Annotated in this window: 212 protein-coding genes, 1 tRNA gene, 1 pseudogene and 1 riboswitch (2 of these 215 only partly in view); of the genes and pseudogenes, 88 read left to right on the top strand and 126 right to left on the bottom strand. The window is 70.6% G+C overall.

Annotation, left to right across the window (positions count from 1 at the left end; translation table 11 throughout):
* On the bottom strand, positions 1–562 hold the 5' portion of the coding sequence (locus SOM08_RS11665; RefSeq protein WP_116957439.1) for an amidohydrolase family protein. 473 nt of this gene lie to the left of the window's left edge; the window shows 562 of its 1035 coding nt (coding positions 1–562); it begins with the start codon at positions 560–562; its stop codon lies beyond the left edge, outside the window.
* Positions 563–603: 41 nt separating this feature from the next.
* Complete coding sequence (locus SOM08_RS11660; RefSeq protein WP_116957440.1) at positions 604–1290, bottom strand: extracellular solute-binding protein; 687 nt, start codon at positions 1288–1290, stop codon at positions 604–606.
* Positions 1291–1413: 123 nt separating this feature from the next.
* Between SOM08_RS11660 and SOM08_RS11655 the strand changes: the two genes are divergently transcribed.
* Positions 1414–2319, top strand: a complete 906-nt coding sequence (locus tag SOM08_RS11655) for a LysR substrate-binding domain-containing protein (protein ID WP_070398570.1) — start codon at positions 1414–1416, stop codon at positions 2317–2319.
* A gap of 37 nt (positions 2320–2356) precedes the next feature.
* Here SOM08_RS11655 and SOM08_RS11650 read toward each other — a convergent pair whose 3' ends face one another.
* The 3 genes from SOM08_RS11650 to SOM08_RS11640 form a co-directional block, all read right to left on the bottom strand.
* Positions 2357–4039, bottom strand: a complete 1683-nt coding sequence (locus SOM08_RS11650; protein ID WP_322468985.1) for a hypothetical protein — start codon at positions 4037–4039, stop codon at positions 2357–2359.
* 137 nt (positions 4040–4176) lie between these two features.
* On the bottom strand, positions 4177–4923 hold the full coding sequence (locus SOM08_RS11645; protein ID WP_322468984.1) for a heparan-alpha-glucosaminide N-acetyltransferase: 747 nt from the start codon (positions 4921–4923) through the stop codon (positions 4177–4179).
* Complete coding sequence (locus SOM08_RS11640) at positions 4920–5660, bottom strand: alpha/beta fold hydrolase (RefSeq protein ID WP_116957443.1); 741 nt, start codon at positions 5658–5660, stop codon at positions 4920–4922. The genes SOM08_RS11645 and SOM08_RS11640 overlap by 4 nt, the downstream gene beginning before the upstream one ends.
* Positions 5661–5707: 47 nt before the next feature.
* On the opposite strand from SOM08_RS11640, the gene SOM08_RS11635 reads away from it, so the two are divergent.
* Complete coding sequence (locus SOM08_RS11635) at positions 5708–7681, top strand: U32 family peptidase (protein ID WP_322468983.1); 1974 nt, start codon at positions 5708–5710, stop codon at positions 7679–7681.
* Between the two features lies 1 nt (position 7682).
* On the opposite strand, the gene hpaR is transcribed toward SOM08_RS11635, so the two are convergent.
* The 8 genes from hpaR to purL all read right to left on the bottom strand — a co-directional run bounded on the left by hpaR (position 7683) and on the right by purL (position 18927).
* The gene (gene hpaR, locus SOM08_RS11630) at positions 7683–8186 is read right to left on the bottom strand and encodes a homoprotocatechuate degradation operon regulator HpaR (RefSeq protein ID WP_116957445.1); all 504 of its coding nucleotides are present in this window, start codon (positions 8184–8186) and stop codon (positions 7683–7685) included.
* A gap of 4 nt (positions 8187–8190) precedes the next feature.
* Complete coding sequence (locus SOM08_RS11625) at positions 8191–9537, bottom strand: aldehyde dehydrogenase (RefSeq protein WP_116957446.1); 1347 nt, start codon at positions 9535–9537, stop codon at positions 8191–8193.
* A gap of 13 nt (positions 9538–9550) precedes the next feature.
* Positions 9551–11290: a thiamine pyrophosphate-requiring protein gene (locus SOM08_RS11620; protein WP_322468982.1), complete on the bottom strand. Its 1740-nt coding sequence runs from the start codon at positions 11288–11290 to the stop codon at positions 9551–9553.
* Between the two features lie 9 nt (positions 11291–11299).
* Complete coding sequence (locus tag SOM08_RS11615; protein ID WP_322468981.1) at positions 11300–12274, bottom strand: tripartite tricarboxylate transporter substrate binding protein; 975 nt, start codon at positions 12272–12274, stop codon at positions 11300–11302.
* Between the two features lie 124 nt (positions 12275–12398).
* Entirely contained in the window at positions 12399–12935 is a 537-nt protein-coding gene (locus SOM08_RS11610) for a hemerythrin domain-containing protein (RefSeq protein ID WP_116957449.1), read from the bottom strand.
* Between the two features lie 87 nt (positions 12936–13022).
* A complete protein-coding gene (locus tag SOM08_RS11605) occupies positions 13023–13943 on the bottom strand; it encodes a DUF808 domain-containing protein (protein WP_116957450.1) in 921 nt (306 codons plus the stop codon).
* A gap of 15 nt (positions 13944–13958) precedes the next feature.
* Positions 13959–14783 (bottom strand): phytanoyl-CoA dioxygenase family protein, encoded by an 825-nt coding sequence (locus SOM08_RS11600; RefSeq protein ID WP_322468980.1) that lies wholly within the window; start codon positions 14781–14783, stop codon positions 13959–13961.
* Between the two features lie 100 nt (positions 14784–14883).
* A complete protein-coding gene (purL, locus tag SOM08_RS11595) occupies positions 14884–18927 on the bottom strand; it encodes a phosphoribosylformylglycinamidine synthase (protein WP_322468979.1) in 4044 nt (1347 codons plus the stop codon).
* A 235-nt stretch (positions 18928–19162) separates the two neighbouring features.
* Between purL and map the strand changes: the two genes are divergently transcribed.
* Both map and SOM08_RS11585 read left to right on the top strand, forming a co-directional pair.
* Positions 19163–19996 (top strand): type I methionyl aminopeptidase, encoded by an 834-nt coding sequence (map, locus tag SOM08_RS11590; RefSeq protein ID WP_116957454.1) that lies wholly within the window; start codon positions 19163–19165, stop codon positions 19994–19996.
* A 12-nt stretch (positions 19997–20008) separates the two neighbouring features.
* Entirely contained in the window at positions 20009–22639 is a 2631-nt protein-coding gene (locus tag SOM08_RS11585; RefSeq protein ID WP_116957455.1) for a [protein-PII] uridylyltransferase, read from the top strand.
* Positions 22640–22665: 26 nt separating this feature from the next.
* On the opposite strand, the gene selD is transcribed toward SOM08_RS11585, so the two are convergent.
* Positions 22666–23739 (bottom strand): selenide, water dikinase SelD, encoded by a 1074-nt coding sequence (selD, locus tag SOM08_RS11580; protein WP_322468978.1) that lies wholly within the window; start codon positions 23737–23739, stop codon positions 22666–22668.
* Entirely contained in the window at positions 23736–24764 is a 1029-nt protein-coding gene (senB, locus tag SOM08_RS11575) for a selenoneine biosynthesis selenosugar synthase SenB (RefSeq protein WP_116957457.1), read from the bottom strand. The genes selD and senB overlap by 4 nt, the downstream gene beginning before the upstream one ends.
* On the opposite strand from senB, the gene senA reads away from it, so the two are divergent.
* The 4 genes from senA (at position 24754) to phnE (ending at position 28547) form a co-directional block, all read left to right on the top strand.
* The gene (gene senA, locus SOM08_RS11570) at positions 24754–25968 is read left to right on the top strand and encodes a selenoneine synthase SenA (RefSeq protein ID WP_116957458.1); all 1215 of its coding nucleotides are present in this window, start codon (positions 24754–24756) and stop codon (positions 25966–25968) included. The genes senB and senA overlap by 11 nt on opposite strands.
* 91 nt (positions 25969–26059) lie before the next feature.
* Entirely contained in the window at positions 26060–26893 is an 834-nt protein-coding gene (locus tag SOM08_RS11565; RefSeq protein ID WP_322468977.1) for a phosphonate ABC transporter ATP-binding protein, read from the top strand.
* Between the two features lie 8 nt (positions 26894–26901).
* Positions 26902–27741, top strand: coding sequence for a PhnE/PtxC family ABC transporter permease (locus SOM08_RS11560; protein WP_116957460.1), 840 nt, complete (start codon positions 26902–26904; stop codon positions 27739–27741).
* On the top strand, positions 27738–28547 hold the full coding sequence (gene phnE / locus SOM08_RS11555; RefSeq protein WP_322468976.1) for a phosphonate ABC transporter, permease protein PhnE: 810 nt from the start codon (positions 27738–27740) through the stop codon (positions 28545–28547). Before SOM08_RS11560 ends, phnE begins: the two co-directional genes overlap by 4 nt.
* A 9-nt stretch (positions 28548–28556) precedes the next feature.
* On the opposite strand, the gene SOM08_RS11550 is transcribed toward phnE, so the two are convergent.
* Complete coding sequence (locus tag SOM08_RS11550) at positions 28557–28988, bottom strand: hypothetical protein (protein ID WP_322468975.1); 432 nt, start codon at positions 28986–28988, stop codon at positions 28557–28559.
* On the opposite strand from SOM08_RS11550, the gene SOM08_RS11545 reads away from it, so the two are divergent.
* On the top strand, positions 28981–29541 hold the full coding sequence (locus SOM08_RS11545; RefSeq protein WP_322468974.1) for a helix-turn-helix transcriptional regulator: 561 nt from the start codon (positions 28981–28983) through the stop codon (positions 29539–29541). The genes SOM08_RS11550 and SOM08_RS11545 overlap by 8 nt on opposite strands.
* A 63-nt stretch (positions 29542–29604) precedes the next feature.
* On the opposite strand, the gene SOM08_RS11540 is transcribed toward SOM08_RS11545, so the two are convergent.
* From SOM08_RS11540 to SOM08_RS11520, 5 genes are all read right to left on the bottom strand, one after another.
* A complete protein-coding gene (locus SOM08_RS11540) occupies positions 29605–30723 on the bottom strand; it encodes a PQQ-dependent sugar dehydrogenase (protein ID WP_322468973.1) in 1119 nt (372 codons plus the stop codon).
* Between the two features lie 89 nt (positions 30724–30812).
* On the bottom strand, positions 30813–31397 hold the full coding sequence (locus SOM08_RS11535; protein ID WP_116957465.1) for an NnrU family protein: 585 nt from the start codon (positions 31395–31397) through the stop codon (positions 30813–30815).
* Between the two features lie 43 nt (positions 31398–31440).
* The gene (locus SOM08_RS11530) at positions 31441–32112 is read right to left on the bottom strand and encodes a DsbA family protein (RefSeq protein ID WP_116957466.1); all 672 of its coding nucleotides are present in this window, start codon (positions 32110–32112) and stop codon (positions 31441–31443) included.
* 114 nt (positions 32113–32226) lie between these two features.
* On the bottom strand, positions 32227–32595 hold the full coding sequence (locus tag SOM08_RS11525; protein WP_322468972.1) for a hypothetical protein: 369 nt from the start codon (positions 32593–32595) through the stop codon (positions 32227–32229).
* Positions 32596–32611: 16 nt separating this feature from the next.
* Positions 32612–33250, bottom strand: coding sequence for a LysE family translocator (locus SOM08_RS11520; protein WP_322468971.1), 639 nt, complete (start codon positions 33248–33250; stop codon positions 32612–32614).
* A gap of 149 nt (positions 33251–33399) precedes the next feature.
* Here SOM08_RS11520 and SOM08_RS11515 point away from each other — a divergent pair, with 149 nt between their 5' ends.
* Positions 33400–33909: a MarR family winged helix-turn-helix transcriptional regulator gene (locus SOM08_RS11515; protein ID WP_116957555.1), complete on the top strand. Its 510-nt coding sequence runs from the start codon at positions 33400–33402 to the stop codon at positions 33907–33909.
* The gene (locus SOM08_RS11510; protein WP_322468970.1) at positions 33896–34579 is read left to right on the top strand and encodes a GNAT family N-acetyltransferase; all 684 of its coding nucleotides are present in this window, start codon (positions 33896–33898) and stop codon (positions 34577–34579) included. Before SOM08_RS11515 ends, SOM08_RS11510 begins: the two co-directional genes overlap by 14 nt.
* 304 nt (positions 34580–34883) lie before the next feature.
* On the opposite strand, the gene SOM08_RS11505 is transcribed toward SOM08_RS11510, so the two are convergent.
* Together SOM08_RS11505 and SOM08_RS11500 are read right to left on the bottom strand one after the other, a co-directional pair.
* Entirely contained in the window at positions 34884–36122 is a 1239-nt protein-coding gene (locus tag SOM08_RS11505) for an FAD-binding oxidoreductase (protein WP_322468969.1), read from the bottom strand.
* Positions 36123–36180: 58 nt separating this feature from the next.
* A complete protein-coding gene (locus SOM08_RS11500; RefSeq protein WP_322468968.1) occupies positions 36181–36852 on the bottom strand; it encodes a FadR/GntR family transcriptional regulator in 672 nt (223 codons plus the stop codon).
* Between the two features lie 151 nt (positions 36853–37003).
* Between SOM08_RS11500 and SOM08_RS11495 the strand changes: the two genes are divergently transcribed.
* Together SOM08_RS11495 and SOM08_RS11490 are read left to right on the top strand one after the other, a co-directional pair.
* The gene (locus SOM08_RS11495; protein ID WP_322468967.1) at positions 37004–37876 is read left to right on the top strand and encodes a fumarylacetoacetate hydrolase family protein; all 873 of its coding nucleotides are present in this window, start codon (positions 37004–37006) and stop codon (positions 37874–37876) included.
* A gap of 39 nt (positions 37877–37915) precedes the next feature.
* On the top strand, positions 37916–38905 hold the full coding sequence (locus SOM08_RS11490) for a tripartite tricarboxylate transporter substrate binding protein (protein ID WP_070398601.1): 990 nt from the start codon (positions 37916–37918) through the stop codon (positions 38903–38905).
* A 102-nt stretch (positions 38906–39007) separates the two neighbouring features.
* Here the strand turns inward: SOM08_RS11490 and SOM08_RS11485 are convergent, their stop codons facing one another.
* The 4 genes from SOM08_RS11485 to SOM08_RS11470 form a co-directional block, all read right to left on the bottom strand.
* On the bottom strand, positions 39008–39526 hold the full coding sequence (locus SOM08_RS11485) for a hypothetical protein (RefSeq protein ID WP_116957473.1): 519 nt from the start codon (positions 39524–39526) through the stop codon (positions 39008–39010).
* A gap of 147 nt (positions 39527–39673) precedes the next feature.
* Positions 39674–40327, bottom strand: coding sequence for a hypothetical protein (locus SOM08_RS11480; RefSeq protein WP_116957474.1), 654 nt, complete (start codon positions 40325–40327; stop codon positions 39674–39676).
* Entirely contained in the window at positions 40324–41349 is a 1026-nt protein-coding gene (locus SOM08_RS11475; RefSeq protein ID WP_116957475.1) for an MlaD family protein, read from the bottom strand. The genes SOM08_RS11480 and SOM08_RS11475 overlap by 4 nt, the downstream gene beginning before the upstream one ends.
* Before the next feature lie 4 nt (positions 41350–41353).
* Positions 41354–42160, bottom strand: a complete 807-nt coding sequence (locus SOM08_RS11470) for an ABC transporter permease (protein WP_116957556.1) — start codon at positions 42158–42160, stop codon at positions 41354–41356.
* Positions 42161–42323: 163 nt separating this feature from the next.
* Here SOM08_RS11470 and SOM08_RS11465 point away from each other — a divergent pair, with 163 nt between their 5' ends.
* On the top strand, positions 42324–43889 hold the full coding sequence (locus tag SOM08_RS11465; protein WP_220377549.1) for a fatty acyl-CoA synthetase: 1566 nt from the start codon (positions 42324–42326) through the stop codon (positions 43887–43889).
* Positions 43890–43913: 24 nt separating this feature from the next.
* Here the strand turns inward: SOM08_RS11465 and SOM08_RS11460 are convergent, their stop codons facing one another.
* Positions 43914–44711, bottom strand: coding sequence for a siderophore-interacting protein (locus tag SOM08_RS11460; protein ID WP_416187015.1), 798 nt, complete (start codon positions 44709–44711; stop codon positions 43914–43916).
* A gap of 78 nt (positions 44712–44789) precedes the next feature.
* On the opposite strand from SOM08_RS11460, the gene SOM08_RS11455 reads away from it, so the two are divergent.
* Positions 44790–45227 carry a MarR family winged helix-turn-helix transcriptional regulator gene (locus tag SOM08_RS11455; protein WP_116957558.1) on the top strand — a complete coding sequence of 146 codons (438 nt, stop codon included), beginning with the start codon at positions 44790–44792 and terminating at the stop codon, positions 45225–45227.
* Positions 45228–45234: 7 nt separating this feature from the next.
* Here SOM08_RS11455 and queG read toward each other — a convergent pair whose 3' ends face one another.
* Complete coding sequence (queG, locus tag SOM08_RS11450; RefSeq protein ID WP_416186958.1) at positions 45235–46311, bottom strand: tRNA epoxyqueuosine(34) reductase QueG; 1077 nt, start codon at positions 46309–46311, stop codon at positions 45235–45237.
* Between the two features lie 9 nt (positions 46312–46320).
* Here queG and tsaE point away from each other — a divergent pair, with 9 nt between their 5' ends.
* The 5 genes from tsaE to SOM08_RS11425 all read left to right on the top strand — a co-directional run bounded on the left by tsaE (position 46321) and on the right by SOM08_RS11425 (position 51562).
* The gene (gene tsaE, locus SOM08_RS11445) at positions 46321–46848 is read left to right on the top strand and encodes a tRNA (adenosine(37)-N6)-threonylcarbamoyltransferase complex ATPase subunit type 1 TsaE (RefSeq protein ID WP_116957478.1); all 528 of its coding nucleotides are present in this window, start codon (positions 46321–46323) and stop codon (positions 46846–46848) included.
* 8 nt (positions 46849–46856) lie between these two features.
* Complete coding sequence (locus SOM08_RS11440) at positions 46857–48284, top strand: N-acetylmuramoyl-L-alanine amidase (RefSeq protein WP_322468965.1); 1428 nt, start codon at positions 46857–46859, stop codon at positions 48282–48284.
* Between the two features lie 17 nt (positions 48285–48301).
* Positions 48302–48535, top strand: coding sequence for a DUF167 domain-containing protein (locus tag SOM08_RS11435; RefSeq protein WP_116957480.1), 234 nt, complete (start codon positions 48302–48304; stop codon positions 48533–48535).
* A 237-nt stretch (positions 48536–48772) separates the two neighbouring features.
* A complete protein-coding gene (locus tag SOM08_RS11430; RefSeq protein WP_147326165.1) occupies positions 48773–49954 on the top strand; it encodes a hypothetical protein in 1182 nt (393 codons plus the stop codon).
* 432 nt (positions 49955–50386) lie between these two features.
* A complete protein-coding gene (locus SOM08_RS11425) occupies positions 50387–51562 on the top strand; it encodes a trypsin-like serine protease (RefSeq protein WP_322468964.1) in 1176 nt (391 codons plus the stop codon).
* 74 nt (positions 51563–51636) lie between these two features.
* On the opposite strand, the gene SOM08_RS11420 is transcribed toward SOM08_RS11425, so the two are convergent.
* The 7 genes from SOM08_RS11420 to SOM08_RS11390 form a co-directional block, all read right to left on the bottom strand.
* Complete coding sequence (locus SOM08_RS11420; RefSeq protein ID WP_322468963.1) at positions 51637–52059, bottom strand: universal stress protein; 423 nt, start codon at positions 52057–52059, stop codon at positions 51637–51639.
* A 47-nt stretch (positions 52060–52106) separates the two neighbouring features.
* Positions 52107–54758, bottom strand: a complete 2652-nt coding sequence (locus SOM08_RS11415) for a cation-translocating P-type ATPase (RefSeq protein WP_322468962.1) — start codon at positions 54756–54758, stop codon at positions 52107–52109.
* Positions 54755–55225 (bottom strand): SRPBCC family protein, encoded by a 471-nt coding sequence (locus SOM08_RS11410; RefSeq protein ID WP_116957483.1) that lies wholly within the window; start codon positions 55223–55225, stop codon positions 54755–54757. Before SOM08_RS11410 ends, SOM08_RS11415 begins: the two co-directional genes overlap by 4 nt.
* Positions 55222–55569 carry an ArsR/SmtB family transcription factor gene (locus tag SOM08_RS11405; RefSeq protein ID WP_116957484.1) on the bottom strand — a complete coding sequence of 116 codons (348 nt, stop codon included), beginning with the start codon at positions 55567–55569 and terminating at the stop codon, positions 55222–55224. Before SOM08_RS11405 ends, SOM08_RS11410 begins: the two co-directional genes overlap by 4 nt.
* Position 55570: 1 nt before the next feature.
* Positions 55571–56260, bottom strand: a complete 690-nt coding sequence (locus tag SOM08_RS11400) for a glutathione S-transferase family protein (RefSeq protein ID WP_116957485.1) — start codon at positions 56258–56260, stop codon at positions 55571–55573.
* 115 nt (positions 56261–56375) lie between these two features.
* A complete protein-coding gene (locus SOM08_RS11395) occupies positions 56376–59531 on the bottom strand; it encodes an efflux RND transporter permease subunit (protein ID WP_322468961.1) in 3156 nt (1051 codons plus the stop codon).
* Between the two features lie 19 nt (positions 59532–59550).
* Entirely contained in the window at positions 59551–60639 is a 1089-nt protein-coding gene (locus SOM08_RS11390) for an efflux RND transporter periplasmic adaptor subunit (protein ID WP_116957487.1), read from the bottom strand.
* Between the two features lie 72 nt (positions 60640–60711).
* On the opposite strand from SOM08_RS11390, the gene hpnC reads away from it, so the two are divergent.
* The gene (hpnC, locus tag SOM08_RS11385; RefSeq protein ID WP_322468960.1) at positions 60712–61668 is read left to right on the top strand and encodes a squalene synthase HpnC; all 957 of its coding nucleotides are present in this window, start codon (positions 60712–60714) and stop codon (positions 61666–61668) included.
* A gap of 147 nt (positions 61669–61815) precedes the next feature.
* Complete coding sequence (locus SOM08_RS11380; protein WP_116957489.1) at positions 61816–62574, top strand: SDR family oxidoreductase; 759 nt, start codon at positions 61816–61818, stop codon at positions 62572–62574.
* Between the two features lie 85 nt (positions 62575–62659).
* Here SOM08_RS11380 and SOM08_RS11375 read toward each other — a convergent pair whose 3' ends face one another.
* Positions 62660–63571, bottom strand: a complete 912-nt coding sequence (locus SOM08_RS11375) for a LysR family transcriptional regulator (protein WP_322468959.1) — start codon at positions 63569–63571, stop codon at positions 62660–62662.
* Positions 63572–63685: 114 nt separating this feature from the next.
* On the opposite strand from SOM08_RS11375, the gene SOM08_RS11370 reads away from it, so the two are divergent.
* Positions 63686–64561: a pirin family protein gene (locus tag SOM08_RS11370; RefSeq protein WP_322468958.1), complete on the top strand. Its 876-nt coding sequence runs from the start codon at positions 63686–63688 to the stop codon at positions 64559–64561.
* Positions 64562–64685: 124 nt separating this feature from the next.
* Entirely contained in the window at positions 64686–66041 is a 1356-nt protein-coding gene (locus tag SOM08_RS11365) for a Kelch repeat-containing protein (RefSeq protein WP_322468957.1), read from the top strand.
* Between the two features lie 42 nt (positions 66042–66083).
* Here the strand turns inward: SOM08_RS11365 and SOM08_RS11360 are convergent, their stop codons facing one another.
* From SOM08_RS11360 to SOM08_RS11295, 14 genes are all read right to left on the bottom strand, one after another.
* Positions 66084–67178: an enoyl-CoA hydratase/isomerase family protein gene (locus SOM08_RS11360; protein ID WP_116957493.1), complete on the bottom strand. Its 1095-nt coding sequence runs from the start codon at positions 67176–67178 to the stop codon at positions 66084–66086.
* A gap of 30 nt (positions 67179–67208) precedes the next feature.
* Positions 67209–68234, bottom strand: a complete 1026-nt coding sequence (locus SOM08_RS11355) for a DMT family transporter (RefSeq protein WP_322468956.1) — start codon at positions 68232–68234, stop codon at positions 67209–67211.
* Between the two features lie 7 nt (positions 68235–68241).
* Positions 68242–70068 carry a translational GTPase TypA gene (gene typA, locus SOM08_RS11350; protein WP_322468955.1) on the bottom strand — a complete coding sequence of 609 codons (1827 nt, stop codon included), beginning with the start codon at positions 70066–70068 and terminating at the stop codon, positions 68242–68244.
* A complete protein-coding gene (truB, locus tag SOM08_RS11345; protein WP_322468954.1) occupies positions 70065–71039 on the bottom strand; it encodes a tRNA pseudouridine(55) synthase TruB in 975 nt (324 codons plus the stop codon). Before truB ends, typA begins: the two co-directional genes overlap by 4 nt.
* A gap of 2 nt (positions 71040–71041) precedes the next feature.
* Positions 71042–71416 (bottom strand): 30S ribosome-binding factor RbfA, encoded by a 375-nt coding sequence (gene rbfA, locus SOM08_RS11340; RefSeq protein WP_070398620.1) that lies wholly within the window; start codon positions 71414–71416, stop codon positions 71042–71044.
* Positions 71417–71443: 27 nt separating this feature from the next.
* Entirely contained in the window at positions 71444–74299 is a 2856-nt protein-coding gene (infB, locus tag SOM08_RS11335) for a translation initiation factor IF-2 (RefSeq protein ID WP_116957497.1), read from the bottom strand.
* Between the two features lie 30 nt (positions 74300–74329).
* Positions 74330–75829, bottom strand: coding sequence for a transcription termination factor NusA (nusA, locus tag SOM08_RS11330; protein ID WP_116957498.1), 1500 nt, complete (start codon positions 75827–75829; stop codon positions 74330–74332).
* Between the two features lie 37 nt (positions 75830–75866).
* Entirely contained in the window at positions 75867–76466 is a 600-nt protein-coding gene (gene rimP, locus SOM08_RS11325; protein WP_116957499.1) for a ribosome maturation factor RimP, read from the bottom strand.
* Positions 76467–76598: 132 nt separating this feature from the next.
* Complete coding sequence (locus SOM08_RS11320; protein WP_116957500.1) at positions 76599–76823, bottom strand: DUF2788 domain-containing protein; 225 nt, start codon at positions 76821–76823, stop codon at positions 76599–76601.
* Between the two features lie 6 nt (positions 76824–76829).
* Positions 76830–77576: a DUF2189 domain-containing protein gene (locus SOM08_RS11315; protein WP_116957501.1), complete on the bottom strand. Its 747-nt coding sequence runs from the start codon at positions 77574–77576 to the stop codon at positions 76830–76832.
* Positions 77577–77626: 50 nt separating this feature from the next.
* A complete protein-coding gene (locus SOM08_RS11310; protein WP_322468953.1) occupies positions 77627–79231 on the bottom strand; it encodes a dipeptide ABC transporter ATP-binding protein in 1605 nt (534 codons plus the stop codon).
* Positions 79228–80262 carry an ABC transporter permease gene (locus tag SOM08_RS11305; RefSeq protein ID WP_322468952.1) on the bottom strand — a complete coding sequence of 345 codons (1035 nt, stop codon included), beginning with the start codon at positions 80260–80262 and terminating at the stop codon, positions 79228–79230. Before SOM08_RS11305 ends, SOM08_RS11310 begins: the two co-directional genes overlap by 4 nt.
* Entirely contained in the window at positions 80262–81287 is a 1026-nt protein-coding gene (locus SOM08_RS11300) for a microcin C ABC transporter permease YejB (RefSeq protein ID WP_116957504.1), read from the bottom strand. Before SOM08_RS11300 ends, SOM08_RS11305 begins: the two co-directional genes overlap by 1 nt.
* Positions 81288–81293: 6 nt before the next feature.
* On the bottom strand, positions 81294–83153 hold the full coding sequence (locus tag SOM08_RS11295) for an extracellular solute-binding protein (protein WP_322468951.1): 1860 nt from the start codon (positions 83151–83153) through the stop codon (positions 81294–81296).
* A 38-nt stretch (positions 83154–83191) separates the two neighbouring features.
* Between SOM08_RS11295 and fabI the strand changes: the two genes are divergently transcribed.
* Entirely contained in the window at positions 83192–83983 is a 792-nt protein-coding gene (gene fabI / locus SOM08_RS11290) for an enoyl-ACP reductase FabI (protein ID WP_116957506.1), read from the top strand.
* 69 nt (positions 83984–84052) lie between these two features.
* Here the strand turns inward: fabI and SOM08_RS11285 are convergent, their stop codons facing one another.
* Positions 84053–86341 carry an arginine/lysine/ornithine decarboxylase gene (locus SOM08_RS11285; RefSeq protein ID WP_116957507.1) on the bottom strand — a complete coding sequence of 763 codons (2289 nt, stop codon included), beginning with the start codon at positions 86339–86341 and terminating at the stop codon, positions 84053–84055.
* Between the two features lie 125 nt (positions 86342–86466).
* Here SOM08_RS11285 and SOM08_RS11280 point away from each other — a divergent pair, with 125 nt between their 5' ends.
* The 7 genes from SOM08_RS11280 to SOM08_RS11250 all read left to right on the top strand — a co-directional run bounded on the left by SOM08_RS11280 (position 86467) and on the right by SOM08_RS11250 (position 90261).
* The gene (locus tag SOM08_RS11280; protein WP_322468950.1) at positions 86467–86892 is read left to right on the top strand and encodes an NfeD family protein; all 426 of its coding nucleotides are present in this window, start codon (positions 86467–86469) and stop codon (positions 86890–86892) included.
* A gap of 47 nt (positions 86893–86939) precedes the next feature.
* Complete coding sequence (locus SOM08_RS11275; RefSeq protein ID WP_116957509.1) at positions 86940–87860, top strand: SPFH domain-containing protein; 921 nt, start codon at positions 86940–86942, stop codon at positions 87858–87860.
* A 1-nt stretch (position 87861) separates the two neighbouring features.
* Positions 87862–88257, top strand: a complete 396-nt coding sequence (locus SOM08_RS11270) for a DUF2237 family protein (protein ID WP_116957510.1) — start codon at positions 87862–87864, stop codon at positions 88255–88257.
* Positions 88258–88293: 36 nt separating this feature from the next.
* Positions 88294–88383: transfer RNA gene (locus SOM08_RS11265), tRNA-Ser, on the top strand.
* A 257-nt stretch (positions 88384–88640) separates the two neighbouring features.
* Entirely contained in the window at positions 88641–89231 is a 591-nt protein-coding gene (locus SOM08_RS11260) for a cytochrome b (protein ID WP_322468949.1), read from the top strand.
* Between the two features lie 138 nt (positions 89232–89369).
* Positions 89370–89762, top strand: a complete 393-nt coding sequence (locus SOM08_RS11255) for a nuclear transport factor 2 family protein (protein ID WP_322468948.1) — start codon at positions 89370–89372, stop codon at positions 89760–89762.
* Positions 89763–89856: 94 nt separating this feature from the next.
* Positions 89857–90261, top strand: coding sequence for a YybH family protein (locus tag SOM08_RS11250; protein WP_181936593.1), 405 nt, complete (start codon positions 89857–89859; stop codon positions 90259–90261).
* 32 nt (positions 90262–90293) lie between these two features.
* Here SOM08_RS11250 and SOM08_RS11245 read toward each other — a convergent pair whose 3' ends face one another.
* The 3 genes from SOM08_RS11245 to SOM08_RS11235 are packed head-to-tail and all read right to left on the bottom strand — an operon-like array spanning position 90294 to position 92737.
* Positions 90294–91022, bottom strand: coding sequence for a Crp/Fnr family transcriptional regulator (locus SOM08_RS11245; RefSeq protein ID WP_116961014.1), 729 nt, complete (start codon positions 91020–91022; stop codon positions 90294–90296).
* Positions 91023–91046: 24 nt separating this feature from the next.
* Positions 91047–92252: a hypothetical protein gene (locus SOM08_RS11240; protein ID WP_116961013.1), complete on the bottom strand. Its 1206-nt coding sequence runs from the start codon at positions 92250–92252 to the stop codon at positions 91047–91049.
* Positions 92249–92737 carry a flavin reductase family protein gene (locus SOM08_RS11235; RefSeq protein WP_181936592.1) on the bottom strand — a complete coding sequence of 163 codons (489 nt, stop codon included), beginning with the start codon at positions 92735–92737 and terminating at the stop codon, positions 92249–92251. Before SOM08_RS11235 ends, SOM08_RS11240 begins: the two co-directional genes overlap by 4 nt.
* 178 nt (positions 92738–92915) lie before the next feature.
* Here SOM08_RS11235 and SOM08_RS11230 point away from each other — a divergent pair, with 178 nt between their 5' ends.
* The 6 genes from SOM08_RS11230 (at position 92916) to SOM08_RS11205 (ending at position 99852) form a co-directional block, all read left to right on the top strand.
* On the top strand, positions 92916–94106 hold the full coding sequence (locus SOM08_RS11230; protein ID WP_181936591.1) for an ABC transporter substrate-binding protein: 1191 nt from the start codon (positions 92916–92918) through the stop codon (positions 94104–94106).
* A gap of 3 nt (positions 94107–94109) precedes the next feature.
* Entirely contained in the window at positions 94110–95153 is a 1044-nt protein-coding gene (locus SOM08_RS11225; protein WP_116961011.1) for a branched-chain amino acid ABC transporter permease, read from the top strand.
* Positions 95143–96903 carry a branched-chain amino acid ABC transporter ATP-binding protein/permease gene (locus SOM08_RS11220; RefSeq protein WP_322468947.1) on the top strand — a complete coding sequence of 587 codons (1761 nt, stop codon included), beginning with the start codon at positions 95143–95145 and terminating at the stop codon, positions 96901–96903. Before SOM08_RS11225 ends, SOM08_RS11220 begins: the two co-directional genes overlap by 11 nt.
* Positions 96897–97622, top strand: a complete 726-nt coding sequence (locus SOM08_RS11215) for an ABC transporter ATP-binding protein (RefSeq protein WP_116961009.1) — start codon at positions 96897–96899, stop codon at positions 97620–97622. Before SOM08_RS11220 ends, SOM08_RS11215 begins: the two co-directional genes overlap by 7 nt.
* Complete coding sequence (locus SOM08_RS11210; protein WP_322468946.1) at positions 97615–99207, top strand: amidohydrolase; 1593 nt, start codon at positions 97615–97617, stop codon at positions 99205–99207. The genes SOM08_RS11215 and SOM08_RS11210 overlap by 8 nt, the downstream gene beginning before the upstream one ends.
* Before the next feature lie 123 nt (positions 99208–99330).
* Positions 99331–99852 carry a GNAT family N-acetyltransferase gene (locus SOM08_RS11205; protein ID WP_116961020.1) on the top strand — a complete coding sequence of 174 codons (522 nt, stop codon included), beginning with the start codon at positions 99331–99333 and terminating at the stop codon, positions 99850–99852.
* A gap of 25 nt (positions 99853–99877) precedes the next feature.
* Here SOM08_RS11205 and SOM08_RS11200 read toward each other — a convergent pair whose 3' ends face one another.
* The 6 genes from SOM08_RS11200 to SOM08_RS11175 all read right to left on the bottom strand — a co-directional run bounded on the left by SOM08_RS11200 (position 99878) and on the right by SOM08_RS11175 (position 105799).
* The gene (locus tag SOM08_RS11200; protein ID WP_116961007.1) at positions 99878–100867 is read right to left on the bottom strand and encodes a N(4)-(beta-N-acetylglucosaminyl)-L-asparaginase; all 990 of its coding nucleotides are present in this window, start codon (positions 100865–100867) and stop codon (positions 99878–99880) included.
* A gap of 54 nt (positions 100868–100921) precedes the next feature.
* On the bottom strand, positions 100922–101980 hold the full coding sequence (locus tag SOM08_RS11195; protein WP_116961006.1) for an extracellular solute-binding protein: 1059 nt from the start codon (positions 101978–101980) through the stop codon (positions 100922–100924).
* Positions 101981–102043: 63 nt separating this feature from the next.
* The gene (locus tag SOM08_RS11190) at positions 102044–102934 is read right to left on the bottom strand and encodes an ABC transporter permease (RefSeq protein ID WP_322468945.1); all 891 of its coding nucleotides are present in this window, start codon (positions 102932–102934) and stop codon (positions 102044–102046) included.
* On the bottom strand, positions 102931–103992 hold the full coding sequence (locus tag SOM08_RS11185; RefSeq protein WP_322468944.1) for an ABC transporter ATP-binding protein: 1062 nt from the start codon (positions 103990–103992) through the stop codon (positions 102931–102933). The genes SOM08_RS11190 and SOM08_RS11185 overlap by 4 nt, the downstream gene beginning before the upstream one ends.
* Before the next feature lie 2 nt (positions 103993–103994).
* Positions 103995–104855: an ABC transporter permease gene (locus SOM08_RS11180; protein ID WP_322468943.1), complete on the bottom strand. Its 861-nt coding sequence runs from the start codon at positions 104853–104855 to the stop codon at positions 103995–103997.
* A complete protein-coding gene (locus SOM08_RS11175) occupies positions 104852–105799 on the bottom strand; it encodes a MurR/RpiR family transcriptional regulator (protein ID WP_245981149.1) in 948 nt (315 codons plus the stop codon). The genes SOM08_RS11180 and SOM08_RS11175 overlap by 4 nt, the downstream gene beginning before the upstream one ends.
* A 202-nt stretch (positions 105800–106001) precedes the next feature.
* On the opposite strand from SOM08_RS11175, the gene SOM08_RS11170 reads away from it, so the two are divergent.
* Together SOM08_RS11170 and SOM08_RS11165 are read left to right on the top strand one after the other, a co-directional pair.
* The gene (locus tag SOM08_RS11170; protein WP_322468942.1) at positions 106002–106403 is read left to right on the top strand and encodes a hypothetical protein; all 402 of its coding nucleotides are present in this window, start codon (positions 106002–106004) and stop codon (positions 106401–106403) included.
* 77 nt (positions 106404–106480) lie between these two features.
* Positions 106481–108550, top strand: coding sequence for a TonB-dependent receptor (locus tag SOM08_RS11165; protein ID WP_322468941.1), 2070 nt, complete (start codon positions 106481–106483; stop codon positions 108548–108550).
* Here SOM08_RS11165 and SOM08_RS11160 read toward each other — a convergent pair.
* The 6 genes from SOM08_RS11160 to SOM08_RS11135 form a co-directional block, all read right to left on the bottom strand.
* Complete coding sequence (locus tag SOM08_RS11160; RefSeq protein ID WP_322468940.1) at positions 108540–109685, bottom strand: ABC transporter permease; 1146 nt, start codon at positions 109683–109685, stop codon at positions 108540–108542. The two genes, SOM08_RS11165 and SOM08_RS11160, sit on opposite strands and share 11 nt — an antisense overlap.
* Positions 109682–110866, bottom strand: a complete 1185-nt coding sequence (locus SOM08_RS11155) for an ABC transporter permease (RefSeq protein WP_181936590.1) — start codon at positions 110864–110866, stop codon at positions 109682–109684. Before SOM08_RS11155 ends, SOM08_RS11160 begins: the two co-directional genes overlap by 4 nt.
* A gap of 26 nt (positions 110867–110892) precedes the next feature.
* Complete coding sequence (locus SOM08_RS11150; RefSeq protein WP_116961000.1) at positions 110893–111870, bottom strand: HlyD family secretion protein; 978 nt, start codon at positions 111868–111870, stop codon at positions 110893–110895.
* Position 111871: 1 nt separating this feature from the next.
* Entirely contained in the window at positions 111872–113326 is a 1455-nt protein-coding gene (locus tag SOM08_RS11145; RefSeq protein WP_322468939.1) for a TolC family protein, read from the bottom strand.
* 89 nt (positions 113327–113415) lie between these two features.
* On the bottom strand, positions 113416–114411 hold the full coding sequence (locus tag SOM08_RS11140) for an MBL fold metallo-hydrolase (RefSeq protein WP_416186957.1): 996 nt from the start codon (positions 114409–114411) through the stop codon (positions 113416–113418).
* A 145-nt stretch (positions 114412–114556) separates the two neighbouring features.
* Positions 114557–115510: a bifunctional helix-turn-helix transcriptional regulator/GNAT family N-acetyltransferase gene (locus SOM08_RS11135; protein ID WP_322468938.1), complete on the bottom strand. Its 954-nt coding sequence runs from the start codon at positions 115508–115510 to the stop codon at positions 114557–114559.
* Positions 115511–115775: 265 nt separating this feature from the next.
* Here SOM08_RS11135 and SOM08_RS11130 point away from each other — a divergent pair, with 265 nt between their 5' ends.
* Complete coding sequence (locus SOM08_RS11130; protein ID WP_322470681.1) at positions 115776–117980, top strand: TonB-dependent receptor domain-containing protein; 2205 nt, start codon at positions 115776–115778, stop codon at positions 117978–117980.
* Here the strand turns inward: SOM08_RS11130 and SOM08_RS11125 are convergent.
* Positions 117970–119184, bottom strand: a complete 1215-nt coding sequence (locus SOM08_RS11125; protein ID WP_322470680.1) for a multidrug effflux MFS transporter — start codon at positions 119182–119184, stop codon at positions 117970–117972. The two genes, SOM08_RS11130 and SOM08_RS11125, sit on opposite strands and share 11 nt — an antisense overlap.
* A 76-nt stretch (positions 119185–119260) precedes the next feature.
* The gene (locus SOM08_RS11120; protein WP_116960994.1) at positions 119261–119854 is read right to left on the bottom strand and encodes a hypothetical protein; all 594 of its coding nucleotides are present in this window, start codon (positions 119852–119854) and stop codon (positions 119261–119263) included.
* 308 nt (positions 119855–120162) lie between these two features.
* On the opposite strand from SOM08_RS11120, the gene SOM08_RS11115 reads away from it, so the two are divergent.
* The 4 genes from SOM08_RS11115 to SOM08_RS11100 are packed head-to-tail and all read left to right on the top strand — an operon-like array spanning position 120163 to position 122189.
* The gene (locus SOM08_RS11115) at positions 120163–120624 is read left to right on the top strand and encodes a DUF1810 domain-containing protein (protein WP_322470679.1); all 462 of its coding nucleotides are present in this window, start codon (positions 120163–120165) and stop codon (positions 120622–120624) included.
* Between the two features lie 49 nt (positions 120625–120673).
* Complete coding sequence (locus tag SOM08_RS11110) at positions 120674–121063, top strand: antitoxin Xre-like helix-turn-helix domain-containing protein (protein WP_322470678.1); 390 nt, start codon at positions 120674–120676, stop codon at positions 121061–121063.
* Complete coding sequence (locus SOM08_RS11105) at positions 121060–121767, top strand: RES family NAD+ phosphorylase (protein WP_116960991.1); 708 nt, start codon at positions 121060–121062, stop codon at positions 121765–121767. Before SOM08_RS11110 ends, SOM08_RS11105 begins: the two co-directional genes overlap by 4 nt.
* A 23-nt stretch (positions 121768–121790) precedes the next feature.
* Positions 121791–122189 carry an ACT domain-containing protein gene (locus tag SOM08_RS11100; RefSeq protein ID WP_322470677.1) on the top strand — a complete coding sequence of 133 codons (399 nt, stop codon included), beginning with the start codon at positions 121791–121793 and terminating at the stop codon, positions 122187–122189.
* Positions 122190–122217: 28 nt separating this feature from the next.
* On the opposite strand, the gene SOM08_RS11095 is transcribed toward SOM08_RS11100, so the two are convergent.
* Entirely contained in the window at positions 122218–122703 is a 486-nt protein-coding gene (locus SOM08_RS11095; protein WP_322470676.1) for a hypothetical protein, read from the bottom strand.
* Between SOM08_RS11095 and SOM08_RS11090 the strand changes: the two genes are divergently transcribed.
* A complete protein-coding gene (locus tag SOM08_RS11090) occupies positions 122696–123247 on the top strand; it encodes a helix-turn-helix transcriptional regulator (protein WP_322470675.1) in 552 nt (183 codons plus the stop codon). The genes SOM08_RS11095 and SOM08_RS11090 overlap by 8 nt on opposite strands.
* Before the next feature lie 72 nt (positions 123248–123319).
* Here the strand turns inward: SOM08_RS11090 and SOM08_RS11085 are convergent.
* From SOM08_RS11085 to SOM08_RS11045, 9 genes and pseudogenes are all read right to left on the bottom strand, one after another.
* Positions 123320–123532, bottom strand: a pseudogene (locus SOM08_RS11085) (IS5/IS1182 family transposase); the annotation flags it as partial.
* 52 nt (positions 123533–123584) lie between these two features.
* Positions 123585–124460, bottom strand: a complete 876-nt coding sequence (locus SOM08_RS11080) for an SIR2 family protein (RefSeq protein ID WP_322470674.1) — start codon at positions 124458–124460, stop codon at positions 123585–123587.
* Positions 124461–125489 (bottom strand): ParA family protein, encoded by a 1029-nt coding sequence (locus SOM08_RS11075; RefSeq protein ID WP_322470673.1) that lies wholly within the window; start codon positions 125487–125489, stop codon positions 124461–124463.
* A gap of 60 nt (positions 125490–125549) precedes the next feature.
* Positions 125550–126839: an O-acetylhomoserine aminocarboxypropyltransferase/cysteine synthase family protein gene (locus SOM08_RS11070; RefSeq protein WP_322470672.1), complete on the bottom strand. Its 1290-nt coding sequence runs from the start codon at positions 126837–126839 to the stop codon at positions 125550–125552.
* Between the two features lies 1 nt (position 126840).
* Entirely contained in the window at positions 126841–127302 is a 462-nt protein-coding gene (locus SOM08_RS11065; RefSeq protein WP_116957984.1) for a CoA-binding protein, read from the bottom strand.
* A gap of 12 nt (positions 127303–127314) precedes the next feature.
* Positions 127315–127794 carry an SAM-dependent methyltransferase gene (locus SOM08_RS11060; RefSeq protein WP_116957983.1) on the bottom strand — a complete coding sequence of 160 codons (480 nt, stop codon included), beginning with the start codon at positions 127792–127794 and terminating at the stop codon, positions 127315–127317.
* A complete protein-coding gene (locus SOM08_RS11055) occupies positions 127791–128795 on the bottom strand; it encodes an NADPH:quinone reductase (protein WP_322470671.1) in 1005 nt (334 codons plus the stop codon). Before SOM08_RS11055 ends, SOM08_RS11060 begins: the two co-directional genes overlap by 4 nt.
* A gap of 7 nt (positions 128796–128802) precedes the next feature.
* Positions 128803–129600 (bottom strand): enoyl-CoA hydratase, encoded by a 798-nt coding sequence (locus tag SOM08_RS11050; RefSeq protein WP_116957981.1) that lies wholly within the window; start codon positions 129598–129600, stop codon positions 128803–128805.
* Positions 129601–129616: 16 nt separating this feature from the next.
* Positions 129617–131257 carry an acyl-CoA synthetase gene (locus SOM08_RS11045; RefSeq protein ID WP_116957980.1) on the bottom strand — a complete coding sequence of 547 codons (1641 nt, stop codon included), beginning with the start codon at positions 131255–131257 and terminating at the stop codon, positions 129617–129619.
* 124 nt (positions 131258–131381) lie between these two features.
* On the opposite strand from SOM08_RS11045, the gene SOM08_RS11040 reads away from it, so the two are divergent.
* Positions 131382–132536: a helix-turn-helix transcriptional regulator gene (locus tag SOM08_RS11040; RefSeq protein WP_116957979.1), complete on the top strand. Its 1155-nt coding sequence runs from the start codon at positions 131382–131384 to the stop codon at positions 132534–132536.
* A gap of 125 nt (positions 132537–132661) precedes the next feature.
* Positions 132662–133081, top strand: coding sequence for a hypothetical protein (locus SOM08_RS11035; RefSeq protein ID WP_070398675.1), 420 nt, complete (start codon positions 132662–132664; stop codon positions 133079–133081).
* Positions 133082–133144: 63 nt separating this feature from the next.
* On the opposite strand, the gene SOM08_RS11030 is transcribed toward SOM08_RS11035, so the two are convergent.
* From SOM08_RS11030 to SOM08_RS10995, 8 genes are all read right to left on the bottom strand, one after another.
* A complete protein-coding gene (locus tag SOM08_RS11030) occupies positions 133145–133963 on the bottom strand; it encodes an isocitrate lyase/PEP mutase family protein (RefSeq protein WP_116957978.1) in 819 nt (272 codons plus the stop codon).
* 16 nt (positions 133964–133979) lie between these two features.
* Positions 133980–135659: a dihydroxy-acid dehydratase gene (locus SOM08_RS11025; protein WP_322470670.1), complete on the bottom strand. Its 1680-nt coding sequence runs from the start codon at positions 135657–135659 to the stop codon at positions 133980–133982.
* 18 nt (positions 135660–135677) lie between these two features.
* Entirely contained in the window at positions 135678–137000 is a 1323-nt protein-coding gene (locus SOM08_RS11020) for an FAD-dependent oxidoreductase (protein ID WP_322470669.1), read from the bottom strand.
* A 13-nt stretch (positions 137001–137013) separates the two neighbouring features.
* Positions 137014–138336 (bottom strand): TRAP transporter large permease subunit, encoded by a 1323-nt coding sequence (locus tag SOM08_RS11015; RefSeq protein ID WP_322470668.1) that lies wholly within the window; start codon positions 138334–138336, stop codon positions 137014–137016.
* Positions 138333–138839, bottom strand: a complete 507-nt coding sequence (locus tag SOM08_RS11010; protein ID WP_116957974.1) for a TRAP transporter small permease subunit — start codon at positions 138837–138839, stop codon at positions 138333–138335. The genes SOM08_RS11015 and SOM08_RS11010 overlap by 4 nt, the downstream gene beginning before the upstream one ends.
* Positions 138840–138922: 83 nt before the next feature.
* Positions 138923–139990 (bottom strand): TRAP transporter substrate-binding protein DctP, encoded by a 1068-nt coding sequence (gene dctP / locus SOM08_RS11005; RefSeq protein ID WP_070398680.1) that lies wholly within the window; start codon positions 139988–139990, stop codon positions 138923–138925.
* 48 nt (positions 139991–140038) lie between these two features.
* A complete protein-coding gene (locus SOM08_RS11000) occupies positions 140039–140851 on the bottom strand; it encodes a sterol desaturase family protein (protein WP_116957973.1) in 813 nt (270 codons plus the stop codon).
* Positions 140852–140916: 65 nt separating this feature from the next.
* Positions 140917–141672: an alpha/beta hydrolase gene (locus SOM08_RS10995; RefSeq protein ID WP_322470667.1), complete on the bottom strand. Its 756-nt coding sequence runs from the start codon at positions 141670–141672 to the stop codon at positions 140917–140919.
* 70 nt (positions 141673–141742) lie between these two features.
* On the opposite strand from SOM08_RS10995, the gene SOM08_RS10990 reads away from it, so the two are divergent.
* Positions 141743–142999: an iron-containing alcohol dehydrogenase gene (locus tag SOM08_RS10990; protein WP_116957971.1), complete on the top strand. Its 1257-nt coding sequence runs from the start codon at positions 141743–141745 to the stop codon at positions 142997–142999.
* A complete protein-coding gene (locus tag SOM08_RS10985; RefSeq protein ID WP_322470666.1) occupies positions 142996–143748 on the top strand; it encodes a GntR family transcriptional regulator in 753 nt (250 codons plus the stop codon). Before SOM08_RS10990 ends, SOM08_RS10985 begins: the two co-directional genes overlap by 4 nt.
* Positions 143749–143785: 37 nt before the next feature.
* On the opposite strand, the gene SOM08_RS10980 is transcribed toward SOM08_RS10985, so the two are convergent.
* The 4 genes from SOM08_RS10980 to SOM08_RS10965 are packed head-to-tail and all read right to left on the bottom strand — an operon-like array spanning position 143786 to position 146519.
* Entirely contained in the window at positions 143786–144397 is a 612-nt protein-coding gene (locus tag SOM08_RS10980) for a LysE family translocator (protein WP_116957969.1), read from the bottom strand.
* A gap of 57 nt (positions 144398–144454) precedes the next feature.
* Positions 144455–145267, bottom strand: coding sequence for a hypothetical protein (locus SOM08_RS10975; RefSeq protein ID WP_116957968.1), 813 nt, complete (start codon positions 145265–145267; stop codon positions 144455–144457).
* Positions 145264–145884 (bottom strand): hypothetical protein, encoded by a 621-nt coding sequence (locus tag SOM08_RS10970; RefSeq protein WP_116957967.1) that lies wholly within the window; start codon positions 145882–145884, stop codon positions 145264–145266. Before SOM08_RS10970 ends, SOM08_RS10975 begins: the two co-directional genes overlap by 4 nt.
* Positions 145885–145886: 2 nt before the next feature.
* Positions 145887–146519, bottom strand: a complete 633-nt coding sequence (locus SOM08_RS10965; RefSeq protein WP_116957966.1) for a response regulator — start codon at positions 146517–146519, stop codon at positions 145887–145889.
* A 205-nt stretch (positions 146520–146724) separates the two neighbouring features.
* Between SOM08_RS10965 and SOM08_RS10960 the strand changes: the two genes are divergently transcribed.
* The 4 genes from SOM08_RS10960 (at position 146725) to SOM08_RS10945 (ending at position 153797) form a co-directional block, all read left to right on the top strand.
* On the top strand, positions 146725–148959 hold the full coding sequence (locus SOM08_RS10960; RefSeq protein WP_322470665.1) for an ATP-binding protein: 2235 nt from the start codon (positions 146725–146727) through the stop codon (positions 148957–148959).
* Positions 148960–149020: 61 nt separating this feature from the next.
* Positions 149021–151255: an ATP-binding protein gene (locus tag SOM08_RS10955; RefSeq protein WP_322470664.1), complete on the top strand. Its 2235-nt coding sequence runs from the start codon at positions 149021–149023 to the stop codon at positions 151253–151255.
* Between the two features lie 164 nt (positions 151256–151419).
* The gene (locus tag SOM08_RS10950; protein ID WP_322470663.1) at positions 151420–151893 is read left to right on the top strand and encodes a CesT family type III secretion system chaperone; all 474 of its coding nucleotides are present in this window, start codon (positions 151420–151422) and stop codon (positions 151891–151893) included.
* An 11-nt stretch (positions 151894–151904) separates the two neighbouring features.
* On the top strand, positions 151905–153797 hold the full coding sequence (locus tag SOM08_RS10945; RefSeq protein ID WP_322470662.1) for a hypothetical protein: 1893 nt from the start codon (positions 151905–151907) through the stop codon (positions 153795–153797).
* A gap of 49 nt (positions 153798–153846) precedes the next feature.
* Here the strand turns inward: SOM08_RS10945 and SOM08_RS10940 are convergent, their stop codons facing one another.
* The 7 genes from SOM08_RS10940 to SOM08_RS10910 form a co-directional block, all read right to left on the bottom strand.
* The gene (locus tag SOM08_RS10940; RefSeq protein ID WP_116958025.1) at positions 153847–154809 is read right to left on the bottom strand and encodes a Bug family tripartite tricarboxylate transporter substrate binding protein; all 963 of its coding nucleotides are present in this window, start codon (positions 154807–154809) and stop codon (positions 153847–153849) included.
* Between the two features lie 11 nt (positions 154810–154820).
* Entirely contained in the window at positions 154821–156131 is a 1311-nt protein-coding gene (locus SOM08_RS10935) for a TRAP transporter large permease (protein WP_116957961.1), read from the bottom strand.
* Positions 156131–156649, bottom strand: coding sequence for a TRAP transporter small permease (locus SOM08_RS10930; RefSeq protein WP_116957960.1), 519 nt, complete (start codon positions 156647–156649; stop codon positions 156131–156133). The genes SOM08_RS10935 and SOM08_RS10930 overlap by 1 nt, the downstream gene beginning before the upstream one ends.
* Before the next feature lie 115 nt (positions 156650–156764).
* On the bottom strand, positions 156765–157799 hold the full coding sequence (locus SOM08_RS10925; protein ID WP_116957959.1) for a TRAP transporter substrate-binding protein: 1035 nt from the start codon (positions 157797–157799) through the stop codon (positions 156765–156767).
* Positions 157800–157976: 177 nt separating this feature from the next.
* Positions 157977–158969, bottom strand: coding sequence for a PDR/VanB family oxidoreductase (locus tag SOM08_RS10920; RefSeq protein ID WP_116957958.1), 993 nt, complete (start codon positions 158967–158969; stop codon positions 157977–157979).
* A 4-nt stretch (positions 158970–158973) separates the two neighbouring features.
* Positions 158974–159714 (bottom strand): GntR family transcriptional regulator, encoded by a 741-nt coding sequence (locus SOM08_RS10915; protein WP_245980837.1) that lies wholly within the window; start codon positions 159712–159714, stop codon positions 158974–158976.
* Positions 159715–159742: 28 nt separating this feature from the next.
* Positions 159743–160834, bottom strand: coding sequence for an aromatic ring-hydroxylating dioxygenase subunit alpha (locus SOM08_RS10910; RefSeq protein ID WP_322470661.1), 1092 nt, complete (start codon positions 160832–160834; stop codon positions 159743–159745).
* 161 nt (positions 160835–160995) lie between these two features.
* Between SOM08_RS10910 and SOM08_RS10905 the strand changes: the two genes are divergently transcribed.
* Positions 160996–162117: a 5-methyltetrahydropteroyltriglutamate--homocysteine S-methyltransferase gene (locus SOM08_RS10905; protein ID WP_116957955.1), complete on the top strand. Its 1122-nt coding sequence runs from the start codon at positions 160996–160998 to the stop codon at positions 162115–162117.
* Between the two features lie 51 nt (positions 162118–162168).
* Here the strand turns inward: SOM08_RS10905 and SOM08_RS10900 are convergent, their stop codons facing one another.
* A complete protein-coding gene (locus SOM08_RS10900) occupies positions 162169–163209 on the bottom strand; it encodes a TRAP transporter substrate-binding protein (RefSeq protein ID WP_116957954.1) in 1041 nt (346 codons plus the stop codon).
* Between the two features lie 188 nt (positions 163210–163397).
* On the opposite strand from SOM08_RS10900, the gene SOM08_RS10895 reads away from it, so the two are divergent.
* The gene (locus tag SOM08_RS10895) at positions 163398–163988 is read left to right on the top strand and encodes a 2-hydroxychromene-2-carboxylate isomerase (protein WP_322470660.1); all 591 of its coding nucleotides are present in this window, start codon (positions 163398–163400) and stop codon (positions 163986–163988) included.
* 6 nt (positions 163989–163994) lie between these two features.
* Here the strand turns inward: SOM08_RS10895 and SOM08_RS10890 are convergent, their stop codons facing one another.
* Together SOM08_RS10890 and SOM08_RS10885 are read right to left on the bottom strand one after the other, a co-directional pair.
* Positions 163995–165839, bottom strand: a complete 1845-nt coding sequence (locus tag SOM08_RS10890) for an AMP-binding protein (protein WP_322470659.1) — start codon at positions 165837–165839, stop codon at positions 163995–163997.
* A complete protein-coding gene (locus SOM08_RS10885) occupies positions 165836–166699 on the bottom strand; it encodes an amidohydrolase family protein (RefSeq protein WP_116957951.1) in 864 nt (287 codons plus the stop codon). Before SOM08_RS10885 ends, SOM08_RS10890 begins: the two co-directional genes overlap by 4 nt.
* 428 nt (positions 166700–167127) lie before the next feature.
* On the opposite strand from SOM08_RS10885, the gene SOM08_RS10880 reads away from it, so the two are divergent.
* From SOM08_RS10880 to SOM08_RS10855, 6 genes are all read left to right on the top strand, one after another.
* On the top strand, positions 167128–167916 hold the full coding sequence (locus SOM08_RS10880; protein WP_181936424.1) for a crotonase/enoyl-CoA hydratase family protein: 789 nt from the start codon (positions 167128–167130) through the stop codon (positions 167914–167916).
* Positions 167913–169856: a feruloyl-CoA synthase gene (locus SOM08_RS10875; protein WP_116957950.1), complete on the top strand. Its 1944-nt coding sequence runs from the start codon at positions 167913–167915 to the stop codon at positions 169854–169856. Before SOM08_RS10880 ends, SOM08_RS10875 begins: the two co-directional genes overlap by 4 nt.
* Positions 169853–170617, top strand: coding sequence for an SDR family NAD(P)-dependent oxidoreductase (locus SOM08_RS10870; RefSeq protein ID WP_116957949.1), 765 nt, complete (start codon positions 169853–169855; stop codon positions 170615–170617). Before SOM08_RS10875 ends, SOM08_RS10870 begins: the two co-directional genes overlap by 4 nt.
* Positions 170614–171033, top strand: coding sequence for an acyl-CoA thioesterase (locus tag SOM08_RS10865; RefSeq protein WP_070398706.1), 420 nt, complete (start codon positions 170614–170616; stop codon positions 171031–171033). The genes SOM08_RS10870 and SOM08_RS10865 overlap by 4 nt, the downstream gene beginning before the upstream one ends.
* Positions 171034–171052: 19 nt before the next feature.
* Complete coding sequence (locus SOM08_RS10860) at positions 171053–171607, top strand: MarR family winged helix-turn-helix transcriptional regulator (protein ID WP_116957948.1); 555 nt, start codon at positions 171053–171055, stop codon at positions 171605–171607.
* A gap of 160 nt (positions 171608–171767) precedes the next feature.
* The gene (locus SOM08_RS10855) at positions 171768–172082 is read left to right on the top strand and encodes a winged helix-turn-helix transcriptional regulator (RefSeq protein WP_116957947.1); all 315 of its coding nucleotides are present in this window, start codon (positions 171768–171770) and stop codon (positions 172080–172082) included.
* A gap of 10 nt (positions 172083–172092) precedes the next feature.
* Here SOM08_RS10855 and SOM08_RS10850 read toward each other — a convergent pair whose 3' ends face one another.
* The gene (locus SOM08_RS10850; RefSeq protein ID WP_116957946.1) at positions 172093–172992 is read right to left on the bottom strand and encodes a LysR family transcriptional regulator; all 900 of its coding nucleotides are present in this window, start codon (positions 172990–172992) and stop codon (positions 172093–172095) included.
* Between the two features lie 102 nt (positions 172993–173094).
* On the opposite strand from SOM08_RS10850, the gene SOM08_RS10845 reads away from it, so the two are divergent.
* Positions 173095–174105, top strand: coding sequence for a bile acid:sodium symporter family protein (locus SOM08_RS10845; RefSeq protein ID WP_116957945.1), 1011 nt, complete (start codon positions 173095–173097; stop codon positions 174103–174105).
* Here SOM08_RS10845 and SOM08_RS10840 read toward each other — a convergent pair.
* Entirely contained in the window at positions 174095–175051 is a 957-nt protein-coding gene (locus SOM08_RS10840; RefSeq protein WP_181936423.1) for an alpha/beta hydrolase, read from the bottom strand. The two genes, SOM08_RS10845 and SOM08_RS10840, sit on opposite strands and share 11 nt — an antisense overlap.
* Before the next feature lie 37 nt (positions 175052–175088).
* Between SOM08_RS10840 and SOM08_RS10835 the strand changes: the two genes are divergently transcribed.
* From SOM08_RS10835 to otnI, 11 genes are all read left to right on the top strand, one after another.
* On the top strand, positions 175089–175877 hold the full coding sequence (locus tag SOM08_RS10835; RefSeq protein ID WP_116957944.1) for a FadR/GntR family transcriptional regulator: 789 nt from the start codon (positions 175089–175091) through the stop codon (positions 175875–175877).
* Positions 175878–175965: 88 nt separating this feature from the next.
* Complete coding sequence (locus tag SOM08_RS10830) at positions 175966–176400, top strand: VOC family protein (RefSeq protein ID WP_322470658.1); 435 nt, start codon at positions 175966–175968, stop codon at positions 176398–176400.
* Positions 176400–177500, top strand: a complete 1101-nt coding sequence (locus SOM08_RS10825) for an ABC transporter ATP-binding protein (protein WP_116957942.1) — start codon at positions 176400–176402, stop codon at positions 177498–177500. Before SOM08_RS10830 ends, SOM08_RS10825 begins: the two co-directional genes overlap by 1 nt.
* 34 nt (positions 177501–177534) lie before the next feature.
* Positions 177535–178869: an extracellular solute-binding protein gene (locus tag SOM08_RS10820; protein WP_116957941.1), complete on the top strand. Its 1335-nt coding sequence runs from the start codon at positions 177535–177537 to the stop codon at positions 178867–178869.
* A gap of 13 nt (positions 178870–178882) precedes the next feature.
* Positions 178883–179773, top strand: coding sequence for a sugar ABC transporter permease (locus tag SOM08_RS10815; RefSeq protein ID WP_322470657.1), 891 nt, complete (start codon positions 178883–178885; stop codon positions 179771–179773).
* Positions 179770–180603, top strand: coding sequence for a carbohydrate ABC transporter permease (locus SOM08_RS10810; protein WP_070397795.1), 834 nt, complete (start codon positions 179770–179772; stop codon positions 180601–180603). The genes SOM08_RS10815 and SOM08_RS10810 overlap by 4 nt, the downstream gene beginning before the upstream one ends.
* A gap of 24 nt (positions 180604–180627) precedes the next feature.
* A complete protein-coding gene (locus SOM08_RS10805; protein WP_116957939.1) occupies positions 180628–181221 on the top strand; it encodes a cupin domain-containing protein in 594 nt (197 codons plus the stop codon).
* A gap of 18 nt (positions 181222–181239) precedes the next feature.
* Positions 181240–181953, top strand: a complete 714-nt coding sequence (locus SOM08_RS10800; RefSeq protein WP_322470656.1) for an alpha/beta hydrolase family protein — start codon at positions 181240–181242, stop codon at positions 181951–181953.
* Positions 181954–181958: 5 nt separating this feature from the next.
* Complete coding sequence (gene ltnD / locus SOM08_RS10795) at positions 181959–182864, top strand: L-threonate dehydrogenase (RefSeq protein ID WP_342768992.1); 906 nt, start codon at positions 181959–181961, stop codon at positions 182862–182864.
* Positions 182861–184168, top strand: coding sequence for a 3-oxo-tetronate kinase (gene otnK / locus SOM08_RS10790; RefSeq protein WP_116957937.1), 1308 nt, complete (start codon positions 182861–182863; stop codon positions 184166–184168). Before ltnD ends, otnK begins: the two co-directional genes overlap by 4 nt.
* 16 nt (positions 184169–184184) lie before the next feature.
* Positions 184185–185006 (top strand): 2-oxo-tetronate isomerase, encoded by an 822-nt coding sequence (otnI, locus tag SOM08_RS10785; protein ID WP_322470655.1) that lies wholly within the window; start codon positions 184185–184187, stop codon positions 185004–185006.
* 16 nt (positions 185007–185022) lie between these two features.
* Here otnI and SOM08_RS10780 read toward each other — a convergent pair whose 3' ends face one another.
* Positions 185023–185874, bottom strand: a complete 852-nt coding sequence (locus SOM08_RS10780) for a fumarylacetoacetate hydrolase family protein (RefSeq protein ID WP_322470654.1) — start codon at positions 185872–185874, stop codon at positions 185023–185025.
* A gap of 162 nt (positions 185875–186036) precedes the next feature.
* On the opposite strand from SOM08_RS10780, the gene grpE reads away from it, so the two are divergent.
* The 6 genes from grpE to SOM08_RS10750 all read left to right on the top strand — a co-directional run bounded on the left by grpE (position 186037) and on the right by SOM08_RS10750 (position 193685).
* Positions 186037–186609: a nucleotide exchange factor GrpE gene (grpE, locus tag SOM08_RS10775; RefSeq protein ID WP_116957934.1), complete on the top strand. Its 573-nt coding sequence runs from the start codon at positions 186037–186039 to the stop codon at positions 186607–186609.
* A gap of 98 nt (positions 186610–186707) precedes the next feature.
* Positions 186708–188645 (top strand): molecular chaperone DnaK, encoded by a 1938-nt coding sequence (gene dnaK / locus SOM08_RS10770; protein ID WP_116957933.1) that lies wholly within the window; start codon positions 186708–186710, stop codon positions 188643–188645.
* Positions 188646–188725: 80 nt separating this feature from the next.
* The gene (dnaJ, locus tag SOM08_RS10765) at positions 188726–189862 is read left to right on the top strand and encodes a molecular chaperone DnaJ (RefSeq protein WP_116957932.1); all 1137 of its coding nucleotides are present in this window, start codon (positions 188726–188728) and stop codon (positions 189860–189862) included.
* 182 nt (positions 189863–190044) lie between these two features.
* Positions 190045–191043, top strand: coding sequence for a ZIP family metal transporter (locus SOM08_RS10760; RefSeq protein ID WP_322470653.1), 999 nt, complete (start codon positions 190045–190047; stop codon positions 191041–191043).
* Between the two features lie 35 nt (positions 191044–191078).
* Positions 191079–192443, top strand: coding sequence for an MBL fold metallo-hydrolase (locus tag SOM08_RS10755; RefSeq protein ID WP_116958022.1), 1365 nt, complete (start codon positions 191079–191081; stop codon positions 192441–192443).
* 60 nt (positions 192444–192503) lie between these two features.
* Positions 192504–193685 carry a lytic murein transglycosylase gene (locus tag SOM08_RS10750; RefSeq protein ID WP_116958021.1) on the top strand — a complete coding sequence of 394 codons (1182 nt, stop codon included), beginning with the start codon at positions 192504–192506 and terminating at the stop codon, positions 193683–193685.
* A 39-nt stretch (positions 193686–193724) separates the two neighbouring features.
* Here the strand turns inward: SOM08_RS10750 and SOM08_RS10745 are convergent, their stop codons facing one another.
* Positions 193725–194720: a YafY family protein gene (locus SOM08_RS10745; RefSeq protein WP_322470652.1), complete on the bottom strand. Its 996-nt coding sequence runs from the start codon at positions 194718–194720 to the stop codon at positions 193725–193727.
* A gap of 119 nt (positions 194721–194839) precedes the next feature.
* On the opposite strand from SOM08_RS10745, the gene SOM08_RS10740 reads away from it, so the two are divergent.
* Positions 194840–195442, top strand: a complete 603-nt coding sequence (locus tag SOM08_RS10740) for a glutathione S-transferase family protein (RefSeq protein WP_322470651.1) — start codon at positions 194840–194842, stop codon at positions 195440–195442.
* Between the two features lie 10 nt (positions 195443–195452).
* On the opposite strand, the gene SOM08_RS10735 is transcribed toward SOM08_RS10740, so the two are convergent.
* The 17 genes from SOM08_RS10735 to SOM08_RS10655 form a co-directional block, all read right to left on the bottom strand.
* Complete coding sequence (locus SOM08_RS10735) at positions 195453–195797, bottom strand: YbjQ family protein (RefSeq protein WP_116957928.1); 345 nt, start codon at positions 195795–195797, stop codon at positions 195453–195455.
* 672 nt (positions 195798–196469) lie between these two features.
* Positions 196470–197024 carry a histidine phosphatase family protein gene (locus tag SOM08_RS10730; RefSeq protein WP_322470650.1) on the bottom strand — a complete coding sequence of 185 codons (555 nt, stop codon included), beginning with the start codon at positions 197022–197024 and terminating at the stop codon, positions 196470–196472.
* On the bottom strand, positions 197021–197842 hold the full coding sequence (locus SOM08_RS10725) for an adenosylcobinamide-GDP ribazoletransferase (RefSeq protein WP_116957926.1): 822 nt from the start codon (positions 197840–197842) through the stop codon (positions 197021–197023). Before SOM08_RS10725 ends, SOM08_RS10730 begins: the two co-directional genes overlap by 4 nt.
* Positions 197839–198966 (bottom strand): nicotinate-nucleotide--dimethylbenzimidazole phosphoribosyltransferase, encoded by a 1128-nt coding sequence (gene cobT, locus SOM08_RS10720; protein ID WP_116958020.1) that lies wholly within the window; start codon positions 198964–198966, stop codon positions 197839–197841. The genes SOM08_RS10725 and cobT overlap by 4 nt, the downstream gene beginning before the upstream one ends.
* Positions 198967–198974: 8 nt before the next feature.
* Positions 198975–200438 carry a cobyric acid synthase gene (locus SOM08_RS10715; protein WP_116957925.1) on the bottom strand — a complete coding sequence of 488 codons (1464 nt, stop codon included), beginning with the start codon at positions 200436–200438 and terminating at the stop codon, positions 198975–198977.
* Positions 200439–200442: 4 nt separating this feature from the next.
* Positions 200443–201420: a biotin synthase BioB gene (gene bioB, locus SOM08_RS10710; RefSeq protein ID WP_116958019.1), complete on the bottom strand. Its 978-nt coding sequence runs from the start codon at positions 201418–201420 to the stop codon at positions 200443–200445.
* 70 nt (positions 201421–201490) lie between these two features.
* The gene (locus SOM08_RS10705) at positions 201491–202510 is read right to left on the bottom strand and encodes an aminotransferase class I/II-fold pyridoxal phosphate-dependent enzyme (RefSeq protein ID WP_116958018.1); all 1020 of its coding nucleotides are present in this window, start codon (positions 202508–202510) and stop codon (positions 201491–201493) included.
* The gene (gene cbiB, locus SOM08_RS10700) at positions 202507–203466 is read right to left on the bottom strand and encodes an adenosylcobinamide-phosphate synthase CbiB (RefSeq protein ID WP_322470649.1); all 960 of its coding nucleotides are present in this window, start codon (positions 203464–203466) and stop codon (positions 202507–202509) included. Before cbiB ends, SOM08_RS10705 begins: the two co-directional genes overlap by 4 nt.
* A gap of 25 nt (positions 203467–203491) precedes the next feature.
* Positions 203492–203887 carry a DUF1636 domain-containing protein gene (locus SOM08_RS10695; protein WP_322470648.1) on the bottom strand — a complete coding sequence of 132 codons (396 nt, stop codon included), beginning with the start codon at positions 203885–203887 and terminating at the stop codon, positions 203492–203494.
* A gap of 13 nt (positions 203888–203900) precedes the next feature.
* Positions 203901–204470 carry a cob(I)yrinic acid a,c-diamide adenosyltransferase gene (gene cobO, locus SOM08_RS10690; RefSeq protein ID WP_322470647.1) on the bottom strand — a complete coding sequence of 190 codons (570 nt, stop codon included), beginning with the start codon at positions 204468–204470 and terminating at the stop codon, positions 203901–203903.
* Between the two features lie 15 nt (positions 204471–204485).
* On the bottom strand, positions 204486–205247 hold the full coding sequence (locus SOM08_RS10685) for an ABC transporter ATP-binding protein (protein ID WP_322470646.1): 762 nt from the start codon (positions 205245–205247) through the stop codon (positions 204486–204488).
* A 58-nt stretch (positions 205248–205305) separates the two neighbouring features.
* Entirely contained in the window at positions 205306–206370 is a 1065-nt protein-coding gene (locus SOM08_RS10680) for a FecCD family ABC transporter permease (protein ID WP_245980823.1), read from the bottom strand.
* On the bottom strand, positions 206367–207248 hold the full coding sequence (locus tag SOM08_RS10675; RefSeq protein WP_116957920.1) for an ABC transporter substrate-binding protein: 882 nt from the start codon (positions 207246–207248) through the stop codon (positions 206367–206369). Before SOM08_RS10675 ends, SOM08_RS10680 begins: the two co-directional genes overlap by 4 nt.
* On the bottom strand, positions 207245–207811 hold the full coding sequence (gene cobU / locus SOM08_RS10670) for a bifunctional adenosylcobinamide kinase/adenosylcobinamide-phosphate guanylyltransferase (RefSeq protein WP_116957919.1): 567 nt from the start codon (positions 207809–207811) through the stop codon (positions 207245–207247). Before cobU ends, SOM08_RS10675 begins: the two co-directional genes overlap by 4 nt.
* Positions 207804–208613, bottom strand: coding sequence for an ABC transporter substrate-binding protein (locus tag SOM08_RS10665; RefSeq protein ID WP_116957918.1), 810 nt, complete (start codon positions 208611–208613; stop codon positions 207804–207806). Before SOM08_RS10665 ends, cobU begins: the two co-directional genes overlap by 8 nt.
* Complete coding sequence (locus SOM08_RS10660; protein ID WP_116957917.1) at positions 208610–209932, bottom strand: cobyrinate a,c-diamide synthase; 1323 nt, start codon at positions 209930–209932, stop codon at positions 208610–208612. Before SOM08_RS10660 ends, SOM08_RS10665 begins: the two co-directional genes overlap by 4 nt.
* The gene (locus SOM08_RS10655) at positions 209929–211770 is read right to left on the bottom strand and encodes a TonB-dependent receptor domain-containing protein (protein WP_322470645.1); all 1842 of its coding nucleotides are present in this window, start codon (positions 211768–211770) and stop codon (positions 209929–209931) included. The genes SOM08_RS10660 and SOM08_RS10655 overlap by 4 nt, the downstream gene beginning before the upstream one ends.
* A gap of 72 nt (positions 211771–211842) precedes the next feature.
* Positions 211843–212104: riboswitch (cobalamin riboswitch) on the bottom strand.
* Positions 212105–212157: 53 nt separating this feature from the next.
* Between SOM08_RS10655 and SOM08_RS10650 the strand changes: the two genes are divergently transcribed.
* The 3 genes from SOM08_RS10650 (at position 212158) to SOM08_RS10640 (ending at position 213882) form a co-directional block, all read left to right on the top strand.
* A complete protein-coding gene (locus SOM08_RS10650) occupies positions 212158–212385 on the top strand; it encodes a DUF904 domain-containing protein (RefSeq protein ID WP_070397836.1) in 228 nt (75 codons plus the stop codon).
* Complete coding sequence (locus tag SOM08_RS10645; RefSeq protein WP_070397837.1) at positions 212382–212792, top strand: cell division protein ZapA; 411 nt, start codon at positions 212382–212384, stop codon at positions 212790–212792. Before SOM08_RS10650 ends, SOM08_RS10645 begins: the two co-directional genes overlap by 4 nt.
* 274 nt (positions 212793–213066) lie before the next feature.
* A complete protein-coding gene (locus SOM08_RS10640) occupies positions 213067–213882 on the top strand; it encodes a sulfite exporter TauE/SafE family protein (RefSeq protein ID WP_116957915.1) in 816 nt (271 codons plus the stop codon).
* Here SOM08_RS10640 and rraA read toward each other — a convergent pair.
* On the bottom strand, positions 213879–214376 hold the full coding sequence (gene rraA / locus SOM08_RS10635; RefSeq protein WP_322470644.1) for a ribonuclease E activity regulator RraA: 498 nt from the start codon (positions 214374–214376) through the stop codon (positions 213879–213881). The two genes, SOM08_RS10640 and rraA, sit on opposite strands and share 4 nt — an antisense overlap.
* Positions 214377–214651: 275 nt before the next feature.
* On the opposite strand from rraA, the gene SOM08_RS10630 reads away from it, so the two are divergent.
* The 4 genes from SOM08_RS10630 (at position 214652) to SOM08_RS10615 (ending at position 220165) form a co-directional block, all read left to right on the top strand.
* A complete protein-coding gene (locus SOM08_RS10630) occupies positions 214652–215104 on the top strand; it encodes an SWIB/MDM2 domain-containing protein (RefSeq protein WP_070397840.1) in 453 nt (150 codons plus the stop codon).
* 218 nt (positions 215105–215322) lie between these two features.
* Positions 215323–217068 carry an adenylate/guanylate cyclase domain-containing protein gene (locus SOM08_RS10625; RefSeq protein ID WP_322470643.1) on the top strand — a complete coding sequence of 582 codons (1746 nt, stop codon included), beginning with the start codon at positions 215323–215325 and terminating at the stop codon, positions 217066–217068.
* A 21-nt stretch (positions 217069–217089) separates the two neighbouring features.
* Positions 217090–218163, top strand: coding sequence for a phosphatase PAP2 family protein (locus tag SOM08_RS10620; RefSeq protein ID WP_116957912.1), 1074 nt, complete (start codon positions 217090–217092; stop codon positions 218161–218163).
* 61 nt (positions 218164–218224) lie between these two features.
* Positions 218225–220165 carry a hypothetical protein gene (locus SOM08_RS10615; protein WP_322470642.1) on the top strand — a complete coding sequence of 647 codons (1941 nt, stop codon included), beginning with the start codon at positions 218225–218227 and terminating at the stop codon, positions 220163–220165.
* A 79-nt stretch (positions 220166–220244) separates the two neighbouring features.
* On the opposite strand, the gene SOM08_RS10610 is transcribed toward SOM08_RS10615, so the two are convergent.
* The 3 genes from SOM08_RS10610 to SOM08_RS10600 form a co-directional block, all read right to left on the bottom strand.
* A complete protein-coding gene (locus tag SOM08_RS10610; protein ID WP_070397844.1) occupies positions 220245–220895 on the bottom strand; it encodes a Crp/Fnr family transcriptional regulator in 651 nt (216 codons plus the stop codon).
* A gap of 10 nt (positions 220896–220905) precedes the next feature.
* Positions 220906–221595 carry a helix-turn-helix transcriptional regulator gene (locus tag SOM08_RS10605; RefSeq protein WP_181936421.1) on the bottom strand — a complete coding sequence of 230 codons (690 nt, stop codon included), beginning with the start codon at positions 221593–221595 and terminating at the stop codon, positions 220906–220908.
* Positions 221596–221709: 114 nt separating this feature from the next.
* Positions 221710–222876 carry the 3' portion of a thiamine pyrophosphate-binding protein gene (locus tag SOM08_RS10600; RefSeq protein ID WP_322470641.1) on the bottom strand. It continues 540 nt past the right edge of the window, so only the last 1167 of its 1707 coding nucleotides appear in the window; the start codon falls outside the window, past its right edge; its stop codon occupies positions 221710–221712.

The raw sequence follows: 222876 nt of genomic DNA, 5'->3' as shown, positions 1-222876 counted from the left end.
AGGCGTTGCAGCTCGTGCTCACGTGGATCATGGCCGGCAGGTCGTACTCCACCATCTTTTCGTAGATGGGGTACCAGTGCTTGTCGGTCAGCGGCGGGCTGGTCCAGTGGCCACCGGAGGGATCGGGGTTGAGGTTGATGCCGACCGCGCCGTATTCCTTGACGCACTTCTCCAGCTCGGGGATGCAGGTGGCCGGGTCCACGCCAGGGCTTTGCGGCAGCATGGCCACGGGCACGAAGTGCTCGGGGAACAGCGTGGAGACGCGGTAGCAGAGCTCGTTGCAGATGGCGGCCCAGGTGCTGGACACGCCGAAATCGCCGATGTGGTGGGCCATGAAGCTGGCGCGCGGGCTGAACAGCGTGATGTCGCTGCCGCGCTCCTTCATGAGCCTGAGCTGGTTGGTCTCGATGGACTCGCGCAGCTCGTCGTCGCTGATCTTCAGGTCGGCGACCTTGGGCATCTGGGCCGGGTCCTTGATGCCCGCGATCTGGGCGTTGCGCCAGTTCTCCAGCGCCTTGGGCGCCGTGGTGTAGTGGCCGTGGCAGTCGATGATCAGGGACATGCGTGGTGCTCCTCTCGGGTGTTCTGGGGGAATCAAACAAATCAGGCGGGCGACATGCCCTGGCGCCGCTTGGCCTCGGCCGCCTCGGGCGAGGTCATGAAGGCCAGCAGCGCGCGCACCGCCTCGGCGCGCGGCGCGTTCACCGGGATGCCGGCGCTGAACACGGTGACGATCTGGATCGGCTCGGGCAGGCCACCCACGATGGCGATGCCCGGCACGTGCAGCAGCTCGCTGAGCTGTTGGAAGCCCAGGGCCACTTCGCCCTTGGCCACCAGCGAGGCCACCGGCACGCCGGGCGGCGCCTGCACGGTCTTGGCGGCCATGGCCTCGGCGATGCCCCAGCGCTCGAAGAGCTTCTGCAACGCCACGCCGCTCGGACCGGTGGAGTAGCTGATCTTGTCCGCCGCCAGCAGCGCGGCCTTCACCGACGCCTCGCTGGACAGATCGGGGGCCGGCGCGCCTTCGCGCACGCAGGCGGCCACGCCGCTGCGCACCAGGTCCACGCGGCCCGCTTGCAGGTGGCCGGCGGCGATGAGCTTGTCGATGGCGTCCGAGGCCAGGATCACCACGTCGAAAGCCTCGCCGGCCGCCACGCGCTTGGCCGCGTCCACGCCGCCCACCGATTCGATGGCCACGGCCTGTCCGGCGCGCGCCGTGTAGGCACCGGTGAGTTCGGCCAGCACCTGGCGGGTGGCCATGGAAGAAATGCCGGTCAGGGGGGCGTTCATGGGCGTCCAGAAGAAAGACGGCCATTGTCGGCAGCCTGGCGCTGTACGAAAACCCATACAGCCGGCTAGCAGCTAGAACAAAATCACATACCTGCTGTGCAACGCCGACCCGGCCCCTTTCCCATGGACCTCAAGCAACTCGAATACTTCGTGCGCGTGGCCGAGCTCGGCAGCTTCACGCGCGCCGCCATCGCGCTGGACGTCGCGCAGCCCGCCCTGTCGCGCCAGGTGCGGCTGCTCGAAGTGGAGTTGCGCCAGAACCTGCTGGTGCGCAACGGCCGGGGCGCCACGCCCACCGAGGCCGGCAAGCTGCTGCTGGCGCACGGGCGCGGCATCCTGCACCAGGTGGAGCGCGCCCGAGAGGAGCTGGGCCGCGTGCGCGGCGCCTTGGCCGGAAGGGTGGCCATCGGGCTGCCGCCGACGCTGGCGCGCACGCTGTCGGTGCCCCTCACGCGGGCCTTCCGCCAGCAGTTGCCCGAGGCCTCGCTGTCCATCACCGAGGGCCTGTCGGCCACCATGCAGGAATGGCTGCTCACCGGCCGGCTGGACATCGCCGTCCTCTACAACGCCCAGCCGGTACCGGAACTGGAGATCCAGCCACTGGCCGAAGAGGACCTGTGGCTGGTGCAGCCGCGACCGCCCGGCCTGCCGGAAGATCCGCCGCCCTCGCCGATCGCGCTGCGCGACCTGGCCGACCTGCCGCTGATCATCCCCAGCCGGCCCAACGCGGTGCGCATGCAGCTGGAGCACGAGCTCGCGGCCATCGGCCTGCGCCCGAAGGTGGCGCTGGAGATCGATGGCGTCTCGGCCATCCTGGACCTGGTGGCCGACGGCGCGGGCGCCGCCCTGCTCTCGCGCAACGCCGTGGCCAGCTCGATCCGGCCCTCGGCCTACCGGCTGCGCGGCATCGATCCCCCCTTGCGCACGCGCCTGAGCCTGGCCACCAGCGCGCAGCGGCCCACCACGCTCACCCAACAGTCCACGCTGGAATTGATCCGCCAGACGCTGGCGGCCACGGCGCCGCGCTGAGCATCGGGCCGATCGCTGAGGCCGATGCGCCCGCGTGCTACGGCTGGAAATTGCACAGCAGCTCCACCAGTTCGGGCTGCTCCTGCTTCTGGTCCAGGCAATGGGTGATCAAGGGCGCCAAGTCCTCGAACGGAGGCAGCGCGCCCATTTTCCTCAGCGCGGTGGACCACCCCTTGAGTTCGCCGGCCCTCCCCTCCTGGATCAGGTACTTGATGGCACCCACGGGATCGAAGGCCCAGAGCCAGGTCTCTTTCCGCACGGGATGGTCGATGTACCGCGATCGAAGCGCATCCATCGCCGAAGGCAGCGGCAGCTGGTCGCGCTCGCGCAATTGCCGGACATAGCCGATCAAATCCATGGTCAGGCCCGCCCTCAACAAGGCGTCGATCTCCTCCAGGGTCGTCTTGCTCTCTTGCGCGATCGCTTCCAAGTGGCGGTTGTACGTGTGGTCCCACAGCTGGCGATGGTCCGTGTTGAGCGCGCGGATCCAGCAAAGCGTCACGGGATCGCCATCCGAGAGGTAGAAGGCGATGCGTCCCGATATGTCCTTCTCTGTCACCGTCATCGAGCGATTGCGCTTGACGACCGCCGGCAAGCACTCTTCGGCCAGCCAACGCCGGTTCAAACCCTCGGCGAGATCGACCAGAAAGCCGTTGCGGCCCACCACGCGCGGGTGCCATTCGATGCAGGTGCGCGGGACATTTTCGCGGTGACCTTCAAGCTCCAGCAAAGCGTGCGGCGGTGTCCCGGAAAGAGAGGGCGGCGGCGTCAGCATCTGCGTGGTGCCAGCGCAGACGTAGTCGGGCGGCAATGGATCGGTCGCATGGCCGCTCGTCCCATCGTCCGAGACGACCACCGATCGCTTGGCGTTGACCGCGAGCGTCTTGCACCGGCTGTCGTGCAGGGACTTCAGCAGGGCGATTTGCCATTCGATCTCGTCGACCTGCAAGCGGCCCAGTTCGCTGTAGCGCCCAGCGGCCTCGCCAACAACGGAATAGCTGAACCCCAGGGTCTGCAAGGCAAGAAACTGTCCTTGGGTGCATCGACTGAGCGCGGCCAGGAAATCGATGAGCACGACAGGATCGACTTCGCCCAGCTGCAGTTCCTGGATGACCGATGTCGGCAACAACCGCGCGAGCAACTCCATGGCCTCGCGGTCCATGCCGGCCACCTGGTTCAGGGTCAGGCACTGGAGAACGCAACCGCCCTCACGGGCACGCTCCAGAAACCGATGCACCTCATCCGGCGTCAACAGGCCAAAGCGCTCCAGGGTCAAGGACTGGCACTGTGCGGCCGCAGCGACCAAGGCGTCCACCAGCTTCGGGCTGCCGAAACTGTCCGCTTGCGCGGGGTGGAAGCAGTGAACCACGGCAATGTGTTTTGTACCGCCGGCCAAGGCCGCCGCAATGGCGGCCTCCAGCACATAGGCATCACCGTCCTGGAAGTACACGCTCGGACGCCCCCACCGCTCAAGCAGCGGGCTCAGCAGCGCCGCCGCCCTGGCCTGGACGCACCAGTCGATGATGTCGGGCTCGTCGCGTCTATCGTGCTTGTGGTGTTCGTCGGTCAGGAAGGACCGGACCCGTCCGTCCACCGGGTACTGATCGGGCTTCACCGCATCTTTGCGCAATTGCTCGGCGATCCGCGTCACACGCGTCACGGGTTGGCGCGTCGAGGCTGGTGAGCGCGTCCGTTGAATGCCATTGCCAGCTCGTTTCATGTGCTGTGTCGTGTTGAAGAAGGTGCCGCTGCGTAACACCGCCGCCCGCGGCGTTACCGCCAAACCTTCCGCATCACTGGTCGGTTAGAAGCCCAACAGGTGGCTTCATGCCGCCTGAAGCTGTCGATCCTCGCGCTTCAGCCCCGCCACACCACCACCGACAGCCCCACCAGCCCCACCAACATGGGCTGGTGCAGCAGGTAGTAGCTCAGGCTCCAGCGCCCCCAGCGCGCCATGAAGCGGCCCAGCGCGCCGCCCTGCCCCGAGCCGCCCAGCCAATGGGGGCGCCGCACGAGCACCCAGTGCCCGGCGGCCAGGCCCCACCAGACCACGCCCATCCACGGCAGCAGGGGCACGTAGTCCTCGGTGAAGGGCTTGCGGGTGATGAAGCCCAGCGCGTTCCAGCCGCGCTGGTTGAGCAACTCCAGCGCGGGCCATTGCGCCATGGCGGTGGGCGCCAGCCAGGGCAGCGCGATCGCCAGCGCGCCCAGCGGCCACAGCCAGCGCCCCCAGCCGCCGGTGAGCCGCGCCACCACCAGCATCGCCGCGATGCCGTGCAGCACGCCGAAGTAGATGAAACTCTCGGGGAACATGAACCACGAGCCCAGCGTGACCAGCAGCGCCGCGCCCGCCACCTGCGCCCAGCGGCGCCAGAAGCGCGGCCAGCCCTGGCCCTGGCGCAGGGCCACCGACTGCGACAGACCGGCCGTGAACAGGAACAGGCTCACGATGGCCGTGCGCTGCGTGGTCCAGAACGGGTCGCTCAGGAAGGCCTGGTGGATCAGGCCGAAGTGGTTCAGGTCAAAGCAGAAGTGGTAGACCGTCATCCACAGCAGCGCCAGGGCGCGCAGCTGGTCGATGCGGTCGTACCGGGTGCCGTTCATGCGCCCGCCGCGCGCCAGAGGTCCAGCAGGTGCCCCGCCAGGGCCTGGGGCTCGCTCACCATGGGGTCGTGGCCGGTGGCCATTTCGATGAGCCGCCAGCCGGGCTCCTGCCGCACGCGCACACGCGACGGGGCGATGGTGGCCAGGGCCGGCGAGGTGCAGTCGATGAAGCAGCGCGGCACGCGGGCCCAGGCCTCGCCGTCGAAATCCAGCGGCTGCTGGTAGAGCCGGAACGGCTGCGGCGTTTGGCGGCGGTTGACCCAATCGCGGTCGGCGCCCTGCAGGCCGAACAGCGAGGCATCCGGCGGCGGAAAGTGCAGACCGCCGCTGGGCTGGGCGGCGGCGGTGCGCGCGGCCCGGGTCTCTTCGCTGTGGTGGCTGCTCCAGCTGTCGCCGGGGTATGGCAGCGCGGCGTCCAGGTAGACCAGCTGCGCCAGGCAGCCCGGGCGCTCGCGCAGCAGGCGGTCGGCCGCGCCGGTGATGACCATGCCCGCGTAGCTGTGGCCCACCAGCACCACCCGGTCCAGCTCTTCGGCCTCGATCAGGCCCAGCACGTCCTGGATGTGCGTGTGCAGGTCGATGGCCGGGCCCATGAGGTGGGCCCGCTCGCCCAGGCCGGTGAGCGTGAGCGCGTGCGCCTCGGCGCCGGCCGCGCGCAGCAGCGGCAGCACGCGGCGCCAGCACCAGGCGCCGTGCCAGGCGCCATGGACCAGAACGATGGACGTGGGTGCGGACAAAGGCCTTCTCCGGGACAATACGCGGTTCCGCGATTCTGCCCGCCCCCATGCTGCCCCACCAGATCGAGCTGCTCTCCCCCGCCCGCACGGCCGACATCGGCATCGAGGCCGTCAACCACGGCGCCGACGCCGTCTACATTGGCGGGCCCTCGTTCGGCGCGCGCACCTCGGCCGACAACAGCGTGCAGGACATCGCTCGCCTGGCGAAGCACGCGCACCGCTTCGGCAGCCGCATCTACGTCACGGTCAACACCATCCTGCGCGACGACGAGCTGGAGCCCGCGCGCAGGCTCATCCACCAGCTCTACGACGCGGGCACCGACGCGCTCATCATCCAGGACATGGGCCTGCTGGAGATCGACCTGCCGCCCATCCAGCTGCACGCCAGCACGCAGACCGACATCCGCACGGTGGACAAGGCCGTGTTCCTGCAGAACGCGGGCCTGTCCAAGCTGGTGCTGGCGCGCGAGCTCACGCTGCCGCAGATCCGCGCCATCTACGAGGCCCTGGACGAGCAGCGCTGCATCGTCGAGTTCTTCATCCACGGCGCGCTGTGCGTGGCCTACAGCGGGCAGTGCTACGTGAGCCATGCCCACACCGGCCGCAGCGCCAACCGCGGCGACTGCTCGCAGGCCTGCCGCCTGCCTTACGAGGTGAAGGACAGCCAGGGCCGCATCGTGGCGCACGACAAGCACGTGCTCTCGATGAAGGACAACAACCAGAGCGGCAACCTGCGCGCCCTCATCGACGCCGGCGCGCGCAGCTTCAAGATCGAAGGCCGCTACAAGGATCTGGGCTACGTCAAGAACATCACCGCGCACTACCGCCGGCTGTTCGACGAGATCCTGGAGGAGCGCCCCGAGCTGGGCCGCGCCTCCTCGGGGCGCTGCCACTTCAGCTTCACGCCCGACCCCGACCAGAACTTCAACCGCGAGTTCACCGACTACTTCGTCAACGGCCGCCAGGACGACATCGGCGCCTTCGACACGCCCAAGAACCCGGGTCGCCCCATCGGCTTCGTCACGCAGCTGGGCCCGAACTGGGTGGAGCTGCAGTGCGACGACGACACCACGGTCATCCACAACGGCGACGGCCTGTGCTACCTGGACCTGCACCGTGAACTCGTGGGCCTGCAGATCAACCGCGCGGAAGCCACCGGCCAAGCCGGCCGCTTCCGCGTCTTTCCCAAGGACGCCCTGGAGGGCCTGCGCCACCTCAAGCGCGGCACGGTGGTGAACCGCAACCGCGACATGGACTGGGTGCGCGCGCTCGAGAAGAAGTCCGCCGAGCGCCGCATCGGCGTCTGGATGGCCCTCTCCCGCACGGCCGAGGGCCTGCGCCTGGACCTCACCGACGAAGACGGCCATGCCGCCCACGCCGAGCTGGCCTGCGCGCTGGCGCCCGCGCGCGACGCCGCGCAGGCGCACGACAAGCTGCGCGAGGCCCTGGGCCGGCTGGGCGACACGCTGTTCGCGCCCATCGACATCTCGCTCGCCTTCAAGGAACCTTGGTTCGTGCCGGCCTCGCTGCTCAACCCGCTGCGCCGCGAGGCCGTGGCCGCGCTGGAAGCCGCGCGCGCCAAGGCCTTTCGGCGGCTGCCGCGCGGTCAGGCGGTGGAGCCGCCCGCGCCCTACCCCGAGGACACGCTGACCTACCTGGCCAATGTGTTCAACCACCGGGCGCGCGCCTTCTATGAAAAGCACGGCGTGAAGGTGATCGCCAGCGCCTACGAGTCGCACGAGGAGACCGGCGAGGTCAGCCTCATGATCACCAAGCACTGCGTGCGCTTCTCGCTCAGCCTGTGCCCCAAACAGGCCAAGGGCGTCACCGGCGTGCAGGGCACGGTGCGCGCCGAGCCGCTGACGATCACCCACAACAATGAGAAGCTCACGCTGCGTTTCGACTGCAAGCCCTGCGAGATGCACGTGGTGGGCCGCATCAAGCCCTCGGTGATGAAGGCCGCGGCGGCCAGTCCCATCACCTTCCACCGCACGCGGCCCAGCGCGCGCGGCGCGCACTGAGTCAGGCGTCCTCGGGCTCCGCCCCCGCGTCGCCGGGGGGGTGCAGCACGGCCAGCAGGCGGTCGAGCATGGCGTACACCTCCGCCACGAACTCGGGGCCGAGATCGGCTTCCAGCTGGCGGTAGACGTCCTCCAGGTCGCCGCTGACGTCCTTGAACATGCCCACGGCGCGCGGCGTGAGCGAGACGTGCTGGCGGCGCTGGTCGCCCTTGAGGCGCTCGCGGCAGACCAGGTCCAGCGCCTCCATGCGGGCCAGCACGCCGGCCAGGCTGGGGCTGGAGATGTGGCAGATGGAACAGATCTCGCGCGGCTCGAGCGTGCCGTAGACGTCGAGCGCGCGCAGGATGCGGAACTGCTGCTCCGTCAGTCCCGTCTTCTTGAGCACGGGCCGAAAGCGGGCGATGAGCCCGCCGCGCGCTTGCAACAACAGCAAGGGCAGGTTGCGGCGCGCGCGGGGAGCGGGCTGGGGAACGGGGCTGGCGGGAGGTGTTCGGGGGCGGGGCAAGGTGTCAGAAGGGGTAGACCTGGGGTTCGGTCTGGATCGTAATCGAGCGCAGCTCGGTGAACTCCGCGATGGCCGCCTTGCCGCCGAAGCGGCCGTACCCGCTGTCCTTGACGCCCCCGAACGGCAGCTGCGGTTCGCTGCGCACGGTGGGCGCGTTGATGTGACACACGCCGCATTCGAGGCGTTGCGCCACCTGCAGGGTGCGCGAGATGTCGCGTCCGAACACGGCGCCGGCCAGGCCGTACCCGGTGTCGTTGGCGACGCGGATCGCCTCCTCCAGGTCGTTCACGCGCACGATCGCGGCGATGGGGCCGAAGGACTCGTCGCCATAGACCTTCATGCCGGGGCGCACGTGGTCCAGCACCAGCGGCGCGATGCGCGCGCCCTGGCGCCGCAGCGGCACCAGCAGCCGCGCGCCCTGCGCCAGGGCGTCCTCCACCAGGTCCGACACCTGCCCGGCGGCGCGTTCACTGATGAGCGCGCCGGCCAGCGCTGGCACCTCGCCGGTGGCGAGCCGCTCGGTTTTGTCCGCCAGGGCCTGCGCGAAGCGATCGGCGATGGCTTCCTCCACCACGATGCGCTCGGTGGACATGCAAATCTGCCCCTGGTTCATGAAAGCGCCGAAGGCGGCGGCGTTCACCGCGGCATCGATGTCGGCGTCGCGCAGCACCACCAGCGGGGACTTGCCGCCCAGCTCCAGCAAGGCGGGCTTGAGGTGCTGGCCGGCCAGCGCGCCGATGAGGCGTCCGGTACGGGTGGAGCCGGTGAAGTTCACGCGCCGCACCGCCGGGTGGGCGATCAGCGCCTCCACCACCTGGGGCGCGATCGCCGGGTCGTGCGCGACGACGTTGACCACGCCGGGCGGAAAACCCGCGTCGTTCAGCAGCTCGCCAATGAGGCGGTGGCTGTCGGGACAGACCTCGGAGGCCTTCATCACCACCGTGTTGCCGCAGGCCAGCGGCACGATGAGCGCGCGCAGGCCCAGCAGCAGGGGCGCGTTCCAGGGGGCGATGCCGAGCACCACGCCGACGGGCACGCGCAGCGTCATCGCCAGGCAGCCGGGCTGGTCGGACGGGATGGTCTCGCCCCCCACCTGCGTGGTGAGCGCGGCCGCCTCGCGCAGCGCGGCGATGCCGCCCTTCACGTTGAACTGCGCCCAGGCCACCGACGTCGCGGTCTCGGCCACCATGCGTTCGACAAAGGCTTCGGCGCGCGCCTGCAGCAGATCGGCCGCCTTGCCGAGCAGTTCGCGCCGCAGGCCCGGTCCGCTGCGCGACCAGGCCACGAAGGCCTGGGCGGCCTTGTCCACGGTGGCCTGTGCCTCGGCGACCGTGCTCCATGGGGTGTTCATTCGGGTGTCTCCTTCAAAGGGGGGCGATGCGGGCGTGCAGCAGCGCGCTGCGGCCCTCATCGAGCGCGCGGATGCAGCGCGCGACGGCGGCGTCGATGTCGCCCGGCTCGCTCAGGCGCTCGCCGTGCGCGCCGGCCGCTTCGGCCACGGCGGCAAAGTCCATGTCCCTCGGCAGCACCGAGGCGAACTCGCCGCTGTGGAAAGCGTGGCCCTTGGGGTACATGCGCAGCGTCGATTCCTTCACCGCGGCCCAGCCGCTGTTGTCGAGCACGACGGTGAAGATGGGCGTGCCGGCTTCGCGCGCCACCGCATAAGTGGAGGTGGGGTTGCTGAAGTAGAAGGTGCCGTCGCCGACGAAGTGCACCACCCGGCGGCCCCGGTGGGCGAGCTTCATGCCCAGCGCCATGCCGGCCGAAAAGCCCAGCCCGCCGCCCGGCAAGCCCAGCAGCGTGCCCGGCCGCTGGCGCGGCACCTGGTCGAACACGGTGAGTGTGTGGCGAATGCCTTCGTTGAGCACGATGTCGTCCTCGCCCAGGGCGCTGTGGATGGCGGCGCACAGGTGCGCGGCGTTGATGGCGCCGGGCTCGCCCGGCGCGCGCGCGGCCTCGGCGACGCGCCGACCGCGCTCGGCGTGCTCGGCCGCCAGCCGGGCCAGGCGCGCGGCGGCGCGCGCCTGGAAGGCCGGCGTGGCCAGGGCCGACACGGCCTCGATGAGATCGGCCAGGAGCGGCTCGCTGTCGCCCTCCAGCCGCAGGTCGGTGGCGAAACCCCACATGGGCATGTCGCGCTTGAGCGCGTCCAGGTCGATCTGCGCCCACCAGGCCTTGGGGTTGACGTTCGTGGTCTTGGGTACCCAGGGCACGTCCACGTCCAGCATCAGGCCAACGTCGGCGCGCTCGGCGAACGGCCCGGGCAGGTAGCCGCCGAAGCATGGGCTGTCGCGGCGGATGTTCAGGTGCACGCTGTTGAACTCGCACACGCGCATGCCCACCCGCGTGGCCAGCGCCTCCACGAGGGCCGGCACGCGCGGGTTGCGACCGGCATAGCCGGTGACGAGCAAGGGGTCCTCGCTGGCCACCAGGCGCTCGGCGATGCGGCGGATGTCATCGGGCCGCGCGATGCCCGCGCGCACGGGCGGGTGGCGCGCGGCGGGGAACGGCCGCAGCTCCTGCGGCGGGCACTGCGCGGCCAGCACCTCGCGCGGGAGCATGAGGTACACGGGACCGGGCGGATCGCTCTGCATCACGGCGTGCGCGCGGGCGATGACCTCCTCGGCCATCGACGGCCAGGGCAGCGTGTACTCCCACTTCACGTAGGGCCGCACCACGCTGCCCTGGTCGAAGGGCTCCTGCACGAAATGCACGTAGGTGTCGCGCCCGCCGTCCACGCCGTTGAAGGTGGTGGCCGGCGCGCGGCCGGCCATCAGCAGGATGGGCACGCGCGCGCGGAACAGGTTGTGCAGCCCCATCGCGGCGTTGGCCGTGCCCGCGTCCACGTGCACCAGCACGGCCTGGCCGCGCCCGGTGGCCACCGCGTAACCGCCGGCCATGTGGATCGCGGTGTTCTCGTGCGGGCACAGCACCAGTTCAGGCAGCCGCCGGCCTTCTTCGCGCCAGCGCGCCATCTCTTCGATGAGGGGCGCGTGGTCGGTGCCGAGGTTGCAGAACAGGTACTCGATGCCGCGATCCAGCAGGGCCTGGAGCAGGTGGTGGGCGGCGGTGCGCGCGGCGCCGTGGGGGCTGTCGGGGAGCATGGGGTCCTGTCAGTTGGTCGGGGCGGCCAGGCCGGCGGCGCGCACGGCGGGCGCGAAGGCCTTCTGTTCGGCCTGGATGCGTTGGCGGATGCCTTCGGGCCCCACGAAGTCGCTTTCGTGGCCGAGCTTGGCGAAGGCCTCGCGCGTGGCCGGCACGGCCAGGGCCTTCTCCAGTTCGCCCGAGAGGCGCTTGAGCACGCCCGCGGGCGTTCCCGCCGGGGCGTACAGGGCCAACCAGACCTCGTACTCGGTGCCGGGGTAGCCCGCCTCGGCCAGGGTCGGCACGTCGGGCAGGAAGGGCGAGCGCTTCAGCGAGGCCACGGCCAGCGGGCGCAGGCCACCAGACTTGATCTGGCCGCTGAGCGGCGCCAGATCGGCCATCACCATGATGGCGCGGCCGGTGACGAGGTCGGCGATCGCCAGCGTGAAGCCGTTGTAGGGCACGTGGATCATCTTCGCGCCCGCGCTCTGCACCAGCATCTCGGTGCCCACGTGGGCCATCGAGCCCACGCCGTTGCTGGCGTAGGCCAGCGAGCCGTCCTTCATCTTCGGATCGGCGAACAATTCCTTCACCGTCTTGTACGGTTGGGTGCTGGACACCGTGAGGAAAAACGGCAGGCGCGACACCAGCCCGATGGGCGCGAAGTCTTTCAGGGGATCGAACGCCAGCTTGGCCTGGGTAAGCGGCAGCAGGGTCATGGTCGAGCCGCCGGTGAGCAGCAGCGTGTAGCCATCGGGCGCGGCGCGCGCGACGGTGGAGGCGCCGATGACCGTGTTGCCGCCGGGTTTGGCCTCGACGATCACGCTCTGCCCCATCGCGTCGCCCAGCGACTGGGCGACCAGCCGCGCGGCGGCGTCGACGCCGCCACCGGCCGCGTACGGAATGACGATGCGGATGGTCTTGTTGGGGAAGTTGTCCTGCGCGTGGCCGCTCAAGGCCGCGACGCACAGCAGCGCCGCGCCGGCCCATCGGAAGAATGTCATGCCTTGTCTCCTGGATGTTTTTCCAGCGGACAACGGCGTCCGCCGCAAATCACTCACATGTGAGTGATTTGCGGAGCATAGGCCGTGCGCGTCGACGCGGCTCTAGGCAATAACCCGCAGTCGTTCAGACGTAAGGCACCGGCTGCGGCGCATGCCGCAGGTGCAGCGACAGGCCCAGCGCCGCCATGTGGTTGCCGTTGCGCCCGAGGATGGTCTCGGCCAGCGGCAGGAACTCCGTCTCTTCCAGCCGCGCGTGCGCGGTGTAGTCAGCCACCAGCCGGCGCACATCGCCGACGTCGAGTTCGCTGTCCTGCCCGCGCGCCACGCGCTTGAGCTCGCGCTCCAGCGAGCGCCACAGCGCCTCCAGCTGACGGTGCTGGGTGGTCAGGTGCTCGACCAGGCGTTGCGCGCGCTCGCGCTCCGGCCCCGGCTCGGCGCTGGCCAGCACGGCGGGAAAGAGCTCGCGCTCCTCGTCGAGGTGGTGCTCGAAGATGGCTTCGCGAAAAAAGGCGAGCGATTCCTCGGCAATGCGCCGGGCCCGCATCGCGGGCTCCAGCAGCGCGGGCAACTCATCGAGCGCGTGCAGCCGGCGCACGATGCCCGCGTGGCATTGCGTGAAGTTGGTCAGGGGCGCTTGATCGGCAGTGGCGGTGCTGTTCATGGCAGGACTCCTGCGGAGGATCGGTGGGCCAATCCAGTCTATGCCGCGCCCGCCACGGCGCCTTGACCCATGTCAAGGCCGCAGGGCTCAGCCGGCCTTGGCTCGCGCGCCGCGCAGGCGCTTGACCACTTCCACCACGCCCACCACCACCGCGCCGGCCGCGATGCCCACCAGCGCGCCGGCCAGGCTGGGCACGAAGGCGCCGAACCAGCCCAGGCTTTCGGCCCAGGTGTCCACGCCGTGCGCCAGCAGCGGCAGGCCGTGCAGCAGGATGCCGCCGCCCACCAGGAACATGGCGGCCGTGCCCAGCACCGACAGCGACTTCATCAGCCAGGGCGCGAAGGCCAGGATGCCGCGACCGATGGCCTGCTTCCAGGCCTGCGCCTGCCGGTTCAGGTGCAGGCCCAGGTCGTCGAGCTTCACGATGCCGGCCACCAGGCCGTACACGCCCGCGGTCATCACCACCGCGATGCCCACCAGCACGCCGATGCGCTGGCCCATGGTGGCACTGGCCACCGTGCCCAGGCTGATGACGATGATTTCGGCCGAGAGAATGAAGTCGGTGCGGATGGCGCCCTTGATCTTGTCCTTCTCGTAGGCCACGAGGTCCACGGCCTGGTCGGCCGCGGCCCTCACCAGCGCCTCGCGGCCCTTCGTGTCCTCGGCCTTGTGTGCGCCCAGCGCGTGGACCAGCTTCTCCACGCCCTCGAAGCACAGGAACAGGCCCCCGAGCATGAGCAGTGGCGTGATGAGCGCGGGCACGAAGGCGCTGATGAGCAGCGCCGCCGGCACCAGGATGGCCTTGTTGAGCAGCGAACCCTTGGCCACGGCCCACACCACGGGCAGTTCGCGGTCGGCTTTCACGCCGGTGACCTGCTGGGCGTTGAGCGCGAGGTCGTCGCCCAGCACGCCCGCCGTCTTCTTGGCCGCGACCTTGGTCATGAGCGAGACGTCGTCGAGCAGCGTGGCGATGTCGTCGATGAGGGCGAGCAGGCTGGTACCGGCCATGGGGGCTCCGCAGGTTCAGGTAGGCGCCGAAGGCCAGACCAGGGGAAACAGGGGGTCGTCCATGGCCGCGCCGGGGGGCAGGCGGGCGTCCAGCCCGGGAAACGGGGGAGAGGTGCGCCAACGGCGCGGCGCGTGCACGCTGTCGTCGCCCAGGTAGCGGGCCGAGAACACGCGGCGGCGCGCGCCCGGGCCGGTGCCGCTGGAGGCGTGCAGCGCGAGCATGTGGAAGGCCACGCAGTCGCCGGGCTCCAGGGCCCAGGCCAGCTGGGGATAGCGCTGCGGCTCCTGCTCCACCGGCGGCAGCTCGGCCAGCGTGCCTTCAGGGAACCACTTGGCCTGCTGATCGCGGAAGGTGCGCGGCATGTACCAGGTGCCGTGGTGCGAGCCGGCCACGAAGCGCAGCGTGCTGGCCAGCGGCACCGGGTCCACCGGGATCCAGAAGCTCACGTTCTGCGCGCCGTCCACGTTGTAGTAGGGCTGGTCCTGGTGCCAGGGCGTGGGCTGGCGCGTGCCGGCTTCCTTGACCAGCAGGTGGTCGTGGTAGAGCCGCACCTGGCGGCTGCCCATGAGCTGGGCCGAGAGGTGCGGCAGCGCGGAGTGGCGCAGCACGTCCGCATAGGCCGGGTTGTCGGTCCAGGTGCAGAAGTCCTCGACGAAGCGGCCCGGGTCGTCGGGTTCGCTGGCCACCAGGGCCAGCGGGCTCAGGTGCGCCAGGTTGTGCTCGATGCCCTCCTCCAGGCGCCGCAGCTCCGCCGAGGTGAAGACGCCGCGCAGCACCACGGCGCCGTCGCGCGCGTAGGCCGCGATCGTGGAAGGGTCTAGTGTGTGGGTGCGTGCCATGCGCCGTGCCTTCATCGGGAACACCGCAGAACCGGCTTTGCCGGGCTGCAGGTGTTGCCCCCTGGGGGGAGGCGCCGCAGGCGCTTCGGGGGGGACATGTTCAGCCCACCCAGCGGCGCGCGTTGCGCCACAGGCGCGTCCAGCCGCTGGGGGCGGACACGTCCTGATCGGTCCAGCTCATGAGCGCGTTGCGGAAGACGCGCTCGGGGTGCGGCATGAGCGCGGTGAAGCGGCCATCGGCGGTGGTGACGGCGGTGAGGCCGGCCGGGCTGCCGTTGGGGTTGTAGGGGTAGCGCTCGGTGGCCTGGCCCTGGCTGTCGACGAAGCGCATGGCGGCGATGGCCTGGGCCGGGTCGCCCCGGTGGCGGAAGTTGGCGTAGCCCTCGCCGTGCGCCACGGCGATGGGCAGGCGCGTGCCGGCCATGCCCTGGAAGAACAGGCTGGGCGAGTCCAGCACCTCCACCTGCGACAGGCGCGCTTCGAAACGCTCGCTGCGGTTGGTGGTGAAGCGCGGCCAGGCCTGGGCCCCGGGAATGATGTCGGCCAGCTCGGCGAACATCTGGCAGCCGTTGCACACGCCCAGGCCGAAGGTGTCGGCTCGCGCGAAGAAGGCCTGGAACTGCTCGGCCAGGCGCGGGTTGAAGGTGATGGAGCGCGCCCAGCCAATGCCCGCGCCCAGCGTGTCGCCATAGCTGAAGCCGCCACAGGCCACCACGCCGCGCACGTCCTTCAGGTCGGCGCGACCGGCCTGAAGGTCGGTCATGTGAACGTCCAGCGCCTCGAAGCCGGCCTGGGTGAAGCACCAGGCCATCTCCACGTGCGAGTTGACGCCCTGCTCGCGCAGGATCGCCACCCGGGGGCGCGAGAGGTTCAGGAAGGGCGCGGCCACGTCGTCGTTGGGGTCGAACGTGAGGTGCGTGTGCAGGCCGGTGTCGGCCGGGTCGCCGGCCGCCGCGTGCTCGGCGTCGGCGCACTCGGGGTTGTCGCGCCGCTGGTTGATCTTCCAGCTCACGCTGTCCCAGACCTGCTGCAGGTCGGACAGCCGGGCACTGAAGACCGCCTTGGTGTCGCGCCAGACCTGCAGCTCGCCCGTGCCGGCGTCCCTGGCGGAACCGGCGGGGCCGCGCGCGGACGCTGGCGGCCACGCCCGGCTCTGCACTTTGCCGATGAAGTGGCTGTGCTTGGACAGGCCGTGCTCGCGCAGCACCTGCATCACCTCGTTGCGCTGTTCGGTGCGCACCTGCAGCACCACGCCCAACTCTTCGTTGAACAGGGCCCGCAGCGTGAGCTCTTCGCGCCGCGCGCCGACCTGCTGGGCCCAGTTCTTGGCGTCGCCGGTCTCGGCGCGGCTGTCGCTGATGCCGTCGCCCTCGGTGATCAGTTGGTCGATGTTGAGCGCCACGCCCACCCGCCCAGCGAAGGCCATCTCGGCCACGGCGGCCAGCAGGCCACCGTCGCTGCGGTCGTGGTAGGCCAGCACGCGCCCCTGCGCGCGCAGGGCGTTCACCGCGTTCACCAGGTTCTTCAGGTCCTGCGGGCTGTCCAGGTCGGGCACCTCGCCACCGGGGTGGCCCAGGGTCTGGGCCAGCACGCTGCCGCCCAGGCGGTGGCGGCCCTTGCCGAGGTCGATCAGCACCAGGGTGGTGTCGTCGATGTCGCGGTTCAGCTGGGGCGTGAAGGTGCCGCGCACGTCGGCCAGCGAGGCGAAGGCGCTGACGATCAGGCTCACCGGCGCGGTGACCTTCTTCGTCTGCCCATCGGCCTGCCACTGGGTGCGCATGGACAGGCTGTCCTTGCCCACGGGGATGGACACGTCCAGCGCGGGGCACAGCCCCATGCCCACGGCCTTCACGGTCTCGTACAGGGTGGCGTCCTCGCCGGGTTCGCCGCAGGCCGCCATCCAGTTGGCGCTGAGCTTCACGCGCGGCAGTTCGATCGGCGCGGCCAGCAGGTTGGTGATGGCCTCGGCCACGGCCATGCGGCCCGAGGCGGCGCCGTTGGTGGCGGCCAGCGGCGTGCGCTCGCCCATGGCCATGGCCTCGCCCGCGAAGCCGGCGTGGTCGGCCAGGGTCACGGCGCAGTCGGCCACGGGCAGCTGCCAGGGGCCGACCATCTGGTCGCGGTGGCTGAAGGCCCCCACCGTGCGGTCGCCAATGGTGACGAGGAAGCGCTTGGAGGCCACCGTGGGGTGGCTCAGCACGTCGATCACGCTCTTCTGCAGGTCGACGCCGGTGAGGTCGAGGGCCGGCGACTGGCGCGCCACGGTCGTCACGTCGCGGTGCATCTTGGGCGGCTTGCCGAGCAGCACGTCCATGGGCATGTCGACCGGGCTGTCCTGGCCTTCGTCCACCAGCTGCAGCTGGCGTTCCTCGGTGGCCACGCCCACCACCGCGAAGGGACAGCGCTCGCGCTCGCAGAAGGCCTGGAACTGTGGCAGAGAGTCGGGCGCGATCGCCAGCACGTAGCGCTCCTGGCTTTCGTTGCTCCAGATCTCCTTGGGCGCCAGACCGCTTTCTTCCAGCGGCACGGCGCGCAGGTCGAAGCGCGCGCCGCGGCCGGCGTCGTGGGTGATTTCGGGGAAGGCGTTGGACAGGCCACCCGCGCCCACGTCGTGGATGGCGAGGATGGGGTTCTTCTCCCCCTGCGCCCAGCAATGGTTGATGACCTCCTGCGCGCGCCGCTCGATCTCGGGGTTGCCGCGCTGCACCGAATCGAAGTCGAGCGAGGCGGCGTTGGTGCCGGTGGCCATGGAGCTGGCCGCGCCGCCGCCCATGCCGATCTTCATGCCCGGGCCGCCGAGCTGGATGAGCAGCGTGCCGGCCGGGAACAGCACCTTCTTCGTCAGGCGGGCGTCGATGGTGCCGACGCCGCCGGCGATCATGATGGGCTTGTGGTAGCCGCGCTGCACGCCGTCCACGAGCTGTTCGTACTCGCGGAAGTAACCCAGCAGGTTGGGCCGGCCGAACTCGTTGTTGAAGGCCGCGCCACCCAGCGGGCCCTCGGTCATGATCTGCAGCGGGCTGGCGATGTGCTCGGGCTTGCCGCCCGGCTGGTCGCTCAGGCCGCCCCAGAGCTTGCCGACCGTGAAGCCCGTGAGGCCTGCCTTGGGCTTGGCGCCGCGGCCGGTGGCGCCCTCGTCGCGGATCTCGCCGCCGGCGCCGGTCGAGGCGCCCGGGAAAGGCGAGATGGCCGTGGGGTGGTTGTGCGTCTCCACCTTCATGAGCACGTGCTGGGTGATGGGCTCGGCGCGGTAGGCCGGCGCCTGGCCGCCGTCGTAGCGCGCCACGAAACGCTGCACCGCGTGGCCTTCCATCACCGAGGCGTTGTCGGCGTAGGCGATCACCGTGTGCTGCGGGCTGCTCTGGTGGGTGTGGCGGATCATGCCGAACAGGCTCTTGTCCTGCGCCACGCCGTCGATGGTGAACTGGGCGTTGAAGATCTTGTGGCGGCAATGCTCGCTGTTGGCCTGCGCGAACATCATCAACTCCACGTCGGTGGGGTTGCGGCCCAGGCCCTGGAAGGCCTCGATGAGGTACTGAATTTCGTCTTCGGCCAGGGCCAGGCCCCAGTCGGCGTTGGCGCGCTCCAGCGCCGCCCGGCCACCACCCAGCACGTCCACGCGCTCCATGGGCGCGGCCTGCAGCTCGGTGAACAGGGCGTGGGCTTCCTCGCGCGTGGCCACCACGGCCTCTGTCATGCGGTCGTGCAGCAGGCTGGCCACGGCCCAGGTCTGCTCCGGCGTGAGGCTGGGCTTGCCGCCGAGCAGGCCGGGCTTGAGCGCCAGGCGGTACTCGATGAGGCGCTCCACCCGGTGCACCACCAGGCCACAGTTGCGGGCGATGTCGGTGGCCTTGGAGGCCCAGGGCGAGACGGTGCCCAGGCGTGGCATCACCAGCAGGGCCGGCGCGCCCTCGGTCTCGAGCGCCAGGTGGGCGGGCTGCGCGGGCTCGCCGTAGGTGAGCAGCTCGCCCAGGCGCTGCCCGGTGGCGGTGTCGGGCGCGGCGTCGAAGGCCGCCAGGTGCACGAAACGGGCGCTGAGGCCGACGATCCTGTCGTGGATGGCTTGGAGACGGGGGAGGAGCTGCTGGACTTTGAAGTCGCTGATGGCGTGCCCGCCATCAAAAGTGCGCAGGTGCAGGGACATGAAATGGAATCACCCCCGCCGCGCTGCGCGCGACCCCCTCCAGGGGGCGGCACCTGCGGCCCGGCAAAGCCGGTTCCGTGGTGCCTCTTGGTTCGACCCCGGCAAGCGGTGCGGGTCGCGCGAAGCGAAGTGGTTGGCTAAGGCGTTGGGAAGCCTCGAATTCTACCCGCCGCCCCCATGGCGATTGGCCCGGCGGGCGGTGTGCGGGCGGGGTCCGGTGGGATAATTGCGCCCCATGAGCATCACCTACAAGGACGCCGCCGGCATCGAGGGCATGCGCACCGCCTGCCGCCTCGCCTCCGAAGTGCTGGACTACCTCACGCCGCTGATCCAGCCCGGCATGACCACGCTCGAGATCGACCGCCTCGCGGCCGACTACATGAAGCAGCAGGGCACCCGCTCGGCCACCATCGGCTACCAGCCCAGCGGCTACCCGCCCTACCCCGGCCACCTGTGCACCTCCATCAACCAGGTGGTCTGCCACGGCATCCCGAACGAAAAACCGCTCAAGAAGGGCGACATCCTCAACGTCGACGTCACCGTCATCACGCCCGAGGGCTGGTATGGCGACAACAGCCGCATGTTCCTGATCGGCGGCGAGGCCGCCTGCTCGATCCAGGCCCGCCGCCTGTGCCAGGTGACCTTCGAGGCCATGTGGAAGGGCATCGTGCTGGTGCGTCCGGGCGCGCGCCTGGGCGACATCGGCCACGCCATCCAGACCTACGCCGAAGGCAATGGCTTCAGCGTGGTGCGCGAGTTCTGCGGCCACGGCATCGGCCAGCGCTTCCACGAAGAGCCCCAGGTGCTGCACTACGGCCGCCCGGGCACGCTGGAAGAACTCAAGCCCGGCATGACCTTCACCATCGAGCCCATGATCAACGCCGGCCGGCGCGAGATCAAGGAACTGGGCGATGGCTGGACCATCGTCACGCGCGACCGCTCGCTCTCGGCCCAGTGGGAGCACACCGTGCTGGTCACCGAGACCGGCTACGAGGTGCTCACCTGGTCGGCCGGCAACATCGCGCCGCCGGCCTTCGTGAACCCGGCCCCGGCCAGCGTCGCGGCCTGAAGGGGCGTCCCGGTGGACGACCTGGCCAGCCTGCGCCAGCAGTACCGTGAGCACAAGCAGGCGGTGTTCGCCGCCCTGCTGCAGACGGGTGCCTCCACCCGCGGCGTGCGCCAGGCCCTGCACCAGCTCGCCCGCCTGACCGACCAGACCCTGCGCACGCTGTGGCAGCGCGCCGGCTTCGGCCCGCGCTTCGCCCTGGTGGCCGTGGGCGGCTATGGGCGCGGCGAGCTGTTCCCGCATTCCGACGTCGACGTGCTGGTGCTGCTGCCCGAGGGCTGCGAGCCCGACGCCGACGACACCCTCAAGGCCCGCATCGAGGGCTTCATCGGCGCCTGCTGGGACCTCGGCCTGGAAATCGGCTCCAGCGTGCGCACCGTCGACGAGTGCGCCACCGAAGCCGAGAAGGACGTGACCGTCCAGACCTCGCTGCTCGAATGCCGGCTCATCGCCGGCCACCAGGCGGGCTTCCGGCGCCTGGTGGGCCGCCTGGGCGAGGCCATGGACCCCAAGGCCTTCTTCGTGGCCAAGACGCTGGAGATGCGCCAGCGCCACCACAAGTTCGAGAACACGCCCTACGCGCTGGAGCCCAATTGCAAGGAGTCGCCCGGCGGCCTGCGCGACCTGCAGATGATCCTCTGGGTGGCAAAGGCCGCCGGCCTGGGCCGCAGCTGGGACGAGCTCGCCCGCCGCGGCCTGGCCACGCCGCTGGAGGCGCGCCAGATCAAGGCCAACGAGGCCCTGCTGAGCCTGATCCGCGCGCGCCTGCACCTGCTCGCCCACCGCCGCGAAGACCGCCTGGTCTTCGACCTGCAGACCGCCGTGGCCGAGACCTTCGGCTTCAAGCCCCAGCTGCCCGCGCCCGGCGAGACCAACCCGCGCGGCACGCGCCGCGCCAGCGAGGCGCTGATGAAGCGCTACTACTGGGCGGCCAAGGCGGTCGCGCAGCTCAACCAGATCCTGCTGCTCAACATCGAGGAGCGTCTGGGCGACACCGAGCCCGGCGTGATGCGCCTGCGCCCCATCAACGAGCGCTTCTTCGACAAGGCCGGCATGCTGGAGGTGGCCAGCGACAACCTCTACTTCCAGCAGCCGCACGCCATCCTCGAAACCTTTCACATCTACCAGACCACGGTCGGCATCAAGGGCCTGTCGGCGCGCACCCTGCGCGCGCTGTACAACGCGCGCCCGGTGATGAACGCGAAGTTCCGCGCCGACCCGACCAATCGCGCCCTCTTCCTGCGCATCCTGATGGAGCCGCAGGGCATCACGCACGCCATGCGGCTGATGAACCAGACCTCGGTGCTGGGCCGCTACCTCTGGGTGTTCCGCCACATCGTGGGGCAGATGCAGCACGACCTGTTCCACGTCTACACCGTGGACCAGCACATCCTGATGGTGCTGCGCAACATGCGCCGCTTCTTCATCCCCGAGCACTCGCACGAGTACCCCTTCTGCTCGCAGCTCGCGGCCGGCTGGGACAAGCCCTGGCTGCTCTACATCGCCGCCCTCTTCCACGACATCGCCAAGGGCCGCGGCGGCGACCACTCCGAGCTCGGCGCGCACGACGTGCGCAGCTTCTGCCGCCAGCACGGCATCCCGCGCGAGGACACGCGCCTGATCGAATTCCTGGTGGCCGAGCACCTCACCATGAGCCGGCTGGCGCAAAAGGCCGATCTGTCCGACCCCGACGTCATCGCCGCCTTCGCGCAGCGCGTGGGCGACGAGCGCCGCCTCACGGCGCTGTACCTGCTCACCGTGGCCGACATCCGCGGCACCAGCCCCAAGGTGTGGAATGCCTGGAAGGGCAAGCTGCTGGAAGACCTGTACCGCTACACGCTGCGCGTGCTGGGCGGGCGCGCGCCCGACCCGGGCGCCGAGATCGAAGGCCGCAAGCGCGAGGCGTTGCAGATGCTCGCGCTGCACGCCCTGCCCCACAACGCGCACAAGGCGCTGTGGGACACGCTGGACGTGAGCTACTTCATGCGCCACCAGGCCGACGAGATCGCCTGGCACACGCGGGTGCTCACGCGCGAGCTGGCCAAGCCCGGGCGCGACCCCAGCCGCGCCATCGTGCGCGCGCGCCTCTCACCGGCCGGCGAAGGCCTGCAGGTGCTGGTGTACGCGGCCGACCAGGCCGACCTGTTCGCGCGCATCTGCGGCTACTTCGACATGTCGCAGTTCAGCATCCTGGACGCGCGCGTGCACACCACCCTGACCGGCCACGCCCTGGACACCTTCCAGGTCATCGTGCCCGAGATGGCCGAGCACTACCGCGAACTGGTGGCCATGGTCGAGGCCCGGCTGCCACAGGTCATCGACGAGCGCGGCCCGCTGCCGCCGCCCACCAAGGGCCGGCTGTCGCGTCGCGTGAAGAGCTTTCCGATCACGCCGCGCGTGGACCTGCGGCCCGACGAAAAGGCCCAGCGCTGGCTGCTGTCGGTCTCGGCCAGCGACCGCGCGGGCCTGCTCTACGGCATCTCGCGCGTGCTGGCGCGCCACGAGATCAGCGTGCAGCTGGCCAAGATCACCACCCTGGGCGAACGCGTGGAGGACACCTTCCTCATCAGCGGGCCCGAGCTGCAGGTGAACAAGCGGCAGATCCAGATCGAGACCGAACTGCTGGAAACGCTCGAAGGCCATTGAGGGCGCCCGCCGCGCCCCCTCCGGTCTCAATCCACCCGCAGGCGCGCGCCGTCGCCGCTGGCGTCCAGCACCTCGCCAATCTCGGCCGCCTGCTCGAAGCCGTGGCGGCGGAAGGTGGCCAGCACCTCGTCCACGCTGGCGGCGTCGCAGGCCACCAGCAGGCCGCCGCTGGTCTGGGGGTCGCTCAGCAGGGCCTGCTCGACCGACTGCAGACCCGCGCCCAGGCGCACCTCGTGCCCATAGGCCGCCCAGTTGCGGCCCGAGGCGCCCGTCACCATGCCGGCGCCGGCCAGCTCGCGCACGCCGGGGATCAGCGGCACGCGCGACCAGTCCAGGCGCACGGTCTTGTTCGCGCCGCGCGCCATTTCCATCGCATGGCCCGCGAGGCCGAAGCCGGTCACGTCGGTCAGGGCGTGCACGCCGGGCAGCCTGGCCAGGTCGGGGCCCGGCGTGTTCAGGCGCGTGGTGGTGTCCATCATGGCGGCGTAGCCGGCCGCATCGAGCCGCTCCTTCTTGAGCGCGGCCGACAGCACGCCCACGCCCAGCGGCTTGCCCAGCACCAGGCGGTCGCCGGTCTGGGCGTCGGCGTTGCGCTTGATCCGTGCGGGGTGGACCAGGCCCATGGCCACCAGGCCGTAGATGGGCTCCACCGAATCGATGGTGTGGCCGCCCGCGATGGGGATGCCGGCGGCGCGGCACACGTCCTGCCCGCCCTGCAGGATGCGGCCGATGGTCTCGGTGCTCAGCACGCTGATGGGCATGCCCACCAGCGCGAGTGCCATGATGGGTGTGCCGCCCATGGCGTAGACGTCGCTGATGGCGTTGGTGGCCGCGATGCGCCCGAACTCGTAGGGGTCGTCCACGATGGGCATGAAGAAGTCGGTGGTGGCGATCAGCGCCTGCTCGTCGTTGAGGCGGTACACGGCCGCATCGTCGGCGGTTTCGATGCCCACCAGCAATTCCTGGGGCATGGGCATGCCGGTGCTGCCCTTGAGGATGTCGCTGAGCACGCCGGGGGCGATCTTGCAGCCGCAGCCGCCACCGTGCGACAGGCTGGTGAGGCGGGGTTGGGCGGCGGCGGTGGGGATGGGGGCGTTCACGAAGGGGTCTCCGGTTCGGTGGCCGGCGCGGGTTCGCGCGGGCGGACGTCGTTCAACAGGGCCAGCAGCGCCTGGCGTTCGGCCTCGGGCTCGAACAGCGGCGCGCGTGCGGCGCATTGTGCGGCCAGGCGCGCGAGCCTGCCATCGGCCTCGGCCATGTCCGCACGGCACCCGCGCAGCAGGGCCGCCAGGGCGGGCGCATCGCCCACCGGAAAGTAACCGCCATAGGCCTCGCCCAACATGCCGACGTTGCCGTCGATGCGCGAGGCCAGCACCGGCGTGCCGCCGCGCACCGCCTCCAGCACGGCGTGCGCGCCGCCCTCCAGGCGGCTGGCGTGCACCAGCACGTGCGCGCGCTGCAGGCGGCGCAGCACGTCGGCGTGCGGCAGCGGGCCCAGCCAGCGGTAGTGCGGGCAGGCCGCGGCGGTGGCCCGCGCAGCCGCGCCGAGCGCCGGGTCCAGGGCATCGCCGATGTGGTCGATGCGGATGCCTTCGCCGGGGACGATCAGCCGCGCCGCCTCGAACAGCGTCTGCGGCGATTTCTCGTCGCGCAGGTGGCCCACCATCAGCGCGCGCAGGAAGCGCCGGGGCTTGGGCAGGGGCGCGCGCGCGGGACCCGACTGGAACACCACGCGGCAGCGCTCGCGCAGCGGCGGCGGCAGCGCCAGCGGCCCGCGCTCTTGCAGCACCACCAGGCGGTGCGCGAGTGCCAGCGAGCGGCGGGCGTCGGCGTCGCCCTGGATGTCGCGGTACAGGTCGGTGCCCGTCAGCACCACCACCAGGGGCGCGAGTGGGTGCCCCTTCGCCCAGGCCGCGACGGACGCCGCCGAGCGGCGCGCGTGCAGCGCGATCAGTGCCGCCGGCGTCTCGTGCAGCCTGGCCTCGGGCCATTCGCGCACGACCACCACCCGATAATGCCCCGCGAGCAGGCGCGCCCAACGCCGCGCGGTCTGCCAATTGCCGTTGTTCGCGTCGGCCAGCGACGGCGTGACGATGCACAACAGGGGTTTGTGGATGGTGGCCATCGATCAAGGGATTCTGTCGGAGCCCGGCGACGCCTGCGGCGCGGCGGCCGAGCAGGCCCGCCGGGGTGGTCGGGAAACGCTGGCCGCCCTGCTGCGCCGCACGCGCGCGCGCACCCTGCGCCTGGCCCAGGCCTACGAGGCCGCGCTGGGCCCTGGCCTGCGCGTGCCGCGGTCGCCCGAACTCAACCCGCCGCTGTGGGAGCTGGGCCACCTCGGCTGGTTCGCCGACCGCTGGATCGCGCGCCAGCCCACGCCGCAACGCGAGCGCGGCGCGCGCGCCGACCCCCTGGCGCCGCTGGCCCCGGCGCGCCAGGCCGTGCGCGGCCTCGACGCCGACGCGCTCTACGACAGCAGCGCGGTGCCGCACGACGCCCGCTGGTCGCTGCCCCTGCCCGACCTGGCCACCACCCGCGCCGACCTGCAGGCCAGCCTGGACGACACCCTGGCCTGGCTGGCGCGCGCGCCCGAGACCGACGACGGCCTGTACGCCTTTCGCCTCGCCCTCTTCCACGAGGACATGCACAACGAGGCATGGATCTGCATGGCCCAGGTGCTGGACATCGATCCCGGCGAGGCCGCGCCCTCGCCCCCGGCCGCGCGCGAAGGCACGCTGCACCTGCCCGCCGGGCCCTGGACCCTGGGCTGGCGCGGCCCGGGCTTCGCCTTCGACAACGAATGGCCGGGCCAGACCGTCGAGCTCGCGGCCGTCGACATCGATGCGGCCCCGGTGAGCTGGGCGCGCTACCTGCCCGCCATCGAGGCCGGGGCCGTTCCCGTGCCACGCTTCCTCCAACACAAGGCCGGCGGCTGGTGGCAGCGCGCCCAGGGCCGCTGGCGGGTGCTGGACCCGCAGGCGCCGGTCTGCCACGTCAGCGCCACCGAAGCCCAGGCCTGGTGCGCCTGGACCGGCCGGCGCCTGCCCACCGAAGCCGAATGGGAGCGCGCGGCGCTCAGCGCGCCCGGCTTCGCCTGGGGCCAGGTCTGGGAATGGACCGCCAGCGCCTTCGCCCCCCACCCGGGCTTCGAGCCGCACCCCTACCGCGACTACTCCCAGCCCTGGTTTGACGGCCGGCCCGTGCTCAAGGGCGCCAGCTGGGCCAGCGCGCCGCAGATGCGCCACCCGCGCTACCGCAATTTTTTCGGCGCGCCGCGCAACGACATCCTCGCGGGCTTTCGCAGCGTGGCCCTGCCGGCCGCGCGCTGAACGCGCCCCGGGTGGCGCGGGCCGGCCCTGCGGCCGGGATGGGCATTCGCGGTCTAATCCGGGCTTCGTCCCCGCACCGGAGCCACCCGTCTTGGAGATTGCCCTCGAACAGCTCAGCGCGCGCCACCCCGCGGCGCGCGCCACCCAGCCCGCCGCCGTGCAGGACCTGAGCCTGCGCGTGGCCGCGGGCGAACAGCTCGCGGTGATTGGCCCGTCGGGCGCTGGCAAGACCACGCTGCTGCAGCTCATGGCCTGCGCCATGCCGCCCAGCGAAGGGCGCCTGAGGCTCGATGGCGCCGATCCCTGGACGCTGCCGCGCGCCGAGCTGCGCCGCCTGCGCGGGCGCCTGCTGCTCGCACCGCAGGTCCCGCCGCTGCCGCCGCGCCAGCGCGTGGTCACGGCCGTGCTGGCGGGCCGGCTGCCCGCCATGGGCCTGTGGGCCAGCCTGCGTTCGCTGCTGCGCCCGAGCGACATCCCAGCCGCCTTCGCCGCGCTCGAGCGCTTCGACCTCGGCGACAAGCTCTTCGAGCGCGTGGACCGCCTCTCCGGCGGCGAGCGCCAGCGCGTGGGCCTGGCGCGCACCCTGCTGGCGCCGGCCACCGCCTGGCTGGTGGACGAACCGCTCTCGGCCCTGGACCCGACGCGCGCGCGCCAGGCCATCCGCACCCTCGTCGAGGGCGCGCGCGAGCGCCGCGCCACGCTGGTGGCCACCCTGCACCAGGTGGACGTGGCGCTGGCGCACTTCCCGCGCATCGTGGGCCTGCGCGACGGCCGCCTGGCCTTCGACCTGCCCGCCGCCGAAGTCACGCGCGAACGCCTGGCGCGCCTGTACGACCGGTTCGAGCACGAGCTGCAAGGCGGCGCGCCCGCGACCCCATCGCCCGAGCCCGGGGCGGCCGTGCCGCCCATGCTGATGTGCCGCTGAAGCCCGCAATGAACACCGCCCCGGCCCCGCGCGCCGCTCCCACCCGCGACCCGGCCTGGCTGTCGCGGGTGTTCTGGATCGGCGCCGCGCTGGTGATGCTGTGGCCGCTGGGCGTGGCCACCGAGTTCCGGCCCTGGGTGCTGTTCGAGCCCCGCAACCTGCGCGTCTCGGCGCAGTTTCTGGGCAGCTTCCTGCCGCCCGCGCGGGACGGCGAATTCCTCGCGCTGGTGGCGCGAGAGACCTGGCGCACGGTGGCCATTGCCACCGCCGGCATGGCGCTGGCCATGCTGATCGCCGTGCCGCTCACGCTCGCCGCCACGCGCGTGCTCTCGCTGTCCGCCCTGTCGGGGCGCATGGCGCGCGGGCCCTGGGTGGTGCGCCAGGCGGTGCGCTGGTTGCTGATCGTGCTGCGCAGCGTCCCGGAGCTGGTCTGGGCCCTGGTCTTCGTGCGCGTGGTGGGCCTGGGACCCACCGCCGGCGTGCTGGCCATCGCCCTCACCTACGGCGGCATGCTCGGCAAGGTCTACGGCGAGATCCTGGAAAGCGGCGAGCCCCACGCCACGCAGACCCTGCTGCGCAACGGCGCCTCGCGCCTGCAGGCCTTCTGCTACGGCCTGCTGCCCACCAACGCGGCCGAGCTCACCAGCTACACCGTCTACCGCTGGGAATGCGCCATCCGCTCTTCGGTGGTGCTGGGCTTCGTGGGCGCGGGCGGCCTGGGTCAGCAGCTCGACAACTCCATGAAGATGTTCAACGGCGGCGAGGTGGCCACCATGTTGCTGGTTTTCATGGCCCTGGTGGCGCTGGCCGACCGCGTGAGCGCGGGACTGCGAAAGGCGCTCGGATGAATCCCTGGCCGCCCGCCCCGCCCTCCCTGCTCGACCCGCGCGGCAAGGCCCTGTGGTTCCTGCTGGCGCTGGCCGCGCTGGTCGTCGCCAGCTTCTGGTCGCTGGACCTGCAGTGGCGTCAGTTCCTGTCGCTGGACGCGGCGCGCAGCATGGGCCGCTTCCTCGGCGAGTTCTTCCCGCCCGACACCTCGCCCGCGTTCTTGCGCCGCGTGGCCCAGGGCACCTGGGAAACGCTGGCCATGTCGGCCCTGGGCACCGGCCTGGCGGCCGCGGCGGGCCTGGCGCTGGCGCTGCCGGCCAGCCGGCGGCCCGGCGGTGGTGCGTCCTGGGCGCGCGGCCCCACGCGGCTGCTGCTCAATGCGCTGCGCAGCATCCCCGAGCTGGTGTGGGCCGCGCTGCTGCTCATCAGCGCCGGCCTGGGGCCTTTCGCCGGCACCCTGGCCCTGGCCTTCCACACGGCCGGCGTGCTGGGCCGCCTGTTCGCCGAGGCCATCGAGAACGCCCCGCCCGGCCCGGCCGCCGCGCTGCGCGTGCAGGGCGTGGGCGGCGTACGGGTGTTCTGCTACGCCACGCTGCCGCAGGTGCTGCCGCAGCTGCTGAGCTACACCCTCTACCGCTGGGAGAACAACATCCGCGCCGCCGCCGTGCTGGGCGTGGTGGGCGCGGGCGGCCTGGGCCAGATGCTGGCCTTTCACATGGGCCTGTTCCACATGGGCAAGACGGCCACCATCCTCGGCGCGATGCTGCTGATGGTGGCCCTGGTGGACGCTGCCAGCCACGGGGCCCGGCGGTGGATGACGCGCTGAGCCGCGCGACTACGCAGACGCCTTGTACAACAGCCGCCGGCCGGGTGCGGCGGGCATGGGCAGCAGGAGGGCGTTGCGGACGTGTGGATCGTCGTCGAGCTTGAACAGCAGAGGTCCGACCGACGCGGCCTCGCACGGCGCTGGCGCCCACAGCGCGCCAATCCAGCTCACGCTCCAACTCGGGCCTGAATCGCGGCGCCGGTCCAGACGGGCAATGCCGGTGAGGTTCGCGACGGGAATCTGGGCCAGCATGTCCAGCAAGGTGGAATCCCACGCCACCAGGGAGGTCTGCGAGACCTTCTTGCCGCGGTAGGAAACGTCGTAGACAAGCAGGTACCAGGGCCGCTCCATCGAGAGCGTGATGGCCTGCCAGTGGCTCTGGCGAGGGGCGACCTGAGAAGGGTGAAAGTGCTGGACGAGGCCGGGGGCGGTGATGAACAAGTGCGAGCTCCCAAAATCCCAAAGCCACCTATTTATAGCTCAAATTACCAGCTTAAGCGCATGCACGGCCAACACTTTTTTGGTGTCTGAACAAGCATCTGAAATACCGCCCTTCCTTGCCCCGCTGGCGGCGAACCTCGTTGCTCTTCGAGCAAAAGGGAACTGGAGCATCAGTGCGCTGGCGGAGCAAGCGCGTGTGAATCGACGAATGATTCGGCTGGTGGAACAGGGGCAGGTCAACGCCTCGCTGAAGACGATAGACAAGTTGGCTCGCGCCCTCGGCGTCACGGCGGGCTCACTGGTAGGAAACAGGCCGCTGGCCCGGCAAGAAGGTGATGCCTTGATCGAGGAAGTTGTGGCAAGGAACCTTGTCTCGGCGAGGAAGGGGCTCAAGCTGACGCAAGAGAAGTTGAGTCAGCAGTCGGGCGTCAACATGCCCGCCATCGCCGACATCGAACGTCAAGCGCGCAACCCCTCTTTGCTCACCCTTGCAAAGCTTGCCGCTTCGCTCGGCTTGTCACTCGAAGCGCTTCTGACCGATTACCGTTCCTAGCAGAACATGCGCCTCAAGGACCGGCGAGGACATCTCCTTGTTCACCTTGGGCGATGCGAATGATCACCGCACCACCAGCCGCAGCACCTTCCCATCGCTGTCGTCCGTCAGCACGTAGAGCCAGCCGTCCGGCCCTTCGCGCACGTCGCGGATGCGCTGGTTCAGCTCGGTCAGCAGGCGCTCCTGGTGCACCACGCGCCCGCCCTCCATCTGCAGGCGCACCAGGTGGCGGAACTTGAGCGAGCCGGTGAAGGCGTTGCCCTGCCAGGCGGCGCCGTAGCGGTCACCGCGCAGGAACACCAGGCCCGAGGGCGCGATGGAAGGCACCCAGTACTGCACCGGCTGCTCCAGGCCCGCGCGGCTGGTCAGGCCGGCACCGATGCGCCCGCCGCCGTAGTTTTCGCCGTAGGTGATGAGGGGCCAGCCGTAGTTCTTGCCGGCCTCGGGACGGTTGAGTTCGTCGCCGCCCTGGGGGCCATGCTCGATGGTCCAGAGCGCGCCGTCCGGCCCCAGGGCCGCGCCCTGGATGTTGCGGTGGCCGAGGGTCCAGATCTCGGGCAGCGCGCGCGCCTGCTGCGTGAACGGGTTGTCGGGGTGCGGCTGGCCATTGGCCTGCACGCGCACCACCTTGCCATGGTGGTTGTCCAGGGTCTGCGCGTCGTGCATGCGTTGGTAGCGGTCGCCCAGGGTGAGGAAGAGGCTGCCGTCGTCCGCCTGCACGATGCGGCAGCCGAAGTGCAGCCGGCTGCCCACCTTGGGCTTCTGGCTGAAGACCACGCGCAGGTTCTCGAGCGAGGTGCGGTCGTCCGACAGCCGCGCCGAAGCCATGGCGGTGGAATTGCCCACCAGCCCGGGCTCGCTGTAGCAGAAGTGCACGGTGCGGTTGCGGGCGAAGTCGCGGTCGGTGATGACGTCGAGCAAGCCGCCCTGGCCCACGGCATCGACCTCGGGCAGGCCCTTGAGTGGCGGGCTGAGGCGGCCGTCGGCCTCCACCACCCGCAGGCGCCCGGGGCGCTCGGTCACGAGCAGGCGCCCATCGCCAATGAAGGCCAGGCCCCAGGGGTTCTGCAGGCCGCCGGCCACCACCTCGGGCGTCAGGCGCACCGACGGCTGGGCCAGGGCACAGGCGAAGGCCAGGCCCCCGGTCAGGGCGATGAACAGGGGGCGAAGGCGTCGGATCATGGAGTCTCCCATCGGTGTGAGGTGTTCAAGGCGTGCCCCGATGGAGGCGAGCGCCAGCGCCCGGGTTCCCGTGGGGGCCTGCCCAGGCCCTAACCGAACGGCCGCACGCCGATCAGGAAGCCGTGCGCCCAGAACGCGAACACCGCGTACAGGAGCAGGCCGCCCACCAGCGCGATGGCGTCGTTGGCCTTGCCGGGCCCGAAGGTGTGCGGGGCGCGCAGCAGGCCGGCCGACGCACGGCGCTTGAGCGAGACCCGGTCGGCCACGGCCCAGGCCAGGAAGGCGCCGAACAGCACCACGTCCGCCAGGCCGCCATTGGCCAGCAGGTGGGCCAGCGCCCACAACTTGGTGGCCACCAGCATGGGGTGCTTCGCGGCGCGCTGGATGCGCCCCGGCAGGTAGGCCGACAGCAGCAGCACGAACACCGGCAGCATCAGCACGGCGGCCGCGTGGCGCATGGCCACGGGCGGGGTCCACAGCAGCACCGGGTTCTGCCGCGCGGCGCTGTAGCCGGCCACGATGAGGCCGAAACCGGCCAGGGCCACCAGCGTGTAGAGGCCTTTCCAGGGCCCCTCGCCGATGCGGTGCGCGACCGCGTGCCGCCCGCGCGGCGCGACGATCGACACCGAATGGATGCCAAGAAACAGCACCAGTCCGAGCACAAGCCAGTCCATGGTCGACTCCCGTCGTGGGTGGAACGCAAAGACCGCGATGGTCTCACGGCCCCGGCCGCGCGCGGCGGGCGATCGCCACCTCTTCGGCGACCAGCTCGGCCAACGACTCGGGACCGAAGCGCGTCAGACCGCGGCCGTTGACGAAGAAGGTGGGCGTCTTCTCCACGTAGAGCGCATTGAGGTCTTCCACCTCCTGCTGCAGCAGGGCCGCCATTTCGGGGCGCTGCATGTCCTGCAGGGCACGTTCGATGTCCAGCCCGGCCTGCTTGGCGGCGGCGAAGGCCAGCGAGGGGTTGGGCTGCGCATGATCCGCCCAGGCGGGCTGCGCGTCCAGCACCGCCTCCAGCACGGGCTGGTACAGCCCCTGGCGGCGCGCGGCCTCCAGCAGCTTGACGACGCTGTCCGAGCCCGGATGGAACGGGGCGTAGCGGATCACGAGCTTCACCTCGCTGGGGTACTGCTCCAGCAAGGCCTTGACGAAGGGGTGGAAGGCGCGGCAGGCCTCGCAGGACGGATCGAAGAACTCGACGATCGTCACCGGCGCGCCGGCCGGGCCCAGAACCGGCGAATGCATGCGCTGAAGGCGGGCCGGGTCGGCCCGCTGGGGCGCCGGCGCTTCGGCCGGCGCGCGCTGCTGCCAGGCCCACAGGCCGAGCGCAAAAAAGGTCAGGAGCACGCCCAGCAGGACGGCGGTGGTGAGGGGTCTGGTTTTCATGGGGAATCGGATCGGAACGGGGGCCCTGGCCTGGGCGGCGCGGGCCCGGCGCCGCGCGGGCGGCGAAGGAAGGGAACGTGTGGGATGGCGCGGCGTACCGCCAGGCGCGGGGCCTCAGGCGGCTTGACGCGGCGCCCCGTGGCGCGCGGCGGGCCAGTTGGGGCGCTCGGGGCGGCTCGGGTGCCCGTCGCTCGGGCGCCAGTGGGCGGCGCTCGGCGCGGCGCCCCGGCAGGCGGGCGGCACCGCGCCGGGTGAAGGCAGCGCCACGCCGTGCGCGTGGCAGGGGTCGCCATCCAGGCCAGCGGACGCCGCGGTCTGGACGGTCTGCGGGGTCACGGCCTCGGGCGCCGCCGCATCGCCGGTGGCGGCGGCCACCGCCACGGCCGCCGAGACCACGCCGTGCCCGCCGTGCGCCAGCGCCGACACCAGCGGCACGCACAGCAGCAGCAAGATCAACAGCCAGCGGCGCACGGACAGGGGCAAACGGTGGCGGCAGCGCTCAGGCCGTGCGCCGCTGTTCCATGGCCAGGCGCACCGCCAGCGCGGCCAGCACCGTGCCCATCACGTAGCGCTGCGCCGCCAGCCAGCGCGGGCTGCGCGCGAACCACAGCGCCAGCGTCGCGGCCGACAGCACGATGCTCAGGTTCACGCAGAAGCTCACCACGATCTGCGTCAGGCCGAGCTGCACGCTCTGCGCGAACACCGAGCCGTGCGCGGGCGAGACGAACTGCGGAAAGATCGACAGGTAGAAGACCGCGATCTTGGGGTTGAGCAGGTTGGTGAAAAAACCCATGAGAAAGAGCTTGCGCGGCGGGTCAGCCGGCAGGTCCTGCGCCTCGAAGGGCGAGCGCGCGCCCGGCTTGACCGACTGCCAGGCCAGGTAGAGCAGGTAGGCCGCGCCGGCCCACTTGAGCAGCTCGTAGGCCAGCGGCACCGCCATGAACAGCGCGGTCAGCCCCACGGCCGCCGCGAACATGTGCGCCAGAAAGCCCACGACCACGCCCAGGAGCGAAATCACGCCCGCCCGCCGGCCCTGGCAGAGCGAGCGCGACAGCAGGTACACCATGTTGGGGCCGGGCGTGACGGCCACGAACAGGGCGGCGGCGGCGAACAGCAGCCAGTCGTTCAGGGGAACCAAGGGGCGTCTCCGGTGGGCGGGTGGGGTCGAATGGTAGAGGGTCCGCCGTTTCCGGCGCGGGCGGAGGGAATGGTCCGGCTGACGTGGCAATTTCTCCGGGCTTTAAATTAAATCAATTCCAAGGCATATATCTTGTTATATTTATGGCCATGGAAGACGTTGTCAAAGCGCTCGGTCTGCTGACCCTGGGCACGCGCCTGAAGCGCGTCGGCGAGCGGCTGCAGGCGCAGACGCAGGCCGTCATCGAAGCCGAGGGCGTGGACCTGCCCTCGTCCCACCTGCCGGTGCTGGCCACGCTGCAGCGCCTGGGCCCCCTCACGGTGGGCGACATCGCGCTGGCGCTGGGCGTGAGCCAGCCCGGCGTGACACGGCAGCTGGGCAAGCTGCAGGAAGCCGGCCTGGTGATCGCGCGCCAGTCGGCCGGCGACCTGCGGCTGCGCACCATCGAACTGACCGAGGCCGGCCAGCGCCATGTGGCGCATGCCTGGCGCTACACCTGGCCGGCCATCGAGGCCGCCGTGGCCGAGGCCTGCGCGCCGCACGGCCCCACCCTGCTCGCGCTGCTCCAGGCCCTGGAAGAGGCCCTGGACGCGCAAGACCTGCTTGCGCGCGTGAACCGCCACCCGCGCGCCGCCGCAGAACCCCATGCACCCGCTTGACCGCCCCGTCTGGGCCAGCCTCACCGGCGCGCACGCGCCCCTGTCCGTGGGCGGCGCCCTGGCGCGCCGCTACCGGCCCGACGTCAACCGCTTCGCCGCCACACCCGACGACGGTCCCGAAGCCCTGGCCGCGCTGGCGGCCCTGCTGGCGCCGGGCGAGAGCGTCTTCCTGGCCCAGGTGCCCGCGCTGGTGGTGCCGCCGGGCCTGCGGGTGGCCAAGCAAGGCCTGTGTGTGCAGATGCTGGCCACACGCGCGCTGCGCGACGACGGCGGCCCCGACGCCCTGCTGCGGCTGGGCGAGCCCGACGCGGCCGAGATGCTGGCGCTGGCGACGCTCACCGAGCCCGGACCCTTCCTGCCCCGCACCCATGCGATGGGTGACTTCCTGGGCGTGCGCCGGCCCGGCCGGCTGCTGGCCATGGCCGGCGAGCGCTTCCGCGTGCCGGGCTACGCCGAAGTGAGTGGCGTGTGCACGCACCCCGAGGCGCGCGGCCTGGGCCTGGCGCGGCGCCTGTCGGCGGCGGTGGCGGCGCGCATCCAGGCACGCGGCGAGCAGCCCTTCCTGCACGCCTGGGAAACCAACACGCCGGCGATCGCGCTGTACGAGACGCTGGGTTTTCGGGTACGGACGAAGGTGCACGTGGCGGTGCTGGAGCGCTTGGCCGGCTGAGGCACCGGCCCGCCGAGCCCGCTCGCCTGGCAGCGGCCCGGGGAGCTGCGTTGCAAGGTGTCGGCGCAAGACATCGAGCGCTTCGTGCGCAAGATTGACGCGGCACACGTCGGCAACCGCGTCTGCTGCGACACAACGGCCCCATCGCGCTGGGCGCCCTGCTGCACACGGTTCAGGACGCGTTCTCTCTCAGCCACGCCAACCGCGAGGACCGCCAGGCCAATTGGCTGAAGGTGAAGGCCTGGCTGAAGGACGAGGTCTTCGCCATCAGCCCCCACACGCCGCCAGGCCGCCAGACCCTGGCTCAGCCGAAGCGTGCCGGCGCGTACGGCCGCGGGTCCACCACCGGCGACTCGCCCCCCAGCAGCTCGGCCAGCAGCCGCCCGCTCACCGGCCCCAGCGTGAAGCCCTGGTGCGCGTGGCCGAAGTTGAACCACAGCCCCCGGTGGCGCGGCGCGGCGCCGATGACGGGCAGCATGTCGGCCGTACAGGGACGCGAGCCCATCCAGGGCTGCGCCTCCACGGCCTGCGGCAGATCGAAGAGCTCGCTGGCCAGCGCGTGCGCGCGCGGCACCTGCACCGGCGTGGGCGGTGCGTCGACCCGCGCGAACTCGGCGCCCGTGGTCACGCGCACGCCCTGGCGCATGGGCACGATGACCAGGCCGCCATCGGCGTCGAGCATCGGCAGGCGCGGTGGCTCGCCGCCGCTGTAGTGGCGGTGGTAACCGCGCTTGACGAACAGCGGGTAGCGGTAGCCCAGCGAGCGCAGCAGGCCGTCGGACCAGGGGCCCAGCGCCACCACGGCGTGCGGCGCGTCGATCTCGCCCTCGTCGGTGCGCACCCGCCAGCCCGCGCCCGCCTGGCGCAGCGTGCCGGCGTCGCCGCGCAGCACGCGCCCGCCCGACTGGCCCAGCAGCGCGGCGTAGCGCGCCACGAGTTCGCCCGGGTCGTTCACCGACCAGGGGTCCAGCCAGTGGATGGCGCCGGCCAGGCGCCGGCGCAGCGCCGGCTCGGCCTGCGCGAGCGCCTCGCTGTCGAGCACGGCGTAGCGCACGCCGTACCCGTCGGCCACGCGGCGCGCGTCGGCCACGGCCTGGCGCATCGAGTCGGCCTCGCGGAACGCGTCGCGAAACCCTTCGCGGCGCACCAGGTCCTGCGCGCCCGACCGCTCGATCAGCGCGTGATGCTCGCCCAGGCAGTGTTCGATGAGGCGCGCGTAGGACCGCGCGATGCGCTGGTGGCTCGCGGGGCGCGAGTGCCACCAGTAGCGGCCCAGCGGCCCCGCCAGCGCGGGCAAGGCGCCCAGGTGGTAGTTGACGTCGGCGCCGCGCTTGAGCGCCACGCGCGCGAGCATGGCCCAGTCGCGCGGGAAGGCGTAGGGCTCCACCGCCTCGCGCTGGATGATGCCGGCATTGCCGTAGGAGGTTTCGCGGCCAGGCCCGCGCCGGTCGACCAGGGTGACGGCGTGGCCGCGCTGGCGCAGGTGCAGCGCGGTGCACACGCCGACCATGCCGGCGCCGAGAACGATGACGGGATCTGCCATGAGCGAAGGCGTCGTGAAGAAGCCGGGATTATTCCCGCGCCCCGAGGCCTCGCCCCGCTCAGGACCCCAGCAGGTTCTGCCGCACGCGCAACAGGTGCGCTCGCGTCATCTCCTTCGCGCGCGCTGCGTCGCGGTCGCGCAGCGCGTTCACGATCTTGCGGTGCTCGGCCTGGTAGGCCAGGCGGCGCTCGGGCGTCACGCTCTTCTTCTTGAGCTGGCCCCAGTCGCCCTGGGCGCGCACGGTCTTCATCAGCTCGAACACGTTGGCCACGAAGCTGTTGTGCGCGGCGTCGGCGATGGCCTGGTGCAGCTCGGCGTCCCAATGTTCGAAGGCCTCCAGCGTGGTCGCGCGCTCGGCCTCGTCGCAGCAGCGGTCCATGCGCTGCAGGTCGGCCGCGTTGGCGTTGCGTATGGCCATGTCGATGATGGCCGGCTCCATCGCCAGGCGCGCCTCCATGAGTTCGGCCGGGCTGGTGGTGCGCGACGAGTCCTGCGCGGCGCGGCGCCCCAGGCGCTCGCCGGCTTGCTCGGTGACGTAGGTACCGCTGCCCACGGTCTGCTCGATCAGGCCCTGTTGCTTGAGCGCGAGCAGCGCCTTGCGCACCGTGGTGCGGCTCACACCGTGCTGCTCGGACAGCTCGCGCTCGGTGGGCAGGCGATCGCCCGCGCGCCACTGGCCGCTCTGGACCTGGTCGAGAAGGCTCTGGTGCAACTGGTTGGACAGGCTCATGCGCGGCACTGTACCAAACCAGACCAATTCATCGAGCCGATCGGGCCCAAGGGTATTCCCCTGGTCGATTCATACTCTGGCGCCCTACCATTGCCGTTCTGGTACCAAATGGTATTTATTGGTATCTTGAATTGAACCATCAGGAGATTTCGTGCGCATCGCCACCTTCGCCCATGAGGGCCAACGCCGTGTCGGCCTCGTGTCGGCCGACGCCCGGTCCGTGACCCCCTTCGACCTGTCGCCCGCCGAGGCCCAGCGCGGCGCCCTCGCCCTGGTCGAGGCCCAGGCCGAGGGCCGGGCCCTGCCGTCCACCCGCGGCGAGCCCATCGCCCTGTCGGCCGTGCGGCTGGAAGCGCCCATCCCCCGGCCGCGGCGCAACCTCTGGTGCGTGGGCCGCAACTACCACGAGCACGCCAAGGAACTGCAGGGCTCGGTCTTCAAGAACAACAACGCCAACCCGGCCCAGTGGCCCATCGTCTTCACCAAGGTGCCGGAGTGCGTGGTCGGCCCCACCGACGCCGTGACCCTGCCCGGCGCGGCCATTTCGTCGCAGATCGACTACGAGGCCGAACTGGCCGTGGTCATCGGCACCGGTGGCAAGAACATCGCCAAGGCCGATGCCATGAAGCACGTCTGGGGCTACACCGCCGTCAACGACGTGACCGCGCGCGACGTGCAGATGCGCCACCAGCAGTGGGACATGGGCAAGAGCTTCGACACCTTCTGCCCCATGGGCCCCTGGATCGTCACGGCCGATGAGCTGGATGGCCAGCACACGCGCGTGCGCTGCTGGGTCAACGGCGAGCAGCGCCAGGACGGCCGCACGGAGGACCTGATCTTCGACATCCCCACGCTGATCGAGACCGTCTCGCGTGGCATCACGCTCTACCCCGGCGACCTGATCGCCACCGGCACGCCGGCCGGCGTGGGCATGGGCCTGAACCCGCCGCAATTCCTGAAGGCCGGCGACGTGGTGCGGGTCGAGATCGACGGCATCGGCTTCATCGAAAACCGCTTTGCCTGAGCCCGCGCCCTTTCCCCACCACCACAGGAGACAGACAGCATGCAACGACGCGACTTCCACCGCCTGCTGGGCGCCTCGGCCCTCGGACTCGGCGGCCTGGGCGGCACCGCCACCGCCTTCGCACAGGACCCGTTCCCGAGCAAGCCCATCACCATGGTGGTGCCCTTCCCGCCCGGCGGCGTGGCCGACGCCGTGGGCCGGCCCGTGGCCGAGGCCATGGCGCGCCACCTGAACCAGTCGGTGGTGGTGGTGAACCGCGGCGGCGCGGGCGGTGCCATCGGCATGGCGCAGGTGGCCAAGGCCCCGGCCGACGGCTACACCGTGCTGATGGCCTTGTCGTCCCTGGTGGTGCTGCCAGAGGCCGACCGCATCCTCAACCGCCCGCCCCAGTTCGAGGTGAACCAGCTGGCGCCCATCGCGCGCATGACGGCCGACCCCACCGTGCTGGTGGTGCGTGCCGACAGCCCCTGGAAGACCTACGCCGAGTTCATCGCCTACGCCAAGGCCAACCCGGGGCGCGTCAGCTTCGGCTCGTCCGGCAACTACGGGACCATGCAGGTGCCGATGGAGCAGCTCAAGGCCGCCACGGGCAGCTTCATGCTGCACGTGCCCTATACCGGCGCGGGCCCGGCCATCGTGGGCCTGCTGGGCGGCCAGGTGGACGCGCTGGCCAGCGGGCCGGCCAGCATCGTGGGCCACATCAAGAGCGGGCGCATGCGCGCGCTGGCGCACTGGGGCGAAGGCCGCCTGGCCCTGCTGCCGGACGTGCCCAGCTTCAAGGAGCTGGGCGTGAACATCGGCTATTCGCAGTGGGCCGGGCTGTTCGCGCCGGCCGGCACGCCGCAGCCGGTGATCGACAAGCTGCGCGAGGCCGCGCGCGCCGCGGCGCGCGACGAGCGCACCATCCAGGTGATGACCACCGCCGGCACGCAGTTCCAGTACCAGGACGCGGCCGAGTTCGACGCCTTCGTGAAGGCCGACGCCGCGGCCATGAAGAGCGTGGTGCAGCGCATCGGCAAGGTGAACTGACGGGGCGATGAACGCTCGCGCAGGCCAAGCCCATGCTCCCAGGGGGGCGCACGTCCCGTGATCGACGTGCGCCCACTACCGCGAGGACACGCCGCCCGCGCCCTAGGCAGCGGCCTGCTGTGCTGCCGCGGCCTGTTGCTGCAGCGCTCCCTGGATGGCCAGGTTGGCCGCGCGCAGCTCGGGCGTGATACGGAAACACGTTCTTTCCCAGGCTGAGCGCTCCCAGGCCTGACCACGCCCTTGATCCTTGCCGAGGATGTACTCCACCGCCGCGCGCACATGGGGATCAGGGTGGTTCTGGAACTGCCTGGCAATACTTCTCTGCGCGTACACGAAGGCCTTGCGCTCGGAATCCAGCTTCAAGGAACCCAGCTCTTCCGTGCCCTTGCTCCGGTTCTTGAGGTAAGCGCGCAGCCCGGCCTGAACCGACCGCTTGTGCGTTGTCAACACGCCACCGTTCTTGCTATAGGCCACGCGCCCATACCGGTCTTCTCGTTTGGGGTCGACAACGAAGTTGATGAATTTTTCGGGATCGGCGACCCGAGCCTCCGGACCCATGGCCCGGTTCTTGTTGCTGAAATCTTTGACGACGTGGCGAATGGCGTTGCTGATGGCACCCATGAATCACTCTCCGTACCCATGAACTGAAGGAGCCGAAGCCGATGGGCTCAGGCATTGGCCTCTCTCAGTGTCACACCATGGCGCAAGGGTTCGACCCCGCACCGGGCCCCATTCGCTAGACCACATGGCCATTCGGCCCCGCCGCGTTCAGCGCCCGCGCGGCGCCACCGCGTCGATGCGCCGCTGCAGACGTTCGGCGCTGGCCGTGTCGCCAGCGGCCTGGGCCGCGCGCTGCTGCACCAGCAGCCAGGCCAGCAGCGGCCGGGCCCAGCCCTGGGCCGAGGCGGTGTCCACCGCCAGCTGCACCAGCGCCGGGCTGGCCTGACCGCGCTGCAGGGCGGCGCCAGCGGCCACCAGTTGCGTCACCGGGTCCGGCACGCCGCGCAGCGCGCCGACCGGGTCGGCCGCCGCGAGCGCGGCGCGGTGCGCGGCCGGCAGGCGCTCGGCGTCACCCGGCCGCAAGCGGTTGGCCAGGTAGCGCGCATAGGCCGCGTCCTCGGGCGTGGCGTCGGCCGCCAGGGCCTCGAAGCCCGCGCAGGGCTCGAACACCAGGGTGGCCGTCCGCAAGGCGCAGCGGTGCAACTCGGCGCGCGCCAGCAGGTCCAGGCGGCCGGTGCGCGCGATGGCGGCGCGCGCCCGCGTGAATTCCACCGCCTCGGTGGCGGTGCGCCCTTCCAGCCAGGCCAGGGCGGCGGCGTCGAGCCCGCTGCGCGCGCTCATCTGCCAGGCCGGGGTGGGCGGTCCGCTGGAACAGGCCGCGAGCGCCAGCGCGAGCAGCAGGGAAACCACGGCCCGGCTCATGGCAGCTTGATCTCCGTGTCGCGCGCGAACGGCCACCTGCGGTTGATGTCGTCGATCAGGCCGTCGATCTTGCGCAGGCTGCTTTCCACGTCGGCGCGCAAGGGGCCCAGGTCGGTGGTGGCCTCGCGCGCGTTGCTGGCCACGCCCTGGGCCTCCACCAGCACGGCGTCCAGCTTCTGCAGGCTACCCCGCGCCTGCTCGAGCAGGCCGTTCATCTGCACCACGGTGGCGCGCACATCGCCCACCACACTGCCCTCGCCGGGCTTGGCGCCCTGGCCGAAAACCTGCCGGTCGGCGTTGGCCACCAGGCTGTCCAGGCGGGTGGCCAGGGCGTCGGCGCGCGCGATCAGCGCGTTGCTGCGCTCGATGGCCTGGCTGAGCTGCTTCGCATCGGCCTCGTTGCCCACCAGCACGCCCATGGCGCCGCGCGGGCCATTGAGCTTCTCGGTGGTGGCGCGCAGGTTGGCCAGCGTGCCTTGCAGCGGCGCGTCCTCGCGCGTGATGGCGTTGAGGTTGTCCAGCAGCGAGCGCGCCGCCGCCGTGATCTGCGGGATCTCGGCCGCCGCGTCGCCGCGCAGCACGGTGCGTTCGGCGCCGTCGGGCAGCGCCGGGTCGTCGAGCACGCCGCTGAAGGCGCGGATGCGCGTGCCGCCCACCAGGCTGCGTTCCATGGTGAAGATGCTGGAGGTGCGCAGCCACTTGGCGTCGCGCTCGCGCACGTCGATCAGGATGCGCGCGTTGCCGTCAGGGGCCAGCTCCACGCGCGTGACGCGGCCGATGGGAAAGCCGGCGAAGGTCATGTCCATGCCCACGGTGACACCCTCGGCATCGTCGGCGATCAGCACCACGCGCTGCGTGGGCTCGAACACACCGCGCGCGAACATCACGTACAGCGCCGAGCCCACCACCAGCAGCAGGGTCAGCGCCATCAGCAGCGCGGCCTTGAACTCCAGACCGCGCACGGGCGGTGGCTCGGGCACCAGGGGTTCCTCGGATGCGGGCGATCGCTCGTGTTCGTTCATGCGTTCAGTAGTAGTTGCCCACCAGGGATCCGATCTCGACCATCAACAGCACGGAGAACAGCCGCGCGAACTCCACCATCTCGCTGCGCGCCACGTAGCGGCCGTGCTCGTCGGGTTCGGCCGCGGCGGCCAGCGGCACCACGGCCACCGCCAGGCTGAAGAACGCGGTCTTGAGCACGAAGATCAGCGAGACCACCGAGTTGAACACGCGCCCGACGTCGTAGGTGTAGGACGGCACCGCCCAGGGCGACAGCCCGTGCACCATCAGATAAGTGAGCACCAGGGCCACCACGCCCGACAGCGCGGCCAGCAGCACCACGGCGTGCACGCTGGCCAGGGCACGCGGCAGCAGGGTGCCGGCCAGGCCGGCGATGCCGGGAATGCGCCCGCCCGCGCGCTGGCGCTGGTCCAGCTGGTGGCGCAGCAGTTCGGCGCCCGGCATGGCGTGGCGCAGCGCCACGAACAGGGCCGCGAACAGCGGGATCAGCTCCAGCACCAGGGTGCGCACCAGCACCTCCAGCGCGTACTGCGACAGCCCATAGCTGCCGGCCGTGGCCGTGACGATGCGGATGATGACCAGGCTGATGAGCGCCGACAGCACCAGGAACCAGGGCAGCAGCGGCAGCACCGCCACCACCAGGTGCGACAGCACCGTGCGCGCCCGCCCGCCCGTGTAACTGCTGGGCGAGAGCATCAGCACCATGATCTGCGCGCCCATCTGCAGCGTGTGCCACCAGGCCACCACCTGGGCGCGGCGCAGCCGCGTCTGGCGCCGAAAGCCCTGGTCCACGTTGGAGGTGATGCCACGCATGCGGCGCATGATAGCCAGCGCCGGCGTCGGGCCCGCGTGTCTCAAGCTGAGAAAACCGGGGTCGCGCCGGCGACAACATGGTGAAAACGCCGATGGCCAAGCCGCGGGCGGCCGCTCCAATCGAAGCCTGTTGCCGCCGCCCGTTTACCAGGAGACACCGAGAATGACCACCGCCATCGCACCCGTGGTGCGCCGCCAGACCATCGCCGACGCGCTGCACCGCACCGCCCAGCGCCTGCCCGACAAGCTCGCCATCGCCTGCGGCGACACGCGCTGGAGCTACGCCGACTTCAACGCCCTGGTCACGCGCCTGGCGGCCGGCCTGGCCCAGCTCGGCGTCGAGGAAGGCGACCGCGTGGCCGTGCTGGCGCGCAACTCGCATGGCTTCGCGGCGCTGCGCTTTGCCATCGCGCGCCGGGGCGCGGTGCTGGTGCCCATCAACTTCATGCTCAAGGCCGACGAGGTCGCCTACATCCTTCGCCACGCCGGCGCCAAGACCCTGGCCACCGACAGCGGCCTGGCCGAGCTGGCGCGCGCCGCCGCCGCGCAGGACACCGCCGTGGAGCGCTTCATCTGGCTGCCCAGCGAAGACCCCAGCGAGCCCGACGCCGCCATGCACCGCTTCGACCACCTCGCGGCCTGCGCGGACCCGCTGCCCGAGGTGGGTCTGCAAAGCACCGACCTGGCGCAGATCGTCTACACCAGCGGCACCGAGTCCATGCCCAAAGGCGCCATGCTCACGCACGACGCCGTGCTGTGGCAGTACGTGAGCTGCGTGATCAACGCCGAGATCGCCGAAGCCGACGTCGCCCTGCACGCCCTGCCGCTGTACCACTGCGCCCAGCTCGACGTGTTCTTCGGCCCGGCCATCTACATCGGCAGCAGCAACGTCATCACGGGCAAGCCCGTGCCCGACCACCTGCTGAACCTGCTGGAGAAGCACCGCATCACCAGCTTCTTCGCCCCGCCCACGGTGTGGATCGCCCTGCTGCGCTCGCCGGCCTTCGACGCCGCGCGCCTGACCACCCTGGCCAAGGGCTACTACGGCGCGTCCATCATGCCGGTGGAGGTGCTCAAGGAACTGGCCGCGCGCCTGCCGGCGGTGCGGCTGTGGAACCTGTACGGCCAGACCGAGATCGCGCCGCTGGCCACGATGCTTGGCCCCGAGGACCAGCTGCGCAAGCCCGGCTCCTGCGGCAAGGCGGTGCTCAACGTGGAGACGCGCGTCGTCAACGAACTGATGGAAGACGTCATGCCCGGCGAGGTGGGCGAGGTGGTGCACCGCTCGCCGCACCTGATGCTGGGCTACTTCAACGACGCCGAAAAAACCGCCGCCAGCTTCTCCGGCGACTGGTTCCACAGCGGCGACCTCGCCACCATCGACGCCGAGGGCTACATCACCATCGTCGACCGCAAGAAGGACATGATCAAGACCGGCGGCGAAAACGTGGCCAGCCGCGAGGTCGAGGAAATGATCTACCGCCTGGGCGCGGTGAGCGAGGTCGCGGTGATCGGCCTGCCCGACGCCAAGTGGGTGGAGGCCGTGACGGCGGTGGTGGTGGTCAAGGCCGGCCAGTCGCTCAGCGAGGACGAGGTCATCGCGCACTGCAACGCGAACATGGCCGGCTTCAAGGCGCCCAAGCGCGTGCTGTTCACCGACGCCCTGCCCAAGAATCCCAGCGGCAAGCTGCTCAAGCGCGAGCTGCGGGTGCGCTACGCGACGGGCTGAGCGCGCGCCCGCGCCGGCGCGCGCTCACAGGGTTTCGTGGTGGCCCGCGCTGCCGCGCTTCCAGTAGGCCGAGGCGCGCACGCGCGCCTTGTCCAGGCCATGGCCCTGCAGCAGGGCCTGGCGCACGGCGGCCATGCTGGCGGCCTCGCCCGCGGCCCAGGCGAAGCCCTCGCCGGCGGGCAGCGTGAGCGCGGCCACCTCGCGCGCCAGCGCGTCGGCGGCATCGGCCCGGACCCAACGAACCTCGGCCAGCGCCCGCCCCCCGAAGCCGCGGCGGTCGGCTGCATCGGCGGTCTGCGCCACCACCAGCACGCGCGCGCCCTCGGGCAGTTCCTCGAGGCGCCGCGAGATCGCCGGCAAGGCGGTCTCGTCGCCCACCAGCAGGTGCCAATCGAACCCCGTGGGCACCACGAAGGAGCCGCGCGGCCCGCCCACGCCGACCTCGTCGCCCACCCGGGCGCCGGCGGCCCATTCGCTGGCCGCGCCGTCGCCGTGCAGCAGAAACTCGATGTCCAGCCAGCCGGCGGCGGCGTCGAAGGCGCGCGGCGTGTAGTCGCGCATCCGGGGTTTCTCGGCGCCCGGCGGCAGGGCCAGGCCGTCCGGACCGGGCGCGGGCAGCACCAGCGGCGCGCCGGCCCGCGCGGGCAGCATGAGCTTGAGGTGGTCGTCGAAAGAGGCGCTGACGAAATCGCCCAGCCCGTCGCCCGAGAGGCGCAGGCGCAGGAAGTTCGCGCCCAGGCGCCGGATGTCGCTCACCCGCAGGCGGCGCACTTTCAGCGCGTGGCGCACACGCTCCACGCTCAGGGAAGACGGGGTAGAGATGGTCACAAGGGCCTTTTTAGTTGACAATAACAACGATCATTCCCCGAACTGGTTGACCACATCAACCATGTGGACATCATGACCCGCCCCACGACCACCGATGTGACCGACCGGCTGCACGCCGTCATGCACGGCCTTCGCCGCCACCTGCAGCAGGCCCTGCGCGAGGACGCCGAGGGCCTGAACCCGATGGAGGCCCGCTGCCTCAACTACTTCGCGCTCCACGAGGGCCACACCCAGAGCGACCTGGTGCAGCACGCCGGGCGTGACAAGGCGCAGATCGCGCGCCTGGTGAAGGGCCTTCACGAACGCGGCCTGCTGCAGGGCCAGGCCGACCCGGCCGATGGCCGCGTCCAGCGCCTGCGCCTGACCCCCGCCGGCCAGGCCCTGCAGCGCCGCCTGCAGCAGCACCGCGCCCGCTTCGAGAAGGCCCTGACGGCCGGACTCAGCGCGCAGGAGCGCGCCACCCTGCTCGCCCTGCTCGACCGGCTGCAAGACAACCTGCCGGGTGGCTGACCCCTTATCAGCCCTGCGCCAGCGCCCAGGCCACGTGTTCGCGCACCAGCGCGCTGGGGTCCTCGGCGCGCGCCCGCAAGGCCCGCCGCACGGCCTCGTCCCCGGTGGCCCGCAGCGCGTTGCCCAGGCCCACCGCCAGGTTGCGCAGCCAGCGCTCGTGCCCGATGCGGCGGATCGCGCTGCCCTCGGTGCGGCGCAGGAACTCGTCCTCGCCCCAGGCGAACAGCTCGATCAGCGTGGCGCCGCCCAGGCCCTCGCGCGGATCGAAGTCCGGCAGCGGCGAGCGCTGGGCGTACTTGTTCCAGGGGCAGGCCAGCTGGCAGTCGTCGCAGCCATAGATGCGATTGGCCATGGCCGGGCGAAGCTCGACCGGGATGGGCCCGGCGTGCTCGATGGTGAGGTAGCTGATGCAGCGCCGCGCGTCCACGCGGCGCGGACCGGTGATGGCCTGGGTGGGGCAGACGTCGATGCAGGCGCTGCAGCTGCCGCAGTGCTCCGTCACCGGCTCGCAGGGGGGCAGGGCCAGGTCCACGTAGATCTCGCCGAGGAAGAACATGGAGCCCGCCTCGCGGTGCAGCGTCAGCGTGTGCTTGCCGCGCCAGCCGATGCCGCTGCGCGCCGCCAGCTCCACCTCCAGCACGGGGGCGGAGTCGGTGAACACGCGGTGGCCGAATGGGCCGACGGCCCCCGCGAGGCGCTCGGACAGCCGCTGCAGGCGCGATCGCAACACCTTGTGGTAGTCCCGCCCCCGCGCGTAGACCGAGACGATGGCCTCGCCGGGGCGCTGCAGGCGGGCCCATTCCTGTGCCACCCAGTCGGGCGCCGCGTCGCGCGGCAGGTAGTCCATTCGCGCGGTGATCACGCTCAGCGTGCCGGGCACCAGCTCGGCCGGGCGGGCGCGCTTGAGGCCGTGCGCGGCCATGTAGGCCATCTCACCGTGGCATCCAGCCGACAACCAGGCCATCAATCCCGGTTCTGCGGCGCTCAGATCCACCCCGGCCACCCCGATTTGGGAGAATCCAAGCTGTCGTCCCCAAGCACGCAACTGCGAGACGAGTTGAGCAGCATCCAACACAGCCTTCATGGGGCGCCGATGGTAGCAACGGCGCCCGCCACCTGGCAGGGCCGCTGGGCCCACGAGGCCGACACCCAGGCCTTCGCCCAGCGCCTGGCCCTGTGCCCCGCCGTCGCCCACGCCACCCTGGCCCTGCACGGCGACCTCGGCGCCGGCAAGACCACCTTCGTGCGCCACCTGCTGCGCGCGCTCGGCGTCAGCGGCCGCATCAAGAGCCCCACCTACGCCGTGGTCGAGCCGCACAGCGCCATCGACTGCCCCCTCATGCCGCCGGGCGAGGCGCTGTCCATCTGGCACTTCGACTTCTACCGCTTCAGCGACCCGCGCGAATGGGAAGAAGCGGGCTTTCGGGAACTGTTCGCCAGTCCCGGCCTCAAGCTCGTCGAATGGCCCGAACGCGCCGCGGGCTTCCTGCCCCCCATCGACCTGGACCTGTACATCACGCCCGACCCGATGAACACCGACCCCGAGCACGACGACGCGCGCCAGGTGCGCGCCGAGGCCCGAACCTCCGCCGGCCAGCTGCTGCTGGCCGCAGTCCAATGACGGGACCGATGAATCACCCCCCCCTGCCCCGCCGCAGGCTGCTGCAGGCCGGCACCCTGGTGCTGCTGCTGGGCACCGCGCACCTCGCCCGCGGCGCCAAGGTCGTGGCCGTGCGCATGTGGCCGGCCGAGGACTACACGCGCGTCACCATCGAAAGCGACTCGGTGCTCAAGACCAACTCCTTCATGGTCAACGACCCGCCGCGCCTGGCGGTGGACATCGAGGGCGTGGACCTGCTGCCCGGCCTGCGTGAGCTGGTGGGCCAGCTCAAGTCCGACGACCCCAACATCGCCGGCCTGCGCGTGGCCCAGAACGCGCCCAACGTGGTGCGCCTGGTGATCGACCTCAAGCACCCGATCAAGCCGCAGATCTTCAACCTGCAGCCCGTGGCGGCCTACCAGCACCGCCTGGTGTTCGACCTCTACCCCAGCGCCCCGCCCGACCCGCTGCTGCAGCTGGTGGAGCAGCAGTCCCAGGCCGACAAGGCCGCCAGCGAGCGCGCCGCGCGCCTGCTGGGCAAGGAAACCGAGGGCCTGGCCCGCACCCAGCCCGACCCGCTGGGCGATCTGATCGCGCGCAGCCAGCGCGGCGAGGCGCCGCCGCCCGAAACCCCGGCCGACACCCCGTCCACTCCACCGCCCGTGGCCAAGGCCCCGCTGCCGCCTGGCCCGAGCAAGCAACGCCCCGGTGGGGGCGCCAGGCAGGCCCCCACCGAACGCCTCATCATCGTGGCGCTCGACCCCGGCCACGGCGGTGAAGACCCCGGCGCCATCGGCCCCAAGGGCACGCAGGAAAAGCAGGTGGTGCTGCAGATCGCGCGCAAGCTGCGCGACCGCATCAACGCCACCACCGTCAACGGCAACCCCATGCGCGCCTTCATGACGCGCGACGCCGACTTCTTCGTGCCGCTGCAGATCCGCGTGGCCAAGGCCCAGCGCGTGCGCGCCGACCTGTTCATCAGCATCCACGCCGACGCCTTCTACAACGCCCGGCCTCAGGGCGCCAGCGTCTACGCGCTGAGCACGCGCGGCGCCAGTTCGGCCGCGGCGCGCTGGATCGCCGACAAGGAGAACAAGGCCGACCTGGTGGGAGGCCTGAACGTGCGCGCCAAGGACGCCACCATCCAGCGCGCCTTGCTCGACATGAGCACCACGGCCCAGATCAACGACAGCCGCAAGATCGGCACCAAGCTGCTGGGCGAGGTGGGCCGCCTGGGCAAGCTGCACAAGCCCCAGGTGGAGCACGCCAACTTCGCCGTGCTGCGCGCGCCCGACATCCCCAGCGTGCTGGTGGAAACCGCCTTCATCAGCAACCCCGACGAGGAACGCCGCCTGCGCGACCCGAAGTACCAGGACGACCTGGCCGACGCCCTGCTGCGCGGCATCGTGAAGTACTTCGAGGCCAACCCACCGCTGGCGCGCAACCGCACGATCTGAACGGAGCGGCCAGGCCCGTGGCGACTCGCATCATCGAGGTGCAGGTGAAGCCCAACGCGCGCGTGAGCGAGCTGGTGGACAACGGCGACGGCACCTGGACCGCCCGCCTGAAGTCGCCGCCGGTGGACGGCAAGGCCAACGAGGAGCTGATCGCGCTGGTGGCCAGGCGCTTCGGCTGCGCCAAGGCCGAGGTGGGCATCAAGACGGGCGCGTCGGGAAGGAAGAAGCGCCTGGTCGTTCAAGAGAAATAGACGCCACTGCCGGGCCGAGTGGGCCACCTCGACGCCGCTCGTCGACGCAGGCGACTCATCCTCAAAGCGTGGGATGTTCGCTACAAACTGTTTCCGACAGAATTTTCCGCAGATTTCATGGCGCCACGCTCCCTCCAACCGAGTGGCGCTCCGCGACACGGACTGAATATTCGCTGCTTTCTGTCGCCGACAGAGCCGCAGCGACGCCGACAGTGTGTGATCCCAGGAGAGACATCCATGATGCCTAGTCGCACCGTGTGCGCGTTTGCTTTGTCGTCCATCTTGCTGGTCGGCTGCAGCGCCAGCAAACCCGGGTTCGTGGTTCGTGATTGGTCCACGAATCTGCGCGAACTTGGCATATATCCCATGTTCCCGCCACGCGAAGACGTCTGCGTGGGCGACCTGTTCGTCAGCCCGGTCAGCGCCGACCCACAGAAGCCGCTGTCCGATCCCACGGGATATGTGCCGATCGGATCGTTTCACGCCCATGTGAACATGAAAGCCGAACTGGACCGGCACTACGCTGAACGCAATCGATTCCCCGCCCGCACCGTCGAGACGGCTTCCGGCAACACATCGAGCGGCATGCCAGTGCCATCGGCAGGCTGCAATGGCGGGCGGACCGGTGATCTCTTGAGGCAGGTCGCCTTTCCCTTGTTTGTCCGTGCCCAGGTGAACTCCGCTCAGCTGGGTGCCTACCTGCCGCCGGATGTATATGCCGTCGCGGTCCGCGCTGGCGCGTCGTCCGCGAGAAGCGCCACGGTTTCTGTGTCCGCGGGTGAAAGCTATGGACTTCCAGCAAGGGTCGCGCTTGAACCCTTCGCCAGGCACTGGGTCATGATGTCGCAAGAACCCCAGGCGACGACAAAAATCAATCCGATCGAACTCGCGTGGCTGCGTTTCGCGGCCGCCGGCAACCAGGATGCCTCCCAGCGGCTGGTTGATCTCACGCTGGTGACGGAGCTGTACGTCGTTCGAACATTCGACGTTTCACTCCATGCCTCGGATCAGGCCGGCGCAGCGATCGACGTCGCCCCAGCATCGGGGGCGCCCGCGACACCCACCGCGACGAGCGCTTCGGACGGCGCCAACGGCCCGGCCAACAAAGACACCTCGACACCCGCCAGTGCCTCGTCCGCCGCCCAAGCACTGCGCGATGCTTCGCTGGCGCAGTGGAGATCCGTGCCCAGCCAGCCCGCACCGGGCGTCACCGCCCAGGTGTTGGCCGCCTCCACTGGCGATGTGGCCCTGCGCGCAACCTATGAGCGCCCTATCGCCATTGGCTACCGCGGTATCCGGTGGCGGGTTAACCTTGAAACAGGTGAAATGTCGCGGTCACCCCCACCTGGGGAGGCCAACTTCCATCAGCCGCAGTCCGTACCCAAAACCATCGACCCGGCGCCGAGTCCGGCATCCTAGGCGCGCGAGGTGTCCATGCGACCACCTGACTTCCGGCCCTGGGCGATCACCGCTGCGCTGATGGTCCTTGCCTCGGCCAGCCATGCCTTGCCGCGGTGCCCACCCCAGGCAGCAGCAAGCCTCGGCACCTCCCCGCCCAGCGCCGACGCTGTTGCCGCGGCCCTTGCATCGGCAATCGCCGCTGCCATGAAGCCACCTACCAGCGAAACCTCGTCCATCGCCTTGCGGGGGTATTCGGGCCGGATCGGGTCGGACAGAGGATCGCCGGGCCCATGGGCCCCGCCCAGTGAATTCCCGTTGGTCCTGGGTGACGCCGCGGGTACCCGCGGGCCATTCGGCACTGGCGTGACCCGGCAGGTGTGGCCGGATCGCAGCGAATGGACCACTGGCGCGAGGCCCTCGACCGCCGCCCCCCCCTATGAGCCAGGACGCGTGGCCGAACGGTTGCGCGGCGTGGCAGCGCTCGAGCCCTGGTTGACGGCCCGCGTCAGTAGCGACGAAAACCAGTGGTTTCGGGTACTGGGGTCGAGGACCATCAAGGACTCCATTTGGGTGCAAACACCCATAGGCTTGAAAAAGAAGATCGGCGACGCGGGCTGCACCAACTGCCAGACCGGTGGAGGAACCGCGGTGCCCGAGGGCGGACTGGGCGGGGCACCTGGTGGTGAATTGGTGGCGGGCGGCCGCATGCCCGATGGGGCGCCTTGCTGGCGGCCGGCCGAGGATGTCGACTGGCGGATCGATGCCACTCACAACACGACGAACCTCTTGTACGACCCCACAGGCTTTCGCGAAGTCGGCGTTCTTGCATTCAAAAGCGGTGGCATCGAAATCGTCAAACACTGCACGTTTGTTCGCGTGTCGCCAACGTATATCGTGACCGCGGCCCACTGCGTAGCGGCAAGCGACCGTCGGGAAGGCAAAGTGTTGGCGTCCGAACCGCTCATGAACGGATTGCTGGCCCTGATTCCGTCAGACGCCGCGGCACAAGCGAACACGCCACGCTCGCGCGATCTCATGAGGTGTTGGACGCACGCGAATGATTGCGGCTATCACGTCGGCTTTCCGCAAGGAGAGGTCGTATTTCATCCGGACGTGGCCTGGGCAGATGCCAAGGGCATCGGCGCCGCCTTTCCCGTTCCCGACCTTGCCGTCGTCAAGGTGCGTTTTCCTGCCGACACCCCTTCTCGTTTTGCACGGCTCCCATCCGAGCCATCGGTCCCAGGTTTGATCACCACACTCGGATTCGGGCTCACCGACCGGCGAGAGATTGCGGACGACGGCAACCCCATCGTTGGATGGAGCCACCACGACGGCCCCACCGCCTTGGACGGAGGCTTGGTCTACATAGCACCGACCAAAGGGCGAAGGACCCGAAGCTGCTTCGGTGATTCCGGGGGAGCTGTCTACGGCCATGGGCAGAACGGTTCGCCCAACGAAGCCCCACGCGAGCTGATTGCCATCGTTTCAGGCGCGCAAGGCATGGCGCAGGGCCTACCGCCGGTGGATCAATGCCTGAATGCGCCCCTCGGCCGCGCGCAGACCCTCGCTCCCTTGCGTGCATGGCTTTGCGAAGCGACCCGTCAGGAAGCTCTCGGGTGCAGCTGAACCGTTCTCGGGGTCGCTTGCATTCCCCCATGGGATGAGCAGGTGAAGCCCAGGCGGGGCCTGAGACTCAACAGCTAGCGCACCAGCAGCACCGGCGTGCGGCACAAGGACATCACCTTCGTCGCCACCGACCCCATCACCAGCCCGGCCATCGCGCCATGGCCGTGGGTGCCCATCATGACCAGATCGAACCGGCGCTCGCTGGCGAACTTGGCGATGGTCGATCCGGGGGAACCGACCCGGTGGACAAAGGCGACACCCTGCAAATGCCGATTCAGGAACGTCCGTATCGGCCTGAGCACCGTCTCGGCGTCGTCGCGGTACAGGGCCTGCACCTGCGGCTTGCCCACAAAGGCCGCCGCGCGGTGGGGAATCGCCGGCACGCAATGCAGCACCGTGTAGCGGTGCTGCGGGCCCAGCCATTCCTCGTGGGCCGCGATGAAGGCCAGCAAACGCTTGGTGCAAGCGCTGCCATCGGCCGCGATCAGGATCTTCACGCATGAACCTCCTACCCCGACAACCATAGCAGCTGCGCCGGGCGCCGTCACCCCGGTGGCCCGACACCTTGTCCGGCACGGGGGGCGGGCGGGCCCGGGTCGGGCGCTCGCCGGCGCACCCACTTGATCACCTCGAACCAGACCACGCTCGCCAGGCCACCAGCCACGGCCGCGGCCAGTTCGAGCGGGGCCAGCGGCGCGAAACGCAGCACGCCCGCCGCCCAGGGCAGGTACAGCGCCAGCGCCTGCAGCGCCAGCCCCGCGCCGATGACCCACCACAGCGTGCGGTTCGGGGTGCGCAGGGAGGCCCACAACGAGCCGCTGGCGGAGCGGTTCGACAGGATGAGCGCGAGATTGCCGGTCACCAGCGTCGCGAACGCGAAAGCCCGCGCCTGCTCCTCCGCCATCGACCCACGGGCCCAGGCGAAGGCCAGCAGGACCGCGGCCAGCACGCCCAGGCCTTGCAGCAGCGCGAGCCACAGCGTCGCCCCACCGAACAGCGGCGCCTCGGGCCGCCGAGGGGGGCGCTGCATCACCCGGCGCTCGGCCGGCTCGTTCTCGAACGCCAGGGAACAGGCCGGGTCGATGATCAGTTCGAGCAGCGCGATGTGCATCGGATACAGCAGCGCCGGCCAGCCCAGCAGCCCCGGCAGCAGGGCCATGCCCGCGATCGGCACATGCACCGCGAGGATGTACGACATGACCTTGCGCAGGTTGTCGAAGATGCGGCGCCCGAGCCGCACCGCGCGCACGATGGCCGCGAAGTTGTCGTCGACCAGCACCAAAGACGCCGACTCGCGCGCCACGTCGGTGCCGCGCCCGCCCATGGCCACGCCGACATGCGCCGCCCGCAGCGCGGGCGCGTCGTTCACGCCGTCGCCGGTCATCGCCACGACCTCGCCGCGCGCCTTGAGCGCCTGGACGATGCGCAGCTTCTGTTCGGGGGCAATGCGCGCGCACACGCTGACCTCGGCCATGCGCTCACGCAAGGCCTGGTCGCTGAGCGTGGCGATCTCATCGCCCGACAGCACGCCCGCGCCGCCGTCGGCCAGGCCAGCCTGGCGGGCGATGGCGCGCGCCGTCACCGGGTAGTCGCCGGTGATCATCACCACACGGATGCCGGCGGCACGGCACTCGGCCACGGCGGCCGGCACCTCGGCCCGCACCGGATCGGCCAGCCCGAGCAAGCCCACGAACTCGAAGTCGAAGCCGTGCTCGTGGGTGGGCAGTTCGTGCCCGGCCACCACACCGCGGGCCGCCGCCAGCACGCGCAGCCCCTGGGCGGCCAGCGCATCGACCGCGGCGGCGATGCGCTGCCTGTCCGCCGGGCCCAGGTGGCACAGGTCGACGACCGCTTCCGGCGCGCCCTTGGCCACCACCGTGCGGGCACCGTCGCTGCCATCGGCCCAGACGTGGGACATGGCGCGCAGCGCCGGCGTCAGGGCATAGGTCTGCACCAAGCGCCAGTCCCGGTGCAGGTGCTCGGTGTGGGCGAGGAAGCGCTGGCCCAGGCGGTGGAAGGCCTTCTCCATCGGGTCGAAGGGATCGATCTCGCTGGCCAGAATCGCCACCTCGACCAGGCCGTGGAAAGCCTCCGGCAGCTCGCCGTCGGCCAGCGGGTCCAGCACCAGGCGCTCGCTGACCGCGGGTCCGCCCGCCACCAGGTGCGTCACCGTCATGCGGTTCTCGGTCAGGGTGCCGGTCTTGTCGGCGCACAACACCGTGGTGGCCCCGAGCGTCTCGATCGCGGTGAGCCGCCGCGTCAGCACGCCCTCCTTCGACAGGCGGCGCGCCCCGAGGGCGGGAAACACGGTCAGCACCACGGGGTACTCCTCGGGCAGCATGGCCATGGCCAGCGCGATGCCGGCGAGCAGCGCCTGCAGCCAGTCGCCCTTGGACGCGCCCAGGATGAGCACCAGCGCCAGGCTGAACAGCAAGGCCAGCAGGGCCAGGCGACGCACCAGCCGGTCCGTCTGCCGCTGCAGCGGGGTCCGCTCGCTGGCCAGCGTGCCCAGCGCCTCGCCAATGCGGCCAATCGCGCTGCGCGCGCCGGTCGCGGCGACGCGCGCCATCGCGTGCCCCTGCACGATCAGCGTGCCGGCGTACACCATCGGCTGGTCGTCGCCACCGGGGGCGGTGCGCGCCGACGCGGGCGCGTCGGGATCGGCCCCTTCTTCGGCGCGGGCCTGGCGCTTGCCGACCGGCACGGATTCGCCCGTGAGCAGCGACTCATCGACCTGCACGCTGTCGGCCGTCAGCAGCCAGGCGTCGGCGGGGACGCGGTCGCCCTCGCTGAGCACCAGGAGGTCGCCGCGCACCACCTCGCGGCCCGCGATGCGCTGCGGCTGCCCGTCGCGGATGACCAGCGCGCGCGGGCTGGTGAGCTCGCGCAGCGCCTCGATGGCGCGCTCCGTGCGGCCCTCCTGGTACAGGGTCAGCGCCAGCGTGACGACCACGAAGCCCAGGAGCGTCAGGCCCTCCTGCAGATTGCCGAGCGCCAGGTACAGCAGGCCCGCGGCCAGCAGCAACAGGAACATCGGCTCGCGCAAGGTCTCCCGCGCGATCGCCAGCAGGGTGTGGCGCTCACCGCCCGGCAGCGCGTTGGGGCCCTCCTGTGCCAGGCGCCGGGCCGCCTCGGCCGCGGTGAGCCCGGGGGCTTCGGGCGGGGCGTCTTGCGGACTCGCCGGCCGCTGGTTCATGACGCCCGCTCCTGCGGTGACAGCAGCAGCACCAGACGGTCCAGTCCTTCCTGCGTCCCCTGCAGGCGCCGGGCGCGGTCCTCGTGTCCGTCCAGGTACGCCAGCTGTTCCGTATAGACCATGCGTGCGCCTCGGCCCGCCGCGAAGAACTCCACCGTCACCAGCGATACCGACAGCGGCCTGGCGTCGAGCCGGATGTCATAGCCGAACACGATGCGCCGATCGACCACGATGTCGAAGTACACGCGCTCGATGGTCTGCGTCCGTCCGTCGGCATGCACCACGCGATGCGTCTCGTGCCCCATGGGGCGGAAGTCGAACCGCTGTTCGCTGCCGCACTCGCCGTGGCAGTCGGACCAGAGGCGCCGCGCCTGCGGGTCGGCCCAGGCCTGGAACACCGCGCCGGGCGGCACGGCAAAGCGGCGTTCGATGACGAAGTCGGTGTGGGCACTGGGCGGCGTCGTCATGGGCGGGTCTTTTCTTCGCGTGTCTTGAGATAGGCATCCAGCCGGTCGAACTGCGCGTGCAGCATGGCCTTGTGCCGCTCGACCCAGGCCTGCATGGCGTCAAGCGCCGCCGGGTCGGCCTGGTAGGTCCGCACGCGCCCCGACTTGCGGGAGGCGACGAAACCGCCTTGCTCCAGCACCGCCAGGTGCTTCACCGCCGAAGGCAGTGCGATGCCCAGGGGCTCGGCCAACTCGCTCACCGAGGCCGGGCCCGATCCCAGCCGGGCGAGCATGTCGCGGCGGGTTGCATCGGACAGCGCGAAAAACAGGCGGTCCAACTGCGCCGGTTCGATGCGCGTGGGCATCTCAGCGCCCCTGCGGCTCGAAGAAGCGCCGCGCCAGGCCGGCGCGCCCCGGGTAGAACTGGAAGAAAGGCCGCGCCTGATCCACGGTGCGCGCCACCGATGGGCGGTCCATGAGGCGTTCAAAGTACGCCGCCAGGCGGGCGTGGTCCTCAGGCAGCGGCACGTAGGTCACCGCGTAGAACAGGGCTGGCGCCGCCGCGCAATCGGCCATGCTGAAGCCATCGGCGGCCACCCACCGGCGGCCCTGCAGGTGCCTGTCGATCAGCGCGTAAGACTTCAGCAGCGCTTCGCGCGCCTGGGCCACGTTCAGCGGGTCGCGTTGGGCCTCGGGGCGCAGCAGGTCGGCCGTGAAGGCCTGCATGGGCGTCATCACGTATTGGTCGAACAGACGGTCCCACAGGCGCACCTCGAGCGCCTGCTCGGGATCGGCGGGGATGAGCGCCCGCCCGCTCGGTGCATGGCGGCGCTGCAGGTGCTCGATGATGATGCTGGTCTCGGCCATCACCCGGCCCTGGTCCTCCAGCAGCGGCATCTTGCCGAGCGGCCAGAGCGCCAGGAAGGCCTCGCGCTGCGCGGGATCGCCCAGGTTCAGCAGGCGTTTGTCGACCTCGACGCCCAACTCGTCGAGCGCGATCAGCAGCTTGTGGCAGTAGGAGGACAGCGGGTGGTAGTGCAGCGTCGGGTGGGGCATGGCGGCGTCAATAGTTTCCAAAAAAGGAAAGTATTGACGCGGCAAGCCCGGCCCGTCAAGCCCCGCGCCGCATGCATGGCCAGTGCCTGCCGCGGCCACGGCCACGGCCACGGCATCAGGCCGCCTGCGGTCGTTTCACCCGGAACCAGGCCGAGTACATCGCCGGCAGCGCCAGCAGCGTGAGCACCGTGGCCACGATCAGGCCGCCCATGATGGCCACGGCCATCGGGCCCCAGAACACGCTGCGCGACAGCGGGATCATGGCCAGCACCGCCGCCGCGGCCGTCAGCACGATGGGCCGCATGCGGCGCACGGCGGCTTCCACGATCGCGTCCCAGGCCGGCACGCCGCGCGCGCGGTCCTGCTCGATCTGGTCGATGAGGATCACCGAGTTGCGCTGGATCATGCCCATCAGCGCGATCACGCCCAGCAGCGCCACGAAGCCGAACGGCCGGTTGAGCAGCAGCAGGGCACCGGCCACGCCGGCCATGCCCATGGGGCCGGTCAGGAACACCAGCATCGCGCGGCTGAAGCTCTGCAGCTGCACCATGAGCAGCGTGAACACGATGAACAGCATCAGCGGCACGCCCGCGGCGATGGAGGCCGATCCCTTGCTGCTTTCCTCCACCGCGCCGGCCACCTCGATGCGGTAGCCACCCAGGCCTTCGCTCAGCCAGCGGCGCTGGATCTCCTGCAGCCGGGGCTGCAGCTGCGCGGTGACGGTGGCGCCCTGCAGGCCCTCCACCACGTCGCTCTGCACGGTGATGGCGTATTCGCGGTTCTCGCGCCACATGACGCCCGGCTCCCAGCCGAAGTTCACGCGCACCACCTGCAGCAGGGGCACGGCCTGCCCGCTGGCGGTGGGCAGGTAGGCGTTGGCCAGGTCGGTGATGGTGTCGCGCTCTTCCAGCGGCTGGCGCAGCACGATGTCGATGAGCTCGTCGCCCTCGCGGTACTGGCCGACGGTGCTGCCCACGAGGATGGTGCGCGCCGCCTGCGCGATGCTGGCGCTGCTCACGCCCAGCGCGCGCGCCTTGGCCTGGTCCACCTCCAGGCGGATCTGCTTGACGGCCTCGTTCCAGTTGTCGTTCACGCCGCGCGCGTTGGGGTTGTGCGCCATCGCGCGCTTGACCTCGTCGGCCAGGCCGCGCAGCACCACCGGATCGTCGCCCACCACGCGGAACTGCACGGGATACGGCACCGGCGGCCCGTTGGGCAGCAGCTTCACGCGGGCACGCACCTCGGGAAACTCGGCGGCCAGCAGCGCCGGCAGGTCGCGGCGGATGCGCTCGCGGGCCTTCAGGCCGCCGGGCAGCACGATGAACTGGGCCACGTTGCTCTGCGGAAAGATCTGGTCCAGCGGCAGGTAAAAGCGCGGCACGCCCGAGCCCACCCAGGTGGTCACGGCCTTCACGCCGGGCTCTTTCAGCAAGCGCTGCTCCACGCGCTCGGCCACCTCGTCCATGGCGCGGATGCTGCTGCCCTCCGGCAGCCAGATGTCGACCAGGATCTCGGGCCGGCTCGAGTCGGGGAAGAACTGCTGCTGCACCTGGCCCATGCCCGCCAGGCCCAGCACGAAGGTGAGGACCGTGGCGCCGATGGTCAGCCAGCGGTGCTCGACGCACCAGTCCACGGCGCGGCGGAAGCGCTGGTAGAAGGGGCCGTCGAACACCTCGTGCGGCTCTGCGTCCACCTTCGGCTTGATCTTCAGCAGCTTCACGCCCAGGTAGGGCACGAACAGCACCGCCACCACCCAGGAAACGAGCAGCGCGATCACCGTGACCGCGAAGATGGCGAAGGTGTATTCGCCCGTCACCGACTGGGCCAGGCCGATGGGCAGGAAGCCCGCGGCCGTGATCAGCGTGCCCGTGAGCATGGGCATGGCGGTGGCGTCCCAGGTGAAGGTCGCCGCGCGCACCATGTCGTAGCCCTCCTCCAACTTTCGCACCATCATCTCGACGGCGATGATGGCGTCGTCCACCAGCAGGCCCAGGGCGATGATGAGCGAGCCCAGCGAGATCTTGTGCAGGCCGATGCCGTAGTGGTTCATCGCCAGAAAGGTGATGGCCAGCACCAGCGGGATGGTGATGAACACCACCAGGCCGGGCCGCATGTCCAGCACGTAGCGGCGCAGGCCCCGGCCGCCGGGGCGCCGGTGCAGGCCCAGCGCCAGGAAGCTCACCGCGAGCACGATCACCACCGCCTCGATCAGCACCTTCACGAACTCGTTGACCGAGGCCGCCACGGCGGCCGGCTGGTCCTGCACCTGCACCAGGTGCATGCCCGCGGGCAGCGTGGGCCCGATGCCCGCCACCGCCGTCTTCAGCGCCTTGCCCAGGGCGATGATGTCGCCGCCCTTGGCCATGGAAATGCCCAACGCGATGCTGTCCTGGCCGTCGTGCCGCACCAGCACCTCGGGCGGGTCGATGGTGCCGCGCGCGATGTCGGCGATGTCGCCCAGCCGGATCGTGCGCCCGCTGGCGGCCGAGCGGATCGGCATCGCGCGCAGCTCATCCACCGAGTTGAAACCGCCGTCCACGCGCACCTGCACCACGTCCAGTGGCGTCTGCACCGCGCCGGCCGAGGCCACGGCGTTCTGCTGGCCCATCTGGTCGAGCACGGCGTTGAGGTTCAGGCCCAGCGTGGCCAGGCGCTTCTGCGAGACCTCCACATAGATCTTCTGGTCCTGCACGCCGAACAGCTCGACCTTGGCCACATCGTTCACGCGCAGCAACTGCTGCCGCACGGCCTCGGCCACGTCCTTGCGCTCGGCATCGGAAAAGCCCTCGCCCTGCAGGGCGTAGATCACGCCGTAGACGTCGCCGAACTCGTCGTTGAAGAAGGGACCGATCACGCCCTGCGGCAGCTCGCCGCGCATGTCGCCCACCTTCTTGCGCACCGTGTACCAGATGTCCTGCACCTCGCCGGGCGGCGAGGCATCGTCCAGCTGCAGAAGGATCAACGCCTCCCCCGGCTTGGTGTAGCTGCGGATCTTGTCGGCGTAGGGCACTTCCTGCAGGGTGCGCTCGATGCGGTCGGCCACCTGTTCAGCCACCTGCGGCGCGGTGGCGCCGGGCCAGAACACGCGCACCACCATGGCACGGAAGGTGAACGGCGGGTCTTCGTCCTGTCCGAGCTGGAAATAGGAGGCGATGCCGAACAGCATCAGCACCACCATGAGGTAGCGTGTGAAAGCCGGGTGATCCAGCGCCCAGCGCGAGAGGTTGAAGCGCGAGAACGGGCCTGTCTGGCCGGGTGGCGTGTCCTGCATGTTGATTCGCCCGAGGCCTTTATTGCGCCACGAAGCGAACGACCTTCTGGCCCGCGCTGAGCACATGGCCGCCGGTGGCCACCACCTCGTCACCCGGCTCCAGGCCGCCCGCGATCACCACGCGGTTGCCGTCGGCGCCGGCCACCTGCACGGGGCGCGGCTGCACGGTGCCCTTGTCCTCGTCGAACACCCACACCACGCTGCCGCGGCGATCGCCCTCGGCCGACTGCATCACCGCCGTGGTGGGCAGGGTGATGGCGGCCTGACCGGTGTGCGCCGTGGCCAGCGTGACGTAGGCGGTGGCGCCCAACGGCAGTTTCGCGTCGGCCGGCAGCGCCAGCTTCACCTGGTAGGTGCGCGTGGCCGGATCGGCGCTGGCCGCCACCTCACGCACGGTGGCCTCCAGCTCCTTGCCATCGGCATGGGCCCAGGGCCGAACGCGCGCGCGCGTGCCGGGGCGCACCAGGGCCAGCCGGTCCTCCGGCACGGCGAAGACCACGTCGCGCTCGCCGTCCTGCGCCAGCACCACCACCGGGCTGCCGGCCTGTACCACCTGGCCGGGGTCGGCCGGCACGGCCGTCACCACGCCGGGCGCGTCGGCCAGCAGGCGCGCGTAGCCCGCCTGGTTGCCCTGTACCGCGCTGTGCGCGCGTGCCTGGCGCAAGGAGGCCTCGGCCGCCTCCAGCGCGGCCTGGCGCCGGTCGATCTCGGCCTGGCTCACGAAGCCCTGGGCCAGCAGGCCTTTGAAACGCTCCAGGTCGGCGCGCGCCAGGTCGCGCTGGGTGAGCGCGGCGGTGGCCGCGGCCTGCGCGGCCTGGCCGGACAGCGCCAGGTCCTGCGCGTCCAGCCGCGCCAGCAGCTGACCCGCCTTCACGCGCTGGCCCACCTCGGCCGGGCGCTCCACCAGTTTGCCGCCGACACGAAACCCCAGGCGCGATTCGACCCGGGCACGAACTTCGCCGGCGTATTCGCTGTTGGCGTTCAGCACCGAGGGGCCCACGGTGAGCAGCTTCACGGAGCGCACCGGCTCGGGCGCCGGCTCGGGCCGGGCGCAGGCGGCCAGCGCGGCGGTGCTGGCCAATACGCAGACAATCAGCGTCGTTTTCATGGAATTCCCCCGCGTTCGGGCCGGATGCGGCGCCGGATATTAATGACTGACCGGTTAGTAACCGAAATTCTAGTGCAAACCCCCCACCCCACCGACACCGCCCATCCCAGCGGGAATACGGGCACGGCCGCACCCGACACGGCGAAGGCGCCCCGCGGCGCCGCGCCACCCGGGGCATCGGCCGCCTTCGGCGCCTCGGTCGAGCACTACGAGAACTTTCCGGTGGCCAGCTGGCTCTGCCCCGCCCCGCTGCGTCCCGCGGTGGCCGCGCTCTACCGCTTCGCGCGCACGGCCGACGACATCGCCGACGAAGGCGAGGCCGACGCCACCACGCGCCTGGCCGAGCTGGCCGCCTACCGCGCGGCGCTGGACGAGGCCCTGGCTGGCCGCCCCGTGCCCCCGCGCTGGCAGGCCGTCTTCGCGCCCCTGGCCGCCGCCGTGCAGCGCCACGCCTGGCCTTCGGACCTGCTGCGCGACCTGATCAGCGCTTTCGAGCAGGACGTGCGCCACACCGCCAGCGGCCACCGCTACGCCGACACGGCCGAGCTGCTCGCCTACTGCCGGCTCTCGGCCAACCCGGTGGGGCGGCTGCTGCTGCACCTGTGGGGCGTGGCCGACGCCGCCGCGCTGGAGCGCAGCGACCGCATCTGCAGCGCCCTGCAGCTGATCAACTTCTGGCAGGACCTGGGCGTCGACCTGTCGCGACAGCGCGTGTACCTGCCGGCTGACACGCTGCGCCGCCACGGCGTGGCGGTGGAGGACTTCCTGCCCGGTGCCAGCGCACGCGAACGCGAGCGCCAGGCCGTGGTGGCCGAGCTGTGCGCGCAGGCGCGTGGCCTGATGCAGATGGGCGCGCCGCTGGTGCACCAGGTTGGCGGCCGCGCCGGCTGGGAGCTGCGCCTGGTGGTGCAAGGCGGCCTGCGCGTGCTCGACCGCATCGCCGCCATCCAGCACCGCAGCTGGGCGCAGCGCGTCACCGTGGACAAGAGCGAGCTGCCGCGGCTGCTGTGGCGCGCGCTCTGGATGTGATCCGGGCCAGCGGCAAAGACCCCGCCGACGGATGGTCGTTCGCGGCGGTCACAAGCGGGGCACCGGCGCCGTCTTGGGCCTGAGGACGCCGCTTCGGCCTGCGCCGCGACCGCGGGTCCTCGCCATCCCCAGACACAAAGGACCCATATGAAAGTCGTGATCATCGGAGGCACTGGCCTCATCGGCCAACAGGTCGGCGCGCTGTTGCGCCAGGGCGGGCACGACGTGCTGGCCGCCGCCCCCTCCACCGGCGTCAACACGCTCACCGGAGACGGCCTGCCCGAGGCGCTGCGGGGCGCGCGGGTGGTGGTGGACGTGAGCAACTCGCCCTCGTTCGAGGCAGCGGCGGTCATGCACTTCTTCCAGACCTCCACGCGCCGGGTCCTGAGCGAAGCGACCGCGGCCGGTGTGCGCCACGTCGTGGCGCTGTCCGTCGTCGGCACCGATCGCCTGCGCGAGAGCGGCTATTTCCTCGCCAAGCTGGCGCAGGAACAGCTGATCCGCGACGGCGCCCTGCCCCACACCATCGTGCGCGCCACGCAGTTCCACGAGTTTCTCGGCGCCATCGCCGACGCCGCCACACGGGACGGGCGCGTGCACGCGCCCTCGGCGGGCATCCAGCCGATCGCCGCGTCCGACGTGGCCGCGGCCGTGGCGCGCGCCGCCACGGCCGAGCCCCTGAATGGCCTCACCGAGATCGCCGGCCCCCAGGCCTGGCCCATGGACGAACTGCTGCGGGACCTGCTGCGCCAGCGCGGCGATGGGCGCGAGGTCGTGACGGACGAGGGCGCGGGCTATTTCGGCGCGCCGCTCCAAACCGACTCGCTGCTGCCCGGCCCGGGCGCCTGGCTGGCACCGACCACGCTGCAGGCCTGGCTGGCCGCACGGGCCACGGCGTCGGCCTGAGGCCGCCGCGCGGACAGCACGCGAACAGGGCACGAGACGCCGCCAGGGCCGCACGGCCTTCGCCGCCGCGTCGCCCGCCCGTGGCTCAGTCCTCGCTCAGCGCGGCAAAGCGCTCGGCCAGGTGATCGATCAGAAGCCGCACCGCGGGCAACTGGCCGCGCCGCGAGGCGAACACCGCGTGCACGATCTCGCGCCGCGGTGCCCAGCCCGGCAGCACCGGCACCAGTTCGCCCGGCCCGAACTCGGCCGCCAGCATCATGCGCGGCAACTGCACGATGCCCACGCCCGCCACCGCCGCGGCGCGCAGCGCCAGCATGCCGCGCGTGACGTAGCGCGGCTGGTGCCGCACCTCGGCGCGCGCCCCGTTGGGGCCCTCGAGCACCCACTGATGCACCTCCTGCGGCTGGCCCAGGTCCATGCTCGGAAAACGCGCCAGGTCGCCGGGCCCCTGCGGGTGGCCCAGGCGCTCGATCAGCGCCGGGCTGGCCACCAGGCACTGGCTGCGCTCGGACAGCACGCGCATGGCCAGTTCGCTGTCCTCCAGCGGCGGCGGGCGCACGCGCACGGCCAGGTCGATGCCCTCGGCCACCACGTCCACGCGCCGGTTGGTCTCCTCCAGGTGCAGCTCCACGCGCGGGTGGCGCGCCAGGAAGTCGGCCAGCATGCCGCCCATGCGCGTGGCCAGCAGCGCCACCGGGCAGCTCATGCGAACCACGCCGCGCGGCTCGCCGCGCGCCACGGCGATGGACTCCTCGGCCGCCTCGGCCTCGGTCAGCATGGCGCGGCAGTGCGTGTAGTAACCGCGGCCCGCGTCGGTGACGGAGAAGCTGCGCGTGGAGCGCAGGATCAGCCGCGCGCCCAGGCGCTCTTCCAGCAGCGCGATGCGCCGGCTCAGGCGCGACTTCGGGATGCCCAGGGCGCGACTGGCCGGCGCGAAGCCGCCGTGCTCCACCACCTGGGCGTAGTAGCAGAGGTCGTTGAGATCGGGCAGCTTCATCGTTCCACTTATAGAACATTGCAACCGATTATCGCCATCTACCCAGGGCATCGTTCCACACATATCCTCTCACCATTCCCCGTTCCACCGGGGTGGTGTTCTCAGGAGAAGTCCATGCTCAAGCCGATCCAAGGGGTCTACAGCGCGCCCCGCCCGCACTGGGTGGGCGACGGTTTTCCCGTGCGCTCGCTGTTCAGCTACGGCGACCACGGCGCCCAGCTCAGCCCCTTCCTGCTGCTCGACTACGCCGGCCCGGCGCAATTCCCGCCCAGCGATCGCCCGCGCGGCGTGGGGGTGCACCCGCACCGCGGTTTCGAGACCGTGACCATCGTCTACGACGGCGAGGTGGCGCACCGCGACTCCACCGGCGCGGGCGGCACCATCAGCCCCGGCGACGTGCAGTGGATGACCGCGGCCTCGGGCATCCTGCACGAGGAGTTCCACTCGCCCGCGTTCACGCAGCGCGGGGGCCAGCTGGAGATGGTGCAGCTGTGGGTGAACCTGCCCGCGCGCAGCAAGATGGAGGCGCCCGGGTACCAGAACATCCTGGACGCGCAGATCCCCGGCGTGGACCTGCCCGAGGGCGCGGGCCGCGTGCGCGTGATCGCAGGCGCCTACCGCGGCCACGCCGGCCCGGCGCGCACGCACACGCCCATGGACGTGTGGGACGTGCGACTGAACCAGGGCAAGACCGCGCGCCTGCCGCTGATCAAAGGCCACACCGCCGCGCTGGTGGTGCTGGCGGGCACCGTGCTGGTCAACGGCGAGGCCGTGGCCCGCGAGGCCCAGCTGGTGCAGTTCCAGCGCGACGGTGACGCGCTGGAGATCGAGGCCAACACCGACGCCAAGCTGCTGTTCCTGGGCGGCGAGCCGATCGAGGAACCCGTGGTGGGCCACGGTCCCTTCGTGATGAACACGCGCGAGGAGATCGTGCAGGCCTTCCACGACTTCCAGAGCGGGCGCTTCGGTCGCCTGGCGGCGCCGGCCTGAACACGCCAGCGCAGGGAGCCGGCCATGCAACGCCGGCCCCGCGCGGGCGCTGGTACGACAGGGGGCGATCGGGCCGCCGATGGTAGATTCGGCCATGGCGTATTCGATTGCTCCCAATTCCATAGTGAAAAAGCAAACAGGCCCCGCGGCGTGGCTGCGGGGCCTGGCGTTGTCGGCCGCGGCCCTGCTGGCCGCTTGCGGGGGCAATCACTCCGGCACACCCACTGCGACGGCCCTGACCTACGACACCCCAAGGGCGCTGTACGTGGTGGGCGAGTCCATTGCCACCAACCATGCGCGGCTCAGCGGCGGCTCCGCCAGCGCGTTCACCGTTTCGCCGGCCCTGCCCAGCGGGCTGACCCTCGACACGCTCACCGGCGCGATCACCGGCACGCCCACCGCGCTGCAGCGCGAGACCAGCCACACGGTCAGCGCCAGCCACCCCGCGGGCTCGGTCCAGACGCAGCTGCGCCTGACCGTCACGGGACGCGGCGCGTGGACATCCGTCGCGACCGTCCCGACGCCCCGCCACTACGCGACCCTGTCGCGCCTGCCCGATGGCCGCCAGTTGCTGGCGGGCGGCTATGCCCTCGGCGGCCCGTCCTCTGAGGCCGACATCTACGACCCCGCCAGCGGCAGCTGGAGCGCGGCGGCCCCCATGCTCGTCGCGCGCGCGGATCCGGCGGCCGTGGTCCTGGCCGATGGCAGGGTCCTGGTCTTCGGCGGCGATGCCGCCGGCTTCAGCACGCTGGCCAGCGCCGAGCTCTATGACCCGCTGGCCAATACCTGGACGGCCACGGGCAGCATGAACGAGGCGCGCACGCGGCACAGCGCGCGCGTGTTGACCGATGGCAAGGTCCTGGTCGTCGGCGGATTCCGCGGCCCGGCGCCCCTCAGCTTCTCGAGCACGGCCGAGGTGTACGACCCGGCCACCGGCACCTGGACCGTGCTGCCCACCCCCTTGTCTTCCGCACGGGCGCAGCACGCGGCGCAGCTGCTGCCGGGCGGCACCACGCTGCTGGTCGCGGGCGGCGTCAACAGCGGGGGCTTCGTCACCTCGGCCGAGCTCTACGCGGTGGACGGCAGCGCCACCACGCCGATCGCCTTTGGCGGCAGCGGCAACGTCATGCTGTCGGTGCCATTGGACGACGGCAGCGTGCTCGTGACGAGCGATGCCGGCACGACGGCGTGGCGTTTCGACCCGCACACCTCGACCTGGACCACGAGCACGCAAAACACCGGCCGGCTCCTGCCCACCATAACGCTGCTGGCCGACGGCCGCGTGCTGCTGGCGGGTGGCTCTGGCCAGACCACCGCCGAGATCTACAACCCGGACCTCAACGTCTGGACCAGCGCCGCCTCCATGGCCCATGTGCGCCAGGCCGCGGTGGCCAGTCGACTGGACGACGGCCAGGTGCTGGTGGTGAGCGGCTCTGTCGCCGGGGTCGAGGTCAACTCGACCGAACGCTACACCCCCTGACGGCACGCAGGGCCCCGCGCCTGGCGCGTGGGCCCGCCGGCCTCAGCCCAACGAGCGCAGCGGGTGCGCGTGCGCCGGCCAGGGCGAGACGAAGAACGCGGCCACCTGCTCGGGCGTGACGTCCTCGATGCGCGCCGGGTTCCACTTCGGCGCGTGGTCCTTGTCGATGGCGAGCGCGCGCACGCCTTCCACCGTTTCGCTCGCCGCGCCCGGGCGCAGGTGGAAGCAGTGGCGCACCAGGTCGCGCTCCATGCGCAGGTCCTCGGCCAGGCCCACGCGGCGCGCGCGGCGGATCTGCTCCAGCACCACGTGCAGCATCAGCGGCGAGCGCTGGCGCAGCACCTGCAGCGTCTCCTTCGCCCACTCGCTGCCGCTGGCCCCCAGTGCGGCCACCATGGCGGACACCGAGCCCAGGCCGAAGACGGCGTTGACCTCGTCCACCGGCCAGGGCGCGGCGGGCGCCTGCGCCTGCAGGTGGCTTTCCACCCAGCGCTGCACGGCCTCGCCGTTCTCGAAGGGCGTGGCGCCCAGGCTGTCCCAGAGCTTGGGCAGGCGCTGCGATTCGATGTGGCCGTCGGCCAGGCCCGCGCTCAACGCCTCGCGGCCTTGCAGCATCCGGCCCGTGAGGCCCAGGTACTCGCCAAGGTGGCCCGCGCACCGGCTCAGGAAGTAGCCGCCGCCCACGTCGGGGAACAGGCCGATGTTGGTTTCGGGCATCGCCAGCTTGCTGCGCTCGGTCACCACGCGCAGGCTGGCGCCCTGGCTGATGCCCATGCCCCCGCCCATGCAGATGCCGTCCATGAAGGCGATGTAGGGCTTGGGGTAGGTGTGGATCAGGTGGTTGAGCGCGTACTCCTCGGTGAAGAAGTCCTCGAGCTCGGGGTTGCCGGCCAGCGCCGCCTGGTGGAAGAAGCGGATGTCGCCGCCCGCGCAAAAGGCGCCGAAGGGGCCCTCCTTGTTGACGCCGCGGATGGCCACGGCCAGCACCGCGGGGTCCTCGCGCCAGGCCAGCAGCGCGGCCGTGAGCCCGCGGATCATGCCCAGCGACAAGGCGTTCAGCGCCTTGGGACGGTTGAGCGTGATCAGGCCCACGCGGCCCTGCACTTCGGTGATCACGAGCGGTTCGGTCGAAGACATGCGGGTACTCCAGGCGGTGGTTGTTCTTCCTCAGGCGCCACGCGAGTCGCGGGCGTCGCGGGCGTCCAGGGTTTGTATGCGGGGCGTGCCGCTGCGCGAGCGCCAGCCCAGCAGCTCATTGGTGAGCAGCGCGCCGATGACCAGGCTGCCGCCGATCAGCACCTCGGCACCGGGCTCTTCTCCCGCACCCAGCCAGGCGAGCAGGATGCCGAAGATCACCTCCAACAGGGCCAGCAGCGACACCTCGGGCGCCTTGAGGGCGCGCGAGCAGACGACGACCAGCGCGCAGGGAATGGCGAGCTGCACCAGGCCCAGCAGCGCCAGCCAGGCGATGTCGCGGCCCGTGGCATCGAAGGGCAAGGCCATGGGCAGCGTGAACAAGGAAGAGATGAGCCCGCCGAGCAGCACCGAAGGCACGAGATCGATGTGCCGGCCCTGGGACTTGCCGCGCTGCATCACCGTCCAGTTGATGGCGCCGGCAATGGGCACGCACAGCGCCACCAGCGAGCCGATCACCAGCGCGCTGGTGTCGATGTCGGGCCGGGCAAAGGCCTGCAGGAACTGGCTGCCGTACATGTAGACGATGCCCAGGCCCGCGACCACGATGGCGGCCCATGTCCGTGGCGCCAGCGTCTGACCGATGGTGAAGCGCGCCAGCAGCGCGGTGAACAGCGGCCCCGCCGCCATGATGACGAGTACGTTGGCCACGGTGGTGAAGGTCAGCGCCAGCATGAAGGCGGTGAACATCACGCTCCAGCACACACCGCTCATCCAGAATGCCCCGGACCCCGGCTGCATGCCCCAGTGGCGCTGCCATGGGCCCTGCCCTGGTTCGTCCTCGAGGCTGCCCGCCGCGCGGTCGGCCGAGCGCCACAGCGGCAGGATAACCAGCAGCGACAGCGCGGTGAAGGCGCTGCGCCAGAAGGTCACCTCGAAGCGAGCGGCCGATTCGAGCTGGCGCGCGACCACGCCGGCGATGGACCACATCAGGGTCACCGCGACCATCAGGAAGACCGCCTGCGTGTGCGTCAGGCGGCTCAGCAGGCGGAAGGGCATGGTCGGCTCAGGCGTCGCGTGACGCGCGCTTGCGCTCGTGCTCTTTGAGGAAGCGCTTGCGCAGGCGGATGCTCTTGGGCGTGATCTCGACCAGTTCGTCGTCCTCGATGAACTCGACGCCGTACTCCAGCGTGAGCTGGATGGGTGGCGTGATCTTGATCGCGTCTTCCTTGCCGCTGACGCGGAAGTTGGTGAGCTGCTTGGTGCGCGTGGCGTTCACCACCAGGTCGTTGTCGCGGCTATGGATGCCGACGATCATGCCTTCGTACACCGGGTCGTTGGCCTTGACGAACATGCGGCCACGGTCGTCGAGCTTGCCCAGTGCGTAGTTGAAGATCTCGCCGTCGTCCATGCTGATCAGCACGCCGTTCTTGCGGCCGGCGACCTCGCCCTTGTGCGGCTCGTAGCCGTCGAAGATGTTGGCGATCAGGCCCGAGCCGCGCGTGAGGTTGAGGAACTCGTTGCTGAAGCCGATCAGGCCACGCGCCGGAATGCGGTACTCCAGGCGCACGCGGCCACGGCCATCGGGTTCCATGTTGATGAGCTCGCCCTTGCGTTCGCCCAGGGCCTGCATCACGCCGCCCTGGTGCTGCTCTTCCACGTCGGCCGTCACCAGTTCGATGGGCTCGTAGCGCTCGCCATTGATCTCCTGGAACACCACGCGCGGCTTGCTCACCGCCAGCTCGTAGCCCTCGCGGCGCATGTTCTCGATCAGGATGGTCAGGTGCAGTTCGCCGCGGCCCGAGACCTCGAAGATGCCGTCCTCATCGGTGTCCTTCACGCGCAGGGCCACGTTGCTCTGCAGCTCCTTCTGCAGGCGGTCCCAGATCTGGCGGCTGGTGACGAACTTGCCTTCGCGGCCGGCCAGCGGGCTGGTGTTGACGCAGAAGTTCATGGTCAGCGTGGGCTCGTCGACCTTGAGCATGGGCAGCGGCGCGGGGTTGGCCGGGTCGGTCAGGGTTACGCCGATGCCGATGTCTTCGATGCCGTTGATGAGCACGATGTCGCCGGGGCGGGCCTCGCTGGTCTGCACGCGGTCCAGGCCCTGGAAGGTCAGCACCTGGTTGACGCGGCCCTTGACGCTCTTGCCGTCGGGGCCTTCCATCACCAGCACGTCCATGGACGGCCTGAGCGTGCCGGCGTTGATGCGGCCCACGCCGATGCGGCCCACGAAGCTGGAGTAGTCCAGCGCCGAGATCTGCAGCTGCAGCGGCGCATCGGGGTCGCCTTCGTGCGCGGGCACGTGCTTGAGCACGGTCTCGAACAGGGCCGACATGTCCGGGCCCCATTGCTCACCCGCCGGGCCTTCCTCCAGCGAGGACCAGCCGTTGATGCCGGAGGCGTAGACGACGGGGAAATCGAGTTGCTCGTCGGTGGCGCCGAGCTTGTCGAACAGGTCGAAGGCGGCGTTGATCACCTTGTCGGGATTGGCGCCAGGCTTGTCCACCTTGTTCACCACCACGATGGGCTTGAGGCCCAGGGCCAGCGCCTTCTTGGTCACGAAGCGCGTCTGCGGCATCGGGCCTTCCTGGGCGTCGATCAGCAGCACCACGCCATCGACCATGGACAGCGCGCGCTCGACCTCACCGCCGAAGTCCGCGTGGCCGGGGGTGTCGACGATGTTGATGTGCGTGCCCTTCCAGCTCACGGCGCAGTTCTTGGCCAGGATGGTGATGCCACGTTCGCGTTCGATGGCGTTGTTGTCCATCACGGTGTCGACGACTTTTTCGTGCTCGGCGAAGGTGCCGGACTGGCGCAGAAGCTGGTCGACCATGGTGGTCTTGCCGTGGTCGACGTGGGCGATGATGGCGATGTTGCGGATGGGTCTGCTCATGGTGCGGGTGCCTCGGTTTCGAGGATTTGCTGGATGTCGGTGGGGCTCAACAGGCGCCCCGGGATGAGTTCGCCGCCCTGGACGTGGGCGGTGCCCAGCAGGACGGTGGGCGTGGGGTCCGCGGGCGAAGGGCCGAAGACGGCCACGCGCTCGCGGTTGGGCCAGTCGCCGCGGCGGCGCACGCCGCTCAGGAAGCGCCCGGCATGCTCGGCGTCGAGCGCGATCCGTTCATGGCCCTCGAGCAGGGCCTCGACCGGCTTCAGGGCGCCCAGCCGCTCGGTTTCGCCCATCGCCTCGAGCGCGTCGAGCGTGACGGCGTCGGCCACGCCGAACGGCCCGGTGGCCACGCGGCGCAGCGCGATCAGGTGACCGCCGCAGCCCAAAGCCTCGCCGATGTCCTCGCCGAGCGTGCGGATGTAGGTGCCCTTGCTGCAGACCACGCGCAGGCGCAGCTGGGGGGCCTCGCCGTGCAGCTGCAGATCGAGCAGCTCGATCTCGTGGATGCGCACGCGGCGCGGCTCGCGCGCCACGGTTTCACCCTCGCGCGCGTACTCGTACAGGGCCTTGCCGTCCTTCTTGAGCGCGCTGTGCATGGGCGGCACCTGGTCGATCTCGCCCATGAAGCGGTCCAGCACCTCCACCACCTGGCCGGCGGAGCACGACACGGGACGGGTGTCGATGACCTCGCCCTCGGCGTCGGCCGTGCGCGTGCGCACGCCCAGTCGCACGGTGGTTTCGTAGGTCTTGTCGGCGTCCAGGTGCAGCTGGCTGAACTTGGTGGCCGCGCCAAAACACAGCGGCAGAACGCCTGTGGCCAGGGGGTCGAGCGTGCCGGTGTGTCCGGCCTTTTCGGCGCGCAGCAGCCACTTGGCCTTCTGCAAGGCCTGGTTGCTGGACAGGCCCAGCGGTTTGTCGAGCAGCAGCACCCCATGCACGGGGCGCCGTTGCACCCTCGTGCGTTGGCGCTGCATGGCTAGTCCTCGTTCTTGGAACGCGAAGCCACCGCCTTGGAAATCAAGGCGTTCATGTCGGCCGCGCGCTCGGTGGTGCGGTCGAACACGAAGTGCAGCGTGGGCACGGTGTGGATGTGCAGGCGCTTGAACAGCGCGTTGCGCAGGAAGCCCGCCGCGGCGTTGAGGCCTTCGGCGGTTTCCTCGGGGTTGCCGGTGAGCAAGCTGAAGAACACCTTGGCGTGCGCGTAGTCGGGCGTGACCTCGACCGCGTTGAGCGTGACCATGCCCACGCGCGGGTCCTTCAACTCGCGCGCGATCAGCTCGGCCAGATCGCGCTGGATCTGGTCGGCCACGCGGTAACCGCGGTTGGGAACGGACGAGGCCTTGCGGGGCATGGTGTGTCTCTGGCTGGCTCGGGTGGATTACAGCGTGCGCGCCACTTCCTTGACCTCAAAGAATTCGAGCTGGTCGCCCTCTTTGATGTCGTTGTAGTTGCGCAGCTTGATACCGCACTCGAAGCCTTCCTTGACCTCGCGCACGTCGTCCTTGAGGCGCTTGAGCGACTCCAACTCGCCGGTGTGCACCACCACGTTCTCGCGCAGCAGGCGGTAGTGCGCGCTGCGCGTGACCATGCCCTGCGTGACCATGCAGCCCGCCACCGTGCCGATCTTGGACGCCACGAACACCGTGCGGATCTCGGCCATGCCGATGACCTCTTCGCGCTTCTCCGGCGCGAGCATGCCGGACATGGCGGCTTTCAACTCGTCCACCGCGTCGTAGATGATGTTGTAGTAGCGCAGGTCGACGTCGTTGCCCTCGGCCAGCTTGCGCGCGCCGGCATCGGCGCGCACGTTGAAGCCGATCACCACGGCGCCGGCCGCGATGGCCAGGTTGACGTCGCTTTCGCTGATGCCACCCACGCCCGCGTACACCAGCTGCACCTTCACCTCGTCGGTGGAGAGCTTGAGCAGCGAGGCGGCCAGCGCTTCCTGCGAGCCCTGCACGTCGGCCTTGATGATGATGGGCAAGGTCTTGACCTCGCCGGCGGCCATGTCCGCGAACATGTTCTCCAGCTTGGCGGCCTGCTGCTTGGCCAGCTTGGTGTTGCGGAACTTGCCGGCGCGGTAGGTGGCGATCTCGCGCGCGCGGCGCTCGTCGGCCATCACCATGAACTCGTCGCCCGCCTGCGGCACCTCGGCCAGGCCCTGGATCTCCACCGGAATGGAGGGGCCGGCTTCCTTGGTGGCCTTGCCGTTCTCGTCCAGCATGGCGCGCACGCGGCCCGAGGTCTGGCCCGCCAGCACCACGTCGCCCACCTTGAGCGTGCCGCTCTGCACCAGCACGGTGGCCACGGCGCCGCGGCCCTTGTCCAGGCGCGCCTCGATCACCAGGCCCTTGGCCATGGCGTCCACCGGCGCGGTGAGCTCCAGCACCTCGGCCTGCAGCAGCACCTGCTCGAGCAGGTCGTCGATGCCCATGCCGGTCTTGGCCGACACGGCCACGAAGGGCGACTCGCCGCCGAACTCCTCGGGCACGACCTGCTCGGCCACGAGCTCGGACTTCACGCGCTCGATGTTGGCCTCGGGCTTGTCGGCCTTGGTCATGGCCACCACGATCGGCACCTCGGCCGCCTTGGCGTGCTTGATGGCTTCCTTGGTCTGCGGCATCACGCCGTCGTCGGCGGCGCAGACCAGGATGACGATGTCGGTGGCCTGGGCGCCGCGGGCGCGCATGGCCGTGAAGGCCTCGTGACCCGGGGTATCGAGGAAGGTGACCATGCCGCGCGGCGTGTCGACGTGGTAGGCGCCGATGTGCTGCGTGATGCCGCCCGCCTCGCCCGCCGCCACCTTGCTGCGGCGGATGTAGTCGAGCAGCGAGGTCTTGCCGTGGTCCACGTGGCCCATGACGGTGACCACGGGCGCGCGCGGCTTGGCCTCGGCCTGCTGCTGCGACACCTCTTCGTCGGTGAAGGCCTCGGGGTCGTCCAGCGCGGCCACGACGGCCTTGTGGCCCAGCTCCTCGACCAGGATCATCGCGGTGTCCTGGTCCAGCGACTGGTTGATGGTGACCATCTGGCCCAGCTTCATCAACTGCTTGATCAGCTCGGACGACTTGACCGCCATCTTGTGCGCGAGCTCGGCGACCGTGATGGTCTCGGGCACGTGCACCTCGATCTGCTTGAACTCGGCCGGTGCCTGGAAGCTGCTCTGGCCGTCGCGCGAATCGCGCGAGTCGCCACGGCGGCCACCGCCACGCGGGCCGCTGCGCCAGTTGCCGCGGCCGGAGCTGGTGTCGCCACGGGTCTTGATTTCCTTCTTCTTGGCCGCGTCGTCCTTCCAGGTGGAGGACAGGTTCTCGGACTTGACCTCTTTCTTGCCGGCACCCGCGGCCGCGCCCGCCGCCGCACCGGCGGGGGCCTTGGCGACGGTGCCCGCGGGCTTGTGCAGCGTGCCCTTGAGGCCGGCCTTGGCGTCGGCCGGGGGCTCGGGCTTCTTCGCCACCAGGGTCTTGGCCGGCGCGGCCATCATGGCGCGGATGTTCGCGGCTTCGGCTTCGGCCTTGCGCCGGCGCTCCTGCAGGTCGGCGGCGCGCAGCTCTTCGGCCTTGCGTTCCTCGGCCGCCTTGTCGGCGGCGGCCTTGGCGGCGGCCTCCTTGTCCGGACCTTTGACCTTCACGGCCGTGGTCGCGGGCTTGGCCGGCGCCGCTTCTTCGACCGCCGGTGCCGCGACGGCGGCGGCGGCAGCTGCGGCGGCGGCAGCCGCTTCGCGTTCCTGCTTGGCGGCGGCTTCGGCGGCGGCCTTGGCCTCCTCGGCCTCGCGCGCGGCGCGCTTGGCGGCCAGCTCTTCTTCCTGGCGGCGGATCAGCTCGGCCTGGCGGCGCGCCTCTTCCTCGCGGCGGGCCAGTTCGCCTTCGTCGACCACGGGGGCGGCGGGTGCCGCCGGCTCCTCGGCCACGGCGGGCGCAGCCGTCGGCTCATCGTCGCGCTTGATGAAGGTGCGCTTCTTGCGCACCTCCACCTGGATGGTGCGCGCGCGGCCCATGGCGTCGGCCTGCTTGATCTCGGACGTGGACTTCTTGACCAGCGTGATTTTCTTGCGCTCGCCCCCGGCCGTGCCGTGCGCGGCCTTGAGGTGGCCGAGCAGCTGCTGCTTGTCCGTCTCGGTGATGGGGTCGGACGGCGTGGACTTGCGCACGCCGGCGGCCGCCAGCTGCTCCAGCAGCACGGCGGCGGGCTTGTTCAGTTCGGCGGCGAATTCGGCGACGGTATTACTGGTCATGTGTTCTGTGCTCCGTGGGCCTCCGGGTGATCAAGACTGGGACTGCGTTTCGTCACCGGTGAACCAGTGCGCGCGCGCCTGCATGATCAGCTCGGTGGCTTGCGCTTCCGACTGGCCCGTGATCTCGGTGAGTTCGTCCGTCGCGAGATCGGCCAGGTCGTCGCGGGTGTGGATGCCGGCCTCGGCCAGCTTGGCGATCAGCTCGGGCGTGAGGCCGTTCAGGTCGCGCAGGTCCTGCGAGACTTCCTCGACGCTTTCCTCGCGGGCGATCTCCATGGTCAGCAGCGCGTCCTTGGCGCGGGTGCGCAGCTCGTTGACCGTGTCTTCGTCGAAGGACTCGATCTCCAGCATCTCCTGCAGCGGCACGTAGGCCACTTCTTCGAGGCTGGTGAAACCCTCCTCGATCAGGATGTCGGCGATCTCCTGGTCCACGTCCAGCTTGGACATGAACAGCGTGCGGATCGAGCTGGCCTCCTCGGCCTGCTTCTGGGCCGATTCGTCGGCCGTCATGATGTTGATGCGCCAGCCGGTGAGCTCGCTGGCCAGGCGCACGTTCTGCCCGCCGCGGCCGATGGCGATGGCCAGGTTCTCTTCGTCCACCACCACGTCCATGGCGTGGCGCTCTTCGTCGACCACGATGGAGACCACGTTGGCCGGCGCCAGCGCGCCGATCACGAACTGTGCCGGGTCTTCGGACCACAGCACGATGTCCACGCGCTCACCCGCGAGTTCGTTGGTGACCGCATTGACGCGCGAACCGCGCACGCCCACGCAGGTGCCGATGGGATCGATGCGCTTGTCGAAGCTGTGCACGGCGATCTTGGCGCGCGAGCCGGCGTCGCGGGCGCACTTCTTGATCTCCAGCAGGCCCTGCTCGATCTCGGGCACTTCCTGGCGGAACAGCTCGATCATGAACTCGGGTGCCGAGCGCGACAGCAGGATGGGCGCGCCGCGCAGCGTGAGGTCGACCTCCATGATCATGGCGCGCACGCGGTCGCCGGTGCGGAAGTTCTCCTTGGGGATCATCTCGCCGCGCTTGAGGCGGCCTTCCACGCGGCCGCTCTCGACGATGAGGTCGCCCTTGTCCATGCGCTTGACGGTGCCGACGAAGATCTTGTCGCCGCGCGACATGAAATCGTTGAGCAGCATCTCGCGCTCGGCGTCGCGGATCTTCTGCAGGATGACCTGTTTGGCGGCCATGGCACCGATGCGGCCGATGGGCACGCTTTCCACCGGTTTTTCGATGTAGTCGCCCTCTTCGATGTCGGCGATCTCGTCGCGCGCGTCGGACAGCATTTCCTCGGCGTCGGGGTTCTGCAGGCCGGCCTCGTCAGGCACCACCAGCCAGCGGCGGAAGGTTTCGTAGGCGCCCGTGTCCGGGTCCATCGCCACGCGGATGTCGACCTCGCCCTTGTAGAGCTTCTTGGTGGCCGAGGCCAGCGCCTGCTCGACCGCGCCGAGCACCACGTCGCGCTCGACGTTCTTCTCGCGCGAGATGGCATCGATCAGCATCAACATTTCGCGGTTCATCGTTCAGCCCACCTTTCCAATCCAATACGGTCCGTTGTTATGTTCTGTCGGCCGGCTCGGCGCCCGCCTCGCCGGCAGTGCCCCGGCCCTTGAAGTTAACGATCGGCGCCAGCCGCGCCTGAGCGATTTCGTCGAGCGTGAAGCCCAGCGCCTGCAGCGGTGCGGGCTCGCGCTTCTTGCTCACGCGCTGGCCCGGCTTCACCGGCGGCTCGTCGCTCCAGACGATCTGCCAGCGCCCGTCGGCGGCGCGCTCCAGCGTGCCGCGGAATTTCTTGCGATTGGCCGACACGGCGCCATTGGCGCCCAGCGGCGCCTTGAGCGTGATGTCGATCACCTGGCCTTCGAAGCGCAGGAAGTCGTTCTCATGGCGCAGCGGGCGGTCGATGCCCGGCGAGCCGACTTCCAGGCGCCGGTAGTCCGTGCCCTCGACCTCCAGCGCGTACTGCATCTGGCGGGTGATGCGCTCGCAGTCCTCCACCGTGACGAAGCGCTCGGGCGGGCGGGGCTGGCCGTCGGCGGGAGGCTGCCAGGGCCAGTCCACCGTGACGCGCAGCAGGCCGCCGGCGGACCGTTCCAGGTCCACCAGGTCGAAGCCCAGCGCGGTGACGGTTTGCGCGACGGTGTCTTGCCAGCCCATGGTTGAAATGCATCAGGCCGGCATCGGTTTCCCGCCCGGCCAAAAAAAAAGGGCCGGTAAGTACCCGCCCAATTGGTCGTGAAGCGCGCATTGTAGCGCGCCAAACCTGGCCTAGCAAGCTGCGAGCCAGGCTCAGATGCCCAGCAGCCACTGGATCAGGCTCTTGGCCAGAAAACCCAGCATGCCGAAGGACAGCACCATGAACAGCACGAAGGTGCCGAAGCGCCCGGCCTTGGACTCCCGGGCCAGGTTGAACACGATGAACAGCATGTAGAGGATGAAGGCGCCGATGCCCACGGTCATGCCGAACTGGGCGATCTGCGCCTCGGTAAAGCCCCACAGGGTGCCGGTGGCCATGGCGCCTCAACGCTCCGCGTCGGCCAGCAACTCGCGCCCCGCGTGCCAGCTGGCGTGCGCCAGCCAGGGGATCGCCACCACCAGCCCGAGCATGGCCAGCCCCATGCCCAGGGCCACCAGGGCCGCGATCAGCACCGCCCACAGGGTGAGCGTGAGCGGGTGGCTGGCCACGGCGCGCCAGCTGGCGCCCACGGCGGTATGCACCGGCACGGGCCGGGCCACCAGCATGGGCAGGGCCACCACGGTGCTGGCATAGACCGGCGCCGCCAGCAGCGCGCCCTGCAGCAGCCAGACCTCGAACAGCCCCGGCTCGGGCGCCAGCACCACGTAACGCAGGAAATCCAGGGGCTTTTCGATCGGCACCGGCGAGGCCAGGGTGATCAGCCCGGCCGAGGTGAGCACCCAGCCGGTGCCGGCCAGGGCCAGCAGCAGGCCGAAGCGCACCAGCCGCCCGTCGCCCGAGCGCCACAGGCCCAGCACCTCGGACAGCGGCGCGCGGCGCCCGGCCGCCAGGGCCTGGCTGACCACGTACAGGCCAGTGGCCAGGATGGGCGCGACGATCAGGAAGCCCGAGAACGCCCCCGCCAGCAACCAGAAGCGGTCGCGCGCCAGGGTCAGCAGCAGCAGGCCGAAGCCGGCGATCAGCGCGCCGTGCAGCAGGCCCGGCAGCGGCTGGGCCCACAGGTCGCGCCAGCCCAGGGCCAGCCAGCGCAGGCAGGAACGGGGGGTGATGGGCGGGATCGTCTCGGCCATGGCGTGCGGGCGATTCTGGGCTGAGGGCGCCGGCGCGGCACTGACCTGGATCAAGCCGCGGCCTGAACCAGCAGGCGCGTATAGGGGTGAGCGGGCGCGGCCAGCACCTGCAGCGCGGGGCCGCGCTCGACGATGGCGCCGTCCTTCATGACGATGACCTCGTGCGCCATGGCGCGGATCACGTCCACGTCGTGCGTGATCAGCAGGAAGCTCAGGCCCCGGTCGCGCTGCAGACGCTGCAGCAGGGCAAGCACCTGCTTCTGCACGGTCACGTCGAGCGCGCTGGTGGGCTCGTCGAGCACCAGCAGCTGCGGCTCCACGATGAGCGCGCGCGCGATGGCCAGGCGCTGGCGCTGGCCGCCGGAGAACTCGTGCGGGTAGCGCTGCAGCCAATCGGCGCCGCGCTGCGGGTCATCGACCAGCCCCACCTCGGCGAGCAGCGCGCTCACGCGCTCCCGGCGCGCGGCGACCGACAGGTCCGGCCGGTGCACCGCCAGCCCCTCGCCCACGATCTGCTCGATGGTCAGGCGCGGCGAGAGCGAGGAGAACGGGTCCTGGAACACCACCTGCACGCGCTGGCGCAGCTCACGCAGGCGCTTGTCGCGCCTGGCCTCGGCCCACCCGCTGCCGGTCACGTCCAGCCGGCCCTCGAACGGCAGCAGGCCCAGCGCGGCCAGGGCCAGGGTGCTCTTGCCCGAGCCCGATTCGCCGATCACCCCGAGGGTGCCGCCCGCCGGCACGGCCAGGTCGGCGCCCTGCACCGCCGTGAACGCCCCCTTGCGGAACCAGCCTTTGAAGCCTGGCAGGGGCACGGGATAGCTCACGCGCAGGCCCTCGGCGCGCATCACCGGCGCGGCGCCGGCCGGGGGCTCGACCACGGCGCGCTCGGGCTGGCTGGCCAGCAGCTTGCGGGTGTAGGCGTGCTGCGGGCGCTGAAACACCTCGGCCACGCTGCCCTGCTCCACCAGCTGGCCCTTCTCCATCACCGCCACGCGGTCGGCGAAGCGGCGCACCAGGTGCAGGTCGTGCGTGATGAGCAGCACCGCCATGCCGTGCTGGCGCTGCAGGTCCGACAGCAGCGCCAGTATCTGGCCGCGCAGGCTCACATCCAGCGCGGTGGTGGGTTCGTCGGCGATCAGCAGCCTGGGCCGGCTGGCCAGGGCCATGGCGATCATGGCGCGCTGGCGCTGGCCGCCGCTGAGCTGGTGCGGGAAGGCGTCGACCCGGCGCTCGGGCTCGGGAATGCCGGTGGACGCCAGCAGCTCCACCGCCCCGGCCCGCGCCTGGCGCGGCGTCAGGCCGCGCTTGAGCTGCAGCACCTCGCCGATCTGGTTGCCCACGCTGTAGAGCGGGTTGAGCGCGGTCATGGGCTCCTGGAAGATGACCGCCACCTCGTCGCCGCGCACCCCGCGCAGCTCGCGCTCGCCCAGGGCCAGCAGGTCGCGCCCGCCCAACAGGGCCCGGCCCGAGACCTCGGCGTTGACCACCAGCCTGAGCAGCGACAGCGCCGACACCGTCTTGCCCGAACCCGACTCACCCACCAGCGCGAGCTTCTCGCCCTCGGCGATGGTGAAGCCGACGCCGTGCACCACCGGCTGGCCGCCGAAGGCGATGCGCAGGTCCTGCACGTCCAGCAGTGCCGGTCGTTCGCTCATCGGTCGGCCTTTCGGGGATCCAGCGCGTCGCGCAGCGCGTCGCCCATGAAGGTGAGCAGCAGCAGGGTGAGCACCAGCACGCCGAAGGTGGACAGCGAGATCCACCAGGCGTCGATGTTGTTCTTGCCCTGGCTCAGCAGTTCGCCCAGCGAGGGCGTGCCGGGCGGTACACCCAGGCCCAGGAAGTCCAGCGAGGTGAGCGCCAGGATGGCCGCGCTCATGCGGAAAGGCAGGAAGGTCACCACCGGCGTCAGGCTGTTGGGCAGGATGTGGCGCCACATGATCTGCACGTTGCTCAGGCCCATGGCGCGCGCGGCGCGCACGTAGTCGAGCTGGCGGTTGCGCAGGAACTCGGCGCGCACGTAGTCGGACAGGCCCATCCAGCCGAACAGGCTCAGCAGGACCAGCAGCAGGCCCACGCTGGGCGCGAACACGGCCGAGAAAATGATGAGCAGGTACAGCTCGGGCATGGCGCCCCAGATTTCGATGAAACGCTGGAAGGCCAGGTCCGTCTTGCCGCCGAAGAAGCCCTGGATGGCGCCGGTGAGCACGCCCAGCAGCACACCGATGACCGTGAGCGCCAGCGCGAACAGCACGCTCACGCGAAAGCCGTAGATGAGCTGGGCCAGCAGGTCGCGGCCGCGGTCGTCGGTGCCCAGCCAGTTGGCGGCGCTGGGTCCCGAGGGGTTGGGCTTCTCGGCGAAGTAATTGATGGTTTGCGAGCCGTAGGGATTGGGCGCGTAGAGGGCCCAGTTGCCGTCCCGGGTGATCTGCTCGCGGATGAACGGGTCGAGGTAGTCGGCGGCGGTCTGGAAGTCGCCGCCGAACACGGTCTCGGGCAGGTCCTGCACGATGGGGAAATAGGTCTTGCCCTCGTAGCGCACGACCAGCGGCCGGTCGTTGGACAGCACCTCGGCGAACAGGCTGGCCACCACCAATGCGCCAAACAGCAGCAGGCTCCAGTAGCCCAGGCGGTTGCGCCTGAAGCGCTGCCAGGCGCGCCGGCCGGGGCTCAAGGAAACCGCTGCCATCAGTCGAACTTCACGCGCGGGTCCACCCACACGTAGCACAGGTCGGAGATCAGCTTGGTCACCAGGCCGATCAGGGTGAACAGGAACAGCGTGCCCAGCACCACCGGGTAGTCGCGGCGGATCACGCTCTCGTAGCTCAGCAGGCCCAGGCCGTCGAGCGAGAACAGGGTCTCGATGAGCAGCGCGCCGGTGAAGAAGGCCCCGATGAAGGCGGCCGGGAAACCCGTGACGATGGGGATCAGCGCGTTGCGGAACACATGCTTCCACAGCACCTGGCGCTCGCCCAGGCCCTTGGCCCTGGCGGTCATCACGTACTGCTTGCGGATCTCCTCCAGGAAGGCGTTCTTGGTCAGCATCGCGATGACGGCGAAGCTGCCCAGCACCATGGCCGTGACCGGCAGGGTGATGTGCCACAGGTAGTCCACGATGCGCGCGCCCCAGCCCAGCTCGTCCCAGTTGGCCGAGGTGAGGCCGCGCAGCGGGAACCACTGCAGCTGCCCGCCAAAGACCACCAGCAGCGCCACGCCCAGCACGAAGCCCGGGATGGCGTAGCCCACGAGCACGATCAGCGTGCTGACCAGGTCGAAGCGCGTGCCGGCGCGCACCGCCTTGGCCACACCCAGCGGCACAGCCACGCCATAACTGATGAGGAAGGTCCACAGCCCCAGGCTGATGGACACCGGCAGCTTCTCGGCGATGAGTTGGGACACCGGCTTGTTCTGAAAGAAGCTGGTGCCCAGGTCGAAGCGCGCGAAGCGGCCGATCATCTCGACGAAGCGCTGGTGCGCGGGTTTGTCGAAACCATAGAGCGCCTTGATCTGCTCGATGCGCTGCGGGTCCACGCCCTGCCCGCCACGGTACAGGGCACCGCCTTCAGCGCCCGTGCCACCCGCGGCGCGCGCCTCGGCCAGGTACTGCTCCACCGGACCGCCGGGCACGAACTGGATCACCACGAAGGTGATCAGCAGCACGCCGAACAGCGTGGGCAGCATCAGCAGCAGGCGTTTGAGGATGTAAGCCCACATGGCGCGTCAGTCCTGCTGCCGTGGGGCGGCCCACCAGGTGTCGATGGCCCAGGCCTCGCCGGTGGCGTACGGGGGCATTTCGGGCGGGCGCTGCAGGCGCCAGGCGTTGTAGGCCAGGCGGTGCGTGGACGCCGACCACTGCGGAATCAGGATGTGGCTGTGGGCGATCGCGCGGTCCAATGCCCGGCAGGCGGCGAGGAAATCGGGCTGGGTCTTGGCGCCCACCATGCGAGCGATGAGCCGGTCCACCACCGGGTTGGCCATGCCCGCGTAGTTGCCCGAGTCGGGCGTTTTCGCGGCCTCGCTGCCGAACAGGTCGGCGTACTCGGCGCCGGGGTTGGTCGTGCCCTGGAAGGCGATCGAAATGATGTCGAAGTCGAAGGTGCGCAGGCGCTGCTGGTAGAGCGCGAAGTCGACGGGCCGGAAGCGCAGCGTGATGCCGAGCTTTTGCAGGTTGCGGATCCAGGGCGAGACCACGCGCGCGCCGGTTTCGTTGCTGTCGAGGTACTCCAGCACCAGGGGCTCGCCCTGGGCGTTCTTGAGCACGCCGTCCTGCACCGTCCAGCCCGCCTCCCGCAGCAGCGCCTGGGCCTTTCGCAGGTTGCCGCGCAGCGACTGCCCGCCGTCGGTGCGTGGCGGCGCATACATGGGCCCGAACACGGCCGGCGGCAGCTGCGCGCGGCCTGGCTCGAGCAGCGCCAGTTCCTCGGGCGAGGGCGAACCCTGGGCCGCGCACTCGGTGTTGCCGAACAGGCCCCGCACACGCTGGTAGGCGCCATAGAACATCTGCCGGTTCATCCACTCGTAGTCCACCGCCAGGTCCAGGGCCTCGCGCACGCGGATGTCGTCCAGCGGCTTGCGCCGGGTATTGAGCACATAGCTCTGGAAGCCAGTGGGCAGCTTGTGAGGCAGCTCGATCTTGACCAGCTCGCCGCTGTCGAACTTGCGGCCGTTGACGCGGCGCGCCCAGTCACCGGCCGAGAAGAAGCGCATCAGGTCGAACTCGCCCGCCTTGAGCGCCTCCAGTCGCGCCGTGTTGTCCTTGTAGATCTTCACCGAGATGCGGTCGAAGTTGGCCGTGCCGCGGCGCACCGGCAGGTCGCGCGCCCAGTAGCCCGGGTCGCGCACATAGGTGATGTCGCGGCCGAACTTCACCGGTCCGATGGTGTAGGGGCCGCTGCCGATGGGCGGGTCCATCACGACCTTGTCGAAAGTCTTGCGCTGGCCGGTGGCGGGATCGGGCTCATTGCCCCACTGCCGGCTGAAGATGGGTATGGCCCCGACGGTGAGCGGCAGTTCGCGGTTGGGCCGCTTGAAACGGAAGCGCACGGTGCGCTCGCCGAGCACGTCCAGGCCCGCCACGTCCGCCAGGATGGTCTTGTAGGCCGGCGAGGTGTAAGGGCCCAACAGGGTGTCGAAACTGAACTTCACGTCGGCGGCCAGCACCGGGTCGCCGTTGTGGAACTTGGCCGTGTCGCGCAGCCGAAACACCACGGACAAGCCGTCGGGCGCGGCCTGCACGTCCTCGGCCAGCAGACCGTAGCCGGAGCCGGTCTCGTCCAGCGCCCCGGTCAGCAGCGAATCGAACATCAGGCCGCTGAGGTAAGCCGGGGCGGTGCCGCGCAAGCTGAACGGGTTGTACTTGTCGAAATTGCTGACGCGCAGATTGCTCACCAGGCGCAGTTCGCCGCCCTTGGGCGCCTGCGGATTGACGTAATCGAAGTGGGTGAATCCCTCCGGGTACTTCAATTCGCCCCAGATCGCATACCCGTGCGCAGCCCACAGCGCCGGCGCCGCCAGGCCCAGGGTCCACGCCACGCCCCAGCGGCACAGCCGGCGCAGCAAGGAAAGGGGCGTAACGTGCATGCGACAATTCTGCGTGATTTTTTCCTGGAGTCCGATCAATGGGTTTTCTCGCTGGCAAGAAGCTGCTCATCACTGGGGTGCTGTCCAACCGTTCCATCGCCTACGGCATCGCCAAGGCCTGCCACGAACAAGGCGCTGAACTGGCCTTCAGCTACGTGGGTGAGCGCTTCAAGGACCGCATCACCGAGTTCGCCGCCGATTTCGGCTCCACGCTGGTCTTCGACTGCGACGTGGGCGACGACGCCCAGATCGAGAAGCTGTTCAGCGATCTGTCTCAGACCTGGCCCACCTTCGATGGTTTCGTGCACGCCATCGGTTTCGCGCCGCGCGAAGCCATCGCGGGCGACTTCCTGGATGGTTTGTCGCGCGAGGCCTTCAAGATCGCGCACGACATCAGCGCCTACAGCTTCCCGGCCATGGCCAAGGCGGCCCTGCCCTACCTCAACCAGCGCGCCGCCCTGCTCACGCTGAGCTACCTGGGCGCCGAACGCTGCGTGCCCAACTACAACACCATGGGCCTGGCCAAGGCCAGCCTGGAGGCCTCGGTGCGCTACCTGGCCGAATCCCTGGGTCCCAAGGGCATGCGCGTCAACGGCGTGAGCGCCGGCCCCATCAAGACCCTGGCCGCCAGCGGCATCAAGGGCTTCGGCAAGCTCATGAACCTGGTGTCCACCGTGTCGCCGCTGCGCCGCAACGTCACCATCGAAGACGTGGGCAATGCCTCGGCCTTCCTGCTGTCCGACCTGTCCTCGGGCATCACGGGCGAGATCATCTACGTCGACGGCGGCTTCAGCCACGTGGTGGGCGACTCGGCCAACGCCGAGGCCTGATCCCCGGGCGTCGGCCACAAAAAAAGGCCCTGCAGCGCAGGGCCTTTTTGCTGAATGCGCGCCGGCCGCTCAGGCCTTCACGCAGTCCGCGAAATAGGCCTTGCGCCCGTCCTCGCCCACGGTCTCCACCAGGCCGTGGATGTCGGTCTCGAAACCCGGGCACTCGCGCGCGAACTCGCGGTTGAACTTGAGGTAGTCCACGATCTTGCGGTTGAACACCTCGCCCGGGATCAGCAGCGGGATGCCCGGCGGGTACGGCGTCACCAGGCTGGTGGTGATGCGGCCCTCCAGCTCGTCGATGGGCACGCGCTCGGTGGTGCGCTGGGCGATGTGGGCAAAGGCCTCGCTGGGCTTCATGGCCGGCAGCAGGTCGCTCAGGTACATCTCGGTGGTCAGGCGCGCGATGTCGTACTTGGCGTAGAGCGCATGCACGTGCTGGCACAGGTCGCGCAGGCCCATCTGCTCGTAGCGCGGCTGCTTGGCGCAGAACTCCGGCATGATGCGCCACATCGGCTGGTTCTTCTCATAGTCGTCCTTGAACTGCTGCAGCGCCGTGAGCAGCGTGTTCCAGCGGCCCTTGGTGATGCCGATGGTGAACATGATGAAGAAGCTGTAGAGGCCGGTCTTCTCCACCACCACGCCGTGCTCGGCCAGGAACTTGGTGACGATGGACGCGGGGATGCCGGTTTCGCCGAAGCTGCCGTCCATGTCGAGGCCGGGCGTGACGATGGTGGCCTTGATCGGGTCCAGCATGTTGAAGCCCGGCGCCATATCACCGAAGCCGTGCCAGTCGCGCTCGGTGTGGTGCTCGGCGGCGTCGTCGCGGCGGCGGTTGAGCACCCAGTCCTTGGCCTCGCCCACGCCCTCGTCGGCCAGGCGGTCCGGGCCCCAGACCTTGAACCACCAGTCGTCGGCGCCGAAGTCGTCCTCGACCTTGCGCATGGCGCGGCGGAAGTCCAGCGCCTCCAGCAGGCTTTCCTCGACCAGCGCGCGGCCACCGGGCGGCTCCATCATGGCCGCGGCCACGTCGCAGCTCGCGATGATCGCGTACTGCGGGCTGGTGCTGGTATGCATCAGGTAGGACTCGTTGAACAGGTGCCGGTCGAGCTTGACGTTCTGCGAGTCCTGCACCAGCACATGGCTGGCCTGGCTGATGCCGGCCAGCAGCTTGTGGATGGACTGGGTGGCGTACACCACCGACTCCATGGGCCGCGCGCGCTTCTTGCCCATGGCGTGGTAGTTGCCATAGAAGGGATGGAAGGCCGCGTGCGGCAGCCAGGCTTCGTCGAAGTGCAGGTTGCCGACGTAGCCATCCAGCATCTGCTTGATGGCCTCCGTGTTGTAGAGCACGCCGTCGTAGGTGCTCTGCGTGAGGGTGAGGATGCGCGGCTTGACGGCGGCGGCGTCCACGCCCTTGAGCAGCGGGTTGGCGCGGATCTTGGCCTGGATGGCCTCGATCTCGAACTCGCTCTGCGGGATCGGGCCGATGATGCCGTAGTGGTTGCGCGTGGGCTTGAGGAAGACGGGAACGGCGCCCGTCATGATGATGCTGTGCAGGATGGACTTGTGGCAGTTGCGGTCCACCACCACCACGTCGCCCGGGGCCACCGTGTGGTGCCAGACCATCTTGTTGCTGGTGCTGGTGCCGTTGGTGACGAAGAAGCAGTGGTCGGCGTTGAAGATGCGCGCCGCGTTGCGCTCGCTGGCACCGATGGCGCCGTTGTGGTCGAGCAGCTGGCCCAGCTCCTCGACCGCGTTGCACACGTCCGAGCGCAGCATGTTCTCGCCGAAGAACTGGTGGAACATCTGGCCCACGGGGCTCTTGAGGAAGGCCACGCCACCCGAGTGGCCCGGGCAGTGCCAGGAATAGGAGCCGTCCTCGGCGTAGTCCAGCAGGGCCTTGAAGAACGGCGGCTGAATACCTTCGAGGTAGCTCTTGGCCTCGCGGATGATGTGGCGCGCCACGAACTCGGGCGTGTCCTCGAACATGTGGATGAAGCCGTGCAGTTCGCGCAGCACGTCGTTGGGCAGGTGCCGGCTGGTCTTGGTCTCGCCATAGATATAGATCGGCACGTCGGCGTTCTTGCGGCGCACCTCTTCGATGAAGGTGCGCAGGTTCAGCACCGCGGGGTCGAGGTCCGGCCCCTGGCTGAACTCCTCGTCGTCGATGGACAGGATGAAGGCGCTGGCGCGGCTTTGCTGCTGCGCGAACTGCGACAGGTCGCCATAGCTCGTGACGCCCACGACCTCCATGCCCTCGCTTTCGATGGCCTGCGCGAGCGCGCGAATGCCCAGGCCCGAGGTGTTCTCGGAGCGGAAATCCTCGTCGATGATGACGATGGGGAAACGGAACTTCATGCGGCTCTCCTGGCGAAGCGCGCAAGTGTACGGAAAACGCATGTCCGTCCGGCCTTGTCGGGCCTGGATTGGCGCAGAATGCGAAGCGGTCCCGACGGGGGACCGCTACACGGAGGACAAGGCACATGGCCGATTCGACCTGGTGGTGGCTGCTGGCGGGCGTGCTCGTGGGCGCCGAGCTGCTCACCGGCACGTTCTACTTGCTCATGCTGGCGCTGGGCGCCGCGGCCGGCGCCATCGCCGCGCACCTGGGACTGCCCCTGACGGGACAGCTGGTGGTGGCCGCCTTGGTGGGCGCTGCCGCGGTGGCGGGGTGGCACTGGCACTCGCGCCGCCGGCCCGGCGACCCTTCGGTGCGCAGCCTGCGCAGCGTCAACCTCGACATTGGCGAGGTCATTCACATCGAGCAATGGAACAACGACGGCACGGCCACGGTCAAATACCGCGGCGCCGCCTGGACCGTGATCCAGCGGCCCGGCAACGCGCCCACACCCGGCGCCTACCGCGTCACCGAACTCGTGGGCAACCGCCTGCTCGTCGAGAAGGCCTGAGTCCAGGCCGCCCCGCAACCGCTCCCTAGAAAGAACAAGACCCGACCATGGAAATCGCCATCCTGCTCATCGTCGTCGCCGCGATCTTCGTCACGCGCGCCGTCAAGATCGTGCCCCAGCAGACCGCCTGGGTGATCGAACGCCTGGGCAAGTACCACGCCTCGCTCGCGCCCGGCCTGAACATCATCGTGCCCTTCATCGACAAGGTGGCCTACAAGCACAGCCTGAAGGAAATCCCGCTGGACGTGCCCAGCCAGGTCTGCATCACGCGCGACAACACCCAGCTCCAGGTGGACGGCATCCTCTACTTCCAGGTGACCGACCCCATGCGCGCGAGCTACGGCTCGTCCAACTACATCGTCGCGGTCACGCAGCTGGCGCAGACCTCGCTGCGCTCGGTCATCGGCAAGCTCGAGCTCGACAAGACCTTCGAGGAGCGCGACATGATCAACGCGCAGGTGGTCTCGGCCATCGACGAGGCCGCGCTCAACTGGGGCGTGAAGGTGCTGCGCTACGAGATCAAGGACCTGACGCCGCCGGCCGAGATCCTGCGCGCCATGCAGGCCCAGATCACGGCCGAACGCGAGAAGCGTGCCCTGATCGCCGCCTCCGAAGGCCGCCGGCAGGAGCAGATCAACATCGCCACCGGCGAGCGCGAGGCCTTCATCGCGCGCTCCGAGGGCGAGAAGCAGGCCGAGATCAACAAGGCCCAGGGCGAGGCAGCCGCCATCCTCGCCGTGGCCGAGGCCACGGCTGGCGCGATCCGGCAGGTGGCCGAGGCGATCCGCCAACCTGGAGGCCAGGAGGCCGTGCAGCTGAAGGTGGCCGAGAAGGCCGTCGAGGCCTACGCCAGCGTGGCGGCCGACGCCACCACCACGCTCATCGTGCCCAGCAACATGACCGAGGTCTCGGCACTGATCGGCTCGGCCATGAAGATGGTGCAGGCGGGCAAAACCCCGGGAGCCTGACATGGACGACCTCGCGCACAACGTGCTGGGCGGCGAGCTGCAAGCCTGCTCGTTCGACCCGCTGACCGGCTTCTACCGCGACGGCTGCTGCCACACCGGCGCCGACGACGAAGGCACGCACGTGGTCTGTGCGCGCGTCACGCGCGAGTTCCTCGACTTCTCCAGCCAGCGTGGCAACGACCTCGCCACGCCCCGGCCCGAGCAGCGCTTCGCGGGCCTCAAGGCCGGCGACCGCTGGTGCCTGTGCGTGAGCCGCTGGCTGGAGGCGCTGCAGGCCGGCGTGGCCCCGCCCGTGGTGCTCGAAGCCACGCACCAGAACGCCTTGCAGCACGTCCCGCTCGAGGTGTTGCAGCGCCACGCATGGCGCAAGGCCGAAGACGGCAGCCACACCGGCTAAGGCCCTGCGCGGGTGCGCTACAATCCCGCGCTTCGCGGAGAGGTGGATGAGCGGTTTAAGTCGCACGCCTGGAAAGCGTGTGTGGGTTAATCCCCACCGCGGGTTCGAATCCCGCCCTCTCCGCCAACCATCACGCTCAGAACGACCCAGGTCGCTTCACCCAGAGCCCTGAAAGCCCCGTCAACCCTCGTGTTGCGGGGCTTTTTTTCGTGCATCCCGGTGCACCGCCCACGACCGACCAATCACGCGGCGCATCCCTTGCACCCTCGCCAAGAGCCGGCCCTTTGATGCAGCGCAAGCCCCGCGCGCCTGAACCCCGCCTAACCTCGCCATGGGCTTGGGTCATCCCAACGATCGAGCGCAGAATGCACTGAAGAGGGCGTATGGCCCACCCTCAGCTTTTCGGCGTGGTCAAGGAGCTCACGATGCCTTGGAAGAACACCTCAAGCCGCTACGGAACCGTCTCGATAGCCCTCCACTGGTTGACCGTGCTCGTCTTGATCGGTGTCTATGCCTGCATCAACCTGACCGACCTCTTCGCCAAGGGCAGCGCACCGCGCGAAGCCTTGAAGGACGGGCATTTCATGCTCGGCCTGGCGGTGCTGGCCCTCATGGCCCCGCGCCTGTTCAACCGCGTCCTGGGCGAGACCCCGGCCGTCGCGCCACCCTTGCCCCGCTGGCAGCAAGGGCTGGCAAGCGCCATGCACATCGCTCTGTACGTCTTTCTGGTGGCCATGCCCCTGCTCGGTTGGCTGACGCTCAGCGCCTCGGGAAAGCCGATCCCGTTCTTCGGCATCCAGCTGCCAGCGCTCCTGGCGGAAAACAAAGACCTCGGCAAGCAGTTGAAAGAGGTCCACGAAGCGCTCGGCACGCTGGGCTATTTCCTGGTCGGCGCGCATGCCCTGGCGGCGCTGTTCCACCACTTCGTCACCCGAGACAACACGCTGCTTCGGATGTGGCCCCAAAGGCGATAGCGCCACCGCCCCATTCGTTCCAGGCAGGCCCTGAACGCCCCCCCCTCGAAGCCAGCCCCGCCGCGCCGGTATCGCCCGATACAGCCGCGACCCGCGCCGCGACCCAAGAATGGGGCTTCCTTCACTTGGGCCTTCGCCATGACACCCCTAGAACACGCCCGCGAACTGATCGAGCGCTTCATCCGCGCCGTCAACAACGGAGACGCCGACGCGGCCCAGCGCTGCCTCACGCCCGACGTCCAGCTGGTCTTTCCCGGCCCCACCCGCTTCCAGCGCGTGGCCGATTTCCTCGCCCTGAGCGGGCCTCGCTACCAGCGCGTGGCCTACACCTATGGCGCGATGGAGCTGGCGCAGAGCCACCAAGGCCACACCGTGGTCTTCGCCCAAGGCACGGTCAGCGGCGTGTTCGCCAATGGCCAGGCTTTCGATGGCGTGCGCTACATCGACCGCTTCGACATCGACAACGGCCTCATCGCCTCCAAGGAGGTCTGGTCCGACATGGCCGATCGCATGCGCCGGCTCGGCGTCTGAGCCGCGATCGGTATCGGCCTATACAGACACGGCGGGCCGCCGTGCGCACCATGGCCCCGTGCACAAGCGGTTGCACGGATCACATGGAGATTTCATGAGCAAGCACCCCGACGCCGTCGCGGCGATCACCCAGCGCTACCAGGAGTGGATGAAGGCCATCCGCGAACGCGACCTGGAGGCCATCCTGTCCATCTACGCCGACGACGCCACCTACATGCCACCCGGGCGGCCGCTGGCCACGGGCCGGGCCAAGCTGAAGGAGGTCTGGGGCGGCTACCTGCAGCGCAAGGACTTCGTGGCCGAATACACGCCCACGCTGCACCTGTCGGACGCCGGTGACATGGCCTACGACATTGGCCGCTACCGCATCAGTATGGTCAAGGACGAAGGGCCGGTGAGCTTCGTCGGCAAGTACGTGGTGGTGTGGAAGAAGGTCGACGGGCAATGGCGCGCCATGCTCGACATGGACAACGACAACGGGCCCGAGGCCAAGGCCTGAGTCCGTCCTGAGGGTGCGCCGGGCGCGCGCCCTCAGCGCGTATTGGAGGCCTCGGCCCGCGTCTCGGGCCAGCCCTCGCCCGGCGGGTCGCCTTCGTTCAGGATCACGAAGCGCGACCCATTCATCGCCAGTTGACCGCGCTGGCGCAGGCGGTTGATCACGCGCGTGACGGTCACGCGCGAGGTGCCGGTCATGCGCCCCACCTGCTCGTGCGTGAGGTGCACGGTCATCTCCCGGCCCTGCGCGGTGGTGGTGCCGAAGATGCCAGCCACGCGCCGCAGCAGGTGCAGCACGCGCGCCTCGGGCGGCAGGGAGAAGGCGTATTCGAGCCGGATGGCCAGCACGCGCTGCTTGATGCTCACGATGCGCAGCAGCGACAGGGCGAGCTCGGGATGGGTGGCGAAGGCCTCGCGCAGGCGCCGCGCGTCGAAGCGCAGCACCTCGGCGTCGCGCAGGGCCACCGCGGTGGAGAAACGCGGCAGCCCGTCGAACGCCGGGGCGTCCCCGCACAGGCCGTTGGGGCCCATGACCTCGATGGTGATCTCCTGCCCGTCTTCCTCGAAGCAGGAGATGCGCACCTCGCCCGAGAGGATCAGGAAGAAGTGCGGCGACACCTCCCCCTGTCCGTACAGCAGGTTGCCCTTGCGGATACGCAGGCGGTCGGCCAGGTAGTCGTGCCGCAGCCACAGCTCCACGTCCTCGGGGGACAGGCCCCAGGTTTCTTGTCGGCGTTCGCTCATGGCGGGGGAATCTAGCTTCATGGCCGCGATCCTTCAATGGCGCCCTCACAGGCGCGTGGTGGGCGGCAGCTCCAGGCCATAGAGGGTCTTGCCGTAGAGCTCGCCACCCACCTCGGCCTGCAGCAGGAAGTGGGAGGCCATGCCGTGGATGTCTCGGAAGAAGCGCTCCACCGGCCCCTGCGGCAGGATGGCGCCGCCGCATGTGGCCACCAGCCGGCCAGCGGCCGCCACCGCCATGCGCGAGGCCAGCGCGGCGTCGGCCCGGTAGCGGGCGCGCTGCTCCTGGCCAAAGGGCTCGCCGCGCTCGGCCTGGGCGTGCATCTCGTCGATGTCGGAGACGATCAGGCGGTGCGCCATGTGGATCTGCGCCGCGCCCTGGCCCAGTTCGATCTGGTTGTGGCGGTCCTCCGACTGCGCGGTCGAGGTGGCGTTGGCGATGCGCTTGCGACCCAGCGCGATGACGGCGTCGAGCAGGCCAAAGGCCCCGCCCACGACACCCGCCGCGGTGCACAAGGCGAACACCGCGTTGAGCGGCATGCGGTACATGGGGCCGTGGTTGCGGGCCTGGCCCGGGTACACGCCGCGCTGCGCGTCGGTCCAGGAGAGGGTGCGGTACAGCGGCACGAGGCAATCGCTCAGGCTCACGTCCTTGCTGCCGGTGCCGCGCATGCTGGCCACCTGCCAGCTGGCGTGGTCGACCGTGAAGGCGCTGCGCGGCACCGCCGCGAGCCGCTGCTCGGGCGGGCCACCGTCCCGCGGCACCGCCACCATCACGCACAGCCAGTCGGCCACGTCCACGCCCGAGGCGTACAGCCAGCGGCCCGACAGGCGCAGCGCGTCGCCTTCGAGGCGCACCTGCACATCGCGCCCCACACCGCCGCTGAGCACGGGCACCACCGCGTCGCGACCACCGGCGAAGACCTCGTCCTGAAAACGCGGCTCGAACATGCCGAGCAGCCAGGGGTGCACGCCCGCCAGGCAAAGGATCCAGCCGGCCGCCGTGTCGGCGCGGGCCACTTCGCGCGCGCATTCGAACAGCGCGCGCGGGTGCATGTCCCAGCCGCCGCAGGACAGGGGCTGCACGATGCGGAACAGGCCGATGCCGCGCATCGCGGCCATCGCCTCGTCGGACACGCGGCGCTCGGCCTCGTGCCGCGGCGCGCAGTCGCGCAGCAGCGGCGCCAGGCCGCGCGCCCGCGCCACCAGTTCTTCGATGGCCGGGGCGGGTGAAGCTGGTGCGATGCGGCTCATGCGGCGGCCCCCCCAAGCTCGTGGTACTGGCCCCGCAGGTACACCAGCGCGCGCGCGTCGACATCGCCGTCGCGCAGGGCGTTCACCTGCCCGACGACGATGGTGTGGTCGCCCGCGGCGTGCTGCGCCACGACCTCGCAGACCAGGGCGGCGCCGGCGTTGTCGAGCACGGGCACGCCCTGCTCCATGGCCCAGGGGGCCTCGCAGCCCGCCTCGCCGCGGCCGGCGTAGTACTGGGACACGGCCTGGTGGCCGGCCTTGAGCACGTTGACCGAGAAGCGGCCGTGGCGCCGCAGCGGCGAGAGCCAGCGGCTTTCGTTGCGCACGCAGACGAGCAGCAGCGGCGGCTCCAGGCTCACCGAGGTGACCGAGTTGGCCGTCATGGCCGCGGGTGCCTCGGCCGTGCCGCAGGCCACCACGGTGACGCCAGTGGGAAGACAGGCCATCGCGGCGCGAAACCGGCGGCTGTCGAGAGTGCTGTCCATCCTGAGGACCTCCGTTGTGATTGATGGTGGGCCGCAGTCTCGCGAGCCCGGCGCGCAACGTCTGTATCGATCGATACCTGCACGCCAGGGCATTCCCTTAGCGCGCTTGTATCGGCCGATACCGCGAGGAGCGCGCGCGCTGCGTACCGTCGCGGCATCCACAACGAGGAGCACTCACATGAAGCCCATCAAACGGCTGCTGGCGGCGACCCTGCTGCTGGCGGCAACCCACGCCACGACCTGGGCACAGGCCCCTGGCAAACCGACGCTGGTGATCGGCGTGGTGGCATCGGCCAGCGGGCCGGCCGCCGCCCTGGGCCTGCCCGAGAAGAAGGCGATCGAGCTGGTCGAGGAGATGGCGCGCTCGCGCGGCGACCTGCCGTTCCAGCCGCGCTTCGTCTACCTGGACGACGGCTCCGATCCCACGCGGGCCGTCAACGCGGTGCGCAAGCTGGCCAGCGAGGACGGCGCCGCGGTGGTCATCTGCTGCACCACCACGCCCGCCTCCATGGCCGTGCTGGACACCGTCAAGGCGGCCGGCGTGCTCAACATTTCCATGGCCTCGGCCGCCACCGTGGTGGAGCCCGTGGCCGAGCGGCACTGGACCTTCAAGACGCCGATGACCGACCGCATGCAGATCGCCTTCACGCTCGAGCGCCTGAGGAAAAGCGGCGCCAAGCGCATCGCCTACTTCGGGCTCGAGGACGCCTATGGCGAGGCCGGCTGGAACGAGTTCCGCAAGCTGGCCCCCGAGTACGGCCTGCAGATCGTGGCCAACGAGCGCTTCTCCCGCGCCGACACCAACTTCACGCCGCAGGCGCTGCGCATCCGCCAGGCCGGCGCCGACGCGGTCTACCTGCACGCCATCCCGCCGTCCAGCGTGCTGGCGCACCAGGCCTTGCTGCGCGTGGGCGTGGACCGGCCCGTGTTCCACAGCGCGGGCGCGGCCAACGCGGGCTTTCTGGCCATGGCCAAGGGCACGCTGGACGGCGCCTACGTGGTGAGCGGTGCCCTGCAGGTGCATGAGCAGCTGCCGGCGAGCCACCCGCTCAAGCAGCCGCTGCAGCGCTTCGTCGAAGCCTACGCGCGCAAATTCCCCGGCGAAACGGCCGACCTGTTCGCGGGCCAGGGCTGGGACGCGGCCCACCTCGCGCTCAGCGCCCTGTCGGCCGCCACCAAGGCGGCGCCCGCGGGCGCGCCGCTGCCCGCGCTGCGCGCCGCCGCGCGCGACCAGATGGAGCGCATCCGCGGCCACGCCGGCGCCAACGGCATCTTCAACCTGTCCAAGGACGACCACCTGGGCCTCGACGATGTCGGCCTGGTCATGCTGCGCGTCGACAACGGGCGCTTCAAGCTGCTGGGGGACTGAGCGGTGGCATCGCTGGACACCCTGCTGTTCCTCGGCATCGACGGGCTCACGAGCGGCGCCGTGTACGCGCTGCTCGGCCTGGGCATCGTGCTCATTTACCTGGTGACGCGCGTCATCAACATCGCCCACGGCGACTTCGCCATGCTCGCGGCCATGACCCTGGTGAGCCTGGAGCAAGGCCTGCTGCCGGGCACCAGCTACCTGCTCGGCGCGGGCGCGCTGCTGTGGGGCGCGCTCAGCGCCCTGGCGGCCCGCCGCCAGGGGGCCTGGGCCATCGCGCGGCCCTGCCTGGGCGCGCTGGCCACCGCGGCGCTCGCGTTCGCGCTGCCGCTGGCCCTGGCGGCGCTGCGGGCGCCCGCGGCGCTCAACGCCGCCGCCGCCGTGCTCATGGTGTCGGCGCTCGGCCCCATGTTCCACCGCCTGGCGATCGAGCCCATTGCGCGCGCGAGCGTGCTGGTCTACATCATCGTGACCCTGGGCATGCACCTCATCCTGCAAGGCCTGGCCCTGCAGCTCTGGGGGCCGCAGGCGCACTCGGTCGAGCCCCTGCTCGACGGCAGCCTTGCCATCGGCGCGGTGGTGATCAGCCACCAGTCGCTGCTGGTGCTGGGCCTCACGGTGCTGCTGGTGGTGGCGCTCTACCTGGGCTTCAACCACACCCTGGCGGGCACGGCACTGCGCGCCTGCGCGGTCAACCGCACGGGCGCCGACCTGTGTGGCATCGAGGTCGCGAGCGCCGGACGCCGCGCCTTCGGCCTGGGCGCGGGCCTGGCCGCCGTGGCCGGGGTGCTGATCGCCCCCGTGGTCGGGGTGCACTACGAGATGGGCTTCCTCATCGGGCTCAAGGGCTTCGTGGGCGCCACGCTGGGCGGCCTGGTGAGCTACCCCGGCGCCATCGTCGGCGGCGTGCTGATCGGCGGCTTCGAGTCGGTGTTCTCCTACCTGAGCAGCGCCTACCGCGACGCCCTGGTGTTCCTGCTCATCATTCCCATCCTGCTGCTGCAGACCGCACGCCACAAGCGCCGGGGAGTCGTTCATGGGCATTGAGGCGCGCGGACTTCTTGTCGTCGCGGCACTGGTCGCGCTGGTGTCGGTCGCGGGCGCGGAGTTCCACGCCTCCGTGCTCGCCACCATGGGCATCTACGCCCTGCTCGGCCTGTCGCTGGTGATCCTGGCGCTCAGTGGCCAGGTCTCGCTGGGGCACGCCGCCTTCATGGGCCTGGGCGCCTACGCCAGCGCCCTGCTGGTGGCGCGCACCGGCCTGCACCCGGCAGCCGGCCTGATCGCGGGCCTGGGCGTGTCGGGCGCGGCGGCCTGGCTCATCGGCAGCGCCACCAGCAGCCTGCGCGGCCACTTCCTGGCCCTGACCACGCTGGCCTGGGGCATCGCGCTGGCCGTGTGCTTCCGCGCGGCGGCCGACTGGACCGGCGGCGCCTCGGGCCTGGCGGGCATCGCGCCCTTCACGCTGTTCGGCCAGTCGCTGAGCGCGCCCCGCCCCATGGCCCTGCTGAGCTGGGGCTGCGCGCTGCTGGTGGTCTTCGCCATCCTGCGCGTGCAGCGCTCGCGCACCGGCCGCGCGCTCGGCGCGGTGCGCCAGCAGGAGGTGATGGCCGAGAGCTTCGGCATCTCGGTCAGCGGCGTGCGCCTGTGGACCTTCGTGGTGTCGGCCATGGTGGCGGGCTGGGCCGGCGGCCTGTACGCGCACTACCTGGGCTTCATCAGCCCCTCGCCGTTCGACCTGTCGGGCTCCATCAAGGGCCTGATGATCGCCGTGGTGGGTGGCGAGCTCAGTGCCATGGGCGCGCTCGCGGGGACCGGCATCGTCGAAGGGCTGAACTGGGTGCTGCAGGCGGTGCTGCCCGCCGTTTCGTCCACGGCCAGCAGCCTGGAGCCGCTGTTCTATGGCGTGCTGATCATCGCCGTCATGCTGTTCTTCCCCGAAGGCCTCTGGACCCGGCTGGACCGCGCGCTGGCGACGCGCGGGACGCGGCCGGGCGGCGTGGCCCTGCCCTCGCGGGCCGGCGCCGCGTCCGGCGAGTCCGGCGAGCCCCTGCTCGACGTCGAAGCGGTGGGCGTGGCCTTCGGCGGCGTGAAGGCGCTCAGCGACGTGAGCTTCCGGCTGCACCGCGGCGAGGTGCTGGGCCTCATCGGTCCCAACGGCGCGGGCAAGTCCACCTGCTTCGACGTCATCAGCGGCGTCAATGCGCGGCACGCCGGGCGCGTGCGCCTGCGCGGCGAGCCCCTGGCCCAGGCGCGCGCGGCCGGCGGCCTGGCGCGCAGCTTCCAGCACACGCGCCTGCTCGAAGACCGCACGGTGCTCGACAACGTCATGCTCGGCGCGTTCCGGCGCACCCGCAGCGGCGTGCTGGCGGCCGTGTTCGGGCGCGACGCGAAAGACGAGGCCCGCGTGGCCGCCTCGGCCCGCGACTGCCTGGCGCGCGTGGGCCTGGACGCGCACGCGCAGCGCCTGGTGGAGACCCTCTCGCTCGGCGAACGCCGTCTGGTGGAGGTGGCGCGCGCGCTCATGGCCGACCCCGAGGTGCTGCTGCTGGACGAGCCGGCCGCCGGCCTGCGCCGCGCCGACCGCGAGCGCCTGGTGGCGCTCATTCGCGCCTTGCACGCGCAGGGCTGCACCATCGTGCTGGTGGAGCACGACATGGACATCGTGATGGCCCTGGCCACCCGCGTGGTGGTGCTGGACCGCGGGCGCCTGATCGCCGACGCCGCGCCGGCGGCGGTGCGGCGCGACCCGCGCGTGATCGAGGCCTACCTGGGCATGGGAGACGAGGCATGTTGAACGTCGAGGGACTGAAGGCCGGCTATGGCCGCTCCGAGGTCATCCAGAACCTGTCGCTGCGCGTGGACGCCGGCGAGGCGGTGGCCGTCATCGGCCCCAATGGCGCGGGCAAGACCACCCTGCTCAACGCGCTCATGGGCCTCAATGCACAGGCCTCGGGCGCGCTGACCTGGAACGGTCGCGCCCTGGGGCCCGGCACGGCGCAGCGCCTGCGCGCCGGCATGGCCCTGGTGCCCGAGCGGCGCGAGCTGTTCGGCGGCCTGTCGGTGATAGACAACCTGCGCCTCGGCGCCTACCTGCGTCGGCACCAGGCCCGGGGCGCGCTCAAGGCCGACGTGGACTTCGTGTTCGGCCTGTTCCCCGTGCTGCGGGAGCGCCAGTCGCAGATGGCGCAGACGCTGTCGGGCGGCGAGCAGCAGATGCTGGCGATCGGCCGCGCGCTGATGTCGCGCCCCCGGCTGCTGCTGCTCGACGAGCCCTCCACCGGCCTGGCGCCGCGCATCACGCTGCAGATCCTGCAGGCCCTCGATGCCCTGCGCGCGAGCCAGGGCCTGGCCGTGCTGCTGGTCGAGCAGAACGCGCGCCTGGCGCTGCGCTTCAGCGGCCGGGCCTACGTGCTGGAGATGGGCGACGTGGTGCTCGACGGGCCCTCCAGCGAACTGGCGCGCGATCCGCGCGTGATCGACAGCTACCTCGGCAGCGGGGCCACCCATGCCTGAGGCGCGCAACCCCACCGGACGCGTGCTGCTGCGCAACGCCCGCATCTACCCGGACGCGTCGGGCGCGCACGCCACGGCGCTGCTGATGGAAGGCGGCCGCGTGCGCTGGCTGGGCCAGGCCGGCGAGGCCCTGCCCCCGGCGGACGAGGTCATCGACGCGGGCGGCGCCACCGTGCTGCCCAGCTTCATCGACGCGCACGCCCACCTGTGGTGGATGGCGATGGACCGGCTGGTCTGGCAGCTGTCGGGGCCGCAGGCCCCCGCCTCCATCCCCGAGCTGCTGGACGCGCTGCGCGAGCGCGCGCGCGGGGACGGCGACTGGCTGGTGGGCCACGGGCTGTCGGAGGCCCGGCTCGCCGAGCGGCGCCTGCCCACGCGCGCCGAAATCGACCGCGCCGTGGCGGACCGGCCGGTGGTGCTGCGGCGGGTGTGCGGGCACGCGGCCGTGGTCAACACCGAGGCCCTGCGCCGCGCCGGCTACCGCGAGGACAGCCCCGACCCGCCCGGTGGCCTGCTCGAGCGCGAGGGCGGCGTGCCCAACGGCATCCTGCGCGAGGCCGCCGCGGTGCCGCTGTACCCGCTGCTGCCGCGCCCCGCCGCCGACGAACTGGCCAGCGCCCTGCACGCCGTGGCGCGGCACGCGCTGTCGCTCGGCGTGGGCACCGTGGTGGAGGCGGCCGTCGGCTTCACCGCGGGCTTCGAGGCCGAGTGGGATCTGTGGTGCCGTGTGCGCGACCAGGGCGGCTTTCCGCTGCGCATGGGCTTCATGTTCGCCATCGGCGCCACCGAGGCCGCGCTGCGCGGCCTGCGGCCCTCGCTCGACCCGCGCTGGCGCGCCGCCACGCTCAAGTGCTTCAGCGACGGCACCCTGGGCAGCCAGACCGCGGCGCTGCACCAGCCCTACTGCGCCTGCGCGCAGCGCAAGGGCCTGCTCATGGACAGCCCGGCGGCGCTGCGCCACGGCGTGTCGGTGGCGGCGGCGGCGGGCTGGCAGGTGGCGATCCACGCCATCGGCGACCACGGCGTGGACGAGGCGCTGGACGCGCTGCGCACCGCGGCGCCGCTGGCCGACGGTCGCCCGCACCGCGTCGAGCACCTCGGCCTGCTGTCCGACGGCGCGCTGGACCGGCTCGCGGCCACCGGCGCCGCGGTGGCGACCCAGCCCAGCTTCATCGGGCGCATGGGCGACGGCTTCGCGGCCGCGCTCGGCCCCGAGCGCGCCCAGCGCCTCTACCCCGCCCGCAGCCTGGTCGAGCGCGGCGTGCGGCTGGTGGGCAGTTCGGACGCCCCCGCCGGCGACTTCTCCCCCTTCGCCTCCATGGCGGACGCGCGCGAGCGGCGCACACCCTCGGGCGCGGTGCTGGGCGCCCGCGAACGCCTGGACGCGGCCGAGGCCCTGCGCAGCCACACGGAAAACGCCGCGCGGGCGATGGGGCTGTGGGACCGCATCGGTCACCTGAACGTGGGCGCCGACGCGGACCTCATCCTGGTGGACACGGACCCGTTCCAGGCCGAGGCCGCCGCCGTGCGGCGCACGCGGGTCCTGCGCCATGTGCTGGGAGGGCGCACGGTGTGGACCGCTTGAAGTGCCCGCCCGCCCCCACCGGGGGGCCAACCCGCGCCCGATAAAATGCGCGTCGGGCCTTCGGGCCCTTTCGTTTTTCCGGGGCCCCTGCGCCCACCGGCCTTCGCGCCACGCTTTGCCTTCATGCCCGCCGCGCCTTCCTGGACCATCCGCTCCCTGCTCCCCGACGACCTGAACGACCTGCTGGACCTGCAGGCCCAATGCTTTGGCGAGGACTTCCTCGAAAGCGCCGAGGTCTACGCGCGGCGGCTGGCCAGCGACCACCAGCAGTCGCTGGGCATCGCCTGCGAGCGCACGCGCGCGCTGCGCGCCTACGCGGCGGCCTACTGGTCGGACCCCGGCAAGGTCACGCCCTTCGACGGTGACTTCCTGCCGCCGCGCGCGCACCAGCCCGTGCTCTACCTGCACGACGTGTCGGTGGCGCCCGAGTGGAGCGGGCGCGGCGCGGCGGGCGCGCTGCTCGGCGCCCTCTTCCAGCGCGCCCGCGCGCGCGGCGTGCGCCAGGCCGCGTTGGTCTCGGTGCAGGGCTCGCAAGCCTACTGGGCGCGCCACGGCTTCACGCGGCGGGCCGTCACGGATCCGCAGCAGCAGCGCCACCTGCTCAGCTACGGCGAGGACGCGGCCTACATGGTTGCGCCGCTCTGAGACCGCAGCGCCCAGCGGCGTTCATTCAGCCGGGCATCCCGTCGGGTCGCGTGTAGACGCTCATCGCGCCTTTCTTGCGGGTCACCTGGGGCGTGATCTCCACGATCTCGGCCGGAAAGGCCTGGGGCGCGTCCATGCCGGGCGTCCACAGCCAGTAGTGGTTGCCCTCCATGCCGTTGACGGCGACCACGCGGTGGTTGCCGCGGTTGTCGATGGCGTGGATGGTCACGCGGTTGAGCAAGCCGCCCTGCAGGGCCCGCATGTCGTTGATGGCCTCCTCCACCGCACGCCCGACCGACATGCCCATCTTCATGTACAGCACCACGGCGCGCGAGGTGCCCGCGCGGATGGTCATCTCACCCGCGCCAGTGCAGGCGCAGGCGCCATAGCGGCTGTCGGCGTAGGAGCCGGCGCCGATGATGGGGCTGTCGCCCAGGCGGCCGGGGTACTTCCAGCCCCAGCCCGAGGTGCTGGTGCCGCTGACCAGGTGGCGCTCGGCGTCCTGCGCGAGGAACACCGTGGTGTCTTTGCCGATCTCGGGGTCGACGGCGTCGTGGCAGTAGCGCTCCAGCGCCACTTCGGGCCAGCGGCGCCGGTCCTCTTCGCTCACCTCGGCTTCGAACCAGCGCTGCCAGGCGCCGCGCGAGCGCTCGGTCAGCAGCTCGATGCGCTCGGCGCCGATCTCCGCCGCGAAGCGCTCCGCGCCCGCCCCGATGAGCAGTTCGTGCGGCAGGCGCTCCAGCACCTGCCGCGCCACGCGGATGGGGTGGCGAAAGCCCTTGAGCCCGCCCACCGCGCCGGTGCGCAGGCTGGTGCCGTGCATGGCCGAGGCGTCGAGTTCGACCTCACCCAGCAGGTTGGGCCAACCGCCTCGCCCGACGGTGCAGACCTCCTCGTCGTCTTCCACCAGCTCAATGCCGGCTTCCAGCGCATCCAGGCCGGGCGCGCCCGCCGCCAGCAGGCGCGCGGCCGTGGGGATGCCCGACTTGCCTTCGTTGTTCGCAATAACAATCACAGTCAATTCCCATGGCGCGCGGCTCTGCGCCGCGCGCGCGGTTCAGCGATCGCGTCAGAGACCGACGCGGAAGTCCTTGGTCCAGAAGGCCAGCAATGCGGCCTTGTTCTTCATCAGCAGCTCGAAATCGACCTGGGCCAGGCGGTCCAGTTCGGCCCGGCTGAAGCCCACGGACTCGGCCAGCGAGGGCGGCAGCTCCGCGTTGGCCACCGTGGGCGCGTAGCCCATGGTTTCCGCGAAAGCCCGCTGCGCGCGCGCGTCCAGCATGGCATTGAGGTAGCCCATGCCGCAGGCGCCCACCCGGCTGCCGGCCGCCACGGCGGCCTCGAAAGTCGCGGGCAAGGCCCCTTCGCGCGGAAACACGAAGGCCAGTGGCAGGCCGGCCTTCTTCCACTGCAGCGCGCGCGCCTTCCAGGTCACCGTGGCCCAGATCTCGCCACTCTTGAGCGCGCTGGCCAGGGCGTCGACCGAGGGGTAGACCTTGGGTTTGTTGTTCTTGAACTCGCGCAGGAAGTTCTGGCCGGCCGCCAGGTCGCTCGCGCCCTTGCCCGAGGCCAGCGAGCCGGCCAGGGTCAGGTAGTCGTACTGGTCGTCCACCACGCCCACCCGGCCGGCGAGGGAGGCATCCAGCAGCGCCGCCAGGCCGGTGGGCGCGGTTTTCACCTTCTCGGTGTCGTACACCAGCACCAGCGCGCTGAAGATGTGCGGCACCGCGTAGCTGCGCGACAGGCCGGGCAGCACATGCTTCAGATTGGGCACCAGCGCCTTGTCGATGGCCTGGGTCGTGCCTTCGGCGAACATCTGGTACATGTCGTTGTCGCGCAGCAGCGAGACGTCCAGCGTGGCCCGCCGGGCGTTGCGCTCGGCGCGCATCTTGGTCTGGCGCGTCAGCGCGGCGCCCACGTCGTAGACCACCTCCAGCTGCGCGGCCTTGGCCAGCGGGTCGATGTTCTCCTGCAACAGGCGCTGGTAGTCACCGCCCCAGGTGCCCACCACCACGCGGCCCGAACAGGCCTCGCCGGCGGCCAGGGCCGGCCGGCCGGCCAGGCCCAGGGCCGGGGCCAGGGCGATGGCGCCAGCCCCTTGAATGAATCGACGACGGATCAGTCTCATGAAACACACTCCTGTTGGTGGTTGAGGTGGGGAGGGAATGGCTCGCTGCGGGCCCCGGCGGGCTCAGCCGCCCATGGTTCGCCGGTAACGGCGGTGGATGAATCCGTTGGACAGCACGGCCATGGCCAGCGTGACGGTCACCAGCACCCAGGCCAGCGCCGAACCGAAGCCCCAGTTGGCGGCTTTGGTGATCTGGTCGTAGAGGGCCGGCGCCATCATCGTGAGGCCCGTGCCACCCAGCAGCACCGGCGTGGCATAGGCGTTCATGCAGAGGATGAAGACGAGCACCGTGCCGGCGGCCACGCCGGGCGCGGCCATGGGCAACAGCACGCGCCAGAAGGTGGTGAAGAAGTTCGCCCCCAGGTTCTGCGCCGCCTCCTCGACCGAGAAGTCGATCCCCTCCAGCACGCTCTGCAGCGCCAGGATCAGGTAGGGCAACACCACGCCCGTGGTGCCCAGGATCACCGCCAGCGGCGTGTAGAGCAGCTTCACCGGCGCCTCGCTCAGGCCCAGGCCGGTCAACACCGCGTTGACGATGCCGGCGTTGCCCAGAATCACCATCCAGCCCGCCGCGCGCACCACCCCACCCACCATCAGGGGGAACACCAGCAGCACGATGAACAGGCTCTTGCGCGGGCTCTGCGTGCGCGCCAGGAAGTAAGCCACCGGGAAGCCCAGCAGCAGCGCCGCCAGGGTGCATACGGCCGAGACCCAGAGCGTGTCGAACAGCACCCGGTGGTAGTAGGGGTCGGTGAAGAACAGCGCGTAGTTCGCCAGCGTGTAGCCGCTGGCGGCGTCGGTGCCGGGCGTGGCGTCGGCGCGCAAACTGCCCAGCAGCAGCAACAACATGGGCGCGAGCACCACCAGCAGCACCACCAGGGAGGCGGGAAAGGCCAGGCCGGGTCCGGTCAGGGCCAGGGCGCGGCGCGGCGGGGGCGTGAGGTGCGGGCTCATCGGTCGAACAACATGCAGTCTTGCGGGCGGAAGCAGGCGTAGGCGGGCCGGCCGACTGCGATCTGCCCGGGGTCGAAACCGCCGTCCACGTGGTTGGCCAACTGGCTGGTCACGGTGGCGCCATCCGCCAGCAGCGCCTTCACCTCGATGTGCGCGCCTAGGTAGCTGATGGCCTGCGGCGTGCAGGCCAGCGCGTTGCCGCCCGCCATCGGCTGCGCTGCCAGGCGCAGCCGTTCCGGCCGTATGCCCAGGTGGGTGGCGCCGCGCGGCGCCGTGTCGGTGGCCATCACGGTTCCGGTCTCGCTGACGAAGCGGTCCGGCCCCTCGGCCCGACCGGGGAACAGGTTCATGCGGCCCAGGAACTCGGCCACGAACAGGTTGGCCGGGCGCTCGTAGAGCTCGCGCGGCGCGCCCACCTGCTGCACGATGCCGTCGTGCATGATGGCCATGCGGTCGGAGATGGCCAGGGCCTCCTCCTGATCGTGCGTCACGAACACGGTGCTCAGGCCCAGGCGCTGCTGCAGCGCGCGGATCTCCTCGCGCACCTCCAGCCGCAGCTTGGCGTCCAGGTTGGACAAAGGCTCGTCCAGCAGGAAGACGCGCGGCTGGATGGCCAGCGCCCGCGCGATGGCCACGCGCTGCTGCTGGCCGCCCGAGAGCTCGCGCGGATAGCGCGTGCGCAGGTGGCCCATGCGCACCAGCTCCAGCGCCTCACCGATGCGCGCGCCGCGCGCCGCCGCCGGCACTTTGTGCATCTCCAGGCCGAAGGCCACGTTCTGCTCCACCGTCATGTGCGGGAACAGCGCGTAGCGCTGGAACACCATACCCGTGTGGCGCTTGTGCACCGGCAGGCGGGTGATGTCGTCGTCGCCGACCAGGATGCGCCCCGCCGTGGGAGCGATGAAGCCGGCGATCATGCGCAGCGTGGTGGTCTTGCCGCAGCCGCTGGGGCCCAGGAAGGTCACCAGCTCGCCGTCGTCGATGTCCAGGGAAAAATCGGCCACCGCAGTGGTGGGACCGAAGCGCTTCTGAAGGTTCTGCAGGGAGACGCGGGCCATGGCTACACCACTTGACTGAGTTTGACGTACCGGTCGGTGAGCAGCATCACCGCCCCGAGCAAGAGCACCTGCACCGACGAGACCGCGGCGATCGTCGGGTCGAGGTTGAATTCGAGGTACTGCATGATCGCGATGGGCAGCGTGGTGCGCCCCGGACCGACCAGCGAAAGCGAGAGCTCCAGGTTCTCGAACGAGACGATGAAGCTGAACAGCGCGGCGGCCACGATGGAGGGCCGCAGCATGGGCAGCGTGATCCGCAGGAAGGCCACGCCGCTGCTGGCACCCAGGTTGCGCGCCGCCTCGGCGATGGACGGGTCCAGGCCCAGCAGGCCGGCCGACACCAGGCGCACCGTCCAGGGAATGGTCAGGCACACGTGGGCCAGCACCAGGCCGGTGTAGGTGCCGACGATGTCCTGGTCCAGCACGCTCTCGGCGCGCAGGTAGAACAGGTAGACCGCGACGCCGACGATGATGCCGGGGATGAGCAGCGGCGACAGCAGCAGGGTGTTGACCCATTCGCTGCCCGCGAAGCGGTGGCGCACGATGCCCACCGCCGCCATCACGCCAACGACCACGCCGATCAGCGCCGCCACCAGCGCCACCTGGAAGCTGAAGATGAAACCCTGGCTGAAGGCCTTGTCCTGCCAGGCCTTGAGGTACCAGTCCAGCGTGTAGCCCGAGGGCGGGAAGTGCAGGATCGCGTCCTGGAAGAAGCTCAGCCAGACCACGAAGATCAGGGGCGCGAGCATGAACAGGTAGACCAGCCACACCAGGCCGAGGTGCAGCACGCGCGACCAGCGCAGCAACGACAGGGCGTCACCCGCGCGCCGCCAGCGCGCGGACAGCGAAGCGGGGGCGCTCATGGCGCGCGCCTGGTGTTGGGCGCGGCCGGCTCGGGCTCGAGCTGGCCGGTCTCCTGGTAGAGCCAGGGCAAGGTCGATTGCGTCATGGACGCGGCCGAGCCCGCGGAGTGCGCGACGCGGTGCGCCACCGCGCCGCACAGGCCCTGGATGACCGACAGCACGACCGCGTCCGAATTGGCGGCCATGCGCCGGTAGGCGTTGATCAGCAAGGTGGTGTGCGCCAGCCGGGCCAGGGGCGAGGACGGCGTGTCGGTCAGCGCCAGCACGCGCGCGCCGTTGTCGCGCGCGATGCGCGTCAGCGCCACGGTGTCGCGCAGGTAGCGCGGAAAGGCGATGGACACCACCACGTCCTTGGCGCCCAGGTCGTGCAGGCGGCGCGCGGCGTTGGCCGGCCCCGCCGCCGTGGCCAGGGACTGCACATCGCCCAGGTAAGGGGTCAGGCCGTACTCCAGCTGCGCGGCAAGCTGGGCGCTGCTGCCGAAGCCCAGCACGTACACACGCCGTGCCGCCACCAGGGCGCCCACCGCGTCGTTGCAGGCCTTGCCGGTCAGGGTGCGCTGGGTGGCGCGCAGGTTGTCGATGTCGGTCTCCAGCGCCGACAGCACCACATCGTGCGAGCTGGCCGGCGAGGCCAGCGCGTCGCGCAGGCGCTCGACTGGCGCCATCGTGGCCTGGAACTCCCGCACCATGGCCGCGCGGAACTGGGGGTAGCCGTCGAAGCCCAGCGCGCGCGCGAAGCGGTTGGCCGAGGCCGCCGACACGCCGGCCGCCTGCGCGATCTCCTCGATGCGCATGGTGGCCGCGCGGAACAGCTCGTGGTTGACGAATTCGGCCAACTGCCGCTGCGCGCCGGTGAGCCGGGGCAGGGCCGCCGCGATGCGGGCCTGTATGCCGGGGTCGGCGGCGGGCGGCGCGCTGGCGCGGGCGGCTTGTCTCTGGGTCATGGTCTTCCTGCCAATGGCGGGCGCGTGCTCAGCGCTTCGCCGGTTTGAAATTATTTTTTCACAGAATATCAAATGTGAAATAAAACTTCCAATGAAATTTTCAGCCGGTCGCGCGCACGCCGACCGCCGCGAGACCCAGAACGCCACGCCGCTCCAGTGGGCCCGCCAGGGGCCGCGCGGGCGCTGCCTACAATCCGCGCCCATGCCATCCGCTCCTCTGCGCCGCCGCCTGAGCTGGACACTCGTCCTGCTGGCCTGGCTCATGCAGTTGGGCTTACCGGTGGCGCACGCCGCCATGGCGGGCGCGCCCGGTGGCGCGATGGCCGCCTGGTGCGGCGAGCCGGCGAATGCGCGCGAGGCCGCCGCCTCTTTGCCGGACGAGATCCGCGACGCGCTCGCGCGCGACGCCATCGGTGCCGATCACCTGGCCAGCTGCGCCCAACTGTGCGCGGTCGGCACCACGCCGGCTCCCTGGCCCGCGCCAGGCGCCACCCCGCTGCCGGGGGTAGCGGGCGAGACGCTGGCACCGGCGCCAATGGCGCCGATCGCGGCGCGGCGGCAGGCCCTGCCGCCGCCGCCGCGCGGCCCGCCCGCGCGGGCCTGACGCCTCGCCCCGCCACGGCGGCCGGCCTGCGGGCCTGCCGGCTGTGCTGCGTTCCGAACACCAGCGAAAGACACACCATGAACCGCCCGTCCCACGCCGCGCTGTGCGCGGCCGTGCTGGCCCCCTGCGCGCTCGCCCAGGCCCAGCCCGCCCCTCTGCCCCCCTCGCCGACCCAACTGGCCCCTGTCGTCATCCAGGCCAGCCCGTACACCGATACCGCCAGGGAAGCCCTGGAAGCCGAGCAGGCCCTCACGCCCGGCGGCGTATCGCTCATCGATGGCGAGGCCCTGCGCCAGCGCAGCGTCACCAACCTGGCCGACATGCTGCGCTACGTGCCCGGCCTGTGGGCGGCCGGCGGCGCCACCGGCGATTCGGCCTTCCTCTCCAGCCGCGGCTCCAATCTGGACGCCACCAACTACGATGGCAACGGCATCAAGTTGCTGCAGGACGGTCTGCCGGTGACGGCCGCGGACGGCAACAACCACAACCGCCAGGTCGATCCGCTGTCGGCGCGCCACGCCGTGGTGGCCCGCGGTGCCAACGCGCTCACCCACGGGGCCAGCACGCTGGGTGGCGCCATCGACTTCGTCACGCCCACCGCGCGCGACGGCGCGCCGAACGAGCTGCTGCTCCAGCTGGGCAGCCACGGCCAGCGCCAAGGGCTGCTGACGCTGGGCACCACCTCCGGCGACTTCGATGGGCTGGTCACCGCCGAGACGCGGCGCTACGAAGGCTTTCGCGAGCACCAGCGGCAGCAGCGCACCGCCTTGTACGCCAACGGCGGCTGGCAACTGGGCGAGCGGGTGCAGACGCGCGTCTACCTCACCCAGATCGACAACGATCAGCAGTTGCCCGGCGCGTTGACGCGCCAGCAGTGGCTGGACGACCCGCGCCAGGCCGAGGCAGCGGCGGTCGCCGGCAACTACCGCTACAACGTGCGGACCTGGCGCCTAGCGAACAAGACGGTCTGGGACATCGACGCCGACAGCCAACTGAGCCTGGGCTTGTCGCTGGAGAACCAGAACCTCTACCACCCCATCGTCTACGCCCCGCCGTTCTTCTCGCTGCTCATCGACACCGAACAGCGCACGGCCGGCAGTTCGGCGCGCTACCAGCGCCGCCTGGGGACACATGAGCTGCTGTTGGGCCTGAACTGGGCCCGCACCACGGTCGAAGGCGGCAACTTCAGCTATGTGCCTGGCGGCGCGCAGACGCGCTTCGCCGTGGTCGACAACCGGGCCGACAGCCTGGAGCTGTTCGCAATGGACCGCTGGCGCTTCGCGCCGAACTGGACCGCCGTCTACGGTGCCCAGGCCGTGTCCACCGGCCGCGAGCTGACCGGCGACGGCCTCAAGGGCCGCTACGACAGCGTCAACCCGCGCGTGGGCCTGATCCGCCAGCTCGCGCCGGACGCGCAGCTGTTCGCCAACCTCAGCCGCGTCTACGAAGCGCCGACGCTGTACGAGCTGAAGGACGAAACGCCCGGCGGCCCGCCGAACACCCTGCTGGACGCCATGAGCGGCACGGTGGTCGAGGTGGGCGCGCGCGGCCAGCAGGCCCTGGGCCGGGGCGACCGCTGGCGCTGGGACGTGGCCATGTACTACACCCGCTTGCGCAACGAGATCCTCTCGCGCGACAACCCCAGCGCACCGGGCACCAGCCTGTCGATCAACGCCGACAACACGGTGCATGCCGGTGTCGAGGCCCTGGTCGGCGGCAGCTTCGCGATCGGCGACGGCGGCGACTACCGCATCGAGCCGCTGGCCAGCCTCACGCTCAACCACTTCCGCTTCCGCCACGACGCCCTCTACGGCAACAACCGCTTGCCGGCCGCACCCACGCTCGCGCTGCGCGCCGAGCTGCTGGCGCGCCACGCCAGCGGCTTCTTCTTCGGCCCCACGCTGGACATCGTCGGCAAGCGCTGGGCCGACTTCAGCAACACCTACCGTGTGGATGGCTACACGCTGTGGGGCCTGCGCGCGGGCTGGACCGGCAAGGACTGGGAGGTCTTCGCCGAGGCGCGCAATCTGGCCGACAAGAACCACGTGTCGTACTTCAGCGTGCGCGACAGGGCCGGCACCAACGACGCCATCCTGCAGTCCGGCGAGCCGCGCTCGTTCTACGTCGGCGCGCGCCTCAGGTTCTGAGCGCGCGGTCCCGGCCACGGCCCGCCGCCAGCAGCGCGGCGGGCACGGCCAGCGCCAGAAGCCACCCGATCAGCGGCATCACATCGCCCAGCGAGGCGCCCATCTGGTTCAGCCGCAGCGAGGCCTGGATGCCCGCCGTGCTGGGAATGAGCCAGCGCAGCCACTGCAGCGCCGTGGGCATGGCCTCCACCGGCCACGAAAAGCCGGAGAGGAAGGCCATGGGCAACGCCGTGAACAGCAGCACCTGCAGCGCGCGCTCGCGGTCGCCGAACCAGCGGCCCAGCGCCAGGCCGGCCAGGCACACGGCGGGGATGTAGGCCAGCAGCAGCACCAGGGCGCCACCGGGGTTGGCGCCGCGCGGGAAGTCCTCGATCAGGAAGACCCAGCCGAAGTAGAACAGCCCGCTGAGCCAGCCCACGCCGCACAGCGCCAGCACCCGGCCCGCCCAGGCCGCCGCGCCCGCGCGCAGGCGGCCCGCCTCGGCCAGCGTGCCGGCCAGCATGGCCGAGCCCATCAGCAGGGTCTGCTGCAGGATCAGCAGCGCCACGGCGGGCACGACGTAGTCGCCGTAGCCCTCGGTGGGGTTGAACAGCGGCACCATCTGAAGGTTGACCGGGCTGCGGCTGGCCTGGGCCTGCAGCGCGGGCTGGCCGCGCGCTTCGAGCTTGCGGATCTCCACCCCGGCCGACACCGTGCCCACGGCCTCGGCGAAGCCGTAGAGCACGGCCTTGTTGAGCAGCGCATAGGCGCCGTTGGCGTGCACCCCGACCACGGCCGGCGTGCCGCGCACCACGCTGCGCTTGAGCTCGCGTGGCAGCACGGCGTAGCCCTCGATCTCGCCGCGCCACAGGGCCTGGCGCGCGTCCTCCTCGTTGCCGCCGACCCAGCGCACGTCGATGCGCGGGCTGGCCGACGCGAAGCGGGTGATCTGGCGCGACAGGCCGCTGCGGTCCAGGTCGACCACCGCCACCGACACGCGCGTGACGGCCTGGTGCGCGTAGGGCCAGGGATAGAAAAAGCCGTAGAGCACCGGCGCGCCCACCAGGATCAGCAGGATGCCCGCGTCGCGCGAGAGCGCGCGCAGGGTGGCGAGCCAGTGGTCCGCCAGCTCGCGCCAGAAGCCCGGCCCGCTCATCGCCCCCCCCATCGGTGCGGGTAGCGGCTGGCGCCCATCAGCGGCCAGACGCAAGCGGCCAGCAAGGCCGCCGTGGCGAGCCCGAACACCGCCAGCGTGGGCGCGCTGAGCGACACGGGCGCGCCCATCTGCAGCTGCTCCATCTGCAGGCGGATGTAGTGGGTGTAGGGCAAGGCCTCGGCCCAGGCGCGCGCGCCGGCCGGCATGGACTGCAGCGGAAAGCCCACGCCGCTGAAGGCGAAGGCCGGCGCCGTGATCAGCCCCGTGGCCGACAGGGCCGTGCGCAGCGAGGCGGTGGCCGACGCCACCAGCGCGCCCAGACCGATGGACAGGGCCAGCAGGGCCGCGAGCGCCAGCCAGACCCAGGACAGGTGCCCGGCCGGGTGCCAGCCGCGCCCACCGGTCAACCAGAGCAGGCCCGCGCTGGCCACGCCCAGCAGCAGCAGCCAGGCCGGCGCCAGCTTGCCCAGCAAGGCGCCGGCCGTGGCCGCGGGCGACGGCGCCACGCCGAGCCAGGACCAGACCGTGCCGTCGCGCAGCTCGCGCCCCACGGCCCAGGCGCCGGCCGTCATGGCCAGGATGTGCAGCAGCGCGGGAATGAGCGCGGCCGCGAGGAACTGTTCGTAGTTCAGCGAGGGGTTGAACAGCGTGACCATGTCGACCTTGATCGGCTCCATGGCCACGCGCACGCCGCGCGCCGGCTCGCCGCGCTTCTGGCGCGCCGCCATCTCCACGCCGGCCGACAGCGTGCCCACCACCGTGCGCACGTCGCGCTGGATCAGGCCCGAGTGCGTGCCGAGCTGCGCGTTGTGCAGCAGCGTGAGCTGGGCCGCGCGGCCCAGCTTGAGCTCGCGCGAGAAGCCGCTCGGGATGAGCACCACGGCGTGCAGCTCGCCCCGGGTGAGCGCGCCAGCCGCGGCGTGCGGATCGGGCAGTTGCCGCGCCACGCGCAGGCCTGGCGTGGCGTCGAGGAAGCGCACCAGTTGGCGCGACATCGCGCTGTGGTCCTGGTCGAGCACGCCGATCGGCAGCTGGGTGGGCAGCCCGGCCGAGAACAGCCACCACAGCAGCGCCACACCCGCCAGCGGCACCCAGCTGAGCATGGCCAGGTCCCAGGGGCTGGCGCGCAGGCGCGCCCATTCGCGCGACCACGCCTGCGTGAAGGCCCGGGTAAAGCGCATGGCCCTCGCCTGCCGATCACATCGCCTTAGCGCACCAGCACGCTCATGCCGGGCCGCGCGCCCTCGATGGGCTGCAGGGGGCGGGCCCGGACTTCGAAGGTGCGCGCGTCGAAGCCCTGGCCCGCGCGCGTGGCGCGCCAGGTGGCGAAGTCGGGCAGCGCCGCGCTGTAGAAGACCTTGAAGCGCGCGCTCAGGCCCGGCAGGGCCGGCAGCGTGGCCTCGAATTCGGCGCCGATGGGAAAGCGCGAGAGCCGGTCCTCGCGCACGTTGAGCACGACCCACTGGTCGTTCAGGTCGACCACGGTGACCACGGCCACGCCCTGGGGCGAGAGCTCGCCGGGGCGCGCCAGCACCTTGGCCACCTCACCGGCCACCGGGCTTTGCAAGGCGGTCTCCGCACGGGCCGCCTCCACCTCGGCCACCAGGCCCGCCACCTGGCGCGCCTGCGCGGCGGCGGCGGCCTTGTCCTCGGGCCGCGCGCCGGCGCGCGCCATGTCGTACTGCGCGCGCGCGGCCATGGCCTGGTCGCGCGAGGCCTTGTAGTTGGCCTCGGCCTCGTCGCGCTTTTGCGCCGCCACCAGGCCTTCGCGCGCCAGGTTCTCCACGCGGCGGAAGGAACTCTGGGCCAGGTCGGCGGCGGCCTGGGCGCGCTGCCAGTTCAGGCGCGCCATCTCCACCTCTTCCTTGCGCGCGCCGCGCTCGGCCTTTTCGGCCACGGCCTGGGCGGCCTGCTGCGCGGCGGTGGCCTGGGCCAGCTTGGCCTCCACCTCGGGGCTGTCCATGCGCATCAGCGGCGTGCCCACCGCGACGCGGTCGCCCTCGATCACCAGCACCTCGGCGATGCGCCCGGCGATCTTGGGCGCGATGTCCGTCTCGCGCGCCTCCATCTGGCCCTGGAAGTAGTCCGGCGGCGGCGCCGAGGCGCGCCAGAAGCCGTAGGCCAGCAAGGCGATCAGCGCCGCGCCGGCGGCGGCCGCGGACAGGCGTTTCTGTTGAGGGCTCATGTCATTCCAGACGGATGTCGGCGCGCGCCATGTAGCCCGCGAATTCCTCGGACAGGCCGCAGGCTTCCAGCAGCGCGGCCAGGGCATTGACGTAGTCGTTGGCCGCCTGGGCGCGCTCGGTCGCCACCTTGGTGACGTTGGTGCGCGCGTCGATCAGGTCGAGCATGGTGCTGGTGCCTTCGCGCAGGCCGGCCTCGCGCAGGCGCAGCACCTCGTCGGCCAGCTCGGCGCCCGGGGCCATGGCCATGAACTGGCGACGCGCCTGCTCCACCGCCAGCCAGTGGCGCTCGACCAGCAGCGAGATGTCGGCCCGGGCCTGGGCGTCGGTGCGCTCGGCCTGCTCGATCTGCTGCAGCGTGGCCGCCGACAGCTTGTGCCGGTCCACCGAATCCCACAGGGTGTAGCGCACGCCGATGCCGGCCACCCAGTCGGCGTTGCCGCTCTTGAGCTCGCGTTGGCCGAAGGCGAAGACCTGGGGCTTGCGCGAGGCCTCGCCGGCGGCGTGCAGGCGCTCGGCCTCGCTCTTCTTGGCCGCCACCTTGGCCAGGCCGGGGTGGCGCTGCAGCGCGGCCGACAGGAAATGCGGCAGCGGCTCGATGGGGGCCGACAGCACGAACAGCGGGTTGCTGGGCACCACCGGGGTGTCGCTCTTGATGGTGCGCGTGAGCGCGGTGGCGGCCAGCTCGGCGTCGTCGCGCGCCTTCATGGCGTTGCGCCGCGCCTCTTCGAGCGCGCTGCGCGCCTGCAGCCGGTCCACCCGCGCGATGACGCCCGCGTCGAGCATCTTCTGCGCCGAGGCGTCGTGCAGGGCGATGGTCTGCAGCGCCGCCTCGCGCAGGCTGGCGGCGCGGGCGGCGAGCTGGGCGCCGAAGTAGCGCTGCACCAGCAGCGTGGCGAGCTCGTGGGTGGCCTTGTCGGCGTCGGCGCGCGACTCGCTGGCGCGCGCCTCCTGCACGCCGCGCACCGCGTCGGCCATGCCGCCGGCGTAGATCGGCCAGACCGCGCCGATGGACGCGGTGGTGCCGCTGTCGTGCCGGTTGTAGGTGTAGCGCGAGGGGAACTGCGGCACCGCCACCGGAATGGGCAGGTTCTGCAGCGGGATCGGCAGGCGCTGCTCCAGCTGCGCGATGCGCTGGTTCACCGGGTCGAGGTTGACGTCCAGGTTGGCGTTGTAGGCGTAGGCGGCGCCCGACAGGCTGACCACCGGCCCGCCCAGCCCGGCGAGGCCGCTGGCGCGCAGGTCCTCGCTGTCGGTGGCCGCGCGGGCCGCCGCCAGCCGGTCGGAGCGCCGCAGCAGCTGGTCCCAGGCGGCGGTGAAGGCGATGGGCGTGGCCGCCGGGCCTGGCGACGGCGCGGGCGCTTGTGCCGAGGCCGCGGCCGCGAACGCGGCCAGCCACAGGCCGAGCGAGCCGGCGCGCCAGCCCCTGCGGCCCCATGCGGTCAGGATCCTAGGCATATCGAGCCACCCCGGTGTCTGCGGCCGCCGCTCGAGCGCGGCCAGGAAAAGAGCCGATCGATTCTAGGCGACGACGCACGCACCGGGCCTCAGCGCCGCATGCCCTCGCGCTCCATCAGCAGGTAGGTGTTGTAGGCGTTGATGCGGTTGGCCGCCTGGAACAGCGGCAGCGATTCGAAGCGCGACCAGTCGGTGCGCGCGTAGGCGTCCTCGAAGGGCTCCAGGTTGGCCGCCGCCTCGCCCATGGCCTGGCGCAGGTGCACCAGGTAGTCGCGCGTGAGGCGCAGGTCCGCCGCCGGCTGCGAGGAAATGGCGCCGTGGCCCGGCACCAGCAGCTGGGGCTTGAGGGCCAGCAGCTGGTCCAGCGAGCGGATCCAGCTGCTGCTGTCGGCCTGGCCCACGAAGGGGATGCGCCCCTGGAAGACCAGGTCGCCGGTGAACAACACGCCCGTGCGCTCGTGCAGCACGACCAGGTCTTCCGGCGTGTGCGCGGGACCCACCGGCTGCACGCGCAAGCGCTCGCCGCCCAGTTCGATCACGGTCGGCCCATCGAGCCAGCGGTCGGCGGGCACCAGTTGCGTGCGCTCGTCGATCCAGGGCGCCAGCTCTTCGCGGCTGGCCTGCAGGCGCAGCCGGGCGGTGTCCGAGGCCAGGTACTCGCGCCCCTGCGTGCCGGCCACGATGCGGGCCCCCGCCGCCTTGAAGCGCTGCAGGCCGTAGATGTGGTCGGCGTGGTAGTGCGTGACGATCACGTAGCGCACCGGCAACGGGGTGATGCGCGCGATGGCGGCCAGCAGGCCGTCGGCCAGCGCGGGCGAGCCCAGCGCGTCGATCACCACCACGCCCTCGGGCGTGACGACGAAGGCGGCGTTGGAGATGAAGTTGCGGTTGGCCGGCGAGCCCAGCGCCGCCTCGCCCTGTGCCAGCCAGATGCCGGGCGCCACCTGCTGGACCGGCAAGGGCTGGGGCGCGGGCGTTTGCGCCAGCGCGCCGGACAGGACCCCCGCGCCCGCCAGCGCCGCCAGGGCGGCGCGCGCCCGGCGCTTCAGCCGGGTCCAGCCGAGGGGGTGGCCGGGGGCTTGCACACGGGAACGGGGGTGGGGGGCGGCCGTCTCATTCATAAGTAAATTCGAATGTAGCAGCGACGACACGAAAAGCCGAGTGGGTGTTTCTGAAGGTTCAGGACTTCAGGCGCGATGGGTGGGCGGGCCGAGGCCCCCCCGAACCGCCTCAAAGCTTCAGTTCCCAGGTCTCGCCCACCAGCGACTGCCCGAAGCCCTCGTACGGCTCCGACTTCACCCGCTCGAACCCGCGCTTGGCGTAGATCTCGCGCGCCGCCGTGAGGCAGCTGTTGGTCCACAGCACCATCTTGCGGTAGCCCTTGTGCCGCGCGAAGGCCAGGCATTCGTCGGTCAGGCGCGCGCCCAGGCCCAGGCCGCGCGCGGCCGGCGTCAGCAGCAGCATGCGCAGTTGCGCCGTGCTGGCCGACTGGCGCACCACGAAGGCCGAGCCCACGCGCTCGCCGTCGAGTTCGGCGATCCAGCAACGCTCCCAGTCGGGCTGAAACTCGCGCACGTACTTGGCCACGATGTCGGCCACCAGCGCCTCGAAGGCCATGTTCCAGCCGTACTCGCGCGCGTAGACCTCGCCGTGCTGCTGCACCACCCAGCCCATGTCGCCGGGGCGCGGCTCGCGCAGCACGGCCGCGCGCGTGCGCGGCACGGCCGTGGGGTCCAGCAGCCGCTCGATGCGCGCCATCGCGTCCACCACCGCCTGCTGCTCGGCCGGCGCCAGTGGGGCCAGCAGCGCCGCGGCCTCCTCGCGCGACTTCTGCTGCAGGGGCGCGAAGGCCGCGTGCCCGGCGTCGGTGAGGGTCAGCAGGCTCTGGCGCGCGTCCTTCGGGCTGGGCGCGCGGCTGAGCCAGCCCGACTGCTCGAAGCGCTTGAGGATGCGGCTGAGGTAGCCACCGTCCATGCCCAGCTCGCGCGCCAGCTCGGTGGCCACCAGGCCCGGCTGGTGCGCCAGTTCGTAGAGCACGCGCACCTCGGTCAGCGACAGATCGCCCCCCAGGTAGGGCGAGAGCACGCCCGCGCGGCGGGTGTAGAAGCGGTTGAAACGGCGCACCGCCTTGACGGCGGCGGCGGGCACGGGGCTGGGGGCTTGGGGCGTCGACATACTTGCCATTGTCAAGTTTTCATTTGCCAATGGCAATAAAAATCCAGCGCCCAGGGCGGTCCCCGCCCGGAGGCGCGGGCGGCACGGAATCGCCCCTTTCCCGATCAAAACTTAAGATCAAGTTAAGAAGAATCATTTTTATTTGCAATAATCCGTAACCAGCCAGCCAAGTTCGCCTTCTCCCGTCGGCCGCGCCCCTGTGCGCCGTGTGTGGGTCGGATTGCAGCCGTAGCCAGCCAGTCCGCCAACCCAACACATCCCACAGAGGAAGCTGATGTCTCGACACCTGACCCCGCCGCCCGCGCGGCGGCGCACCCCGCCGGCTGGCCGGTTCCCCCTGCAGGCCACCGCCCTCGCCTGCGGCCTGCTGTTGCTGGGCCACGCCCACGCCCAGACCGCCGAGGTCTCGCTCAGCGAGGTCGTGGTCTCCGCCTCGGGCTTCGAGCAGGAGCTCAAGCAGGCGCCCGCCTCGATTTCGGTCGTCACGCGCCAGGAACTGGAAACGCGCCAATACCGCGACCTGGCCGAAGCCCTGGCCGGCGTCGAAGGCATCGACGTGCTCGGCGGCACGGGCAAGACCGGCGGCCTGGACATCAGCATCCGCGGCATGCCCAGCGAGTACACGCTGATCCTCATCGACGGCCGCCGCCAGAACGTGGCCGGCGACGTCACGCCCAACGGCTTCGGCGCCGCGCACACCAGCCTGATCCCGCCGGTGGCCGCCATCGAGCGCATCGAGATCATCCGCGGGCCCATGTCCACGCTCTACGGCTCCGACGCCATGGGCGGCGTGATCAACATCATCACCCGCAAGGTGGCCAAGGCATGGGGCGGCCAGCTCACGCTGGAGACCGGCATTCCGCAGGACAGCGACTGGGGCGTGCAGCAGCGCTACAACCTCTACACCAGCGGCCCCCTCGTGCAGGACCTGCTGGGCCTGGCCGTGCGCGGCAACCTCTACCGCCGCGAGGCCTCGGACTTCGTGCTCGCCCCCGGCGCGGCCCAGCCCGCCGCCGCGCGCAACCCCGCCCCCGCCGAAAGCCGCCAGCACAACCTGGGCGCGCGCCTCACGCTCACGCCCAACCGCCACCACGAGCTCTGGCTCGACGTGGAACAGGGCCGCACCTGGTACGACAACAGCGACGGCCGCCTGGGCACGCGCGACGCCACCACCAACCTGCTCGGCAACAACCCGCCCGGCTACCAGGACGCCCTGCGCTTCAACCGCGACCAGGTGGCCGTGGGCCACACCGCGCGCCTGGGCGTGGGCCTGCTCGAGTCCAGCCTGATGCACACCGAGACGGAGACCATCGGCCGCACCATCCCCGGCGGCGCCGTGCCCGCCGGCGACCCGCGCCGCGGCACGCCGCGCGAGCTCAAGACCACCAACCTGGTGCTCGACAGCAAGCTCGTGGCCCCGGTGGGCGACGCGCACGTGCTGACCCTGGGCGGCCAATGGTGGGACGCCCAGCTCACCGACGGCCTGCTGCCCCAGAAGCACGACCAGACCCTGTGGGCGGTGTTCGCCGAGGACGAATGGAAACTCAGCCAGGCGCTGACCGCCACGCTCGGCGCCCGCTACGACAACCACAGCGCCTTCGGCGGCCAGGTGAGCCCGCGCGCCTACCTGGTGTGGGACGCCACCCGGCACTGGACCCTCAAGGGCGGCGTCAGCAAGGGCTTTCGCGCGCCGCGCCTGAACCAGCTCATCGACGGCGTGAGCGGCGTCAGCGGCCAGGGCGCCACCATCAACATCGGCAACCCGAACCTCAAGCCCGAGACCAGCACCAGCACCGAACTTTCGGCGCTGTTCGACAGCCAGGCCGGCCTGAGCAGCGCCGTGACCCTGTTCCACAACAAGGTCAAGGACAAGATCAGCAGCGGCGGCGACTGCACGGTCAACTGGGTGTCGAGCTGCTCGGCCAACCCCAACGCCACCTACGCCATCAACGTGGACGAGGCCACCACCTACGGCCTGGAGCTCAGCAGCCGTGTCCAGATCGCCAAGGACTGGGGCCTGAAGCTGGGCTACACCTGGACCGGCAGCGAGGTGATCGAAAACGGTGTGAAGAACGGCCAGCTGGCCAACACCGCCCGGCACGTGGCCAACGCCCAGCTGAGCTGGGACCCGAGCGACAAGTGGAGCCTGTGGCTGCGCGGCGAGTACCGCGGCAAGAGCCCGCGCTTCAGCGGCGACCCGGCCCGCCTCACCGGCAACAACCTGGCCATCTACCAGGCCGTGGGCGACATCAAGGCCCACGCCCTCTTCCACCTGGGCGGCGCCTACAAGCTGTCGAAGAACGTGACGCTCAACGCCAACATCTACAACCTGTTCGACAAGGACTTCCGGGAGTACCGCCTGGTCAACCTCAACGGCACGCCCACCTGGGTGAACGGGTACTTCCAGGGCGGCGCCTCGGTGAGCGGCACCACGCTGCCGGGCCGCACCTTCTGGCTGTCCGCGAACATCACGTTCTGAGGGCCTGGGGGCGCGAGCCCCCAGCCGGTCGCGCCAGGGTCAGCCAGGTCAGCGCCACGCTGCTGAACGAGCCCAGCGCCATGCCCACCACCATGGGCAGCGGCTGGCCGTTGGCGAACACGCCCACCACCGCCATGGCCAGGGCGCCCACCAGCATCTGCAGCGTGCCCATCAGCGCCGAGGCCGTGCCCGCGATGGGGCCGTGCTCCTCCAGCGCCAGCACCGACACCGTGGGAATCACCAGGCCCATGAAGGCGCTGGCGATGAAGTTCAGCGCCATCAGCACCCACAGAGCGTCACCGCCGAACAGGTAATAGGCCAGCAGCAACGCGATGGTGGAACCCGAGGCCGTGGCCGCCACCTTCACCATGGGCGCCAGGCCGAAGCGCCGCCCCAGCGTGGCGGTGAACTGCGAGGCGCCGATGAAGGCCACCGCGTTGAACGAGAACGCCAGGCTGTACTGCGTGGGCGTGAGCCCGTAGTGGTTGATGAGCACAAAGGGCGAGCCTGCCAGGAACACAAAGAAGCCCGCCAGCGCGCAACTGCCGATGCCCACCAGCCCGAGGTAGTGCCAGTCGCCCAGCAGCAGACGGTAGGCGCGCAGCGCGCCGCCGACGCTGCTGTCCACCCGCTGCTCGGGCGGGCGCGTCTCGCGCAGCGTGGCCCCCACCAGCGCCAGCCCGGCCACGGCCGCCAGCGCCACCGCCCAGAACACGCCGCGCCAGCCGGCCAGCGCGATCACCCCGCTGCCGGCCAGCGGCGCCAGGATGGGCGACACGCTGAACACCAGCATCAGCAGTGACATCAGGCGCGCGGCCTCGGTGCCGGTGTGCAGGTCGCGCACCACGGCGCGCGGAATGGCCATGCCGGCCGCCGCGCCCAGGCCCTGCAGGAAGCGGAAAGCCACCAGGGTCTGGATGTCGGACGCCAGCGCGCAGCCCACGCTGGCCACCACGAACAGGCCCAGGCCGAAATACAGCGGCGGCTTGCGCCCCACCATGTCGGACACCGGCCCGTAGAGCAGCTGCCCGACGCCCAGCGACAGGAAAAAGGCCGTCAGGCTGAACTGCACGGCGCCCACCTCGGCGCCCAGGGCGCTGCCGATGGCCGGCAGCGCGGGCAGGTACATGTCGATGGCGAAGGGGCCGATGGCCGACAGCAGGCCCAGGATCAGGGCCATTCGGTAATAAGAGGAAGATTGCATCGCGGCGATTTTCGTTGGGAGGGCAAATCCTTTTGGGGTGAGAGCCCTCCCAGGATCGGTCGCCTGGGCGCGGCGCTCAGCGAACGAAGTAGTCGTTGGCGTTGAAGTCGTTGGGGTAGCCGTCGGCGTCCACCGGCTGGCCCGACTCGGCCACGGAGAACTGAAGCCGGCCGCCTTGCACGTCGCCAATGGTTTTCACGTTGGTCAAACCGGTCATGCGACCGTCGGGCAGCGCGGTGAGGGTGATGCCCGCCCCGCCATCGGCGCTGGCCACGACCCCGACAAAGCGGGGAATGCCTTTGACCACGTTGTCCCGGCCGGCCCGGGTCACCGGCACCAGGCTCACGGTGAAGCGTTCCCTCACCAGGCCTTGTTTGACCGTGCAGGCGTCGTCGCTGTAGACCTGCACCGCGTAGGCGATTTCCAGCTCGTTGCTGCCTGTCTTCGTCAGCGTGACGTCGCGCACGCGGGCGGCGTAGTCCTTGTTGTAGACAAAGTCGGGCACGCAAACGTCGTGGGCGGCGTCGCGTTTCCAGACGCCTTCGAACTCCGCCAGCGACACCTTGGCTTGGTCGGCGGAGGCGGTCGCCGGGGCATCGCCGCCCCCACCGCCACAGGCGGCGAGCGACAGGCTGAAGGCGGTGGTCAACAGGGCATGGGACAGCTTCATGAAAAGACTTTCTTGGTTCTCGGACGGCGAGGCAGGACGGGGCAAAGCCTCCCGGCGGCTGGCCTCGCCGGGCAGCCGCTGGGACGGAAAAAAACGTGGATGGGGAGCGCGTGGGGCGAGGCGTCAGCGCGGGGCTGAAGGCCTGTCACCGGGCGATGGCGTCAGGGGCCGTTGGTGGGCGGCGACGGGGCGGCCCGGGAAAAACAGCGCGTGCGATTGCATCAGCGCCCAGGCCGACCGCAAATACCGCGAGGGCGGTAATTTCGTGCACCCTTGAGGGAGACAAGCCCGCCACCCCCCGCGCCGCCATGACCGCCCCGCCCTCGCCCCTCGACCGCTTCCTGCACGCCCAGGCCCGCGACTACCCGCAGGCCCTGGCCGAACTGAAGGCGGGCCAGAAGCGCACGCACTGGATCTGGTACGTGCTGCCGCAGCTGCGCGAGCTGGGCCGAAGCCAGAGGGCGCGCGAGTACGGCATCCGCGACCGCCAGGAAGCCGCCGACTACCTGGCCCACCCCGTGCTGGGCCCCCGCCTGGTGGACTGCGTCAACGCCCTGCTCGGCCACCCCGATCGAACCGCGGTGGCGATGCTGGGCGAGGTGGACGCGATAAAGCTCCGGTCGTGTCTGACGCTGTTTGCGGCGGTGGCGCCGCAGGAGCCCTGCTTCGCCCAGGCACTGGCGGTGTTCTACCAAGGCCAGCCGGACGAGCAGACCTTGCGCCTGCTGACTGAAGGACTCGAGACGAACAAGAATCCAGCAAAAAATTAAAGAATTTCCACGTAAAATTTCACTGGAAAGCCTCAATGGGAGTCTCATCGTGAAACGCCTTGCCCAGCAAGCCCAGCCCAAACCCCAGCCCCAAGCCGACCAGGTCCTCGCCAAGGCCACGGTGCGCGCCAGCCAGTTGCTGGGCCTGTCCGGCGCCGACCTGGGCCGCACCCTGGGCCTGAGCGAGCCCAGCGTCTCGCGGCTGGTGCGCGGCGACAAGACCCTCAACCCGCAGTCCAAGGAAGGCGAACTGGCCCTGCTGCTGGTGCGCGTCTACCGATCGCTGGACGCCCTGGTGGGCACCGACGACGCCAAGCGCCGCGCCTGGATGGGCACCCCCAACGACGCCCTGGCCGGCGTCCCCCTCAAGCTGGTGCAGAAGGCCGAAGGCCTGGTGGCCACGCTGAACTACCTGGACGGCATGCGGGCGCCCGCGTGAGCGCCTGGTCCACCGAATGGTTCGCGGCGGCGGGCGCCACCGCCGTGCGCCGCACCCTGGCCTGGCGCGGCGTGGAGGCCCAGCACGTGGTCTCCACCCTGCGCCTGGTCGACGACCCCGACGAACAAGCCCTGCTGGAACAACTGCTGGACGACAGCAAACCCGCCCTGCCCGCGGCGGCCCAGGGGCTGCACTACCTGCTGGCCACGCCCTTCCGCTACGCGCCAGCCCACGCCAGCCGCTTTCGCGCGGCGCACGCCAAGGGGCAGTGGTACGGCGCCGAAACCCTGTTCGCCGCCGGCGCCGAAGTGGCCTACTGGCGCCACCGCTTCGTCAGCGACAGCGAAGGCCTGAGAGACCGCGAGCTGCTGACCGAGCACAGCTTCTTCCAGGGCCAGATCGAAGGCCCTTCCATCGACCTGAGCGCCCCACCCTGGCACCAGGCCCGCGCCGACTGGACGCAGGACAGCGACTACAGCGCCACCCACGCCGTGGCCACGGCGGCGCAGGCGCGTGGCCTGCAATGGCTGCGCTACGAATCCGTGCGCGCGCCGGGGCAGTTCTGCGCCGTGGCCCTGCTGCCCCAGTGCCTGCGCGAGCCCCCGGGCGGACTCGACGGCACCCTGCAAACCTGGCACTGCAAGGCCACGCGGCAACGGGTGATGCTCACGCGGGGGCGGGAGCGGTGGGCGTGGGATTTCTGAACACCGGAGCGCCGGATCGACACATGCCCGCCGAACACCACCTCCCCACCCTGCTGAAGCAGATGACCCCCTCGGTCCACCCCGAGGTGTTCGTTTTCTGCTGCTTTTCCAACGGCCGGCTCCCCGAAGCGCTCAGCCCGGTCGGCAGCTTCCATGAACCCGAGGGCCTGACGGCCATCGTCCCGCTGCGGCAGGCGCAGGCGCTGGGCCTGGCGTTCCAGTTCGAATCGCGGATGGTGACGCTGACCATCCACTCGGCCCTGGACGCCGTGGGCTTCCTGGCCCGCATCAGCGCCGCGCTCGCGGCCCGGGGCATCGCCTGCAACGTGGTCTCGGCCTTCCACCACGACCACCTGTTCGTGCCCAGGGACAGGCTGGACGACGCGCTGCAGGCCTTGGACGAGCTGTCCCGGTCCGGCTGAGGCGGGGCCGTTCGACGCCAGGGTCGCCTCACGCTCTACGCCAAGCCGCGCCGGAAGGGCCTGGGTCTGGCCCTGCAGGGCGCGCGCGGGCCGCTTCATACAGCAGGCGCCGGCCGGCGGCCTCGCCCACGGGCTGCAGATCGGTGTTGCGCAATTGCGGGTCTTGGCCCAGCTGGAGCAGCAAGGGGCCGAGGGCCGGCGACTCGCCCGGCGCGGGCGCCCACAGCGCGCCTATCCACTCCAGTGCCCAACTGGGCCCCGCCTCGCGGCGCCGGTCCAGGCGCGCGATGCCGCTGAGGTCGGCAATGGGAATGCGGGCCAGCAGGTCCAGCAGCGTCGTGTCCCAGGCCACCAGCGAGGTCTGCGACCGCTTCTGGCCGTTGCAGGACACCTCATGAACCAACAGGTACCAGGGCCGCTCCAGCGCGAGCGTGATGGCCGGCCAGTGCGTTTGGGGCGGGGCGACCTGGGTGGGGTGGAGGTGCTGGACGAGGCCGGGGGCGGTGATGAACACGGTGGGAGTCCCAAAGGCCAAAGGGAGGGAAATTCTGCCTCAAAGTATTTGCACGAAGGCTTTCGAAGCCAACACTTTTTTTGTGTCTGCCAAAGCCCCCGATACACCCCCCTTTCTTGCCCCACTGGCTGCGAACCTGATTGCTCTGCGAGCAAAAGGTAACTGGAGCCTTGGCGCGCTGGCGGAGCAGGCGCGTGTGAACCCACGAATGATCCGGTTGATGGAGCAGGGGCAGGTCAACGTCTCCTTGAACACGGTGGACAAGCTGGCCCGGGCGCTCGGCGTCACCACCGGCTCTCTGGTCGGCCTGAGGCCAGTGGCCCGACAAGAGGGTGATCCGCCGATCGAGGAGGTGCTGGCACACAAGCTCGTCTCGGCAAGGAAAGCGCTGATGCTGACCCAGGACACACTGGGGCAGCGGTCGGGCGTCAGCATGTACGTCATCGCGCACATCGAGCGCCAGGCGCGCAACCCATCGCTTCAAACGCTGGCGAAGCTTGCGGCTTCGCTCGATCTATCGCTTGAGGCGTTGTTGAGCAAATAGATCGGGCTGGGTCGAACGGGTTGTACTGATCGGCTGAGAGTCGGATTTGCAGCGGGAGCTGTCAGCTCAGTTGAACCACTGCTGCAGGAAGTGAATGCGCAGCATGGTCTCAGTCGCAAACGGCGGGCGCCCGCCCTTGGCGCTAGGCGCCGGCGCGTGCGGCGCAATCAGCGCCGCCAGCTCGGCCCACGGCACCACCAGGCTCATCTCATCCAGGAACTCGCGCTTGCGCGTCCTCTTGGTCTTGCGCTCGAATCCGCTCTCGCCCAAGCTCATTTGTTTCATGTCGGCAATGTCTCACATCACGCGGGGCGGGCCGGCGTTGTGCAGACCTTCCCTAGGCATCGGGATTTTCATTCCGATAGGCCAGCACCCTATCCACGAGCTGCCGAAGGGATTCTTGGAGCCCCACATAGTCTCCTTGATCAAACTCAAGAAACTCCAAATTAAATGCCTTCGCAGCGGCATTTTTCAAAGCTGCATGGGCACCTCTCTCCACAACAAAGTAGTGCCTATTCGTACTGGGTGCAGAAATATTCGCATTCTCCAACGCCAACTGAACATCTGGATCATTCAAGCTGTAGCCCACAAACAATATCGTATGAGTGAGACAAAGAGCATCCAGAATTTTGAAAAAATGCGGATGCAATCTCCGAGCATTAAAATAGCTCGATCTAGTAAGTACAAGATTGTCTGTATTGGTAATACATCCATGAGCCTTAACAATTATCCGCGCAGGCGATCGCAATTGCTGAACAAGATGGTGGTCAGTGTAGCGAATAATATTGTAGCCATCGGCCGCACTTCCTTTTGTGCAATATCTATCGTAGATCGTATCGTAGTTGGTCGTTATCACGATTTTAGGGTCAAGAGCCAATATTGATTCATGCACGGAAGATTGCGAAAATCTTGGTAGCTCAAGAATTTGCCGCATGCAATCGGCATGATCAGCAGCATTAAGAGAAGCCGCAATAATCTCCGCTGCATCCAAGTATTTAAATTCGTCGATCTGTTTCTCGACAAAAGCTCTATCCGCACTCGCCTCAGGCAATTTACTCGCTAACGCACGCAACAACTGAGTCCAACTAGGTGGACGACGAGTCAAATCACCGACAGTTGGCGTGCAATCGGCAGAAGCCCCTGCCCCCAAGAAGACGATACATCTCCTAGCGGCCAACTCCTTTATCAAGGACCCTCCCCATTCAATCATCATCTACTCCAAGCCGGTATTGACGATGAAGTTCGTTGCAATTTCCTGCATCCTCCCTTCGTAATTTTCAATCATTTTGTAGTGCGAGCCCACAATCCCATCTCTAGAGGCGAGTTCGCCAATAGGTGCCGCTCTAGTCTGCGCGAGTGGGATTAAGCTATACATATGAGGAACGTCTCCCAACTTTGCATCGCCTCCATTCAAGGTCGGCGCGCCAAAATTGGCCTGCAACTGAGCGATTTCCTGGGGAACTTTGCGCAAAATTTCCTCATATCGATCCGTAGCGATTCGCTCGCCACCCTTGGATTTAGTAAGGTATTGATTTAGCGTATACCCGACAAATCCAGACCTGATGCTAGGTACCCTAGGAATGTCGTATCGATCCAACGCGCCTGCAGTCAACTCATCACATCGTCGAACGCCATGCTCGTACGTGGCAATAGCATCGCTAAGCCACCTCTGTATGTTTCGAACCCCTAAAATGCTAAAGATATCCGAACCCATTGGCGTAACAAAATAGTCACACCCCAAGAGAACACTTCTATTAATTGCCCCAAGGCTTGGCCCAACATCAAAAAGAATCAAATCATAGTGCTCCGCAACTTTCGAGCACAGCAAACGCGCCCAGTTAGTTTTTCTGTAGCCTCCGATCTGCCCAGCCGACACCTCTGACCAAGCCAAACTGAGCCGGTCTTCCAAAAACGAGAAATCAGGATGTCCTGCAATAACGTCACACTGGAAGCGGTTTCTGTCTCGATAAATCGGGGCGAATTGATCACTAATTTGCGAATCCCCCTCCTGAATTGGCCTCATAAGATCCGCAATCGTAGTTGCAGGCTCATGATGATCATTCCAATAAAAAGAAGACGCAAACTCCTCCCCCATAACGAGCTGAGTCGTATTGCATTGCGGATCGCAATCAACCAACAACACCCGAACACCCATCTGAATAGATAAATAGGCTGCCAAATTGCAAAGCAGTGTAGTTTTCCCCACCCCTCCTTTGTTATTAAACATCGCGACAGATTTCATGAACACCTCAACGCTCTAAAAAAGCAACCACAGCAGTTGTCGAAGGATATTAGCACCAGACTACTTAATAGAAGTCGCCCTCCCCAACCCCTGCCCCACATCCCAAAGAATGTCCTCAATGTGCTCCAGCCCGACCGATATCCGAATCATGTCCGGCAGCACCCCCGCAGCAATCTGCTGAGCCTCATCCAATTGACGGTGCGTCGTGCTCGCCGGATGCGAGATCAGCGTTCGCGTATCCCCGATGTTCACCAGGTGGCTCATGAACTGCGCGCTTTCGATGAAGCGCACGCCGGCCTCCATCCCGCCCTTCACGCCAAAGGCCAGCAGGCCGGATGCGCCGCGCATCTGCCGCTTCATCAGCGCGTGCTGCGGGTGGTCCTCCAGCCCGGGGTAGTTCACCCAGCTCACGCGCGGGTCGTCTTTCAAAAACTGGGCCAGGGCCAGCGCGTTCGCGCAGTGGCGTTCCATGCGCAGCGGCAGGGTTTCCACGCCCTGCAATATCTGCCAGGCGCTGGTGGGCGCCAGTGAGGCGCCGTAGACGCGCAGGCCTTCCATGCGGCAGCGCATGCTGAAGCCAAAGTCGCCAAAGGTTTCGTAGAACTTCACGCCGTGGTAGCCGGGCGATGGCTCGGTCATGCCGGGGAATTTGCCGTTGTCCCAGGGGAATTTGCCGCCCTCCACCACCACGCCGCCCAGGGTGGTGCCGTGGCCGGCCAGGTACTTGGTCGCGCTGTGGATGACGATGTCCGCGCCCAGCTTCACCGGGTTGCACAGAAAGGGGCTGGGCACGGTGTTGTCCACGATCAGGGGCACGCCGTGGGCGTGGGCCACGTCGGCTATTGCCCCGATATCCAGCACCACCATGCTGGGGTTGCCCAATGTCTCGGCGTACACGGCGCGGGTGTTGGGCCGCATGGCGGCGGCAAAGGCGTCGGGGTTCGTTGCATCGACGAAGGTGGTTTCGATGCCGAACTTGCGCAGGCTCACGGCCAGCATGGTCACGCTGCCGCCGTACAGGGCACCGGCGGCCACCACGTGGTCGCCGCTTTGCAGCAGGGTGGTCAGGGCCAGGGTTTCGGCGGCCATGCCGCTGGCGCAGGCCACGGCGGCGCGCGCGCCTTCCAGCGCGGCCACGCGCTCTTCCAGCGCACACACGGTGGGGTTGCTCAGGCGCGAGTAGACGTTGCCGAAGGTCTGCAGGTTGAACAGGCTGGCGGCGTGTTCGGCGCTGTCGAAGACAAAGCTGGTGGTCTGGTAGATGGGCAGCGCGCGCGAGCCGGTGCTGCTGTCGGGGATCTGCCCGGCGTGGATGGCCAGGGTCTCGGGGTGGAACTGTCGGTCGGCCATGTCACACCGGCCTTTTTGCGGAGATGACCTGGGTGTTCACGCCGGCCCAGTTCAGGCCGCCGAACAGGCGCGCGTGTTCGATCTTCACGCAGCGGTCCCACACGCTGTCCAGACCGGCCTCGGTGGCGATGCGGTCGGCCTCTTCATTGCGCAGGCCCAGCTGCTGCCACAGGCACTTGGCGCCGATGGCAACGGCGCTCTTCGCAATGGGCGGAATGTCTTGCTCCTTGCGGAACACGTCGACCATGTCCACGGGGAAGGGAATGTCCTCCAGCCGCGCATAGCTGGTCTCGCCCAGTATGTCGGGGTACTTGGGGTTCACCGGCACGATGCGGTAGCCGTGTTCCTGCATGTACTTGGCCGCGAAGTAGCTGGGCCGGTGCCATTCGGCCGAGAGGCCGACCACGGCGATGGTGCGGCAGTCCTTGAGCACGCGCCTCAGGGTGGGGATGTCGTCTTGCATGGCTGGGGGGTGTCACCAGTAGTTCGCCATCAGGGCCTGGGCCCAGGCGGGTTCGCGCAACTCGCCGCGCGGCAGCGTGGCGCTCCACACGGGTTTGATGTCGAGCACGGGCGTGCCGTCCACGGCGTCCAGGCCCTCCACCTCGATGGTGGTGCCGCTCACGCCCAGCACGCGGCAGATGCTCAGGCCGATGCGGTTGGGCCGCATGCGCGCGCGCTGCGCGAAGATGCCCACGCGCGGCCAGTCGGCGCGGTGGCGCGGGTGGCGGGCGCCGGTTTCAACGGGCTCCTGTTCGTCCACATGGAAGTGGAAGACCACCTCGATGTGCGAGACCTGGTCCAGGCCGAGCAGGCTGTCGGGGCCCAGGCGCGGGTCGCACAGTTCGATGCGCGAGCGGTTCGGGCCCCAGCCGTCCTTGGTGGCCTCGGCGCGGCCGCCGCGCACGTGGGCAATGGGGGTGTAGAGGTGGCCCTTGGTGGGTGGGGTGGTCATGGGGTGTCTCCGGCCGCGCCCACGCGCAGCACCACGTTGCCCACGGCGCGGCCGCTTTCCACCCGCTGGTGCGCGTCGGCGATGCGCTCCAGCGGCAGGCGCTCGGCGATCGGGAAGCGCAGCGCGCCGCGCTCCAGCAGGCGGTTGAGCGTGCCGGTGGCGCGCGCGCGGTCGGACTCGCTCAGGTGGTAGACCATGAAGAACTTGAGCTGCAGGTTCTTCACGATCAGCGGGTAGAAGGGAATGGCCAGGGGCGAGGCGCCACTGCCGTAGGCCACCACCTCGCCGCCGGGCCTGAGCATGTCCAGGTTGGCGGCGGCGTTGGCGGCCATGTCGGTCTCGATGATGCGGTCCACGCCCTGCCCTTGCGTGAGCTCGGCCATGCGCTCGGCCAGGGGCTCGGTCTTGTAGTTCACCACCGCGTCGGCACCGGCCTCGCGCGCGATGCGCGCCTTGTCGTCGGAGCTCACGGTGGCGATGACCCGCGCCGCGCCGAACTGGCTGGCCAGCTGCACCGCGCAGTGGCCCACGGCGCCCGCGCCACCGGCCACCAGCACGGTCTTGCCGGCCACGCCGCCGTCCATCAGCACCGCGTGCAGCGCGGTGAGCGCGGGAATGCCCAGGCAGGCGCCGGCCTCACCGCTGGCGGCGTCGGGCAGGCGCACGGCCTGCCGCTGCGGCAGGCACAGGGCCTCGCAGGCGGTGCCGTGCGCGCGGCCCCAGGCGGCGTTCCACAGCCACACGCGCTCGCCGATGCGCGCGCGGCTCACGCCCTCGCCCACCGCGTCGATGACGCCGCTGCCGTCGCTGTGCGGCACGATGCGCGGGAACGGCAGCGTCTGGCTGCGCAGGCCGGCGCGGGACTTCACGTCCGAGGGGTTCACACCCGACCAGGCCACCCGCACGCGAACCTCGCCGGGGGCGGGTTGCGGTTCGGGGATGTCGGCGAGCTGCAGCACCTCGTGGGCCGGGCCCACGGCTTCGTAGAACGCGGCTTTCATGGGCCGCTCACCAGTTGGGCTTGCGCTTGTCGATGAAGGCCTGCACGCCTTCCAGCGCGCTCGGGTCCATCATGTTGCAGGCCATGGTGCGGGCCGCGTCGTCGTAGGCGGCGGCGATGCCGGTTTCCAGCTGGCGGTAGAACAGGCCCTTGCCGGCGGCGATGGCCATCCGCGGCTTGGCGAGGATGCTGTCCACCAGCCTGGCCACCTCGGCCGCCAGGTCGGCGGCGTCCACCACGCGGTTGATCAGGCCCTTGGCCTTCGCCTCCTCGGCGCCGATGAAGTCGCCCGTCACCAGCATCTCGAAGGCGGCCTTGCGGCCCAGGTTGCGGCTCAGTGCCACGCTGGGCGTGCTGCAGAACAGGCCCACGTTGATGCCGCTGACGGCAAAGCGCGCCTCGCGCACGGCCACGGCCAGGTCGCACATGGCCACCAGCTGGCAGCCCGCCGCCGTGGCGATGCCCTGCACCTGTGCGATGACGGGCACGGGCAGCTGCTGCACGGCCATCATGAAGCGCCCGCACTGGGCGAACAGGCGGTTGTAGTAGTCCAGCGAGGGTTCGGCGCGCATCTCTTTCAGGTCGTGCCCGGCGCAGAAGGCCTTGCCCTCGGCGGCGATGACCACCACGCGCGCGCCCTCGTCGGCGGCCACGCGGTCCACGGCGGCCTGCAGCGCGGCCAGCATGCCCTCGCTCAGGGCGTTGAAGGACTGCGGGCGGTTCAGCGTGAGCGTGACCACGCCGCGCGGGTCGCGCTCGTAGCGCAGGGGTTCGTGGGCGATGGAGGGGTCAAGCCGGTCGTTCATGGTCTGTCTCGCTCGGTCATTCGATGGCGCTCGAACTCTTGGCGCGCTCGCGCAGCTCGAACTTCTGGATCTTGCCGGTGCTGGTTTTGGGGATGGCCTCGAAGCGCACGGCCTTGGGCACCTTGTAGCCGGCCAGCAGCGTGCGGCAGTGGGCGATGAGTTCGGCTTCCGTAGTCTGCGCGCCGGGGCGCAGCTCCACGAAGGCCAGCGGCGATTCCCCCCACTTCGGGTCGGGCTTGGCCACCACGGCGCAGGCCATCACGGCGGGGTGGCGGTACAGGGCGTCTTCCACCTCGATGGAGCTGATGTTCTCGCCGCCGCTGATGATCACGTCCTTGCTGCGGTCCTTGATCTTCACGTAGCGGTCGGGCTCCAGCACGGCCAGGTCGCCGGTGTGGAACCAGCCGCCTTCGAAGGCCTTGGCGGTGGACGCGGGGTTCTTCAGGTAGCCCTTCATGACGATGTTGCCGCGGAACATGATCTCGCCCATGGTCTGGCCGTCGGCGGGCACCTCCTGCAGGGTCTCGGGCGCCATCACGGTCATGCCTTCCTGCAGCGGGTAGCGCACGCCCTGGCGGCCGTTCAGGCGCACCTGCTCGCCGAGTTCGGCGCTGGCCCAGCCGGGCCGCGCCACGGCCACCGAGGCCGGGCCATAGACCTCGGTGAGGCCATAGACGTGGGTGATCTGGAAGCCCAGGCGCGCCATGCCTTCGATCATGGCGGCCGGCGGCGCGGCGCCCGCCACCATGCCACGCACGGCGCCGATGCCGTGCTTGAGCGCCGGGTCGGCGCCCACGGCGGAGAGGATGCCGTTGTGCACGATGGGCGCGGCGCAGTAGTGGTCCACGCCGTGCTCGCGCATGGCGGCCAGGATGGCACCCGGCTCCACGCGGCGCAGGCAGACGTGCACACCGGCCTGCAGCGCCACCGTCCAGGGGAAGCACCAGCCGTTGCAATGGAACATGGGCAGGGTCCACAGGTAACGCGGAAACTGCGGCATGGTCCAGGTGACCACGTTGCTGACGGCATTGAGGTAGGCCCCCCGGTGGTGCGTGACCACGCCCTTGGGGTCGCCGGTGGTGCCGCTGGTGTAGCTCACGGCGATGGCGTCCCACTCGTCGGCGGGGCCGTCCAGGCGCGGCAGCGGCGCGTGCGCGGCCAGCAGGGCCTCGTACTCGTGGGCGCCCAGGCGCTCACCCGGGCCGCTGTATTCGCTGTCGCAGACGTCGATGACCACGATGCCCCGGCCCAGGGCGGCCAGGGCCTGGGCCACCACCGGCGCGAACTCGCGGTCGGTGATCAGCACCTTGGCCTCGCAGTGGTTCATCTGCCAGGCCAGCAGGGCGGCATCCAGGCGCGTGTTGAGGGTGTTGATGACGGCGCCCAGCGCGGGAATGGCGTAGTGCGCTTCCACCATCTCGGGCGTGTTGGGCAGCAGGGTGCTGACCGTGTCGCCGGGGCCGATGCCCAGGGCGCGCAGCGCGGCGGCCAGGCGGGCGGCGCGCTCGCGCACCTGGGCCCAGTTGAGGCGCCGCGCGCCGTGCACCACGGCGGGCATGTCGCCAAAGACCTCGGCCGTTCGCTCGACGAAGCTCACGGGCGAGAGGGCCACGAAATTGGCCGGGGTGCGGTCCAGGTGCTGGTCGTAGATGCTCATGGCGGCATCGTAGGCAGCGCGGACCGGGGGTGACCAGCGGGGCTTACCCGATGGGCCTCGGGGCGAATGTCGCCGCGCCGACACCTTGTGCGCCAGGGCCGCGGATGCTACAAGCCATGCGCTCATGGACGCGCCCGCCACCCACGCCCTGACCGAGGCCATCTACGACGCCGCGCTGGACGCCGCGCACTGGCCTGCGGTGCTGCGCCGGCTCAAGACCGCGTTCCGCACCGAGGCCGAGACCTTCTACGTGCTCGACTTCGCCACGCGCGAGATCGGCGAGGCCCACCTGGCCGGCGTGTCGCCCTATTGGGTGGGCCACTTCAACCGCTTCTACTTCGCGCCCGACAACCCCTGGAACGTGCACTCCACCGCCCTGCACCGCCAGGGCATGGTGCGCACCAACGAGCGCCTCGACGCCTTCACCCGCCAGCGCGGCGCGCTCTTTCGCTCCAGCTACTACCACGAGTGGATGGTGCCGCAGGGCTTTCACCACAGCATCGGCAACACGCTCACCAGCGACCGCCGCGCCATCGCCAACGTGACGCTCTTGCGCGCGCCCGACCTGCCCCGCTTCAACGCCGCCGAGGTTCGCCTGTTCGAGCAGCTCAGCGTGCATTTCGTGCGGGCGCTGCGCGTGCGCCAGCACCTCGACGCCCTGCGCGCCACGCGGGACGGCCTGGCCGCGATGCTCGACGGCCTGGGCGACGCCCTGCTCCTGCTGGACGACGGCGGCCGGCTGCTGCACGGCAACCGGGCCGCGCTGGACTGGCTGGCGCGCCGCGACGGCCTGCAGCTGCGCCACGGCGGCGTCGAGCCCTTGCACCCCGGCCAGCGCCCGCGCTTCACCGCCTGGCTCAAGGCGCATGCGGCGGGCTCGCTGCGCGCGGCCTCGGTGCCCGACACGCTGACCCTGGCGCGCGGCGCCAGCCGCCTGCCGCTGGCCTTGCGCGCCTCGGGCTGGACGCTGCCGCTGTCCTCCTGGCACAGCCCGCGGCGCTGCGTGCTGGTGTCGCTGGGACCGGCGGGCGCCCCGCGCGACGGCCCACCCACCGAGGTGCTGCAGGGCCTGTACCACCTTACGCCCGCCGAGGCCCGCCTGGCCCACGCGCTGTGCGAAGGCCTGAGCCTGCGCGAGGCGGCCGAGGCCCTGCGCATCACCTACGGCACGGCGCGCACGCGGCTCAAGGCGGTGTTCGGCAAGACGGGCACGCACCGCCAGGCCGCGCTGGTCGAGCGCATCCGCCGCGACCTGCCGCGCCCCCTCGGTCCGGGGTGACCCCGGCGCCGCGCGATCCGCGCTCGCCAGCCGCACCTCCCATCCGCACCTCCCATTTGGGAGGTGCCGCGCGGCGCGCGCCTGCCTATCGTCGCGTCCAGTCCATCCACGCAGGCTTCGCGACCATGTCCCTCATCACCCTGTCCGGCACCGTCAGCGGCATCCGCCATTCCTCGGAAACCTCGGGCCACATCGGCAAGAACGGCGGCAACGTGCACACCAAGCAGGTGATCGCCTTCCGCGTGGACGGGCAGCCCGCCGAAATCAAGCTCATGAACATGCCCGACGTGCAGGACGGCGAGCGCGTGACCCTGGCCGGGCGCATGAAGAACGGCAGCTTCCGCGCCCTGGCCATGCGCAACGACCAGACGCGCGCCATCTACGGCATGCCCACCACCATGGCCTATGTGTTCGGCGCGCTGCTGGTGCTGGTGGGGCTGCCGCTGCTGCTGGTGCTGGTGGGGGTGCTGTTCATCGGCGCCGGCGCCTGGACCCTGTTCGAGGCCTGGACGCACACGCAGGCGGCCCGGCTTCTGCGGGCCTGAGGCACGGCCCGCCGTGCCCGGCCCGGCGCGGCCCGGCGCGGGCACGGACACGGGCGCGGCGGCCTAGCGGAACATCTGGTTGAACGCGCCCAGCCCGGGCAGGCCCGCCGCGTAGCCGAAGCTGCCCGGGCCGTTCATTTCCTCGCCGGCCTTGAGCAGCGCCGCGTAGGCCGCGCGCGCCAGCGAGGAGCCCACGCTGATGCGGCGCACGCCCAGGCGCTCCAGCTCGGCGCGGGTGAGCGTGCCGCCGGCCAGGCCCATCACCACGTTCACCGGGCGGGGCGCCACCGCGCGCACCACGCGCTCCACCTGCTCGGCGGTCTTCAGGCCGGGGGCGTAGAGCACGTCGGCACCGGCCTCGGCGAAGGCCTGCAGGCGGCGGATGGTGTCGTCCAGGTCGGGCCGGCCCCACAGCAGGTTCTCGGCCCGCGCGGTGAGCACGAAGGGATGGGGCAGCGCACGCGCCGCCCGTACCGCCGCGCGCACGCGCGCCACGGCGGCGTCGAAGGGGTAGATCGGGTCGTCGGCGCGGCCGGTGGCGTCTTCGATGGAGCCACCCACCACGCCCGCCTCGGCGGCGGCACGGACGGTGTCGGCGCAGTCCTGCGGGTCGTCGCCGAAGCCGTTCTCCAGGTCGGCCGTGAGGGGCAGCGCCGTGGCCTGGGCCAGGTCGCGCACATGGGCGATGGTGCGCTCGCGGCCCAGCCCGCCGTCGGGCAGGCCGAGGGCGAAGGCGTGGCCGGCGCTGCTGCTGGCCAGGGCCTGGAAGCCCTGCCCCGCCAGCAGCACGGCCGAGCCGCGGTCCCAGGGGTTGGGCACGATGAAGCAGCCCCGGCGGTGCAGCTCGACAAAGCGCTCGGCGCGTTCGGCCATGGCGGTCATCGGATGCCCTTTCGTGTCACTTCAGCGGCGCGCGCTCGCCCAGCACCGCGCCCTTGGACAGCGGTTGTACCAGCTGCCCGTACAGGTGCAGCCAGCCGAAGCGGCCCTGCGGCACCGGCGGCTTGAAGTCGCGCAGGCGCGCGGCGATCTCCTCGGCCGGCACGGCCAGTTCGATGCGGCGCGCGTTCAGGTCGATCTCGACCGTGTCGCCGTCGCGCACGGCGGCCAGTGGACCGCCCTCGGCGGCCTCGGGCATGACCTGGCCGATGGTGATGCCGCTGTTGAGGCCGGAGAGCTCGCCATCGGTGACCACGGCCACGTCGGCGCCGCGCCCCGCCCCCACCAGGGCCGCCATGAAGCTGGCCGCGAACACCGTGCCCGGGCCGCCGCGCGGCCCCAGCATGCGCAGCACGATCACCTGGCCCGGCTGCACGGCGCCGGTGCGCAGGCCGTCGATGGCCAGGGACTCGTCCTCGAAGACCTTGGCGGTGCCCACGAAGCGGCGGATGCCGGCGGGCACGGCGGCCAGCTTGACCAGCGCGCCGTCGGGCGCGAGCGAGCCACGGATCACCATCAGGCCGGGCTCGCGCGCGAAAGGTTCGTCCAGCGTGCGGATGACCTGGTCGTCGATGGCCAGCGGCTCGGCCAGCACCTCGCCCACCGTGCGCCCGGACACGCTCAGCGCGCCACCGTCCACCAGCGGGCCCATGCGCTGCATCACCGCGCGCACGCCGCCCGCGGCGTCCAGGTCCTCGATGCGGTCGGGGCCGTTGGGGCGGATCTGCGTGAGCATGGGCACGGTGTCGGCGCAGGCCTCGAACTCGGCGATGACGTCGACCGGGCATTCGGCCTCGGTGGCGATGGCGATGAGGTGGCGCATGACGTTCACCGAGCAGCCCATGGCCACCGCGGTGCGAACGGCGTTGCGCAGCGCGGCGGGCGTGAGGATCTGGCGCGGCCGCAGGCCTTCGCGCACCAGCTCGACGATGCGCGCGCCGGCCTCGGCGGCCAGGGCGGGCAGGCGCGGGCCGTCGGCGCGGATCGGCGCGTTGCCCGGCAGCGCCAGGCCCAGGGCCTCGGCCAGGCAGTGCATGGAGTTGGCCGTGGCCAGGCCGGCGCACACGCCCGGGCCGTCGATGGCGGCGCGACACATGCCCTCCAGGCCGTCGAGCGAGAGCTGGCCCGCCTTCACCGTGCCCACGGCCTTGTAGACCTCCTCGATGTCGACGTGGTGCTCGCCGCACTGGCGGCCCAGTTGGTAGCCGCAGGCCAGCACCAGGCTGGGCACGTCCAGGCGGCCGGCGGCCATCAGGTGGGCCGGCGTGGTCTTGTCGCAGCTGGACAGCAGCAGCATGCCGTCGAGTTCCGCGCCCTCGACCTGCACCTCGATGTCGTTGACGATGAGGTCGCGCGTGGGCATGAGGTAGCGGCCCTGGCGCCCGGCGCTGGTGATGAAGTCCGAGGGCGCGGCGGTGCGGATCTCGAACGGCAGCCCGCCGGCGGCGCGGATGGCGTCCTGCACCATCTTCGAGATGCGGTCCAGGTGCGAGAAGCACACCGACAGGCCGCTGGAGGTGTTGACCACGGCGATCTTCGGTTTGTCGAAGTCGCTCTCGGGAATGCCCATGGCCGTCCATTGCGCCATGCGCACGGCCCAGCGGGTGGAGCCGCGTTCGAAGTTGCTGCGATAGGTCATTGGTGTCCTGGAAAGGGTTCAGTCGTCCAGCCGCGCGCCCTGGCGGTTGAGTTCGGTGCGCACCTCGCGCCCGTCGATGGCCCGGGGCTGGCGCCGTTCGCGCACGGCCAGCGTGGCCGCCACGCCGAGCGCCTGGCCGTAGGAGAAGCACTGCGCCGTGACGCGCGCCGAGGCGACGGCCTCGTGCTCGGCCGACAGGCAGCGTCCGCCGAACAGCAGGCCCTCGCCCACCTCGGGCACGAAGCAGCCGTAAGGCACTTCGTAGAAGTCGCCCAGCAGCCATTCCACGCGCGGCTTGCTGCCGGCGTGCAGCTCGATCGGCCAGGGCGAGCGCGCCACGCCGTCGGCGAACTTGCTGCCGGCCACCACGTCGCTGTTGCGCAGCACCGCGGTGCCCGCGCCCTGGCGCGTCTGGCGCACGCCCACCTGCACGCCGGTGTCGTTGACCCAGGCGTTCTCGCAGCCGGCGAGGTTCTCGCGGAAGAAGCGCTCATAGGCGCGCACCTGCGCGCGGCCCTGGGGCTCGGCCTCGCTCAGGTCGGCGGCGATGGCCGCGTTGAGCTCGCGGCCGTCGGCGCCGCGCACGCGGGTGCAGTTGCACAGCAGCTCGCCGGGTCGCGTGGTGGTGAAGAGCCAGATCTTGGCGCGCGGCAGGTCCAGGCCGCCCTTCTGCGCCGCCAGGATGCGCTCGCTCACGGCCGCCGGCATGATGGTGTCGTGCCCGTATTCGGCAATGAAGCGCGCCGTGTCCACGCCCTGCAGGCGAAAGATCATGGTGGGGTTCTGCACCACGCCGTCGGCCCCGCACCAGGTGCGAAAACCCGCCATGGCCAGCAGATCGGCGTCGCCACTGGCGTCGATGGTGATGGGCGCGCGCACGTCGAGCATGCCCGACTTGGTCCAGATGGCCGCGCCACCCACCAGGTCGCCGTCGCGGTGCACGCCGGTGGCCAGCGCGTGGTACAGCACGCGCACGCCGGCCTGGGCCAGCAGGGCGTCGGCGCTTTCGCGCCAGGCCAGCGGCTCATGCACGCGCGTGAAGGTCTTGCCGTAGAGCATGGGCTCGGTGAGCCCGCCGCGCGACTCCATCTGGGCGATGAAGTCGTCGACGAAACCGTGCACCAGCTGGCGCGGCGTCACCGGCGTGTCGCTGGCCTCGTAGAGGCCGCAGATGGTGCCGGACAGGCCCGCCACCGCCCCGCCGCCGCAAAAGCCGTAGCGCTCCACCAGCAGCACCGACAGGCCGGCGCGCGCCGCCGTGCAGGCCGCGGCCACGCCGGTGGCGCCGCCGCCGATGACCAGCACGTCGGTGCGCACGCGCTCCACAGGTCGTTGGTCCATGGTCGTTTCTCCTTCAGCGCAGTTGCATGGCCCAGCCGGGCAGCCAGGTCACCATCTGGGGCCAGACCATCGTCACCGCCAGCACCAGGACCTGCAGCAGGATGAAAGGCACCATGCCCGCGTACATGTGGCGCATGGTGATCTCGGGCGGCGCCACGGCGCGCAGGTAGAAGATCGCGGGCGCCAGCGGCGGCGTGAGGTAGCTGGTCTGGATCATGATCAGGAACAGGATGCAGAACCACACCGGGTCGAAACCCGCGGCCGTCACCAGCGGCGTGAAGATCGGCAGGAAGATCAGCACGATCGAGATCCAGTCCAGGAAGAAGCCGGCGATGAACAGGATCAGCAGCAGCAGGAAGACCAGTCCCCAGGGGCCGAGCTGGAACTGCTCGATCACCGTGCTGGCCAGGCTGATGCCGCCGCCGCCGACGAACACGCCGGTGAACAGCGTGCCGCCCAGCAGCACCGCCATGATCATGGCGGTGACGCGCACGGTTTTCAGCAGCGAGTCGTACAGGCCCGCCCAGGTGAAGCGGCGGTAGAGCATGGTCAGCAGCACCGCGCACACACAGCCGATGGCCGCGGCCTCGGTGGGCGAGGCCAGGCCGCCCAGAATGGAGCCCAGCACCGCGACGATCATCAGCAGCGGCGGCACCAGGTTGCGCAGGGTGATGCCCAGCTTCTCGGCGAAGCCCGGCTCGCCGGGCTCGCGCGGAATGCGCGGGCCGTGCTCGGGCTTCACGATGCACAGCACCAGGATGTAGACCAGGTACAGGCCGGCCATCAGCAGGCCGGGGAACACCATGCCGTACATGAGGTCGCCCACCGACACGTCGGCCAGCGGCCCCATCACCACCACCACCACCGACGGCGGGATGATGGTGCCCAGCGAGCCGCCGGCGCAGATGACCCCGCTGATCAGGCGCTTGTCGTAGCCGTAGCGCAGCATGATGGGGATGGTCAGCAGGCCCACCACGGATTCGGTGGCCCCGATGACGCCGCTGGAAGCAGCGAACACGATGCACATCAGCACCGTGGCGATGGCCAGGCCACCCGGCAGGCGCCGCGTCCAGATGTGGATGGCCTCGAACAGCCGGTCGGCGATGCCCGACTTCTCCAGCACCGCGCCCATGAAGACGAACAGCGGAATGGCGGCGAAGACGAAGTTGGAGGCGAGGTCGTCGATCTTCTCGACGAACTGGTGCGCCACGGCCGGACCGAAGGTGATCAGGCCGAACATGGTGGCGGTGAGCAGCATCGCGAACGCCACCTGCACACCGAGGAACATCAGCCCGAAGGTGACGGGCAGCATGAAGAAGGGCAGGTATTCCATCATGACCCTTGCGCCTCCGTGTCGCGGCGGACGAAGGACTTGAGCAGTTCGCACAGCACCTGCAGCGCCAGTGTGGCGAAGGCCAGCGTGAAGACCGCGCGGAAGGGCCACACCGGCAGGTTCAGGGCCGACTGGCCCGAGGTCTCGCCGCGCGCGAAGCCCTCGGCCATGTAGTGCCACAGCGTCCAGGAGACCCAGACCAGGATGGGCAGCAGCAGCGCATACACCACGGTGTCGATGCGGCGGCGCGCGCGCGCCGACAGGAACACGCTGAGCACGTCGATGCGGATGTGCTCGCCCTGGCGCAGGGTGTAGGCCAGGGCCAGCAGGAAGTGGGCGCCGGTCAGCGTGTAGCCGATCTCGTAGGCCCAGATGGTGGGCGCGTGCAGCGCGTAGCGCGACACCACCTCCCAGGTGGTGGCCAGCACCAGGGGCACCAGCAACAAGGCCGCGAGCACGCCAACGCCCACGACCCAGCGCTCGGCGAGGTCAATCAGTCGATTCAAGGAAAACCCCAATCAAAAAGGCGGCGGCGCGCGGCCGCCGTTCGCGGACGCGCACCGGGAGCGGTGCGCGCCGCCCATTCGCATCAGGTGCGCTTGACTTTCACCTTGCGCCAGTCGTCGGCGTCGCGCCAGGCGGCATCGAACGCCTTCTGGCTTTCGTGCACCTTGGCGAACCACTTCGACTTGCCTTCCTTGGCGGTCCTGTCGGCCCAGTCCAGGCCGATCTTGCGGGTGGCGAACTGCACCTCGTCGTCCAGCTCGATCAGGGTGACGCCGTTCTTCTTGTAGAACTCGAAGGCCTTGGCATCCTCCGCGCCGATGCGGGCCCAGCTCTCGAAGGTGACCAGCTTGGCCACCACCTCGACCAGCTTGCGGTCGGCCTCGGGCATCTTGTCCCACACGCCCTTGTTGAGCACCAGCTCGAACGGGGCGCAGGGCTGGTGCACGCCCGGGTAGCTCAGGTAGCGCGCCACCTTGTAGAAGCCCGAGGAGACGTTCTCCCACGGCGTGCCCCACTCCACCGCGTCGATCGCGCCGCGCTCCAGCATGGGAAAGATGTCGCCGCCGGCCGTGGTCACCGGCGCCGCGCCCAGTTCCTTGGACATTTCCAGCCAGGCGCCAGCGGTGCGAAGCTTCAGGCCCTTGAGGTCTTCCAGCGTCTTCACCGGCTTGCGCGAGTGCACGAAGACCTCGGCGGTGCGCATGAACAGCGGGAAGGAGATGACGCCGTCGGCGCCTTCGCGGAATTCGCGCTGCAGCTCCACGCCGCCGCCCTCGTAGAGCCAGTGCAGCATGCGCTCGGCGTCGAAGCTGCCGGCGTAGCCGCCGAACAGCGCGGTGGTGACGTCCTTGCCCCAGTCGTAGCCGATCCAGGTGTGGCCGCATTCGGCCAGGCCGTTCTTCACCGTCTCGGGCACCTTCAGCGCATTGCCCAGACCGCCGCCCGGGAAGGTCTGGATCTTGAAGCGCCCGCCCGAGAGCTGGTTCATGCGCTCGGCGAAGGCCTTGGCGCCGATGTCCATCAAGGGACCGCCCGCCCAGCCGGTGGCCATCTTCCAGTTGTAGGTGGGGCCGGACTGGGCGTTGGCGCTGGCGCTGGCCAGCAGGCCGGCGCCGGCCAGGCCGGTGCCGATGAGTTGACGTCGCTTCATCTGTTGTCTCCTGCGTGTGGGTATGTGTTCAGACCGTGGCCCGTATGTTCAGGCCAGGGCCTGCTTTTCCTCGGCGGTCAGCTCGGGGCCGTCGAGCGTGACGCGCTGCTCCTGCGTTTCGTTGTTGCGAAAGCGCGCGACGATGGGCTTCAACTCGGGCTTGATGTAGCGCTCGTCGTAGCCGTTGAACAGCGTGCCGATCAGGCCGCGGTCCAGGTCGCTGGTTCCCATGATCCAGTCGAAGATGGGAAAGCTGAGGTTCATGTTCTTGTGCATCATGATCCCCTGGTTGTGGTGCGCGGTGTGGTGGCGGCGGATGGTGTTGATGAAGGGCATGTTCCGCACGAACCAGTTCTCGTGCACGTGGCAGCACAGGTGGAACACCTCATAGACCAGGTAGTGGCAGACCATGGTCATGAACAGGATGTAGCCCGCGTTGGGGTTGAAGATCTGCGCCGCGATCCAGCCCAGGCCGGTGCCGAAGACGCCCAGCACGATGAGCACGCGCCAGGGAAAGAACACGATGCGGAACTCGCGCGTCGTGTCGATGGTGATGTCGTTGTCGGTGAAGTACTGGTGGTGCTCGCGCGTGTGGCGCTCATAGATGGCGCGCAGCGCGAAGACGTCGATGCGGCGGTGCATCACGTACTTGTGCATGAACCACTCGATGAAGTTGCCCGCCAGGAACACGGGCAGCACCAGCAGCCATTCCCAGGTCGGGTTGTCGAGCCGCTGCGCGCAATACCAGAGCGCCGCGATGCCGGCGGCAAACATCACGCTGGTGTGCACGATGCCGTTGTAGAAGGGGCTGATGCCGCCCTTGTACTTCTCTCGGAATCGGCGCTGCTTTTCAGTCATCATGGCTTCGTCTCCTGTGCAATCCAACTAACATACTAGTCGAATAGTAGAAGTCGATCATAGGCATGTCAAGAACCGAGGAAGGCACTCATGGAAGACCCTAGGGCCTCGCCCGCCTGGGTCATGACCGAGTGCCCCACCCCGGGCAAGGGCAGCCAGGCCGCGCCGGGCACGTGATCGGCCAGCCAGCGGCCGTGCTCGAACGGGCAGTCGCCGTCGCGGTCGCCATGCACCACCAGGGTCGGGCGGCGGATGCCACGCGCCACCGCGCGCAGGTCGGCGCCGCGCACCGAGGCCCAGCTGGCGGCCACCGCGTCGGCATCGGCCACGGCTTTCAGCTGCAGGCGCTCGGCGCGCTCGCGGGCCTCGCGTTCCAGGGCCTCGGGCGTCTCGCCGCGAAACCACACCGCGCCCGGCGTGGCGCAGGCGGTGCCCGACACGAGCACCAGGCGCTCCAGCGCGGCATCGCCGTGGCGCGCCAGCAGGTTCAGGATGACGCTCACGCCCATGCTCCAGCCAGCCACGGCCACCGGCGAACCGGTGCGCTGCGCCAGCTCGGTCACCAGCGCGTGCACCAGGTCGGCGTAGTGGTCCAGGTGGTAGTAGCTCGCGTGCGCCATGGGCTGGTCCGCGCGCCAGCGAGGCGACAGCCCACGCCCGGGCAGGTTGGGCAGGACGCAGCGGCGCGCCAGCAGCGCGGGCAGCACAGGCGCCCAGGCCTCGGACGTGCCCTGGATGCCGTGCAGCAACAGCAAGGGAGCGCCCTGCCCCACCAGCCTGCATTCGAGGGTTTGTGCCGATCGGTCGATGGAAGGATTTGCCATACAAGTAACATATCAATAGTGTTTCAATGGTTTCACAGACCTTCCGCAACGCCTATCCGTTTTGACCCTGATGTCCCACCTTCCCCTCTCCGATCAGCCCGTCACCCTGTGCACGCCACCCCGCGTCATCTGCGCCGACGGCGCCCGCCACCGCCTCGCGCCGCTCTGCAAAAGCCTGGGCTGGCGCGAGGCCCTCGTCGTCACCGACGCCTGGTTCCAGCAGAACAGCCCCGCCCTGGCCGAGGTGCTGTCGGCGCTGCGCGCGCAGGGCATCGCGGTGCGCGTGTTCGACGGCGGCGAGCCCGACCCGTCCACCACCCTGGCCGACCGCGCCAGCGCCTGGGTGCGCGAACAGGGCGCGCGGCCCGACCACCTGATCGCCTGGGGCGGTGGCAGCAACATCGACCTGGCCAAGGCGCTCAGCGTCGCCCTGCCCAGCGGCCGGCCCGTGGCCGAGCTGATGGACCGCGCGAACTGGCCGGCGGCGCCGCTGCCGCTGGTGGCCGTGCCCACCACGGCCGGCACCGGCTCGGAGATCACGCCCGGCGCCATCCTGGTGCAGCCCGGCAGCGCCACCAAAGTGGCGCTGATGGCCAACGCGCTGCGGCCCGCGATCGCGCTGATCGACCCGGAGCTGACCTGGACCTGCCCGCCGCGCGTCACGGCCGACGCGGGCCTGGACGCCCTGACGCACGCCATCGAGTCCTGGCTGACCCTGGACGCGGCGCTCTTCGACAACGGTGACGACCCCGACCCGGGCTACAGCGGCCGCAACGAACTGACCGTGCAGTTCGCGCGCCAGGCCACGGCGCTGGCCTTCACCCACCTGGCCACGGCCTTCGAGCGGCCGAACGACCGCGCCGCCCGCAACGCCATGGCGCGCGCCAGCCTGTACGCGGCCATGTCCTACGCCACCGCGGGCCTGAACGCGGTGCACGGCCTGGCCTATGCCCTGGCCGGACTGACGCACGCCAGCCACGGCAGCACCAACGCGGTGATGCTGCCCTACGTGATGGACGCGCTGGTCGAGACACGGCGCGACGAACTCGCCGAGATCGCGCGCCTGGCGGGCGCCACGGGCGACGACCCGCTGACCCTGGCCCGGCAGGCGCCGGTGCTCACGCGCGCGCTGGTGCGCCGGCTGGGCCTGGCCGGCGATCTGATAAGTTTCGGCGTCGGGCCATCACAACTGGCTCAGCTGGTGTCGGACGGCCTGGCGGTGACGCGGCTGACCAAGGCCTGGCCAGGGGGGCCGGCCAGCGAGGCCTATGCCCGCATCGTGCACCATGCCTACCACGGAGAACTTTCCGGAGAATCGCGCCCATGAGAAAAGCGACGGCGAAAAAAACACCAGGGACCCCCAGCACCGCGCGGGCCACCGCGAAGAAGGCCGGCAGCAAGGCCACTTCCCCGGCCGACGCGCCCGCAGCGCGGCCCAGCAGCCTGACCACCCAGGCCTATGAGCGCATCGAGGCGCTGATCGTCCAGCTCGAACTGCTGCCCGGCACCGCGCTCAGCGAGGCCGAGCTGTCGGCCCGCCTGGGCATCGGGCGCACACCGGTGCGCGAGGCGCTGCAGCGCCTGGCCCGCGAACACCTGGTGCAGATCCTGCCGCAGCGCGGCGTGCTGGTGTCGGCGCTGGACATCAAGCGCCAGCTGCGGCTGCTCGAAACGCGCCGGGAGGTCGAGCGCCTGGTGGCGCGCTGCGCCGCGCGCCGCGCCACGGACCAGGAGCGCCAGCAGTTCGCCGAACTGGCCAAAGAATTCAACGCCGCCGCCAAGGCCAAGGACCAGACGCGCTTCATGCGCGCCGACAAGGCCTTCAACGACCTGTCGCTGCGCGCCGCGCGCAACGAGTTCGCCAGCGGCGCCATGGGCCTCATGCATGGGCTGTCGCGGCGCTTCTGGTTCATGCACCACCGCCAGGCCGACGACACGCAGCCCATCGCGGTGCTGCACGCCCGCATCTCGCAGGCCATCGCCGACGGCGACGAAGCCCTGGCCGCGAAGGCCCTGGACGAACTCATCGACCACAACGAGGCCTTCACCCGCTCCACGGTGAACACCGACTTCTGAAGGCCCCGCCGCGCGCCGGCCAGGCCGGCACGCGCCCTCAGCCGCGCAGCGGCAAGGCCAGGCCGATGGCCACGAACACGCCGCCACAGGCCCGGTTGAACGCCTTGCCCGTGCGCTGCAGCCAAGGGCGGATGCGGTTCGCGGCGCTGGCGATGAACAGCTCGGTGAGGATCTCCACCAGCGCGAAGGTGCCCGCCATCAGCACGAACTGCATCACGAGGCCGCGCGCCGGGTCGATGAACTGCGGCAGGAAGGCCGCGAAGAACAGCACGGCCTTGGGATTGCTCACCGCCGACAGCAGCCCCTGGCGAAACAGCGAGGCCCCGCTGCGCGGCGCCGCGGCCTGCGCCATGCCCTCGCCCAGCGGCGGCGAGCGCCACACCTGGATGCCCAGCCACACCAGGTAAGCGCCGCCCACCCACTTCAACACCGTGAGCCAGACCAGCGAGGTCTTGAGCAGCGCGCCGATGCCGAACATGGACAGCGCGATGACCAGCACGAAGCCCAGTGCCCCGCCGGCGATGGTGTAGAGCGTGAGCCGGCGCCCGTGCAGGGCGCCGTGCGTGAGCGCGAGCAGGCCGTTGGGGCCGGGCGACAGCGACAGGCCGATGGCGGCGGCCAGGTAGATGAGCCAGGTATCGAGCGACATGGGGCGATGCTCGCCGCGAGGCCGCCGGGCGTCAATGGCCGCCGCCGCGCGGCGGGCTCAGACCGGCTGCTCCACCCGGAGCGGCAGCTCGCCGCCCGGTTCGGGTTCGATCAGGCGGGACACGCTGTCGAGATAGGCCCGCATGAAGTCGCGCCGCTCGGGGTCCTCCACGGTCTGCGCCGTCCAATGGGTGCTCACCTCGCCCCAGCGCTCGGCCAGGCCATGGCGGATCAGCACGGCCAGTTCCATGTCGAACAGCGCCACGGGCGCCAGCTGGCGCCGCCAGAGGTCGGTATTGCGCTGGGCCGCGCGCAAGGCGTGGTACTGCGCCAGCAGGTGGGTGGCGACAAAGGCCTGGCGCTGCTCGCGGCCCTCGGTGACCACCGACAGCAGCTCGTCCTGGGTCCAGCCCAGGCGGCCGAACCGCTCGGCACCGGCGAAGCCGCCCCGCTGCGCCGCCAGGGCCTCGGCGTTCCAGGGCTGGCGCTGCGCGCTGTTGAAGACGGCCCAGGCCCGTTCGGCACCCTGTACGGGCGCGATCTCGTCCACGCCTTCCAACGCCACGAACAGCGGCGGCGAGCGGCCGAGAAACGCGGCGCTCAGGGTCTCGCCAAACGGATTGCCGGCCAGCGTGAGCGCGCGCGCGGCGCCGCGCAAGGCCCGGCGCGCGGCCCCGTCGTCGCCCAGGAAGCTGGCCGTTTCGCAGGCGTCGAGCCAGAGCGTGGCAATGGCCATGTCCGGCGCGCGCCCCGCCATTGGCAGGCCCTCGGCCCGTGCGATGAGATAGCGCAGCCGGGCCTGCAGCGTGGAGCGCAGCTCCTGCGTTTCGTCCGGTGGCGCCTGCCGGGTGATGGCTTGCAGCAGCGTCATCGGGCCAGGGCCTCGCGCAGGTTGGACACGCGCTCGGGGGGCCGGTAGCGCGGATTGCTGCGTTGCCGCAGCGGCGCCGCGGGGTCAATGGAAACGTCCCAGTACGCCCAGCGTTCGATCTGGTGCGAGGGCACCAGCAGCTTGGCGGTGATCTCGCCTTCGAGCTGGAAGTCGGACCACCGCGTGTAGGTGTGCAGCTCACGCACCTCTTCGGCAACGGCCTGCACCTCCACCGCCGGGTTCAGGCCGACCAGCACCCAGCAGTGGAACAGGTAGCCCGGGCGCCGGCCCCAGTCGGTGGCGAAGCGCAGAGCGACTTCCTCGGCCGTGAGCAGCCGGTTGATGCTCGCCACGCGGTCGCGCTCGACGCTGCCCGCGGTGAGCGAGATGAAGGGCGTGCGCGGCCCGGCGCTGGCGTACTGGTGAATGTGGTCGTGCAGTTCGTGCGCGCGCAGCCGCTCCTCCACCTGCTCGGGCGCGGGCTGGCCCAGGTGGCGCCACCAGTTGCAGCGAATGCCCTCGCCGCCCTGCGTGATGCGCTCGGCATCGGCGTCGTTCTCGCCGGCCAGCCCGCCCGGTCCCCCCCAGATCCCCTTGATGCAGCGCTGCACGAACACGCTCAGACCCCCTCGCGCTGCGCCACGTCGCACACCAGCTGCAGCAGCTCGTCGGGGCGGTTCGTCATGCCGAAGAAGAACGCCGGCCGCGCCAGACCGCCCTGGTCCGTGCCGACGTAGCCGATGGCGGGCAGCAGCAAGCCCTTCGCCGCCAGGCCCTGCACGAAGCGGATGCCTTCGTCGGCGATCCCTTCGCGCCGCACGTCGGTGAGCATGAGCAGGTACTGGTGGTTGCGCAGGAACTGCTCGGCGGCGGCGCTGGTGGTGGCGAGGTCGATGCGCACCTCCAGCGCCTCGAGCAGCGCCCGCTCGTTGCGGTTGTTGGGCGGCTGGTCGTCCACCCACAGCAGGCGCGTGCCCCGCAACAGGGCCGCATGGGCCGAGAGGCGGCGCAGCACGGCCATGCGGGCCCGGTGGCTCACCACCTTGTCCAGGCCCCGCAGCTCGACCGCCTTGTCCAGGGACGCCGCCGAGGCCTCGATTTCGATCCCCAGCGCGCTGACCTTGGTCGCCTTCTTCAGCAGGCGCGCGATGGCATCGGCGTTGGCGATGAGCAGCACGATGGCCACCAGGGCCATCAGCAGGCTGGGCGACACCTTGATCAACTCCACCCACAGGTTCGACGCATCGCTCATGGACGGCTCCTGACGCGGCACCCGGCCGGTGCGGCCATGCTAGTGCGCTTGGGCGACGAAGCAAATCCCCACCGGCGCATCGCCTGCCTTGGCGTCGCACCATCCCGGTGCCGGCGCCGCCGGGCCAGCTTCCCAAAGCGGGGTTGCGTGGTCAGAATCCCATCAAACTTCAACGCCGATTGGCACTGTCGTGGATGCGTGGTCAATGAACGTCCAGGCCCCTGATCTGCCCGGGGCCCGGTTCACCGTGCCGTTCGGCGGCACCCCCACGGCGTTGAGCGCGGCCAGCCGGGCGCTGGAGGCGCGCCTGCCGGGCCACTGGTCGGACTGGTCCATCGTCGCGCCCGCCGCCCGCGCCGCCCTGCTCGCGGCCCTGCGCCAGGCGCGGCCCTTCGCCTTGAGCCTGCGCCTGCTCGACGACGCCCACGGCCAGCCCGTGCACGTGCGCTGCGAAGGCCATTGGCAGGCCGCGCGCCAGGCCCACCTCTGCCAGCTCGCCGACATCAGCGACCTGCAGACGGCCCACGACACCACCGACCGCGCCCTGCTGCAGCTGCAGGACATGGTCGACAGCCTGCCGCTGCTGGTGATTCAGCTCGACACCAGCCCCGAATTGCGCTGCGCCTTCGCGGCCGGGAGCCTGCTGCGGCTGCTGGTTCCGTACCGGCAGAACCCCGTGGGCCAGGCGGCGCTCGGCCTGTTCGGCCCGGCGCTGTTCGCGCACCTGAGCCAGGAGATTCAGGCCATCCAGCCGGCCGGCGGCGCGCGGCCTTTCATCTGGCGCGCGCACGACGACCAGGGGCAGCTGCGCGTGCTGGAAGGCACGCTGCGCACCCTCATCGACGGCCAGGGCCGCCCCAGCGGCCACCTGCTCGATTCCCTGGAAACCACGGCCTACCACGCCACCATGTCCGCGCTGACCGCCTCCGAAGAGCGCCTGCGCCGCTTCGTCATCGCGAGCAGCGACGCCATCGTCGTGCACATCGACGAGCGCATCGTCGATGCCAACCCCGCCGCCTGCCGCCTGCTCTCCACCTCGGCCGAAGCGCTGCGCGAGCAGCGTTTCCTGGACCTGATCGCCGCGGAGGACCAGGCGGCCAGCCGGGCCCACGCCGACGCGGCCTCGCACGAGGCGCAGGAATGCCACCTGGTCGACCGGCACGGCACGCGCATCGCGGTCGAGCTGATCGGGCGCACCCTGCAGCGCAAGGGCCAGCGCATGCGCATGGCCATCGTTCGCGACGTGCGCGACCGGCGCGAGGCGCAGGCGCGCATCCACGAGCTCATCAGCCACCTGAGCGCCCAGCGGGACCGGGCCGAAGCGGCCGACCGCGCCAAGTCGCTCTTCCTCTCCGCGGCCAGCCACGACCTGCGCCAGCCCATCCACGCGCTGGGCCTGTTCCTCACCAGCCTGGAAACCCTCGTCCAGTCGCGGCACCTGCCGCTGCCGGCGCTGGAGGACGTGACGCGGCGCATGGGCGCTTCGCTGGACGCGCTGGGCCGCCTGCTCAACTCGCTGCTCGACGTCTCGCGCCTGGACGCCAACGCGGTGGTGGTGCACCCGATCGCGGCGCCCCTCGCCCCCCTGTTCGCCGAGCTGGCGGCCGATCTCGGCGATGCGGCCAGCGGCAAGGGCCTGCGCCTGGACGTGGTGCCCACCCGCGCCTGGGTGTTCACCGACCCGGTGGTGCTGCGCCGCATCGTGGACAACCTGGTCTCCAACGCCATCCGCTACACCCAGAAGGGCCGGGTCCTGGTGGGCGCTCGGCCCCGCGGCGCGTGCGTGGAAATACAGGTCTGGGACAGCGGCATCGGCATCGCGGCCGACCAGCTCGACGCCATCTTCGGCGAGTTCTACCAGGTCAGCCCGGCCAGCGCGACCGACAGCGGCCTGCGCGGCCTCGGCCTGGGGCTGTCCATCGTGAAGCGTTCGGCCAAGCTGCTCGACGCCCGGCTGAACGTGCGCTCGGCGCCCGGGCGCGGCTCCATGTTCTCCATCACCGTGCCCCGCGGCACACCCGCTCCGGCCCCGCTGGCGCCGCCGCCCTCGCCCGCCCCGAAACGAAGGGCCCGCAGCGCCCCGAGGCGGGTGCTGGTCATCGACGACGACGCCATGGTGCTGCAGGCCATGCAGCAGCTGCTGCAGGCCTGGGGCCACCAGGTCTGGTGCGCGGCCGACCAGGACCAGGCGGTCATGCTGGCCATCATGCACGCGGACGAAATCGACCTGGTGCTCTCGGACTACCACCTGGGCGGGCAGGTCGACGCGGCGCAGTTCATCGGCACCGTTCGCGCCTGTCTGGTGCGGCCGGTGCCCGTGCACGTTTTCACGGCCGATACCTCGATGCCCGTGGCCCAGAACGTCCGGGCCTTGGGGTTATCGCTGCTGCACAAGCCGGTGCAGCACGATCTACTGCGACAAGTGCTGGAACAGGGATGAATGCGAGCATCGCACGCTGCGCCGATGGGCACCGACAGCGATGCCGAGCGACCTCCATCCCATGAACCACGGTGCGACGGTTTCACCCGATTGGATCGAGCAGATAGAAGGCCTGGCCGCCGTGCTGCGGCCCAGCCCCTGGCGCTTCACGCCCAATGCGGCCCTGCAGGGGCTGCTGGGCGCGGAGGGGCACGCAGCGGCCGCATGGCGGCGGGCCTTCACCGCTGGCGGCGAGTTGTCCGCCCCCCTGCGGCGTGGCCAGCCGTTTCACGGGCGCCTGCGCCTTGAACCCGCCGCCGACGGCCATGGCGCGCGCCTGCTGCACCTCGACCTGGCGCCCCTGGGCAACGGCGACTGGCTGTGCACGGCCGTCGACCTGACGGACGTCGAGGAACGGCGCGGCCGCCGCGCGCTGACGCTGCGGCACCTTCGGCACACCCTGGACCAGTTGCAGGAACTGATGTCCATGGTGACCGAGGGCGAGACCATGCTCTTCACCAACGTGTCGTTCGCGCGCTTCTACAGCACCACGCCGGATCAGGCCGAAGGCCGCTCGGTGCTTGCCGTGATGGGGGAAGAGAACCACGCCATGACCGCGCCGTTCCGGGCCAAGCTGTTTCGCACCCTGCGGCCCGTGCGCTATGAACGCCCGCTGGTCAGCGGCGAGGGCGAGGACCGCGTGATGGATGTGCTGCTGTGGCCGATACCGGGCGGGCCCGGGCAGGTGAACCGCATGGCCACGCTCACCCGCGACGTCACGCTGCGCCACCGCGGCATGCAGGCCCTGCGCCAGACGCTGGAGCGGCTCAACGCCCTGTTCGAGGCCGGCATCGAAGGCATCCTGCTGTGCGACCGGGGCGTCATCACGGACGCCAACCCGATCGCCAGCCGCCACACTGGCCTTGAACGGCAGCAGCTGGTCGGCCTGTCGCTGGCGCAGGCGCTGGACCGGCTGGGCGTGCCACCCGAGGCCTGGGCGGGCGGCGGCCCGTCCATCGACCTGAGCCTGTCCCTGCTCCCCGGCGCGCACGACAAGCCCCCCATGCAGATCCAGGCCATCACCTTCATGGACGGGGACAGTCCCTGCCAGGCCGTATTGATCCAGGACGTGAGCTACCGCTACCAGGCCCAGCGCCGCATCGACCGCCTGCTCGTCGACCTGCGCTGGCAGACCGAACGCGCGGAGGCGGCCGATCGTGGCAAATCCGTCTTCCTGGCCTCGGCCAGCCACGACCTGCGCCAGCCCATCCACGCGCTCGGCCTGTTCCTCACCACCATCCGCAGCCTCAGCCACGCGTCCTCGCCCTTGCCCAGCAAGCCTTTCGTGCCCATCGTGCAGCGCATGCGCGCCTCGCTGGACAGCCTGATGGAGCTGCTCAACATGCTGCTCGGCGCCTCCCTGCACGGCACCGGGCAAAAGCCGATCCATCCACGCCCCACGCCGCTGCAAGCGACGTTCGACGACCTGATGTCGGAATTCGCGGCCATGGCGGCGCGCAAGGGCCTGAGCCTGCACGCGGTGCCCAGCCGCGCCTGGGTGCTGGCCGACCCCACGGTGCTGCGCCGCATCCTGGCCAACCTGGTGTCCAACGCCGTGCGCTACACGCAGCAAGGGCGCATCGTGCTGGGCGCGCGCCAGCGCGGCACCAGCGTCGAGGTGCAGGTGTGGGACACGGGCATTGGCATCCCGCCCGAAAAAATCGACGCCATCTTCCAGGCGTTCTTCCGCGTCGACACCGCGCCCACGCGCGACGGCCGCTCGGAAGGCCTGGGCCTGTCGATCGTGCGGCGCGCGGCCGCCCAGCTGGGCGCGCGGCTCGACGTGCGCTCGATGCCCGGCAAGGGCTCGATGTTCTCCGTGCGGCTGCCGCCATGCGAACCCCAGCGGCAGGAGCACGCGCCGGCCCCCGACGAACCATCGCCCGCGGGCGCCGGCCGGCACATCCTGCTGATCGACGACGACGAACAGGTGCTGCTCGCCACCACGCACCTGCTCACGTCGTGGGGCCACCAGGTGCTCAGCGCGGCCAACGCCGGCGAGGCCATGCGGCTGTGCGAGGCGCAGCCGGCGCGCATCGACACGGTGATCTGCGACTACATGCTCGACCCCTCCATGGACGGGCTGGAGCTGCTGCTGGGGCTGCGCGCGCGGCACCTCGGTCCGCTGCCCGTCTGCATGGTCACGGGCGACATGTCGGCCGAGCGCATCGAGCAGGCGAACCGCCACGGCTTCACGCTGCTGCACAAGCCGGTGAGCGCCGAGGCCTTGCGGAGGTTCCTGTGCGCGGCGGGCTAGCGGCGGCGGGCCAGGCCGCCAGCCGCAGAGAGGCGGCCGTCAGATCGATGACATTGTGATGACCATCGGCCATAGGGCCGACGGCCTTTGGAACCATATTGGTGCGCTCCCGACACAGGGCCACACGCAAGCCGCGTGGAACCCCGATGAAGAGGAGCCCCTTTGTGACCGCCGCTTTTTTTGACGACCTGTGCCGCCACGCCAGCCGGGAGCTGCGCCTGGACAACACCGAGGGCATGGGCCAGGAGGAGACCGTCGAGATCGATGGCGTCAGCCTGGAGGTGACGCACCACGAATCCAGCGCCTCGATGCTGGTGCTCGCGGAACTTGGCCGCATCACGGCCGAGGATCCCGCGCAGGTCTACCGGCAGTTGCTGGCCCTTCAACTGCTCACCTGGCACCAGCCTGGCATCCGCTTCGGCTACGACGAGGGCGGCGACGCGGTGGTGCTGATGCTCGGCGTGCCGCTGCGCGAGGACATGACCGGCCCCTGGCTGGCCCAGGCCTTGCGCGGCATGGCGGCCCAGGTGAAGCAATGGCGCGCCACCCTGCTGGCGGGCATGTTCGTGTGGGACGGGGCCCGCGCCGGCCCGCCACCCCGCGATGGCGCCCATGGGCCCCGCACCACGCTGGCCTGAAGGAGCGCCGCATGCAGCCCCAGACGAACGCCAAGCACCGCAAGTTCAGCCCCGACTACAACCAGCGCATCGTCAACAACCCCGACAAACGCCCCGAGACACCCGCGGATTTCGCCGCCTACACCGGGCTGAGCCGCAAGCGGACACGCCAATGGCGCCAGGACCCGCAGGCGTACGTCAACCACCTGCTGAGCACCGCCCTGGAGCAGGTGGCCGCCGTGCCCGCGCCCGCCAGCGCGGCGCAGGTCTCGACCCGGGACAAGGCCAGGGCCGTCTGCGGCGCCGGCAGCCTGGGGTTCAGCGTGTCCTTCATGCTGGCCAAGGCCTGGACCTCGCTGTGGGGGTTCCTGCCCACGCTGTCCAAGAGCGATCCGCGCCTCTTCTTCCTCGTGGGCGCGGCGGGGTTCGACCTGATCGCCTCGTTCCTGCACGCCACGGTGGCCAAGACCGTGGCCTTCGGACCCGGCGCCAACTACGGCGGCCCCCAGGCCCCGGACAAGGCGGCCTTCGACAACTACGTCACCCTGCTGGGCATGTGGTACGTGGCCTCGGCGCGGGGCGATGCGCCGCACGCCGATGAGATCGCCGCCGCCCTGCAGGAACTGGTGGACGGCGTGATCGCCCGTGCCCAGGCCGAGCAGGACAAGGGCACGCCCCTGCGCTTCGATTTCCGTGAACACCCCCTGCTCGGCGGCTGGCTGCGCAACGGCCACTTCCACCTGGCCTTCTTCAGCTATTCGGTGGTGTACCTGTTCTCGGGCAGCCTGGCGCCGCACCTGCGCTTGTGGATCGAGCGACTGCCCGCCACCGTCGCCCAGAAGGCCGGGCTGTTCGCGCTGTCGGACTTCCTGGCGTCGGCCGCCATGGGCCAGCTCGCCGGCATCTCCACCATGAGCCTGCACATGCTGGGCAATGCCTGGATCCAGCACGGCGCCGACAAGCCGGGCCTGCACCAGACCTGGAAGCAGGAACAACCCGTGGCGCTGAAGAAGTGCCTGGCGGTCACGCCCTCGCTGCTCGAGCTGGTCAACACCCGCAGCGCCATCGAGGCGAGCATTCTCGAGAGTTCCCTGAGCCCGGCCGAGAAGCGCCTGCGGCTGGCGCGCTTCGAGGCCCTGGTGCTGCCCCTGCTCGATCCCGCGATCGAGCGGCTGCAGCGGGTGCACAGGAAGTACCAGCAGCGCAGCGCGCTCATGGAAACCACGCAGGGCCGCGATCAGATCGCCCGCAACAAGACGGGCGCCATCGTCTTCGAAGGCGCGGGCAAGACACCGCACAGGCTCATCAACCGCTCGCCGGCCGCGATCCGCCTGCGCACCACCGGCGAGGTGGTGGGCAACATGCTTGCGATGCTCGTCCAGGTGTATTCGCTGTTCTATCTGTACACCCTGTTCGCCAGCACCATGCCTTTCACGGATACCGCGGCATCGGTGCCCTTCGGCGCCGCGATCAACGGCAGCGACTCCTGGGCCCACACGAGCGACGCGGGTTTCATCAATGGCACCCAGGCCTGGTTCGGGGTCCCCGAGGACACCCAGCGCTACTCGACCGGGGCTGGCTGGATCCTCATCGCGGCCTTCTCGCTGCGGGCCGCGACGATCCCCGGCGCCGAGCTGCTGCTGAACCTGTTGTACGCCGCCGTGGTGTGGATGGGCCGCCCGGCGGTCCCATGCGAGAGTGGCGCGCCATCGGCGAGCGACGACGACGAGCACAGCGACGGCCCGCCGCCACCCAGTTACCGGCCCCCCTCTCCCGGCGACCGGGTCTCACCCGAGCCCGTCGAGGTCGTGGTCGATGGCGAGACCGCCGACGAGAGCGTGTCGGCGCAGGCCTGTGCGCACCCACCCAGCTCGGTGACGGTGATTGATGGGCTCATGGAGGGCGTCACGCCGTCCAACGAGTAGCCCGAAAGAGCGCGCTGGCGCGGGCGGGCCCACCGGCCCGCGCCAGGCCTCACTGCTTCGGAATGCCCGCGCGCTCGATCACCGCGCTCCAGCGCTTGATGTCGTTCACCAGCAGCGCCGTCGCCTGCTCGGGCGTGGACGAGCGCGGGTCGATGTTGAGCTCGCGCAGTTTCTTCTGCACCTCGGCGTCGGCCACGGCCGCGGCGATCTCCCGCTGCAGCCGCTCGATGACCGGGCGCGGCGTCTTCGCCGGCGCGGCGATGGCGTTCCACGACGAGGCCACGAACCCCGCCACGCCCGACTCCACCGCGGTCGGCACCTCGGGCAGCACGGGCGAGCGCTTCTCGCCCGCCACGGCCAGGGCCTTGAGCGCCCCGCCGCGGATCTGCGCGAGCACCGGCGCGAGGATTTCCACGCCCACGTCCACCTGCCGCCCGCGCAGGGCACCGATGAGGTTGGGCGTGCCGTTGAACGGCACGGTCTGCGCGTCGATGCCGGCGCTGCTCTTGAACAGCTCGGCCGCCAGGTGCTGCGTGCTGCCGATGTTGATGCTGCCGATGTTGAGCTTGCCGGGGTTCGCCTTCGCGAAGGCCAGCAGCTCGGGCAGGCTCTTGAACGGCGCCTCGGGGTGGGCCACGACGGCGATGTCGAAGAAGCCCAGCGTGGAGACCGGCGCGAAGTCCTTGACGGTGTCGAAGGGCAGCGACTTGAACAGGCCGGCGGTGACCGCCGTGCCGTTGGACATGAGGAACAGCGTGTGGCCGTCGGGCTCGGCGCGCGCCACCGTCTCGGCGGCCACCACGCCACCGGCGCCGGGGCGGTTCTCGATCACCACGGAACGGCCCAGGCCCTCGGCCAGCCGCCCGGCGACGATGCGCGCCGTCAGGTCGCCCACGCCGCCGGCCGCGAAGGGCACGACCAGGCGCAGGTTCTTCGACGGGAATGTCTGCGCCCTGACGGCCGCCAGCGGCAGCGCCGCGGCGGCCAGGGCGATCAAGCGGCGGCGACGCATGCCCGCCACCGCTACAGCACGAAGGTGACGATCACCGGGAACGCCACCAGGATCGCCGTGCGGATGAAATCGCTGAACACGAAGGGCAGCACGCCCTTGTAGGTCGCCAGAATGGGCACGTCCTTCGCCATGCTGTTGATGACGAAGAGGTTCATGCCCACCGGCGGCGTGATCAGGCCCACCTCCACCACGATCAGCACCAGGATGCCGAACCAGATGGCGAAGTGCTCGGGCGGCATGCCGAAGTCCAGCGCCGTCACCACGGGGAAGAACACCGGAATGGTCAGCAGGATCATGGACAGGGAATCCATGAAGCAGCCCAGGATCACGTAGATGACCAGGATGGCGACCAGCACCACCATGGGACTCAGGCCCGAGCCCGACACCAGCGAGGCGGCCTCCTGCGGCAGCTGCGACAGGGCCAGGAAGGTGTTGTAGACCCCCGCGCCGAGCACGATCATGAAGATCATGCCGGTGGCCACGGCCGTGCCCAGGACGGCCGCGACCAGCGTCTTGCGGTTCAGGCCACCGGCCGCCCAGGCCGCCAGGCCGGTGCCGAAGGCGCCCACGGCCGCGCCTTCGGTGGGGGTGAAGTAACCCAGGTAGATGCCGCCGACCACCACCAGGAAGATGGTGAGCACGGGCCAGACCTTCACGGTGGCCTTCCAGCGCTGGGCCATGGGCACCGGCGCCATGGAACCCACCTCCTCGGGCTTCAGGCGGGCGTAAACGGCAATGACGATGACGTAGCCGATGGCGGCCAGCACGCCGGGCACGAAGGCGGCCAGGAACAGCTTGGCGATGTTCTGCTCGGTCAGGATGGCGTAGATCACCAGCACCACCGAAGGCGGGATCAGAATGCCCAGCGTGCCGCCCGCCGCCAGCGTGGCGGTGGAGATGCCGCCGGCGTAGCCCGCGCGCTTGAGCTCGGGCAGCGCCACCTGGCCCATGGTGGCCGCGGTTGCCAGCGAGGAACCGCAGATGGCGCCGAAGCCGGCGCAGGCGCCGACGGCGGCCATGGCCACGCCGCCCTTGCGGTGGCCGATCCAGGCCTCGGCCGCCTTGAACAGGGCCTGCGACAGGCCCCCCAGCGCCGCGAACTGCCCCATCAGCAGGAACAGCGGGATCACCGAGAGGTTGTAGTTGGAAAAGGTGCTGTAGGTCAGCTGCTTGAGCTGGTTCAGGATGGGATCGGCGGTGCCGTAGATCATCCAGGCCCCGGCCATGCCGCAGACCAGCATCGCCAGCCCGATGGGCACGCGCACGAAGATGAGCAGCAGCAGGATCGGGAAGGACCAGGCCGCGAGTTCGACGCCAGACATCAGTGCGCTCCCGCTTCGGTGGTCCAGCCTTCGGGCTCCTTGCCCAGGCCGAGCATGGTCGCCGTCTTGGCGAGGTAGGCCAGGCAACCGACCAGCGCGCCCACCAGGCAGGCCGCGTAGGCCCACCAGATCGGCATTTGCAGGATGAAGGTGGTCTCGAAGTAGTCCTTCTTTTCAATCATGCCTTCGTAGAGCTTCCAGGTGAGCACCAGCCACACGACCAGCATGACCAGGTCGCACACCAGAACGATGGACTTCTGCGCCCAGGCGGGCAGGTGCATGTAGAGCAGGTCCACCGTGGCGTGGCCGCCCTTGAGGTAGGTCCAGGGCAGGAAGAAAAACACCGCGATGGCGGTGCCGACTTCAACGAGTTCGAAGTCACCGGGAACAGGGCCCAGGCCGAGCCCGAGCATCGCGCGGCCGCTCACGCTGGCCACGATCATCAGCGTCAGCGCGACCAGCGCCAAGCCGCCGATGATGGCCGCCCATTGGGACAGCCGGTAGATGAATGCAATCATGCGAATGGCTTTCTACGAAAGACTGAGAGGCGCGATTGTCCAACATCGGCCGCACGCCCCCTCAACAAAAAGGCCGCCCTCTGGCGAGGACGGCCGTTGATCCCGCAGGGACGGATCACTTGCTGTACTTGGCGATCAGCGCCCTGGCCTCCGCGGCCAGCTTGGCTCCGTCGATGTTCTTGGCTTTCATTTCATTGACCCAGTCGGTCTCCACCGAGGCGGCGGTGCGCCGCCAGCGCTGCGTCTCCTGCACGTCCAGCGCGACGATGTTGTTGCCGGCCTTGACGGCGATGTCGCGGCCGGCCTTGTCGCCCTCGTCCATCGCGCGGCCGAACATGGCGGCGGTCTCGATGCCCGAGTTCTTGTCGATCACGGCCTTCAGGTCGGCGGGCAGCTTGTCGTAGGCGGCCTTGTTCATGGAGAAGGCGAAGGTCTGGGTGTACAGGCCTTCCTTGCCGGCGAAGGTGGTGTGGTTCTTCACCAGCTCGGTCACCTTCAGCGAGGGCGTCACCTCCCAGGGAATGGTGGTGCCGTCGATCACGCCCTTCGACAGCGCCTCGGTCACCGCCGGCACCGGCATGCCCACGGGCGTGGCGCCCAGCTTGGTGAGCATGTTGTTGATGATGCGCGAGCCGCCGCGGATCTTCATGCCGCGCAGGCTTTCCAGTCCGGTGACGGGCGTCTTGGTGTGGAACAGGCCGGGGCCGTGCGTGTGCACCGCGATGAGCTTGACGTCCTTGAACTCCTCGGGCGCGAACTTCTCGACATACTCCTGCAGCGCCCGCGAGGACGATTCGGCGTTGCCGCTCATGAAGGGCAGCTCGAACACCTCGGTCTTGGGAAAGCGCCCGGGCGTGTAGCCCAGCACCGTCCAGGTCAGGTCGACCACGCCGTCCTTGGCCTGGTCATAGAGCTGCGGCGGCGCGCCGCCGAGCTGCATGGCGTGGAACAGCTGGACCTTGATGCGGCCGCCCGATTCGGCTTCCACCTTCTGCGCCCAGGGCGTGAGGGCGCGCGCCGGAATGGTGGCCTGCGGCGGCAGCATCTGGTGCAGGCGCAGCGTGACCGTCTGCTGCGCCAGGGCCGGCAGCGCCAGCGTGGCCGAGGCACCCAGCAGCGCCAGCGCGGCGCGTCGCTTCATCGGTTTCATCCTTGTCTCCGTTCGGGTTGCGCCCGGCCCTCTTCGGTGGGGGTGCTCATTGGCACGGGCGATGGGGGAACTGAACACCCACACTGTGCATGCGGCTTGGCACAGCAGCCAGTCCGGGGAAGGACTTTCAGCTATGCCGTTATGTTATGAAACCAGTAGGAACCCTCACAGGGTTTGTCAGTGGTGCGCCGCGTCGGCGCGCCAGGCGCTGTCCAGGGTGATGCGCCCCACCACGCGCGAGACACAGGCGCAGATGCGCCGATTGCCCTGCTTTTCGTGCTCGCTGAGGAAGACGTCGCGGTGGTCGATCTCGCCCTCCACGGCCAGCACGTCCATCGCGCACAGGCCACATTCGCCGCGCCGGCAGTCGCTCATCACCTCGATGCCGGCGGCCTCCAGGGCGTCGAGCAGCGACTCGTCGGCCGACACGGTGAGCGATGCCCCATGGCGGGGCACGGTCAGGGCGAAGGCCTGGCTGGGCCGTTGGCCGCCGCTGCCGAAGGTTTCGAAGCGCAGGCCGCTGGCGGGGCGCCCCGCCTGGGCCCAGAGCGAGCGCAGCGACGCCAGCAGGCCGCTGGGACCGCAGACGTAGCACGGCGCGCCAGGCGGCAGGGCCGCCAGCTCGCCCGCCAGGTCCAGGCGCTGGCCCTGCCCCGACACGGCCGTCACCAGCTGGTCGCCCAGGGTGTCGCGCAGGCGCTCGGCATAGGCCAGTTCGCCGGCGTGGCGCGCGGCGTACAGCAGGCGCACCGCACGGCCGCGCCGCGCCAGGGCCTGGGCCATGGCCACCATCGGCGTGATGCCGATGCCGCCCGCCACCAGCAGGCTGGCGGGCGCGTCGAGGTCCAGCGGGAAGTGGTTCTGCGGTGCGCTCAGGCTCAGCGCGTCGCCCTCGGCCAGCGACCACATCGCGCGCGATCCGCCCCGCCCGTCGTCCAGCCGTTTGACGGCGATGCGGTAGCCGCCGGGCGTGTCGGCCGGCTGGCCCACCAGCGAGTACGAGCGGGTCTGCTCGCGCCCGGCCACGCGCAGGCGCACCTGCAGGTGCGCGCCGGGCGGCCAGGCGATGGCCGCGCCGTCGAGCGGCTGCAGCACGAACTCGCGCACGCTGGGGGTGAGGTCGCGCAGCGCGGCCACGCGCGCGTTCTGCCAGATCGGGTTGCTTTTCATGGGGTCAGCGGCGGCGGATGAGTTTGAGCGCGGGCGCGTGGGTCGGGCTGTTGCTGTGGCCCGCGAGCACGGCGCGCAGGTTGCGCTGGGCCAGGCGCGAGTGCTCGCGCAGGATGGCCTCGGCGCGCGCGCCCTCGCGGCGTTCGATGGCGTCCAGCACCTGGCGGTGCTGGTCCTGCGCCACCACCAGCATGTCGCGCGCCGCTGGCGAGCCGGCCTCGGCCAGCACGAAGCCCGAAGGCGAGGCGAACGGCAGCGCGCACACGCGCTCCAGCTGGCGCTCCACCGTGGGGCTGTCGGCCATTTCGGCCAGCAACTCGTGCAGGCGGCTGTTGAGCGCCACGTACTCGGAGAAGGCCTCGGCGTCCAGCGCGGGCGCGGCCAGCACGGCGTCGATGCGCTCCAGCACGCCGCGCGCCTCGGTCAGCACGGCGGCCGGCGCGCCGCGCTCGGCCGCCAGGCGCGCCAGCAGGCCTTCGAGCGTGCCGCGCAGTTCGATGGCGTCGGCGATGTCGCGCTCGGTGAAGGTCTGCACCACGTGGCCGCCGCCGGGCAGCGCGCGCAGCAGGCCTTCCTGCTCCAGGCGCAGCAGCGCGGCGCGCACCGGCGTGCGCGACACGCCCAGGCGCTCGACGATGGCGAGCTCGGCGATGCGCGAGCCGCCGGGCAGCTCACCCGAGAGGATGAGTTCGCGCAGCTGCAGCAGCGTGCGCACCTGCGCGCTTTCGGGCGCGGTGTCGGGCATGGGGTTGGAGGTGCTGGTGGCCATGGGATCAGCCGGCGCGACGGATGGGAATGACGCTGGAGCCCGCGCCGGGCGTGCCGCGCTCGGCATCCACCATCTTGTCGATCAGGCGCCGCGCCCACATGGCACCGGCGTCGATGTTGAGGTTGTAGAACTTGTGGTCGGGGTGCTGCTCGATCGCCTTCTGCTGCGCTTCGAGCACCAGCTCGTCCTCGCGGAAGATGCCGGCCACGCCCTCGCGCAGCTGGTGCGTCAGGCGCTGTTCGTCCAGGCAGTAGTTGCGCGCGAAGGCCCAGAAGTAGAGACAGCTGTTGCCGGTTTCGGGCGTGATGGTGTTGAGCACCATGCCGTTGACGCCCTGGCTGCGGTCGCCCTGCGGAGCGCCGGTGCCGGTGGGCGCCACGCCCACGTCGATGGCCACGGTGCACGGCGCCTCGAAGCGGATGATCTGCCAGCGGTCCACCGGGCCCTGGTGGCCGCGCGCCTGCCGCAGCTGCCCGGCCCAGAACGGCGGCGCCTCGATGTTCTCCATCCAGCGCGTGACCGTGGCCGTGCGTTCGCCGTGCGTGGCCACGAAAGGCGCCTCGGCCACGGCGCGGTTGCCGATGCTGCTGCCGTGCACGAAGGTTTCGTGCGTGAGGTCCATCAGGTTGTCGATGACCAGGCGGTAGTCGCACTGCACGCGGATCATCTTGCCGTCGCCCGCCCAGGCCTGGTCGTGGTTCCAGTGCAGGTCGGGGATCAGCGATTCGTCGGCCAGCGCCGGATCGCCCGGCCAGACCCAGATGAAGCGGTGCCGCTCCGCCACCGGGAAGCGGCGCACGCAGGCCGAGGGGTTGAGGGTTTCCTGGCTGGGCATGTGGGTGCAGCGCCCCTCGGCGTTGAACACCAGGCCGTGGTAGCCGCAGACCACTTCGTCGCCCTCCAGCCGGCCCATGGACAGCGGCAGCAGCCGGTGCCAGCAGGCGTCCTCCAGGGCGGCCACGCGGCCGTCGGTCTGGCGGTAGAGCACCAGCTTCTGCTGGCAGACGGTGCGGGGGAACAGGGCCCGTCCCACCTCAACGTCGTAGGCGGCGGCGTACCAGGCGTTGAGCGGGAAGTGGGCTGGATCGGTATTCATGGATACGCAATGTATACATGAATCGCCGTTTTCCCCATGAAATCCTTCAATCAAGCTCGGATTCTGGCTTTTATGTATCCATTGAAAACGCCGATCTTGCCGCCCAACGGGGCTTGGGCTACCGTCGGCGCCGTCCATTTCCGCAACCCCGAGGAGACCCCATGAGCCTGAATCCCCCCTTTCGCGCCGACCACGTCGGCAGCTTTCTGCGTCCGGCCTACCTGCTGCAGGCGCGCGAACAGAAAGCCAAGGGCGAGATCACGGCGGCCCAGCTGCGCGCGGTGGAAGACCGCGCGATCACCGAGATCGTGAAGTTCCAGGCCGACGTGGGCCTGCAGTCCATCACCGACGGCGAGTTCCGCCGCACCTATTTCCACATCGACTTCCTGGAGCAGCTGGGTGGCGTGAAGACCGACATCCCCGTCACCATCCGCAAGCCCGACGGCACGGAAGAGCTGGCCCCGCCCGTGATCCGCGTGATCGACAAGGTGCGCCACGCCAAGAACATCCAGCTCGCCGACTTCCAGTACCTGCAGGCGCAGGTCAAGGCGCTGGGCCTGCCGGGCCTCATGCCCAAGGTGACCATCCCCTCCCCCACCATGCTGCACTTTCGCGGCGGGCGCGCCGGCATCAGCAAGGACGCCTACCCCGAGCTGGATCCGGTGTTCTACGACGACGTGGCCCAGGCCTACGCGGACGAGCTGCAGAGCCTGGCCGACGCCGGCTGCACCTACGTGCAGATGGACGACACCAACATGGCCTACCTGTGCGACGAGAAGATGCGCGAGGCCGCGCGCCAGCGCGGCGACGATCCGAACGAGCTGCCGCACCGCTACGCCGCCTTCATCAACAAGGTGGTGGCGAAGAAGCCCAAGGGCATGACCCTGGCCATGCACCTGTGCCGTGGCAACTTCAAGAGCACGCACGCGGCGGCCGGCAACTACGAGCCCGTGGCCGAGGCCCTGCTCACCGAGATGCACCTGGACGCCTACTTCATGGAGTACGACGACGACCGCTCGGGCGACTTCCGCCCGCTGCGCTACCTCAAGCCCGGCAAGACCGTGGTGCTGGGCCTGGTGACCACCAAGTTCGGCCAGCTGGAAAGCAAGGACGAGTTGAAGCGCCGCATCGCCGAAGCCGCGAAGTACGCCCCGCTGGAGCAGCTCTGCCTGTCGCCGCAGTGCGGCTTCTCCAGCACGGTGCACGGCAACAACATCGCGGTGGAAGACCAGCGCAAGAAGCTGGCGCTGGTGGTGGAGACGGCGCGCGAGGTCTGGGGCTGAAACACACAGGGCGGCCAGCGGCCGCCCTGTGTTCGCGCGGGGCTGACCCGCTTACTTGCTGTGCTTGGCGATCAGCGCGCGCGCGTCGGCGACCAGCTTGGCGCCATCGAGCTTCTTGCCCTGCATCTCCTTCACCCAGTCGGCCTCCACCGCGGCAGCGGTGGTTTTCCAGCGCTGGGTTTCGGCGGCGTCCAGGGTGACGATGCTGTTGCCGGCCTTCTGCGCCACCGCCAGGCCGTCCTTGTCGCCGTCGTCCATGGCGCGGCCGAACAGGGCCGCCGTCTCGACGCCCGAGTTCTTGTCGATGATGGCCTTCAGATCGGCCGGCAGCTTCTGGTAGCTGCCGCGGTTCATCACCAGCGCAAAGGTCTGGGTGAACAGCCCCGTGGGGCCCGAGAACGAGGTGTGGTGCTTCACCAGCTCGGCGATCTTGAGCGAGGGCGTCACCTCCCAGGGAATGGTGGTGGCGTCGATCACCGACTTGGACAGCGCTTCCGTCACGGCCGGCACCGGCATGCCCACCGGGGCGGCGCCCAGCTTGGTGAGCATGTTGTTGATGATGCGCGAGCCGCCGCGCACCTTCAGGCCACGCAGGCTGTCCAGGCCGGTGATGGCCGACTTGCTGTGGAACAGGCCCGGGCCGTGCGTGTGCGCGGCCAGCAGGTGCACCTGGCGGAACTCGTCGGCGGCGTGCTGCTGCACGTACTCGTGGAAGGCGCGCGAGGCCGGCTCGGCCTTGCCGCTCATGAAGGGCAGCTCGAACACCTCGGCCTTGTTGAAGCGGCCCGGGGTGTAGCCGAGCACGGTCCAGACGATGTCGGCGACGCCGTCGCGCGCCTGGTCGAACAGCTGCGGCGGCGAGCCGCCCATGGACATCGAGTGGAACAGCTGCACCTTGATGCGGCCGCCCGATTCGCTTTCCACCTTCTTGGCCCAGGGCACGATGGCACGGGCCGGGATGGTGGCCTGCGGCGGCAGGAACTGGTGCAGGCGCAGGGTCACGGTCTGCTGGGCGAAGGCCTTGCCGGCGATCGAGGTGGCGCCCAATGCGGCGGCGGCCACGATCGCGCTGCGGCGACGGAGAAGGGTCATGGGAAGAACCTGGCTGAAGAAAACAATCGACGGGCGGCGCCCACCCAGGGCGCGCCGAAGGCATGTGCCACGTCAGACACAAGGCCTCCACTGTGCAGGCGCCGGCGGGGCGGCACAAGCCGGTTTCGGGACTGGCTGATATGCCGTTATGGTATGAAACCATTGCCCCGATACCGCCTCCCGACCCCATGCCCGCGCCCCTGCACTGCCACCTCGACTTCATCTCCCCCTATGGCTACTTCGCCTCGCTGCGACTGGAAGCCATCGCCGCCCGGCATGGCCGCTCGGTCGCCTGGCACCCCATGCTGCTGGGCGTGGCGGTGATGAAGGTGATGGGCTTGAAGCCCCTGATGGACACGCCGCTCAAGGGCGACTACGTGGAGCGCGACGTGCGCCGCTATGCGCGCGAGCTCGGCGTGCCCATGAAGCGCCAGCCGCGCGACGCGGTGATGAACCCGCTGGCCTGCGCCCGCGCCCTGGCCTGGACCAATCGCCACGCGCCCGAACGCGCCAGCGCGGTGGTGCACGCGGTCTACGGTGCCTATTGGGGCCAGGGACTGGACCTGTCCACGCCCGACGCGCTGGCGCCCGTGCTGGGCGAGGCGCTGGCGCGCGCGGCCGCCGGCGAGGAAGCGGCCGCGCTGCTGCGCGCCGAGGTCGACGCCTCGCTGGCGCAAGGTGTGTTCGGCTCGCCCACGGTGGTGGTGGACGGCGAACCCTTCTGGGGCGTGGACAAGCTGGAGCAGCTGGAGCGCTGGCTGGCGCGCGGCGGCTGGTGAGGCCGCTCAGCCCACCCCGCTGAACTCCACCGCCGTCGGCACCGCGATCGCCGCCAGGGCGGCCCGCAAGCCCTCGGCCAGCGCCGCGTCGGCCGCGCCGGCGAAGCGCACCGTGGCGCGCTGGCGCCCGCCCTCGTCCACCGCGCTCACCTCCGCCTCCCGGTCCGGCGCCAGCTCGCGCGCCAGATCGGCCAGCTTGAGTTCGATCGCTCGCAGCCGCAGCGCGGGCTTGAACACCTTGCCGATGGCGGTGAGCGGCAGGGCCGGCACGACCACCACCCGCTTGGGCACGGCGGGGCGCTCGTACACCCGCGGCGCCACCTCGCGCAGCAAGGCATCGGCCTCGGCGCTGGCGCCCTCGCGCAAGACCACGAAGGCCGCGGGCACCTCGCCCGCGTAGGCGTCGGGTTCGGCCACCACGGCGCACTGCGCCACGGCCGGGTGGGCGAGGAAGGCGTCTTCCACCAGACCGGGGTCGATGTTGTGCGAGCCGCGGATGATCACGTCCTTGGCGCGGCCGGTGAGGTGCACGCGGCCGTCGGCGTCGAGGTGGCCGAGGTCGCCCGAGACGATCCAGCCCCGCTCGAACAGGCCGGCGTTGCGCGCCGCGTCGAGGTAGCCCGGGCTCATGTGCGGCCCACGCAGCACCACCACGCCGGTTTCGCCGGGCGCGCAGCGCTCGTCCAGCCGGGCCTCGCCGTCGCGCCAGGGCACGGCGTGCACCTCGGTGAACGGCAGGCGCCAGCCGGCCGAGCCGGCCACGCGCGGCGCCAGCAGGGGCTCGATGCTGACCAGGCCCGCGCACTCCGTCATGCCCAGGATGTTGCGCACGGCGATGCCGGTGGTGGCCTCGAAGCGCTGCGCGAGCTCGCCGGGCAGTGGCGAGCCACCCGTGTAGGCCGCGCGCACGCGCGAGAGGTCGGCGTCGATGGGCACGCCCAGCAGGCTGGCCAGCACCGTGGGCACGCAGGCCAGGTGCGTCACGCCCTCGCGCTCGCAGAAGCGCCAGTAGCGCTGCACGAAGCCGGTGTTGCGCATGCCGCTGAGCGTGGGCAGCACCTGGCGCGCGCCGATGGCCAGCAGCGCCAGGCCGTAGACGAAGGCGCCGGCCACATGGAACAGCGGAAAGCCATTCACCTCGACGCTGTGTTCGTCGCAGTCGTAGAAAGCGTGCGCGAACCAGGCGGTGTGCGCCTCGTTGCCGGCGGTGTGCTGTGCCAGCTTGGGCGCGCCGGTGGTGCCGCCGGTGTGGAACAGCGCGACCACCCGGTCGGCGTTCAGGTCGGGCTCGAAGCCGAGCGTGTCGGGCTGCGCGGCCATCAGCTCCTGCAGCGAGGCCAGGCCCGGCACGGCCTCGTCGACCGCGATCGGCACCAGCGCGCAGGGGTGCAGCGCCTGCGCCTTCAGCGCCGTGGGCCAGACCGCCAGCTCGGCGTTGGGCCCCAGGGCGACCAGCACCTTGGTGTTCGCGGCCTGCATGAGCGAGGCGATGTGGTCCGGCTGCAGCAGCGTGTTGATGGGGCAGACGCGGCCGGCCAGTTGCGCGCCCCACAGCACGGCGTGCGCCTCGGGCGTGTTGGGCGCGAGCAGGGCCACGCTGTCGTCGGGTCCCACACCCAATGCACGCAAGGCGTTGGCCGCGCGGTGCACCATGGCCAGCAGCTCGCGGTAGCTCACGCGGCGCGGCGCGCGCGCCAGGTCGGCGTCGGGCAGGAAGGTGAAGGCCTCGCGCTCGGGGAAGCGCTCGGCGGCGGCGCGGATCAGGCCATAGGGCGTGCGCAGCGGTGCCACCTCGGCCAGCGGGCGGCGCTCCAGCGCCTCGATGTCGGCGAGCGAGGTGAAGGCCCTCATGCCAGGCCCAGCAGGCGCACGGCGTTGCCCTTGAGGATGCCGGGCATGACCTCGGGCTTGAAGCCGGCGACCTCGAAGTCCTTCATCCAGCGCTCGGGCGTGATCAGCGGGTAGTCGCTGCCGAAGAGGATGCGATCCTTGAGCAGGGTGTTGGCGTACTGCACCAGCTGCTTGGGAAAGTACTTGGGGCTCCAGCCGCTCAGGTCGATCCAGACGTTGGGCTTGTGCGTGGCCACCGACAGGGCCTCGTCCTGCCAGGGGAAGCTGGGGTGGGCCATCACGATCTGCATGTCGGGGAAGTCGATGGCGACGTCGTCCAGGTGCATGGGGTTGCTGTACTCCAGCCGCAGGCCGCCGCCGCAGCGCATGCCGCTGCCGATGCCGCTGTGCCCGGTGTGGAAGATGGCCGGCAGCTTGTGGGCGTTGATCACCTCGTAGATGGGCCAGGCCATCCTGTCGTAGGGGTGGTAGCCCTGCACCGTGGGGTGGAACTTGAAGCCCTTGACGCCTTCCTCCCGGATGAGGCGCTCGGCCTCGCGCGCGCCCATCTTGCCCTTGTGCGGGTCGATGCTGGCGAAGGCCACCATCATGTCGCTGTTCTCGCGCGCGGCCTGGGCGATCTCCTCGTTCGGGATGCGGCGGCGGCCCAGTTTCGATTCGCTGTCCACGGTGAACATCACCAGGCCGATCTTTCGCTCGCGGTAGTAGGCGATGGTCTCGGCGATGCTGGGGCGGCGGTTGCTGCCGAAGTACTTGTCGGCCGCGCGGTCGTATTCCTCGCCGTAGTTGTCGAAGGGGTTCCAGCAGCTCACTTCGGCGTGGGTGTGGATGTCGATGGCGATGAGGTTCTGGTGGTCCATGGGGTCTCTTTTGTCTTCTCGGCTTTGGGCTTTTTTCTGGTTGGCGGATGCGGGGATCTCGCGCCAGGTTGGCTGGTGGTGTCAGGGCGGTGTGCCGCTGGGGGCGCCTATGCGCAGCCGAGGCGTGCAGTGAGTGATGCCGCGGGGCCGGCCACCCGAGCACCGCAGGGCACCCTTCGCGCAGCGAAGGGCTGCGCATCGGAACTCTCGGCGGCACAGCCCAAGCCCTCGGCCCGCCAACCCCGTCGGCGCCAACAAGACCTGAAGCCCACCACCCAAGCGAACAAAGCACCCAGCCATCGCAGCCAAGAGCACGTCTCCACGTAAGGGAAAACCCGCACCCTCTTTCAGAGGGAAACGGTTGAATTTGGTTATCGTTTATAACAATAATCCGACACCTTCACAAGAAGCCGCAGCGGCCCTTTCCCATGCCCATCCAGACCAACGACCTGACGATCGAACTGCGCGGAGACCAGCAGCAGATCGCCCTCATCACCCTCAACCGCCCCAGCAAGCGCAACGCACTCAACGACGGCCTGGTGCTTGCCATCCGCGACGTCTTCCAGGGCATGCCGCACAGCGTGCGCGCCGCCGTCATCCATGGCCATGGCGAACACTTCTGCGCCGGCCTGGACCTGTCCGAGCTGAGCGAGCGCGACGCCGCCGCCGGCCTGCACCACTCGCGCATGTGGCACCACGCCCTGGACCAGGTGGAGCGTGGCCCCGTTCCCGTGGTGGCCGCGCTGCACGGCGCCGTGGTGGGCGGCGGCCTGGAACTGGCCAGCGCCTGCCACCTGCGCGTGGCCGACACCTCCAGCTTCTTCGCGCTGCCCGAAGGCTCGCGTGGCATCTTCGTCGGCGGCGGCGGCTCGGTGCGCATCCCGCGCCTGATCGGCACCGCGCGCATGGCCGACATGATGTTCACCGGCCGCGTGCTCAACGCCGAGGAAGGCGAGCGCGCCGGCCTGGCGCAGTACCTGGTGCCCCAGGGCACGGCCCTGGACAAGGCGCTGGAGCTGGCCACGCGCATCGCCAGCAACGCGCCGCTCACCAACTACGCGCTGATGCAGGCGCTGCCGCGCATCGCCGACCAAACGGCCGACCATGGCTTCTTCACCGAGGCCCTGATCTCCGCCATCGTCCAGGACGCCCCCGAGGCCAAGGCCCGCGTGCGCGAGTTCCTGGAAGGCCGCGGCCCGAAGGTCAAGAAGCAATGAGCGCCACCCGGCCGCCCGAAGGCGCTCGCGCCGCAGCGCGCAGCGCACAGGCTTGCGACGGCGCAGCGCCCCGCTACCGGGCGCTGGACTTCGGCATCACCGAAGCCGAACTGCGCCACACGGCCGACGGCACCGCCTACCTCCAGGCCCGCCAGCCGCTGCACGCCTTTCCCCACCGCCTGACCGACCGCCTGGTGCACTGGGCCAGCGCCGCGCCCGAGCGCACCTTCATGGCGCGCCGCGCGAAGAACGCCGACGGCAGCACAGGCGACTGGGTCCGGCTCAGCTACGCCCAGGCCCTGGACGCCGCGCGCTGCATCGGCCAGGCCCTGCTCGACCGCGGCCTGAGCGCCGAACGCCCCGTGCTCATCGTGAGCGAGAACGACCTGGAGCATGCGCAGATCGCGCTGGGTTGCCTGTACGCGGGCATTCCCTGGGCGCCGGCCTCGCCCGCCTACTCGCTGGTGAGCCAGGACTACGACAAGCTGCGCCACCTGGTGAACACGCTCACGCCCGGCCTGGTGTTCGCCGCCGACGCGCCGCGCTACGAACGCGCCCTGCTCGCCACCCTCGGCGAGGACGTGGAGATCGTCACCGCCAGCGGCAGCGTGCCCGGCCGCGCCACCACCAGCTTCGCGGCGCTGCGCGCCACCGCTCCCACGCCGGCCGTGGACGCGGCCATGCGCGCCACCGGCCCCGACACCATCGCCAAGTTCCTCTTCACCTCGGGCTCCACCAAGCTGCCCAAGGCCGTCATCAACACCCAGCGCATGTGGTGCGCCAACCAGCAGCAGATGGCGCAGAGCATGCCCGTGCTGGCCGACCCGCACACGCCCCCGGTGCTGGTGGACTGGCTGCCCTGGAACCACACCTTCGGCGGCAACCACAACGTGGGCCTCACGCTCATGCACGGCGGCACGCTCTACATCGACGACGGCAAGCCCACGCCCGCGCTGATCGGCGAAACCCTGCGCAACCTGCGCGAGATCGCGCCCACCGTCTACTTCAACGTACCCACCGGCTTCGAGGCCATCGCCAATGCGATGAAGACCGACGAGGTGCTGCGCACGAACCTGCTGAGCCGCGTGCGCCTGTTCTTCTACGCCGGCGCCGCGCTCGCGCAGCCCGTGTGGGACACGCTGCACAGCGTGCAGGAGCAGGCCATCGGCGAGCGTGTGGTGATGGGCACCGGCCTGGGGATGACCGAGTCCGGTCCCTTCGGCCTGTACATCACGCGGCCCGAGGTGCGCTCGGGCGACCTGGGCCTGCCCGCGGCCGGGCTGCAGCTCAAGCTGGTGCCCAGTGGCGACAAGACCGAGGTGCGCTACCGCGGCCCCAACATCACGCCCGGCTACTGGCGCAGCCCCGAGGCCACGGCCGAGGCCTTCGACGAGGAAGGCTTCTTCTGCACCGGCGACGCGGTGGCCTGGATCGATCCCGCGCGGCCGAACCTGGGCCTGCGCTTCGACGGCCGCATCGCCGAGGATTTCAAGCTCGCCACCGGCACCTTCGTCAGCGTGGGCCCGCTGCGCGCGAAGATCATCGCGGCCGGCGCGCCTTTCGTGCAGGACGCGGTCATCACCGGCCTGAACGAGCGCGAAGTGGGCGCCATGCTGTTCCCCACCGGTGCGGTGCGCGGCCTGGCCGGCCTGGGGCCCGAGGCCCCGCTGGCCGAGGTGCTGGCGCACCCCAAGGTGCTCGGGCACTTCCAGCAGGTGCTCAATGACCTGGCGGCCACGGCCACCGGCAGCGCCACGCGCGTGGCGCGCCTGATCCTGCTGGCCGAACCGCCCAGCATCGACAAGGGCGAGGTCACCGACAAGGGCTCCATCAACCAGCGCGCCGTGCTCAAGCACCGCGCCGAACTCGTCGCCGCCCTGCACGCGGGCGCGGCGGCCAACACCCTGCTTCCCACCACCGAACAGAGGAGACACGCATGAAGATCGAAGGACAGGCCGCGCTCGTGACCGGCGGCGGCTCGGGCCTGGGCGAAGCCACCGCGCGCGAGCTCGCCCGCCTGGGCGCCAAGGTCGCCGTGCTCGACGTCAACCTGGAAGGCGCGCAGCGCGTGGCCCAGGACATCGGCGGCATCGCGGTGAAGTGCGATGTGACCGACACCGCCAGCGTGCAGGCGGCGCTGGACACGGCCGCCGCCGCGCACGGCCCGGCGCGTTTGCTCATGAACATCGCCGGCATCGGCACCGCCAAGCGCGTGGTGCAAAAGGACGGCAGCGCCGCGCCGTTGGACGACTTCGCCAAGGTGATCCAGGTCAACCTCATCGGCACCTACAACGCCAGCCGCCTGTTCGCCGCCGCCTGCGCGAAGCTCGATGCGCTGGAGGACGGCGAACGCGGCGTGATGCTGTTCACCGCCAGCGTGGCCGCCTTCGACGGCCAGGTGGGCCAGCAGGCTTACAGCGCCTCCAAGGGCGGGCTGGTCGGCATGACGCTGCCCATGGCGCGCGACCTCGCGCAGCACGGCATCCGCGTGTGTACCATCGCGCCCGGGTTGTTCTCCACGCCGCTGATGCGCCAGCTGCCCGACGCGGTGCAGGCCTCGCTGGCGGCGAGCATCCCCTTCCCGCCGCGCCTGGGCAAGCCCGAGGAGTTCGCCGCCCTGGCCGCGCACATCGTCACCAATACGCACCTGAATGGCGAAGTGATCCGTCTCGACGGCGCGCTTCGCATGGCCCCCCGATGAGCAAAACCCAGATCTATGAAGTGGAAGTCATGTTCGGCGACTGCGACCCCGCCGGCATCGTTTTCTTTCCCAATTTCAGCAAGTGGATGGACGCGTCCTCGCTGAACTTCTTCGTCAAGTGCGGCGTGCAGCCCTGGCGCGAACTGGTCAAGACGCGCGGCATCATCGGCACGCCGCTGCTGGAGATCCACACCAAGTTCATGAAGCCCGCCACCTACGGCGAGCGCCTGCAGGTGCACACCAGCGTCATCGAATGGGGCGCCAAGGTCTTCAAACACCAGCACCGCGTGATGCGTGGCGACACCCTGCTGTGCGAAGGCACCGAAGTGCGCGCCTTCTGCGAGCGCGACCCGGCCGACGCCTCGCGCATCCGCGCCATCCCCGTGCCCGAGGACATCAAGGCCTTGTGCCACTGAGCCCCCGCTCGAGCTCCGCATGAGCGACGTCTCCATCGCCAACGCCATGCGCCGCCCCCGCGGCGCGCGCAAAGGCAGCCCGCCGGGCGATGACGCCGGCGGCGCTGGCGACGGCCTGCCCGACACCCACTTCCTGGAAACCCTGGTGGGCTACAACGCGCGGCGCGCGGCCCTCACCGTCATCGCGGTGTTCCTGCGCCGCATGGCGCCCTATGGCCTGCGGCCGGTGGACTTCTCCGTGCTCACCGTGATCGCGCACAACCCGGGCGTCACCTCGCGCCAGATCTGCGCCGCGCTGGACATCCTGCCGCCCAACCTGGTGGGCATGGTCAAGGCCTTGCACGCGCGCGGCCTGGTCGTGCGCAAGCCCCACCCCAGCGATCGCCGGGCCCAGGGCCTGCACCTCACGCCCGCCGGCCAGAAGCTGCACCGCCAGGCCCAGGCGACGGCCACCGAACTCGAGACGGAAGCCACCGGCGCGCTCACGCCCGACGAGGTGCAGACCCTCATTGGCCTGCTGCGCAAGGTGTACCGCCGCGGCCCCGCGCAGGGCCTGGGCGACGACGCCATCTGAAGCCCCGCGCCGCGCCCATCGGGGCAAACCCGGGTGACGGCGGCGCGACATTGCTGCACCGCACACAGCTAGCAACTTGGTAGCGGGCGGCTTGCTGCCTATAGTGCTCATCCGAGACACGCGCGAAGAGCCCAGTCCAGGCCGCGCCAGGAGACCGCCGATGAGCAAGGACCAGCAAGCCGTGACCCAGCTGTTCGAACTGCTGGAATCGCGTTACGCCATGCGCGTGCTCTGGGCCCTGTCCGACGGCCACCCGCAGACCTTTCGCCTGTTGCAGGACAGCGTGGGCGGCATCACACCCAACACGCTCAATACCCGCATCAAGGAGCTGCGCGCCGCGCGCCTGATCGACCACAACGGCAGCGGCTACCGGCTCACCCCACAAGGCGCCGACCTGGCGCGCCGGCTGGCCGAGATGCGCGGCTTCGCCAGCCGCTGGCAGCAGCGCGCCGCCGCCCGCGCCAACGGTCGGTAGCCGATCGCGCCTAGGCCGCGGCGCGCTCGGCCGCGACGCGCGCCACCAGTTGCCAGGCCAGCTCGGCCACCGGGGCCAGCACGCGCCGCGCCCGTCGCACCAGCAGGATGCGCCGCTCCACGCGCGGCGACAGGGGCCGGGCCTGCAGGCCCGGCAGGCCGCTGGGCGGCAGGGCCAGCGTGGGCACCACCGACACGCCCAGGCCGGCGTCCAGCATGCGGTAGATGGTGGTGACGTGGCCCACCTCCTGCGCCAGTTGCGCCTGCACGCCGTGTGCGCGCAAGGCCTCGTCGATGAGCCGCCGGCTGCCCGAGGCGTGGTCCAGCAGCACCAGCGGCTCGCCGGCCAGGTCGGCCCAGCGCACCGTGCGCCGGCGGACCAGCCGGTGCCCGGACGGACCGACGAAGCAGAAGGGCTCCGACAGGATGGCCTCGGCGTGCAGGTCCTCGTGCGGTCCGGGGTCGATCACGACGCCGAAGTCCACCTCGCCCGACAGCACGCTGGCCAGCGCGTCGTTCTGCATGCGGTCCAGCAGCACCAGGTCCAGGCCGGGGTGCTCGCGCTGGCAGCGCGCGATGCACTCGGGCAGCAGGTGGGCCGACAGCGTGGGGCTGCTGGCCACGCGCACCCGGCCCTGGCGCTGCGTGGCCAGGCCGCGCACGTCCAGCAGCACGGCGTCCAGCTCATCCAGCGCCCGCTCCAGGCGGGCCGCCAGGCTGCGGCCAGCGGCGGTGAGCGCCACCTCGCGCGTGGTGCGGTCGAGCAGCTTGAGCCCCAGCTGGTGCTCCAGCTCGGTGACGCAGCGGCTCACGGCCGGCTGCGTCAGCCCCAGGTGCTCGCCGGCCTTGGTGAAGTTGCCATGCGCGGCCACGGCCTGGAACACCCGCAATTGGCGCAAGCTCACATTCATGATTCCGAATCATATATGGATCACACAAATTCATTTCTCTTTGGCTGACCGCTCGGGTCCAATCACGCGCTTCATCGCCCACCACGCTGCCCGCGCTCTCCCATGGCCCGCTCCCGCCTGCTGCCCGACAACTTCACGCTCTACCTGATCGCCACCGTCATCCTGGCCAGCCTGTTCCCGGCCCAGGGCGTGTTCGCCGACGCGCTGGCCTGGGCCACCAAGGCGGCCGTGAGCCTGCTGTTCTTCCTGCACGGGGCCAAGCTCTCGCGCCCGGCCATCTTTGCCGGCATCGGGCACTGGCGGCTGCAGCTGATGGTGGTGGCCACCACCTTCGCCCTGTTCCCGCTGTTCGGCTGGGCGCTGGCGCCCGTGCTGCGCCCCTTGGTGACGCCGGACCTCTACACCGGGGTCATTTACCTGTGCGCCCTGCCCGCCACCGTGCAATCGGCCATCGCCTTCGTCTCCATGGCGCGCGGCAACGTGCCGGCGGCGGTCTGCGCCGCCTCGGCCTCGACGCTGCTGGGCGTGTTCCTGACGCCCGTGGCCCTGAGCCTGATGCTCACGCAGGACGCCGCCATGGGCGATCCGCTGGAGGCCGTGGGCCGCATCAGCCTGCAGCTGCTGCTGCCCTTCGTCGTCGGCCACCTGATGCGCCCCTGGATCGCCGGCTTCCTGCAGCGCCGCGCCGTGGTCATGAAGGTGGTGGACCAGGGCTCCATCCTGCTGGTGGTCTACGCCGCCTTCAGCCACGCCGTCGTCGACGGCCTGTGGTCGCAGCTGCCGCTGTCGGCGATGGCCGGCCTGCTGGCGGTGTGCGCGCTGCTGCTGGCCGTGGTGCTGGTGCTCACCGCCTGGGGCAGCCGCCGGCTGGGCTTCGCCAAGGAGGACGAGATCGCCATCGTCTTCTGCGGCTCGACCAAGAGCCTGATCACCGGCGTGCCCATGGCCAACGTGCTGTTCTCGGCCAGCGTGGCCGGCGCGATCGTGCTGCCGCTGATGGTGTTCCACCAGATGCAGCTCATGGTCTGCGCCGTGCTGGCGCAGCGCTACGCGCGCCGTGCCGACGCACCGGCGGCCGAGGTGACGGGCGCCGCGCCCGCGCTCAGGCGCTGAGGGCCGGCGCGCCGGCGTACTGGCCGGCCAGCACGCGTGCGAACCAGTCGCGGATCGGCCCGCCCAGTGCGTTGAAGGGGGTGTTGAACTGCGCCACGATGCTCACGTGGTTGTGGTCCATCAGTTGCACGACACGCGGCATGGGCCCCTTGTCCCGGTCCGCCACCACCGCCAGGCGCTGCGCCAGCGCGAGCGCATAGAAGTCCAGCAAGGGGTTTTCGTACTGGGCCAGGGCGATGAAGGTGGGCGGGGCGTCGGCGCGCGCCTGCCCCAGGGGTTCGCGCCCGGCGTACAGGGCCTCATCCTCGCCATAGTAGGCGCGCACGCCGTGCGCGTTGGGGTTGTCGGCGCGGGTGTCGGCCACCACGCGCGGGCTCACCAGCACCAGGCCGGCCACGGGCAGGCCGCCGTCGGGGCGCACCCGCGCGTCCCAGAGCGCACTGGCGCAATGGGCGCAGGCCGCGGAATGCCCCATCAGGAACAGGCGCGAGGGGTCGCCGCCCCAGCGCGCGGCGTGGCGCACCACCCAGCGCAAGGCCTCGCGCACGTCCTCGGCGCCGCCCGGCCAGGGCGACTGGGGCGCCAGCCGGTACTCCACGTTGAACGCCAGGTAGCCATGGCGGGAAAATTCCGCCGGCACGTTGGCGTAGATCCAGGGCGTCTGCTCCTTGTCGCCGCGCACGAAGGCGCCGCCGTGCACGAACACCAGGATGGGCACGCCCGGCCCGCCGCCTGAACACTCGACCTGGGGGGCGTAGACGTCGAGCACCTGCCGCGGGTCCTCGCCATACGGCAGGTCCCGCGCCGTCGGGGCCAGCGCCGAGGCCGCCAGCAGCGGCGCCCAGGCCTCGAACATGGCGTCGCGGCCGGCCGTGATGTCCTGGTGCCAGCGCGGACCCCAGTGCGCCAGGGCGTCGACGAGGAACGTGGGCAAGGCGGGGCTCATGCGATAAAGTCGTAGGATGAATTCAGGAGAGGCCATTATGTCGGGTTCATCGCCCTTTCCCGCCATCGCCCCGGGCGCGCGGCTGTCGGAGCGGGTCGCGGACACCCTGAGCGCGGAGATCCGCTCGGGCCGCCTGCGCCCCGGCGACAAGCTGCCGACCGAGCCCGAGCTGGCCGAGCAGTTCTCGGTCAGCCGCACCGTGGTCCGCGAGGCGGTCTCGCGCCTGAAATCGATCGGACTGGTCGAGTCGCGCCAGGGCAGCGGCGTCTACGTTCTGGAGGCCAGCATCCCCCCCCTGAGCTTCGACGCCAGCTACGCGGTGTCCAAGGAGGCGGTGATCCAGATGGTGGAGGTGCGCCGCGCCCTGGAGGCCGAAGTCGCCGGCCTGGCCGCGCAGCGCCGCACCGCGGCCGACGTGCAGGCCATCCGCGACGCCATCGCCACGCTCGACCAGGCCGTGCAGGCCGGTGGCGACGGCGTGCGCGAGGACGTGGCCTTCCACCGCGCCATCGCCGAGGCGGCCAAGAACCCCTTCCTGCTGAGCACCCTGCAGTACCTCAGCCGCTTCCTGCACGGCGCCACGCGCGTGACGCGGGCCAACGAGGCACGGCGCGGCGACTTCGCGCGCCAGGTGCGCGACGAGCACGAGGCCATCCTGGCCGCCATCGAGGACCAGGACTCGGCCGCCGCCCGCGCCGCCGCCTTCAACCACATGAACAACGCCATCCGCCGCATCGAAGAGGCCGACCCGGCCTTCTGGCGCCAGGAAGGCGCGGTGCTGGCGCGCGCGCTCATGGTGGACCGGGCGCCCGACGCGCCGCGCTGAGCCCGGCCGCTCCCACCTAGGGATTTCCCGATGCCGATGGCTGAAACCAAGTCATATGATGACCATATCACCGGATCAATCAAGCGACATGCGGCTCGAACACATAGACCACTTCACCCTGCGCGTGGCCGCGGCCCGCCTGCCCGAGCTGCTGGACTTCTACACGCGCGTGCTGGGCCTGCGCGAGGGCGATCGCCCGGCCTTCGACTTCCCCGGCCACTGGCTGTACGCGCAGGGCCAGGCCCTGGTGCACCTGGCGGGCAACGAGCCGGTCGGCGAGCCCGCCGCGCCCGCCGCCCTGCCCACGGGCAAGTTCAACCACGTCTCGCTGCGCGCCACCGGCCTGAAGGCCACGCGCGAGCACCTGCAGGCGCAGGGCTTGGACTGGCGCGAGGCGCCCGTGCCCGGCGCCCCGCTGCACCAGATCTTCCTGATCGACCCCGTCGGTCTGACGATCGAACTGACCTTCGATGCCGCCGAGCTGCATGAGGCCGGCCCTTCCACCAAAGCCCTGGCGTACTGATGTCCTATTTGCAACTCCAGAAAGTCGCCAAGCGCTTCGGCGATGTCCAGGTGGTCCAGGCGATGGACCTGAGCGCCGAGGCTGGCGAGTTCATCGTGCTGGTGGGCGCCTCGGGCTGCGGCAAGTCGACCACGCTGCGCATGATCGCCGGCCTGGAATCGCCCAGTTCGGGCCACATCGTGATCGACGGCCGCGACGTGACGGCGGCCACGCCCGCCGACCGCGACATCGCCATGGTGTTCCAGAACTACGCCCTGTACCCGCACATGAACGTGGCGCAGAACATGAGCTTCGCGCTCGAGCTGGCGCGCACGCCCAAGGCGGTGATCGCCGAGCGCGTGCAGGCCGCGGCCCAGGTGCTCAACATCCAGCACCTGCTGGAGCGCAAGCCGCGCGAGCTCTCGGGCGGGCAGCGCCAGCGCGTGGCCATGGGCCGCGCCATCGTGCGCGAGCCCAAGGTCTTCCTGTTCGACGAGCCGCTGTCCAACCTGGACGCCAAGCTGCGCGGCCACATGCGCATCGAGATCGCGCTGCTGCACCGCCGGCTTGGCAAGACCACGGTGTACGTCACGCACGACCAGGTCGAGGCGATGACGCTGGCCGACCGCATCGTGGTGATGGACCAGGGCCGCATCCAGCAGATGGGCAGCCCGGACGAGGTCTTCAACCGTCCGCTCAACCGCTTCGTTGCCGGCTTCATCGGCAGCCCGACCATGAACTTCCTGGACGCCGAGGTCCACGACGGCGGCGGGCCCCTGCGCTTCGTGGGCCGCGACTTCGCCTGCGAGGTGCCCGCCGCCATGGCGCCGCACGCGCGGCGCTTCACCGGCCGCCCGGTGGTGCTGGGCGTTCGCCCGCAGGCCCTGCGCCTGGGCGCCAGCGAACACGGCCTGGGCCTGCGGCTGCAGGTCAAGGTCTGCGAGTACCTGGGCACGGAGAGCGTGCTCAGCGGCTCGCTGCCGGGCGAGGCCGGCGAACTCACCCTCAGCGCGCCGGGCAACCACACCGGCCTCATCAACCAGACCGTCGCGGTGCACGCACCGCTCGACAGCCTCCATGCCTTCGAACCGGGCGAGCACGGCCGCTCGCTCGGCCTCTGATCCGATCCGCCCCACCCACAACAGGAGACACAGCATGAAACGCCGCCAACTGCTTCAAGGCGCCGCCGCGGGCGCCGCCCTGGGCCCCTGGGTGCACACCCTGGCCCAGGACCGCTACGCCAAGTACAAGGGCCAGACCATCGTCGTCAACTACCCGGCCCATCCGCACTACGACCAGGCCGAGAAGCTGTTCGCCGAGTTCACGGCCGAGACCGGCATCAAGGTCGAGCGCGACAAGATGCAGTACCTGCGCATGAAGGACAAGCAGGTGCTGGAGATGGGCAAGCGCGGCAACGGCGACTACGACGTGGTGGTCTACGTGGTGATGTGGAAGACCGAGTACGTCAAGAAGGACCTGCTGCAGCCCCTGGACGGCTACTTCGCCAACAGCGCCCTGGCCGATCCCGCCTGGGACCAGAAGGACATCATCGACCGCTACTGGGAGACGAACGCCCTGGTGGGTGGCCCCAAGATGTACCTGCCCGGCCCCGGCGCGCGGCCCTACGGCATTCCCTTCGGCGCCGAGACCGGTGTGCTGGCCTACCGCACCGACCTGTTCGCCAAGCACAAGCTCGCCGCGCCCAAGACCTACGACGAGCTGCTGGCCGCGTGCCGGCTGATGAAGGACAAGGAAGGCATCGGCGGCCTGACCTCGCGCGGGCAGACCGGCCATCAGGTCACGGCCGCCTGGCTGCTGCACCTCACCCCCAATGGTGGCGAGGTGTTCGACAGCCAGTGGCGCGCGGCCTTCAACAACGCCCAGGGCGTGCGCGCCGCCGAGATCCTGAAGGAAATCGTGGACACCGGCCCCGCCGGCATTCCCAGCTACGGCTTTGGCGAGATGCAGAACGCTTTCCTGCAGGGCCAGGCCGCGATGTACCTCGACTCCGTGTCCATCTTCGGCCCGGCGCAGGACCCGGCCAAGAGCCGCGTCGCGGGCAAGATCGCCTACGCGGTGCACCCCAAGGGCAGCAAGCATTCGGCGCAGAGCGGCGGCTTCGCCATGGCCATCCCGAAGAACGCGCGCAACAAGGACGCCGCCTTCCTCTTCATGCAGTGGATGACCAGCAAGCAAGCCGACCTGAAGATCGCACTGGCGGGCGGCAACATCAACCGCTGGAGCACGCTGGACAACGCCGACGTCGCCAGGAAGTACCCCATCGAGTTGCCGGCGCTGCGCGAGTCGCTCAAGATCGCCAACCCCGACTGGCGCCCGCTGATCCCCGAGTGGGACCACATCAGCCAGCAGATCCTCGGCCAGGCGCTGCCCGACGTGATCACCGGCGGCAAGCCGGCCAAGCAGGCGCTGGACGCGGTGGTGAAGGCCGCCGAGGACGTCGTCCGCCAGGGCGGCTGGCTCAAGGCCTGAGGACCGCGCCCCGATGCCTTCCGCCCGCCTGGCGCGCCTGACGCCGTACGTCTATATCCTGCCGGCCGTGCTGGTCATGCTGGCCGGGCTGGTGTACCCCATCCTGAGCGCCGTGCGGCTCGGCTTCTACGACTGGCCCCTGGGCACCGACTTCGACAGCGCGCGCTTCGTCGGTTTCCAGGCCTTCGCCGAGATGCTGGCGTCCACGCAGGTGTGGACCTCCATGGGCATCACCGTCGCCTTCGTGCTGATCGCCGTGTCGGCCGAACTGGTGCTGGGGATCGCGCTCGCGCTGTTCCTGGAAAAGCCCGTGCGCGGCATGCGCTTCTTCCGCACGGTCTTCGTGCTGCCCATGATGGTCGCGCCGATCTGCGTGGGCCTGATCTGGCGCTACCTGTTCGACGCCAACTTCGGCCCGATCAACCACCTGAGCGCCTGGCTGGGGCTGTCGCCCCAGGCCTGGCTGGCCGACCCGGTCCTGGCCTTCAGCGCCATGGTGATCACCGACATCTGGCAGTGGACGCCGTTCGTGCTCATCATGGTGCTGGCCGGCCTGCAGGGCCTGGACGAAAGCGTCATCGAAGCCGCCCGCATCGACGGCGCCAGCGCCTGGCAGCAGATCGTGCGGGTCAAGCTGCCCATTCTCAAGCCCATCCTGATCGTGACGCTGCTGGCGCGCATGATCGACGGCTTCCGCGGCCTGGAGGTGATCTACGTCATGACCTTCGGCGGCCCGGGCCTGAGCACCGAACTGTTCTCGCTGCACATCTTCAAGGCGGCCTTCATCAGCCAGAAGCTGGGCTACTCCTCGGCACTGTCCATCCTGCTGCTGGTCATCGTCTCGGCGCTGTCGCTCGCGATCCTGCTGATCTCCAACCCCCTCAAAGCCAAGGCCCGCCGATGAGCCATCCCACCTCGGTGCCGCGCGGCTCGCCGCTGCACTACCTGATGCTCGCGCTGCTGGCCACGGCCTGCCTGCTGCCGCTGGTCATCATGACCATGACTTCGCTCAAGACCGAGGCGCAGATCTTCGACACCCAGTGGTCCTGGCTGTTCGCGCCCACGCTGGACAACTACCGCGCGGTGGTGGAGGAAAACCACATCGAGCGCTACATGCTCAACAGCCTGAAGGTCTCGCTGGCGGCCACGCTCATCACCCTGATGCTGGGCACCATGTGCGCCTACGCCATGGCGCGCTTTCGCTTCCTCGGCCGCGAGCCGCTGAGCTACTCGACCCTGATCCTGCGCACGCTGCCACCCGCGGTGTTGGCCGTGCCGGTGTTCGTCATCTGGTCGGCCTGGGGCATCGGCGACACGCTGTCGGGCGTGGTGCTGGTGTACGTGGCGCTGAACCTGCCCTTCACCATCTGGCTGCTCTACGGCTTCATCGACCAGCTGCCGATCGAGCTGGAGGAAGCCGCCGCCATCGACGGCTGCGGCCCCTTCCGGGTGTTCTACAAGATCGTGCTGCCGCTGCTCAAGCCCGGCCTGGCCGCGGCCGCCATCTTCACCTTCCGGCTGGCCTGGAACGAGTTCATCCTGGGCTTCATCCTGACGAACCGCATCACGCGCACCCTGCCCGCCTCCATCTCCAACTACATCACCGACACCGGCGTGGAGTGGGGAAAGATCATGGCCGCCGGCGTGCTGATCGCGCTGCCGCCGCTGATCTTCACCTTCGTCGCCGCCAAACAGATCATCACCGGCCTGACCGCGGGCGCGGTCAAGGGCTGAGCCCGCCACCTTCGAGGACCCACCATGGACAAACAAGCACTGATCGACTCCTGGAACGACTACGTCGCGCCGTCGCAGCCCTGCTCGCCCGACGACATGGCCCGGCGCGTGGCGCGCTGGGGCGCCATCCCCGCCAGCCCGCGCGCCTTCGTTGATACCTACGTCAAGGGCCATGAGCGCACGCTCTACAGCGTGATCGGCTCCGGCGTCACCGACGACCCGAACTTCAAGCCCAGCATCGCCGCGGCCGAGAACTTCCACGTCGACTACATCGTCGCGCCCAAAGGCTGCGGCGCGGCCCTGCACTGGCACGACAGCGAAGAGGTCTTCGTGGTGCAGGCCGGGCGCTGGGAGTTCGACTGGATCGACGGCGCCACCGGCCAGACCCACACCGTCACCCTGGGGCCGCGCGACACGATCAGCGTGCCACCCTTCGTGCACCGCGCCTTCCGCAGCCTGGACGGCGAGGACCCGGCCAGCGGCGGCATGCTGGTGTCCATCCTGGGCGGCAAGACGCCGGGCCGCGTGAAATGGGACGCCGCGCTGGCCGAAAAAGCCAAGGCCGTGGGTGCCGGCTTCGACGCCAACGGCATGGCCGCCCAGGCCAGCCACGGCTGAACACGAATCGCCCCGCCCATGGAACCGAAGAACCACGGACCGCTGGTGCTGGTGCACGGCGCCTGGCATGGCGGCTGGTGCTGGCGCGAGGTGGCCGACAAGCTCGAACGCCAGGGCCGGCGCTGCTACGCTCCCACGCTGAGCGGCCTGGCGCACCGCCGCGCCGGGCTGAGCCGGGAGACCAGCGCCGACACCCATGTGGACGACGTCGCCTCGCTGATCGAGGCGCTCGACCTGCGCGGCGTAACCCTGGTGTTGCACTCCTACGCCGGCCTGCTCGGCCCGGCCCTGCTGCACCGCCTGCGCGAGCGCCTGGTGGAGATCGCCTGGCTGGAAGCGGTGATCCCCTCGCCTGGCCAGCGCATGCTGGAGCTCACCACGCCCGAGGCCGCTGCGCGCTACGTGGCGCAAGCCGCCTCGCGCGGCGAAGGCTGGTGGATGCCCCCGCCCGACGTGGCGCAGTTCCAGCTGCCCTCGGACGAGATGGCGCAGGCCGTGGCCCGCCAGCTCACGCCGCAGCCGCTGCGCAGCTTCGCCGAACCCGTCACCGCGCCGCAGGCCGAGGTGCGCGGCTTCCCGGGCCGCTACCTGCTGGCCAGCGACCGCTCGCCGCAGCCCTACCTGCGCTACGCCGCCATCGCGCGCGAGGCCGGCTGGCCGATCGCCGAGGCGCCCGGCGGCCACCTGATGATGCTGACGAACAGCGACGCCGTCGTCGATTTCCTGAGTTGAGAGTTGTGGAAGAAACCAATATGAGCCGAGTGGGAGTGGTGGGCCTGGGCGCCATGGGCCTGGGCATGGCGACATCGCTGCGCCGGGCGGGCTTCGCGCCGCGGGTGTTCGATCTGCGCACCGACGTGGCGCAGGCCTTCGCTCGCGATGGCGGCCAGGCCTGCGCCAGCCTGGCCGAGCTGGGCGCGGGCAGCGAGGTGGTGGTCAGCGTGGTGGTCAACGCCGCGCAGACCGAGAGCGTGCTGTTCGGCGAAGGCGGCCTGGCCGCGGCCATGGCGCCCGGCAGCGTCTTCGTCATGTGCTCCACGGTGGACCCGGGCGTGTCCATCGGTTTCGAGGAGCGGCTGGCGCGCCTGGGCATCCTCTACATCGACGCGCCGATCTCCGGCGGCGCGGCCAAGGCCGCCAGCGGCGAGATGACCATGATGACCGCCGCCCGGCCCGAGGCCTACGCCAAGGCCGAGGCCGTGCTCGAGGCCATGGCCGGCAAGGTCTACCGCCTGGGCGATCGGGCCGGCGCGGGCAGCAAGGTCAAGGTCATCAACCAGCTGCTGGCCGGGGTGCACATCGCCGCGGCGGCCGAGGCCATGGCACTGGGCCTGCGCGAAGGCGTGGACCCGGCCGCGCTGTACGAAGTCATCACCCACAGCGCGGGCAACAGCTGGATGTTCGAGAACCGCATGGCCCACGTGCTCGCGGGCGACTACACCCCGCTGTCGGCGGTCGACATCTTCGTCAAGGACCTGGGCCTGGTGCTGGACATGGCCCGCGCCAGCAAGTTTCCGCTGCCGCTGTCGTCCACCGCGCACCAGATGTTCATGCAGGCCTCCACCGCGGGCTTTGCCAAAGAAGACGACAGCGCCGTGATCAAGATCTTCCCCGGCATCGAGCTGCCGAGGCCCCTGCCATGAGCCTCCTGCTGGGCGCCATCGCCGACGACTTCACGGGCGCCACCGACCTGGCGAACAACCTGGTGCGCGCCGGCATGCGGGTGGTGCAGACCATCGGCGTGCCGCGCGAGCCCGTCGAGGCGGGCATCGACGCGGTGGTGGTCGCGCTCAAGTCGCGCACCGTCCCGGCGGCCGAGGCCGTCGAGCAATCGCTGGCCGCCTGGCGCTGGCTGCGCGAGCAGGGCGCGCGCCAGATCTACTTCAAGTACTGCTCGACCTTCGACAGCACGCCCGCCGGCAACATCGGCCCGGTGACCGAGGCGCTCATGGACGCCATGGGCATCGACTTCACCATCGCCACGCCGGCCTTCCCGGACAACGGCCGCACCGTCTTCAAGGGCCACCTGTTCGTGGGCGACGTGCCGCTCAACGAAAGCGGTATGAAGGACCACCCGCTCACGCCCATGACCGACGCCAACCTGGTGCGCGTGCTGCAGGCCCAGTGCCGCCGCCGCGTGGGGCTGATCGACTACCGCGTGGTGGCCGCGGGCGCCGCGGCCGTGCGCGAACGCATCCAGGCGCTGCGGCAGCAGGGCGTGGGCATCGCCGTGGTCGACGCGCTGTCCAATGACGACCTGCTGCGCCTGGGCCCGGCCCTGGCCGACCTGCCGCTGCTCACGGCCGGCTCCGGCGTGGCCATCGCGCTGCCGGCCAACGCCGGCCTGGTGCCCTCGGCGCGGGCCAGCGCGCTGCCACCGGTGGCGGGCGCGCAGGCCATCGTCTCGGGCAGTTGCTCGCAGGCCACCAACCAGCAGGTGGCGCACTTCATCGCCAGCGGCCGACCGGCGTTCCAGCTCGACCCGCTGCGCATTGCCGCCGGCGAGGACGTGGTCGGCGAGGCCCTGGCCTGGGCGGCGCCGCACCTGGGCAGCGGGCCCGTGCTGCTGTACTCCACCGCGCCGCCGCAGGCGGTCAGCGCCGCGCAGACGCAATTGGGCGGCGCGCAGGCGGGTGAACTGGTGGAGCGCTGCATCGCCGCCATCGCCAGCGGCCTGGTGCGGGCCGGCGTGCGCCGGCTCATCGTGGCCGGCGGCGAGACCTCGGGCGCCTGTGTGCAGGCGCTGGGCATCGCCCGGCTGCAGATCGGCCCGCAGATCGACCCCGGCGTGCCCTGGTGCCACGCCACGGCCGCCGCCGCCGCTGGCGCGCCGCTCTGGCTGGCGCTCAAATCGGGCAATTTCGGCGGCGAAGACTTCTTCACCCGGGCCTTCTCGCTGACCACCCCGCCCCCAGACGGCGCGCACCGACCCGCGGCCGCGCACTGACCACCGGACCCCTGCCATGCCCCGTTTTGCCGCCAACCTGTCGATGCTCTATCCCGAGCTCGACTTCCTGGACCGTTTCGAGGCCGCCGCGCGCGACGGCTTCGAGGCCGTCGAATTCCTCTTTCCCTACGCCTACCCGGCGCACGAGCTCGCCGCCCGCCTCCAGGCCAACGGCCTGCGCCAGGTGCTGTTCAACCTGCCGCCCGGCCAATGGGACGCCGGCGAGCGCGGCCTGGCCGCCCTGCCCGGCCGCGAGGCCGAGTTCCGCGAGGCGGTTCAGCTGGCCCTGCGCTACGCCGACGCCCTGGACTGCCCCCGCCTGCACGCCATGGCCGGCCTGGTGGCCCCGGGCCTGCGGCGCGAGGACATGCAGGCCACCTACCTGGACAACCTGCGTTGGGCCGCCGAACAGGCCGCCCGCGCCGGGCGCGACATCCTCATCGAGCCGATCAACCCGCGCGACATTCCCGGCTTCTTCCTCAACCGGCAGGACCACGCGCACCAGGTCCTCGACGCGGTCGGCGCGCCCAACCTGAAAGTGCAGATGGACCTGTACCACTGCCAGATCGTCGAGGGCGACGTCGCCACCAAGCTGCGGCGGTACCTGCCCACGGGGCGCGTCGGCCACCTGCAGATCGCCGGCGTGCCGCAGCGCCACGAGCCCGACCTGGGCGAGCTGAACCACCCCTACCTGTTCGGCGTGATCGACGAGCTCATGGCCACCGGCCAGTGGGACGGCTGGATCGGCTGCGAGTACCGCCCCAGCCGCGGCGCGGTGCCCGGGGGCACCTCGGCCGGGCTGGGCTGGCTGCGGGCCGCCCAGGCCGCAGCCGCCTGACGCCGCTCCCCGCGCCTCAGCCCGCCGGGCTGTCCACCACCAGCTGGCGCTGCTCGCCCAGGCCGCGCCCGCCCAGGGTCATCACGTCGCCCGCCTTCAGGTACAGCGGCGGCTGGTGGCCCATGCCCACGCCAGGCGGCGTGCCGGTGGCGATCACGTCGCCCGGCTGCAGGGCCATGAAGCGGCTGAGGTAGCTCACCAGCGTGGCGACGCCGAACACCATGGTGCGCGTGCTGCCGTTCTGGCGGCGCTGGCCGTTCACCTCCAGCCACAGCGCGACGTCTTGCGGATCGCCCAGCTCGTCGGGCGTCACCAGCCAGGGGCCCAGGGGGCAGTGCGTGGGGTAGCTCTTGCCTTTGACCCACTGGCCTTCATATTCGATCTGGTGGGCGCGCTCGGACACGTCGTTGAGCAGGCAGTAGCCGGCCACGTACGACAGGGCCTGGTCCTCGCCCACGTGGAAGGCGCGCTGGCCGATCACCACGCCCAGCTCCACCTCCCAGTCGAGCTTTTGCGAGCCCGGCGGCAGCCAGACCTCGTCGTTCGGTCCGTTGATGGCGCTGACGTGCTTGTTGAACACGATGGGTTGGCCCGGCACCTTCAGGCCGGCCTCGGCGGCGTGGTCGGCGTAGTTCAGGCCGATGCCGATGACGTTGCCCACCTCGCCCACGCAGGGGCCCAGGCGGGTGCCGCTGGGCACGGGCGGCAGCGTCAGGGGGTCGAGCGCGGCCAGGCGCGCCATAGAATCCGGGCCCAGCGTGGCCGGCGCGATGTCGGCCAGCACCCCCGAGAGGTCACGCGGCGTGCCGCTGGCGTCGATCAGACCGGGTTGTTCGGCGCCGGGCAGGCCGTGGCGAATCAGTTTCATGCTGGGCTTCGGTGGTGGTGAAAACCGCCGATTCTGCCGCCTGGGGCCATCCGGTCCCGGCCGGCCCTTGAAATCCGCCGCGGCGGCCCCAGCTGCCCGACTTGTCGGGCAAGCCGACTTCCGCCTCCGCCTCCGTTTCACCTTATCCACAGACTCGCCACGATGAGCCAGACGCCCCCCAACGCCCCGCCGCCCCAGGACAACACCGCGCCCCCGGCGCCCGTGAGCCCCGAAGAGGCCGAAGCCGCCCGGGCGGCCGGCGAGGCCGAGGCCCAGGCCTCCCTGCAGGCCGAACTGGCCACCCTGAAAGCCCAGAACACCGACCTGGCCGACCAGTTCCTGCGGGCCAAGGCCGAGGCCGAAAACGCCCGCCGCCGCGCCGAGGAGGAAATGTCCAAGGCCCGCAAGTTCGCGGTGGAAAGCTTCGCCGAGAGCCTGCTGGCCGTGGCCGACAGCCTGGAGGCCGGCCTGGCCGTGCAGGAGGCCACGCGCGAACAGCTGCGCGAGGGCACCGAGGCCACGCTCAAGCAGCTGCTGAGCGCGCTGGAGCGCCACAAGGTCGTGCAGATCGCACCGCCCGCCGGCACCAAATTCGACCCCCACCAGCACCAGGCCATCAGCATGGTGCCGGCCGAGCAGGAACCCAACACCGTGGTGACCGTGCTCCAGAAGGGCTACCTCATCGCCGAGCGCGTGTTGCGCCCGGCCCTGGTCACGGTGTCCGCCCCCAAGTAAGGGCCGCCAAGGGACTTGCGCACACGCCCTCCCCTTGAATTCCCCAGGCTTATCCACACTTCTTCAACAGTTTTAACCACATCCTCGGAGTCACTCACATGGGACGCATCATCGGCATCGACCTCGGCACCACGAACTCGTGCGTGTCCGTCATGGAAGGCAACAACACCAAGGTGATCGAGAACAGCGAGGGTGCGCGCACCACGCCGTCGATCGTGGCCTACCAGGAAGACGGCGAGGTGCTGGTCGGCGCCTCGGCCAAGCGCCAGGCCGTCACCAACCCCAAGAACACGCTGTACGCGATCAAGCGATTGATCGGCCGCAAGTTCAGTGAGAAGGAAGTCCAGAAGGACATCGACCTCATGCCCTACTCCATCGTGGCCGCCGACAACGGCGACGCCTGGGTGGAGGTGCGCGGCAAGAAGATCTCGGCCCAGCAGGTCTCGGCCGACATCCTGCGCAAGATGAAGAAAACCGCCGAGGACTACCTGGGCGAGCCCGTGACCGAGGCCGTCATCACCGTGCCCGCGTACTTCAACGACGCGCAGCGCCAGGCCACCAAGGACGCCGGCCGCATCGCCGGCCTCGACGTCAAGCGCATCATCAACGAGCCCACCGCCGCGGCCCTGGCCTTCGGCCTGGACAAGCAGGACAAGGGCGACCGCAAGATCGCCGTGTACGACCTCGGCGGCGGCACCTTCGACGTGTCCATCATCGAGATCGCCGATGTCGACGGCGAGAAGCAGTTCGAGGTGCTGTCCACCAACGGCGACACCTTCCTGGGCGGCGAAGACTTCGACCAGCGCATCATCGACTACATCATTTCCGAGTTCAAAAAGGACCAGGGCGTCGACCTGAGCAAGGACGTGCTGGCCCTGCAGCGCCTGAAGGAAGCGGCCGAGAAGGCCAAGATCGAGCTGTCGTCCTCGGCCGCCACCGACATCAACCTGCCCTACATCACGGCCGATGCCTCGGGTCCCAAGCACCTGAACATCAAGCTCACGCGCGCCAAGCTCGAGGCCCTGGTGGAAGAGCTGATCGAGCGCACCATCGCGCCCTGCCGCACCGCCATCAAGGACGCCGGCGTGAGCGTGGGCGACATCCACGACGTGATCCTGGTCGGCGGCATGACCCGCATGCCCAAGGTGCAGGAGAAGGTCAAGGAGTTCTTCGGCAAGGAGCCGCGCAAGGACGTCAACCCCGACGAGGCCGTGGCCGTCGGCGCCGCCATCCAGGGCCAGGTGCTCTCGGGCGACCGCAAGGACGTGCTGCTGCTGGACGTGACCCCGCTGTCGCTCGGCATCGAGACCATGGGCGGCGTCATGACCAAGATGATCGCCAAGAACACCACCATCCCGACCAAGTTCTCGCAGGTGTTCTCCACCGCCGACGACAACCAGCCGGCCGTGACCATCAAGGTGTTCCAGGGCGAGCGCGAGATCGCCGCGGGCAACAAGCTGCTGGGCGAGTTCAACCTGGAAGGCATTCCCGCCGCGCCGCGCGGCCTGCCGCAGATCGAGGTGACCTTCGACATCGACGCCAACGGCATCCTGCACGTGGGCGCCAAGGACAAGGGCACCGGCAAGGAAAACAAGATCACCATCAAGGCGAACTCGGGTCTGTCCGAGGCCGAGATCCAGCAGATGGTGAAGGACGCCGAACTCAACGCGGCCGAGGACAAGAAGAAGGTCGAGCTCGTGCAGGCGCGCAACCAGGCCGAGGCCATGGTGCACAGCGTGAAGAAGAGCCTGGGCGAGCACGGCGACAAGCTGGAGGCGGGCGAGAAATCGGCCATCGAGGACGCGATCAAGTCCCTGGAAGAAGCCGCCAAGGGCGAGGACAAGGACGCGATCGAGGCCAAGACCACCGAGCTCATGACCGCCAGCCAGAAGCTGGGCGAGAAGGTCTACGCCGCGCAGCAGGCCGATCAGGCCGGTGCCGAGGCGGGGGCCGCCGACGCCCAGCCGCAGCAAGCGTCCAAGGCGGCCGACGACGACGTCGTCGACGCCGAGGTGAAGGAAGTCAAGAAGGGCTGATCGCGCCGCGACGTCCGCCACACCGCCGCGTCCGGGCAACCTGACGCGGCGTTCGTGTTCAAACACCAGCCTGAGAAACCATGGCCAAACGCGACTTTTACGAAGTGCTCGGCGTGCCGAAGAACGCCTCCGACGAGGAGATCAAGAAGGCGTACCGCAAGCTCGCGATGAAGTACCACCCCGACCGCAACCAGGGCGATGCGGCCAAGGGTGCCGAAGAGAAATTCAAGGAGGCCAAGGAGGCCTACGAGATGCTCTCCGACGCGCAGAAGAAGGCCGCCTACGACCAGTACGGCCACGCCGGCGTGGACCCGAACATGCGCGGCGGCCCGGGCGGCGCCGAAGGCTTCGGCGGCTTCGGCGACGCCTTCGGCGACATCTTTGGCGACATCTTCGGCGGCGCGCGCCGCGGCGCGGGCGGCGGGCGGCAGGTGTACCGCGGCGCGGACCTCTCCTACGCCATGGAGATCACGCTGGAGGAAGCCGCCAGCGGCAAGGAAACGCAGATCCGCATCCCCAGCTGGGACGACTGCGACACCTGCCACGGCAGCGGCGCCAAGCCCGGCACCAGCGCCAAGACCTGCGGCACCTGCCACGGTCAGGGCGTGGTCCAGATGCGCCAGGGCTTCTTCAGCGTGCAGCAGACCTGCCCCACCTGCCAGGGCCGCGGCAAGGTCATCCCCGAGCCCTGCACCACCTGCCACGGCCAGGGCAAGATCAAGCGCCAGAAGACGCTGGAGATCAAGATCCCGGCCGGCATCGACGACGGCCAGCGCATCCGCTCCACCGGCAACGGCGAGCCCGGCCAGAACGGCGGCCCGGCGGGCGACCTCTACATCGAGATCCGCCTGCGCAAGCACGACATCTTCGAGCGCGACGGCGACGACCTGCACTGCCAGGTGCCGGTGAGCATGACCACAGCCGCCCTGGGCGGCGAGATCGACGTGCCCACGCTGCAGGGCAAGGCCACCATCGACCTGCCCGAAGGCACGCAGAGCGGCAAGACCTTCCGCCTGCGCGGCAAGGGCATCAAGGGCGTGCGCTCCAGCTACCCGGGCGACCTGTACTGCCACGTCGCGGTGGAAACGCCGGTGAAGCTCACCGAGCACCAGCGCAAGCTGCTCAAGGAGCTGGACGAGTCGTTCAAGAAAGGCGGCCACAAGCACAGCCCGAACGACAAGGGCTGGTTCGAGAAGGCGAAGGACTTCTTCAGCTGAGCCTGCCCCTCCCCCCAAAAAAGCGACGCCACGGCGTCGCTTTTTTTTTGGGCCTTCGCGGTCCCTCGGTGCCGGGCGCGTCCGCCGCCACCGGTGTGCCTATCGCCACCATCAGCGGTATCGATTGGCCTTTTTTAATAGCTTTCCCCAAACTACGGAGCAACATCGATAGCAGCCAAACCATGTCCACCCTCCTTCGCCAGATCCCACCCGCCTGGGCCCAGCTTCAGCGGCTGGAGTGGCCCGTCCCCGCCCACGCCCTGCGCAAGGCCTTGCTGGCGCTGGCCGCGGGCGTGCTGGCCATGGCGGGCATCGCCGCCGGTTCCACCTTCTGGGCACCCACCCGCGCCTGGTGGCTGGCCGTGGAAGGGGGCAGCGCCCTCGTCGCGGGCGTGCAGGCCTCGCTGCTGGCGGCCATCGCCACCGCCGTGGGCGCCTTGCCGGTGTTCCTGGTGCAGCGCGTGAGCAAGCGGCAGGAGTCGGCCTTCATGGCGTTCTCGGCCGGGGTGATGCTGGCGGCCGCCGTGTTCGCGCTGCTGCTGCCCTCGCTGGAAGCCAGCCGCGACCTGGTGGGCGACGGCGGCGCCAGCGCCCTGCTCTCGGGCGCCGGACTGGCGCTGGGCATGGGGCTGATGTTGGCCATCGACCGCGCCCTGCCGCACGAACACGCCGTGTTGCCGCCGGCCGCGCCCACCCACGCCAGCGCATGGCCGCCGCGCGGGCCGTCCGCGCAGCGCGCCTGGCTGATGGTGCTGGCGCTGATGATCCACAACCTGCCCGAAGGTCTGGCCGTGGGCGCGGCCTACGCCGGCCCGTCGGGCGAGGACGCGGTGCACGACGGCGCCGCTGTCGCCCTGGCCATCGGGCTGCAGAACATGCCCGAGGGCCTGATCGTGGCCATGGCCCTGCGCACCCTGGGCCTGGGCGCCGGCCGGGCCTGGGGCGTGGCCGCCCTCACCGGCCTGGCCGAGCCCCTGGGCGCCCTGCTGGGCGTGCTGGTGCTGGGCAGCGCCCCGGTGTTCTACCCGCTGGGCCTGGCCCTGGCCGCCGGCGCCATGGTCTTCGTGGTGAGCCACGAGATCATTCCGCAGACGCACCGCGATGGCTTCGAAGGCGCGGCCAGCGCCACGCTGCTGGCGGGCTTCGTCTTCATGATCTGGCTGGACAGCGCCCTGGCCTGATCGGGCCGCACCCGCGCACGGCTAAGATGGCCCGCATGGGCGTCAGCATCCGTTTCCTCGGCGGCACCGGTACCGTCACCGGCTCCAAGTACCTCATCGAACACGGTGGCCAGCGGCTGCTGGTGGACTGCGGCCTGTTCCAGGGCTACAAGCAGCTGCGCCTGCGCAACCGCGAGCCACTGCCCGTGGCGCCCGACCAGATCGGCGCGGTGCTGTTCACGCACGCGCACATCGACCACAGCGGCTACTTCCCCTTGCTGGCGCGCGAGGGCTTCACGGGCCGCGCCTGGTGCACCCCTGCCACGCGCGACCTGCTGCACGTGATGCTGCCCGACAGCGGCCACCTGCAGGAGGAAGAGGCCGAGTACGCCAACCGCAAGGGCTTCGGCAAGCACCAGCCCGCCCTGCCCCTCTACACCGTGGAAGACGCGCGCCGTTGCCTCAAGCGCCTGCACACGGCGCGCCTGCACGAGCGCTTCGAGCCCCTGCCCGGCTGGAGCGCGAGCTTCAGCGGCGCCGGCCACATCCTCGGCGCGGCCAGCGTGCTGCTCGAAGTGGGGGGCCGGCGCCTGCTGTTCTCGGGCGACCTGGGCCGCCCGGACGACGCGCTCATGCTGCCGCCCGAGCCACCGCCCGCGGCCGACGTGGTGCTGTGCGAGTCCACCTACGGCAACCGCCTGCACCCCAAGGAAGACCTGCTCGCCGAACTGGGCGCCGCCCTGTCTCGCGCCGCCGCGCGCGGCGGCACGGTGGTGGTGCCGGTGTTCGCGGTGGGCCGCGCGCAGGCCGTGCTGCTGGCCATCGCGCGGCTCAAGGCGCGGGGCGAGCTGCCGCGCGCCCTGCCCGTGTACCTGGACAGCCCCATGGCCGTGGCGACCACCGAGCTGTACGAACGCCACCTGGGGCAACACCGCCTCGACGCCGCCCAGTGCCGCGAAATGGAGCGCACCGCGCAGATGGTCACCAGCGTGGACGAGTCCAAGGCCATCGCGCAGCGGCATGGGCCCAAGGTCATCCTGTCGGCCAGTGGCATGGCCACGGGCGGGCGCGTGCTGCACCACCTCACCCACCACCTCGGCGACCACCGGGCCATGGTCGTGCTGGCCGGCTACCAGGCGCCGGGCACGCGCGGCGCGCAACTGGCCGCCGGCCAGGCCAGCCTGCGCATCTTCGGCCAGCAGTGGCCCGTTCGCGCCGAGGTGGTTCAACTCACCGCCGGCTCGGCGCACGCCGACGCCGAGCAGCTCATGGCCTGGCTGCGCGGCCTGCCCAAGGCGCCGCGGCGCACCTTCGTGACCCACGGCGACATGGACGCCGCCGACGCGCTGCGCCTGCGCATCGAAAACGAACTGGGCTGGCCCGCGCTGGTGCCGGAGCACGGCAGCACCTGGCTCGCCTGAACCGGCCCGCCCCGCGGCGGTCCGGCCTGAACTTTTCCGCCCCCCGGCGACCCCATGGCCATGCAACGACTCAGCTCCCTCTGCCTCGCGGCCACGCTCGCCGCTCCCGCCCTCGCCCAGGACGCCAGCTTCCACCAGTGCCTGGACGGCCTGCGCCCCACGGCCCGCGCCAACGGCGTGAACGAGACGACCTTCCGCGCCCACACCGACAGCCTGCAGCCGCTGATGTCGGTCATCGGCAACCTGGACGCGCAGCCCGAGTTCAAGACCCCGATCTGGGACTACCTCACGGTGCTGGTCGACCCCCAGCGCGTGGAGGAAGGCGCGCAGCGCCTGCAGCAGAACGCCGAGCTGCTGCAGCGCGTGCAGCAGCGCTTTGGCGTGGACCCGGCCACGGTGGTCGCGGTGTGGGGCGTGGAGAGCAACTACGGCCAGGGCTTCGGCAAGACGCCCATCGTGCAGTCGCTGGCCACGCTGTCGTGCTATGGCCGGCGCCAGGCCTACTTCCGCACCGAGTTCTATTCCGCGCTGCGCCTGCTGCAGGCCGGGCACTTCCCCGCCGAGCGGCTGCAGGGCTCCTGGGCCGGCGCCTTCGGCCACACGCAGTTCATGCCCAGCACCTACGAGCGCCTGGCGGTGGACTTCGACGGCGACGGCCGCGCCGACCTCATCGACAGCGTGCCCGACGCGCTGGCCTCCACCGCCAACTTCCTGCAGCGTGCGGGCTGGCGCCAGGAACTGCCCTGGGGTTTCGAGGTGAAGCTGCCCGAGGGCTTTTCCGTGCTCGGCGAAGGCCGGCGCACCAAACGCCCCGGCAGCGAATGGACCGCGCGCGGCGTCCAGCGCGTCGACGGCACGCCGGTGCCGGCAGACATGAGCCTGGGCCTGCTGGCGCCGGCCGGTGCGCAGGGTCCGGCCTTCCTCGTCACGCGCAACTTCGACGCCATCTACAGCTACAACGCGGCCGAAAGCTACGGCCTGGCCATCGCCCACCTGGCCGACCGCCTGCGCGGCGGCGGCCCCTTCGCGACGCCCTGGCCCACCGACGACCTGGGCCTCACGCGCGCCGAACGCCGCGAGCTGCAGACCCTGTTGCTGGCGCGCGGCCACGACATCGGCGAAGTTGACGGTCTGCTCGGCGAGAAGACCCGCAGCGCCGTGCGCGCCGAGCAAACGCGCCTGGGCTGGGAGGCCAATGGCCGCGCCGGGCAGAAACTGCTGAGAGCGCTGCGCGGGGGCTGAGACACCGAGCCCGCCGCCCCGCGCCGGGGCACGCCGCCGTCAGGCGCCAGCGGCCGGCCCGCCTTCGCCACCGCCCGAGCGCGCCAGCGCCCGCGCCACGCGCGCATTCGCCTTTTGCAGCAAGGCGGTGAGCGTGGGCGGCTCCAGCACCTCGAACTCCACATCCAGCGCCAGCAGCCAGTAGGCCAGCGACTCCAGGTGGTGGGCGCCGCTGTGCATCACGCAGCGCCCGCCGTCCCAGGCTTCGAGTCGCGCCACCGTGGGCGGGATCCGCCGGGCCATCGCCTCCAGCGGCTGGTGCAGCACCACGCGCGCCTGCTCGTTGTAGGCCGAGACGCCGATCGAGCGCGACACATAGGCGCGCAGGTCCCCGCCCTCGGGGCCGGCGCGCGGCGCGAAATGCCCGCCCAGGGTGGGCGCGCCGTCGATGCGGTCCAGTCGGAATGTGCGCCAGTCGACGCGCGCCATGTCCCAGGCCACCAGGTACCAGCGGCTGCCGGTGTGCACCAGGCCCTGCGGCTCCACCGAACGAGCCGTGCCCTGTCCTCGGCTGTCGCGGTAGGCGAAGGCCAGGCGCAACTGGTCGCGGCAGGCCAGGGCCAGGCTGGCCAGCACGCCCGCATCCACCGTCGGCCGCAGGCTCTCCAGCGGCAGGATGGCCGAGCGCAAGGCATCGATGCGCCGGCGCAGGCGCGCGGGCATCACCTGTTCCAGTTTCACCAGGGCGCGCAGCGAGCCCTCCTCCACCCCGCTCACGGTGCCGGCGGCGGCGGTCTGCAGGGCGATGGCCACGGCCTGCGCCTCCTCGTCGTCGAGCAGCAGCGGTGGCAGGGCCTGCCCGGCCCGAAAGGCGTAGCCGCCGGCCACGCCGCTGCTGGCGTGGATGGGGTAGCCCAGCTCGCGCAGGCGCTCGATGTCGCGGCGCAGCGTGCGCGGGTGCACACCCAGGCGCTCGGCCAGCTCGGCGCCCGCCCAGTGGCGGCGCGCCTGCAGCAGCGACAGCACCCGCAGCAGCCGTGAGGAGGAACTGAGCATGGGCCGCACTCTATCCCTTATCGAGGGCGGAATCTGTCCGCAATGGCTGCGACAGTGCGTGGCACGGATCGGCGCGGTGCCGGACCGGTTTCACCCCTCAATTCATTCAGGAGCCCGCCATGTCCCTCGTCCTCTACTGGCACCCCATGTCCAGCGCCACCCCCATCGCCTGCGCCCTCGCCGAACTGGGCCTGCCGCACGAGCGTGTGAAGGTCGACATCACCACCGGCGAGCAGCGCCGCCCCGCGTTCCTGGCGCTCAACCCCAATGGCAAGGTGCCCACCCTGACGGTGGACGGCGCGCCCATGTTCGAGGCCCTGGCCATGGAGCTGTGGCTGGGCGAGCGCTATGGCGTCGAGCGCGGCCTGTGGCCGGCGCCCGGCACGCCCGCGCAGCTGCAGGCCTTCTCCTGGTGCACCTGGGCCTACGTCACCTACGGCGCGCAGCTGGTGCGGCTGCAGGCCGCGCGCGACATGGGCACACCCGACGATCCGCACGGCCGCGCGGGCCGCGAAGGCATGGACCAGCTGCTGGCCCTGCTCGACGCGCACCTGGCCAAGCGGCCCTGGATGCTGGGCGAGGCCTACTCGCTGGTGGACCTGTCGGTGGGCTCGGTGATCGGCTACAGCGCCTACATCGGCGCACCGGTGGACCAGCACCCGAACGTGCGGGCCTGGCTGGCGCGGGTGCAGGCCCGCCCGGCGATGCGGATCGAGGCCTGAGCCAGGGGGCTCAGAGCTTCACCGCCGTCCCGCTCACGGCGACCATCATCATGCCGTTGGCCTCGCCCAGCACCTCGTAGTCGAAGTCGATGCCGATGACGCCGTTGGCGCCGAGTTCGCGGGCCGATTCGACGAGGTCTTCCACCGCTGCGTCGCGCGCGCCGGACAGCGCGCGCTCGTAGCCACCGGCGCGCCCGCCGACGACGTCGCGGATGGAGGAGAACATGTCGCGGAAGATGTTGGCGCCGATGATGGCCTCGCCATGCACCACGCCCAGCATCTGGTCGCGTTCCACGCCGGGCGGTGTGGTGGTGCTGAGGAAGAAACCGGTGGGTGCCTTGGAAAACCAGCCCATGCGTACGCTCCGTTTGTTTTGAATGGCCTACCCGGGTCGGGTGAAGGGGCAGCTTAGCGCAGCGCGGGCCCGTTCGCTCTTCACCCGGCTGCTCTTCGCCCGGCTGCTCTTCGCTCTTTGCTCTTCGCTCCACGACCTCGCGCGGACGGCTGGCGTGGTCCGCGTTCTCCGGCCCACGCTCGCGGGCGTCGGCCCGGGTAAGCCAGCGTTGTTTCATGAACACCGGGTCGGCGCTCAGCCTCTGTGGCAACCGCGAATGGGGCCTGCGCCCGCGGACCCCACCATCCGTCCCACCCGCACCCCAGCACACCGCAAGGAAAGCCCGGTTTCCCTACTTCCCGGTTTTCCGTCTTCCTGCCCGCGGGCTTCCTTCTTCTTTTGGCTTGCCTGCACGCCACTGGGGACGGCGGTGTGGGTGCCCGGGCGCAGGCCCCATTCGCGGCTGCCACAGAGGCTGAGCGCCAGCCCGGTGTTCATGAAACAACGTGGGCCTACCCGGGCCGACGCCCGCGAGCGTGGGCCGGAGAACGGGCACCCACACCGGCGGCCCTCGCGAAGCAGCGGCTCAAAGCAGAGACGCGAAGCAGTGGCTCAAAGCAAAGACGCGAAGCAGCGGCCAAAAGCAGAGACACACAGCAGCGCCCTGCGAAACGCGCCGCCCCCCAGCGCTCCTCAGAACACCAGCTCCACGCAGCCCCCCGGCTCGATCACCCGCTCGGGCCATTCGTGCGCGCCCGCGATGGTGCGTGGACCGTGCTCGCGCAGGTACAGCGCCGCACGGACCACCCCCGCGTGCGTGACCCAGGCCGCCTCGCGGATACCGGCCGCATGCAAGGCCAGCACGACCTCGGCCACGCGGTCGATCACCTGCTGCGTGCTTTCCTCGCCGCCGAAGCGGTGGTGCGAGAAGTCGGCCATCCAGTCGTCGAAGGCCGCGCGCGGGATGGCCTCCCAGGCCCGCATCTCCCAGCGGCCGAAGTCCATCTCGTTCAGGCGCGGCTCCACGCGCGCGGCGCCCAGGTCGGGCCGCAGGTGCTGCAGCGCGGCCGCCAGCTGCTGCGCGCGGACCAGGCCCGACACCCACAGCGGCACATACCGCGGCAGCCGGGCGGCCACGGCCTCTGCGGCCTGCCGCGTGGCGTCGGCGCGCGCGGGCGCGTCGGTGATGCCGTAGCACAGGCCCGGCGGCAAGGCGACAGCGGCATGGCGGATCAACCAGAGCTTCATGCGGTGGGTCCTTCGACAGACCAGGCGACGGCCAGGCCCAGGTAGAACAGCAGCTCGGCCACCTGCTGCGTGGCGCCCAGGCCGTCGCCGGTGAAGCCCCGCAGGCGGCGCCACAGCAGGCGCGCCATCCAGGCGGTGCCCAGCGCCGCGCCCAGCACGCCGGCCCACCAGCCCATGCCAGGAAAGCGCGCCACCACCACCAGCAGCGCCAGCGCCATCCACGACAGGCCGGCCAGGAGCGCGGCCAGCGTCAGGCCATCGGCCAGCGGCTTGCTCTTGGAGCCCGCCACGTCGCCCACGTGCGGCTGCGTGTAGATGACCGCCAGCGGCGCCGCGCGCGACACCACCTGCGCCAGGAACAGCGCCGCCACCGCGCGCGCCGGTTCCCCCTGCGCCAGCAGCGCGAGCAAGGCCACCTTGCCCAACAGCGCCAGCACCAGCGCGACGGCGCCGAAGCTGCCGATGCGCGAGTCCTTCATGATGTCCAGCGCCCGCGCGCGGTCCGCGCTGCCGCCCAGGCCGTCGGCCAGGTCCGCCAGCCCGTCCTCGTGGAAGGCGCCGGTCATGAGCACGCCAGCCACGGTGGCGCCCAGCGCCGCCACCCAGGGCGCGGCGGGCAGCGCGGGCAAGGCCCACAGCAAGGCGGCGAACACCGCCGCCACCCACAGGCCCACCAGCCAGCCCACCCCAGGAAAATGCGCCGCGCTGGCGCGCAGCATGGCCGGGCTGTAGCCCACCCAGGCGGCCAGGCGGCCGGTGACGGGCACGCGCGTGAAGAACTGCAGGGCCAGCAGGTAGTGCCTGAGGAAGCGGCTCATCGAGCGGGCTTGCGCGAGGCGTCGGCCGCCGTGAGCTCGGGCTCGGCCCGCGCGGTGGGCGCCGCGTCGATGGCCGACTGCGACACGCCCGCGCTGGCGAAGCTGGCCATCTGGTTGAGCAGCGCGCAGGCGCTTTGCAGCAGCGGCCACGCCAGGGCCGCGCCCGAGCCTTCGCCCAGGCGCAGGCCGAGGTCGAGCAAGGGGTCGGCCCGCAGGTGGGCCAGCATGAGCGCGTGCCCGCGCTCGCCCGAGCGGTGCGCGAACACGCAGCGCTGCAGCAGGTGCGGGCGCAGCTTGCTGGCCACCAGCACCGCGCTGCTGGCGATGAAGCCGTCGACCAGGATGACGCGCCGCTCGGCGGCGGCCTGCAGCGCCGCGCCCGCGAGCGTGGCGATCTCGAAGCCGCCGAAGGCCGCCAGCGCGGCCAGGGGTTCGCGCGCCTGCGCGTGGCGCTGCAGCACGGCGCGCAGCACGCCGATCTTGCGCAGCACGGCATCGGCGTCCAGGCCGGTGCCGGCACCGGTGACGTCGCTCACCTCGAAGCCGCCCAGGCGCGCCAGCAGCAGCGAAGCGGCCGAGGTGTTGCCGATGCCCATTTCGCCGAGCAGCAGCGCGTTGCCGGGCAGGCCGCGTACCACGTCGGCGCCGTGGGCCAGGGCCTGCTCGCACTGCTCGGCGCTCATGGCCGGGCCTTCCAGTGCGTCCTGCGTGCCCGGGCCCAGGCGGCGCGACAGCAGGCCGGGCTGCTCGGGCACGGCCTCTCGCACGCCGCAGTCCACCACGGTGAGGGCGATGCCGTGCTGGCGCGCCAGCACGCTCACCGCCGCGCCGCCGGCGACGAAATTGCGCACCATCTGGTGCGTGACCTCGCTCGGGTAGGCCGACACACCACGCGCGGCCAGGCCGTGGTCGGCCGCGCACACCAGCATCTGCGGCTCGCGCAGCTCGGGCGTGGCCGTGCCCAGCACGGCGCCGACGCGCTGCGCCAACCATTCGATGCGCCCGAGCGAACCCAGGGGCTTGGTCTTGCCGTCGATGGCGGCCTGCAGCGCGGCGGCCAGCGCGGCGTCGTGCAGGTCGGCGATTTCCGGCACGCGGAAAGGAGAAGGGGTGGTGTGGGGCATGGTGTTGCTCATGAAGCGATGAGCGCGTCCAGCGCGCCCGGGGCCACGTGGGCCTGCAGGGTGTCGGCCAGGCGCTCGAACACTGTCTCCAGCGTGGGCACGCGGGCACCGAACAGGGCCTGAAGCACGCGATCGTCCTCGAACAGGCCGTGCAGGTACAGGCCCAGCACGTTGCCGTCGCGGTTTTGCCAGGCCAGGCCGGGCATGGCCTCGTGCGCCGTCTGTCCGGCCGCCTGCAGGGCCGGGTGCGGCGCGGTCTGGCCGTGGTGGATTTCGTAGCCGCGCACCGGCACGCCCGACAGCGCAGACCAGGGCCCGTGCACGGTACCGAAACGCGCCTCGGTGCGGCGCACGGTCTTGTCGCGCTCGAAGGTGGTGACCAGCGGCAGCAGGCCCAGGCCGGGCGCGTTGCCGTCGATGCCTTCGGTGTCGATGAGCGCCTCGCCCAGCACCTGCAGGCCGCCGCACACGCCGAGCACGCGGCCGCCGCGCGCGGCGTGCTCAGCCACCCAGCGGTCCAGGCCCTGCGCGCGCAGCCAGGCCAGGTCGGCGGCCGTGGCCTTGCTGCCGGGCAGCACGATCACGTCGGCCCCGGCGCCTTCGGCCGGCGAGCGCACCCAACGCAGGCGAACGCCGGGCAGGTTCTTCAGCGGCTGGAACTCGTCGAGGTTGCTGATACGCGGCCAGGCGACCACGGCGATGCTGGTGTGCACCGCGCCGGCCGCGTGCGAGCGGTCGTCGAAGACGCCGTCCTCCTCGGGCAGGCCGTGGTGCCACTGCATGGGGATCACGCCAACGGTGGGCACGCCGGTGAGCGTCTGCAGCCGCCGCGGCGCGGGATCGAGCAGGGATTCGTCGCCGCGGAACTTGTTGAGCACGAAGCCGCGCAGGCGCGCGCGGTCGGCGCGGGGCAGCAGCGCCCAGGTGCCGTAGAGGTGGGCGAAGGCGCCGCCGCGGTCGATGTCGGTGACCAGCCAGCAGCGCGCCTCGGCCTCGCGCGCGATGCGCAGGTTCACGATGTCATGGCGCATGAGGTTGATCTCGGCCGGCGAGCCCGCGCCCTCGATCACCACCACGTCGTTCTCGGCGCGCAGCGCGCGCAGCGACTCGGCCACCGCCGGCCAGGCCTTGGCGCCGCGCTGCGGCCAGGGCAGGCGCGTGATGGCCTCGTCGACGCGGCCCAGGAGCACGAACTGGCTGTGGGTGTCGGCCTCGGGCTTGAGCAGCACCGGGTTCATGCGCACGTCGGGCTCGGCACGCGCGGCCAGGGCCTGGAAGTACTGCGCGCTGCCGATCTCGCCCCAGGCGCCGCCGGGCCCGGCCACCACGCGCGCGTTGTTGCTCATGTTCTGCGACTTGAACGGCGCCACCTTGAGGCCCTGGCGCGCGTAGTGGCGGCACAGGGCGGTGGCGATCCAGCTCTTGCCCGCCCCGCTGCTGGTGCCCAGCACCATCACGCAAACCGCGGCCATGGCGTCAGCCCCGCCGGGCGCGCAGGCCCAGCTTGTCCAGCAGCGCCTGGTCGGCCGCCACGTCGGGGTTGCCGGTGGTGAGCAGCTTGTCGCCGTAGAAGATGCTGTTGGCCCCGGCCAGGAAACACAGGGCCTGCACGGCCTCGCCCATCTGCTGGCGCCCGGCCGACAGGCGCACGCGCGCGCGCGGCATGGTGATGCGCGCCACCGCGATGGTGCGCACGAACTCCAGGGGGTCGAGGTCGGGCTGGTCGGCCAGCGGCGTGCCGGCCACCTTCACCAGGTGGTTGATGGGCACCGACTCGGGGTAGTCGGGCGACAGGTTGGCGAGCTGCGCGACCAGGCCGGCGCGCTGGCGGCGCGACTCGCCCAGGCCCACGATGCCGCCGCAGCAGACCTTCACGCCCGCGCCGCGCACGCGCGCCAGCGTGTCCAGGCGGTCCTGGTAGTCGCGCGTGGAGATGATGTCGCCGTAGAAGTCGGGGTCGCTGTCGAGGTTGTGGTTGTAGTAGTCCAGGCCCGCGTCGCGCAGCTGCTCGGCGTGGCCCTCGTCCAGCATGCCCAGGGTGGCGCAGGCCTCCAGGCCCTCGGCCTTGACGGCGCGCACCAGCTCGGCCACGGCCTGCACGTCGCGGTCTTTCGGCGCGCGCCAGGCCGCGCCCATGCAAAAGCGCGTGGCGCCCGCGGCCTTGGCGCGCTGCGCGGCCTCGCGCACGGCGTCCACGGCCATCAGCTTGCCGGCCTGCACGCCGGTGTCGAAGTGCACCGACTGCGGGCAGTAGCCGCAGTCCTCGGGGCAGCCGCCGGTCTTGACGGACAGCAGCGTGGCCAGTTCCACCTCGTGCGGGTCGTGGTGCTCGCGGTGCACGGTCTGGGCGCGGTGGATGAGGTCGGCGAAGGGCAGATCGAACAGGGCCTCGATGGCCTCGACGCTCCAGCGGTCGGTGGACGGCGCGCACGGTGCCGCGCTGGCGCGCGGCATGAGGCGGATGGTCTGTTCGGCGGTGTCTTGCATGGGGGGTCTTTCTCTCTCAAGGCGGCGGCGGGGGCCGTCACCGCGCGGAATTGTCGCCGCCGCGCGCGCGGGGCCAGGCCGCGCGCAGGGCGGCTTGATCCTCGGGTGAACGCACGCCCAGTCGTACCTGGCCCGGCAGGCCGAAGGAGGCGGCGTCGCGCAGCTTCACGCCATGGTCGCGGCGCAAGCCGGGCAGCGACTCGATGTCGCTCGCCTCGGACAGGCGCGCGACGAAATAGTTGGCCTCGCTGGGCAGCACGGTCCAGCCCAGCGATTCGCAGAGCGCGGCCTGGGCGGCCTTCCATTCGCGCAAGGTGTCCAGGCCGTCGCCCAGCCAGCGCTGGGTGTCGGGCGCGGTCCAGGCCATGAGCATGGCCTCGGCGTGCGCGCCCAGCGGCCAGGACGGCGCCAGCGCCTCCAGCTCGGCCATGGCCTGGCGCGCGGCCAGCGGCGCGATGGCGTAGGCGCCGCGCACGCCGGTGAGGCCTAGGGCCTTGTTGGGCGAGACCAGGCGCCACACGCGGTCCAGCGCGGCGCCGTCCAGCGAAGGCGCGCCGCTCAGGCGCAGCGGCGCGTAGGCCTGATCGAGCACCAGGGCCTGGTCCGGGCGCAGGCCGACCACGCGCTCGGCAAGGCCGGCCTCGGCCTGGCCCAGCGGCGACGAGGGCTCGCAGGCCCAGAGCAGGCGCGCACGGCCCGGGTCGTCCGTTCGCACGAGTCCCCAGGCCCCGGCGGCGCGCGACAGATCGCCGTAGTGGTGCGGCGGCAGCCACACGCAGGCGCCCGCCGTTCGCGCGGCCCAGGCCGAGAAGCGCTGGATGCCCTCGCTCGCGCTGGCCAGCAGCAGCAAGCGCTCGGGGGCCACGCCGTGGAAGTCGGCCAGCGCGGCCTTCAGGCGCGTGCTGGCGGGATCGGGGTAGCGCGAGGCATCGGCCCGCGCGATGGCCAGCAGCGCCATGGGACAGGGCCCAAGGGCGTTGGCGTTGGTGGAGAAGTCGTGCGCGGGCGCGCCCAGCGCGTCGGGGCCGCCATGCGCGGCGGGGGTCGGGAAGCTCATGTCCAGGGGCTCCATTCGAACCAGGCCCACAGCAGCGCGAGCGCCACCAGCCCGGCCAGCGCGCGGCCGGCGCGGCGCAGCGCGCGCCGGGTGTCGGCGGCCTCGGGCGCGCGCCCGTCGGCGTTGAGCGCGTACACGCCGGGCTTGCGCAGGCGCACGCCCAAGGCCAGCGCCATGGCCGCCATGGGCCAGCCGCTGTTGGGCGAGGGCGTGCGGGCGGCCTCGCCCGCCAGCGCGGGCCACAGCCGCAGCGGGCTCAGCAGCAGGGCCGTGAGGCGCGCCGGCAGCCAGGACAGCGCGTCGTCCGCGCGCGCGGCCCACTTGCCGGCCCAAGTCCAGTCGCGGCCCTGGCGCTCGCCGCGGTAGCCCCACATGGCGTCGGCGGTGTTGGCGAAGCGGTAGAGCGCGGCGCCCGGCAGGCCCGCCAGCACGAACCAGAACAGCGGCGCGACCACCGAGTCGTTCAGGTTCTCGGCCAGCGATTCGATGGCGCTTTCGCGCACCTGAGAGGCGTCGAGCGTGGTGACGTCGCGGCTCACCAGCCCGGCCAGGCGCGCGCGACCGGCGGCCAGCGATTCGCCCAGAGCGCCCTCCACCGCCGCCACCTCGTCGCGCAGCATGCGCCACGACAGCAGGGGTTTGAGCAGCGCGCCCAGCGCCAGCGCCTGCACCCCGAGCGCCCAGCCAGCCACCAGCCGGTTCAGCGCGACCGCCAGGGCCAGTACCCCCAGCGCGCCCAGGCCCCAGGCCAGCGCGCCGCCGACGAAGGCCCGCGCCGGCCGGGGCGGCGCGCCCACCCGCGGCGCCACGCGCCGGCCCATGAAGCCGAGGTAGTGCCCCATGGCCACCACCGGGTGCCAGCGCGCGGGCGGCTCGCCCAGCGCGCGGTCCAGCGCCAGCGCCAGCAGCAGCGCCAGGGGAATGACCGGCGCGGACAACGGGCCGAACACCTCCATCAATCGGCGCCTCCCGCGCGCGCCCTCATGCCTCGCTCGCCGCCAGCGGGGCGGGCAGCCGCGCCAGCAAGCCGCCACGCAGCCGCTCGGGCCGGGCCTGGCGGGGCAGTTGACCGTCGGCGCAGGCGGCGTGCAGGGCGGCGCACTGCAGCACCTGGCGCGCGGTCTCGGCGTCGGGCCCCAGATCGCCGAACAGGTAGCTCGCCTTGCCGGGGGCCTGCAGCGCCACGGTGCAGGCGCGCGAACAGCCGCCGAGACAGGCCACGCCGCGCACGCGCACGCTGGCCATGGCGCTCGCCGGGCCGTCCGTCTGGGCCCAGCGCACGGCGTCCAGCAGTTCTTCGCCCGCGGCGAGCCCCTCGCGCGGCGCGCCGGGCGGGCGGCAGGTGGTGCAGACGATGAGTTCGGTGGTGGTGGTCATGCGGCGCGTTTCATCAGTCCTCGATGCCACGCTGCGCCGGCACGCCGGCCTGGAAGTGGTGCTTGACCAGCGCCATCTCGGTCACCGTGTCGGCCAGCTCCACCAGCTCGGCCGGCGCGCCGCGCCCGGTCAGCACCACGTGCACCGCGGCCGGGCGCTCGCGCAGGCAGGCCAGCACCGCGTCCAGCGGGACCCAGCCGTAGCGCAGCGGGTACATGATTTCGTCGAGCACCACCATGAAGTGATCGCCCGAGCGGATGCTGGCCTCGGCCTTGGCCCAGCCCGCGCGCGCGAGTTCGGCCGAGTGGTCCAGGTCGCGGCTCTTCCAGCTGAAACCGTCGCCCAGGCCTTCGATGGGAATGCGCAGCTGCTCGAACAGCCGGTGTTCGCCAAAGCGCGCCGACGGCACCTTCATGAACTGGTACACCTTCACCGCCTTGCCGCGCCCGTGCGCGCGCAGTGCCAGGCCGAAGGCGGCCGTGCTCTTGCCCTTGCCGTTGCCGGTGTGCACGATGACCAGGCCTCGGCGTTCGCCTTGCGGCTTGGGGGTGTCGCGGTCGACGGGGGGTGCTTCGATCTGCATGGCGGCTCCTGAGAATCAACGGGGCAAGGCAACCCATTGGTCGCCCAGCGGGTGGATGGCGATGCGCTGGTCGAACACGGCTTCCAGCGCGCGGTGGGTGGCGGCGGCTTCGCAGGCGCCCTGGTGACGCACGCAGCCAGCGGCCACGATCACCATCTGATCGGCGTGCAGGGCCACGCCGATTTCGTGCAGCACGCTCACCACGGTCTTGCCCTGGGCCACGAGACCGCGCACGAGCTGCATCCAGTCGGCCTGGTGCGGCGGGTCCAGGTTGGCCAGGGGCTCGTCCATGAGCAGAACGTCGGCGTTCACCGCCAGCAGGCGCGCCAGCAGCACGCGCTGGCGCTCGCCGCCGGACAGCGCGCCGAGGGCGCGCTCGCGCCAGTCCCAGGCCTGGGTGGCGCGCAGGGCCTGCTCCACGGCGGCGCGGTCGGCCTCGGACGGCGGGGCCAGCCAGGGCTGGTGCGGCAGGCGGCCGAGCATGGCCACGTCCCACACGCTCAGGTCCTCGGCGCCGGTCTCGCCCTGCCCCAGCCAGGCCAGGCGGCGCGCGCGTTCGCGGCCGCGCCAGCTGGCGAAAGGCCGCCCCAGCAGCTCGGCCTGGCCGCTGTGCGGCAGCAGCCCGGCCAGGGCCTTGAGCAGGGTCGATTTGCCCGCGCCGTTGGGGCCGACCACGCTGGTCCAGCGCCCGGCGGGCAGGCTCAGCTCAATGCCATGCAGGACCTCGACGCCGCCGAGCGACACGCCGATGCCCTTGGCTTGCAGCGCGGCGCTCATTCGGAGACCTCCGCGCGGCGCGCTGCGGCGCGAGCCCCTTCGGGTGGCCGTGCGCGGCTCACAGCCCACCCCCCGGCCGGCGGCGCCGGTGCATCAGCCACAGCAGGTAGCTGCCGCCCAGCACCGCGGTGAGCACGCCCACGGGCAGTTCCTGCGGCGCGATGACCCAGCGCGCGAGCACGTCGGCCGCCATCAGCAGCAGCCCGCCCATGAAGGCGCTCAGCACCACCAGCCGCGCGTGCGTGGTTTTGACCAGCGAGCGCACCAGGTGCGGCGCGGCCAGGCCCACGAAGGCGATCAGGCCGGTCTGCGCCACGGCCGCGCCGGTGGCCAGGGCCAGCACCGCCACCAGCACCACGCGCACGGCGCCCAGGGGCAGGCCCAGGCTCAAGGCCGTGGCCTCGCCCAGGGCCAGGCCGTCCAGCACGCGGCCCAGCGCGGCGGACACCCCCAGCGCCACCAGCAGCATGGCCGCCATCACGCCGCAGGCCGGCCAGCCCACGAAGCCCGTGCTGCCCAGCATGAAGCCCTGCATGGCCTGCAGCACGTCGGGCTCGGCGATGGTGATGAGGTCGCGCGCCGCGCCCAGCACCACGCCCACGATGACACCGGCCAGCAGCAGGCGCAGGGTCTGCTGCACGCCTTTGGCCAGCAGGAGCGTGAGCGCCACGCCCAGCACCGCGCCCAGGAAGGCCGCGCCGGTGAGGCCCAGGCGCACCAGCCACTGCGTGGCCAGGGTGGAGGCGCCGAACAGCGCCAGCGCGATGGCCACGCCCAGCGCGGCGCCCGAGGCGCTGCCCAGCAGGTACGGGTCGGCCAGCGGGTTGCGGAACAGGCCCTGCGCCACCGCGCCCGCCAGGCCCAGCAGCGCGCCCGCGACCCAGGCGCCCAGGGTGCGCGGCAAGCGGATGTCCCACAGGATCTGCCAGGCCACCGCGTCGTGGCGCGCGTTGAGCACGCTGTCGAAGCCGGTGCTGCCCACGCCCGCGCCCAGCAGCAACAGCAGCAGCCCGGCCAGCAGCAGCGCCACCCCCAATCCAATGACACCGCGGAACCGGCTCTGCCGGGCCGCTGGTGTCGCCCCCTTGAGGGGGTCGAGCGAAGCGTGGCGGGGGTGGATCATTTCCGCCCCTTGTCCGACAGGCAGCGCGCCATGATGCGCGCGGCCTCGGCCATGCGTGGCCCGGGACGCACCAGCACGTCGGACTCGTCGGCGCTGAACACGCAGACGCGGCCTTCGCGCAAAGCGCGCATGCCCTGCCAGCCGGGCCGCTGCGCCAGGCCAGCGACGTTGCGCTGGCCGATCATGATCAGGTCCGGGTCGGCGCGCACCACGTACTCGGGGTTGATGCGCGGGAACGGGCCCAGTTCGCGCCCCACGATGTTGCGCGCGCCCAGGCGGTCCATGAGCTCGCCGATGAAGGAACCCGGCCCGGCCGCGTAGCCGCCGGTGCTGACCTCGTAGTACACGCGCAGGCCACGCGCCGGCGGCGGCAGTGAAGACGCCGCGGCCGACACGCCGGCCTCGATGGCGCGCCAGACGCGCTCGGCGTCGCGCACCTCCAGCACCTGGCCCAGCACGCCCATCACGCGCTGCGCGCCGGCCGCGGTGCGCGGCTCCAGCGCCAGCACCTTGAGGCCGAAGGACTCGAGACGCGGCACACCGCGCGAGGACGTGGCCGCCAGCACCAGGTCGGGGCGCAGCGCGACGATGGCCTCGATGTTCGGGTCGATGCCGCCCCCCGTTTGCGGCAGCGCGCGCACCGAGGCCGGGTAGTTGGAGTAGCGGTCCACGCCCACCAGGCGGTGGCATTGCCCCAGCTCGCACACGGTTTCGGTGAGCGAGGGCAGCAGCGAGACGATGCGCTGCGGCGAACGCGGCAGGCTCACGGCCACGCCGCGGTCGTCGACGACCCGGATCTCACCGGCGTGCGCCGGGGCGGCGGCGCTGGCCAGGGCCAGCCACAGGCCCAGCAGCCAGGCAAAGGCGGGGCGTTTCATCGCGGGGCTTTCAAGGTCAGCGGCAGGCCCGCCGCCATCAGGGTCACGCGTTCGCAGGCGCCGGCCACGGCCTGGTTCAGGCGGCCCAGTGCGTCCACGAAGGCGCGGGTCTCGCGGCCCAGGGGGATCACGCCCAGGCCGATCTCGTTGCCCACCAGCACCACCGGGCCGCGCGCGCCAGCGATGGCGTCCAGCAGGGCCTGCGTGGGCGCCTGGGGGTCAGCGGCCCCGCCCTCGGCCGGCATCAGCAGGTTGGTCAGCCACAGGGTGAGGCAGTCCACCACCACCAGGGTGTCGGGCGAGGCGTGTTCACCCAGCGCCTCGGCCAGCGCCAGTGGCGCCTCCACCGTGGCCATGCCGGGCACGCGTTCGGCGCGGTCGCGCTGGTGCTGGGCAATGCGCGCGCGCATCTCCTCGTCCCAGGGCTGGCCGGTGGCGATCAGCACGGCGCGGCGGCTGGCGCCGGCGTCCAGCCACCGCCGCGCCAGCGATTCGGCGCGGCGCGACTTGCCGCTGCGCTGGCCGCCGAGGATGAATTCGCTGCGGGCGATGGTCTCAGCCATGGCGCGCGCTCCAGTCCATCACGAGGCGGTGCAGCCGCTCCACGCCATCGGTGAGCGCCGCCGGGCCGGGCTGCAGGATGTCGGCCGACTTGATCTCGTGCAGTTCGCCGTCGCGCACGGCGGGCACGGCCTGCCAGCCGGGCCGCGCGGCCACGCGCTCGGGCCGGAACTTCTTGCCGCACCAGGAGCCGACGACCATGTCGGGCGCGCGATCGACGATGCGCTGGGGCTCGCCGATGATGCGGTCCTTGCCCAGCGGCATGAGGGCCAGTTCGGGAAAGCAGTCGTCGCCGCCGGCGATGCCCACCAGCTCCGACACCCAGCGGATGCCGCTGATGCAGGGCTCGTCCCACTCCTCGAAGTACACGCGCGGGCGGCGCGGCAGGGCGCGCCCCGCCTCGGCCATGGCCGCCAGCCGCGCCCGGGTGCGCGCGATCCAGGCCAGGCCCTGCTCGGCCTGGCCCACCACCGCGGCCACCTGGTACAGCATGTCGAAGATCTGCGCCACGCTGCGCTGGTTGAAGACGGTGACCTGCACGCCCGCGCGGATCAGCGCCGAGGCGATGTCGGCCTGCAGGTCGGAGAAGCCGAACACGCAGTCGGGCTCCAGCGCCAGGATCTTGTCGATCTTGGCGTTCAGGAAGGCGCTGACCTTGGGCTTGTCCTCGCGCGCGCGGCGCGGGCGCACGGTGTAGCCCGAGATGCCCACGATGCGCGCCTCCTGCCCCAGCAGGTAGAGCCATTCGGTGGTCTCTTCGGTGAGGCAGACGATGCGCTGCGGGCCGAGCGTGGCGGTGTTCATGCAGAGGCCTCCGGCAGGAACAGCGAGGCGGTGGCCGCCGGGCTGGAGGGGAACCAGGCGTGGAAGTAGCTTGCGCGCAGGCCGCCGGCCTGGTACAGGGCCTCGCCCGCGCCGCCGCGCTGGGGCACCGTGCGGCCGATCGGCGCGAGCGGCGATTCGGTGCGCGAGTGGTGGAAGGTGTGGCCGCGCAGCGAGCCGGCCGGCAGGTCCAGCCGCTGCGGCCCGAGCGCGACCAGGCGCGGCTGCATCGCGGCCTGTCCGGGCAGCAGGCCCCACATCGCATGGGCGCCGCCCTCGTGCGTGCGCAGTCCGTCCATGAGCAACAGCATGCCACCGCATTCCGCCCACACCGGCAGGCCCGCCTGCAGGTGCGCGGCCAGGCCGGCGCGGCAGCGCTGGCTCGCGGCCAGTTCGGTCGCGTGCAGTTCGGGGTAGCCGCCGGGCAGCCAGACGGCGTCGCAGGGCGGCAAGGGCTCGTCGGCCAGCGGCGAGAAGAAGGCCAGCTCGGCGCCCAGCGCGCGCAGCGTGTCCAGGTTGGCCGGGTAGATGAAGCAGAACGCCGCGTCGCGCGCGACGGCGACGGTGCGGCCGGCCAGCGGGCGGCCCGGGTCGGGGCGCGGCGCGGGGGCCTCGAAGGAGACGGTCCAGCGCGCCAGCGCGGCGCGGTCCATGCCGCCCAGGGGCGTGGCCGCCAGCGCGTCGGCGGCGGCGTCGAGCCGGGCCAGGGCGTCGGGCAGTTCGGACGCGACGGTCAGGCCCAGGTGGCGCTCGGGCAGCGAGAAGGCGGCGTCGCGGTTCACCGCGCCCAGCCAGCTGTCGCGGTCCTCCCCCAGGGCGTCCTGCAGCAGCTGGGCATGGCGCTCGCCCGCCACGCGGTTGGCCAGCACGCCGGCCCAGGGCAGGCCGGCGCGAAAGTGACGCAGGCCGAAGGCCAGCGCACCGAACGTGCCGGCCATGGCCGAGGCGTCGATCACCGCCAGCACCGGCAGGCCGAAGCGCCGCGCGAGCTCGGCCGCGCTGGGCTCGCCGTCGAACAGGCCCATCACGCCCTCGACCACGATCAGATCGGCCTGCCCGGCCGCCTCGTGCAGGCGGGCGCGGGCGTCGTCCTCGCCGGTCATCCAGAGGTCCAGGTTGTGCACCGGCTGGCCGCTGGCCAGCGCGAGCCAGTGCGGGTCCAGGAAATCGGGCCCGCACTTGAAGGCGCGCACGCGCCGCCCGGCGCGCGCGTGCAGCCGCGCCAGGGCGGCGGCCACGGTGGTCTTGCCCTGGCCCGAGGCCGGGGCCGCCACGAGAACGGCCGCCGCCTGGTGCCTCATCGCTGGGGCGCCCACTGCAGGGTGAGGTAGGCCGCGCGGCCCGGCTGGTTGTAGCCGTTGGCGGTCTGGTAGTCCTTGTCGCCCACGTTGTTCAGGCGCAGGGCGAGCGACCAGTCCTTGTTGATGGCGTAGCGCGTGTACAGGTCCAGCGTGCCGAAGCCGGGCAGGCGGATGGTGTTGGCGGCGTTCTCGAACCGCTCACCCACCAACTGCAGCGAAGCGCCCCAGCTCCAGGCGCCGAGGCGGTGGTCCAGGCCGGCGCTGAGGGTTTCGTCGGCGCGGCGCTGCAGCTTCTGGCGCGTGCGGACGTTGCGGGCGTCGAGCAGCTCCAGCTGCGCGAACCAGGACCAGGCACCGGCCTCGCCGCTGTAGCCCAGCGACCAGCCCTCCATGCGCGCCTGCGGCACGTTGGCCACCGCCGGCTGCAGGGTGATGAAGCCGCGCACGCGGTTGTCGAAGCGGGTCAGCTTCACCTCGTGCAGGCCCTGGGTGTAGGTCAGGCCGATCTCGCTGTTCTTGCCGCGCTCGGGCTGCGTGGTGGGGTTGCCGGTGAAGAACGGCGACACGTAGTACAGCGTGTTGAACGACGGCATCTTGAAGGACGTGCCGTAGGCGATGTGCGGGCGCCAGTTCGGCGTGAGCTGGTAGCCGTAGCTGGCGAAGCCGGTGGTGGCGCCACCGAACTGCGAGTTCTGATCGCGCCGCAGGTTGGCCTGCCACAGGTGCTGGCCGAGGCCACCGGTCAGGCCCACGAAAGCGGCATCGGTGGTGCGCGAGTTCACCGCGTAGGCCTGCGTGCCCGACACGGCCTCCTTGATCGACTCCGCGCCCACGAGCAGCTTGCCGACGCGGGTGTTCCAGTCGTGCTGCAGCGTGACCTGGGTCTGCGAGGTGTCGAACACCGAGGGCGCGCCGGGGGCGCCGAAGCTGTCGGTGTCGTCGTCGCTGCGCGAGACGTTCAGGCGCGTGCGCGAGTCGGTGGACCATTGGCGTTCCAGGCCCCAGCCGAGCACGCGCGTCGTCGCCTTGGAGCGGGCATCGAAGGGGCCCGGCCCCTGGTCGAAGCGGCTGACGCCGTCGGCCTGGGTGAAGTTCAGGTCGGTGGACCAGCCTTCGCCGAGGCGCCAGCGCAGCGAGCCCGAGACGCTGTCCTGCTTCACGCCATCGCGGTCGGGGTTGTAGTTGGCGCCGATGCGCGGGTTGGTGGAGGAGAAGCCGTCTTCGCTCAGCGAACTCAGACCCAGGCTGTAGGTGAAGCTGTCGGTACCGCCGCGCAGGCCGGCGGCCAGCTCGCGGTGCCCTTCGCTGCCGACAGTGATCCGCGCGTCGGGGTGGAAGCCCTGCACGCCGCGCTTGGTGAAGATCTGCACCACGCCACCCACGGCGTCGCTGCCGTAGAGCGCCGAGGCCGGGCCCTTGAGCACCTCGATGCGGTCGATCAGACCGAGCGGGATGTTGTCCCAGTTGGGCGTACCGGACGTGGACGAGCCGTAGCGCACGCCGTCGACCAGCAGCAGCACGTGGCGCGTTTCGGTGCCGCGCACGAACAGGCCGGTCTGCTTGCCGCGGCCGCCGTTGGCGCTCATCTGCAGGCCGGCCTGGCGCACCAGTACCTCGGACAGCGTGCGGCCGGCGGCCTGCTCGAGGGCCTGGGCGTCGATGACGACAACGTCGCTGAGCAGCTCATCGCTGCGGGTCTCGACCCTCGTGGCGGTGACCACGGTTTCCTTGAGGGTGGCGTCGGCAGCGGACTGGGCGTGGGACGCGGACACGCCGAAGGCGGCCAGAAGGGCCAGCGGGAGCGCGGCCTGGGGCGCGCGCGGGGCGGGGATTTTCATTGTGAACAAGCGGTGGCAAGCCCTCACCGCCTTCCCCGACGGTGCATGGGCATCACGGCGGCGCGCCCGAAGACGCACCGCCACCTCGCTGGCCGGTATCCGGGCTGGCAGACCAACCACCCTCGCCTTCCCAGCCGGCGCGCGGGGCGCCGGCCAGTGGCGGTGTGAGGGTGGCAGAGCATCCGGCGGCTTGGGGCCGCCGGCCATCTCGTCTGCTTACCGTTGCGGGGGCAGCGCAGGTTAGGTTCGCCGCCGCTGGCAGCGCGCCCTCCTGCTTCCCGTTTAACCGCGGCGCGTGAACCACGCCGCGAGCACCAACGCCCGTGATTCTAAGCAAAGCCTTTGGTGACGCCTACAATGCCCCACGCCCTTCGCCACGCAAAGACCATGGCCGCGCCCTCGCCCATCGACCAGATCACCGACAAGGTGGAGCGGCTTTTGCTGCGCCACGAGGAGCTGCAACGCACCAACGCACTGCTCGTCGAGCAGGTGCACGCGCTGCAGGCCGAGCGCGACTCGCTCAAGTCGCGCCTGATGGCGGCGCGCGCGCGCATCGACGCGCTGCTGGAGCGGCTGCCCGGCGCCAGCGCCGAAGAACGCAAGGAGCGCACATGAACCGGCCCGGCTTCAAGCAGATCGAGGTGCAGATCATGGGACAGAGCTACCTGCTGTCCTGCCCCGACGGCGGAGAGACCGCGCTGCTCGACGCCGTGGAGCGCGTGGACACCGCCATGTGCCGCATCCGCGACGCGGGCAAGGTCAAGGCGCGCGACCGCATCGCCGTGCTGGCTTCGCTGAACCTGGCGTTCGAGCTGTCGCAACTGGAGCGCAAGGAAGCCGAGCGCGAGGCCGAACAGCAGCAGTTCCAGGCCTCGTCCTTCGCGCAGGCCGAGGGCAGCGCCTTCGCCGAGGCCGGTGGCAGCTTCGAGCAGGACGCCATCGATCCGCAGACGCTCTCGCGCGTCGAAGACCTCATGCGCCGGCTCGATCAAACGCTCGACAAGGACGGCCGGCTGCTCTGACGAGAGCCGCTTGAAACGGCCGCCGCCCATCAGCGCGCGCGGCCACACCGACCGATGGTCCGCAGGGCTTTCCCGGTGCTTCTAGAATCAACACCGTCTGCAGTGTGTGCCGGGTTCTCATGTCCTTGAACCAATGCTCATTGAGCCCGGGCTTGGTACATTGCGCGGCTGGTGCGAGCGTCTCGCGTCAGACGAACCCGACGCCGCGCTGCCCTTGCCCACCTGAACCCCGGTTCAGGCCAACGACCCGGCGCTCACTTGCAGACACCTTTTCATGCCACTTGAACCCCTGTTGATCGCCGAGCTCGCGCTGCTCGGCGTGGGAACCGGATTCCTCGCGGGCCTGCTCGGCATCGGCGGCGGAATGCTGATGGTCCCGTTCATCACCCTCATCCTCAACGGCCGCGGCGTCGCGCCCGACCTGGCCGTCAAGATGGCCATCGCCACTTCGATGGCGACCATCATCTTCACCAGCATCTCCAGCGTGCGCGCACACCACAAGCGCGGCGCCGTGCGATGGGACATCGTGAAGCGGCTGGCACCAGGCATCGTGCTGGGCGCGGCGCTCGCCAGCCTGGGCGTGTTCGCGCTGCTCAAGGGCTCCTGGCTGGCGCTGTTCTTCTCGCTCTTCGTGGGCTTCTCGGCCACACAGATGCTGCTGGACCGCAAGCCCCAGCCGACGCGCACCATGCCGGGCACGGCCGGCCAGCTGGGTGCGGGCGGCGTCATCGGTTTTCTGTCCGGCCTGGTGGGCGCGGGCGGTGGCTTCGTCTCGGTGCCCTTCATGACCTGGTGCAACGTGCCCATCCACAACGCGGTGGCCACGAGCGCCGCGCTGGGCTTTCCAATCGCGCTGGCCAACGCGCTGGGCTACGTGGTCTCGGGCCAGGGCGTGAGCGGGCTGCCAGCCGGCTCGGTGGGCTACATCTACGTGCCAGCCCTGGTGGTCATCGCCAGTGCCAGCGTGCTGATGGCGCCGCTGGGCGTGCGCGCGGCGCACGCGCTGCCCATCGCCACGCTGCGGCGGGTGTTCGCGGGCATCCTGTACGCGCTCGCGGCGTACATGCTCTGGAAGGGCCTGGCCGCTTAAAGCGCGGTCGCGGCCACCACGATCCCGTCCTCGTCCGCGTAGAGCCAGTCCCCCGGGCGCACCCACACGCCCTGCACGCGCACGGCGACGTCGCGTTGCCCCTCGCCCCGCCGCTGCGTCGGCAGCGGCACCGGCGCCAGCGCGCAGATGCCCACCTCGCTGCCGGCCAGCTCGGCCACGTCGCGCACGCAGCCGTCGATCACCACCCCCGCCCAGCCATTGCGCGCCGCCGCCGCGCCGAGGTTGCCGCCCAGCAGCGCACGGCGCATCGAGCCGCCGCCGTCCACCACCAGCACCCGCCCCTCGCCCGCGCTTTCCACCGCCTCCTTCACCCGCGAGTTGTCCTCGAAGCACTGCACCGTGCTCACCGGCCCGTGGAAGCGGCGGCGCGCACCAAAGTGCCGCCAGACCGGCGGCAGCACCCGAAAGGCACCGCTGTCGTCCGACTTGTGCGCGTCGCAAAGATCGCAGGTGGCGGGGGAAGGCGTGTTCATGGCGGGCTCCGCAGAGAGGGGTTTCGACTCGCGCGCATTGTCGAGACAAACCCGCCCGGCGCGCGCCCGGGTGCCCCCGCAGGAACGGCCCACGGGCCGCACACCCCGAGGAGTGTTGTTTTCCGCGCCAAAAAGCGCGGTTTCCCCCTGGACACCCCTCGCAAAACCGCGTCTTCCTCCTTGGAAGCCGCGTGCAACTCCATTAGCATCATGTCGCTTGTGTGAGAGCGCGTTTTCCGCAAGCGAACACATCAACTTCTAGAAGGACATCCACCATGGCAACTGCGAAGAAAGCCGCCGCGAAGAAGGCACCGGCGAAGAAGGCCGCTCCGGCCAAGAAAGCCGCCCCGGCGAAGAAGGCCGCTCCGGCCAAGAAAGCCGCCCCGGCGAAGAAGGCCGCCCCGGCCAAGAAAGCCGCTCCGGCGAAGAAGGCCGCTCCTGCCAAGAAGGCCCCGGCGAAGAAGGCTCCCGCCAAGAAGCGCACCCCCAACGCCGCCTTCATGAAGGCCCTGACCCCCAGCGCCGCCCTGGCCGCCATCGTGGGCGCCAACCCGCTGCCGCGCACCGAAGTGACCAAGAAGGTCTGGGACTACATCAAGAAGAACAAGCTCCAGGACTCGGTGAACAAGCGCATGATCAACGCCGACGCCAAGCTGAAGGAGATCTTCAAGAAGGCCCAGGCCTCCATGTTCGAGATGACCAAGCTGGTCAACGATCACCTCAAGTGATCCCCCTGCCGCCCGTAGCACGGCGGTGAACCCGACAAAGCCGACGTCCCGTCGGCTTTGTCGTTTCTGCTCGTTCATCGGGCATTGGCTCCATCGCACGAATTCGATTGTGCGAAACTGAATTGTTTGTCACATCCGCTTGCATGGTCCCCTCACCCGCGCCCTCCTCCCCCGAGCCTGCCTCGCCAGCCCATGGCCAGGCCGTCGAGCTGCCGCCGGTGCAACACAAGACGGTGCTCGTCATCGACCTGGTGGAATCGGTGCGGCTGATGGCGCAAAACGAGGAGCAGGTGGTGCGGATGTGGCGCGGCTTCGTGCACCACGCCACCACCGAGGTGTTCCCCGCGCATGGGGGCCGCCTGGTCAAGAGCCTGGGCGACGGCCTGCTGGCGGAGTTCGAGCACCCGGCCCAGGCCGTGCGCGCCGCGATGGCGCTGCACCGCCATTTCGACAACACCAACCGGAACCTGCCGGCGGCCCAGCAGCTGCACCTGCGCGCCGGCCTCAACGCCACCCAGCTCTACATCGACGACAACGACATCTACGGCCAGGGCGTGAACCTGGCGGCGCGTGTGGCCGACCTGGCCATGCCCGGCGAGACCGTGGTCACCGCCAGCGTGTACGACGCCATCGTGGTCGGCATCGACGCCGACGTGCAGGACCGCGGCGAGAGCTACCTCAAGCACTGGCCCGAGCCGGTGCGCACCTGGACGGTGACGCCCGTGGCCGCCCAGGGCGCGGTGCCGCGCATGCCCGCGCCCGAGGCCGCCACCAGCGACTTCCGTCCCAGCATCGCCGTGGTGCCCTTCGAGACGCGCAGCCATTCGCAGGAACAGTTCGTCATCGGCGACCTGCTGGCCGACGGCGTGATCACCCAGCTCTCGCGCAGCCCCGACCTGCGCGTCATCTCGCGCCTGTCCACCAGCGCCTTCCGCGGCCGCCAGGCCAGCGCGACCGAGGTCGGCCAGCGCCTGGAGGCGGCGTACACGCTCAGCGGCAGCTACGTGAGCTACGGCGACAAGGTGGTGATCAACGCCGAGCTCTGCGACAACCGGCGCGGGGAGGTGGTCTGGGCCGATCGCCTGGCCGGCGAGGTGATGGACCTGCTGCAGACCGAGAGCCAACTGATCCACCAGCTGAGCGAAGCCTGCTCCGAAGCCTTGCTGCACCACATGGTGCAGCGCACCCTGGTGCTGCCGGTGCCACAGCTCGACAGCAACGCGCTGATGCTGGGCGGCATCACGCTGATGCACCGCTCCACGCCGCGCGACCTGCAGCGCAGCCAGCAGTTGCTGGAGGCCGTGGTGGACCGCCACAAGCGCGTGGCCACGCCCTGGGCCTGGCTGTCCAAGTGGCACATCATGCAGGTGGTGCAGGGCCTGACGGCGGAGCCCGCCCATGCCTTTCGCGAGGCGGTCAGCGTGGCCGACCGCGCACTCGATCTGGAACCGCACAGCTCGCTGGCCATGGCCATCAAGGGCCACGCGCTGTGTCACCTGGGCGAAAACATAGGCGAATCCCAGCGATTGCTCTTCTCCGCCACAGACGCCAATCCCAACGACCCCATGGCCTGGCTGTACCGGTGCGTCTGGTCAACGATGTGGGGCAATACGGCGGATGCCATTCCCGAGGCCTCCCGGGCGTTGGAGTTGTCTCCACTGGACCCACAGCGCTACTACTTCGAAATGATGCTGGCCGCCAGCCACCTGGGCGCGGGAGAGCTGGAGAAGTCCATCCAGCATGGCGAACGCTCGCTGAAGAAGAACAGATACCACCTGCCGACCATTCGTACGCTGATGACCGCGCACTACGAATTGGGCCAGATCGAGCGGGCGCGCGAGATGTTCGGGCTGGTCAAACAGCTTCAGCCGTCGCTCACGCTGGCCACGTATCTGCAGACGGGAACTGTGAGCCCGACTCGTCAGCGCACGGCAAAAGTTTTGTCAGCCTTAGGCCTCAATTAACCAGCAGGAAGGAGAGAAGCAATGAGTGGAGGATTCAGCGGCGGCTTTAGCGGAGGGTTCAGCGGCGGGTTCAGCGGCGGCTTCGGGGGCAACGCCCCAGGCGCCCTGGCGTCCGCCGACGCCCTCACCCTCTCGCGCGCCGCCATCGTCGGCCCCTACGAAGGCCCGGTGCTGCGCATCAAATGGCCGGCGTTCAACGACCCGGCCAACCTCAAGCGCTGGGACAACGGCCCACGCGTGCAAGCCATCGGCTCGGAGCTCATGGAGGGCTTGAGCTTCGATACGAATGCGCGCCAGTACCGCGCCGAACTGACATACGCCCGCCAGGGCCGCCCGCAGCCGCTGGTGACGCTCAAAGGGCCGGACGAAGCCCTGCTGAAGAAGCAGCTCTCGCTCGTCGCCGCCTACGCCGACCTGCGCAGCGACCGCTCGCTGGAGATCACCGAGCAGATGGGCTATCCCATCCCGTTCTGGGGCTCGGTCGTGGGCCTCACCGCGCACCGGCACAAGTACACGCTGCAGTTGCTGGAGGTCGGTTTGAACCTCACGTCCAGCGTCATCCAGCGCTTCAAGTTCATGTTCTCCACCACCCGCCCGGTGGAGTTCTCGCCGCAGATCCAACCCATGATCCCCACCCCGGGGCACGGCGCCTGGCCCAGCGGACACGCCACCGAGGCCTTCCTGGCCGCGAACCTGCTGCAGGCCCTGCTGGACGCCGGCATGCCCGCCACCGCCCGCCACCCCGGCAATGGCCAGGAAAGCCGCGAGCAGCTGCAGCGCCTGGCCGCGCGCATCGCCGTCAACCGCACCGTGGCCGGCGTGCACTACCCGGTGGACAGCGCCGCCGGCCGCCTGCTGGGCACCGCGCTGGCCGAGTTCATCGTGGCGCGCGCCACCAGCGGCAAGGTGCACGCGCGCGGCTTCAACTCCGCGCTGTTCCACGAGCCCGACGGCGCGCCCAAGGACTTCAGCCTGAACGACCCCATGGACCACGCCAGCGGCTACCCCTACACCCGCGACCCGCGCGCCCGCGCCGTGGGCGAGGCGCCGCTGCTGGCCTGGCTGTGGCAGGAAGCCGTGAAGGAATGGCCATGAACGCCGCACGGCTGCCCGAAGGCGCTCCTCGCGCCGCAGCGCCTGGCGCGGAGGCGCTGCCATGAGTTGGAAGCCCCTGCCCAAGGGCGAGTTCACCGGAATCGATTGGTCCGCCCCTGGCGCCATCGATGGCATGGACCCCTACCTGGCCTGGGCCGAGGCCGACGGTTTCATGGGCTACCACGTCCATGGCCGCGAGCCGGAAAAACTCAAGTGGCTGCCCATCGTCATCGGCCTGCACGAAGGCGTTGACGTGCGCCAGCTGGTGAACGCCACCGCCACCCGCTGGCTGCGCGTGCCCCTGGCTTACCTGCTGGTGCCGGGCCTGCGCCACTGCAGCGCGCGCGTCTCGCGCGAGTTCTTCCGCCACTGGCGCCAAGACCCGGCTCTGCGCGCGCTCATCGAGCGCTTCGAGCTGGGCCTGCCGGTCGAACAGCTTCCCTTGGGCCTGACCGAGTTCTGCACACCCCATTGCCGCCCGCAACCGCCGCGCCAGCGCGTGCGCGGGCCGGTGCTGGGCGTCATCGACGGCGGCCTGGCCATCGCCAACGCCGCCTTCTTCGATGACCGGGGCCGCACCCGCGTGCGCCACTTCTGGCGGCAGGACAACTTCTACGGCGGTCGCTGGCCCGGCTCCCCCGACAACCACCGCGTGCCGCTGGACCCGCGCCGCGCCGGCCCCCGGCCACCCGACCTGGGCTATGGCCACGAACTCGACCGAGAGTCCATAGACCGCGTGATGGCCGAGCACACGCGCAACGGCCAGGTGGACGAAGACGCCGTGTACCGGTACTTCCAGCTCTGGGACCTGGCGCGCCCCGTCAACCACGGCACGCACGTCACCAGCCTGGCCACCGCGCCCGGCGGACTGCTGGACCCCGACCTGAACGACGCCGCCAGCCGCAGCGCCATCGTGGCCGTGCAGTTGGACTGGTCCAACGTGCTCGACACCTCGGGTGGCGCGATGAACGTGAGCGTGCTCGACGGCCTGCTCTACATCGTCTCGCGCTGCGCGGCCGACGCGGACATCGTGGTCAACGTCAGCTGGGGCACCCTGGCCGGACCGCACGACGGCAGCTCGCTGCTCGAGGCGGCCATGGACGAGCTGGTGGACAAGCTGGGCGGGCGCCTGCGCATCACCGTGCCCGGCGGCAACGCCTACCAGAGCCGCACGCACGCCAACGGCGCGCTCGCGCCCAGCGAATCGCAGGCGCTGCACTGGCGCGTCCAGCCCGACGACCACACGCAGAACTTCCTGGAGATCTGGCTGCCCGACGGCGCCGAAGGCCTGAGCCTGTCGGTCGCGCCACCGGACCGACCGGATCAGGCGGTGACGCTCACCCAGGGCCAGTCGGGCATGTGGGCCAACGCGCAAGGCCTGCCCATCTGGTCGCTGATCTACCCGTCGAGCACCGCGCTGGGCCGGGGCACCTGTGCCCTGCTGGTGCTGGAATGCACGGCCAGCCACGACCCTGAGCACCCGCTCGCGCCCTGCGGCGTGTGGACGGTGACCCTGCGCAACCGGGGACGCACCCCCGTGGTGTTCGACGCCTACGTGGAGCGCGACGACGTGGCCCTGGGCGTGAACACGGGCGCGCGGCAGTCCTACCTGGAAGACGCGCACTACGACACCCAGGGCAACCTGAACGGCTGGGTGGACCAGCCCGGCAATCCCACGGCCATCCGCCGCAGCGGCGTGTTCAACAGCCTGTCCACGGGGCAGCACACGATCAGCGTGGGCGGCACGCGCGCGTCCGACAGTGGAGCGCAGGAGCTGGCGCGTTTTGCGCGCTACTCGCCGCAGCGGCCCGACCCCGGCCCCGCCCGGGCGCAGCGCCCGGGCGTGAAGATCACGCCAGAAACCCTGGCGGCCTGCGACAGCAACACCGCCTTGTGGGGCGTGCGCGGCGTGGGCAGCCTGAGCGGGAGCACGGTGCGGCTCGCAGGCACCAGCTCGTCGGCCCCGAAGGAAGCGCGCCGCCTGCTCAACGGCCTGGGTTGAGGCCAGTCGCGCCGGGCCGCGCCCTCGGCGGCCGCGGCCCGCGCGGCGGCGTGGCGTGGGGCCTCTGCCCCTGGCCGGCTCACCAGCGCGCCGGCAGGTTCTTCAGCAACCAGAGGCGCCGCTCGCGCACGGCGACGTAGCCGCCGTTCTCCAGGTCCTTCAGCAGCCGGCTCACCATCTCGCGCGAGCAGGCCAGGTGCTGGGCGATCTGCTGGTGTGTCAGCCGCTCGCGCAGCGGGCGCGCGCCGTCGTCCTGCGGCGCCAACGCCCAGCCGTTGAGCAGCTTCACCAGACGGCCGTAGACGTCGATCAGCGCCACGCTGCGCGCGCTTTCGGTGGCCAGGCGGGCGCGCCGGATCAGGCGCGCCATGAGCTCGAAGGCGAATTCCGGGTGCTCGGCGATGTAGGCCAGCAGGCGCTCGCGCGTGATGACCGAGCAGGTGCTGGCCTCGGCCGCTTCCACGTTGGCCGAGCGCGGGCCGCCGTCGAGCGACATCTCGCCCACGTATTCCAGCGGGCCGTACAGGCCCAGGGTGAGTTCACGGCCGGAGGCGTCGGCCACGTAGGCGCGCAGGCGGCCCTGCAGCACGATGTAGAGGGTGTCCCCGGTTTCGCCTTCCTGAATCAGCAGGGCGCCGCGCCGGTAGCGGCGTTGGATGCCTTGCGCGGCCAGTGCTTCGATGTGCTGCGTGTTCTGCGAAGAGAGAGTCGAAGCGCTGGCGGGGGGCATCCGGTGGGGTCTAGGGGTGGGAGTAACCCGCCGGATTGTGCGCGACCGGCGTGATGATGCGCAAGGCAGGCACCACGGGTGGCAGGCTGTTCACGCGCTGCAGCAAGCGGCGCACGCTGCTGGCGCCGGCCTTCTCGCGCAGGGTTTTGACCTGGCTGCGCACGGTGGAGATGGCCACGCCGTTCTCGGCGGCGATCTCCTGCACGTCCAGGCCGCGGCACAGGGCCAGCATCACCACCTCTTCGGTGGGGCTCAGGCTCAGGGCGCGGGCGAACATGCGCACGGCCAGGTTGTCGCTGGCGCTCTGGCGCGACAGCAGCACCAGCACGGTGGGCGAGTCGTCTTCCAGCGGGTGCGACAGCGGCGTGAAGGCCATGGACAGGTCGCGCTCGCCTTCGCGCATCAGCAGCAGGCGGCGCTGGCCCCGACTGGCCGCGTCCAGTGCCTGCTGGATGCGCTCGCTGTGCTCGGCGCTGCTGCCCATGAGGCTGCCGCTGCAGGCGCGCAGCACGCGCCGCTGTGCCAGTTCGTGGCGCGCCAGGTGGTTGGCGTGGAGGATGCGTCCCTGCGGGTCGAGGAGCAGCATGCCGTAGTCCACCTCGTCGAACACCCTCAGCAGGTGCGCCTGACTCAGCGCCCGGACCTCGCCCGTGGCGTACTGCGTGCTGTTACCCCAAACCGTTTCCGTTGCCTGTCGCATATGAATACCTCCGTATGACCGGCAGTTTTTCATCGACGGGGCGGGATTGCTGTGCCGTGGTGGGGCCTAAACCTGTGATGCATTCACATTCCGCCCCCCGCCAGCGGAAGCGAATCAGCGCTTCAGCGCGGTGTCGCGGATCGCGCTCAGCGTGCCCCGGGTGGTGATCACCTCGGGCGACAGCGGCAGCACGATGAGCGTTCCGCCAGGCTGCGCGAGCGCGCGCCGCAACGCCGGTTCGAAGTCGGCGGTGCGCTCCACACGCTCGCCGGCGTAACCGTAGGCGCGCGCCAGGGCCGCGAAATCGGGGTTGTTCAGGTTCGAGCCACTCACCCGTGCCGGGTACTCGCGCTCCTGGTGCATGCGGATGGTGCCGTAGCTGCCGTTGTCCAGCAGCAGCACGATGCTGCGCGCGCCGTGCTGCACGGCGGTGGCCAGTTCCTGACCGTTCATGAGGAAATCGCCGTCGCCCGCGATGGTGAAGGCGGTGCGCCCGGTGAGGAGGGACGCCGCGATGCCGGCCGGCACGCCATAGCCCATGGCGCCGTTGGTGGGCGCCAGTTGCGTCTTGTGGCCACGCGCCAGGCCCGGGTAGCGGTAGAAGCGGTGCAGCCAGCTGGCGAAGTTGCCCGCGCCGTTGGTGAGCACGGCGTCGGCCGGCAGCAGGCGCTGCAGCGTGTGCACGATGGCCGGCATGTCGATCGGCCCGGGCAGTTGCACGCCGCCGTTGGCGGGGTCGATGTTGGCCAGGTAGTCGGCGTGGCAGGCCGCGGTCCAGGCGGCCCAGGGCAGGCTGGGCGGCGGACTCAGCACCTCCAGGCTGCGCGCGGCGGCGTTCATGCTGGCCTGGATGGCCAGCGCGGGCTGGTACACCCGGTTCAGCTCTTCGGCGCTGGCGTGGATGTGCACCAGCTTCTGGCGGGGCAGCGGCGCCTCGATCAGCGTGTAGCCGCCGGTGGTGCTTTCGCCGAGGCGCGGGCCCAGGGCGATGAGCAGGTCGCTCTCGCGCACGCGGCGCGCCAGCGCGGGGTTGATGCCCAAACCCACGTCGCCCGCGTACTGCGGGTGGTGGTTGTCGAAGGTGTCCTGGAAGCGGAAGGCGTTGGCCACCGGCAGGCGCCAGGCCTCGGCGAAGCGCTGCAGGGCGGCGGCGCTCTGCGGCGTCCAGCCACCGCCACCGGCGATGACGAGGGGCCGCTCGGCCGCCAGCAACAGCGTGCGCAGCTCACGCAGCGCGCCCGGGTCGCTCCAGGCCTGCACCGGCTCCACGCGCGGCAGCGG

Origin of the sequence: Hydrogenophaga sp. SNF1 (assembly GCF_034421675.1) — a bacterium.
Classification (GTDB): domain Bacteria; phylum Pseudomonadota; class Gammaproteobacteria; order Burkholderiales; family Burkholderiaceae_C; genus Hydrogenophaga; species Hydrogenophaga borbori.
Note: the sequence above shows the minus strand (reverse complement) of the source record. Positions and strands in the feature narration are given on the sequence as shown.

Bases quoted from the DNA above. Each gene is read 5' to 3' on its own strand.
- SOM08_RS11660 (WP_116957440.1), bottom strand. From the start codon at position 1,290: ATGAACGCCCCCCTGACCGGCATTTCTTCCATGGCCACCCGCCAGGTG.
- SOM08_RS11655 (WP_070398570.1), top strand. From the start codon at position 1,414: ATGGACCTCAAGCAACTCGAATACTTCGTGCGCGTGGCCGAGCTCGGC.
- SOM08_RS11650 (WP_322468985.1), bottom strand. From the start codon at position 4,039: ATGAAACGAGCTGGCAATGGCATTCAACGGACGCGCTCACCAGCCTCG.
- SOM08_RS11645 (WP_322468984.1), bottom strand. From the start codon at position 4,923: ATGAACGGCACCCGGTACGACCGCATCGACCAGCTGCGCGCCCTGGCG.
- SOM08_RS11635 (WP_322468983.1), top strand. From the start codon at position 5,708: ATGCTGCCCCACCAGATCGAGCTGCTCTCCCCCGCCCGCACGGCCGAC.
- SOM08_RS11625 (WP_116957446.1), bottom strand. From the start codon at position 9,537: ATGAACACCCCATGGAGCACGGTCGCCGAGGCACAGGCCACCGTGGAC.
- SOM08_RS11620 (WP_322468982.1), bottom strand. From the start codon at position 11,290: ATGCTCCCCGACAGCCCCCACGGCGCCGCGCGCACCGCCGCCCACCAC.
- SOM08_RS11615 (WP_322468981.1), bottom strand. From the start codon at position 12,274: ATGACATTCTTCCGATGGGCCGGCGCGGCGCTGCTGTGCGTCGCGGCC.
- SOM08_RS11610 (WP_116957449.1), bottom strand. From the start codon at position 12,935: ATGAACAGCACCGCCACTGCCGATCAAGCGCCCCTGACCAACTTCACG.
- SOM08_RS11605 (WP_116957450.1), bottom strand. From the start codon at position 13,943: ATGGCCGGTACCAGCCTGCTCGCCCTCATCGACGACATCGCCACGCTG.
- SOM08_RS11600 (WP_322468980.1), bottom strand. From the start codon at position 14,783: ATGGCACGCACCCACACACTAGACCCTTCCACGATCGCGGCCTACGCG.
- purL (WP_322468979.1), bottom strand. From the start codon at position 18,927: ATGTCCCTGCACCTGCGCACTTTTGATGGCGGGCACGCCATCAGCGAC.
- map (WP_116957454.1), top strand. From the start codon at position 19,163: ATGAGCATCACCTACAAGGACGCCGCCGGCATCGAGGGCATGCGCACC.
- senA (WP_116957458.1), top strand. From the start codon at position 24,754: ATGGTGGCCATCGATCAAGGGATTCTGTCGGAGCCCGGCGACGCCTGC.
- senB (WP_116957457.1), bottom strand. From the start codon at position 24,764: ATGGCCACCATCCACAAACCCCTGTTGTGCATCGTCACGCCGTCGCTG.
- SOM08_RS11560 (WP_116957460.1), top strand. From the start codon at position 26,902: ATGAACACCGCCCCGGCCCCGCGCGCCGCTCCCACCCGCGACCCGGCC.
- phnE (WP_322468976.1), top strand. From the start codon at position 27,738: ATGAATCCCTGGCCGCCCGCCCCGCCCTCCCTGCTCGACCCGCGCGGC.
- SOM08_RS11545 (WP_322468974.1), top strand. From the start codon at position 28,981: ATGAACAAGTGCGAGCTCCCAAAATCCCAAAGCCACCTATTTATAGCT.
- SOM08_RS11540 (WP_322468973.1), bottom strand. From the start codon at position 30,723: ATGATCCGACGCCTTCGCCCCCTGTTCATCGCCCTGACCGGGGGCCTG.
- SOM08_RS11535 (WP_116957465.1), bottom strand. From the start codon at position 31,397: ATGGACTGGCTTGTGCTCGGACTGGTGCTGTTTCTTGGCATCCATTCG.
- SOM08_RS11530 (WP_116957466.1), bottom strand. From the start codon at position 32,112: ATGAAAACCAGACCCCTCACCACCGCCGTCCTGCTGGGCGTGCTCCTG.
- SOM08_RS11515 (WP_116957555.1), top strand. From the start codon at position 33,400: ATGGAAGACGTTGTCAAAGCGCTCGGTCTGCTGACCCTGGGCACGCGC.
- SOM08_RS11510 (WP_322468970.1), top strand. From the start codon at position 33,896: ATGCACCCGCTTGACCGCCCCGTCTGGGCCAGCCTCACCGGCGCGCAC.
- SOM08_RS11505 (WP_322468969.1), bottom strand. From the start codon at position 36,122: ATGGCAGATCCCGTCATCGTTCTCGGCGCCGGCATGGTCGGCGTGTGC.
- SOM08_RS11500 (WP_322468968.1), bottom strand. From the start codon at position 36,852: ATGAGCCTGTCCAACCAGTTGCACCAGAGCCTTCTCGACCAGGTCCAG.
- SOM08_RS11490 (WP_070398601.1), top strand. From the start codon at position 37,916: ATGCAACGACGCGACTTCCACCGCCTGCTGGGCGCCTCGGCCCTCGGA.
- SOM08_RS11485 (WP_116957473.1), bottom strand. From the start codon at position 39,526: ATGGGTGCCATCAGCAACGCCATTCGCCACGTCGTCAAAGATTTCAGC.
- SOM08_RS11480 (WP_116957474.1), bottom strand. From the start codon at position 40,327: ATGAGCCGGGCCGTGGTTTCCCTGCTGCTCGCGCTGGCGCTCGCGGCC.
- SOM08_RS11475 (WP_116957475.1), bottom strand. From the start codon at position 41,349: ATGAACGAACACGAGCGATCGCCCGCATCCGAGGAACCCCTGGTGCCC.
- SOM08_RS11470 (WP_116957556.1), bottom strand. From the start codon at position 42,160: ATGCGTGGCATCACCTCCAACGTGGACCAGGGCTTTCGGCGCCAGACG.
- SOM08_RS11465 (WP_220377549.1), top strand. From the start codon at position 42,324: ATGACCACCGCCATCGCACCCGTGGTGCGCCGCCAGACCATCGCCGAC.
- SOM08_RS11455 (WP_116957558.1), top strand. From the start codon at position 44,790: ATGACCCGCCCCACGACCACCGATGTGACCGACCGGCTGCACGCCGTC.
- queG (WP_416186958.1), bottom strand. From the start codon at position 46,311: ATGAAGGCTGTGTTGGATGCTGCTCAACTCGTCTCGCAGTTGCGTGCT.
- tsaE (WP_116957478.1), top strand. From the start codon at position 46,321: ATGGTAGCAACGGCGCCCGCCACCTGGCAGGGCCGCTGGGCCCACGAG.
- SOM08_RS11440 (WP_322468965.1), top strand. From the start codon at position 46,857: ATGAATCACCCCCCCCTGCCCCGCCGCAGGCTGCTGCAGGCCGGCACC.
- SOM08_RS11430 (WP_147326165.1), top strand. From the start codon at position 48,773: ATGATGCCTAGTCGCACCGTGTGCGCGTTTGCTTTGTCGTCCATCTTG.
- SOM08_RS11415 (WP_322468962.1), bottom strand. From the start codon at position 54,758: ATGAACCAGCGGCCGGCGAGTCCGCAAGACGCCCCGCCCGAAGCCCCC.
- SOM08_RS11410 (WP_116957483.1), bottom strand. From the start codon at position 55,225: ATGACGACGCCGCCCAGTGCCCACACCGACTTCGTCATCGAACGCCGC.
- SOM08_RS11405 (WP_116957484.1), bottom strand. From the start codon at position 55,569: ATGCCCACGCGCATCGAACCGGCGCAGTTGGACCGCCTGTTTTTCGCG.
- SOM08_RS11400 (WP_116957485.1), bottom strand. From the start codon at position 56,260: ATGCCCCACCCGACGCTGCACTACCACCCGCTGTCCTCCTACTGCCAC.
- SOM08_RS11395 (WP_322468961.1), bottom strand. From the start codon at position 59,531: ATGCAGGACACGCCACCCGGCCAGACAGGCCCGTTCTCGCGCTTCAAC.
- SOM08_RS11390 (WP_116957487.1), bottom strand. From the start codon at position 60,639: ATGAAAACGACGCTGATTGTCTGCGTATTGGCCAGCACCGCCGCGCTG.
- SOM08_RS11380 (WP_116957489.1), top strand. From the start codon at position 61,816: ATGAAAGTCGTGATCATCGGAGGCACTGGCCTCATCGGCCAACAGGTC.
- SOM08_RS11375 (WP_322468959.1), bottom strand. From the start codon at position 63,571: ATGAAGCTGCCCGATCTCAACGACCTCTGCTACTACGCCCAGGTGGTG.
- SOM08_RS11370 (WP_322468958.1), top strand. From the start codon at position 63,686: ATGCTCAAGCCGATCCAAGGGGTCTACAGCGCGCCCCGCCCGCACTGG.
- SOM08_RS11360 (WP_116957493.1), bottom strand. From the start codon at position 67,178: ATGTCTTCGACCGAACCGCTCGTGATCACCGAAGTGCAGGGCCGCGTG.
- SOM08_RS11355 (WP_322468956.1), bottom strand. From the start codon at position 68,234: ATGCCCTTCCGCCTGCTGAGCCGCCTGACGCACACGCAGGCGGTCTTC.
- typA (WP_322468955.1), bottom strand. From the start codon at position 70,068: ATGAGCAGACCCATCCGCAACATCGCCATCATCGCCCACGTCGACCAC.
- truB (WP_322468954.1), bottom strand. From the start codon at position 71,039: ATGCAGCGCCAACGCACGAGGGTGCAACGGCGCCCCGTGCATGGGGTG.
- rbfA (WP_070398620.1), bottom strand. From the start codon at position 71,416: ATGCCCCGCAAGGCCTCGTCCGTTCCCAACCGCGGTTACCGCGTGGCC.
- infB (WP_116957497.1), bottom strand. From the start codon at position 74,299: ATGACCAGTAATACCGTCGCCGAATTCGCCGCCGAACTGAACAAGCCC.
- nusA (WP_116957498.1), bottom strand. From the start codon at position 75,829: ATGAACCGCGAAATGTTGATGCTGATCGATGCCATCTCGCGCGAGAAG.
- rimP (WP_116957499.1), bottom strand. From the start codon at position 76,466: ATGGGCTGGCAAGACACCGTCGCGCAAACCGTCACCGCGCTGGGCTTC.
- SOM08_RS11320 (WP_116957500.1), bottom strand. From the start codon at position 76,823: ATGGCCACCGGCACCCTGTGGGGCTTTACCGAGGCGCAGATCGCCCAG.
- SOM08_RS11315 (WP_116957501.1), bottom strand. From the start codon at position 77,576: ATGGCCGAGACGATCCCGCCCATCACCCCCCGTTCCTGCCTGCGCTGG.
- SOM08_RS11310 (WP_322468953.1), bottom strand. From the start codon at position 79,231: ATGAGCGAACGACCGGCACTGCTGGACGTGCAGGACCTGCGCATCGCC.
- SOM08_RS11305 (WP_322468952.1), bottom strand. From the start codon at position 80,262: ATGGCAGCGGTTTCCTTGAGCCCCGGCCGGCGCGCCTGGCAGCGCTTC.
- SOM08_RS11300 (WP_116957504.1), bottom strand. From the start codon at position 81,287: ATGTGGGCTTACATCCTCAAACGCCTGCTGCTGATGCTGCCCACGCTG.
- SOM08_RS11295 (WP_322468951.1), bottom strand. From the start codon at position 83,153: ATGCACGTTACGCCCCTTTCCTTGCTGCGCCGGCTGTGCCGCTGGGGC.
- fabI (WP_116957506.1), top strand. From the start codon at position 83,192: ATGGGTTTTCTCGCTGGCAAGAAGCTGCTCATCACTGGGGTGCTGTCC.
- SOM08_RS11285 (WP_116957507.1), bottom strand. From the start codon at position 86,341: ATGAAGTTCCGTTTCCCCATCGTCATCATCGACGAGGATTTCCGCTCC.
- SOM08_RS11280 (WP_322468950.1), top strand. From the start codon at position 86,467: ATGGCCGATTCGACCTGGTGGTGGCTGCTGGCGGGCGTGCTCGTGGGC.
- SOM08_RS11275 (WP_116957509.1), top strand. From the start codon at position 86,940: ATGGAAATCGCCATCCTGCTCATCGTCGTCGCCGCGATCTTCGTCACG.
- SOM08_RS11270 (WP_116957510.1), top strand. From the start codon at position 87,862: ATGGACGACCTCGCGCACAACGTGCTGGGCGGCGAGCTGCAAGCCTGC.
- SOM08_RS11260 (WP_322468949.1), top strand. From the start codon at position 88,641: ATGGCCCACCCTCAGCTTTTCGGCGTGGTCAAGGAGCTCACGATGCCT.
- SOM08_RS11255 (WP_322468948.1), top strand. From the start codon at position 89,370: ATGACACCCCTAGAACACGCCCGCGAACTGATCGAGCGCTTCATCCGC.
- SOM08_RS11250 (WP_181936593.1), top strand. From the start codon at position 89,857: ATGAGCAAGCACCCCGACGCCGTCGCGGCGATCACCCAGCGCTACCAG.
- SOM08_RS11245 (WP_116961014.1), bottom strand. From the start codon at position 91,022: ATGAAGCTAGATTCCCCCGCCATGAGCGAACGCCGACAAGAAACCTGG.
- SOM08_RS11240 (WP_116961013.1), bottom strand. From the start codon at position 92,252: ATGAGCCGCATCGCACCAGCTTCACCCGCCCCGGCCATCGAAGAACTG.
- SOM08_RS11235 (WP_181936592.1), bottom strand. From the start codon at position 92,737: ATGGACAGCACTCTCGACAGCCGCCGGTTTCGCGCCGCGATGGCCTGT.
- SOM08_RS11230 (WP_181936591.1), top strand. From the start codon at position 92,916: ATGAAGCCCATCAAACGGCTGCTGGCGGCGACCCTGCTGCTGGCGGCA.
- SOM08_RS11220 (WP_322468947.1), top strand. From the start codon at position 95,143: ATGGGCATTGAGGCGCGCGGACTTCTTGTCGTCGCGGCACTGGTCGCG.
- SOM08_RS11215 (WP_116961009.1), top strand. From the start codon at position 96,897: ATGTTGAACGTCGAGGGACTGAAGGCCGGCTATGGCCGCTCCGAGGTC.
- SOM08_RS11210 (WP_322468946.1), top strand. From the start codon at position 97,615: ATGCCTGAGGCGCGCAACCCCACCGGACGCGTGCTGCTGCGCAACGCC.
- SOM08_RS11205 (WP_116961020.1), top strand. From the start codon at position 99,331: ATGCCCGCCGCGCCTTCCTGGACCATCCGCTCCCTGCTCCCCGACGAC.
- SOM08_RS11195 (WP_116961006.1), bottom strand. From the start codon at position 101,980: ATGAGACTGATCCGTCGTCGATTCATTCAAGGGGCTGGCGCCATCGCC.
- SOM08_RS11190 (WP_322468945.1), bottom strand. From the start codon at position 102,934: ATGAGCCCGCACCTCACGCCCCCGCCGCGCCGCGCCCTGGCCCTGACC.
- SOM08_RS11185 (WP_322468944.1), bottom strand. From the start codon at position 103,992: ATGGCCCGCGTCTCCCTGCAGAACCTTCAGAAGCGCTTCGGTCCCACC.
- SOM08_RS11180 (WP_322468943.1), bottom strand. From the start codon at position 104,855: ATGAGCGCCCCCGCTTCGCTGTCCGCGCGCTGGCGGCGCGCGGGTGAC.
- SOM08_RS11175 (WP_245981149.1), bottom strand. From the start codon at position 105,799: ATGACCCAGAGACAAGCCGCCCGCGCCAGCGCGCCGCCCGCCGCCGAC.
- SOM08_RS11170 (WP_322468942.1), top strand. From the start codon at position 106,002: ATGCCATCCGCTCCTCTGCGCCGCCGCCTGAGCTGGACACTCGTCCTG.
- SOM08_RS11165 (WP_322468941.1), top strand. From the start codon at position 106,481: ATGAACCGCCCGTCCCACGCCGCGCTGTGCGCGGCCGTGCTGGCCCCC.
- SOM08_RS11160 (WP_322468940.1), bottom strand. From the start codon at position 109,685: ATGAGCGGGCCGGGCTTCTGGCGCGAGCTGGCGGACCACTGGCTCGCC.
- SOM08_RS11155 (WP_181936590.1), bottom strand. From the start codon at position 110,866: ATGCGCTTTACCCGGGCCTTCACGCAGGCGTGGTCGCGCGAATGGGCG.
- SOM08_RS11150 (WP_116961000.1), bottom strand. From the start codon at position 111,870: ATGAGCCCTCAACAGAAACGCCTGTCCGCGGCCGCCGCCGGCGCGGCG.
- SOM08_RS11145 (WP_322468939.1), bottom strand. From the start codon at position 113,326: ATGCCTAGGATCCTGACCGCATGGGGCCGCAGGGGCTGGCGCGCCGGC.
- SOM08_RS11135 (WP_322468938.1), bottom strand. From the start codon at position 115,510: ATGGCAAGTATGTCGACGCCCCAAGCCCCCAGCCCCGTGCCCGCCGCC.
- SOM08_RS11130 (WP_322470681.1), top strand. From the start codon at position 115,776: ATGTCTCGACACCTGACCCCGCCGCCCGCGCGGCGGCGCACCCCGCCG.
- SOM08_RS11125 (WP_322470680.1), bottom strand. From the start codon at position 119,184: ATGCAATCTTCCTCTTATTACCGAATGGCCCTGATCCTGGGCCTGCTG.
- SOM08_RS11120 (WP_116960994.1), bottom strand. From the start codon at position 119,854: ATGAAGCTGTCCCATGCCCTGTTGACCACCGCCTTCAGCCTGTCGCTC.
- SOM08_RS11115 (WP_322470679.1), top strand. From the start codon at position 120,163: ATGACCGCCCCGCCCTCGCCCCTCGACCGCTTCCTGCACGCCCAGGCC.
- SOM08_RS11100 (WP_322470677.1), top strand. From the start codon at position 121,791: ATGCCCGCCGAACACCACCTCCCCACCCTGCTGAAGCAGATGACCCCC.
- SOM08_RS11090 (WP_322470675.1), top strand. From the start codon at position 122,696: ATGAACACGGTGGGAGTCCCAAAGGCCAAAGGGAGGGAAATTCTGCCT.
- SOM08_RS11080 (WP_322470674.1), bottom strand. From the start codon at position 124,460: ATGATGATTGAATGGGGAGGGTCCTTGATAAAGGAGTTGGCCGCTAGG.
- SOM08_RS11075 (WP_322470673.1), bottom strand. From the start codon at position 125,489: ATGAAATCTGTCGCGATGTTTAATAACAAAGGAGGGGTGGGGAAAACT.
- SOM08_RS11070 (WP_322470672.1), bottom strand. From the start codon at position 126,839: ATGGCCGACCGACAGTTCCACCCCGAGACCCTGGCCATCCACGCCGGG.
- SOM08_RS11065 (WP_116957984.1), bottom strand. From the start codon at position 127,302: ATGCAAGACGACATCCCCACCCTGAGGCGCGTGCTCAAGGACTGCCGC.
- SOM08_RS11060 (WP_116957983.1), bottom strand. From the start codon at position 127,794: ATGACCACCCCACCCACCAAGGGCCACCTCTACACCCCCATTGCCCAC.
- SOM08_RS11055 (WP_322470671.1), bottom strand. From the start codon at position 128,795: ATGAAAGCCGCGTTCTACGAAGCCGTGGGCCCGGCCCACGAGGTGCTG.
- SOM08_RS11050 (WP_116957981.1), bottom strand. From the start codon at position 129,600: ATGAACGACCGGCTTGACCCCTCCATCGCCCACGAACCCCTGCGCTAC.
- SOM08_RS11045 (WP_116957980.1), bottom strand. From the start codon at position 131,257: ATGAGCATCTACGACCAGCACCTGGACCGCACCCCGGCCAATTTCGTG.
- SOM08_RS11040 (WP_116957979.1), top strand. From the start codon at position 131,382: ATGGACGCGCCCGCCACCCACGCCCTGACCGAGGCCATCTACGACGCC.
- SOM08_RS11035 (WP_070398675.1), top strand. From the start codon at position 132,662: ATGTCCCTCATCACCCTGTCCGGCACCGTCAGCGGCATCCGCCATTCC.
- SOM08_RS11030 (WP_116957978.1), bottom strand. From the start codon at position 133,963: ATGACCGCCATGGCCGAACGCGCCGAGCGCTTTGTCGAGCTGCACCGC.
- SOM08_RS11025 (WP_322470670.1), bottom strand. From the start codon at position 135,659: ATGACCTATCGCAGCAACTTCGAACGCGGCTCCACCCGCTGGGCCGTG.
- SOM08_RS11020 (WP_322470669.1), bottom strand. From the start codon at position 137,000: ATGGACCAACGACCTGTGGAGCGCGTGCGCACCGACGTGCTGGTCATC.
- SOM08_RS11015 (WP_322470668.1), bottom strand. From the start codon at position 138,336: ATGATGGAATACCTGCCCTTCTTCATGCTGCCCGTCACCTTCGGGCTG.
- dctP (WP_070398680.1), bottom strand. From the start codon at position 139,990: ATGAAGCGACGTCAACTCATCGGCACCGGCCTGGCCGGCGCCGGCCTG.
- SOM08_RS11000 (WP_116957973.1), bottom strand. From the start codon at position 140,851: ATGATGACTGAAAAGCAGCGCCGATTCCGAGAGAAGTACAAGGGCGGC.
- SOM08_RS10995 (WP_322470667.1), bottom strand. From the start codon at position 141,672: ATGGCAAATCCTTCCATCGACCGATCGGCACAAACCCTCGAATGCAGG.
- SOM08_RS10990 (WP_116957971.1), top strand. From the start codon at position 141,743: ATGTCCCACCTTCCCCTCTCCGATCAGCCCGTCACCCTGTGCACGCCA.
- SOM08_RS10985 (WP_322470666.1), top strand. From the start codon at position 142,996: ATGAGAAAAGCGACGGCGAAAAAAACACCAGGGACCCCCAGCACCGCG.
- SOM08_RS10980 (WP_116957969.1), bottom strand. From the start codon at position 144,397: ATGTCGCTCGATACCTGGCTCATCTACCTGGCCGCCGCCATCGGCCTG.
- SOM08_RS10975 (WP_116957968.1), bottom strand. From the start codon at position 145,267: ATGACGCTGCTGCAAGCCATCACCCGGCAGGCGCCACCGGACGAAACG.
- SOM08_RS10965 (WP_116957966.1), bottom strand. From the start codon at position 146,519: ATGAGCGATGCGTCGAACCTGTGGGTGGAGTTGATCAAGGTGTCGCCC.
- SOM08_RS10960 (WP_322470665.1), top strand. From the start codon at position 146,725: ATGAACGTCCAGGCCCCTGATCTGCCCGGGGCCCGGTTCACCGTGCCG.
- SOM08_RS10955 (WP_322470664.1), top strand. From the start codon at position 149,021: ATGAACCACGGTGCGACGGTTTCACCCGATTGGATCGAGCAGATAGAA.
- SOM08_RS10945 (WP_322470662.1), top strand. From the start codon at position 151,905: ATGCAGCCCCAGACGAACGCCAAGCACCGCAAGTTCAGCCCCGACTAC.
- SOM08_RS10940 (WP_116958025.1), bottom strand. From the start codon at position 154,809: ATGCGTCGCCGCCGCTTGATCGCCCTGGCCGCCGCGGCGCTGCCGCTG.
- SOM08_RS10935 (WP_116957961.1), bottom strand. From the start codon at position 156,131: ATGTCTGGCGTCGAACTCGCGGCCTGGTCCTTCCCGATCCTGCTGCTG.
- SOM08_RS10930 (WP_116957960.1), bottom strand. From the start codon at position 156,649: ATGATTGCATTCATCTACCGGCTGTCCCAATGGGCGGCCATCATCGGC.
- SOM08_RS10925 (WP_116957959.1), bottom strand. From the start codon at position 157,799: ATGAAACCGATGAAGCGACGCGCCGCGCTGGCGCTGCTGGGTGCCTCG.
- SOM08_RS10920 (WP_116957958.1), bottom strand. From the start codon at position 158,969: ATGAAAAGCAACCCGATCTGGCAGAACGCGCGCGTGGCCGCGCTGCGC.
- SOM08_RS10915 (WP_245980837.1), bottom strand. From the start codon at position 159,714: ATGCCCGACACCGCGCCCGAAAGCGCGCAGGTGCGCACGCTGCTGCAG.
- SOM08_RS10910 (WP_322470661.1), bottom strand. From the start codon at position 160,834: ATGAATACCGATCCAGCCCACTTCCCGCTCAACGCCTGGTACGCCGCC.
- SOM08_RS10905 (WP_116957955.1), top strand. From the start codon at position 160,996: ATGAGCCTGAATCCCCCCTTTCGCGCCGACCACGTCGGCAGCTTTCTG.
- SOM08_RS10900 (WP_116957954.1), bottom strand. From the start codon at position 163,209: ATGACCCTTCTCCGTCGCCGCAGCGCGATCGTGGCCGCCGCCGCATTG.
- SOM08_RS10895 (WP_322470660.1), top strand. From the start codon at position 163,398: ATGCCCGCGCCCCTGCACTGCCACCTCGACTTCATCTCCCCCTATGGC.
- SOM08_RS10890 (WP_322470659.1), bottom strand. From the start codon at position 165,839: ATGAGGGCCTTCACCTCGCTCGCCGACATCGAGGCGCTGGAGCGCCGC.
- SOM08_RS10885 (WP_116957951.1), bottom strand. From the start codon at position 166,699: ATGGACCACCAGAACCTCATCGCCATCGACATCCACACCCACGCCGAA.
- SOM08_RS10880 (WP_181936424.1), top strand. From the start codon at position 167,128: ATGCCCATCCAGACCAACGACCTGACGATCGAACTGCGCGGAGACCAG.
- SOM08_RS10875 (WP_116957950.1), top strand. From the start codon at position 167,913: ATGAGCGCCACCCGGCCGCCCGAAGGCGCTCGCGCCGCAGCGCGCAGC.
- SOM08_RS10870 (WP_116957949.1), top strand. From the start codon at position 169,853: ATGAAGATCGAAGGACAGGCCGCGCTCGTGACCGGCGGCGGCTCGGGC.
- SOM08_RS10865 (WP_070398706.1), top strand. From the start codon at position 170,614: ATGAGCAAAACCCAGATCTATGAAGTGGAAGTCATGTTCGGCGACTGC.
- SOM08_RS10860 (WP_116957948.1), top strand. From the start codon at position 171,053: ATGAGCGACGTCTCCATCGCCAACGCCATGCGCCGCCCCCGCGGCGCG.
- SOM08_RS10855 (WP_116957947.1), top strand. From the start codon at position 171,768: ATGAGCAAGGACCAGCAAGCCGTGACCCAGCTGTTCGAACTGCTGGAA.
- SOM08_RS10850 (WP_116957946.1), bottom strand. From the start codon at position 172,992: ATGAATGTGAGCTTGCGCCAATTGCGGGTGTTCCAGGCCGTGGCCGCG.
- SOM08_RS10845 (WP_116957945.1), top strand. From the start codon at position 173,095: ATGGCCCGCTCCCGCCTGCTGCCCGACAACTTCACGCTCTACCTGATC.
- SOM08_RS10840 (WP_181936423.1), bottom strand. From the start codon at position 175,051: ATGAGCCCCGCCTTGCCCACGTTCCTCGTCGACGCCCTGGCGCACTGG.
- SOM08_RS10835 (WP_116957944.1), top strand. From the start codon at position 175,089: ATGTCGGGTTCATCGCCCTTTCCCGCCATCGCCCCGGGCGCGCGGCTG.
- SOM08_RS10830 (WP_322470658.1), top strand. From the start codon at position 175,966: ATGCGGCTCGAACACATAGACCACTTCACCCTGCGCGTGGCCGCGGCC.
- SOM08_RS10825 (WP_116957942.1), top strand. From the start codon at position 176,400: ATGTCCTATTTGCAACTCCAGAAAGTCGCCAAGCGCTTCGGCGATGTC.
- SOM08_RS10820 (WP_116957941.1), top strand. From the start codon at position 177,535: ATGAAACGCCGCCAACTGCTTCAAGGCGCCGCCGCGGGCGCCGCCCTG.
- SOM08_RS10815 (WP_322470657.1), top strand. From the start codon at position 178,883: ATGCCTTCCGCCCGCCTGGCGCGCCTGACGCCGTACGTCTATATCCTG.
- SOM08_RS10810 (WP_070397795.1), top strand. From the start codon at position 179,770: ATGAGCCATCCCACCTCGGTGCCGCGCGGCTCGCCGCTGCACTACCTG.
- SOM08_RS10805 (WP_116957939.1), top strand. From the start codon at position 180,628: ATGGACAAACAAGCACTGATCGACTCCTGGAACGACTACGTCGCGCCG.
- SOM08_RS10800 (WP_322470656.1), top strand. From the start codon at position 181,240: ATGGAACCGAAGAACCACGGACCGCTGGTGCTGGTGCACGGCGCCTGG.
- otnK (WP_116957937.1), top strand. From the start codon at position 182,861: ATGAGCCTCCTGCTGGGCGCCATCGCCGACGACTTCACGGGCGCCACC.
- otnI (WP_322470655.1), top strand. From the start codon at position 184,185: ATGCCCCGTTTTGCCGCCAACCTGTCGATGCTCTATCCCGAGCTCGAC.
- SOM08_RS10780 (WP_322470654.1), bottom strand. From the start codon at position 185,874: ATGAAACTGATTCGCCACGGCCTGCCCGGCGCCGAACAACCCGGTCTG.
- grpE (WP_116957934.1), top strand. From the start codon at position 186,037: ATGAGCCAGACGCCCCCCAACGCCCCGCCGCCCCAGGACAACACCGCG.
- dnaK (WP_116957933.1), top strand. From the start codon at position 186,708: ATGGGACGCATCATCGGCATCGACCTCGGCACCACGAACTCGTGCGTG.
- dnaJ (WP_116957932.1), top strand. From the start codon at position 188,726: ATGGCCAAACGCGACTTTTACGAAGTGCTCGGCGTGCCGAAGAACGCC.
- SOM08_RS10760 (WP_322470653.1), top strand. From the start codon at position 190,045: ATGTCCACCCTCCTTCGCCAGATCCCACCCGCCTGGGCCCAGCTTCAG.
- SOM08_RS10755 (WP_116958022.1), top strand. From the start codon at position 191,079: ATGGGCGTCAGCATCCGTTTCCTCGGCGGCACCGGTACCGTCACCGGC.
- SOM08_RS10750 (WP_116958021.1), top strand. From the start codon at position 192,504: ATGCAACGACTCAGCTCCCTCTGCCTCGCGGCCACGCTCGCCGCTCCC.
- SOM08_RS10745 (WP_322470652.1), bottom strand. From the start codon at position 194,720: ATGCTCAGTTCCTCCTCACGGCTGCTGCGGGTGCTGTCGCTGCTGCAG.
- SOM08_RS10740 (WP_322470651.1), top strand. From the start codon at position 194,840: ATGTCCCTCGTCCTCTACTGGCACCCCATGTCCAGCGCCACCCCCATC.
- SOM08_RS10735 (WP_116957928.1), bottom strand. From the start codon at position 195,797: ATGGGCTGGTTTTCCAAGGCACCCACCGGTTTCTTCCTCAGCACCACC.
- SOM08_RS10730 (WP_322470650.1), bottom strand. From the start codon at position 197,024: ATGAAGCTCTGGTTGATCCGCCATGCCGCTGTCGCCTTGCCGCCGGGC.
- SOM08_RS10725 (WP_116957926.1), bottom strand. From the start codon at position 197,842: ATGAGCCGCTTCCTCAGGCACTACCTGCTGGCCCTGCAGTTCTTCACG.
- cobT (WP_116958020.1), bottom strand. From the start codon at position 198,966: ATGCCCCACACCACCCCTTCTCCTTTCCGCGTGCCGGAAATCGCCGAC.
- SOM08_RS10715 (WP_116957925.1), bottom strand. From the start codon at position 200,438: ATGGCCGCGGTTTGCGTGATGGTGCTGGGCACCAGCAGCGGGGCGGGC.
- bioB (WP_116958019.1), bottom strand. From the start codon at position 201,420: ATGCCGCGCGCCAGCGCGGCACCGTGCGCGCCGTCCACCGACCGCTGG.
- SOM08_RS10705 (WP_116958018.1), bottom strand. From the start codon at position 202,510: ATGAGCTTCCCGACCCCCGCCGCGCATGGCGGCCCCGACGCGCTGGGC.
- cbiB (WP_322470649.1), bottom strand. From the start codon at position 203,466: ATGGAGGTGTTCGGCCCGTTGTCCGCGCCGGTCATTCCCCTGGCGCTG.
- SOM08_RS10695 (WP_322470648.1), bottom strand. From the start codon at position 203,887: ATGACCACCACCACCGAACTCATCGTCTGCACCACCTGCCGCCCGCCC.
- cobO (WP_322470647.1), bottom strand. From the start codon at position 204,470: ATGCAGATCGAAGCACCCCCCGTCGACCGCGACACCCCCAAGCCGCAA.
- SOM08_RS10685 (WP_322470646.1), bottom strand. From the start codon at position 205,247: ATGAGCGCCGCGCTGCAAGCCAAGGGCATCGGCGTGTCGCTCGGCGGC.
- SOM08_RS10680 (WP_245980823.1), bottom strand. From the start codon at position 206,370: ATGATCCACCCCCGCCACGCTTCGCTCGACCCCCTCAAGGGGGCGACA.
- SOM08_RS10675 (WP_116957920.1), bottom strand. From the start codon at position 207,248: ATGAAACGCCCCGCCTTTGCCTGGCTGCTGGGCCTGTGGCTGGCCCTG.
- cobU (WP_116957919.1), bottom strand. From the start codon at position 207,811: ATGGCTGAGACCATCGCCCGCAGCGAATTCATCCTCGGCGGCCAGCGC.
- SOM08_RS10665 (WP_116957918.1), bottom strand. From the start codon at position 208,613: ATGAACACCGCCACGCTCGGCCCGCAGCGCATCGTCTGCCTCACCGAA.
- SOM08_RS10660 (WP_116957917.1), bottom strand. From the start codon at position 209,932: ATGAGGCACCAGGCGGCGGCCGTTCTCGTGGCGGCCCCGGCCTCGGGC.
- SOM08_RS10655 (WP_322470645.1), bottom strand. From the start codon at position 211,770: ATGAAAATCCCCGCCCCGCGCGCGCCCCAGGCCGCGCTCCCGCTGGCC.
- SOM08_RS10650 (WP_070397836.1), top strand. From the start codon at position 212,158: ATGGCCGCGCCCTCGCCCATCGACCAGATCACCGACAAGGTGGAGCGG.
- SOM08_RS10645 (WP_070397837.1), top strand. From the start codon at position 212,382: ATGAACCGGCCCGGCTTCAAGCAGATCGAGGTGCAGATCATGGGACAG.
- SOM08_RS10640 (WP_116957915.1), top strand. From the start codon at position 213,067: ATGCCACTTGAACCCCTGTTGATCGCCGAGCTCGCGCTGCTCGGCGTG.
- rraA (WP_322470644.1), bottom strand. From the start codon at position 214,376: ATGAACACGCCTTCCCCCGCCACCTGCGATCTTTGCGACGCGCACAAG.
- SOM08_RS10630 (WP_070397840.1), top strand. From the start codon at position 214,652: ATGGCAACTGCGAAGAAAGCCGCCGCGAAGAAGGCACCGGCGAAGAAG.
- SOM08_RS10620 (WP_116957912.1), top strand. From the start codon at position 217,090: ATGAGTGGAGGATTCAGCGGCGGCTTTAGCGGAGGGTTCAGCGGCGGG.
- SOM08_RS10615 (WP_322470642.1), top strand. From the start codon at position 218,225: ATGAGTTGGAAGCCCCTGCCCAAGGGCGAGTTCACCGGAATCGATTGG.
- SOM08_RS10610 (WP_070397844.1), bottom strand. From the start codon at position 220,895: ATGCCCCCCGCCAGCGCTTCGACTCTCTCTTCGCAGAACACGCAGCAC.
- SOM08_RS10605 (WP_181936421.1), bottom strand. From the start codon at position 221,595: ATGCGACAGGCAACGGAAACGGTTTGGGGTAACAGCACGCAGTACGCC.